Origin of the sequence: Hyalangium versicolor (assembly GCF_020103695.1) — a bacterium.
GTDB lineage: Bacteria > Myxococcota > Myxococcia > Myxococcales > Myxococcaceae > Hyalangium > Hyalangium versicolor.
On sequence record NZ_JAHXBF010000019.1, the window covers coordinates 57,672 to 288,357 of the forward strand.

Here is a 230,686-nt window from a genome sequence, read left to right on the forward strand (position 1 = left end):
CTCAACCCCCGGCTTGCCAGTGAAGTCGAGCAGGAAGCTGAAGTCCGTGCCGAACGCGGTCTGCGCGACGGCGTGGCACCCCTTGCAGCCGCCCATGTTGTACGTCTTGCCCTGATACACGGCGTTCTTGCAGTCGCCGAAGGGGTTGCCACCAAAACCCGGACCGCTGAAGTTGTTGAGGAACGCGTCCGTCTCGACGAACAGGTTGGCCATATAGTAGTTGGGATCCATGTCCAGGCACTGCTTCACGTTGTCGTCCTGCGCGCGGATGCAGGCCAGCCCGGCCTGCGTCCCAGGGGTCCCCGGAGGCGGGGGAGACTTGCTGAGCGCGCAGTCGGTCACCTGAGCCTGCACACCGATGAGCTGGTAGTTCTGCCAGACCGAACCGCTCTGCACCAACTGCACCCGCATGAGACTGTTCACGGATGCGATGTCTGTTGGGATCGCGTGGTTGGTGGTGCGATCCGTGTTGGGAGAGCTGGGCTGCCGAACCGCGCGAGTCGCCGCTGACACCTCCGCGCCGTCGGTATCGGTCACGACGTACTGGTCATCCGCATAGGCCTCTCCGATGTGCTCGAAAGAGGTGAAGACGAAGTCCGGGTAGTTCGCCAGCTTCCGGATGATGTGGAGGCCGATCAGCGCGAACGTGTCGTTGTAGTACTTGTACTTGTATGTCTTCGACGCAGGATCATACTCGTTTTGATAGTAGAGGGCTGTCGAGGTGTAATACTTGCTGGCGTTCTCGCCCGGCAGCAGCTTGCGCCATGCGGCCTTGATCTCGATGGTTCCTTCGTCCGTGCCAGAGCCACAGGGCAGGCAGATCGCTTGCCCCGGCGGGCACCGGCACGTCTCGGTGCCCCCGTTGGGGAAGTAGCTGTGTCCCGGCTGCTTGATCTGTGCCTTCACGCTGAGCTGGGCACGGCACAGGCTGCCATGATCTTGCGCCGTGGCGTCGCAGTTGGCCGGATTGGTCCCTGCTCCCTTGTTGCCGACGTTCTGGTCGGGATAGTTCAGGCGGACGTACTCGTACTCGTCCCGGTTCGCCTTTGCCTCGAACAAGATCAAGGATTTCTGCGCCCGAGCCGGCGGCTGAAGCGAGTACTGGCCGAAGATCTGGCAGGAGCCGATCTCGCTGTCCTCGTCGAGGTTGTTCCAGAGATCCAGCCGGGCATTCGGAGTTCCTGGGTACAGGGGCTCCGCGTACGCCTTCTGGTACGTGGGCGCGCCCAACGCGTCCCACGGAATGGTGAGTGGCCCATTGGGCCGGAGCTCCGTCTTGTGGGCATAGGTCTGCCAGATCAGGAGATCATTCGACTGGCCAAGCGCCATGCTCGGATCAGGAGTCCCTCGCCGGATGTTGAACCCGTTCGGCTGGGCCGCCTTCCTGTTCAGCGCGAGGAACTGCTGCCAGGCAAACGTGGCGCTGTCCCGAACGGAGACTGGCCGCGGCAACGACGTGGGCAGATTCTTTTGCGCCGCCGCCACGACCTTCGCCCCCAGCTCGGCATCACCCTGCGCGGAGGCTTCCGATGTCGGCGGGGGCCTGGCCTCTCCCGATGGGGTACTCGGATTGGGTTTGCCTGACAGCGAGGAACAACCCGTCACGGCGAGCGTTCCACCCATCAGGAGTGGAAAGGCCGCTGCCTTGATCATTCGATAGAAGTCAGTCATTGCGCTCTCTGGGCTTCGAGGGTTCTCGTCCAGCTTGGAATCCACACGCCCCCGACGGCGATGCGGACTGACGGGGTAGAGCAAGGACTGAACCAGTACAGCCAGTGTGTGGGCCCACAAGAAGAACGGGCAGTTAGCAGCCTGCGGAGGTGCCATCGCGGCGCTGACATGTCAGCGGACATGTCAATTGACATGCACCTCGAAGGCCGCTCACCGTTTGAGGGGCAATGGGATTTTGATCGCCAGGACACCTCCCACGTCGTACCCCCGGTGGGGCACGTCGCGCGATTCATGCCAGAGAGGCACATCCAGGCGCAGGCTCGCCGTCAGCACCCCGATGCTGACGAATGGCGCGAGGTGGAGGCCCACAGTCCTGGCGTACTGCGCATCGCCTCCCTCGTAGGTCGCCCCCAGCTCCATCCCCACCATCCGGTAGGACAGTTGAGGACCCACGGCGAAACGGGAATGAGGCGACTCACCCTGCACCTCCTGCCACTGCCCGAAGAGGCCGATGCCAACATCCTCGCGCGGGTAGCCATGCAGGCTTGCTTCCACGCCGTACGCTGGAACGAAGCCCTCGGGCCGCATCGTGCCGCTGACCAGTCCTCCCGCGCTGAGGAAGAGCAGTCCTTTCGTGGTGTAGCCGCTTGCCAACGCAAGCGGCGCAAAGAGCAGCGCCGCCACGAGTAGAAGCGGGGTCCTGCTCAGGCGATGGAGCCTACGGCCGGGGTGAAACGCCTTCATGTCGTCTTCTCCAGGAAGAGAGGCGGTACCACTCCGGCAAGTGCAGCTGCCGTGCCTCCCACCCTGGCCGTCGAGCACCTCTCGGCCTCTCATCCCGAGAAGGTCCTGGCTGTGCCTTGCGCTGCACAGCACGCTGAGCATGCGCTTGCGCAGTTCAATTCCCGCCGCTCTCTAGAGTCCAACAGGCGCGCCGCAGGCCAGGCGAACAGCAGCCCGCGAAGGCCCATCTGGTGCAGCCCTCACGCCCGGTTCACACCTGGTACCGGGCGTGGACGAGACAGTGGGGGAGAAGCGCCGGGCGTTCCCTTCGACGTCCCCGCTGGGGAGGCTCGTGCCATCTGGGTCGATGTCCTCGTCCCAGCAGTGACCGGCAGGGCCCGGCTCCATCAACCTGCCGCCTCGCGCACCAGCGCGCGGAGGAAAGTGACCGCCGCATCGGTCTCGCTGCGGCGATGCCACACCTGACGAACCTCGATGGGTTCGAGCGCGAGTGGAGGCTCCAGCACCTTCAACGGCAGCCTCGCCGCGAATGCTCGTGCGATACGGCTGGAGATCGTCGCGACACAGTCGGTCTCCAGCACCGCCAGGGGCACACTCGCAAAGTGGGGCAGCGCGATCGTCACCTCTCGGGCCTTGCCGTGACGCGCCAGCGCCCGATCGACCAGGTCATCGGTGGCCCCGAAGAGGGCGAGATCGACATGCGGCAGCGATGTATAGAGCGACAGGGTGAGCTTCGATCGCACCTGGGGATGATCCCGGCGCACGATGCACTCGAGAGGGTCCCGATAGACCAGCTCGGCCTCGTGGCCGGGTGGCAGCACTGGAGGAATGCCGATCAGCAGATCGACTTCGCCCCTCGCGAGCCCATCCCCGGCAAGCAACCGATCGAGCGTCAACAACCTCAGCCGCGTCAACGGTGCTCGCCGCTTGAGCAACCTCAACACCGGCTGCAGCAACGCGATGGCCACCGCGTCGCTGCACGCCACCGAGAAGGTCCGAGTGGAAGTACGCGGGTCGAACATCGGCGCCTTCGAAACAAGCCGCCGAGCCTCCTCGAGCCACGCTCGGAGCGATGGCAGCAGTTCCGCCCCTCGTGCTGTCGGGGCCAGACCGTACGCCTCGCGCATCACGAGGGGATCTCCAAAGAGTTCGCGGGCCCGCTTCATGGCGTTGCTCACGGCTGACTGCGTGACGTGCAGCTTCGCCGCCGCCTTGGTGGCGCTCCGCACCTCGAGCACCGTAGCCACCACGTTCAGCAGGTTCAGGTCGATCGCCGCCAGATTCACATCAGACATATCTGGAATCACGAGATATCACTGGGATTCACGTCGGTTCAACGGCACCTTTCGCGCATGACCGACACCGCTCCTGCCGTCGAAGGCTTTGCCCACATCACCCTCCCCGTTCACGATCTCGAGGTTGCCGAGCGCTTCTACGTCGAGCTGCTCGGCGCGAAACGGGTCCGCAAGTTCGATCGCGAGACGTTCCTGCGCTTCAGGCCCGATCGCGCCCACGAGGCCGACGCCAACAACAGCCCACTGCACCTCGCCGTGAAGTTCGGCAACGCGGTCGAATTGCACCTCTTCCTCCAGAAGGGGCGCAGCCGTCCGGTACCGGCCCCACACCCGCACCTCGCGATGGAGGTCAACCCGCAGGACCTCGACACCTGCATCGCCCGGCTGAAGCAGGCGAACGTGAAGCTGGATGGTCCGCGCCGCCTCGGCCCGCCGGGCCACGCATCGGTCTACTTCGCCGACCCGTTCGGCAACGTGCTCGAGTTCGTCACCATGGGCTACCGCGGCCCTGTGGCCGACGGCCCGCCCGATGTCTCCGTGCTCTGAAACCCATCACGCGCTGGCCGAGCCGCGCGATATAGTCGAGGGTGCTGCACATGGGAGGATGGTTGTGCGCATCTTCATCGCCAGAATCCATCGGATGCTTTCCCTGCTGCTCTGGGGCTACGTCGTCTGTGCCTTTGGATGCCTGGACGGCACCCAGAACGAAGGACTGTCGTCGGTAGGGACGATCGACAACCCCTACAATCAAGGCCAGGCGGTCAGCGGCATCACCGCCCAATCCGGTGGCAGTGTCTTCCTCATCGGGAGCGGCATCTACGACATCACCGGTCCGGCTGCGGAGATCGGAATGATGGGATTTGCCGTCCCGGAGCAGAAGACCGCCGGCATCCACATGCGGCTGCGGTCACGGGCCTTCGTCATCGGCGACGAGACGAAGCGGGTCGTCTTTGTCAGCGCCGACCTGGGCCAGATCTTCCAGATGGTCAAAGTCAAAGTGAGCGAGAAGCTCGCGGCCAATCCCGAACTCTCGAGGTACTACAGCGCGAAGAACGTCCTCCTGTCGGCGACGCATACCCACAGCGGTCCTGGGGGTTTTTCGGGCTACTTCCTGTACGACGCGACCATCAACGGGTTCGTGAAACAGAACTTCAACGCCATCGTGGAGGGCATCTACCAGTCCATCCTGCGTGCCCATAACAACGTGAAGCCCGGGAGGATCCTCGTCAACGAAGGGCGAATCGAAGGTTGCGGCGGCAACCGCGCGGTGGAGGCCTACAACAACAACCCCGCGGCGGAGCGAGCCCGGTATGAGAGCAACACGGACCAGACCATGACGCTCCTGAAGTTCGTCGGTCTCGACGGCGAGGAGATCGGCACGGTGAACTGGTACGCGGTACACCCGGACAGCATCGGCCCCGAGAACAAGCTCATCAGCGGCGACAACAAGGGCTGGGCGTCGTACCTCTTCGAGAAGGACAAGGGGGCCAATTACCTGGCCTCCAAGACGTTCGTGGCTGCCTTCGCGCAGGGGAATGCCGGCGACGTGACGCCGAACATCGGGTTCAGCCAGGCGCCTCCCGCTCTGACCTTCGAGGAGAATCCCAGCCTGGAGAACGCCGTCCTCAAGCAGTACACGAAGGCCAAGGAGCTCTACAACGGAGCCACGCGGGAGCTGGCCGGCTCGGTGGATTTCCGCCACGAGTGGGTGGACATGCGGACGCTCTACGTCGCCTCAGCCGGAACCACGACCTGCGCAGCCGGCATGGGTGCCTCCTTCTCAGCGGGCAGCCCGTATGACAATCCGAGCCCCGCGCCGCTCTTTCCCAACGGGACCACGGTCGACAGCGTGCAGTGGAGCGAGGACTCCGGCAGGGCGGCGCTCTATCAACTCCTGAGCGGCGCCTTCGCCTTCGCCTGGCCGGCGACCCACGATGCGGCATACACGCAGTGTCATGCGGAGAAGCCGGTGCTGATCCCCACCGGTGTGGCTCACGTCAATCTCTTCGGTCCGACGATGACGCCGCAGATCATGCCCCTCCAGGTGTTGAAGATAGGGAATCTGGCCGTCGTCGCCGTGCCCACCGAGGTGACCACCATGTCGGGTCGCCGCATGAAGGACACGGTGAAGACGGAGCTGGCGAGCGTCGGAGTCGACACGGCGGTCATCGCCAGTCTCTCCAACTCATACGCGTCCTATCTGGCCACCCGCGAGGAGTACGCCCTTCAGTGGTATGAGGGAGCCTGCACGCAGTTCGGCCCGAACGAACTGGCCGCCTTCCAGCAGGAATACGCCCGGCTGAGCAGGGCCATCGTCAGCGGCGCCGATGTCGCGCCCGGCCCCACACCCGAGGACGTGACGGACCAGACGGTCGATCTGACTCCGAAGGTGGTGCTGGACGACAAGCCGCTCGACAAGAACTTCGGGAGCGTGATGGCCCCGCCTGCCGCGAGCTATGCGCGGGGGAGCCTGGTGACCGTGCAGTTCTGGGGAGGACACCCGAACAACGATCTCCAGACGCAGGGTTCGTTCCTGACGGTCGAAAAGCAGGTGAACGGCGCATGGGTCGCGATCGCGTGGGATTGGGACCCGGAGACGACGTACCGGTGGGAACGGAACGGCATCTCCTACTCGAAGATCACCATCACCTGGAACACGAAGAACGCCTCGGCCGGGACGTACCGCATCCGCCACAAGGGCCACTGGAAGTCTGGATGGACCGGGGCCATCAGTCCCTATGAGGGGGTTTCAGAGCCATTCACGGTGTTGTGAATGCCCAGATGACCCAGGCCCGCCAAGTCGGCTCACCCTCGCGTAAGTGGAGAGGGTGAAGTCTCCGCAATGGCCTGCGAGAACGTCTCCGGTGCCAGCATCGCCAGGACCGTCGTGAGCGCGAGCAGCGCCACCATCAGCACCACCGCCGGGCGGAAGTCGCTCCCCTCTCCCTTGACGAGAGGCATGGCCACGATCACCACCACACCGCCCACGTTCCCCGCCAGCATCAACAGGCTTGTCGCCGCGCCAGCCGCTCGGGCTCCCGCGACCTGCGCGCTCATCTCGAGCAGCAGCGCGAATGCCGGCAGGAAACAGAAGCCATGCAGGCATGCCAGGAGCAGGAGCAGCCCATAGTGGCTGCTGGTGCAGAGCGGATACATCGTCGCGAGCGCAGCCGCCGAGCAGGCGACGAGGAACGGCTTGCGCCGCTTCGCCAGGTCCGACATCGCGGGGATGATCACCGAGCCGACGATGCCACCGACGATCAACGCTCCTCCAATGATGCCGGCCTTCTCCGCATCAATGCCTCGCGGGGCGAGGATCTGCTCCAGCCACGTGGTCAATCCGTTGAAGACGCCCAGGCCGAGGAAGGCGAGCCAGCAGAGCCTCACCAGCTTGCGATTCCCAAGGAGCGGCCGCAGGCCAGTGGCTTCACCCGCCGTGCCCTGCTCGGGCACGCCGGTGTTGGGGTGAACGAGCACCGCGAACACGATCGCCGCCACCACCGAGATGGCGGCGAAGACGACCATGCTCAGGCGCAGGCCCATCGTTTCGACCAGCGCGGGAGTGGCCGCCATCCCCGCGGCCATGCCCAGGAACATGCCCATGGTCCCGAGCCCGGTGGCGATGGCGCCTTGCTCCTCGCTGAACCAGTCCGCGACCAACTTGGAGATGCCGTTGACCACGTAGGGCTGCGCGACGGCGATCCCCACCTGTCCCGCCAGCAGGAACCCAAAGCTCGAGTCAATGATGCGGAGGCATGAGAACAGAGCCATGCCGAGCGCCCCGACACCGACCGTGAAGCGATAGCCCCGCGTGTCGGTCATCGTGCCCGAGTGAATCGAGAACACGACGTAGAGGAGCGGGAAGACCAGCACGAGCATGCTGGCCATGAGTTCGCTCACGCCGTACCGGGTCTGCATCAGGGTGAGCAGCGGCGCGAAATTGAGCCACAGCATCTGGCTGACGCCGACCACGAGCGTGTAGGCGGAGAGGACAGCCCATCGCCTGGGCTTCAGGAATGCGGGGTGGGAGCTCGCCATGAGTGCCCGTGATGATGGCACACCCAGGTCCGCCTGACTTCCAAGGCAGCCAGAGCCCCGCCCCAGCTCAGGTACGGATCACCCTGATCAAAACGAAGATCGAGCCCCTGAGTGCTTATTGTTGGACTGACGCAGAGAGTCATTTCCCGAAAGAAAAGGTTTCGCTTGAATTCCTGCGTAACTTGACTCTTAATGACGCCATTGAGATTCGTAACGTTTCGATCCACTCACTGCCTCTAGCGGAAGCAAAGGCACATCAAGCGGGTCAAGCACCTCGCGCTGGGCAGCTCACTCGGGGAAGTACGTACGAAGCGCGATGACTGGAGGGAGAGGCGCTGATTGCGACTGGGTAACAACTTTCCTTTCGCACAAAAATCGTAACGTTACGACTCGCTCGGGCCTTTCCGAGGCCACAGAGGAGGCATGCCGGAGAAGCAAAGCCATTCATTCAAAACGGGGGCAGCGTCGTGACGAAGAAGCCTGAAGGACGCAACAGTTTGTTCCAGCTGTGCCTGAAGATGTGTCTCTCGCTCTCGCTCGCCGCGGCCCAGGCCAGCGCGGCGGAGTCCGTCCCGTACACGTGGAAGAACGTCGTGACCGGAGCAGGCGGAGGTTTTGTTCCGGGCATTGTCTTCAATGAGAGCGCGCCTGATCTGATTTATGCGCGGACCGATATTGGCGGTGTCTACCGCTGGAATCCGGCCGACAACAGCTGGATACCGCTGCAGGACCCCGTCGGCTGGACGGACTGGGGAAAGCTGGGAGTTGACGCCCTCGCGACCGATCCCGTCGACCCCAACCGCGTCTACATCGCCACCGGCATGTATACGAATGGGTGGGACCCCAACCACGGCTACATCATGCGCTCGACGAACAAGGGCGACACGTGGCAGCTGACGCAACTGCCGTTCTATGTCGGGGGAAACATGCCTGGCCGCTCGATGGGTGAGCGCCTCGCCATTGATCCAAACAAGAACAGCATTTTGTATTTCGGGGCTCGCAGCGGCAACGGCCTGTGGCGGAGCACCGACTTCGGCGTCACCTGGAGCAAGGTGGCAAGCTTCCCCAATCCAGGCACGTACGTACAGGACCCATCCAACAGCTATCAGAGCGATATCATGGGTCTCGCCTGGGTGACGTTCGACAAATCCACGGGGAGCTCAGGCAACCCGACGCAGACGATCTACGTCGGCGTGGCGGATACGGCGACGAGCATCTACCGAAGCACCGACGGGGGTGCAACCTGGCAGGCCATTCCGGGCCAACCCACGGGCTTCCTCCCTCATCATGGGGAGCTCTCGAGCGGCCATCTCTACATCACCTACAACAACGGCATTGGCCCGTACGACGGCACGAAAGGCGACGTCTACAAATACAACACCTCCACCGGCGTCTGGACGAACATCAGCCCGGTCCCGAGCACGAGCAGCGACAACTACTTCGGCTACGGTGGACTGGCGATCGACCGCACGAATCCCAATACGGTCATGGTCTCGGCGCTGAACTCCTGGTGGCCGGACGCCAACATCTACCGGAGCACCAATGGCGGCGCGACCTGGACGAGCATCTGGTCCTGGGCCGGCTATCCGAGCCGCAACCTCCTCTACACCCAGGACATCTCGGCCGCGCCATGGCTCGACTTCGGTGCCATCCCGCAGCCTCCGGAAGTCACGCCCAAGCTGGGATGGATGATCGGCGACCTGGAGATCGATCCGCACAACCCGAACCGGATGATGTACGGAACTGGCGCGACCCTCTACGGAACCAACAACCTGTTGGACTGGGGGACAGCCAAGAAGGTCAACCTGACCGTGATGGCCAGGAACCTCGAGGAAATGGCGGTCCTGGATCTGATCAGCCCGCCGTCCGGAACCGCTCCATTGATCAGCGCGGTCGGCGACGTGTCCGGCTTCAAGCATGAGGACCTCACGAAGGCCCCGGCGAAGATCCTCACGAATCCCAACAGCACGAGCAGCATCGACTTCGCGCAGTCCAGCCCGACCTTCATGGCTCGCGTCGGCCAGGCCGACAAGGCGGCCAACCCGAACAGCAAGTCCATCGCGCTCTCCTACGACGGAGGCAGTAACTGGTTCAACCCGTCTGGAGAGCCCGCGGGCACGAAGGGCGGCGGGCAGATTGCCGTGGCCGCCGACGGCAGCTCGCTCGTCTGGAGCACCTCCGACGTCGGCGTCTTCTACTCGGCGAGCGGCAGCTCTTGGACCGCGAGCGCCGGAGCGCCGGCAGGCGCGAAGGTCGTTTCCGACCGCGTCAACAAGAACAAGTTCTATGCGCTTGCGAACGGCAAGCTCTACGTCAGTACAAACAGCGGTGCGTCGTTCACGCCCACCGCCGCCGCGGGTCTGCCAGCCTCTGGCAACCTGAAGGCAGTGACTGGCGCCGAGGGAGACCTCTGGCTCGCAGGCGGTAGCAGCACGACCGTTTACGGCCTGTGGCACTCCACGGACAGCGGCACATCATTCACAAAGCTCTCCAACGTGGAGGAGGCAGACGTCATTGGCTTTGGCAAGGCGGCTCCCGGCCAGACGTACGTGGCGCTCTATACCTCCGCGAAGATTGACGGTGTGCGCGGCTTCTTCCGCTCGGACAACGCAGGCGGAACCTGGGTTCGCATCAACGATGACCAGCACCAATACGGTGTGACGAACAGCGCGATCACGGGTGACCCTCGCGTCTATGGGCGCGTCTTCGTTGGAACCAACGGGCGAGGAATCATCTACGGAGAGACCCAGGGCGCGACAACGAACGACGCGTCCATCACTCCGGCCACCGCGACCTTCGACAAGAAGACGGCGAACCAGGCGGACATCACCGTCACGATGACGCTGAACGGCAACACCCTGTCCGCCATCAAGAACGGTTCGGCCTCCCTCGTCTCTGGCACGGACTACACGGTCTCCGGCACGACGGTCACCCTGAAGAAGAGCTATCTCGCCACGCAGTCCGCTGGCACGACCCTCCTGACGTTCGACTTCAGCGCGGGGATCGACCCGGTGCTGTCGGTCTCGATCGTCGACACGACGTCGACACCTGACGGTGTCCTCAAGGTCCAGCTGTTCAACGGTCAGACCGCCGCATCCGGCAACAGCATCAACCCGCGTCTCAAGCTCGTGAACACGGGAACGAGTGCCCTCAACCTGGCGGACGTGACGCTTCGCTACTACTACACGGCCGACGCGAACATCTCGCAGGCGTTCTGGTGTGACTGGGCCAGTGTTGGCACTGCCAACGTGAGGGCGAGCTTCGTCCCGATGGCGGCGCCGAAGACAGGCGCTGACACGTACCTGGAAATCAGCCTCAACTCTGGAGCGGGCTCTCTCGCGCCAGGAGCCTCGGCGGAGTTCCAGATCCGATTCTCACGCACGGATTGGAGCAACTACACGCAGACGAATGACTACTCCTTCAACCCGACGAGCACGTCTTACACCGACTGGAACAAAGCCACCGGCTACATCTCCGGCAGTTTGAAGTGGGGCGTCGAGCCGTAACCAGCCGCTCCATTCCGGCATGACAGCCCCTTCAATTCTGGATGTCTTTATCAAAGAGGGAAGGTATGCGACAACAAAACCAAAAGACCCGCTTCCTGGCTGTGGCACCCCTGGCGCTTCTGTTCCTGGCACTCTCAGGAGGAACCGCAACCGCGGCAGTTCACGTGGACAACCCCTTTGACGGTGCGACTGCTTACGTCAACCCCGACTATGCGGCCCTGGTTGACTCCTCGATTGCCAGAACGACCGACAGCACCCTGGCCGCGAAGATGCGCACGGTCAAGAAGTACCCGACCGCGGTCTGGCTCGATCGCATCGCGGCGATCCATGGCGGCACTGCGAACGGCGGCCGCAAGAGCCTGAGTGACCATCTCGACCTGGCGCTGGCACAGAAGACGTCTGGCCAGCCCATCACCGCGATCTTCGTCATCTATGACATGCCGGGCCGCGACTGCGCCGCGCTGGCGTCCAACGGTGAGCTGCCGCTGACGGCGGCGGGGCTCCAGCGCTACAAGACGGAGTATGTCGACGCGATCGCGACCGTCTTCGCCAACCCGAAGTACCAGGACATCCGAATCATCGCGATCGTCGAGCCGGACGGCCTGCCGAACCTGGTGACCAACCTGAGCGACCCTGAGTGCGCCCAGGCCAACTCCAGCGGCATCTACGTGGCCGCCGCGCAGTACGCCCTGAACAAGCTGCACGCCGTCCAGAATGTCTACACCTATATGGACATTGCCCACTCTGGCTGGCTGGGCTGGGACGACAACCGCCAGAAGATCATCGCGTTCTACACCAGTGTGGTGGGCGCGACGACGGCGGGGCTGGCCAGCGCCGATGGCTTCGTGACCAACACGGCCAACTACACGCCCCTCGTGGAGCCGAACCTGGTGGACCCGAACGTGACTGTTGGCGGGCAGCAGGTCAAGTCGGCGAAGTTCTACGAGTGGAACCCCCACTTCGACGAGACCGACTTCGCGGCGGCCCTCTACAGTGGATTCACGGCCGCGGGCTGGCCGGCCAGCCTTGGCTTCATCATCGACACCTCCCGCAATGGCTGGGGCGGAGCCAATCGGCCAACGGGTGCGACCGGCAGCACGGTCGACAGCTACGTCGACTCGGGCCGCGTCGACCGGCGAGCCCACCGGGGCCTCTGGTGCAACCAGAGCGGTACCGGCATCGGTCAAGCGCCCCAGTCGTCTCCGAGCGGCTACACCGCCTCGCGCCTGGATGCGTTCGTCTGGATCAAGCCGCCCGGCGAGTCGGACGGTGCCAGCTCGGAGATTCCGAACGACGAGGGCAAGGGCGCGGACCCGATGTGCAACCCGACCTTCACGACGAAGTACAACACGCTGAGCGGGGCACTGGCGAACGCTCCGCTGTCTGGCCACTGGTTCCATGAGCAGTTCTCGATGCTGGTGCAGAACGCATATCCGGCCATCCCGCTGACCCAAGGCGACAATGATCCGCCCCTTCCTCCGACGGGCCTGACGGCCACCTCGGGGAACCAGCAGGTCGCTCTCAGCTGGGCCGCCGCGCTCGGTGCGACAAGCTACACCGTCAAGCAGGGCACGGCCAGCAGCGGACCGTTCGCGACGATCGCCACCGTGACCGGCACGAGCTACACCCAGACCGGGCTGACCAACGGCACGACCTATTACTTCGTGGTCAGCGCGTCCAACAGCCACGGCGAGAGCGTCAACACCAGCGCGGTCTCGGGCACTCCTGGGAGCCAGGTCCTGTCCGCGCCCACCAGCTTGCTCGCCACTGCGACCAGCTACAGCCAGATCAACCTGAGCTGGACGGGCGCCGCGGGTGCGACTGGCTACAAGGTCTACCGCTCCACCTCTGCGAACGTGGCGGTGACCGCGACGAACCTGGTGGGCACCAGCCTCACCACCAGCTTCTCCAACACGGGCCTGACGCCCAACACGGCCTACTACTTCAAGGTGACGGCCTTCAATTCCTCCGTCGAGTCCGCCGCATCGAACGAGGCCTCGGCCACGACGCAGAACGTCAGCACCGGGCCGCTCTCTGTCCTCTACCGCGACGGAGACAATGGCGCCCCGGGCAACAACCAGATCAAGCCCCACCTCCGCGTGAAGAACGGTGGCACCACGGCGGTCAACCTGGCGGAGGTCAAGGCCCGGTACTACTTCACGGTGGAGGACCCGACCTCCCTTCAGATCGCCTGCGATTGGGCGGTGCCGGGCTGCGCCAACCTGAGCTTCCAGTTCGTGGAACTGGCTGCCCCGCGGCCTGGCGCCAGCCACTACCTGGAGGTCAGCTTCCGCAGCGGCACTCTGGCCGCGGGCCAGGACACGGGGGACATCCAGCTCCGTGTGAACAAGTCGAACTGGACGAACTTCAACGAGGCGGATGACTACTCGTTCAAGGACGGCCAGACGGCCTACGGCGAGAACCTCAAGATCAGCGTCTACCAGAACGGCACGCTGGCCGGAGGCCTCGAGCCGTAGAAGCGCTCCAGCGTCGTCCCGAGTCCGGCTGATCTCCTCTGACCGGATTCGAGCCCCCGGCCGTCATGCGGCTGGGGGCGCTGCAAGCCCTCCCGCCAACTGCGTTAGAGTGGCGGGAGGCGCCTCATGTCCATCTACATCCTCACCCTGCCCCGTCCCTGGCCTTGGGCCGTGCTCGAGCGCGGATGCCGTGTGCTGTTCTTCACCTACACGGAAGCAGGGCGCCCTCATGCCCTGCGCCCACCCGTCGAGGCGCTGGGCCGGTACGTGGCGCTGCACGTGGGAAGTACCTGGGATGTGGAGGGAGCTGCCTTCATGGAGCGACGGCTCGGCCTCTACGTTCCGGCCGAGGACGGCCTCCCTGCGGGAAGCATCTTCGCGGTGGCACGGCTCGCCGAGGTCACCACCATCTGCAACGACTCGCGCGCCTTCAGGGGTGAGCCCTGGTGGCGAGGAACCATCGGCTGGTGGTTCGAGGCGGTCCTCCCTGTCGAACCCCTGGAATGCCCGGAGGCAACCCCTTTCTCACTGCTGGCCGAGGACTTCCGTCCCGAGCTGCGCGAGCGCTTCACCCTGGCACGAGATGGTGTCTGGCGACCCGACAGGGTGCAGCGCGCTCCCCGGCCGGAGACTCCGCGGCAGCAAGGCTCCGGACAATTCGATCTGGGACTGTGACTGTACCGTCGCGCTCGCTCCTCAGATGGACTGGTTCAACAGGGCTTCGATGTGAGCCTTGCGCCCGGGGCTGAGACGCAACCGGGTCCCGTCCACCAGGACGACGACATGCCCTCGATCAATCCCGGGTTCGAGGTGTCGAACCCGGTCGAGGTTCACCAGCGTGGAGCGATGGATGCGCACGAAGCGGCGCGGATCCAACCACTGCTCCACCTGCGCGAGCGTCTCACGAATCATCGGGCTCTTTGCCCCCACGTGCAGCACCACGTAGTTGCCCTCCGCCTCGCACCAGTCGATCTGCTCCACCGGCACGAGCTCCACCCGATCCGCCGTCTTCACCACGAGGCGCTCCAGGGGACCGGTGGCAGGTGGCGCCGCAGGCACGGGTGAGGAAGCCGCGTGCCCGGCCAGGAGCGCCGACAGACGCTGAATGAGCTCCCGGGCTCGACCGTCATCGAGCGCCTGTCTTGCTCGCTCCAGCGCCTGGAGCAACCGCGCGCCGTGGAAGGGCTTGAGCACGTAGTCGAGTGCGTTCACCTCGAAGGCCTGCACCGCATACCGATCGTGCGCCGTCACGAAGATGACCGAAGGCATGCGCTCCGGCCCCACCTCTCGGATGACCGAGAATCCATCCAACCCCGGCATCTGCACATCGAGGAAGACAAGGTCCGGAGGCTCCGTGCGGATGACGGCGATGGCCTCCTGGCCGCTCGCGCACTCGCGGATCCACTCCACGTCCGGAGCCTTGCTCAGCACGCTGCACAGGTTGTCGCGCGCCAGTGGCTCGTCGTCCACCACGAGCACTCGCAGCCGGCGCGGTGGCGCACTCCCCTCACGCACCGGACACCTCTCGCGCACCGCCGGAGGCCGGCTCGTAGGGCAGCACCACCCGCGCACAGACGCCTCCCCCCTCCACGTCCGAGAGGGTGAGGAAGGACGCCTCGCCATAGAGCTGCTGGAGACGCGCCCGGGTGTTTGCCAGCCCGATGCCCGTACCCGGCGTGCCTCCCTTGCCCAGCCCTGGACCCGTGTCGCGTACCTCGAGCTGGAGCTGGTGGCCCACGCGGGCGGCCCGGATGGAAACCCGCCCCAGCCCGATACCGTGGGCGGTTCCATGGCGGATGGCGTTCTCCACCAGTGGCTGCAGTACCAACGCCGGCACCAACGCCCGAAGAGCCTCCTCCTCGAACTCCATCTCCACCTGGAGCCGCTCGCCGAAACGGAGCTGCTCGATGCCCAGGTAGCGCTTCACGAACTCCATCTCCTCCTCCAACGTCACCTCCAGCTCTTCCCGAGCCTCCAGGCTCGAGCGCAGCAACTGTCCCAGCTCCACCAGTGCGTGAGTCGCCTCATCTCCTCGCCCCGTGCGAACCAGTCCGGTGATGGCATTGAGGCCGTTGAAGAGAAAGTGGGGATCGAGCTGAGAGCGAAGCGTCTGGAGACGGGACTCCGCAAGCCGTACCGCAAGCCGAGCCTCGGCCAGTTCCCGCTCGCGAAGCCGCTGGGCAGAGGCGAGCAGGTGGTGAACGGTCAGCAGCGCCAGATACTCCAAGAAGCTGGCCGCACCTCGGTCCACCAGGAGGAGACGCAGACCTGCCTCCCAGCCCTCGAGCCCCTGCCAACGCAGAAACAGCCCGGTAGGCAGCGCGGTGAGCAGCACGTGCCCCAGCGAGAGCAGCACCCCTGCTCCGAGAAGCCACGAGAGGTGGTAGTGCGTGCGCGAGCCCGAGAGGGGCGCTCGCCGGAAGAGCGCCAGCAGGAGCGGGGCAAGCAGTGCCCACACGCTATAAGGCACGAGGCGCAGGGAGAGCTTGAAGAGGAAGTCCCGGGGCTCGACCGCATAGTCTCGAAGCGCTGAGGGCACCGCGGCCAGAACACCGGCGCTGGTGCCAATCGCCCACACCTGCCATGGGGGAAGAACCTGCTGCGGGCCCTTGCTCACGTCGTCACTCTTCCACAGCCTGGCGAAATCTCCGCTCCGAATCGAGGCCACTCTGGCGGAGACTGAAGGCCCCGTGAGATCAGCCCTGCCGAGAACGCCTTGAAGCCCAGCTCACCGCCAGGAGATGACGGGACGAACCCGCGCCACCCCCCGAAAGGAGATACGAACTCCGCCGCCGAGCGCCCTCTGAAGGAGGCTCGCCAGGAAGCGAGCGCTGGGACCCGGCCCGCCACGGCCTCCCTGTCCCTCCGTCACGCGCTCCTGGTCGCGGCCGGCCTGGCGCTTCCGGGGGTGCTGGCCATCGCACTCCGTTCCGAGCCACCCTCCCCCTCGCCGCCTGCATCCGTCAGCGCCCCGTCTTTGAAAGTTCCGCTCTCACCCATCCGCGCAGAACAGGCGCGGAAGGAGCCGCAGGTGGAAGAGGCTTCCGCGACGGCCCGTCTGCGCGAGTATCGGCAGACCTCAGCGCAGGCGTTCGACACACAGCAGTCCCGGCTCCGAGACGTCATCGACGACACCACACGGACTTCCACGGACCGAGAGACCGCCGCGCTCCAGCTCTTCGCCCAACACCTCACGGCCCAGAGCTGGTGGGGACTCTTGCGGGACGCCGAGCACATTCTCCAACTCCCACCCGCGCAACAGCTCTCTGCCACGGTGCGCGAGCAGGCGCTGCTTCAACTCGCCACCACGCGCTGGAGGCTTCACCAACGGCAAGAGGCGCTCCAGCTCACCGAGCGTTTCCTTCGGGAGTTCCCCAGCAGCGTCTACTACACGTCCATGGAAGTCCAAGCGAACCGTCTGCTGTTGGAGCTCCGCGAGATAGAGCAAGCCAGGAGCAGTGCCCCCAGCGAGCTCGCCGCGGCACAGGCGCGGATGGAGGAAGAGATGCGAAAGGGCCCACTCGTCCCCGCCGAAAGTCGCTACTGGGTGAGGAAACGCTGCGAGAGGCTGGTCGAGCACTTCTTGCTCGAGGAGAGCCTCCCCGTCTGCCATGCGATCATCGAATCCTGGCAGAAGGATCCGAACGTCGAGGTGCGCCAGGAGGTGGTCTTCGCCTGGCGAGCCAAGGTCACGGCCCTGGCGGAGCTGGGTCGCTTCGCGGAGGCTCGCGCCAATGTGGAGCAGTTTGATGCCTTCGTCTCCTCACATCCTGACCTCTCCGACACGCACGCCCAGGTCACGGCGCTCCGAAGCGGCCTGCCCCTGGATGAGCCGGAGAGCAGCGCCCCCAGGTGACTCTCTTCGTCCCTGACGGGAGCAGGTTCGTCCCTCGCCGCGGCAGGTTCGTCCCATCCCTCCACGCTGGATGGCTGTGAGCCGGTATTCACAGCGCGTGTGCACTTCGCACACGAACCCATGGAGGAGTTGTGAAGATCCTGAAGTCCTTGAGCGGTTTTTGTCTGGCGAGTTCGCTCATCCTGGCGTCCGCGCCTGGGTGCCAGGGAGAGGAGCTCCCAGCCGCGAACACGGAGATCGAGAACCGGAGCATCTCGCAGGCACTCACGTGCACCAGCCCCGTCAATCTGGTCCCGGTCATGACGAGTGCCACCACGCCCAGCGGCATCGTGAGCCGCTCGGGAGCCTACGACGCGACCTACGAGGCCTGGCAGGCCTTCGACAACAGCAACTCGATGTGGATCTCCACGGTGAGGCAGACGCCCGCGCAGATCGGCTACGAGTGGCTCGACGGGGCCAAGACCATCACCCGCTACGTCCTCAGCTTCGCCAATGGCCCCTCGCTCACCTCTCGAGCCCCCAAGAACTGGACGCTGGAGGCCTGGACTGGCAGTGCCTGGACGGCGATCGATACCCGCACGAACCAGACCGGTTGGGCGGGGTTCGAGCAACGCGAGTTCACGGTGACCTCGCCAGGCGCGTACGGCAAGTACCGCCTGAACTTCACGGACGACAATGACGCGCGCACCGGTGTCGAGGTCATCTCCTTGTCTGGCGTCGAGCTCAAGGGTTGCACGGGCCAGCCCGACTGGACGAAGACCATCGGTGCCTCGGGAGCCTGGACGCAGGGAATGGCCCTCACTGGCGATTCGGCGGGACGCTCCTACATCGCTGGGATGACGACGGGCGCCGTGAACGGCACTCCCATGGTCGGACCGATGGATGCGTACGTCCGCGCCTACGACTGGAACGGCTCCCTGCTCTGGGCCCACACGCTCGGGGCGCCGACTGGAGCCGCCGTGGCCTATGGAATCGCCATCAACCGGACCTTCGAGGAGATCTACGCGGTGGGCTACGGCGGTGGAGGAATCGACGGCAACACGCCCGTGGGAGGCGCGGACGCCTGGGTGACGAACATCCGCTACACCGGCGTGAAGCACTGGACGCGGTTGCTCGGAGTCGCAGGCGGGAGCACGGAGGCCTATGGCGTCGCCGTGGATCCCTCGAGCAACTCCTTTGTCGTCGGCACGGTGACCAAGGGACTGGATGGCAACACGCTCACCGGATCCTCGGATCTCTTCGTGGCCAAGTATGACACCAACGGCATCAAGCTCTGGACCCGGCAACTGGGCGCCGCGGGTGGGTACACCGTGGGCAGGCGCGCGGCCACGGATGACGCGGGCAACGTCTATGTCACCGGGTGGACCACGGGCAATCTGGACGGTGTCGTCCGGAACGGTCCTCAGGATGTCTTCGTCACGAAGTACAGCGGGGCCGGCGTCAAGCAGTGGACGCGGCTGCTCGGCGCGGCGGGCACCAACAGCTGGGCGTATGGCGCGGCAGCCGATGCCGTGGGGAACTTCTACGTGACGGGCTACACCGGTGGTGATCTCGACGGCAACCCCACCGGGAGCCCCAATGGCTTCCTCACCAAGTATGACTCGGCGGGCACCAAGCAGTGGACCCGGCAGTTCGGCTCCGGTTCCACTGTCTGGGGAACGGCGGTGGTCATCAACTCGAATGGAGTCTTCGCGGGAGGACTCGCCTTCGGGGATGCAGCCAATCCCGCCAGCACGGGCTCTGCGTCGCATGCCTTCGTCGTGAGGTACGACACGGCGGGCAACGCCCTGGGAGTGGTGCAGCAGCCGACCGCCAGCCTCGGCGGGGTCGACAAGGATGTCTTCGCCTATGGCCTGTCGATCGACTCCAGTGGGAACTACTACATGGGCGGCACCGTCTACGGCAACTACGGTGGCAACCTGCTGCAAGGCAACCCTGACTCCTTCGTGCAGATGTTCTCCCACTAAAGGCACTCGGGGCTGGGGGGCGTTGATCGCCCCCTGGCTCCGAGGAGGAGAACGCGGAGACGGGCGCGGGCAAGGAGTCGTTATGGGCGCCCCGCCCGTGCCTCTCCGGACCGCACGACCGAGGCGATGTGGTCGGCGATTCTCAACCACAAATCACGAGGGAGATCGTGCCCCATTCCCTCGATGAGCACGAGCTCGGCACCGGGAATAGCGGCTGCCGTGGCTCGGCCGCCGCTGGGATCGCACATCGTGTCGGCGAGCCCATGCAGCACGAGCGCCGGTACGTCGAGCGTGCGCAGTAACCGGGTGCGGTCGCCGGACGCGACCGTCGCGACAGCCTGGGGCGCGATCGCGGCTTCGTCGTAGCCGCGGTCGTACGCGAGCCCGGCGCGCTCGGCCACATCGGCCACGTCGGCCGGGAATGCGGGAGAGCCGACGGTTCCGATGTTGCGCACAGCGCGTGCGACAACCTCCTCGCGCGTGCGGGCCGGAGGTCCTCCGAACACCGACTTCAGAGTCGCGGGATGGGTTTGCCCGACAGCCATGTCGCCGGTCGTGAACATCATGGACGTGAGCGATCGCACCCGCTTCGGGTGCTCGATCGCCAGGGTCTGCGCGATCGCGCCCCCCATCGAGGCCCCCACGACATGAGCGGCGTCCACCTGCAGCACGTCGAGCAGGCCGACCGCGTCAGCGGCCATATCGGAGAGAGTGTACGAGACCGACGACAGATCGCCCCCAAGCGCCGCGGGCAGGTTGGCAGGCGGGGCCTCACGCAGGTGCGTGGAGTGTCCCGAGTCGCGGTTGTCGAAGCGCACGACATGCAGGTCACGTTGGACGAGCGCCTGGAGGAACCCGAGCGGCCAGTGCACAAGCTGGGCAGCGATGCCCATCACCAGCAAGACCGTCGGGTGTGCCGGATTGCCGAGCCGCTCGTAAGCAATGTCCAGGTGTGACGGACCGACGTGGTGAGCGATGAGTTCGTTCAGCATGGTTCGTTCTCCGTCTCGTGAAGGCTGGCAAGGGCCTGGTGGAGGTACCGCATCAACTTGGGGTCCCACCCGGCGAGGTTCTGGGGTGGAGCCACCTGGCGCAGGCGCGCGAGCGCATCCAACGTCGCACGATCGCCGCCGGCGAAGTCGTGCATCCGCGCCAGCGCCTCGCGGGCCACGGCACGGACACGCGGTGTCGAAGGTGCGTCTCCCGCATCCATGCAGGCACGAAGCTCGTGGCCGAGCGCTCGCCAGCGGGACTCAGCGTCGTCGGGTGGACGGCCGTTCGTGCTGCGCGCGTCAATGCGGCGAGAGACCAGGGACATCGCCTCGATCGTGGCGAGCAAGTCGTCGGTTTCGACGGCGCGATTCGCCTGTGCGCACGCGCGCTCGAGGAGCAAGCGAAGCCGCCCGAGCCGCTGAAGCTCGGCGTCGACGCGGGCCAGGTGCTCACGCAGGACGTCGCCGAGTGCGGCGCTGTCGTTCTCGAGCGTGCGGCCGATCTCCGCGAGCGACAGGCCCAGGTCGCGCAGTGCGCGGATGCGGTAGAGGCGGCGCACGTCGTGCTCGTCGTAGAGCCGTTGGTGCCCCTCTGTCCGCGCCGCGGGCCCCAGCAGCCCGATGTGCTCGTAGTGGTGAAGGGTGCGCACCGTCAATCCGGTGGCAGCCGCCAGGTCGCCGATCCGCCAGCGTCGTCGACTCGTCGTTCGTTCCTTCATGGCCGGCGTACGGTACAACCTGACGTTGCGTCAGGTGCAAGGGCACCGGAAGGACTTGCGCAACCCCTGAAGACCTCTAGAGAGTGAGCCAGCTTCCGTCCCGTACCAGGCCATGCACATCCGCCCCATCACCTCCTCGGACTCCGCGTTCATCCTCGGGCTTACCCACCGCTTTACTGACTTCCCGCTGCCGCTGGGCCGAACGAGGGAGGTCGTCGAGGCCGGCATCCGCCGAGACCTCGAGCGCCACGTGGAGGAGCGGCCGGCAAACTCCTTCTTCTTCATCCTGGAGGAAGACGATGGCACCCGAGCCGGCTTCATCCACCTGCTGGTGATGGAGGACTTCTTCAGCGGCGGTCGCAATTGCCATATCTCGGATCTGGCGGTGGCGCAGGGGCATGAGGGGCGCGGCCACGCACGCCGGCTGCTCGCGTTCGCTGATGAGTTCGGGCGGGAGCAGCGCTGCGAACGGCTGACGCTGGCCGTCTTCCCGGGAAACGAGCGCGCCAGGAAGCTCTACGAGACAGCAGGGTGGGACTACGAACTGCTGCGAATGAGCAGGCCGCTCTGATCTGGCATCGCGATGACGGGGACGCTGCGGCGTGCCAAGTTCGCGCTTCATGCGCCGCATCGTTCTCACCGCCGCTGTAACGGTCGTTGCGCTTCTAACGTGGACTGGCCTCGTCTCCGCCGCTGCGCTCCACGGCTGGGGCCGAGCGCCTGTCGCACCGCGCGGTGACACACAAGCCTTCGCCGCAGCCGCCCGCGCCAAGCTCGACAAGGAGAGCCGTGGCAACGCGGCGCTCGTGCTCATCGAAGAGGGCCACGTCGCTGCGACTCATTTCCAATCGGTCGGCGCTCCGGTCGACGGCACTTCGCTCTTCCAGGTCGCCTCGCTCAGCAAATGGATAACGGCCTGGGGCGTGATGACGCTCGTCGAGCAAGGCAAGCTCGAGCTCGACGCGCCGGTCTCGCGCTATCTCACGCGCTGGCGCCTGCCCGAGAGCCCGTACAACGATCAGGTCACGTTACGCCGCGTGCTCAGCCACACTGCGGGCTTCACCGATGGCCTTGGCTATGCGGGCTTTCCGCCCGGTGCCCCGATCCAATCTCTTGAAGAGTCGCTCACGCGCGCGGCCGATGCATCGCCCGGCGCTGCCGGCGCCGTGCGAGTCGGCTACAAGCCTGGCACCGACTGGCGTTATTCCGGAGGCGGCTACACGCTCTTGCAGTTGCTCATCGAGGAAGTGTCAGGCGAGCCGTTCAACGATTACATGCGCCGCGCCGTGCTCGTCCCGCTCGGAATGACAGGCTCGACCTTCGTGCTCGACGACGCGACGCGCCCACACGTCGCCGCGAGCTACGATTCCGACGGACTCGAAGCGACGCATTTCACGTTCACGGCCACAGCCGCCGTTTCGCTCTATACATCCACGGACGACCTCACGCGCTTCCTCCAGGCGCACAGGCCCGGCCCCCAAGGCGAGCCCGAAGGACGCGACGTGTTGCGCCCCGAAACGCTGCGGTTGATGCGCCACCCCGAAGGGCATCGCTACGGCTTCCCCATCTGGGGCCTCGGCCTCGTCCTCTACGCACCCAATGACACCGGCGGCTTCGTCATCGGCCATGACGGCAACAACGCGCCCACCAACACTGCGGCGCGCATCGATCCCGATTCCGGCGACGGAATCATTGTGCTGCTCACGGGCACGCCGCTCCTCGCCTCGAGAGTCGCGGGCGAATGGGTGTTCTGGAACGTCGGCGAAGTCGATCTGCTCACCGTCGTGATGGAAGCGAGGCGCGCCTTCGTCTGGCTCATCGGCGGTTGGCTCGCCCTCCTCGCAGCCGCCACCTTCGCCACGATCTCCTGGTGGCGGCGCAAACCCGGGTCTTGAGGCACCCCGGGTCCCGGCGCACTGCTGCTGCAGCGTCAGCCAGCGCGGCACCCGTTTTCTATCGACTCTCAAGAATCGCGAGTAACGTTGGGACCGCAACACGCCCATGCAACCCCCCTTCAGCAAGGAGCGATGGATGCGCCCCATGAACTCGTTGTCCGTTGTCGCGGTTTTTGGTCTGTGTCTCGCCGGTTGTGGAGCCCCCCAGGAAGATCTCGGCGGTGACGGGCTCGCCAGTCAGATCGAACGGGACTTCGGTGGGCCGAGCGGCCTCATGGATTTCTTCGAGAGCCACTCGGAGGCAGAGATCCAGCAGGCTCTTGCGCCCTATGGCGTCGGGTTCCAGCTCCACACTCCAGAGGAACTCCAGCAGGAGATGGAGCTCCGCGGTGCCACGGGCGTCAACGCCGCGCTCATCACCGACTGCCCGCAGTACTTCCCGACGAGCGATCGGAACATCTGGCACAGCCTGAACGGCGAGTACTACTACATCGAAGGCTCGGGCCGACCGAACCGGGCATATTCGTACCTGCCGCCGATCGCCGCCGAGGCGCGCAACGACTCCTGCCAGACGAGCGTGGGGCAGTGGGGCGACGCGGCCAATCCCAGCAACGACTACGACGGAGGGCACCTCATCGGCTCGCAGCTCGGTGGCTGGGGGAAGCGGGCGAACCTGGTGCCTCAGGATGCCAACTTCAACCGCGGGAACTGGGTGACGCTCGAGAACAAGATGGCCAAGTGCGCGTCGCTGCCCGCGGGCCGGCTGCGCTACTACATCGGCGCGAACTACTCGAACAGCACCACGCTCATCCCCAACACGCTGACGATGCAGATCACCAACCAGTCCAGCGGGGCCAACATCTCCCTCTCGTTCGATAACGTGGACTACGGCGGCACGAATGGCACGGCCCAGAAGAACAGTGGCGTGACGTTCCTGACCAACCAGGGCTGCAACTGAGCACCTTCGCAACAGGGGCGCCGTCCGCTACCCAGGCTCAGGCGGCGCCTGTCGCGACTGTTTCGAGATCTTCAGCAAACATGATCTCCCGGTGCTGCTCCTTCCTCCTGCTGACACTCCTGGTCGCGTCGAGTTGCGTGAGCACGCCAGCCCCTCCGCTCTCCGGCTTCGGAGCTACAAGTCAGCGGCAGCCGACTCCATGGCCCAAGAGCACCAGGCACCAGGAACTCCGAGCCGATGGTGCTGGCCCCTCCACTCCGTCGACCCCATTACCGCCTCCCAAATCGAAAGATGACGAGCCCACCTTCTGTAAGTTGAACCCTGAAGGGTGTCCGCCTCTCCCGCATTCCAAACCAGAGCCTGGAGATCAGGCCATGGACCCATGGAAGTCTTTCGCGTGCATTCAGGCGTGCAATGCCGGTAGTGCAGCCGTGGAGCGGTTTTGCAGTGCACTCCCAGACAAGACCAAGAAACAGAAAGAAATTCGCGCCATCTGCTGGGGCGTGAGCCGAGGCGGACAGGCCGCATGTGTCGTGTTCTGCCGGGCCTATTTCGGCCCCCCAAGAGATCCCTGAGGTGAACCCCATGCCGGATGACGACTGGCGTCCGAAGTTGGCTCACATTGAAGATCCCATTGCTGACGACCTCTGGGAGTACGTCACGCCACAAGGACGACGACGCACCTCAAGGCTTATCGTGGGACGTCCTACCCACCATCCTCCGGCGCGAGCCTGGTACTGCCCCATCCTGATCGAGGGACACAGCCCTGGAGTTGATCCGGTGTTTGGTCAAGGACCCGTGGACGCGCTGATGAACGCAATGACGGTGGTCAAAGCCTTCTTCGAGAAGAACCTCTCCGTCGTTCCCGGAGCCAAGCCGAGCCCGAGCCGCCAAAAGAGTCTCGTCACCTCTCGTCGACGGAACAAGAGTGCCCCCCAGGCAACCACTCCCGTAGCGAAGCCCCGGAAGACGAGCCGAAGCAAGCGCAGGAGGAACTAATCGGGGCATGAGTAGGACCGCAGAGCCGTGCCCCCCTCGAGTTCCGAGAGGGGCACGCCAGCTTCAGAACTCCTCTCGGTCCTTGTCGAACCGAGACGCGGAGCTCACGGCTACGGGCAGACCGTCTGGGGATGCTCGAAGCTCATGCCATCCACATCGAGCGTGAAGCCAGAGTCCCACGTATCCGCGTGGACCTCCACCTGCCGCAGGTTGTGCAAGTCCACCGCGCTCCCCGACACGCTCCAGGTGGAGTTCCCAGCGAGAGGGAGGGTGATGGCGGTCCAGGTGGTGCCGTCCTTGGTGAGCAACTGCTGGTTGGGCGTATAGGTCCGCCGCAGGCCGGCCGCATCCTGCAGCACCACCACGGGGAAGTTCCCCTGCCAGCCCACGGGCGTGGTGTTGAGGCCACGCACGGCGAACCGCAGCTGCTCGTAGCCCGACACGTCCATCACGCTGCTGCCAGGCGCCGTGAAGCGAACGGCGAAGTCGAACGCAGCCTGGGTGACAGCGCGCAGCCCCTTGGAGCCCCGGTACACCTGGCTCCCAGTAAGCGCGCTCAGCGTCGTCGTCGCGTTGTCGGAGGCCCAGGACGTCCAGCGCAGCATCAGGTTGGACTCGGCCAGGTCTCCACAATCACGAGGCGCAACGCACACATCCCCCACCCGGTCCCCGTCCACGTCCGCCTGATCAGCGTTGGCCGTGGAGGGGCAATTGTCCCTCCCGTTGGACACGTGGCCCGCGGGCACGGTGCAGGAGACGTACTGGGTGGAGAGATCTCCGAAGCCATCGCCGTCCGTGTCCGCGTACCACGTGGGGCACTCCAGCCCGAGCGCCAGGTCATCATGGTCGTCGAACACGCCCGTGCTGCACGGGGTGGCGCTGCCCGTGTAGCGGAACTGTCCACGGACAGCCTGGAGCCCTCCGGCCGGCAGCACGTAGGTCGCCTCCAGCGTCTGCTGCCCGCTCGCCACGGGATTCATCGTTCCCAGGAGCTGCCACGAAGGCTGCTGGGCCGTGCTGGTGGTGTACAGGTCCAGGAAGTCATTGGCGGCGCTCCACACCCAGACGGTGGCGGAGACCTTCACCAGCTTCCCCGCGGTGAGCGGCCCCCCATCCACAGAGGACACCACCAGCCGGTCCAGGGACTCGTCCGAGTGGAACGTACCGTTGGTGCCATCCGCGCAACTCCCATAGAGGGTGTTGGAGGCGTTGGCCTCCGGGCCCAGGCCGGCGCGGCCAGTCAGCAGCGAGCCTGAGTCACACGTGGAGAAGCTCCCGGAGCATCGCGGCACCTGGAGCGTCGCATCATAGGTGGCCGTCGCGGCCGCCGCCGTGCAGACGCCCTGCCCGTAGAGCTGGATCTCATTCAGGTGTCCCCAGCCCCCATTCCACTGGGTCGCGCGGAAGCGGACGTAGCGGGCGGAGACGGCCGGGAAGCTCACGTCCTGGGGCGTGCGGTTGTCCGCGTCCGTATGCGTCACCGTCTTCATCAGCAGCCACGAGGTGCCGTCCAAGCTGCCTTCCAGCACGCTGTCCGACGAGTCCCCGTAGTTGGTGTCCCAGCCCCAGACGACCCGGGCCCGGGAGATGTCATGCGGCGTCCCCAGATCCACCCGGAGCCAGGCCCCGGTGGAGAGGTCGGTCTGCCAGGTGGTGCCATCGTTTCCATCCACGGCCTTGTCCGGCGTTCCCGTGGACCAGTAACCGCTGGACGTCGCAGGCTTGTTGCGCGCCAGGTTCTCATAGAGCTGGATCTCGTTCAGGTGTCCCCAGCCCCCGTTCCACCGGGTCGCGCGGAAGCGGACGTAGCGGGCGGAGACAGCCGGGAAGGTCACATCCTGGGGCGTACGGTTGTCCGCATCCGTGTGCGTCACCGTCTTCATCGGCACCCACGAAGTGCCATCCAGGCTGCCCTCCAGCAGGCTGTCCGACGAGTCTCCGTAGTTGGTGTCCCAGCCCCAGATGACCCGAGCCCGGGAGATGGAGCGAGCCGCGCCCAGATCCACCTGGAGCCAGGCCCCGGTGGAAAGGTCCGTCTGCCAGGTGGTGCCATCGTTTCCATCCACAGCCTTGTCCGGCGTTCCCGTGGACCAGTAGCCGCTGGACGTCACGGGCTTGTTGAACGCGACGTTGTCTCCACAGGAGACCACGAGCGCCGCCTGCTCCGTCTCCCAGGAGTTCTCGGCAGCAGCCTCCTCAAGGGCCTCATTCCCCGCCGCGCCGCACCCTGTGAGTAGCGCTGCTCCCAGCAGTACCGAGACGCTCACGCTCCTCGTCACCCCAGCGCTCAGTCGCGCGGACGTGACACCGGCCCTGCGCACGATCTTCTGGCTCCGAAACATTTGGTACGTCCTCCTCATCGCGTCGCGTTCCATTCGCGCCGCATGGAGGAGACGTCCCCCCCGCCAATCCTTACCTGGGAAATTCGTCCTCTTTTTTCCAGCGAGTCACGATCGACTTCCCGGACAGCCGAGGGTAGGAGTTCGGCGTTCCCATTCGGCCAGCGTTGGCAATCGAGCGTTCGCCCGCTCCGCCCTGCATCCTGAGCACAGGGGACAAGGAGATACTGCGCGCGTCCTGTTCTTCCCGTGGAGGGCAGCACCGCCATGCCTCGTGTCCTACCGCGCATCCACGGCCACTCATTCCCTCAGGGGCGCCCAGGGTCGCTCGAGATCTTCCGGTCCAGGGCGCTCCGATGGATCGATCTCCTGATCTCGGAGCCCCTGCGGCGGGCTCCGCTCGCGGAGCGAACGCGCGCCCGGGTGCTGTCTGGCACCACCTGCGGTCTGCTCCTGTTCGACCTGCTCTACACCGTGCTGCTGCCAGCTCCCGCTGGCGCATGGCTCTGGTGGATCCCCGGCATCACCGGCTGCTTGGGCATGTCCTGCGCACTGCTGTTGCTGCGCCGGGCGCGGACGCTCACGATCCCAGCGTTCGTCCTCTGCGCGAGCATGCTGTGGGAGGTCTCCCTCACCCTGGCCCTCTATCGGAATGCCTACGCCAGCACGCATGCTTCGTTCATGCTGGTGCCCGCCGTCGGCGTGTACCTGCTGGGCCCTCGCAAGGGACTCTTCCTCGCGCTGTTCGCCCTCCTGCCCCCCTTCATCATTGGCTGGCTGATCGATACCCAGACAGGCCTTCGGGAGATCCCTCCCGTGCCCGGGTTCCGCGGAGTGCTCCTCATCGCATTCGCGCTGTCCATGTTGAGCATCTGGCTGCTGGGCGCCGTGAACAGCGGTGTGCAGAACGCGGCACAGCAGACGCTCGAGCGCGCCCTGAAGGAACTCGGGGACTCCGAGCGCAAGCTCAGTAGCCTCTTCGAGAGCACGGACGGCATGATGTGCTCGCTCGATGAGGAAGGGCGCGTGCTCGTGGTCAACACGGCGATGAAGCAGCACTTCCGCCCCCTCTCCGGCCGCACGCCTGTCGTCGGCCAACAGCTCTTCGCGGAGGCGGAGCCGAGCATCCGGCAGGTGTGGGAGGAACGCTTTCAGCAGGTGCTCCAAGGCCAGCACCTGCGGTTCGAGGTGGAGTGCCGGGAGGGTCCATCCCAGGTCGTGCTGGATACCTCGCTGAGCCCCATCCTCGACGAGAACGGAGTGCCCAGGGGCATCGTCCTGTTCTCGCGGGACATCACGGCTCGCAAGGAGGCGGAGACACGGCTGGCCGAGATGCACCGTACGCTGGTGGATGTCTCCCGGCAGGCCGGCATGGCGGAGGTCGCCACGGGCGTGCTCCACAATGTGGGCAACGCCTTGAACAGCGTCAACATCTCGGCCCACTTCATCGGAGACAAGCTGCGCAAGCTGCGCGTCTCGGGCGTGGAAAGGACGGCCACGCTGATGAAGGAGCACTCGCACGAGCTGGGCTCCTTCCTCACCACGGATGCGCGAGGCCAGCAACTCCCGGCCTATCTCGAGGCGCTCGCCCAGGGGCTCCACGCGGAGCAGGAGGCCCTCGTGAAGGAGGCGGACTCGCTGGCCGAGGGTATCGAGCACATCAAGGCCATCGTCAGCATGCAGCAGAAGCACGCGAAGACCGTCGGCGCCGTGGAGGCGCTCTCGGTGCCGCAGTTGCTGAACGAGGCGCTGCGCCTGAATGCCACGTCCTTCGAGCGCGCGAGCATCCGCATCGAGCGCGATTTCGCCGACGTGCCCTCCCTCGTCACGGATCGCCACAAGCTGATGCAGATCCTCATGAACCTGCTGACCAACGCCCGGCACGCGTTGGAGGGCAGCGAGGGGAAGGACAGGTGCATGCGCATCCGCGTCGGATTCACCGCGGACGGCGAGCACCTGCTCGTCCAGGTGAGCGACAACGGCGTGGGGATTGCCCCGGAGCACCTGCCGCGCCTGTTCACCCAGGGCTTCACGACGAAGAAGGAAGGCCATGGGTTCGGCCTGCACGTGAGCGCCGTGTCGGCCAAGGAGATGAAGGGCCGGCTCACCTGCGCCAGTGCTGGGCTAGGTCAAGGCGCCACGTTCACCCTTGAACTGCCCCTGGCGGCTCCAGAACTCCCTACCCCAGGAGCGTGAGCCGCCATCCCATGCCTTGCACCAGCTATGACTGCCGCCCCTATCTGAACGGGAACGCGGTGAGCCTCACGGGCCAGTACCCGTGAGGTGAGACACTCAAAGCACCGTCTCCATGAGCCACAAATCGGAAGGAGCCTTGATCTCCAGCTCGAGAGCATCCGTCTCGGCAACGAACAGGGTGTCCTGCCGCTGGAGTTGCTTTCCGGCAAAGGCGATGAGCCCATCGAGCACGAACAGCATCACTCCGTGACCGCGCTTGCGGAGCGTATGCCGAGCCGACTTCCCCGCCTCGAAGCTCCCCCGATAACACCAGACATCCTGCTTGAGGCTCAGGATGTTGTCCTCGGTGGAGGGCGCCACCTGCAGCTGCCACCGGTTCTTCCTCTGCGCGGGCTCGAACGACTTCAGCTGAATGTCTGGCTTGGTGTTCCGCGCCTTCGGCGCGATCCAGATCTGCAGGTGCCGCGAGGTCTTGTCGTTCCAGAGGTTCCCGCCCGCATGGTAGATGCCGGAACCACTGCTGATGAGCTGCACGGCATTCGAGTGGAGCTCCTGGGAGTACCCCAGGTTGTCCTTGTGGGACTCGAACCCGTCGATCACCACCGTGAGGACCTCGGTGTTCGCGTGCGGGTGCATCCCCACGAACGACTTCGGATACAGGAAGTCGTCGTTGAAGACGTGGATGGGGCCAAAGTTGTCCGGCCTCACCACGGAGGGCTGCCCCAGGCTGAAGACGGCGTGCCCCTTGAACTCGGAGTTCTCGAACACTCCGAGATCCTGAGAGGACAGAGCGTGCGCTCTCATGAGGCCTGCCGCGTGAAGCTGGCGAGCCAGCCGTGAGCGCCGCCGTCCTGCCGGTTGTGGCTTTCGCAGCGGACCTCGCGGAGCGCGTCGAGGCGGAAACCCCGCGCGAAAGAGGCCTGGAGCGCGTCCTGAGACACGCGGCGCGGCCCAGGCCCCTGGGGCTCGCGGTCGCTGTAGCAGAGGACATGGAGACGCCCCCCGGGCACAAGCACCGCGGCCAGGCTCTCCACGTAGCGCTCGGGCGCTCCGATGACATGGTACAGGCCCGAGTCGATGATGATGTCGTAGCGCGTCGCGGAGGCAGGCAGCTCGAAGACGTCACCGACGAACAGATCGATGACGAGGCCCCGCTCCCGCGCCTTCTTGCGCGCCAGCTCGATGGCGAGCGGGGAGAGATCCACACCGGTGACAGACACGCCACGGCGCGCCAGCTCCATCACGTGCTCGCCGGTGCCACAGCCCGCGTCGAGCACCCGGCCCTGGAAGGGGGTGCTGTCAAAGAGCTCCTGGAACGCCCTCTGCGGACGGCCGAGCTCCCACGGAGGAACCGCGCGATACATCTCATCGAGCTTCTGTGCATCCATGGTCAGTGCGCTCCTGGAGCCAGGACCGGGCCTAGTGAACGGCCTTCTTCATGCCTCCATCCACGGAGAAGTTGGCTCCGGTGATGTAGGAGGCGTGAGGAGAAGAGAGGAAGGCCGCGAGCGCCGCGAACTCCTCGGGCTTGCCAATCCGGCCCGTGGGGATCATCGCCACGGCCCGGGCGCGGGCCTCGCTGTGAGCCTTGTCATCGCTGCTCTTGCCCCCGTCGCCGAGCATCCCGGGCAGCAGCGTATTCACCGTGATTCCGGCAGCCGCCACCTCCGAGGACAGCGTCTTGAAGTAGGCCACCACCGCGGACCGCAGCGCCGACGACTGAACGAAGCCGGGCAGGGGCTGGATCGCCGCGAGCGAGGCGACGGTGAGGATCCGGCCAAACCCCGCCTCCTTCATTCCCGGCACCACCGCCTGGGTCATGGCCACGGCGCTCAGGAAGGCCATGGTGAACCCTTCGCGCCAGTCCTCCAGCGTCAAGGTGTGCGTGGGCCCGATCTTCGGCCCACCCGTGTTGTGGACGAGGATCTCCACCGGCCCGCCCAGCTTCTGCGCCACGCGGCTGATGAACTCCGGAGCAGCCTCGGGCGCGCGAAGATCGAACGGCTCCCAGACGACCTTGGCCTTCGTCTCCTCGTGAATCTGCTTCGCGGCCTGCTCCAGCTGCTCGCCGCCGCGTGAGCTGATGCAGAGGTCCACCCCTTCGGCGGCCAACGCCTTGGCGATGGCGAACCCCAGGCCCCGCGACGAGGCCAACACCAGCGCCCGCTTTCCCTTGAGCTGCAAATCCATACTGCATGTCTCCTGACGTGGATTCCGCGGCTAGACGCGCACGGCGTCGACGATGCTGTACAGCTCCGGCATGGGGATGATGCGCTCGACGCGCCAGCCCGTCCGCGTGAGCAGCCCCACCATCTCCGCTTCGGTCCGCTCGCGGCCTCCCAGGAGCATGAGCACCTTGAGGTCCACGCTCGCCAGCGACGAGGGCGGCGGCTTGGTAGGAAGGATCATGTCCACCACGAGCAGCCGGCCCCCCGGGGGCGCGGCGCGATGGCAGTTGCGGAGGATCGTCTCGCACTGCTCATCACCCCAGTCGTGCAGAACCGACTTGATGGCGTAGAGATCGGCGCCCGCCGGCACATCCTTGAAGAAGTCCCCGCCGATCGGCTCGATGCGATCGGCGAGCCCTTCCTTTGCAATCACCGGGCGCGCGCGCTCGATGACGTTCGGCAGATCGAGGAGGATTCCGCGCGCGTTCGGGGCCGCGCGGACCATGGCACGCAGCAGGGCGCCCTGGCTGCCACCCACGTCGACGATCTTCTTGAACGGGGTGACGTCATAGAGCCGGACCACGTCGGCGGAGACCATGGCGGAGACGTTGCCCATGGCTCGGGCGAACTGCGCACCCTCCTCGGCGTTCTTCGCGTAGTAGTCCCAGATCTCCATTCCGAGCGCCTTCTTCGTGATGGGCGCGCCCGTCATCACCGCCTCGTGGATGTGATTCCAGGGCAGCCACTGCGCCGGCGCGAGCTGCGCGATGACGAAATCCCGCAGCGAGCCAGAGATGTCGGTCCGCAGGCTCTCAGCCAACTTGTTCATCGAGAAGCGGCGCCCCTCGTGCTCGGTGAACACGCCCACGCTGGCGCAGGAGCGCAGCAGCCGGTAGAGCGCGTCGGGGTTGGCGCCCGTGGCCGCGGCCAGCTCGTCGCTGCTCTTCGGCCCCCCGGTGAGTTGATCCGCGATGCCGAGGCGCGCAGCCTCGCCCACGGCCTGCATGCCCCAACAGTTGAAGATCATATCCATCAACTGCCTGCGCTCAGCGGTAACAGCGGTATCGGACTGTGCCATCGTGTGAGTCTCGTTCTCGAAATGGTGGAGTCTTGATGCGGCAATGCAGGTGGCTCACGCCTTGCTGCGGGCCTCGGCGCGCTCGAGTTCCTTGCGCAGGATGGCCTGGAAGCTCGACACGTGCTTGGCCCCCATCAGCGTGTAGTGCTCACCAGGGACGTCAATATAACGATTGGGCTCCCGGGCGAAGCGATCCCACTGCTTGAGCTGCTTGTTCAGCCAGTCCTGCTTCGTGCCGGCCAACGGGATGGCGTAGAAGACGGAGAGCGACCGCACGCTGCCGCTCGGCTCGTACTCGCGCCCCATCTTCAGCAGGGACTGGGTGAGCTCCGCCCAGGCTCCGAACTTGTTCACGTCGAGATCGAGCTCCTCGAGCCGCTTCTTCGGGGAGATCTTCATGATGTAGTCCAGCTGCTCCTGCTTCGACAGCGGCTGCAGGAGGTTGGACAGCTCCTCGGTCTGCGACTTCTTGATCAGGTCCAGGAAGAACGCCAGGTTGAGCATTCCCTCGGTGTAGTTCAGCTCGTTCATCCGGTACTTGATGTGGGGTGGCAGGTTGAAGATGCCGACGAAGTCCACACGCTCCCCCTGGGCCTCGAGCACCTTGGCGATCTCGAACGCCACGGCCCCGCCGTACGAATAACCCGCGAGGGCGTAGGGCCCCTTGGGCTGCTTCGCGCGGATGGCTCGCGCGTAGCAATCCACCATCTCCGGGAAGCTGGTGAAGTACGTCTCACCCTCGTTGAAGCCCCGGGCGCGCAGCGCGTAGAAGGGGCGCTCGTTGGTGAAGTACTTGGCCAGGTTCACGAACACCAGGACCTCGCCCACGCCCGGGTGGACGCAGAACAGGGGCGTCTTCGTGCCCCCGAGCTGCAAGGGCACGATGGGATCGTAGGTGCCAGCCTTCGGCCGCTCGCGCTGCTCCAGGCGGCTGGCCAGCTCGCGCACGGTCGGGTGCTGCATGAGCCAGAGGATGGGCAGCTGGGTGACTCCGAAGCGCTGCTCGACCCGGGCCTTGAGGCGGAGCACGTCCAGCGAGGTGCCGCCGATCTCGAAGAAGTTGGCGGTAGCGCTGAGGGTCTTCTCCTCGAGCCCGAACAGCCCCGCGTAGATCTGGCACAGCGCGGTCTCATACTCGCCCTGCGGCGCGACGTAGCCGCCGAGCTGCCGGGACGTCATCTCGGCGATCCAGGTCTGATCCGGAGCGAACTCCCCACCCTCCAGCCGCTTGCGCAGCTGGGCGCGCGGAATCTTCCCCAGGCTCGTCTTGGGGAAGGCGGACTTGGGCAGCGGCAGGACGACGGCCGGGCGGAACCCCCACAGGAGGATGACGCGGTTGCGGACGGAGATGAGCAGGCGGTGCAGCTCTGCCTCGTCCTCCTTGGGGACGCTGGTGGCGAAGAGCACGGCGAGCTGCTCCGTGTCCGCCCCCTTGGGCCGGATGGGGAACGCCGCCACGTAGGACTTCTCGACGCCCTCGATCTCCTCGAGCACCGCCTCCAGTTCGTGGCTGTAGTAGTTGACCCCGTTGATGATGATGCTGTCCTTGCTGCGCCCCACCAGCGAGAGCCGGCCGTCCTTGAGGACGCCGCGATCACCGGTGCGGAACCAGCCGTCCGGGGTGAAGGCGTCACGGGTGGCGGTCGGGTTGTTGAAGTAGCCACGGAAGATCATGGGCCCGCGCACCTGGAGCTCGCCCGCCGTCCCGTCCGGCACGGGAGCCTCCAGCTCCGCGTCGACGATGCGCAGCTGCATCCCCTGCACGGGCAACCCCAGCGAGGCGAACTCCAGGCCACCGTCGCAGCCGGGGAACTCGCGCGAGTACACGCTGCCGGCGCAGGTCTCCGTCATGCCGAAGGCCGGCCACAGCGCGCCCCGGGAGAGTCCGAAGCGGGCCAGCTGATCCAGGAACGCCTCCGCCGTCTTGCACACGTTGGACTCGCCACCGCTGACGATGTGCTTGAGCGAGGACAGATCCAACGACATCTGCTCGGGGGCCTGGGCCAGCTCCTTGTTGATGTGGCCGAGCAGGAAGTTCGGCGTGAAGGTCATCGTGACCCGGTACTGGGAGATGAGCTCCAGGAACCGCAGCGGCGCATCGAGGATGAACTGGGACTCGACGTGGAGCTGAATCGCGCCCGCGACGAGCGGCAGCATGTGGCACTCCAGCAGACCCGCCACGTGGTCGAAAGAGATCCAGTTCAGGGTGACGTCCTCGGGCGTCAGCTTCTGGCACTCCATCTTGGCGGCCATGGACGCGAGCAGGTTGCCGTGCGTCAGCATCACCGCCTTCGAGTTGCCGGTGGAGCCGGAGGTAAGCACCAGCAACGCCAGGTCCTCCCGGCGGGCCTGATGGGTCGTCGAATCCGCCTGGGATTCGCGCAGGGTCTCGAGCGCCACGACGGACACGCCGTCCACCGGCGGCAGCTCGGGCTGAAGCTCCCGGGTGGTGACGAGGCAGGGCCCCTCGAGGAGCCGGGAGAGGTTGGACAGCTGGGCCACCTTCTGGGCCGCGTCACCGCGCGGCATCGTCAGGGGGCATGGGACGAAGCCTCCCAGGATGCAGGCCCAGAAGGCCGGGAGGAAGTCCTGGGGGCGCTGGAGCAGGAGCGCCACCTTGTGGCCCGGCTGCAGCCCGGCGCCACGCAGCCCTCCCAGAATGCAGCGGGCCTCCATCGCGAGCTCAGGGTACGAGCAGAGGGTGGAGTCGTCGATGGCCGCGCCCGAGAAGAACATGGCGCCCGCGCGAGGGGCATGGACGGCTTGACGAAGAAGGAGTTGCGCCAGGTTGCCGCAGTCATTCAGCCATGCGGTTCCCGAGGATTGCCCCTCGAGCATGGCATTGGCAGGGAACGCCGCATTGTTTCCAAGGCCTCGCGCTTCATTCGTCTTCGTCTGCATAACTCCTCGCTGAGTACGAATTCCTTCGTGCTTCTTGGCTGCAGGACAGGACTTGAACCCTGCCCCTGAATCAGGGCAGGAATGGCAGCGCGGATAGTCTTTCTATCTGGATGTTCTCGTCAAGTGAGGAAATCGCGACCTATAAGAATTACCCGAGAAGTAACAAGACAGTCTACTGGGCGTGAAGAGACGCTCCTCCAGGCTTACATGTGTCGTTTGAGTATCGAGTTCCTGCGTCAGTCATGACTGCCTACATGCCAGGATGAGGCGCATGACAGAGGACGCCGAGCGCAACCCGTGGACCACGCTCTCTTCCCAGGTTCAATACGAGAACCCGTGGATCCGCGTGACGGAGCACCAGGTGCTCAACCCCAAGGGTCGGCCCGGCATCTATGGGACGGTCCACTTCCGCAACCTGGCCATCGGAGTGCTTCCGATCGATGCGGAGGGCTACACGTGGCTGGTGGGGCAGTACCGCTACCCGCTGAACCGGTACAGCTGGGAGCTTCCGGAGGGCGGCGGCAAACTGGGCGACGATCCCCTGCTGGCGGCGAAGCGCGAGCTTCAAGAGGAGGCGGGGCTCGTGGCCGGCTCCTGGCAGGAGTTGCTGCGGATGCACCTGTCCAACAGCGTCACCGATGAGCTGAGCATCTGCTACCTCGCGTGGTCCCTGTCGAAGACGCAGGCCCAGCCGGAGGAGACGGAGGAGCTCCAGGTGCGGCGTCTCCCCTTCTCCGAAGCCTTCGCCATGGTGGAGCGGGGAGAGATCACCGATTCAATCAGCGTCGCCGCCATCCTCAAACTTCAGCTCATGAGGCTCAGCGGACAGGTGCCCGCTGGCCTGTTTCCCTGAGCTGGATTTCAGGGAGCGACCTTGAACAAGCTGAGCTCCACGGCGTTCGCTATCGCCTCGGCGCCCTTGTCGCTCGGGTGCAGGTGATCTCCACTGTCATAGGCCGGCAGGAGGGCCAGTGGGTCGGCGGGATCCTGCAATGCCTTGTCGAAATCGATCACCGCATCGATACCGGGGTTGGAGCGAACCCAGGCGTTGTAGGCCTGACGCTTGGCCTCGAACTCCGGCAAGTAATAGGGCCGGCCGACCGCCTGCGCGTTCTTGAAAGGCAGCAACGTGCCCACAAGCACCTTGACGCCTCGGGCCTTGGCCTTGTCGATCATCGACTGCACGCCCGCGGTCATCTGCTCGACCGTCACCACCTGGTCGGGCACGAAGGCCGGGAAGCCGATGTCGTTGATTCCCAGCACGAAGACCACATGGCTCACGCCGCTCTGGCCCAGCACGTCGCGGTCGAAGCGGCCCACGCCCTTCGGGCCGATGGCATCCGTGAGGATCCGGCCGCCGGCGATGCCCGCATTCACCACGCTGACGGTGCCCACGCTCCCATCGGCCTGCAGGCGGCGAGACAGGATGTCGGGCCAGCGGTGATTCGTGTTCGGGGTGGTGCCCACCCCATCCGTGATGGAATCGCCGAGGGCGACCACCACGCGAGCCTGGGCGCTGCGCTGCACATCCAACCCCGAGACGAAGTAGTACGAGGCTCGCTCTTCAGGCTGGGCGAGGTTCTCGGCGGAGAGGGCGTTGCCAGAAACCACGTATTGGGTCTGCAGGGCGATCGAGTGCACCGTCGCCACAGGGGTCTCCGAAGCCAGGAACACGCTCACCGCCAGGTTGTCCTCCGGCTTCACCTCGAGCGCCGCGGCATCGCTCCACAGCTCACTTCCAGGAGCGACCTCCGCGGACGTGCTCCCGCTGAACTTGAGCTCGGTGTCCGTGCCCGGCGCGATGCTGGCACCGCCCGCGGAGCGAGCGATGTGCGCGCCATCGATCTTGAGCGAGCTCTTGCCGAACAGGTTGCTGAAGCGCACGCGCACCTGCTCTCCACCGATCGAGATGTGCAGGATCTGCCGGACCGTGTGGTTGTTGAACGAGAGGGGCGGCGGCGGTGCGGGAAACGGTTCGTTGTAGTCCTGCTGGGCAGCGGCCCAGCTCGCGTACCAGCCGGAGGACGGAGGCTGGTTCCGCAAGAGGCTGCACCCCGAGAGCAAGACCCCCGCAAGGGTTGCCGCGAGTGCGCTTCGCATGAGCCCGCGACGCGTGAGCGCATTCCAGGAAAGGCGTCGGAGGGGCAAGAGGTGCTTCATCGTCAACTCCTGGGGAGAGGGTGAGAACGCGTGTCTAACCCTCCTCCCCAGGCGAAAGAAGAAATTGATGGCCCGAGCGAGGCTCAGAACCTCAGCCAGTGCTCACCCCAGGCGCCGGTCACGATGATGCTCGTGTCCGACTGCCGCGCGAGGCCCAGCGAGCCGTAGTTGGTGTAGCCGCAGTAGTGCGCGCCGGAGATGCACAGATCCGTCGAGCCCCACCGAGGCCCATCCCACTGGAAGATGGCCGTGCCCAGGTGCTCGTAACGGGACGTGCTGCGATAACCCGCGCCGTACCATGCGGCCGGCTCGTTGGTGTGACCATCCGCGTGCAGCAGGCAGCGGACGTGGTAGCTCCCGTCCATCGCGGGGACCCACATCTGCTCGAGGTTGCCGCCACAGTACCGCACGTCAAACGGCAGCCGCGTGAAGCCCAGCGCGACGTTGCTCGTCGAGCGATACCAGTCCTCGGTGTACGCCCCGCGGACCTGGACGATGGCCGGCCCGGAGCTGATGGGCGCCGTCGAGGTGAGCGTCAACGTGCCGTTGGCGAAGCCCGCCGTGTCCTCTCCATTGCCGTAAATGTCCGCGGACCACCCGCGGAAGTTCCTTCCCCCGTTGAAGATGTCGCCGATGGCATAGCCGAGGTGCCGATACTCGGTGGCGCCCCAGCGACCCTCTCCGTAGAAGGTGAAGGACCGATCATCCACCACCTTCACGCAGCGGACGCCGACGACAGAGGTGCCAGAGCGCACCTCGTACGTGAACGCGTAGGGACCGCAGGTGAAGCTCTGTGCGTGCGCCGCGCCGCCCCAGAACGTGCCAACCACGGTGAGGAGGGCCAGAGCGTGGGAGATGAGCCTGTGCATCATGCATTCCTTTCAGAGAGCCGGAGGACAGGCGCTGGTGCCTGAACCCGGATGCACGGCCCATCAGCAGGGTCCGTGCCAGGAAGCGGGACTTCCGTATCAGCTTGAATTCCTTGATGAAGCCGGAAGCACAGACACTCTGAGTGACGTCGATCGTCGAGGACTGTCGAAAGGTGACGAAGAGCGACGGAGGGTGACGAGGCTCTCGAATCCCAGTGCGTCAACGGAGGCGTTCGGCTTGAAGATCTGCATCATTACCTGATGGATCTCAGCCAGGTGGACCTCCGCCTCCTGCTCGCACTGGAGGCGCTCTTGGAAGAACGCAATGTGACGCACGCGGCGGCGCGGCTGAAGCTCAGCCAGCCGGCACTCTCAGCCCGCCTGAGCCGACTGCGGAGCCTGTTCGCGGATCCGCTCTTCGTCCCCGCCTCCCATGGGCGGGGCGTGGTGCCCACTCCGCGCGCGGCGGAGATGCAGCAACCTCTGGCCGATGCGCTCGCCCATTTGCGACGCATCATGGAAGGCCCCCCGGTCTTCGATCCCAGGCGCAGCCGGCGAACCTTCGTCATCGCCATTCATGACAACCCCGCAGCCATCCTGATGCCCGGGTTCGTCCCACGGCTGCTGGCCTCCGCGCCCGCGGCTCGCATGGCCCTCATCCAACCGGGTCGTGACATCCTCGAGAAGCTCGAGCAAGGCACCGTGGATGTATCGATCGGTCTCCCCGACAACGCGGTGGGCGGCGATCTGCTCCGCCGCCCGCTGTTCGAGGATCGTTTCCTGACTGCTCAGCGCAAGGGCCATCCCCGTGGAAAAGGCCCCATCGACCTCGACACCTTCTGCTCCCTGGACCACCTGATGATCTCCTCGGATGGAGGTGGATTCTCAGGCGTGGTCGACGCGGCGCTGGCCTCGCTCGGCCGGCAGCGCCGCGTGGCGGTGTCCATCCAGAGCTATGCCCTGGCGCCCGTGATCCTGGCCAGCTGCGACTGCATCAGCACCCTGCCGAGCCGCTTCGTCCATCGCTTCGCGCGCCAGCTCGATTTCGTGCAGCCGCCCCTGGAGTTGGCCCCGATCACCCTCACGGCATTCTGGCATCCCCGCAATCAGGAAGATCCAGCGCACGCCTGGCTGCGCGAGCGGCTCTTCCAGATCGCGCGCCAGACCTGAGCACCGTGAAGGACCTACCGATTATCGCGATCGAAGTAATCGATCGGCACCCAGATGTATCCGCTCCCCTCCGCCCTTACGTGGCCGATGCCGGGATAGGGCAGGTGCGTCCCCGCCACGAGCTTTCGCTGGGTCGCCGCCAAGGAGAACTGTTTGGCCCGTTGCGCGGCCGCAGCGCTCGGATCGACGTCATAGACGATGGTGACCGACGGCTTGGGGAACTGCACGGCGGCGAAGTGGAGAATGTCGCCCCACACCTCGAGCTGCTGCCCCTGGCTCTCGATCAGATAGAAGCTGTGGCCCGGCGTATGGCCCGGCGTGGGAATCGCCGTGATGCCTGGCAGGATCTCCCCGGCGCTGGTGAAGGGCTTGACCTTGCCAGCGCGCATATAGGGCCCCACGGTCTTGACCGCCCCGTCGAAGTACTTCCGGTCATACCCTCCAGCGCCGATGTTGGCGGGGTTCAGGAAGAAGTCGACGTCGGCCTTGCCGACATGCACCGTGGCGTTCGGAAACACCATGCCCGTGGCATCGACGAGCCCTCCGGAGTGATCCGCGTGGATGTGGGTGATCAGGATGTCGTTGATCTGCTCGGGCCGGTAGCCCGCAGCGGCGAGGCTGGCGATCAACTTGCCCCCCAAGCCGGGCCCGAACAGCAAGCCCGCGCCGGTCTCCACCAGAACCAGGCGCGAGCCGGTGTCGATCAAATAGGCGTTGATCGAGGCCTCGACAGGGTTCTTCAGGAAGGAACGCTGCAACAGCTTGTCCACTTCCGCGGGCGTGGTCCGAGTCAGAAGCGCGTGGAGGTCCTGGGGAACACTGCCGTCCGACAGGACCGAGATCTGGAAGTCCCCCAGGCGAAAGCGATAGACGCCGGGGAGTTGAGCCTTCCACTCCGCCGCAGGAGGGGAAGCTTCGGCGAAGGGGGCTGCGAAGCCTCCCGAGAGCGTGGCAACGGACGCCAGGAGGGAGAGCATGAAACGATGTTTGTGCATGTGCAGAACTCCAAGACACGGGGAAGTGATGAGCACCGCCACCGCTGCACAAACTAAGAAGGCCCTCTGTCCGGTTGAAATATCCCCGCCGGATGGGACCCATCCACGCGGCCAATAGTTCGAAGGAGACTTCCGCCAACATGAAACGCACACCCGAGAAGCCGCCCCAGCAGCGCGTAAGGACTAAAAAGGGCGCGTCCCCTCAGCGCTCGTCTGGTGAACCCGCCACCAAGCGAACCACGAAGGGTGGGCCCGACAGCTCGCAGACGGATCCGGCCGTCGTGTCCTTTCTGGAGGAACTGGATCACCCTCTGAAGAAGGAGATCGAGGCCGTCCGGAAGATCATCCTCGGCGCCGATCCCGCGATCCGCGAGGCCATCAAATGGAAGGCTCCCAGCTTTCGGACAACGGACTTCTTCGCGACCTTCCACCTCCGCTCCACGGACCGCCTTCAGCTGGTCTTCCACATGGGCGCCAAGGTAAAGGCCACCGCGACCACGGGGATCCGCATCGACGATCCTGCCGGGCTGTTGGAGTGGCTCGCCAAGGACCGCTGTCTCGTGACGCTCGGTGCTGGCAAGGACATTGCTGCCAGGAAAGCAGCGTTGGAGGCCCTCGTCCGCGAGTGGATCCGCTGGCTCTGATGCGCAGTGAGCCCGCTCAGAGCTGGAAGAAGTCCACCTCGCCGCTCTCCAGGTTGTACTCCGCGCCCACCACGCGCAGCCCGTCCTCGTACACCATCCGCTCCAGGATGCGCGAGCCGTGCTTCAGGTGGTTCACCGCCGCCCGAACGTTGGCGCGCACCGCCTCGCGCATGAGGCGGGTGCGGTCCTTGGCCAGCTCCGTGTGCACCAGTCCCTCGATGGCGGGCCGGACGCGGTCCACGATGGAGTGCAGGTTGGGCGAGATGGGCGCCTGCGAGTTGTCGATGACGTTGAGCGTGATGTCGATGGCGCTGCAGAGCGTGTGCCCCATCACCACCACCAGCCGGGTGCCAAAGGCCTCGGCCGCGAACTCGACGCTGCCCACCTGCGACGGCGCGACGATGTTGCCCGCGACGCGGATGACGAACAGGTCTCCAAGCCCCTGGTCAAAGACGATCTCCGCGGGCACTCGCGAGTCCGAGCACCCAAGGATGATGGCGAAGGGCTTCTGCCCCTTCACCAGCTCGCCTCGGCGGAGCTGGCTCATCATCACCTCGGCGCTCCGCAGGTGATTCACGAACCGGCGGTTTCCTTCCTTGAGATGGTCCAGGGACTCCTGTGCGCTCTTCATGCCGTCCCCTCTACCTCATTGGGCAGGCAGTCAGCGAGGAGAACCATGCACCCGCGACGCCCTGTCCCCTCCCCGTGCCACGGAGAGGGGACAGGCAGTGTCCGTCTTGTTCACTACCAGGGGCAGTTGACGACGTTCACGGTGCGCGTCACGGGCGTGGCGCTGTTGCCGCCGCTGTCCGTCACCGTGTACGTCACCGTGTACGTGCCCACCGCCCAGCCATTCACCTCGCCGGTCTTCCACACCTGCGGCGTGAGGTTCCCGTAGCACGCGTCCGTCGCCGTCACGCCCGGATCCACCCACTGGCTGCCGCACGTGTGCGTCATGGTCGCCGAGCCCAGGAGCGTGAGCGTCGGGGCCGTCCGGTCGTCCACGATCACCGTGCGCGACGCGGTCGCCGTGAGCCCATTGGCCCCCCACGCGGCGTACGACATCTGGTAGGTGCCCTCGAGGCTCGGGTTGGGGCCCGGACCGCTCGAGTCGTGACCCGTGTTGTACCCACGCACCACCAGCGAGCTGCCGCACCCATCGACAGCCTGGGCGCCCGGATCGTTGTAGGGGCCCGAGCCGCACTCCAACGTCAGCTCCGCGGCACCGGTGAGCGTGAGGGTGGGAGCCTGTGACTCGCACGCCTGCGGCTCCTTCAGGACCCGTCGCATGGTGCGAGTCATCGAGGTCACGGGATCCGCTTCGTAGTAGGTCGTCAGCACGAGTCCCGGAGCCGCCGCGGCGATCGCCCCACGCTCCAGGGCCGTGTTCATGGACAGGTTGGAGAGCTCAACCTCCGCACCCGCCGTCACCGTCCCCTGCGTCGACATCTGCGAGGCGACATACTTGAGGCCCATGCCGCCGCGCACGCTCTCCCAGATGAACCGATAGTCTTGCCCGTCGAAGGTGACCTCGGGCAACCCTACGGGGTTCTGGCCCACGACGATGTCCGTCGAATCCAGCAGAGCGCCACTCGAGGAGTTCAGACGCCGGGCCCGCAGGGTGGCCCCCCCGTACCACACCACGAGGAACTCACCGCTCCGGGAGGCCACTGCCGGAAAACTGCCAGACGACGATACGGTGATGGGGTTGGTGTCCAGCACCTGGCCATCCTGGGCCTGGACACGGGCTGCCAAGAGGTTCCCATCCTTCGCCCACGTCACCAGGTAGTTCCCATCCGCGTAGGCCACGCGGGCACGAACCCCCAGTGGCAGGTCGATGGTTCCGACAGGTGCAGCGATGATGAAGCGGGTGGACTCGATGCATGTCCCATCCGAGGCCCTCACGCGGGTGCCCTGAATGGCCAAGGCGTAGTCGTAGATGGTGGAGCGTGGGGTGACGCCTTCCCAGATGACCAGGTAGTTCGTCCCATCGAAAGCCACCGCGGGCCGATTCTGGGGATAGGTGCCATAGCGCCCATCAGGGATGTGGCTGATGACGAAGGGTGTATCCAGCACGGCTCCATCCGAGGCCCTCACGCGCGTCCCGTGGATGAAGTGGTCGCCGTATTGCGTGTTCTGCTCCCAGACGACCAGGAAGTTGTTGCCGTCGAAGGCCACCGCGGGCGCCGTCTGATCGACAGGGCCCGTGGCGATGGGGAGAGGGCTGGCATCCAGCGACGTGCCATCCAAGGCGTTGATGCGAACACCCAGGATGTCCGCACCACCGGTCTGGCTGGAGCGCTCCGTCCAGACAACGAGGTAGATGCCATTGCCTGCCGCGATCGCCGAGTGTGGCTCCCAAGCGTTGGCCACCGGCACGGGACTCACCGGGCTCTCGGCCAACGCTTCCAGCGCGGCGGAGGAACTCCTGGCGCTCGTAGGAGCAACGGTCTTCTCGAGTTCGCCGGGCTGGCTCGCCTCGCAGGCGGTCAGCACCGCGCACAGGGTGAACAGCGAGGACAGGGCTCCACGGCTTCTCGCGGAAGGTGAAGCACGTCCGCGGGGGCTGACGACTCTGCGTTGATCTGGCTCGATGCGTGGGTTCACCCGCGTCATGGGGCTCCTGCCTCCTGAAAGCCCACCCGGGATTGAGTGGGAATCCCTGGCCAGGCGAGCGCCCGAGAACGGGGGCCGATCCACAGAAAGGGCTCGCATCCGGCTGCAAGTTTTCAGTCCAGCTATATGAAGGTTTCTACTAAGCTGCGCAACCAATAATTCCAGAAAATCTCATTTTCACTGTAAATGGACGCCAGCGCTCCCTCTGGGGACGCAACTGGATGGGGGCGGTGGGGAACCTCGCCGTCACTGCGCACACACGGTAGCCTGGGGCCCTTCATCCCCAGCCGCCGGCCCTGATCCCGGACCGGCGCAGGAGCCTGCCTGATGTCGTCCCCGAACCACTACAAGCCCAACCTGCGAGACCTTCAGTTCAACCTCTTCGAGTTCCTCGACATCGGCAACACCTCGCTGGGCAAGGGCGCCTTCGGCGACATCGACGAAACGGCGGCGCGGCAGACGCTGGAGACAGTCCAACAGGTGTGCCTCAACGAGGTGGCGCCCAGCTTCGGCGAGTCCGAGCACACGCCTCCGGTGCTGGAGAACGGGCAGGTGACGCTGCCTCCGCTGCTCAAGCGCGCCATCACCGCCTACTACGAATCCGGCATGCCGGAGCTCGAACTGCCGCAGCACATGGGAGGCCTGGGGGCGCCGCCCACTTTGTGCTGGGCCACCTTCGAATTGCTGGTGGGCGCCAACGCAGCGGTGGCCTTCTACACGCTGGGCACGCTCGTCGCGCACGTGATTGATCGGCTGGGCACCGAGGCGCAGAAGCGCCGCTTCCTGCCTCACATCAACGAGAAGCGGTGGATTGGCACCATGGTGCTCACCGAGCCGGACGCCGGCAGCGACGTGGGCGCCGCGCGAGCCACGGCCCGCAATGTCGGTGGGGACATCTGGGAAATCGAAGGCGTGAAGCGGTTCATCACCAGCGCGGAGCACGACGCGTCGGACAACATCATCCACATGGTGCTGGCGCGGCCCGAGGGCGCGGGGCCAGGCACCAAGGGCCTGTCGCTGTTCATCGTCCCCAAGTTCTGGGTGAACGAGGACGGCAGCCTGGGCGAGCGCAACGGGGTGGTGTGCACCAATCTCGAGAAGAAGATGGGCATCAAGGGCTCCGTCACGTGCGAGCTGACGTTCGGGGACGGCAAGCCGGCGCGCGGCCTGCTGCTGGGCGAGGTGCACGAGGGCATCCGGCAGATGTTCCACATCATCGAGCAGGCGCGCATGGCGGTGGGCATGAAGTCCATGGCCACGCTGTCCACCGCGTACCTGAACGCGCTGGAGTTCTCCAAGGAGCGCAAGCAGGGCGCGGATCTGCTGGCCGGGCGGGACAAGTCCGCGCCGCGGGTGACGATCATGCACCACCCGGACGTGCGGCGGATGCTCATGGCGCAGAAGGCTCACGCCGAGGGCATGCGCGCCCTGGCCCTCTTCACTGCCTCCATCCAGGATCAGGTGGAGATCAAGGGCGGCCACCGGGCGCTGGCGGCAGCGGAGCTGGACTCGCTCAACGACTTGCTGCTGCCGCTGGTGAAGGGCTACTGCTCGGAGAAGGCGTTCGAGTTGCTGGGGGTATCGCTCCAGTGCTTCGGCGGCTCGGGGTACCTGGCGGACTACCCCATCGAGCAGTACATCCGAGATCAGAAGATCGACACGCTGTACGAGGGCACCACCCACATCCAGGCGTTGGACCTCATCCTGCGCAAGCTGGCGCGCGACGGCGGCGCGACGCTCCAGGGGCTGCTGAGCCAGGTGCGGCAGACGGCCGAGTCGGAGCTGGGCGGCAAGGAGTTGGAGGCGGAGCGGGCCGCGCTAAGCCAGGCGCTCACGGGCCTGGAGACGATGCTCGGGGCGCTCATGGGCAAGCTGGGCGAGTCGCTCTACCACGCGGGCATGCAGGGCAACCGGGTGCTCATGTCGGTGGCGGAGGTCGTCATCGGCTGGTTGCTGGTGCGCCACGCCGCCGTGGCATTGGAGCGCACCAAGGTGAACCCCGGCGACAAGGCCTTCTACGCGGGCAAACTGGCCTCGGCGCGGTGGTTCTGCCGTGAAGTGTTGCCCCACATCGCCCACGCCGCGCGCATGGTGGAGCAGAGCGCGCTGGACCTCATGGAGGTACCCGAAGAGGCCTTCTGAGCGGGTGCACGGGGGGCAGTCAAGCAGTCAACGTTGACTTGCCCTCCAGTCCGACGATAGGAGCCTCCTGTTTTTGCACCGGGAAACGGGAGGTTCGATGTCGAAGCCAGCTCCGACGGAGTACGAGGTCGTCCAGGGCCCCGAGCCGCATCCGGGTCGGACCAAGGCCATCCTCAAGGCCCACCCGCAGGTGCAGAAGCTCTTCGGACGTACCCCGGCCACCGGGCTGTTCGTCCCGTTGATCCTCGTGCTGCAGTTCGGCATGGCGTTCGCGGTGCGCAACCAGCCCTGGTGGGTGATCGTCCTGGCGGCGTACACGCTGGGCGCCATCGTCAACAACACCTGCTACGTCATCATCCACGAGGCCACGCACAGCCTCATCTTCAAGGGGCGCACGGCGAACCTGCTGGCGGCCATCGGGGCGGACCTGGTGCACGTGATTCCGTCCGCGGTGACGTTCACGCGCTTCCACCTGGTGCACCACCGCCACCAGGGCGAGTTCGACCTGGATGCGGACCTGCCCTCGCACGCCGAGGCGAAGCTGGTGGGCAACAGCACCTTCATGAAGGCGATGTGGATTGCCTTCTTCCCGCTGATGCAGGCGCTGCGCATGCCGCGCTTCTCCAAGCTGATCAACTTCTGGGAGCCCTGGACGGTGGTGAACGCCCTCGCCGTGTTCGCGGTGGATGCGGCCGTCCTCTACTTCATGGGCCCCTGGGCGTTCCTCTACGTGGTGCTGAGCATCTTCTTCTCGATCGGCCTGCACCCGCTGGGAGGCCGGCTCATCCAGGAGCACTTCATCATCTCCCACCCGCAGGAGACGTACTCCTATTACGGCCCGTGGAACCTCACGGCGCTCAACGTGGGCTACCACAACGAGCACCATGACTTCTCCGCCGTGCCGTGGAACCGGCTGCCCCAGGTGAAGGCGCTGGCTCCCGAGTACTACGACACGCTGGTGTGGCACCGCTCGTGGACGGGGCTGCTGCTCAAGTTCATCTTCGATCCGTCCCTGAGCCTCTACAGCCGCATCACCCGCCCGGGCCCCCAGAAGCGCCAGGTGCTCACCGGTGGCGTGGGCCTCGTGCCGGACTCGGTGGAGTCGCTGCAGAAGCCGCCGTCCGCTGTGGACTCGGCGGCCTGAGCGTCGGTGTCACCGGGGCGCCTGTGCTCCCGTGGGGCGCAGGCGCACCATGGTGTCCATGAGGTGCTCGAGGGCCCGCGTCGGGTCCTCGCACAGCCCGGAGTGCACGGGCGCAGTCTGGATGATGGTGCTGCGCGGAGCCACCAGCCAGTGCCAGCGCTCCTTCTGGGGCAGCTGGCCGATGGGGCCCGCCTTCCTTCCTCCCTCGCAGATGCGCGGAATCGCCTCCAGGTGGCTGCGCACCAGCTCCACGTCCACGTCAGGCGCGAGCGCGAGCAGACGCGGCTCGTCCAGCTCCACCTTCGCTGACAGGAAGCGGCTGGTCAGGCAGAAGAGGATGATGCCCGCGTTGATGCACTCGCCACGCTCCACGCGCGGCACCACGCGGACGATGGCGTAATCAAACGAGCTGCGCGCGGGCACGCTCCGCCTCCTCGATGAAACGGGGGGATGCCTCCAGGCGCTCGCGAAGCCACGCGAGGTAGGCCGCCCGGTGCTCCTGCTTGCTGGGGAACGCCTCCTCTGTCCCCAGCCACTCGTCCGGGATCAACGCCACCGTGCGCTCCAGCACCTCGGGCGTCAGCTTGCCGCGCAGAGCGGCCTCCGAGGCCCTCAGCGCCGTGGCCCAGGGCAGTAGCACGTGGTCCTTGATAGGGGCGAACGCGGTGCGGGCGCGTTCCAGGTACTCCGCCCACGAGTGGTGGAAGTACATGGCCGCGCCGTGGTCGATGAGCCACAGCGACTTGTGCCAGTGCAGCATGTTCGGGTTCTTCGGGGTCCGGTCCACGTTCGTCACATACGCATCGAAGCAGACGATGTCCGAGGCCTCCTCGGCGGCGGGCGTGGGGCCGACCACGGGATCGAACGTGATGGAGCCTGGCAGGTAATCCAGCCCGAGGTTCAGCCCTCCACTGGCCTTGATCAGGTCTCGAATCTCGCCGTCCGGCTCGGCCCGGCCCAGCACCGGGTCCAGCTGGATGAAGACCAGCTCCGGGACGCGCAGCCCCATGGCTCGTGCGAGCTCACCTGCCAGCACCTCGGCGATGAGCGCCTTGAGCCCCTGTCCCGCGCCTCGGAACTTCAGGACGTACAGCCCTGAGTCATCCGCCTCGACGATGGCCGGCACCGAGCCACCTTCGCGCAGCGGCGTCACGTATCTGGTCGCCGTCACTGTTCTCAGCATCGCCCCGCACTTATCACGGGGCCGCGCGAGCTCCGCAGGAACCGCACGGGCCGTCCAAGCCCGCCACCTCACCTCGCCTCACCCCGTGTTCTGGCCTCCACCCAGCTCGACGCCCCCTCCGGGCGGGCTCCGGACGAACCTGTCCACCTGTCAGACAGGTTTCGCCAACGCGCGAGTCCCAGCCTCGCCCCTGCCGGGAGCGGTTCAAACCCACCGGTCTGCTTGTCATACCTGTTGTGCCAAAACGCGCGCCCTCTGCCCGGCCCTCCTCGGAGTGCAGCCCCGACCTGGTGCGTCGGAGCACGGATGCACTCGCCTGAAGGAGACGCGGCGGTTGCTCGCAGTGGACAGGCGCGAGTGAAGCAGGCACGTTCCCCGCCGCCGTGCCTTTGCCGGCGCGGCGCATGGAACCCGTTACTCCGACTCGGAGGAAACCTTGCCCCTGTCGCTCCTGGCGGCCCTGGCGCTCACGGCTGCCCCCGCCACCTCTCCCCACCCCTACAACGTCCAGGATCAAATCACCCTGCGCCGACTCAGTGATCCGCGCGTCTCCCCGGATGGCCAACGCATCGCCTTCGTGCTGCGCAGCACGGACCTGGAGGCCAACCGCGGCCGCAATGACTTGTGGCTGGTCAACCTGGATGGCTCTGGCGCACGGCAGCTCACCTCGCACCCGGACAGCGACAACCAGCCGGTGTGGGCACCGGATGGCCGCAGCCTCTTCTTCCTGTCCTCTCGAGGCGGCTCCTCGCAGGTGTGGCGCCTGCCCATCGACGGCGGAGAGCCCCAGCAGGTGACGAAGCTCCCGCTGGACGTGAACGCCTTCACCGTCTCTCAGGATGGTACCCGGCTCGCAGTGGCCCTGGAGGTCTTCCCCGACTGCGCCACCCTGGAGTGCACTACGCAGCGTCGGGAGGCGAAAGCCAAGAGCAAGAGCTCCGGCCGCATCTACGACAAGCTCTTCGTCCGACACTGGGACACGTGGGCGGACGGGCGCCGCTCGCACCTCTTCGTCCTGCCCGTGGCCGGTGGCACGCCCGTGGATGTGACGAAGGGCATGGATGCGGACGCTCCGGGCAAGCCTTTCGGCGGAGCCGACGAGTTCACCTTCACCCCGGATGGCAAGGGCGTGGTCTTCACCGCCCGGGACGTGGGCCGGCAGGAGGCCTGGAGCACCGATCTGGACCTCTTCCTCGCCTCGGCGGACGGCCAGGGCCAGCCGCGCAAGCTCACCACCAGCAACCGCGCCACGGACACCGCTCCGGTGTTCAGCCCGGATGGGAAGACGCTCGCGTACCTTGCGATGGAGCGCCCGGGTTATGAGGCGGATCGTCTGCGCGTCATCCTCCGCTCGTGGCCCGACGGCAAGGAGCGCGTGCTGACGGAGAAGTGGGATCGCTCGGCGGAGGGGCTCACGTGGAGCGCGGACGGCAAGACGCTCTTCACCACGGCCTACAACGAGCTCCAGCACCCGGCCTTCGCCATCGACGTCGCGAGCGGGGCAGTGCGTCCCCTCCTCCAGGAGGGCTACGCCGCGGACGTGCAGCCGGCCGCCGGAGGCCGCATCGTCTACGCGTTCGACACGCTGAAGTCCCCCACGGACCTGTACTCGAGCAACGTGGATGGTTCGGATGCGCGCCAGCTCACCCGCGTGAACCAGGAGGCGCTGGCCTCCATCCGCTTCGGCGACTCCGAGGCCTTCACCTTCTCCGGCGCGAACGGAGACAAGGTGTTCGGCTACGTGATGAAGCCGGTCGACTTCGATCCGAAGAAGAAATACCCGGTGGCGTTCCTGATCCACGGCGGGCCGCAGGGGAGCTACAGCAACCACTTCCACTACCGATGGAACCCGCAGGCGTTCGCGGGTCACGGCTACGCGGTGGTGAGCGTGGACTTCCACGGTTCGACGGGCTACGGGCAGGCCTTCACGGATGCCATCCAGGATGACTGGGGCGGCAAGCCGCTGGAGGATCTGCAGAAGGGACTGGCGGCGGCGACGGCTCGCTACCCGTTCCTCCACGCCGAGCGGGTGTGCGCCCTGGGCGCCAGCTACGGCGGGTACATGATCAACTGGATCGCCGGCAACTGGCCGGACCGGTTCAAGTGCCTGGTGAACCACGACGGCATCCTGGACGAGCGGATGGGGTACTTCGACACGGAGGAGCTGTGGTTCCCGGAGTGGGAGCACCGCGGCACGCCGTGGGACAACCCGAGCGCGTACAGCAAGCACAACCCCATCGACCACGTGGGCAAGTGGAAGACGCCGATGCTCGTGATCGAGGGCGGCCAGGACTTCCGCGTGGTGGAGACTCAGGCGCTGGGAACCTTCAACGCGCTCCAGCGGCGGGGCATCCCGTCGAAGTTCCTCTACTTCCCGGACGAGAACCACTGGGTGGTCAAGCCCGCCAACAGTGTGCTGTGGCACGAGACGGTGCTGGGCTGGTTGGATCAGTGGACGAAGCAGGGTGCTGCGGCCCCTGCGGCCAAGAGCACACCGTAGCGCTGTGGGTGCTGGCGGGGGCGCCTGGTGCGCTCCCGCCCACGTAGGACGGAGTGAAAGTCCCCGCGCTCCGTGGGACTTCTTGCGGCGGCCATGAGGCCGAGCCCCGCCATCCCCAGGCGGTCCTTCTGGTGGATCGCGGGCGGTGCGAGGCTCGCAGACATGTCCCGCCTGCGGCTCCTGGCAGTGCTCGCTCTGCTGTCCACGACACTGCTGGGCAGCCGCTGCGACGAGCACGAGGCTGTCCCTCTCGAGGAGTTGCAGAGGGACGTTCCTCCCGCCTTCGACTATGCGCTGTACTGCGATGCCCACGGAACGCTCGTGGGTCATCGCTCCGCCGTGCTGCTCGTGCACCGCGCCGAGCACCTCGAGCGCGTGTATGCCGATGCGCAGGCGGGTGACACTCGGGCCGAGGCCCTCTTCCGCCAGTTGGAGGAGACCCTCCTCCTGACAGGTAGGGACCTGGCGAGCGAGGCTTCTGGCATCACCTGCAGCTCCCTGCCGGCCTGCGTGGTGCAGTGGCACAAGCTGGACGAGTTCATGCCTTCACACGGAGCGGGTGGCTTGCGCCTGCGCCAGGTGATGGCTGATGGCTTCGCTCGGGGAGCCAAGGTCCAGCACGTGCGCAACGTCGTGACCTCCGCGGTCCTCGACGTGCTGCTGGTAGGCACGGTGATCAAGGCGGGCGTCGCCCAGGCGGCAGAAGCTGGAGCCGCTGCAGCTGAAGCAACTCCGGGCCCGGTGCAGGCCGGAAGCATTGCCCTGGCGGGAGTGGAGGCGAGCCTCGCAGTCGAGGAACTCCCCGCCCTGGAAGCCCGCATGGCCGAGGCCGAGGCGCTGGAGGCAGGCGCTCGGCATCCGCCTCGCCTGGAGGTGCTCGCCAACTACCGGCCGTCCAGCACTCGGCCTCCCTCTGGAGTCGAGGCGGACAGTCCACGGTGGACCAGCTACGTAGCCTATTGGTCCCGACGCTACGAGGAACTCTCCGGCACTCGTCCGCTTCCAGCAGGACGTGCCGAAGTGAAGCCTCCGCTGACGTGGGAGGCCTACTCGCCCTTCCTTGGACGGTTCCAGCGCTCGTTGGAGTTCCAGCGCAACGCAACGCGCGTGCTCCAGCAAGCCCGAACGTCAGGAGGCAATCCAGCGTGGCTGCCAGACATGAAGCGGCCATGGGTCACGGAGAACACAGGCCTGAAGCCCGAGGGGAGCAACACCGTCACCTACGCGGACGCCCTCGTCTTGGACGAGGCCTCGCTGGGAAGCGGCATGCGCCCGAGCGTCCATTCGTTCAGCATGAAGCAGCGCGACTTCTCCGCCATGAGCGATAAAGAGGCATACAATCAGTCGAGGATTGATGCCCGAGAGGCCAAGACAAAGTATGGCGGCACCGTTGAAGTGCGCAGGCCGGGCCACCCTCTCTTCCAGAAGAAAGTGGTCGTGACCCGAGTGCATCTCGTTTATGACGGAACGAGCCTCTCGCCCACACTCAAGAATGCCCTATCCAGAGGAGCACATAGCTACGAAGTTGAAGTCCATTTCCATGTCCCCTGACGCGTGGAACAAGACGGACTCGTTCTTCCTCGAGCTCATCTCCTCCACGGACCCGCTGAGCAAAGGTTTCAAAGGGCTGGAACCCTTCCTGGACGTCATCGACTCGCTGGACGCAGGACTCCGCCCGGACGAGATGTACCTTCTGGGTCCCCGTCTGAAGTACTCCCGACCACTCCTGCGCAAGCGGTTCCAAGAGGCTCGCGGCATCGACACCACCACTGTCATGCTGACGCGTTCACGCTCCCCCTCGGTCATTCTCACAATCACAGGAAGAACGAGCGAAGACGTCGTCTTCTGCTCCATCGAGCTGCTGCTGGAGCCTTTCTCACTTCTCCGCAATCCGCGCAGTGATGGCCCTTGGACCGAGCCATTCGTTTCTCTCGTGCGTACCCTCTCTTCCCTCCTGCCTCTCTCGCACGGACTGGGCCACAGCCGCACCGACTTCTGGTTGAGCAGCGATTCACGTACGAAGCAGTCCTTCGCTGAGCCCAATCTCCAAGAAGTCTTCTGGCTCAACGTGTATGGCCCCAGATTGGTGGAGGAGATCGGTCGCCAGCGCGTGCTCTCCACTCCGTGCGCTCACATGGAGGAACTGCCCCACGGTGCCGTTCTCTGGCTCACCCGCCCCACCCCCTTGGACTTTGCCTCGGAAGAGGCTCGGCTCGCGCAGGCCCGTGCTCTCGTCCACTTGCGTCCCGAGCTCTCTTTGGATTCCACCCTCACCGCCCTCCGCCAACGCTCCCTGGAGTTCACTCCCATCCCCATCGAGTTCCACTCCGATGTCGCTGACATCCTCCTCAAGGAAGTGGAGTTCGAAGGTGTGCTCGGAGGCATGCGCAAGAACGTCCAGCGCTTCAACCAATACCGTCCTCCCCCCGTCTCCGAGTGGCTCCCTGCCTCCCAAGCCCCCGCGCCGGACGTGGACAACGTGAAGGCCGCTGTCGATACCTACGACGGGCTCTACGCCGAACAGCTCATCGCCCTGTTCCACTCCAAGGTGCCCGAGGTCATGGATGGCACTCCGGAGGCGTTGCCTCGTCTGGACTGGCACCTGTGGAAATCACGCTGGGGCAAGAACATCACCCACGAGCAGCGAGAGTCACTCGTCCCCGCCCTGGGTGCCTGGCTCGGCCGCTGCCTCGTGGATCTGCTCGGTGGCCGCTGGGTGCCCCGCCGCAAGCTCGAGGAATCCGCCGTCATCGTCGGTGACAGGGCGTGGCTGCCTTTCCTGCGCGCGCGCCATGCGCTCAATGGACTGGATGCACCGCTCGACTATTCCTGTACCCAGCTCTTCCGCGAAGCCCAGCGCCTGGCACTCCAGCAGGCACACTGAAGCACCAGCGCCTCATCGCTCCGCTCTTGTCGAGCCTCACTTCGTGGGAGCAGCCGCCTCCGTCGAAGCAGGACCCGCCGAAGTCGCGGTGTCCGCCTTGAATCCCGCGCGCTCCAACATGGCTCGCATCTCGGCGCGGGACACGGACTTGCTCAGCGCCTCGTTCGGCTCCACCACCTTCTTCTTCACCAACTCCAGCAGCGAGTCGTTCAGCGTCACCATCCCCAGCCCGCGCGAAGTCTGCATCACCGAGGGAATCTGGAACGTCTTCCCCTCGCGGATCAGGTTCGACACCGAGCCCGTGCACAAGAGCACCTCCTGTGCCGCCACCCGCCCTCCTCCAATCCGCTTGCACAGCGTCTGCGCAATCACGCCCTTGAGCGACTCGGACAGCATCATCCGGATCTGCGGCTGACGGTCCGGCGGGAACTGGTCGATGATCCGCTCCACCGTGGATGCCGCCGTGTTCGTGTGCAGCGTTCCGAACACCAGGTGCCCCGTCTCCGCTGTCTCGATGGCGGTGGCGATCGTCTCCAGATCCCGCATCTCGCCCACCAGCACCACGTCCGGATCCTCACGCAGCGCCGCCCGAAGCGCGTTCTTGAACGAGCGCGTGTGCACCCCCACCTCGCGCTGGTTCACCAGACAGCTCTTGTTCTTGTGAACGAACTCGATCGGGTCTTCGATGGTGATGATGTGGTCGTCGCGGTGCCGGTTCACGTAGTCGATCAGCGCCGCCAACGTCGTCGACTTGCCGCTGCCCGTCGGCCCCGTCACCAACACCAACCCCTTGGTGAGGAAGCACATGTCCAGCACGTGCCGGGACAGGCCGATCTCCTCCGCCGTGCGGATCTTCTTGGGGATCTGCCTCAGCACCGCGCCAATGCCGTTGCGGTCCTCGAAGACGTTCACGCGGAAGCGGGCAGCCTCCGTGTCATAGGCGAAGTCCGTGTCCTGCAACTCCTCCCACTGCTTCCGGTTCTTCTCCGGGGCAATGCTGAAGATCATCGCCTGGAGGCGCGCGGGTGCAATGAGGCCGTAGTCCTCGATGGGGACCATGTCACCATCGATGCGCATGTGCGGCAGCGTCTCGCTCGACAGGTGCAGGTCCGAGGCGTTCCGGGCCAGCATCGCCTCCAACAGGGCGAGCATCTGAGCTTCGGCGTCCCCCCGGAGCACTTCCACTCGGCCGGTCGTGGGACCTGGCGCGGCAGGGCTCGGAGCGTCCGGCACCACCGCCGGAGCTGGCACGACGGCAGGCATGGACGCAGGCGTGAGTACACGAGCCGGGGCCGCAACCGTAGAGGCCGGAGGCGGAGTCACGGCGACGGCAGGAGTGGCCGTCGGGCTCGGAGTGGCGGGTGCGGAGGCGGCAGGCACCGGAGGATGCGTGGCCGGTCCTGCGGAGGCCACGGGCGAAACCGCGATCGGCGACGGTGCAGAGACAGGCACCGGAGGATGCGTGGCAGGCCCTGAAGGCACTGGCACCGCGAGGCTCGATGACGGCACTGACGCAGACACCGGAGCGTGCGTGATCGGCCCCGCAGGCACCGGCATCACGAGACCCGACGACGGCACTGAGGCAGACACCGGAGCGTGTGTAGTCGAACCCGCAGGCACCGGCACCGCGGGGCTCGGTGACGGCGCCGAGACAGGCACCGGCGGAAGCGTCGTCGGCCCAGTGGGAGCCACCGGAAGGGCCTGAGCCGCGGCAGCCGCTACAGGCGCGGTGGCTACAGGCACGGGAGGAAGCGTCGCAGGCCCCGAGGGCACGACATGCACTGCTTGAGCTGCAACGCTCGCGGCAGGCACAACCCCGGCAGGCACCGGCGGAAGCGTCGTCGGCCCAGCAGCAGGAACCGGAGCCGCCGCCGGAGCCGAAGCCACCGGCACGGGAGGAAGCGTCGCAGACCCCGCCCCGGGAGTGGAGGTCCGCGACGGGGCCGCCACCGCGCCCTGCGAAGCCCCCATGGGCACCGGCGGAATCGTGACAGGCCTTGCCGGAGCCGTGCGGACCGCCGAAGCCGAAGGCACCACCGGAGCTGCCGGAGCAGGCGCGGGGCTCACACCGGAAGGCTCCGCCAGCACGGGAGATGGCGCGGGAACGGGAGTCACCGCGACAGGCCGAGCCAAAGGAGCCGCAGCAGCCGCAGCAGCCACAGGCGCGGGAGCCACCGGCACCGCCGCCACCGCGACCGGCGCAGGCGCCACAGGCGCCGTGTAGGTCCCGAGCGAAGGAGCCAGCTCGAACTCGGTGGAGCTCGTGCTCAGCCCAGGCATGGACAGGTCCGCCTCATCCTGCAGGATGGGCTTCGGCTCGGAAGCCTGGGCCGCCATATCGAGCATCTCGTACGGCGAGGCCAGCTCGAACTTCTCCTCCTCCGGAGCGGGCTCGGGCACCGTGGAGGAGGGCACCATCGACACCTTCACCCGCCCCTGGACGTTCTCCAACGTCACCTGCACCTGCCCGGCGGGCGCGGCGTAGGGGAAGGCTGTCGTGCCCTCGGGAGGGAAGGCACCCCGCTGCTCGGCGGGCACCAACTCCGCGATCGCTCCGAGGATCTGCGGCGTGGTGAGGTTCTGCTTCAGCACCAGCAGGAGCCCGGTGGGGGTGCGCATGTTCACACCGCCACCGGTTTCGATCAGCAGCTCCTGACCGGCGTCCTTGAAGAGCTTCTCGATGATGGGGTCGAGCCTGGCCATGGCGTCAGCGGGAGAGAGCTTCCACGTATGCAACGTGGCGTTTGTTGACCAGCGCCACCATGTCCCCCTGCAGCAACCGGAGGAACGGTGGCGCATCGTTGAGGAAGTCCGTGAGCCGATTGCGCCCCTCCGGCTGCACGTAGGAGAACAGGCCTTGCAATCGCTGCCCGTCCACCAGGCGGATCTCCACCGCGTGCTCGGTGCGCATCGTGAGCCGATCCACTTCCCGCAGCTCGTGGCGGGCATCCACTCGCGCCACGGCGATCGCGACGCTGTGCACGAAGGTCACCGCCTCCGCCAGGAACACGGCCACATCTCTCGCCTCTCCGCCCGGGAGGACGATCTGAGCCATCACGCGGCGTTTGGGGACTCGAAGCTCTTCCAAGGGGTTGATCTTTTTGTAGCACGTTGAGACATGCCCTCCCAGCCCCGCCGCGCCAGCGCCTCGCGGCCCACCCCACCAGGACACGCCAAAATTACAGGGCTGGTCGATCACCCGCGGGTCGCCAGCTCGCGCTCCACGAAGAGCCGGAGGATGTGCAGGAAGTCCTGGGCGTTCGTCACGACGCCGAAGGCCTGGTGCGTGCCGCGATCCTTCAGCTTGCTCACGACGAACTCGGACGAGTCCACGCAGATGGTGGCCAGCTCTCGCAGCGAGCCATCCGCCTCCGTGACGAACGAGGGCAGCATGTTGCCCGTGGCGATGGCGTGCAGCGCCGTGGCGATCATCACCGCCAGTGTGGCCTTCATCGTGTGTCGACGCATCGCGTCCTGAGCGGCCAGGTTGTCCGTCACCACGTCCGGCAGCGGCCCGTCATCCCGGATGGAGCCCGTCAACACGAAGGGCACCCGGTGCGCCACGCACGCATGCATGATGCCGTCCTTGATGACGCCCCGCTCCACCGCCTTGGCGATGGAGCCCGCCGCGCGCACCTGGTTGATGGCGCGCATGTGAAGGCCGTGCCCGCCCGAAGTCGCTTCGCCGGCACCGCTCATGCCCAGCGTCGTGCCGAAGATAGAGGCCTCGATGTCATGCACCGCCACCGCGTTGCCCGCCAGCAGCGCGCCCACGAAGCCGTTCTGGATGAACCACGTCATGTCCGAGCGCGCCCGCGAGTGCACCAGCGCCGGCCCCGTCACCCACACCGGATAGCCGCCCCGCTCGCGCTCCTCGAGCAGCAGCCGCGCCATGCGGATGTAGTCGATGGGCTTCTCGCGAGACACCTCGCTCGTCATGAACTTGAACTCGCCCTCCCCACCGCCCCCCAGCCACGAAGCGTGCACGTAGACGCCCTGGCTCCCGTCCTCGGCCTGGCCCATGGCCACCCTCTCGCCCTGGCGCACGCGCCGCCCCTCGCGCGTCCACAGCTCACCGGCCGCGTCCAGCACCAGCGCGCAATCCATCCGCGGCTCGCGCGGCATGCGCCAACCCCCCGCCACCCGCACGTAGGTGGGCAGGTTGGTGGTGGAGAAGAAACCCTCGGGCAGGACTCCGTCCGCCGGCGCGGGCTCGAAGCGCGCATCCGGCGCCCGCGCGAAGCGCTCGGCCGTGAAGTCGGGATGGGAAATGGTGCTCACTCCCCGAGGATGGCAGCCAAACCCTGGAACTTCCAGGTGAAATCTTTCCCGCAACTTCCGCGCGGGGCTCGGGTTCATGTCTCCAGAGACGATGCCGGCACAGCCGGCGCGAACCCAAGGAGAACGATCATGGTGAAGAGCATTTCGCTGGCGGTGGTGGCGGTGGTGGGCCTGATGGCTGCGACTCCGGCCGAGGCAGCCCGCGCGGACCGTCGGCAGGCGAACCAGCAGGCGCGCATCGTCCAGGGCGTGAACAGCGGCGAGCTGACGAAGCGCGAGGCGGTGCGGCTCGAGGCGCAGCACGTGGCCCTCCAGCGGGAGATCCGCCAGGATCGCGCCGATGACGGCCACCTCGACGCCGCCGAGCGCGCGAAGATCGAGCGCCAGCAGGACCGGCTCAACCGCCGCATCTCCGTCCAGAAGCACGACGCTCAGTCCCGCTGAGCCCGCGCGGCAGCGGACACTCCGGGGACGGGGGCGAGCAGAGACGCACGAGAGCCGCTAGACTTCGTGCCTGCCGTGGAACGCTCTCGCCCCGCACCTCCCACCTCCTCCGACGATGTCGGCACGTCTTCCGATGTCGGCATGTCTTCCGATGTCGGCATGTCCTCGCCGGTGAGGGTGCTGCCCTCGTTGAACGCATTGCTGGAAGAGGTCCGCGCGCCTGGCGCGGGCCGTGACGATGTGGATGCGCTGCTCCGAGGGCTCGCGCGGCCCATGCCGGAGGACAACTCTCCTCGCGAGCGCGCCGACCTGCTGCTGTCCATCCTCGAGGATTCCACCGTCTCCGCCCACACCGGCAGCAATGGCCGCACGGTGCGGGCCGCCGCGGTCAAGGCCCTGTTGGCGCTCGGCTATCCCTACGCGCTCGAGGTTCCTCCCGAGGCGCTCTCCGACAGGAGACCGGGCGAGGGGGAACTCCCGCGGAGCCTCTTCTCCACCTCCCAGGGCATGTGGGGCTTCGGGCTCGTCATGGCCGTGGGGGTGCTGTTGCTGATCGTAGGCCTCCTCATCGCCGCGGACTCGCGCTCGTCCGTGTTCCTGGCGATCATCCTGGCGCTCGTGGGTGGCTCCACCTTCCTTCCCGCGGCCCTCACCGTGTGGGGGCACAACTCGGGCAGCAAGGGCCTCAAGGCCCTGGGGACCGCCTGGCTGACCATCGTCGGCCTCCTCATCACGGTGCCCTGCGTGATCGTGGCCTTCACCAGCTCCATGTTCACGTTGATCCCGGGAGCCGTGGGAGGCGCGCTCCTCGCGGGCACCTGGCTCATGAACTCGGAGTCGTGAGGCCCCTCACTCCTCGGAGGGCGGCGGACGGCGCAGGTGGCTGTAGGCGATCTCCGCCAGGGCGTTGAACGTCGGCAGCTCCCACGAGAGCCGGTACTTCGCGCGCCAGTCCTCGGCCCAGGTCAGGAAGGCCTCGAGCTGCTCGGGGCTGGGAGACACCTGCCAGCGTGCGCGCTTGGCCCGCGTGAGCGCCTCGAGCGGACTGTCTCCCTGCGCCACCAGCACGCAGAGCGCCAGCATCGCGCTGCGGCCCACGCCGTGCGCACAATGAATGTAGACCTTGTGGCCGCGCGACAGGTGCTTCGTCACCCACTGCACGCCGTCGCGCAGCATCGGCAGGCTGACGGCGCGCAGATCATGGGTGGGCAGGTGCAGCAGGGTGATGCCGTGCTCGCGCAGCAGGTGCTCGTCGTCACAGTCCTCCACCCGCAAGTCGACCACGTAGCGGATGCCCAGCTGCGAGACCAGGTGCTCAGCGGCCTCGATCGGGAAGCGGCCCCCCACCGCCATCTGCGGCGTCAGCCAGTCGAAGTTCAGCTCCTGCTCCCATTGAGATCCACCCATCGGCAGGCCCTCCCCCGCTGCATCCACCTTCAATGGTAGAGATTCTCGGGGGTTCTGACAGGTCTGCCCCTGCCCAGCCCCATCATTCCAGGCATTTGGCCAAGGCCCCCTGGCGCGCTCTGGTTGTGGGGAAAAATAATCCAAAGACGCAACTTGTAGGACACAGAATTCGAGAATGGCTGTATCGCGGTTGAAGCCATCATCCCCCACTTCAGCCGCCCATCATGGGGCTCCCGTCTCATCCCAGCGGGAGCCCTGTGTCATTTCTGGGGTCTGCTCTCACTCCGCCACGAGCGTCAGTTCGGTGATCTCGGGAGCAGGTCCCAGGCGCATCGGAGGCCCCCAGTAGCCGGTGCCTCGGCTGGTGTACACGCGGATGCCGGCGATGGTCGCCAGCCCGCGAATGACAGGCTGCTGGAGCTTCACGAAGAACATGAAGGGGAAGATCTGCCCGCCGTGCGTGTGCCCGGACAGCTGCAGATCCACGTCCAGCCCCCGGGCCAGGAACGCCGTGCGCGGCTGGTGCGCCAGGAGCAGCCGAGGCACATCCTCCGGAGCGCCCGCGAGCGCCAGATCCGGCCTGCACGCATGCGCCGCATCAATCCGCCCGCCCTCATGGTCCGTCACGCCGGCCACGACGAGCCGCGCCTCCGAGCGCTCGACGACGCGGTGCTCGTTGTGCAGCACGGTGAGCCCCAGCCGAGCCACCTCGGCGGCCCACGCGGCGCCTCCGTGGTAGTACTCGTGGTTGCCGGTGACGTAGTAGACGCCGAGCGGCGCGCGCAGCCCGGAGAGGGGAGCCACCTCGTCGCGCAGCGTGCGCACGCTGCCGTCCACCAGGTCCCCCGTCACCGCGACGATGTCTGGCTCCAGCGCGTTCACCTGCTCCACCACGCGCCGCAGGAAGTGCCGATCCAGCGTGGGACCAATGTGGATGTCGGAAATCTGCACCACGCGCACGCCGTGCAGGCCCTGGCCCAGCCGCTTCACGGGGACCGTCAGCCGCTCCACGCGCGCACGGCCGCGCGCCGTGAGGAACGCGAAGGCGAGCGCCGGCACCACCACCACCAGCACCGCCACCGCCTTGCCGCGCGCGAACACCTGGGCCTCGGGCACCGAACCCACGAGGCCCCACACCGCGCCGACGATGTCCGCCACGAGCACGGCGCTGAGCAGCAACCCGAAGGTGCCCAGCCACAGCATGGACGTCCAGTACAGCACCTGGTTGAGCAGCGTGGGCTTGCGCCGGGAGGCCACGAAGCCCAGCGGGATGGAGCAGAAGAGCAGCGCCAGCGCGGTATAGCCGAGCGTCTCCCAGGGCTGGCCGAGGTTCGGATCCAAAACCAGCCGCAGCCCGAGGTAGCCGTGCAGGCCGCCGACGAGGCCCACCATGAGAAGAATGGCCACCATGCCTCGGACGATGAGGCCGATGGGGACCTGGCTCAGTGGGACACCGTCGTGCTGCTCACGCTCCAAGCCCTGAGAGGACTGCGCCATCCGTCACTCCATGCGCGGTGCCGGCCCTGCCACCCAGCCAAGGCTCCCAACATAACGAGGAGCCTTCCGCAGCGCCCGACATCCCGTCTATTCGCTCCGCCGCAGCCTCGCCGCGCCCAGTCCGAGCAGGAGCACCAGGGCTCCGAGCCCCGCCCCGGGAGAGGCGCCACAGCCACAACCGGCCTCGGGCGACTCGGAGGTCCCTACCTCGAAGTGCGTCGTGCTGGAAGAGGGGCCCTCTGCGCCGCTCTTGTCCCACGAGCGGATGACGGCGGTGTGAGCACCCGGAGCGAGCTTCTGCTCGGCGGTGAGCGTGTAGCGGAAGCGCCGCTGATCATCCAGCTTCACATGGGCCACCTCGGCGCCATCTACCTCAATGCTCACGGAGGCGCCGCTGGGGCTCATGCCCGCGAACAACGTCAGAGCCTCCACGACTTCGTTCTCCTGGGGCACGACCAGGATGGGCGCATCGCCCGAGACACCGCCATCCTGGGTGAAGCCTCCATCCTGGGTGGAACCTCCATCCGAGGTCGTGCCTCCGTCCGAGGTGCCACCATCTCCCGGAGCCTCTCCCACATCGAACTGGTTGACGGTGGACGGGAGGCTGTAGGCGCCGAACACCTCCGCCGAGGCCTGCAGCGTGTGGCCGCCCAACACCAGGTCCGAAGAGGGCTCATACGTGAACACGCCCGCGCTGCCCGCGACCACCTGGGTGTAGGCCACACCGTCCAGGAACAGATGGATGATCACTCCCGGATCCGAAGTACCCTCGATGTGCGGACGCTGCGACAGGCCCGTGGCCCCATCCTCAGGCTGGGTCAGCGTGGGCGTGGCAGGCACCTGATAGGGCACCTCATACGACTGCTGGCCCCCATAGGAGGTGCCCCCGTCGACGGCGCTCGGGCCCGCCCCGTAGGTGTCGCCCGAGGACGTCGACTGCCCGGGGAACCCGGCCACCACCGAGGCGGGGCAGCTGATGGGATTGCCCTGGAGGAAGATGAAGCCCCCACCGCCGCCACCGCCAGGGCCGGAATGCTCGGTGGGGTGCCGGGTATCACCGCCGACTCCTCCCGAGGCCCGTGCCAGGGTGCAGCTCAGCCCTCGAGCGGTTCGAACGGAGATGGCGCCTCCCGCGCCGCCGCCTCCGGCTCCGTCATCGATGGAAGACGCGGTGAAGGTCCCTGCGCTTCCCGTCACGCTGAACTGCCCTGTCCCTGTGACTTCCGCCGCGCGGATGATGATCACTCCGCCTCCGGCACCGCCCGTCGTGTTTCCATCCACATGACCGCCTCCGCCTCCGCCTCCGCCTCCGAAGACGAGGTGCTCGTAGGGCAGGTAGCTCAGGCGCGTGCCTCCCAGACCGCCCGTGTCATGAGGGGTCTCGTAGGTGTAGCCACCCTTGCCTCCCAAGCCGGAGTGGCCTCCTCCAGCGCCGCCGGAGTTGTGACACACGCCGCTGCCGCCACCGTTGGCCAGGTTGCCTCGCCCGGCCGCCGTGCCGAAGCGCCCGGCCACCACGCTCTCTCCTTTATAGGAGCCGCCGTTCCCAGCCCCCTGATCGAGCTGGCTGCAGTTGTCCCGGCCCGAGTGGTTGATGAACGCGCCGCCGCGAAAGCCCGCCCCATCCGCGGTGATGGCACCGCTCAGCGTCACCTGTCCGTTGGCCAGGAACGCCACGATGCCCCCCACGCTCCCATTCCAGGGCGTGGCCCTGATGGAACCCGTCGAACCCACCCGGAGAGTCGTGTACTCGGGGACGCTGACCACCTGCGTCACGTTCGCCGCGTAGCTGTACTGAAGCGGCGCGGTCAGCTCCAGGCTGGTGTCACGCAGGGACGCCACGCGCGCATACTCGAATCTCCCCACGGCGGTGCCGCCCAAGTCGATGGTCTGCTGGTTCCCCGAGGCAGGCGGGGACGACAGGCCCGTGGACTGATGCACGAGCACCAGGTCTCCCACATCGAAGACCTTGCCGTTGTTGTTGTTGAGGGTCAGAACTGTCGTTCCCGCCGCGGCGTTGACGGTGAGCAGCCTGTAGACGTTGATGACCGTGCCCGGGGCATCCACCCCCAAGGAGCTGTCCTTGCCGGTCCCCAGCCCGAAGGTGTCCGGTTCAGCCAGCGCTGCTCCCGAGACGAACAAGCCCAGCAGGAAGAGTTGGATGCGCATGGGGACATGGTGCCCCACCTTGGCAAGGGAGGTCGAGCCTTGGGGTCAGGTTCCCCGCGTGCCCTCGGCGATCTGCGTGAGATAGCGCGCGTTCACGGGGGCGAAAAAGGGCTGGCGCAGCAGGCGAGGCAGGGCGCGCTTGTCCACGCACAGCAGTTGGAGCGCATCGGCCCACTCGCCGAGCACGGCGATGGCGCGGACATCGGGCGCCTCGCGGTAGAGATCATTCAGGTTGTGGACGAGCGCGCTCAGGTCCTCCACCTCCCAGCGCTCGGTGTTCTCGCCGACGAGAACATGCAGCTCCAGCGTGTGCCGCTCCCGGACGTCCACGAGCTTGAAGCCCCGGGCGGCTCCGCCCATGGCCTGGGTGAGCGGGCCCACGAGCTCATCTGGCCGCACCCCCAGCGCGACGGAGAGGCCCCCGTGCAGGAGGCCCGCGTCGCACAGGCGCAGGAGGGACACCTCCGGGGGCTCGCCGGGGACGAACACCTCGGTGGCGGCCGTGCGGTCTTTCAGGAGCCGCTCTCGGGCGAGCAGGTCGGGCAGGGAAGCCATACCGCGCACCCTACCACCGGCGGATCCGGTGTCCTCGCCTCACCACGCCAGCTCAGGGGCGTGTCGCCAGAAGGGCAAAGACGCGGTGGGGAATGGAGAGAGGGTCCTCGGGAAACCGCCGGGCGAGGAGCGTGGCGAAGGCGTCGTCGAAGCGGGCGACCTGCTCCTGGGGGAGCGAGCCACCCACCTTGGCGCTCGCGCGGACACGGCCTCGCCAGCTCTCGTGGGTGTACGGCACCTCCACGTCGAAGGAGAAGGACTCCAGGCGGACATAACCTGCGGACTTCGCGTCGTGGAACCACTCCGGGTACAGGCCGACGTTGTGCCCGTAACGGTACTGCGGGAGCTGCGCCCCGGGGTTGAACTCCTCCATGAGGGCCTCGGTGGCCTCCACCACGTTGCCGGGAGACATGACCCAGTCGAAGTGGGCGATGACGAGCCGTCCCCCAGGCACGAGCAGGCGCATGGCCTCCAGAGCTGCGGCGGAGCGATCGAACCAGTGCCAGCACTGTCCGGCGGTGACGAGCTCGAACGCACCGGAGGGCAGCTCCGTGCGCTCAGCCGAGCCTCGCCGGAACTCGACGGAGAGCTCCTCCTGGACGGCGAGCCTCCGAGCCGCTTCCAGCATGGGCTCGGAGATGTCGAGGCCCGTCACCGTGCACCCACGCCGTGCGAGCCCCCGGGCCACCGTACCCGTGCCTGTGCCGAAGTCCACGGCGCGCAGACCTGGGCGCACCACTCCCTCCTTCGCAAGACGCGCGAAGAAGGCTTCAGGGAAGCCCGCACGGTGCTTCGCGTAGTCATCCGACGTCCGTCCGAAGTCCACCTGCATGACACGTCCTCCCGCTGCTTCCGGGACTCATCTCGACAAGGCATCAAGTCGAGTCGACAATCCACTTCCGGAGGCTGCGAGAGACATGGTGAAGCGGAGCGGAGGCCGGTCTCAATCTCGATTCGACCATCGAGATGAGGAACTCATGTCGGCGGCCGAGGCGTCGGCACTGCTGGGTGTGAAGCGGGCGACGCTCTACACGTACGTGAGCCGAGGGCTCGTGCGGTGCGTCCCCGAGCCGGGGACCAAGGAGAACCGCTACGTCCGCATGGATCTGGAGCGGCTGAAGGCGCGGCATGACGCTCGGGCGGGGCACGCGGCGGTGGCCTCGGGCGCATTGCGCTGGGGCGAGCCGGTCATCGACTCATCCGTCTCCCGGATCGACTCGGATGGGCTGGCGTATCGCGGGCACCTGGCAGTGGAGCTGGCGGTGCAGGGGCGCTCCTTCGAGCAGGTGGCGGAGCTGCTATGGACTGGTGAGCTGCCGAGCGCACCCGTCCGGTGGCCTGCGCCGGAGCTGCCGTTCCCTCCGTCCTCATTGGTGGGGTTGCTGCCACGAGATGCTCCGCCGCTGACGGTGCTGTCGGCGATGGTACCCATGCTGGGTGCCTCGGATCCGGCACGCTTCGCCTCGCCGCCTGAGCAGGAGCGCATGCGAGCCCGGCGCGTGCTGCGCCAGCTCGGAGCGTGGGTGGGCGGAGCCCAAGGAGCCACCCGGGTGGCCCAGGCGCTGAAGGAGGAGACGGTGGCGGCCTCGATGGCACGGGCGTGGGGCGTGGAGGTGAAACAGGCCACAGCGCCGCTCGATCGAGCGCTGGTGCTGTGCGCGGACCATGAGCTGAACGTGTCCACCTTCACGGCACGCGTGACGGCCTCCTCTGGGGCGGACCTTTACGCATGTGTGAGCGCAGCGCTGGCGGCGCTCTCGGGGCCGAAGCACGGAGGAGCCTGCGATCGCATCGAGGCGATGATGCAGGAGGTCCGGCGTCCAGAGCGCGCAGCCACCGTGGTGCGCGAGCGGCTGCGACGAGGCGAGTCCGTCCCGGGCTTCGGACACCAGCTCTACCCGGACGGAGATCCGCGGACTCCGCCCGTGTTGGAGATGGCATGGGCGGTACGGCCCGAGCCCTCGGCGGTGCGGGTGGTGCGCGCGGTGATGGAGGCCATGGCCGAAGCGGGGCATCCGCCGCCCGCGGTGGACTTCGGGCTGGTGGCGCTCTCGGCGGCACTGGGGCTTCCTCCGGGAGCGGCGGCGGCGGTGTTCGGGGTGGGACGCGCGGCGGGCTGGGTGGCCCATGTGCTGGAGCAGCGCGAACAGGGACACCTGTTGCGCCCCCGTGCGAGGTACGTGGAGCAGCCCCCGAGGAGCCGCTCTCCGGACGCATGAGGCTGGGAGCAGAGCACTCGACGGACCGAGCGCTGGGATGCACACTCCCGCAGCGAGCGTTCACCGGCAGTCACCGTCTCGCGCGGAGCGCTCCCATCCCTCCGTTCCGGCCCCCAGATTCCATCTCTCGATGGAGGACTCCTTGCCCACCCTCTCTTCACGCGCACTGCTGCTGAGCCTGGTCCTGGGGCTGAGCCTGTGTACGGCCTGCTCCGAGGATCTCGAGCCCGACGACCCCGGGCGCCGCGATCTGCTCTTCACCTTCGATGGGAGCCTGCAAGGTTGGACGGGCGGCTTCACGGATCTGGCCCCGGGCCAGGAAGATCAAGTGGCCTTCACCTTCGAACAACGCGAGTTGCCCACCGAGACAGGGATCATGGGCGGAGCGCTGCTGCTCTCGGGCAGGAACGTGAGCGATGACCTGTTCATGTTCGTCACGCATCCGGTGAACGACCTGAGTCCTGACTCTCCGTACTCCCTCACGTTCGAGCTGGAGCTGGCTAGCGACGCGTCCACGGGTTGCGCGGGCATCGGCGGCGCTCCGGGAGAGAGTGTGTTCCTGAAGGTAGGCGCTGCCGCCGTTGAGCCGGCGCGCGTGACGGACGAGTCCGGCCACTACCGCATCAATGTGGACAAGGGGAACCAGTCCGGGGGCGGCGCCAACGCACAGGTGGTGGGCAACATCGCCAATGGCTCGACGGACTGCACCCACCCGACGTACCGGCGCATCACGAGAGACAACCGTGCAAACCCCTTCCGGATCAACTCGGACGGCGAGGGCCGGCTCTGGTTGCTGCTCGGCACGGACTCGGGCTTCGAGGGGACCACGGCGCTCTACGTGGACACGATTCGTGTCGTCCTGGAGCCGATCGCGCAATAGGGTATGCCCGTGACGACGACTCGCTCCTATCCCCCGTGGCTGGTGATCTCGCGAATGCTCGGCACCGTGGCGCTCATCGGCGCGCTGGCGGTGACGCTCAAGCCCGGCGTGGCGTCTCCGGCGCTCGGGCCCGTGTTCATCGTCGCGTTCCTGGTGCTGCGTCTGGGGAGCGAGTGGGCGCTGGCCCTGCTCTACCCGGACGAAGAAGGCCGTCACCGCCGCTCCGCGATCCTCAATACGCTGATCGCGGTGGCTGTCACGGCCTTCTGGTTCTACATCCGCCAACGCGGGCACCTCTGAGCGGCCACTCGGCCGTGAGGCTCTTCACGCTCACCACGGGGATACCCCGTGGGTGGTATCGCCGCGCTACAGCTCCTTTTCTAACTTGGTGAGCCGCAGACGTTGTCCTGCGTTCTGACGTGCTCTCGGTTCGGAGCGCCTTCCACTCCCGTGGTGCTGGCGAGAAGGCGTCCCTCGTGCCCAGACACGGGGATGGATCCTCATGATGCCCCCCAAGTCTTCGAGTTCACCCGCATCCCAGACTGCCCCTCTCTCCAGCAACCCCCTCAGAACGCTTCAGCAGCAACATCGCGCGAGTCAGTCGCGCCTTGTCATCCTGCTCGTCCTGATTCTCCTTCCCTCGGTGGCTGCTGCCAGGAAGCAGAGCCAGACTCGAACCCATCTCGACAGGGCTCGAACCTTCTACGAGAGCCTGGGCTATGAGCGTGCGCTGGCTGAACTCGAACGAGCGCGGCAGAACGCTCTGTCGAACGATGACGCTGTCTCGAGCCTGCTCTACGAGGGGATCATTCTCTTCGAGTTGAACCGCCAGGAGGTCCGCCAGCAGGCGCGTAGCCGCTCTGAACAAGCCTCTCTGGCTGCTCGGGCTGAGCAATCTCAGGAGAAGCCCCAGTCGCAACTCCCGCTGTCGATACCTCCTGCCCAGCCCGATGCGCAGCCAGCAACAGCCCCTCTCTCGGCCACTCCACTACCGAGCCAGAGCTCTACACCTTCCATTCAGGAGCCCTTCGCGGCAAAGGAGGCTCCGCAGCTTGTAATGCCTCAGGATGCTGCTCCAGCGAACACATCGGTCCCTCCAGAAAGCCACCCTGCCATTGAGCTGAAGAAAGCACCGAGGGGAACCACAGCTGCACGCGTTCTCGTGCCTGCGATCTCGGGTGGAGTGCTCCTGGTTTCCGGTGGACTCTTCTACGGCCTGGCCAAGAGCAGATATTCCGAGATCGAGGACCCCAAGACCCGCCTGCGCAATCTCGATGAGGCAAAGAGCAGCGCTGCACGTGGCCGGACCTATCAGACCGTAGGGTTCGGGCTCATGGGCGCGGGGCTCACAGGCCTGGGAATCGCTGCAGGTCTGTATGTCCTAGGACCGCGATGCGAAGCAGCCCACCTTGGAGTGGGAGCCGACGGCACCTCCGCATTTCTTTATGGGAGATGGCCATGAGAACAACACGAGAGCACCGGAGCGCTCTAGCAATCCTGGCAACAACACTGCTCATCGGCCTCTCGGGGTGCATGGATTTCAATGAGTCCTTGGCTCACTTCTGCCGGAACCATCCCGTGCGCTGTTACCCTGCTGCCACAGGGACGTTGAGCAAGACGATCGTCACGGCGGACGGCGTGGACTCTGCTGTTCTCACTCTCACCGTGAGGGATGTCTACGGCAATCCAGTGGCTGGGCAGGAGATAGACATCAGCTTGTCCAGCGATGGCGAAAGTATCTCCGCAGGCAGGGAGACTACCGATGCGAACGGGATTTTGACCGCAGAGCTCACCTCCACGCAGGTGGGGCTCAAGGAAGTCCACGCCACCCTGGAGAATACCGAACTCATCCAAGGGCTCTCCGTCACATTTGTCCCTGGCGTCTCAAGGCGCTTGCACTTCGTCACCTCTCTCCCAGCTCGATTCGCCGCCCATAAGGGTCCACTGCCTTTGGTGCAGGTAGAAATGCTCGATGCCCAGGGCAACCGGGTCACCGACTCCACCACTGCGATTGAACTCAGCCTGGAACCGGTAGCCTATGGAGCCACTCTGGGTGGCACCTCGTCGCGGGCGGTAGTCGGGGGCGTGGCCTACTTCGATGATCTACTGCTCCAGCAGGCCGGCATCGGCTACTCGCTGCACGCCACGGCTCCGGGGTTCACCGAGGCGGTCAGTACTCCTTTCGATGTCACTGCGGGCCCAGTGGATCTCACGAGGACGCTCGTCCAGGTCAGCAAGGCCTCGGTGACAGCGGACGGGTCAGACTCTACGGCCATCACGGTGACCTCGCGCGACTCCTTCGACAACTCTGTCTCAGAGCAGAGCGTGGGAGTGATGGTGTCGGGGAGTAGAAATACTCTATCTCCGGTCGGTGGTACCACCGACTCAGGCGGCACTTTCAGCGCCACCCTCAAGTCCACCAAGGCTGAGATCAAGACCGTCTCTGCCACGCTGAACGGCACGGCGGTGTCTCCGCAGCCGCAGGTGAACTTCGTCTCGGCCACGGCTTCGCGACTGTCCTTCGTGGTCCAGCCGCCCGCGCAGACGGTGGCCGGGCAGACCCTGGCGCCCGCGGTGCAGGTGGAGGTGCTCGACTCCCAGGGCAACCGCGTCACTTCGGCCAATGGCAATGTCTCGCTGGTACTCGATCCGGTGACCAGTGGCGCCACACTCGGCGGCACCACCTCGAAGGCGCTCGTTTTGGGCGTCGCCAACTTCAGCGACCTGAAGGTGCAGAAAACAGGCATGGGCTACACGCTGCGCGCCACCGCCACGGGCCTCTTCGATGCCGTCAGCACGGCATTCGATGTCAGCGCTGGGCCGGTGGACCTCTCGCGGACTCTGGTCGAGGTCAGCAAGACCACGGTGACGGCCGATGGCACGGACTCGACCTCCATCAAGGTCACGTCCCGGGACTCCTTCGACAACGCGGTCTCGAACCAAGCCATGGGGCTGACGGTGTCGGGCACCAGCAACACGCTGTCGGCGGCCAGCGGCAATACGGGTTCGGATGGCACGTTCAGCGCCACGCTCAAGTCCACCAAGGCCGAGGTCAAGACTGTCTCCGCCACGCTGAATGGCACGGCGGTCTCGCCGCGACCGCAGGTGACGTTTGTCTCGGGCTCGGGTTCGCGGCTGGCGTTCGTGGTTTCGCCGCCCGCGCAGACGGTGGCCGGGCAGACCTTGGCGCCTGCGGTCGAGGTGGAGGTGCTCGATATCCAGGGCAACCGCGTCATCTCGGCCAGCGCCAACGTCATGTTGAAGCTGGAGCCGGTTGCCAGTGGCGCCACGCTTGGCGGCACCACCACCCAGGCTCTGGCTTCGGGTCTGGCCAGCTTCAGTGATCTGAATGTGCAGAAGGCGGGTACGGGCTACACGCTGCGCGCTACCGCTGCGGGCCTCACCGATGCGGTCAGCACGGCCTTCGACATCACGGCCGGGCCGGTGGATCTCACGCGGACGCTCGTCCAGGTGAGCAAGACCACGGTGACGGCCGATGGCACGGACTTCACCACCATCACCGTGACGTCGCGAGACTCCTTCGACAACCCCGCATCGAACCAAGCCGTGGGGCTGACGGTGTCGGGGACCAGCAACACGCTGTCGGCGGCCAGTGGCACCACGGGTCCGAATGGCACTTTCAGCGCCACGCTCAAGTCCACCAAGGCTGAGGTCAAGACGATCACCGCCACCGTGAATGGCACGGCGGTCTCGCCGCAGCCGCAGGTGACGTTCGTTTCGGGCTCGGGTTCGCGGCTGTCGTTCGTGGTCCAACCGCCCACGCAGACGGTGGCCGGACAGACTCTGGCTCCTGCGGTGCAGGTCGAGGTACTCGATGCCCAGGGCAACCGGGTGACTTCCGCCAGCGCCAACGTCACGCTGACGCTGGAGCCGGTGGCCAGTGGCGCCACACTCGGTGGCACCACGACGAAGGCGCTGGCTTCTGGGCTGGTCAGCTTCAGTGATCTGAATGTGCAGAAGGCAGGGACGGGCTACACGCTGCGCGCCACCGCTGCGGGCCTCACGGACGCGGTCAGCACGGCCTTCGACATCACGGCTGGGCCGGTGGATCTCACGAGGACGCTTGTCCAGGTGAGCAAGACCACGGTGACGGCGGATGGCACGGACTCCACCACCATCACCGTGACGTCTCGGGACTCCTTCGATAATCCGGTGTCCGGCCAGACGGTGGGTCTGGCTGTGTCAGGCACCCTCAACACGCTGTCGGCGGCCAGTGGCACCACGGGCACGAATGGCACGTTCACCGCCACGCTCAAGTCCACCAAGGCGGAGAGCAAGACAGTCTCTGCCACGCTGAACAGCTCTCCGGTCTCGCCGCAGCCGCAGGTGACGTTCGTCGCGGGTCCTGCCACCCGGTTGGCGTTCGTCGTCAATCCGCCCGGGCAAACCGGCGCCGGGCAGACGATGACTCCCGCCGTGCAGGTGGAGGCGCTGGATGCCCAGGGCAATCGGGTCACTTCATCCATGCTCAGCGTGACGCTGGCGATCGAGCCGGTGGCCAGTGGCGCCACGCTTGGCGGCACCACCACCAAGGCGCTCGCTTCGGGCGTGGCCAGCTTTAGCGACCTGAAGGTGCAGAAGACGGGCACGGGCTACACGCTGCGCGCCACCGCCACGGGTCTTAGCGATGCGGTCAGCACGGCCTTCGATATCACCGCCGGGCCCGTGGATCTCTCGCGGACCCTCGTGGAGCTCAGCAAGGCCACGGTGACGGCCGATGGCACGGACTCCACCACCATCACGGTCACGTCGCGGGACTCCTTCGACAACCCGGTGTCCGGTCAGGCCGTGGCCCTCACGGTCTCGGGCACCAGCAACACGCTGTCCGCGGCCAGCGGCACTACGGGCACGAATGGCACGTTCAGTTCCACGCTCAAGTCCATCAAGGCCGAGGTCAAGACCGTCTCCGCCACCGTGAATGGCACGGCGGCCTCGTCGCAACCGCAGGTGACGTTCATCGCAGGCCCGGCCACCCGGTTGGCCTTCGTGGTTCAGCCTCCTGCGCAGACTGGCGCCGGGCAGACGATGACGCCCGCTGTGCAGGTAGAGGTGCACGATGCCCAGGGCAACCGCGTCACCGTGTCCACGCTCAGTGTGATGCTGGCGCTGGAGCCGGCGGCCAGCGGAGCCACGCTCGGCGGCACCACCACGAAGGCTGTGGTTTCGGGTCTGGTCAGCTTCAGTGACCTGAGCGTGAGGAAGGCAGGCACGGCCTACACGCTGCGCGCCACCGCCACAGGCCTAGCCAGTGCGGTCAGCACCCTGTTCAATATCATCGCAGGACCGGCGGATCTCATGAGGACCCTCGTGGAGATCAGCAAGAGCACCGTCACCGCCGACGTCACGGATTTCACCACCATCACTGCCACCGTGCGCGATGCCTTCGACAACCCGGTGTTCAGTCAGGCCGTGGCCTTCACCGTCACGGGCAGCGGCAACGTGCTGTCGGCAGCCAGCGGCTCCACGGGCATGAATGGTACCTTCAGCTCCACCTTCAAGTCCTTCAAGGCCGAGGTCAAGACGATCTCCGCCACCGTGAATGGCACAGCGGTCTCACCGCAACCGCAGGTGACTTTCGTCCCCGGCCCCGCCGTGAAGCTCGCCTTCGTCACCCAGCCGCCTACGCAAACGGTGGCCGGACAAACCATGACGCCCGCAGTCAAGGTGGAGGCTCTCGATACCCTGGGCAACCGGGCGACCGGCTCCACCGCCACGATCGCGCTCGCGGTGGAACCGACGTCCAGCGGCGCCACCCTGGGCGGCACGGTGTCTCGGGCGGCGGTCGCCGGTATGGCCACCTTCGATGACCTGTTCGTCCGGCAGGCCGGCACCGGCTACTCGCTGCGGGCCACCTCGGTGGGCCTGAGCGATGGCGTGAGCGGGCTGTTCAGCGTCATCGCCGGCACACCTTCCCTGCTGACCTCCACGCTCACGGTGGCTCCCGCCAGCCTGGCGGCGGATAACGTCGCCGAGGCCACCATCACCGTCACCGTGAAGGACTCCTACGGCAATCCGGTGCCGAATCAGTCGGTGGTCCTCGCCGTCTCGGGCGTGAACAACACGCTCACTGCGTCCAGCGGCACCTCCGGCACGGATGGCAAGTTCGTCGCGAAGCTGCGCTCCACCACGGCCGAGGTGAAGAACGTCGATGCCACGGCGGCTTCGCTCACGCTGCCGACCGCCACCGTCACCTTCGTGGCGGGCCCTGTCTCCACCCTCAACCTGGTGGCTGTGCCCACGCAGTTGGAGGCCAACGGCACGGACAAGACGACGCTGACGGCCACCGTCGAGGACTCCTTCGGCAACCGCGTGCCCAACGTGGCCATCACCTTCACCGCGACGGGTTCGGGCAACATCTTCAACCCGGGAGACGGCAACACGGACGCCAACGGCCAGCGCATCGCCGGCTTGAGTTCCACCGTCACGGGCGTCAAGACGGTGACCGCCACAGGCGCGGGCAAGACGGGCATCGCCACAGTCACCTTCCTGCGGCCTCCCGCCCAGGTGATCAACCCGGTGCTGGTGGGCAGCACGGCCTCGAGCTGCGCGACGCTCCAGTACACGTTGACCCAGGCGGCCTCCTCTCGCGCCGACGTCATTGTCGAATACGAGGAGAACGGCGTCTTCAAGCGCGCCACCCAGGCGGGCTCCACCACCGGCTCGGGCGTGCAGGGCGTGGCCACTTCGCCCACCGGCGTCACGCACACGTTCCTCTGGAACAGCACCGCGGATCTGCCCTCGTCCACTGCCACCATCCGCATGCGCATCACCGCCCAGCTACAGGGTGCACTGCCTAGCAGTGTCTTGCTCAATGGTGTCGTCATGGCCAACGGCATGCAGTTCGCCGCACTGGGCCTTCTGCCCGCGGGCACCGCGCCGGGCCTGGTGGCTCGCGCGGACCTGAACAATGACGGGAAGACGGACCTGGTGGTGGGCAGCGCCACCTCCAACGATCTCCAGGTACTGCTGGGCGATGGCGCCGGCTCGTTCGGGGCCGCGACGCCCGTCACCGTGGGATTCCCCTCCTCGGCCCTGGTGGTGTGGGACGTGGATGGGGACGGGAAGATGGACGTGCTGACCGGCGGCACGGCCAATAGCAACGTGTACCTGCTCAAGGGCACGGGTACGGGCACCTTCAGCGCGGCCACTGTGGCCACCACGCTTCAGGGCCCCACGGCTGGCCTGGTGGTGGGCGACTTCAACCGCGATGGGAAGGTGGACCTGATTGCCACCAGCACGGCGGGCACTGTGGAGGTCGCCCTGGCCACGACGGCAGGGGTGTTCGGCGCGCCCACTCGCACCACCGTGGGCGGTTCGCCGCAGACCATCGCCACCGCGGACCTCAACCTCGATGCCCGGTTGGACCTCATTTTCGTGGACCCCACGCAGGACGTGAAGGTGATGCTGGGCACCAGCTCGGGCACCTTCGGCGCGGTGTCGCCGCTGGGCATGGGGGCGGGGGTGACGGCGCTCGGCGTGGCGGACCTGAACAAGGATGCACGTCCGGATGTGGTGGCCGCCCTGGGCGCCAGCGGCACGGTGCGTGTCGCGCGCGGCAACGGGGACGGCACCTTCTCCTTGCAGACGGCCATCACCACCGGCGGACAGCCCGCGGGGCTGGCCGTGGTGGACATGGACGAGGACAGCAACCGAGACGTGGTAGTGACGGGCGTGGGCAGCGATGTGCTCATCCTGTCCGGCAAGAGCGATGGCTCGCTGAACACCACGCCGCGAGTGACGCCCGCGGGAGGCCCCGCCACCTCGGTGGTGGTGCTGGATGCCGACCGCAGCGGCCGCCAGGACATCGTGGCGGTCCGCCCGGCCAGCAACGGTGTGGCGGTGCTGCTGAGCATACAGGCTGATCGCTGCGAGGCTGCGCTCAACGCGGGCCTCCATTTGCAGGTGAGCCCCTCGCCCGCCGCCTCCACGGTGGCGGATCTGGATGGAGACGGCCGCCCGGATCTGGTGGTGGCCGTGGGCGGCACCACGGCGGGTGCCAGCGCGCTGGCCGTCGCCAAGGGCCGCGGCAATGGCAGCTTCTCCGCCTTCACCACCGTGTCCCTGGGCACCACCGCGCTCAACCCGCAGGGCGTGACGACCGGAGACTTCAACGGAGACGGGCGGTTGGACCTGGTGAGCGCCAACCAGAGCGCCAACACCGTGAGTGTGTTGCTGGACAACGGAGTGGGTGGTTACGGCACTCCGACCACGTGGAATACCGGCGCCTCGCCGAAGGGGATGGCCACCGCAGACTTCGATCTGGATGGCAAGTTGGACCTGGTGGTCGCCAATAGCACCGCGAGCAACGTGACGGTGCTGTATGGCAACGGGGATGGCACCTTCCCCACCAGCTTCAACTTCAACGTGGGTGTCTCCCCGCAGGCCGTAGTGGTGGTGGACCTCAACAGAGATGGCAAGCCGGACATCGCCACGGCCAACTTTGGCGGTAGCAGCGTCACGGCCCTGCGCAACAATGGCGGTCGTTCCAGCACGGCCTTCACCAGCATGGGCAACACCGTGGCGGGCTACACGCCCCGAGCCATCGGCACCGGAGACTTCAACGGGGACAACAAGCCGGACATCGTCGTGGTGGGCAACCCCAGCAGTGTGGGCGCGGTGAGCGTGATGTTGGGCGCGGGGGACGGCAGCCTGGGCTCCGCCGCCACCACTTCCGCCACCCCCAGCACCCCCGAGTTCAAGGATCCGCGCGGTGTCGTTGTCGGAGACTTCGACCAGGATGGCAAGCTGGACGTGATAGCGGGCAACAACACCGATGTGAGCGTCATCCTGCTCAAGGGCCTGGGGACCGGGCGGTTCACCATCGGTCCGTCCACCGCCACGGGCACGAGTATCGTGGACATGGTGGGCAGCGATGTGGACGGAGATGGGTTGCTCGACCTCGTGGGAACCCTCACCGTGGACAACCGCGTCTTCGTACTGCGCAGCAAGAGCATCGATCTGCCCGGCCCGACGGCCTATCCGCTGCAGACGGTGTCGGGGCCGGTGACTGGCCGCGGTGTCACCGTGGTGGACCTGAACAAGGACGGCAAGCCGGATGTGCTGACCACCAACCGCTCCACCAACAAGCTGAGCCTGCTGCTGGGGGACGGTACGGGCAACTTCCTGCTGTCCTCCACGGCTCCTGCGGTGGGTACAGCCCCCAGCTTCGCTGCCACCGGAGACATCGACCGCGACGGCAATACGGACGTGGTGGTGACCAACAACACCACCTCCACGCCCAGCATTTCCGTCTTGATGGGAGACGGGAATGGGGGCCTGACAAAGCTGGGCGCGGATCTCACCTATCCCGTGGGGCCTCGGAGCGTGTGGCTGGTGGACTTCAACAATGACGGGGCTCTGGACCTGCTCGCGTGCGGCAATGCCGTGTACCTGCGCCTCAACACCGGCGGCGGCACCTTCGCCAACTACACCACGACCACCGTGGGTGGTGCGCCGCAGTCCGAGGTCGTCGCCGACTTCAATCAGGATGGCCGGCCGGATGTGGCGGTGACCAACAGCGCCAGCTCCGCCGCAGTGGGCGTGCTGCTGGGTAACGGGGCCGGCGGCTTCATGACCCCGGCGAAGACCCAGGGCTTGTCAGGTGCTGGCGTAGCGCTCGCTACGGCGGACTTTGACCGGGACGGAAAGCCGGACCTCGCCGTCACGGTCACTGCCAGCACGGGCGTGTATAACGTGAAGGTGATCAAGGGCCGGGGCGATGGCACCTTCGACTCCACCGTGTGGTCGACGCTGAGCTTCAACGCTCCGACCTTTGCGCCAGAGTGGATCCAGGCGACCGACTTCGATGGGGACGGACGAGCGGACCTCGCCGTGTCGGCGCCGGGAGTGGATGCGGTGATCATCTGGCGCGGCAACGGCGCCGGAGGCTTCTCCGCACCCTCCATCTGGGGTTCGACGGACCAAGCTCAATCCGTGGCGCTCGCGGACGTCAACAACGATGGCCTGGTGGACGTCATCACGGGCGGCCTCAGCTTACTGGGCGTGCTGCCCGGCCGCTGAAGCCGACCGCCTGCACCGCTTGCGTTACACGTTGAAGCGGAAGTGCATGCAGTCGCCGTCCTGGACGACGTACTCCTTGCCTTCCACGCGCAGCAGGCCCTTCTCCTTCACCGCGCTCTCGCTGCCGAGCTTGATCAGGTCCTCCCAGCGCATCACCTCGGCCTTGATGAAGCCGCGCTCGAAGTCCGAGTGAATCACGCCCGCCGCCTGAGGAGCCTTGTAGCCCTGGTGGATCGTCCAGGCGCGGCACTCCTGCTCGCCGACCGTGAAGTACGTGAACAGGCCCAGCAGCTTGTAGCCCGCCCGCACCACCTTGTGCAGACCCGGCTCGCTCAGCCCGGCGCTCTCCAGGAAGCCCGGCCGCTCCTCCTCCGGCAACTGCTGGATCTCCGCCTCCATCGCCGCGGCGAGCACCACCACCTCGGCGCCCTCCTTCGCCGCCATCTCCTTCACCGCGCGCACGTGCGGCGACTCATCCTCCTTGCCAATCTGGCCCTCGGAGATGTTCGCCACGTACAGCACCGGCTTGTCCGTCAGCAGGAACAGCTCGCGGATGGCCGCGTGCTCATCCTCCGTGAGCTTCTGCCCACGCACCGTGGTGCCCGCGTCCAGCCCCGCCTTGACCTTGTCCAGCAGCGCCAGCTCGGCCTTGGCCTCGTCACCCGCCTTGCCGCCCATCTTCGCGTTGCGCTGGGCGCGCTCGCGGCGCTTCTCGACGGTCTCCAGGTCCTTGAGGCACAGCTCCGTGTCCACGACGTCCCGATCCCGCACCGGATCCACGCCACCCTCCACGTGGGTGACGTTGTCGTCCACGAAGCAGCGCAGCACGTGCAGCACCGCGTCCACCTGGCGGATGTTGGCCAGGAACTGGTTGCCCAGGCCCTCGCCCTTGGACGCGCCTCGCACCAGGCCGGCGATGTCCACGAACTCCAGTGAGGTGGGCACCTTCTTCAGCGGCTTGATGAGCGCCGACAGCTTGTCCAGCCGCTCGTCCGGCACGGGCACCACTCCCACGTTCGGCTCGATGGTGCAGAACGGGTAGTTGGCCGCCTGTGCGCCAGCGGCGGACAGCGCATTGAAGAGGGTGGACTTGCCCACGTTGGGCAGCCCGACGATACCGATGGAGAGACCCATGACGGTTCCTTGGAACAGCGCGAACGGCGGGCTGCTTCCCGGCGAGCCGGACTAGGCGCGCGGAGTGCCGCCCGACGGCAGGCCCTTGACGAACTGCTCGGCCAGCGCGCGGTGCTTGGCGTCATCCAGACGCTCGTTGATGAGCTTGCCCGCCACATCGACGGCCAGATCCACCGCCAAGGCGCGAATCTCCGCGACGGCCTTGGTGCGCTGATCGTCGATCTCGCGGCGAGCCTGGGCCTTGAACTCCTCGGCCTCCTTGCGGCTCTTGGCCATCAGCTCCTCGCGGTACTTCTCCACCTCCTGCTGGTTGCGGCGCATCATCTCCGCGGCCTCCTGGCGGGCCTGGGCGATGGCCGTCTTCTGCTCGGCCAGCAGCTTCTCGGCCTCGGCGCGCTCCTTCTTGGCGCTCTCGATGGCACTGGTGATCTGCTTCTCGCGCTCCTCGACGAGCGAGAGGATGGGGCCCCACGCCTTCCAGCGCAGCACGACGAGCACGAGGACGAAGGTGATGAGGGTCCAGAAGATGAGGCCCGGACGGACCTCCAGGAAGCTGGCGGCGAGGAGGAGGGTGTTCATCGAAGTCATCCTTCGCGGAAGGGCGGGAGGGTACAGCGAAAGTTCACTGCGGCTGAGGCGGTAGGTGCCTCTTCACTTCGAGCTCCAGGGTGGAGCGGCTTCCCGGCGCGGCGCCCGCCATTTGCGAGCGCCGGCCTGGGGGTCCTGCTGGCCCGACTAGGTCTTGGTGGCGAGCAGGATGCAGATCACCAGCGCGAACAGCGTGGCGCCTTCGATGAGCGCCGCGGCGATGATCATGGAGGTGCGGATGTCGCCGCCGGCGGCCGGCTGACGGCCCGTGGCCTCCATGGCGGAGGCGGCCAGCTTACCGATGCCCAGGCCGGCACCGATGATGGCGAGGCCGGCGCCAATGCCGGCGGACAGGAACGCGAGAGCGAGGTTGGTCATGGGAGTGCTTCTTCTTTCTTCTAGGTAGGACCCGCTTGTGGGGGGGTCGTGTCGTCCCTTTTGGACTACCTCCGGCGACCTTTCGAATCGCCGGGTTCTTTCCGGGGCGCCGGTGCCGCTTGCGCCCCGCTAACTCAGGAGGAGCGGACTAGGCGTGGGCCCGGCCGTGGTCGTGGCTCTTGGCGCCCTCGTGGTGGCCCTCGCCGTGCTCGTGGGCGTGGTCACCGTGGTGGCCCATGGCGACGCCCATTCCGATGAAGAGCGCCGAGAGCATGGTGAAGACGTAGGCCTGCACGAAGGCGACGAAGAGCTCCAGGAAGTAGATGCCCATGGCGAAGGGCACGGCCACCAGGCCCACCGCCGCGCTGCCCAGCATGAAGATGAGGCCGAGCAGGAAGAAGATGACGATGTGGCCCGCCAGCATGTTGGCGAACAGACGCATCGTGAGGGCGAAGGGCTTGGTGAACAGGCCCAGGATTTCCACCGGAATCATGATGGGCCACAGCAGCCAGTGCACGCCGCCCGTGAGGTGGGCCAGGTAGCCGCCGAAGCCCGCCGCGCGGATGCCCGCCAGCTGCGTGAGGATAAAGGTGCACAGCGCCAGGGCGCAGGTGACGGCGATGTTGCCCGTGGCCGTGGCCATCCAGGGGAACAGGCCCAGCATGTTCATGAAGAGGATGAAGAAGAACGCGGTGAGCAGGTAGGGCACGTAGCGCGGGCCCTCCTCCTTGCCGATGTTCTTGATGGCCAGCTCGTCCCGGACGAAGAGCACCAGCATCTCGAAGAGGTTGGCGCCCGCCCCGCGCGGCACCAGCTTGGACTTGTCGCGGTTGCTCCAGATGAGGATGGAGCCGATGAGCAGCGCCGCCGCCAGCCACATCATCACCGTGTGCTTGGTGATGGAGAGGTCCAGGCAGCCCTGGAGCAGGCCCGGGTGCGCCGCGCCGTGGCCACCCTCCGCCGCGGCCTCACCGTGCTCCGCCGCGGGCGCCTCGCAAGCCCCCTCGTGGAAGGGGATGAGGATCTGCGGCAGGTGGATGGTCACACCTTCGTGGCTCAGGGGGATCTCGAACTCGTACTCAGGCGAGTCCGACACGTGGTGCATGATGAAGCCCGCCACGTCCTCCTTGGGGTGCTCGCCCGCGGCGGCCGTCTCCTCCGCGGCCAGCGCGGTCACGGCGAACAGACTGGCGAACAGGACCATTGCCTTGCGCATCACTCGTCTCCGCCCGCCGCGCTCCGAGAGGCGGCGTTCACGTAGCTGATCTCCACCCACTGCAGCACAAAGTAGACGCCGAAGAAGCCAACGACGAAGCCCCACGGCCCCAACCCTCGCGACACGATCGCGTACAGCCCCGCCGCCACCGCCACCGCCCGGAGCGCGAACACCAGCCCCACCACCTTGAGCGCGGCCTGGAGGCTGCGCTGCACCGCCCTGCGCTTCAGACCCAGCGACACCACCCCGGTGAGCGCCGCCAACCCCGTACCCCACAACGCCGGCCACCGGTTCTCCGGCGTCTGCGGCAGAGCTGCCGCCAGCGCCAGGCCCACCACCGCCACTCCCGCCGCCACCATCGCGTGGTTCTGGAAGGTCTCCCCTGCCCGATCCTTCACTTCTTCTTCCCCAGCCGGGTCATCTCATGGAGGAACCCGTAGAAGCCGACCACGGTACCCACCACGCTCAACCCCACCAGCAACCAGGGTTTGGTCCCCAGCCACCGGTCCAGCAGCAGGCCCCCGATCACCCCCACCATCGTCCCGCCCACCATCTTCCAGACCGCGGAGATGTAGGGCATGGCCGCCTGCATCTGCTGGGCGCCCGAGCCCAGCTCGGTGCCTTCCTTCTCCTTATTACCGGGCTCCCTGGGCTCCTCAGCCATCGGACGCCTCACCAACTCCCGGGAAAGCCTGGGGTTTCGACCTCCACCTGCCCCGCCCGAATCCACGCGCGCGCGCCGCTTAGCACTGAAACTGCGGCATGCGCAACCGCTACCGTTGAGCAGAAGGCACCAGGCACCAGTCCGGGTTAGGGGTACTGGAAGGCCAGGTTCTTGAAGTGGCCCGGTTCACAGCGAGGGGCGCGAGCCCCCGTCCCTCTGCCCCCAGGGTCCCCGCCGCTCCGTCCCCATCGTCAGCTTGATGAGGGACTCCCTGCACGACGGAGGACACCATGTCGAAGCCACTCCACCTCACTTCACCCCGCTTCAAGGATGGTCAGACCATCCCCATCGCCTTCACCTGCGAGGGAGAAGACAAGGCCCCGCCCCTTCACTGGGAAGAAGTCCCTCATGGCACGCGCAGCCTGGCCCTCGTCGTAGAAGACCCGGACGCGCCGGATCCGCGCCACCCGCAGCGCACCTGGTGCCACTGGCTCCTCTACAACATCCCCCCAGGAACGAGAGACCTGCCCGAGGGCGCCAGCCCCGACAACCTCCCCCGAGGCGCACTCCAGGGCCGCAATGACTGGGACCGCACCGGCTACGGAGGCCCCTGCCCGCCTATCGGCCGCCACCGCTACATCTACCGCCTCTATGCGCTGGACACCGTCCTGCCCGACCTGGGCTCGCCCACTCGCACCCAGCTCCTGGATGCCATCCAGGACCATGTGCTCGCCGAGTCTCAGCTGATCGGCACCTATGAGAAGACCCATCCCCACGTCAGCGCCTGAGCCTCGTGCACTCGAGCCAACACCTGGTGAAGTGAGCCAGGACGGCAGCTTCCCCTCGGTGGGCCCAGGGTGCGATGGTGCGCGGTCGTGACGACGTCCAGCGAAGCCGGCGCGCAGTACCGGCACTTCGACGCGATGCCCCTCTGTCTTGGAGTCATCCGGGACGGACGGTTCATCTATGCCAACGCGTCGATGATGGACCTGCTGGGGCGCCCCGCTGAACAGGTCCTCGGGCGCCCCACCCATGAGCTGATCGGGGACTCCCCCGCTGCCAAGGCCCTGCTGGAACACCTCCTGCATCGCATGCGCGGGGGACGAACCCCCGCGATGTTCGAGCTGCTCCTGGAAACCCCCTCCGGAGAGCGGCGCATCGAGGTCAACGTCACCCTCAATGGCCTGGACGCCCTCCTGCTCGTGCAGGACGTGAGCATCCGCGCTCGCCATCGCACCGTGCTCCAACGGCTGGCCGAGCTGGGCACCGGGCTGCCCGGCATGGGCACCGAGCAGGAAGTGATCACCCGCGTCTTCGACGGGTTGGTGGAACTGGAGTTCACCTTCGCCTACGTCGTACCTCTGGGGGAGCACGCGCGGCTGGAGCGGCTGTACATGCCCCCCGCGCTGTCCAGTGCCCAGGAGCCCGAGACCGGCACCTGGACGACCGGGCTGACGGGCATCTGGACTCCCCTGCTGGAACGCACCTGGAAGGATGGCTCCGCGTACGAGCCCGACTTTGCCCTCGAGGCCTCCCACTTCCTGAAGGAAGAACTCCCGCGCGATGTGTCCTCCCTCCTGTCCGAGGCCGGACTGCGCGTCATCGGCGTGCGCATCGAGACCAGCGGCATGCGCCGTGCCGTGCTGGTGGTGGCCGCCCCCTGGCTGCGCGAGGAGGATTTGCCCCCGCTGCGCCTCTTCGGCGCCCAGGTGTCCGCCGCGCTGGATGCGGCGTTCACCATCTCCCAGCTCTCCGCGCAGAACACCTCGCTGGCCGCGCTCAACCGCCTGGCCTCCACCGCGGCCACGGCCCTGGAGCCGCGGGACTTCTTCGGGCCCGGCGCCCGGGAGATCACCCGGCTGCTGGGCTGCGAGGCGCTGGGCCTCTTCCTCCGCAAGGACCACTCGGAGGAGCTGGAGCTGGCCTATGCCCAGGGGCTGGATGCCATCAGCGCCGAGCAGTACGAGCGGATGCCCCTGCGCGGCAGCCTCTCCGACGAGGCCATGGAGCGAGGCACGGCCCTGGTGCTGGAGGTCGAGTCCTGCACCGGCGCCACGCGGGAGAACATGCAGCGCCAGGGCTACACCACCGTGGCGGTGGTGCCGCTGCGGGTCCGCTCGCGGCTGGTCGGCACGCTCGTCGTCGCCTTCCGCAAGCGCCGCGGCCTGGCTCCCCTGGAGCGCGAGACGCTTCAGGCCATGGGCGCGCACTTCGCCGCCGCCACCGAGTCCCACCGCCTGCTCACCGAGGTCCGCCGCCGCGCCGATGATCTCGCCCTCATCCACGAGGTGAGCCGGAAGATGGTGGCCACCCTGGAGATGGATCTCCTGATGCAGATCGGCGTGGAGGGCCTGGCGCTCATCGCCCGCGCGCCGGACGCCTTCCTGCTGCTGCTGGACGCCCAGGGACAGAAGCTGGAGGCCCGCGCCGCTGTCCACCGGAAGCTGGCGCCGGACAGGACTTCCGTTCCCATCTGGCCGCCGGACAGCTCCCTGTCCGCCAAGGCGCTCCATACCCGCATGCCCGTCGTCGTGGAGGATGCGACGCAGACGAAAATCCTCCACCCCATCGCCCACAAGGTGGGGCTCACCGCCGCGCTCATCCTTCCGCTGGTGGTGCGCGAGCGCGCCATGGGCGTGGCCATCATCATCGAGACGGGCGGTCCGCGCCGCTTCACGGACTCAGAGGTGGAGCGCGCCTCCGCCATCACCAACCAGCTGGCCCTCGCCCTGGAACAGGCCCGCCTCATCGAGGACCTCAAGAAGAGCTACGCGGAGCTGGCCCGTACCCAGGAGCAGCTCGTGCAGCGCGAGCGGCTCGCGGCGCTGGGCGAGCTGGCGGCGGTGATGGCCCACGAGGTGCGCAACCCGCTGGGCGCCATCTTCAACTCCGTCTCCTATATCCGCCGCCTCATCGGCACGGCGAACCCCGCGCTGCCGCTGGTGGAGATCGTCGCGGAGGAGGCGGACCGGCTCAACCGCATCGTGGATGATCTGCTGCACTTCGCGCGGCCGCCCTCGCCCTCGCCCTCGCCCGTGCCCCTGGGACGGCTGTTGGAGGACACGGTGCGCGCGGCGCTGGCGGATGCCACCGGCAAGGTGGAGGTGGTGTGGGACGTGGAGGCCGAAGTCCCCGTGCTCGTGGACGAGCGGATGATCCGCCAGGCCTTCCTCAACCTCACCCTCAACGCCGTGCAGGCCATGCCGCAAGGCGGCAAGCTTCACGTGCGCGTGCGGCGCGAGCAGGGCTCACGGCCCGAGGTGCAGGTGGAGCTCACCGATACCGGCACGGGCATCCAACCGGACCTGCGCTCGCGCATCTTCGAGCCCTTCTTCACCACCAAGGCCAAGGGCACGGGCCTGGGGCTGGCCATCGTCAAGCGCATCGTCGAGAGCCACTCCGGCCGCGTGACGCTCGAGTCCGAGCCCGGCCACGGCACCACCTTCCGGCTCTTCCTCCCCTGTGAGCCCGAGGCCGTGCAGCCTCCGCTCCAGGCCGAAGCCTGACGCATTGAGACAAGAAACACGTCGACTCGTCGCGTCGTAAAACATCGCGCCACAAAGTTGATGTGTGATTCATGACTCAGGTGATCATTTCACGCGAAGTGCTACCTTCGCGCGCCTCCACACAAGGGAGGGGCTCATGCGAAAGCAGCGTCTTGGAAGTCTCGTTGGCGGACTTCTCTTCCTGTCTGTCCTCGGATGCGAGGACATGACGCCTACCGAAGTCCCCCTGGAGGAAGCGCCCGAACTGGGCCACCTCCAGAGCGGACTCACAGCGGTGAGCAGCTTCGGCACCAACCCCGGCAACCTGAAGATGTGGAAGTACGTTCCGGCCAACGTGCCCGCGAACGCGCCGCTGGTGGTCGCCATGCATGGCTGCACCCAGTCGGCGGATGCCTATGCGGCCACCGGCTGGAACGCGCTGGCCGACGTGCTCAAGTTCTACGTCGTCTACCCGGAGCAGGTGAGCGGCAACAACCAGAACGTCTGCTTCAACTGGTTCGAGCCCGGAGACATCGCCCGCGGCCAGGGAGAGGCGCTCTCCATCAAGCAGATGGTGGACAAGATGAAGACGGATCACTCGATCGACTCGAGCCGCGTCTTCGTCACCGGCCTGTCGGCGGGTGCCGCCATGACGCACGTGATGGCCGCCACGTACCCGGACGTCTTCGCCGCTGGCGCGGTGATGGCGGGCATCCCGTACAAGTGCGCCACCTCGATGACGGACGCCTTTACCTGCATGAGCCCGGGCGTGGACAAGACGGCCACGCAATGGAGGGACCTGGTGCGCAATGCCTACTCTGGCTACACCGGCCCCTACCCCCGGATGTCCATCTGGCACGGCACCTCCGACTACACGGTGAAGAACACCAACCAGACGGAGGGCGTGGAGCAATGGACCTCCGTCCACGGCATCGACACGACGGCGGACATCAGCGAGACGGTCGCCGGCTACCCCCACAAGGTCTACACGGACACGGCGGGCAAGGCCCTCGTCGAGACGTACGCCATCACCGGCATGGGCCACGGCACGCCCATTGATCCGGCCTTCAAGTTCCCAGGCTCCAGCGTGGCGTGCGGCACCGCGGGCGCCTATGTGCTCGACACGGACATCTGCTCCACCTGGTACGCGGCGAAGTGGTTCGGGCTCGACAACTCGGACACGGCGGCACCCTCCGTCAGCCTCTCCGCGCCCACCAATGGCGCCTCCGTGAGCGGCACCGTGCAGGTCACCGCCAACGCCTCGGACAACGTGGCCGTCTCCAAGGTGGAGTTCTTCATCGACAACGCCCTGGTGGGCACCGACACGGCCTCGCCCTACGCCTATGCGTGGAACAGCGCCGCGGCGACCAACGGCACCCACGTGCTGGTGGCCAAGGCCTACGACGCCGCCGGCAACAAGACCACCTCCGCCACCGTCTCCGTCACCGTGTCCGGTGGCATCTCCGACACCACGCCGCCCACCGTGAGCCTCACCTTCCCCACCGCCGGCTCCACCGTGGCGGGCGCCGTGGACATCACCGCCACCGCCTCGGATGACACCGGCGTGACGAAGGTCGAGTTCCTCGTCGACGGCACCGTGGTGGGCCAGGGCGTGTCCGCGCAGCAGGCCGGGCCCTACGTCTTCAACTGGAACACCACCTCCGTCGCCACGGGCAGCCACTCGCTGCAGGCCCGCGCCTCGGACGCGGCAGGCAACACCGCCGTGTCCGGCTCGGTGGCCGTGACGGTGGATCAGACTTCTGTCCGCTTCACCGAGCGCTTCTCCAACAACGGCCCGGACAACACCGGTTGGACCATCACCGAGTGGGCGCTGGATACCAGCGACCAGACGGGCACCACCGGCAGCAAGTCCATCCTCGGCTCGGCCGTCCCCGCCTTCAACACCGTCACCAAGACGGCCAGCGTCAGCGTCACCCTCACCTCCAACCCTCGCCTCACCTACTGGCGCAAGCTGGACCTCTACGGCGCCAACACCCTGGCCTCGACCGCCTTCAAGGTCATCGTCAATGACGGCACCGACCACGTGGTGGACTCGGCGAGCAAGAGCGGCCTGGGCGCGCTGGCCGAGTCCAACTGGACGCAGCGCGCGGACATCGATCTGTCCCCCTATGCCAACCGCACCGTGACGCTGAAGTTCGTCGCCACCGCGACGGACAGCGCCTCCAACGCCAGCCGCGCCAAAGCCTGGGTGGACAGCATCTCCGTCGGGCCGCCGACCGCGTCCTCGGACACCACCGCCCCCACGGCGAACGTAACGGCTCCCTCCAATGGCGCCACCGTGAGCGGCACCGTGGACGTGACGGCGAGCGCCTCGGATTCCGCGGGCGTGAGCCGCGTCGAGTTCTACGTGGACGGCGCCCTGGCCGACACGGACACCGCCGCGCCCTTCGTCTTCACCTGGAACACCGCGGGCGTGGCCAATGGCAGCCACTCGCTCATGGCCAAGGCCTATGACGCGGCGAACAACATCGGCACGGACAACGACACCTCCGTCACCGTGAGCAACGCGAGCGGCGGCACCACCACCACCGTCTCCTTCTCCAGCATCTCGTCGGAGGACGGTTACGTGAAGGCCAACTCGGACGGCTCCTCTCCCGCCGTGGGCACCTTCACCACGCCCGCCGTCGGCAAGGGCGCGGATGCCAAGTTCAACCGGGCGTTCTTCTCGTTCGATACCTCCTCGCTGCCCGACACCGCCACGCTCGTGCGGGCCTCGCTGAAGGTGACGTTCTCCTCGGCCTCGGGCGATCCGTGGGCCGATCCTTCCGGCAACCTCCTGAGCATCGATCTGAAGAACGGGACGTTCGGCTCCGCCACCACCGAGACCACGGACTTCACCGCCGCCGCCACCGCCAGCGGCGTGGCCAACCTGATCAAGTTCACCTCGGGCGCCCAGAGCTCCACCGACTTCAATGCCTCGGGCCTGGCCGCCATCAACAAGACGGGCAAGACCCAGGCTCGCGTGCTCTTCGACCAGAACCCCGCCGGAACCTCCTATCTCTTCCTCACCGAGGGCTCCGGCGCCGTGTTGACGGTGGAGTACAAGTAACGCCCTGGAGGCACGGAGCCACGCGCTCACGGCCCGGATCTGCCACCGCCGCGACGAGGACGTTGAACAGCCCTCATCGCGGATTGGCATCGCAGGTCCGGGCCTACCCCCTCCTGTCGTCGTTTCGGACGGTCCCGGCATCGGGAGGGTACCGCCTTGAACGCTTCGAGCACTTGCGCGGAAATAGAGTGACTGTGAAGCGCTCTACCCTCACCTCACTCCTGCTGCTGGCGGCTACTGGCTGTAGCGAACCGGCGGCCCCTGATGAGCCTCCGGTGGAGGACCCCGACATCGAGGAAGCCTGGGACGCGGAGCAGCAGGCGACGCTGGCCAGCACGGAGCAGGGCGCGCGCCTCTTCACCCGGGAGACCTTCGATGGCAACGGGCGCACCTGCGCGACGTGCCACACGATGAGCACCGGGAGCCTGGCGCCAGCCCAAGTGCAGGAGGCCTACGCGCGCAACCCCGAGGATCCGCTCTTCCGCGCCATCGACAGCGATGCGGGAGATGGCGCCAGCTACTCGAGGCTGCTGAATGCCGCGACGGTGACCGTGGATGTCACGATGGCGCCGAACGTCCGGCTGGCCTCCAACCCCACGGCGCGCACGGTGAAGCTGCGCCGCGCCGTGCCCAGCACGTTCGACACGCCGCGCTTCGATCCCGTGCTGATGTGGGACGGCCGCGAGCCGACGCTGCAGAGCCAGGCCCTCCATGCCATCAACGAGCACGCCGAGGGCGGCCGAGTGCCGACGGGCGCGGAGCTGCACACCGTGGCCGACTTCGAGAAGGCGCTCTTCTCCTCGGCGAAGATGATGAACTACGCACGCACGGGGACGCCGCCACCGCTGCCCACGGGGAAGACGGCCTCCGAGAAGCGTGGCGCGGCCTTCTTCGCACCGGCCAGCCTGTGTGGCAGCTGCCATGGCGGTCCGCTGCTCAACACGTTGACGGAGTTCAATCCGCAGGGCCTGCCGGCCGGCGGCCACTTCTCCAGCAGCGCGGTGTCCGAGGCCAACCTTGCTGGCAACCCTCTCCTGGACTTCATCGTCACCCTGCCGAACGACACCGAGCAGCACGTGGTGTCGCCCGACCCGGGCCTGATGCTGCAGACGGGAAATCCCGCGCATGCCAACTTCTTCAAGATGGTGTCGCTGCGCAACGTGAAGAACACGGCGCCCTACTTTCACGACAACTCCGCGAAGGACCTCGAACAGGTGATGGTGCAGTACAGGATCCTGTTCGATCAGCTCGGCCTTCCCTTGTCCGAGCAGGACATCGCGGACATCCAGGCGTACATGCTGCTGCTGTAGTTCGCTCGGGGCGGGCGCCTCAGCGCTGCACTCGCGAGGTGGCTCTCAACACCACCCCGGCGATCTGGCGCATGCGTTCCAGGCGCCGGTTCCCCTTGGGGGTAGCCTCCCCCATGCCGCTCCAGTCGAAGTCCCGGAGCCGAGGAAGGAAGCCCTGCCGCACACAGCCCTCCAGGCTGAAGATGTGGAGGTCCGAGCACAGCCGCCGGGCCTGCCGCAAATCCTGGGCGAACTCCTCCCAGGTCAGCGCTGGCGCCGCGCCCGCGCCGGGGAGCTCCACTCCGCCGCCCGTGCTGCCCACGCCGATGGAGCCTGCCTGCGGGCCGTAGCTCTCCAACAGGCCAGGGCCATGGGGACGCACGAAGCTCGAGTAGAGCATCAACACCTCCCGGTCTGCCCGCAGGTTCACCACCCCCAGCAAGCGTTGCAGCAAGGTGGAGTCCGCCTGGCGCTCATCGATGATGAGGGGAAGCTGGTAGGTGTCCACCCGGTAGCCGTCCTCGCGGATACGCGCGACCAGCGCGAGGTAGGCCTCCCGAGCCTGGCGTACCCGCTCTCCGCGCCGAAGTCTCCGCACCAGGACGAGCAACTGGCGCCAGCGTCTGGACAGCAACTGCCGCAGCTCGTGGAGATCCGGCTCGATGTCCAGGCCCACTCCGTCCCATCGCAGCTGGTGCGTGGCCGTCCACTCGCGAAAGGCCGTGTAGCGCGCGGCAGCCTGGGAGGCGTTGTCCAGGTTGAACCAGTAGCCCTCTTCGGCGGGCAGGAGCTGCCAGGCGATGACGGGGATGCCCGCTTCGTGGAGGCGATGCACCACAGCAGCCCGCTCCGCACCCAGGTCCAGCAGTCCCAGGCTCACGGAGGCCTCGAGCGCCACGAGATGCTCGACCACGGACGGGTCCGCAAAGAGGGCCTGCAAGGGCTCGGCTGCCAGCTCACAATAGAAGGTGAGGCGCGGGGGCGTCATTCCGGTTCACATCATCTGTCCTCTGCCTCCAACCCGTTCGGTTCAAGGCCGCCGCCCGCGGGACTCCGATCGCAGCGTCGCTCAGGAACGGCTGTCGCGCGATGCTTCGTGGCCCAATAGCAAACCACTCAACGGAACAAGACCGAAGCCCTGTGCGGTGAAGTGGGCAACCTCGCCCCTCCTCCCTGATGCAGGCAAACAGCTAAGATATGGCCTCAGCGAACCGCTCGGGCACGGTGCCTCGAAGCGCCGGGGGAGGGCTGCTAGCATTTGAGGGAGATGGCGCTCCGACAACCGAACCAGGCTTCCTCGAATCCGCGAGCGTGGCTCCCCGCGTTCCAGGTCGCCCCTGGTCACACGCTGGCGGTCACGCTCTCCCGGTCGAAAGGTCTGTCCGTGAGGAGGAGCGCCCTCGAATTCACCGTCGTGAGCGGCGTCAGCGCCATCCTCTTCGTACCGCTGTGGCGCATCGGCAGTGAGAACGTTCCTACCTTCGTCCGCATGCTCGGGGTCGCGCTGCTCGCGTTCGCGGTCGCCTGGGCCTTCATCACGCTCGTCCGGACACTCCTGGTGAGACTCCGCGTGCCAGAGGCCCGGGTCGAGCTGTCGCGAGAGGTGCTCCACCCCGGAGAAGCCTTCGAGCTCTCGCTCACCCAAGGGGGCTGGTTCCACCTGACGGACTTCCGCGTCCGGCTCGTCTGCGAGGAGCAAGTGACGTACCCCGACAAGGGAGAGACGCGGACGGAGAGGGTGCTCCGGGTGGACAAGCTGCTCGAGGGCCGCAGGGACATCCAGGTGGGCTGGCGCCAGCCGTGGGTGCTGCACCTGCGCGGCGCCCTGCCCGAGGACGCCATGCACAACTTCCGCGCCCGGTATAACAGCGTGACGTGGAAGCTGATCGTCGAGGGCGACCTCCGCGCCTGGCCCGACTTCGAGCGCGAGTATGAGCTGCCCGTCGTCCCCCATGGGCTCGAGGACGCCGTCCATTTGGCGCAGGAGAAGGGCCCGTGAGCACCCTCCAGCTCGAGGTGGCGCTGGAAGAGGACTCCATGGACTTCCCCGCCGGCAGCCTGCTCCGCGGGGCGGTGAGGGTGGACGCCTCCGCCCCCGTCCACGCGCGCTCGCTCGAGTGCCGCGTGCTCTGGTTCACCGAGGGCAAGGGCACCGAGGACGTCGGCGGTCCCGAGGCCGCGGTGCTCGTCCGGGACCAGGTCCTTCCCCCAGGCAAGGTGCTGGGCTTCCAGCTGCGCCTGCCCATGGGCCCGTGGAGCTACGGCGGGCAGCTCGTGAAGATCCGCTGGGTGGTGCAGCTCGTGCTCTCGACGGTGAGCGGCGAAGCCGTGGACGTGGAGGTCCCCTTCCGGCTCGTCCCCCCCACCGTCCGCATGCCGGCCCGAGCCACGGGGTGACCGTGTAGGGAGCACCCTCCCACGGGTGGGCCTCCGCTCCCCGCAAAGAACCGCTCCTCCGCGTCCTCGACGGGGCCTTCTTCGTGTAGAAGGCTCCCTATAAGGAAGGAGCCAGGTTCGAGAATGGGCATCGTCGTTCAGAAGTTCGGTGGCACCAGTGTCGGCAGTGGCGAACGGATGCAGAACGTCGCCGGAATCATCCAGAGGACGCTGGAGAAACAGCCGGTGATCGCCGTCGTCTCGGCGATGAGCGGCACCACCAAGAGCGAGGGCACCACCAGCCTCCTCATCGCCGCCGCCGATGCCGCTCGCAAGGGCGCCCCGTTCGCCAAAGAGCTCGAGATGATCGAGCAGAACCACTTCAAGGCGGTGGGCGACAGCGTCAAGGACGCCAAGCTCCGCGACGAGGCCAGGCACTTCGTCACCGACGAGCTCGGCCGGCTCAAGAGCTTCCTCGAGGCCATCTCCGTCATCCGCGAGCTCTCCCCGCGCTCCCAGGACAACGTGCTCGCCGTGGGCGAGAAGCTCTCGGCGCGCATCCTCACCGCCGTGCTGAACGACCGCGGCGTGAAGGCCGTCTACACCGACCTCGCCCAGATCATCCCCGAGAGCGAGACGACGGTGAACCCCGCCTTCTTCCTCCGCCTGCAGGGCCAGCTCGGTGAGAGGTGCCGCCCGCGCGATGGCGAGGTGCCCGTCGTCACCGGCTTCTTCGGCATGGTGCCCGGCGGCCTGCTCAACGCCGTCGGCCGCGGATACACCGACTTCACCACCGCGATGATCGCCGCCGGGCTCGGTCGCTCGCAGGCCGATGAGCTCCAGGTCTGGAAGGAAGTGGATGGCATCTTCACCGCCGACCCTCGCAAGGTGCCGAGCGCTCGCGTCCTCTCGAGCATCTCTCCCGCCGAGGCCGCCGAGTTGACCTACTTCGGCTCCGAGGTCCTCCACCCGTTCACCATGGAGCGCGTCGTCTCAGCGAACGTGCCCATCCGCATCAAGAACAGCTTCCATCCGGACGCCCCGGGCACGGTGATCGCGCCCTACACGACCGAGAAGACCGAACTCGTGACGGCCGTCACCGTGAAGCGCGGCATCACCGTGCTCACCATCACCTCCAACCGCATGTACAACGCGCACGGCTTCCTCGCCCGCGTGTTCAATGCGCTGGAGCAGCACGGCATCGTCGTCGACCTCATCTCCACGAGCGAGGTGACCATCTCCTGCACCGTCGAGCGGCTCCCGGATGCCGACAAGGCACGCGCCACGCTCGAGCAGTTCGGCAACGTCGAGGTGACTCCGGGCCGCGCCATCCTCGCCATCGTTGGAGAGGGCATGAAGTTCGCCAGCGGTACCGCGGGAAAGATGTTCACCACGCTGGGCACCGCGGGCGTGAACATCGAGATGATCTCCCAGGGAGCCTCGGAGATAAACATCAGCTGCGTGGTGCGCGAGGACCAGTCGGCCACCGGCCTCAACGCCGTTCACGACGCCTTCCTGCACCACGGCTGAACAACGCCTCTGGGAGGCCTGTACCCTCGGGGTTCCGCAACCCTGAGCCGCTCGTGCTAGGACCGGGCCCATGGCCCGGTACATCGCCCTGCTTCGCGGCATCAACGTCGGTGGCAACAAAAAGGTCCCCATGGCGCAGCTGCGCGCGCTGATGGAGGGGCTCGGCTACACCGGCATCTCCACCCTGCTCCAGAGCGGCAATGCCGTCTTCACGAGCAAGGAGAAGAGCTCCGCGAAGGTCATCAAGCAGTTGGAGGCGGCCATCGCCGAGGAGTTCGGCTTCGAGGTGTCGGTCGTCCTCCGCACCCGGGACGAGCTGGCCGCAGCCATCCAGGCGAATCCGCTCCCCGGCGCCGAGGAGGACCCCTCCCACTTCCTCGTGACGTTCCTGTCCGCGATGCCCGAGCCCAAGCGGCTCCAGGCGATCAACCCGGCCGCCTACCTGCCGGACGAGTTCCGCGCCGTCGGCCGTGAAATCTATGCCCGGTTCCCCAACGGCATCGGAACCTCCAAGCTGGCCACCGTGTTCACCGAAGCCAAATTGGGTGTCGTTCCAACGGGGCGCAACTGGAACACCGTCAAGAAGCTCCTGGAGCTCGCGGACGGCTGAGCACTCCTTCGAGCGCCGCCGCGAGTTCTCGCACCCCTCGCCGGATCTCCTCGGCGGACACCGCGGCGAAGCCCAGTTGCAGGCCTTCGCGCGTCACCTTCCCTCGGCTGTAGCGGCTCACCGCGGTCACCTCGACCTCCCGCCTCGCAGCGGCCTGGACTGCCTCCGCCTCATCCACTCCGTCACACAGCCAGCCCACCGTCTGGAGCCCGGCCTCGACGCCCGAGATCTCCAGCAACCCCGTCAGCCGCTGCTTCGCGCTCTCCATGAGCACGGACAGGCGCTCCGCGTACACCTCGCGCATCCTCCGCACGTGCCGCCCGAAGTGGCCCTCGGTGATGAAGTCGCACAGCAGCGCCTGCTCCAGCAGCGGTACGTGGCGGCGGGTCACGGACAGCGTGGCGTCGACGAGGTCCACCAGATCCGGCGGCACCACCAGGTAGCCCAACCGGAGCGATGGGAACAGCACCTTGCTGAAACTCCCCACGAAGAGCACACACCCGTGACGGTCCAACCCCTGCAGTGCCGGCATCGGGCGCCCCGCATAGCGATACTCGCTGTCGTAGTCGTCCTCGAAGATCAGCGCGCCCGTGCTCCGCGCCCACTCCAGCAACGCCAGACGCCGCCGGAGGCTCATGCCCACGCACGTCGGAAATTGGTGCCCTGGCGTCACGTAGGCCAGGCGCACGCCGCGAAGGTTCGAGCCCGGAGTGCGCATGCCCTCCTCATCCACTCGCACCGCGGAGATCCTCGCCCCGAACGCCTCGAACACCAGGGCCGCGCCGGGATAGCCGGGATCCTCCATGCACACCCGATCGCCCGGATCCAGGAAGAGGCGCGCGCAGAGGTCGAGCGCCTCCTGCGTCCCGGAAACGATGGCGATCTGCTCGGCGGCGCACTTCACGCCTCGCGACGTCGTGAGGTAGTCGGCGACCGCCTCCTGGAGCGGGCGGTACCCCATCGCTCCTCCTCCGAGCAGCAGGTTCGCCGTGGCACGCCGCAGCCGGCGGCCCGCGAGCTGTGCCCACAGCGTCGTCGGGAAGAGCTCCAACGCCGGCTGATCGGTGCGGAAGGCTCGGAGCGGGCGCGAGGGGAATCCGGGGAACAGCTTCACCCGGCGGGCATAACTGGAGACCCGGCGCCGTCCCCGCTGTGCCACCGAGGGTTGCGCGGTGGCCTCGTGCGTCACCTGCAACAGGTCATCGGGCAGAACCCGGCTCACATACGTGCCGGAGCCCACGCTGCCCTCGACGTAGCCCTCCGACTTCAGCTGCTCGAAGGCACCGACGATCGTCCCACGTGACAGCCCATACTGCCGGGACAGATCCCGCGTGGCGGGCAGCCGGGCTCCAGGCGCGAGCCGGCCCTCGAGGATCTCGGTACGCAGGGCAGAGCAGAGCCAGCGGGAGAGCGATGTCCCTGCCTCTCGCGGCGGGAGCATCAGCGCAAAGGTCGCGGAGCGTTTGCCCATAAGTGGTCCATACAGAATATCGAAAGTGGACCTGGGCGATAGACCGCTTCCTGAGCACTCTGCGCCTCGCGGACAGTCACGACCCCAGCCATGAACGGGAGCCCTTCTCCATGAACGCCCGACAGACCGCGGCCCTGCTCTTTCTCTCCTCGGTGTGGGGAGCCTCGTACCTCTTCATCCGGATCGCCGCGCCCGTGCTCGGCCCCTTTCCACTCATGGCTGGACGCGTGCTCATCGCCGCGGGCGCGCTCGCGTCCGTCGCCGCAGTGCGCGGGATGCCGCTTTCCCTCGCGCGCTACTGGAAACGGCTGCTGATCCTGGGGCTGGTGCACGCGGCCATGCCCTTCACGCTGATTGCCATGGCGGAGGTCCACTTGAGCGCCTCCATGGCTGCCATCCTCGTCGCGGCCCAGCCGCTCTTCGCCGCGCTCATCGGAGGCCTCTTCCTGGGGGAGCGCATTTCTCCGAAGCGCGCGCTCGGCCTCGTGCTCGGGCTGGGAGGCGTGGGGGTGCTGGTGGGGTGGAGCCCTGGCTCCATCGAGGGCTCCGCGCTCGCCGTGGGCGCGACGCTCGCCGGTGCGCTCAGCTACGCGGCGGGAGGCATCTACTCGAAGCGGCGTCTCGACGATGCCCCGGTGATGACCCTCGCGCTCGGGCAGCAACTGTCCGCGGCCGTGTGGCTGCTGGTGCCCGCGCTGCTGACCCTGCCACGCATGGAGGTGAGCCTCGCCGCCGTGGGGGCCATGTGCGCCCTGGCCCTGCTCTCCACGGCGCTCGCCTATCTGGTGTTCTTCTGGCTCATCGGCCAGGTCGGCCCGGTGAGGACGTTCACGGTGAGCTACGTCATCCCCGTCTTCGGCGTCCTCTGGGGCGCCCTGTTCCTCGACGAGCGGCCCACGCTGGGGGTGCTCGCGGGGCTCGGCTGCATCCTGATCAGCCTCGTGCTCGTCAACGACGTGCGCCTGGAAAGCCTCCCGGGCGTGCGGCGGGCCCCACGCCTCGTGCGTGGCGACGGCCAGACAGAACCTGGCACGACGTAAGCCTGCCTCCCTGTCCTACAGGTCGTATTGGCACCACTCCACACAGGGTGTATGAGCGCACGGTCTCTTCCTTGCGAGGTTTCCGATCGTGCGCTCTCCCCTGCCCTTGTCGCGCATCACCCGTGCCCTCTCCCTGCCACTCCTGCTGACGCTGGGGCTGGCCACCAGCGCCTGCGGGGACGGAGAGGATTGTGCCGTGGGCACGGAGCAATTCCGCACGGAGCTGTTCTTCGGCCTCGACCGCGAGAACGACGTGCCCGTCAGCGAGGCCGACTGGCAGAACTTCGTCGACACCTCCGTCACGCCTCGCTTCAAGGACGGGCTGACCATGTTCGACGCGAATGGCCAGTACCTCATGGACAACGGCACCCTCGTCCACGAGAACAGCAAGGTCATCGTCCTGCTCCACGACGGCAGCGCTGCTCACTCCCAGGACATCGACACCATCCGCGAGGAGTACAAGAGCCGGTTCCACCAGGAGGCCGTGCTCCGCGTGGACTCCACCTCTTGCGTGGCTTTCTGAGCCCTCGCCGCAGCCTCCTTCACCGGAGCGCACATACGTAGCGAGCACTCGTCCTGCTACCGGCAGTCCTACCCGGGTCCGCATGGTTCCCTGGGGCGGCAACAGCTTCCCGAGCCCTCGCAGAGCTCCTGCTAGACTGGATCGCGACGCCGCGGAGTTCCTTCACGGGGGAGCGTTCCCCCCGCCATGGCCATGCCCCCCTCGCCTGAAATGTCCTCGCCCGCTCTGGAGTCCACTGGATCCAGCGCACAGCCAGACACGCCCCCGGAGTCTCGCTCCTGGTGGGTCGAGCGGCTGGACTCCCTGCTCTCGCCATCCTTGCGCGAGTCGCCGCCCGCGGAGCTCGTCCGCCACCGCATCATGGTGGGGGCCACCTTCGTGCTGTTCGTGTTCGACCTGCTGTACGTGCTGTGGTCCCTGTCGTTGGGAGTCTCACCCGTCGGCGGGTTCGTCGTCATCATCGGCTACGCGGCGACGCTGGTCCTCGCGCGCAAGAGCCACACGCCCACGGCGCCCGCGGCGGTGCTGCTGCTGACCCTGTGCACTGGGCTCATCTCGGGCCTGTTCACCTCCGGCAACGACTATGCCGGCGCGCATGCGTCGGAGATGGTGGTCCCCGCGCTCGCCGTGTATCTGCTGAAGCCGCGCCAGGCTCTGCTCATCACCGTCCTGCTGTGCATCGCGGTGAGCGGCGTCTACCCGCTCTACGTCCAGCACCATGCCCTGGCCATGGGCTCCCGCCCTCCGGCGGACCTCTGGTTCGTCTACGCGTTCGGCACCTTCGCATTGCTGGCGTCATGGGGGCTGGCCACGCTGCACAGCACGGCGCGGGACTCGGCTCAGTCCTCGCTGGAACGGACGCTGAAGGTGCTGCGCGAGAGCGAGAGCCGGCTCAGCAGCCTCGTCGAGAGCACGGATGACGTGGTGCTCTCCGTGGACGCCCAGGGGCACGTGCTCACCGCCAACGCCACGGCGAAGCAGGCCTATCAGAAGGCGTTCGGCTCGAAGCTCGAGCTGGGGCAGCTGCTGTTCCGCCCGGAGCTGGCGGGGGAGCTGGGCGAAGTCTGGGCGACTCGACTGGCCCAGGTGCTCCAGGGCCAGCGCCTGCGCCTGGAGGAGAAGATCCTCACCACGGGCGCCAACATGGTGATGGACGTCAGCATCAACCCCATCCTCGGAGAGGATGGCCGGACCTTGGGGCTGACCATCTTCAGCCGGGACATCACCTCCCGCAAGGAGGCCGAGACGCGGCTGGGAGAGATCCACCGCACCCTGGTGGACGTGTCGCGCCAGGCGGGCATGGCGGAGATTGCCACGGGCGTGCTCCACAACGTGGGCAACACGCTCAACAGCGTCAACATCTCTACCGCGCTCGTCACGGACCAGCTGCGCAACTCCCGCCTCAACGGGCTGGCCAAGGCCATGCAGTTGCTGCGAGAGCACGCCACCGACTTCGACGCCTTCCTTACGAAGGACCCCCAGGGCCGCAAGCTCCCGCCCTACCTCATCAAGCTCTCCGAGCAGTTGCAGGAGGAGCGCGAGTCCATGCTCAAGGAGCTGCACGCGCTGGGCGAGAGCGTGGAGCACATCAAGTCCATCGTCAGCATGCAGCAGAAGCACGCGCGGGCCGCGGGCGCGGTGGAGGAGGTGGCCGTGCCCCAGCTCATCGACGAGGCGCTACGCCTGCACGCCGTCTCCTTCGAGCGGCTGGGCATCCGCATCGATCGCGACTACGCGCAGGTGCCCGTGGTGTCGTTGGATCGCCACCAGCTGCTGCAGATCCTCATCAACCTGCTGAGCAATGCTCGGGACTCGCTGGTGGCCAGCCAGCAGCCGGACAAGCATCTGGTCATCCGCGTGCGCCGCGCCCCCGAGGGGGAGCGGATGATCATCGAGGTGGAGGACAACGGCATGGGCATCGCCGCGGACCACCTGCCGCGCATCTTCGCCCAGGGCTTCACCACGAAGAAGGAGGGCCACGGCTTCGGCCTGCACATCAGCTCGCTGGCCGCCACGGAGATGAAGGGCCGACTGTCCTGCAGCAGCCCCGGCCCTGGACTGGGCGCCACCTTCGCGCTCGAGCTGCCGTTGGGGACCTCGGCGTAGTCCCTACCGCTCGGAGGCAGAGGGCCACCCGCTCGAATCGTCGCATGTGCAACCCGAGCCAACCCCCGTCATGCACATGCGGGTGTCGCGGCAACCCATGAATGGGTAGGGTCCGACGCTCCACTGCACCGGGAGCGCATCGAATGGTCCTGAAGCACCGCAGCCCGTGGTCCGCAATCCTCATCACGCTGGGAATGAGCCTGCTCACCGCTTGCGGTGGGCCGAAGCTGGCACAAAAGCTCGAACCTCTGGAGGGCTACTTCCAGCAACAGGTCGACGAGAAGAAGACCCCGGGCGTGGTCGTGCTGGTGCGCCGTACGGACCGGGATGACACCTACGTCAAGGCCGTGGGCAAGCTGGACATCGATCAGGACAAACCCCTGCCCGAGGATGCGCTGTTCCGGATCGCTTCGATGACCAAGCCCATCACCAGCGTCGCGGTGATGATGCTGGTCGATGATGGAAAGTTGGGGCTGGACGATCCCATCTCGAAGTACCTGCCCGAGTGGCAGAGCCCGCAGGTGGTCGGCAAGCCGGACCCCGCGAACCCCGGGGCTTCCCCCACGACGCCCGCGAAGACGCCCATCACGGTGAAGCACCTGCTGACGCACACCTCGGGCATCTCGTATCCCTTCAAGGCAGATGCCGTCACGCCCTTCTACAAGCAGGCCGGGATCACGAACGGACTGGAGCACACCCGCTGGACGCTCGCTCAGGAGTCCCAGGCGCTGGCCGCGCTCCCGCTCCTGCACGAACCGGGCTCGGCCTTCACGTACGGCCTCAGCACGGATCTGCTCGGCCATCTGATCGAGACGGTGTCCGGACAGCCGCTCGACCAGTTCTTCGAGGAGCGGATCTTCAAGCCGCTGGGGATGAAGGACACCACGTTCTTCCTCTCGCCTGAGCAGGCTTCCCGGCTGGTGACGCTCTACCGGCACACCCCGGCGGGCTCGCTCGAGCGGGTGCCCGCGACGGAGACGAACACGGTGGAGGGGCACTTCTCCTACGCTCCGGACTTCCAGTACGCCGGGAGCAAGACGTACCGCTCGGGAGGCGCGGGGCTGGTGTCGACGGCCGCGGATTACGCCCGCTTCCTGCAGATGATCGCCAACGGCGGCGAGTACGGAGGCGTGCGTCTGCTCAAGAAGGAGACCGTGGACCTGATGACGAGCAACCAGTTGGGCAACCTGAAGGTGGAGTTCTTCCCCATCAGCTTCGGGCTCGGGTTCGCGGTGCAGGACAATCCCGAGCTGACGAAGCAGTTGGGCCCCCTGGGGAGCTACTTCTGGTCCGGCATCTTCAACACCTCGTTCTGGGTGAGCCCTCAGGAAAAGGTGCTGGGCGTTGTGATGACCCAGAGCTGGGATCCCGAGAACCCGGTGACCAGCGACATCCAAGCCCGGATCTCCGCCGCGCTGGCGCAGTAAGCTCCAGGCACGCTTCAACCGCGCGCGGTGACCGTGAGGACCACCATGCCGTAGACCTCCGGCACGCTCACCGTCAGCCGCTTGTCGCCGATGTCCCATGAGCGCTCACGCATCGGCGGCCCGGCGTTGCCGCCTCCCTGCTGGACGAAACGCAGGACTTCGGCGGCCGGCGCTTCCTTGGAGAACGCACCCGAGAGGAAGCGCCGCACCATCTGCTCCTGCGTCTCCAGCTTGCGCGTGGGCGCCTCGAGCCTGTCGAACAGCATCAGCCGCGCCATCTCCAGGTTGTCGCGGTTACCCCCCAGGTGCAGCTGCGCCATCATCTCGTCAGCGTACTGGTGGTACTCCAGCGCGTGCGCGGGGCTCGGCGGCGCGTCGTGCATGTACGGGAAGAATGCGTCGAGCTGGTCGGCGAACCGCGCGTAGGGAACGCTCATGGGCCGCAGCTCCTGCACCTGCCGAGGGCTCTCGGTGGGCATGCTCCCCTGCCCCGCCCACTTCGGCTCGGGCGGCAACGGCGCCCCCGAGGGAGCACTGGCCAAGGGAACCTGCACCTTCCGGGGGCTCTCCGGCATGGCGCAGGAGCGCGCCGGCTCCGCCACAACGGGCCGCTCGGCCTTCACGGGCTCCTCCACGGGCACGGTGGACTCGGCGGGCACTGACAGCAACACGCCCAGACCGATGAGCAGAACGACGACGGTTCCCAGCATTCCCAGCTTCGACGTGCGTGACATGTTCGTTCTCCCCTGGCGTGGTGCTCAGTCGAAGAGCTGGTAGACGGGGCTGGTGCAGGTATCGCCGCCGCCGGCCTGGTACGCACCCGTGTTGTCGGGCCCGGGGTTCATCCCGCCGGTGAAGATGTCGCCGCAGTCGGAGCGCATCCACGCCGCCCACCACGTGTACTCATTCGGATAGCCGATGTGCCACAGGTCGTTCACGAACGGCTGGTTGATGTAGCCAGACCAGAGGGGGTGCAGCGTCGGCTCGCCCACGTTGGTGAAGTAGCCCCACGGGGTGAGGTTGGCGATCCGCTGCGCACCGCCGCCACAGTCGTCGTCACAGAAACCGTCCGCGTTCTCGCAGGCGTCTCCGCTGTAGTACTGGTGATGCTTGCCCGCGGACATCCACACCATGGGCAGCGGACGCGCGTACCCCGTCCCGCCAATGTTGTTGTACTTCGCCGAGAACGAGAGCCCCGGCGCGTTCGCCCACGCCCATCCGAAACCCCACATGTCGATCCGGTCCAGTGCCCAGTTCACACCGCCATCGAACGAGACCAGCTCGTACACGCCCCGCTGCGAGTCTCCCGAGTGGTGGTTGGTGCACCAGTTCGAGCCCCGATAGCCGCCATCCATCCGGAACAGGAACGCCCAGTTGACGCGCAGCCGCCGCGCCCCCGCGCACGTGGTACAGCCCTCGGGACGCACCTGGAAGAGCACCCGAGGCTCCCAGCTCTGCAGGCTCAACTGCGAGGTGTTCGCGCCGTTGTTCTCTCCCTCGTCGAAGACGAAGTACGGACGCCACGTGTCTGCCAGCCGGTGCTCCAGATCATCCTTCAGCCCATCCCCATCCTGGTCTCGGGACGAAGCGCCGGTGACGTAGATGCTCTCGGGCAGCTTGATCCACCGGTCCGCGTCCGACAGCGCCGCCTCCGCGGGTCGTCCGAAGAACGTGCACACAGCAACCACGGCGACCAGCGTCGCGCGAGGTGAGGCCTTCATTTCTGGCTCCAGCGAGAGGACCAGCGGCCCAGCCCGCCGTGTCCGAGCCTGTTACGCCGACAGCTCCGAATATTCCGGGAACAATTTCCGGCCTATTTGCGCGTCATGCAGCAGGGATGCTCAGCGTGAGCCGCGCGAACGGGCCCGTCACCCTTGTCTCCCCTCGGAGGGCGCCGCCAGGCCCAGACGCTTCACCGTCGCCTCGTCGGCCGGCCAGAACACCGTCTCCCGGGGCATGACGAGCTGATCGAGCCGACTCCGCGTGACGTGCTCGTGCTGCTCCCGGACGAACGAGGTGATGTCTTCGATGTCGAGGATCCACTCCTTCGCATAGCGCCGGAGTGTCTCCCCTTGCAGCCCAAGCTGGATGGCCCGCCGCTCCTGCGGAGCTCCCGTGGGAGAGTGGTCCGGATCCCACTGCAACCTCACGTCCGAGCGCGCCACCTGCGCCTTCCACTCCTCCGCCGTGCCGTACACCTCGGGGACGTGCTTGGAGTGCACCGCCTGCGCCAGCACCGACTCGAACGCCTCGCGGCGCAGCCGCACCGCGAGCACCGTCTCCTGGTCTGGCTTCGTCGCCCAGCCGCAGCGGTACATCATCCAGAGGAAGTTCGGCTTGATCCAGCTCATGCGGGTCAGCTTGAAGTCTCCGCCGAAGTAACGGTGCTCCGCAGCGAAGTGCCCGATGCGCGGCGCGTACGCCTGGTAGACAACAACGGACTGCTCATCGTTCTGGGCGAGGATGTGGCGGCCCGAAGTGGGCCAGCGTTCACGCTGGGTGGTGTAGGGCTCGGTGACGAGAGGCATGTGTGGGTATGCAAGCCTACCGTCTGGGATGAAGGCTTGCAGGCACAGCGTGCTCGAAACCCTGCCTCCTCCGAGACACTGGTCACGGCGCGCCGTGCCTGGAAAGCTCGCGCGCGCACTCGTTCCCGCCAAGGAGACGATCCATGAAGTTCAGCCTCAACCCCGCCACGGAGAGCGCGCTGTACCTGACCCGCACCTTCAATGTGTCCAAGGACAAGGTGAAGAAGGCGTGGATTGACGCCGCGGAACTCCAGAAGTGGTGGGGGCCCATGGCGGCGGTGGACTGGAAGCCGAAGCTCGGCAACACCTTCCGCTTCGACTATCCGCTCGTTGCCGGAGAGAAGACGGCTGTCGTGGGCGAGTTCCGCGACATCTCCGAGGAAATGCTCGTCCTCTCCTGGGTGGGCGAGGGCGCCAAGAAGGCACTCGGCGGGACGCTCGTGACGGTGGAGTTCCGCAAGGTCCCCAAGGGCACCGAGCTGGCGCTGACACATGAGTTGCTGCCCACTGGCGCCGCTCGCGACGCCCAGCGCACCGAGTGGCTCGGACGACTCGAGCGGCTCAGTCAGCTCTTCAGCTGACGCTCCCGCGCGCCCGACACCGCGGGCCGCTGTGGCTACGGGCCGCCCTGCGAGAGCGGCGCGGCCTGGCCACTCGCGGCGAAGGCAGCCACGCGCTCGATGATCGCCGGGTACTTCCACCCCCACAGATCATTGTGGTGCGCGCCCGGCACCACCTCGGCCCTCCCGTGGGGGAAGAGCTGTCCCATCTTCTGGCCCATCCTCACGGGGATGACCTCATCCTGGTCACCGTGGAAGATGAGCACTGGGATGTCGATGCCCGGCGCCTTCGAGGCGTTGTCGAATGGATCCCTCACCAGCAGCCGGGTGGGCAGGAACGGGACGACCAGGTTCCCCATGTCCGCCACCGAGGTGAACGGCGCCAGCAGCACCATCCGCGCACCGTGGCCGCGCTTCGCCATCTCCACCGCCACGCCTCCTCCCAGGCTGACGCTGCCCAGCACCGTGGACTCGCGCGTCACGCCCTGGGCTCGCAGCTCCGCGATCGCGACCTCCGCCGCCTGGTAGAGGCCCTGCTCGCTCGGAGTGCCGGGGTTGGTCCCGTAGCCCGGGTACTCCACCGCGAGGAAGCCCAGGCCCCGCGAATGCAGATCCGAGCCCAGCTCCGCCAGGTAGGAGATCTGCTCGCCGTTGCCGTGGAAGAACACGATCGTCGGATGCCCCGGCTCGGCGGCCAGGTGCAGCACGTCTACCACCGGGCCTCCGGGCGGTGAGAGCCGCCGGAAGCCAGGACCGGGAGGCGGCGCTTCCTGCGAGGGGCTGCGCGGCGCCGGGAAGAGCATGGAGCGCTGAACCGAGAACATCAGCCCCATCAGCCCGACGTAACCCAGAGCGATGATTCCGACGAAGATGAGCAGCACGCGTTTGACCCGAAGCATTCCCACCCTGTCCCGCTAGGGAGCGAACAACCACACCACGCCGAATCCCAGCGCACACGCACCGACGAAGATTCCCAGCGCTACCCACACCCAGCGCCGCCGAGCCGCCGAGCTGCTCTCCACTGCGGGCGTCTGGATGTCCTCCTCTTCGTCCTGGATCTCCCGGACGATCTGGGGCCGGCGCGCTTCCACCATTCCCACGCCGGGCTCCGAGCTGGCCTGCACGTCCATGCCGAAGCTGACCTGGGCCTCTCGCGTGCCGCGCCGCTCCGAGCGAGCCTGCTTGATCGTGTCCGCCTCCGCGGAGACATCATCCTCCGCGGGGACATAGTCCTCGGGCGCCTCCAGGCCGCTGTGCTCGAAGGCGAGCGCCGTGGGCGGTGCCAGCTTGGCGGGAATGGCCTGTTCGGTGAGCGCTCGAGACGGATCCTTGCCGAGCAGCTCCGCGAGCACCGCGTCCTCCGCGGCCTTCTCCTCGGAGAACACCTCGCACATGAGGCGCCCTACGTCCGCGTCCGTCACGTCGGGTGCCAGCTTCGCCTTGATCCGCGCCAGCTCCGCCCCCAGCGCCGCGGCGTTCGCGAAGCGCTGGTCCGGCTCGGTGGACAGCGCGCGCATCACCACCGCGTCCACGGCCTGCGGCACGTTCGCGCGGAAGCGGCTGGGCGAGTCCCACTTCGGATACGCCGCCTTGCGCCAGCGCTCCAGCGGCTCGCCCTTCTGCGGCAGCGCCTGCCAGGCGAACAGCTCCCACAACACCACGCCCGCCGAGTACACGTCCGCGCGACGATCCACGAACTTCTTCCGCGCCTGCTCCGGAGACATGTACGTCAAGTTGCCGATGACCACGCGCGGAGCCGTCTGCTGCTCCTTCAGCGTGGACTGCGAGGCACCAAAGTCGATGATCTTCAGCTCTCCGTCATAGGAGATGCAGACGTTGGCCGGGGACAGGTCCCGGTGCACCAGATGCAGCGGCTGGCTCGAGCCATCCTTCGCATCGTGCGCATAGGCCAGACCCTCGCAGAGCCGGATGCCGATTTGAAGGATGACTCCGAGCGTCATCACCTGGCCGCGCTGGCGCATGCGGTAGGCCAGACGGCTGAGCGTCTTGCCCTGCACGTACTCCATGGCCAGGTAGAGCTGTCCCTCCACCTCGCCCATGGCGTAGACGCGGGCGATGTTGGGGTGCTGCAGGTGCACCACCACCCGAGCCTCGTCCCGGAAGCGGCCGATGAACTGCTTGTTCTCCATCAGCCGAGGCAGCACCTTCTTCACCACGCACGCGCGGCGGGGAGACTCCTCGCGCGCCAGGTACACCTCTCCCATGCCCCCGGCGCCAATCCTTCGCGCCAGGGTGTAGGGTCCAAACCGGAAGGGTCCCCGCTGGGACTCGGGCTCGTGGGGATTAGCCAAGCGTTCGGAAGGCCTTTCGCGCCGCGGAGAGGATGTGCGCCACCTCCGGCTCGCCGATGGCCAGCGAGACAAACGCCGCCTCGAACTGGCTCGGCGGCAGGTAGACGCCCTCGTGCAGCATGGCGTGGAAGAACTTGGAGAAGCGCGCCGTGTCCGACTTCTTCGCGCTGGCGTAGTCGTACACCGGGCTGCTGGTGAAGAAGACGGTGAACATGCTGCCCACGCGGTTCAGGGTGATGGGCACGCCGGCCTCCTTCGCCGCGGCCGACAGCCCCTCCTCGAGCATGCTGCTGATCTGCTCCAGGCGCGAGTACGTGCCCGGCGCCGCCAGCGCCTTGAGGCACGCCAGGCCCGCGGCCACCGCCACCGGGTTCCCGGACAGCGTGCCCGACTGGTACACGGGGCCCTCGGGGGCGATCTTCGCCATGATGTCGCGCCGGCCGCCGTACGCACCCAGCGGCATTCCGCCGCCCACCACCTTGGCGAAGGTGCTCAGGTCCGGCTGCAGGCCGTACAGCTCCTGCGCTCCGCCGCGCGCCAGACGGAAGCCCGTCATCACCTCGTCCAGCACCAGCAGCACGCCGTACTTGCGGCACAGGTCCTGGAGATCCTTCAGGTAGTTCAGCTTGGGGATGAGTACGCCCATGTTGCCCACCACCGGCTCGATGATGGCGCAGGCGATCTCCTTGCCCTTCTCCGCGAAGATGCGCTCCACGGCGCCCAGGTCATTGAAGGGCGCGGTGAGGGTGAGCTTCGCCAGCGCCGACGGCACGCCCGGCGAGTCCGGCAGCCCCAGCGTCTCCACGCCGCTGCCCGCCTTCACGAGGAACGGGTCTCCGGCGCCGTGGAAGCAGCCCTCGAACTTGAGGATGTAGTCGCGGCCGGTGAAGCCGCGCGCCAGGCGGATGGCGGCCACGGTGGCCTCGGTGCCGCTGGAGACCAAGCGCACCTTCTCCACGGTGGGCACGGTGGCGCAGATGAGCTCGGCGAGCTCCACCTCTCCCGGTGCCGGCGCTCCGTAAGTGGTGCCACGGCGCGCGGCGTCGATGATGGCCTCGACGATGGGCGGGTAGGCGTGGCCGAGGATGAGCGGACCCCAGCTCCCCACGAGGTCCACGTAGCGGTTGCCATCCACATCCGTCATCCACGCGCCCGTCGCCTCACGGAAGAAGACAGGGTCGCCACCAACGCCTCGGAAGGCGCGCACGGGCGAGTTCACTCCGCCGGGGATTCGCTCCTGCGCGCGGGTGAAGAGGGCCTTGCTCTGGGAGTGGTTCATGGGGCCCCTGCATACCACCAGATGGGAGGCCCTACACCGATCAGGTGCTCGTTCCTCGGGCAGGCAGGCGGTTGCGAGGGCCCTCATTCCCTCCGAACGTCAAGGACTGCGCCTTCAACCCCCCCCGCCCGCCAGGTCGTGCGCCATTCGGCTGAGGCAATCCCCAGGCGTCCACGTCGTCGTGCGTGAAGTGTCCGTGCCTACCCCTTTCGTTGCTGCAAGCCGTGGGGCAGGCTGTCGCGCATGTCCGGTGCTCCTCCGTCCTCGCTTCACCCGGCCGCGCTGCCAGTCGGCACGCTCGTGGGCCGCTGGCGCATCGCAGGCTGGGCGGGCCGCGGCTTCCACGGCGCTGTCTACCGGGCTGTCCCTGCGGACAGAGAGCTCGCAACCCCCGTAGCCCTCAAGCTGGCCCTGCTGCCTCGCAACCCCCGCTTCGCTCGGGAGGCGGAGCTGCTCTCCCGCCTGCGCAACGGCAGCATCCCCCGCTTCTGGGAGGCGGGTGAATGGCAGTCCCCCGCTGGCGACTTCTTCCCCTTCTTCATCATGGAATGGGTGGACGGCCTGCCTCTGTATGCCTGGGCTCGTCAGCAGCCCTTCTCCCTACCCCAGGCCAGCCAGATGCTGGCTCACCTGGCGCGCGCACTTCAGAGCATCCATTCGCAGGGCGCTGTGCACCGAGACGTAAAGGGCGACAACGTCCTGGTGCGCCGCATGGACGGCCGCGCCATGTTGATCGACTTCGGCACCGGCCTCTACCCGGAGGCCGAGACACTGACGCCACCGGATGCCTTCCCGGGCACTCCCGCCTACCGCTCGCCCGAGTCCGGACTCTTCGAGCTGCAGAACCTGCGCTCTCGCGCGGCTCGCTACCGCGCCCAGCCGGCGGATGATCTGTACGCACTGGGTGTCACCGCATGCCGCTGGCTCACCGGTGAATACCCTCAGTTCTCCGATCCCTTCCAGGATGCGCAGGGACTCTGGAGCATGGAGGCGGTGAAGCTGCCTCCGGCATGGGAGCAGGTCGAGCCATCGATACGGGCTCCGGTGCGGCGTCTGCTGTCGGTGCTCCCGGAAGAACGAGGCACCGTGCACCAGCTCGCAGAAGAGATGGAGCGGCTCGCACGTCCCCGTCCCGTGGTGGCTGTGCCAGCCGCCGAGCATTCTCCTCCGGCTCCCGCCCCTGAGGTGAAGCCCGCGCCCTCCTTGGTCCCCTCTGACGACAAGCCCGCCGCAGGCAGCGCCCACCCACGAAGGACGATGCGGTGGGTGTGGCCTGCGCTGGCCACCGCCGCCGCAACTCTGGCCGTGGCCCTCTGGGTCAGCCGAGGTGTGGTCGAGCAGCTCTCGCAGCAGTCCTCCGCTGTCTCCTCCACTCCAGGAGTCTCCCGGCCAGACGCAGGAACCGCGGGGCTCGGAGACACGCTGTCCACCGCGGCCTCCCCGGATGTGCCCGAGCCGTCACTGCCTGCCATGGCGGAAGAACCGCTCCCCGAGCCGATCCCCGGCCAGACGCAGCCGGATTCCAAGGGGCGCTGTCCTCTCAGACGACAGGTCGCCCTCAACGGAGCGTGTTGGGTCCCACTCGCGCCAGAAGAGTGCGAGGCCTCGTTCGCCAATGGGCAGATGTTCCGCGGCAAGTGCTACGTGCCAGCCCTGCCTCGCGGCCGTCGCCCCACCTCGGAGCCTCCTCCCAAGCCGTAGAAACAGATCACTTTCGCATATGCGAAAGTGGGTCACCGCTGGCGCGGCGGATGGAACGACCCTGCGGGCAGGAAGGGGCCTCCAGCCAAGAGGGCAATGCCTCTGGCTGGAGAGTCCCTGCTCGGGGGCAGCCCTACGCCGCGGGGCCCTCAAGCGTTTGATGTCGCTGGCCCTCAGCGAAACCTCGTCACCACCAAGGGCATCCACACCATGGAGATGAGGTCCGAGGAACTGAACGCGGCCCTCCGGCCGATTCAGGCCATTCTCACGCGTGCGCTGACGAAGGCGGACCCATCGAACGTCGTTGATGGCTCGGTCAAGTTCGACAAGGCCCGCTTCACCTGGAAGCCGACAGCGCGGGACATTGAGGCCATCCGCTACGACGCGCTCAGCGATGCAACGGCGACCTGTCGCAGCGTCGTCGAGTGCCGCGCGGCCCTGACCGACGAACTCCGCAGACTGGCCAAGCAGATCGCCACTCCGGGAACAAAACTGAACCAACTCGTCACCCGGTAGCAACCGCGCTAAATGGAGTCCATGTCCCACCGTTTCTTCAGACTCTCCGACGATGTGAACGTCCCGCACCGCTGGCATCTGGCGATGCCCAGGGACCGTCAGGGCGTCAAAGTGGATGACGGGCAGTTCAGGCTTGGGCTTCCCGTCTCCACCACGGGCCTTTTGAGAATCCCCGTCGAGGTTACGGGCAAGCCGCTGGACTACACGGAGGCTGGCATCATGATCCCGGTGCTCCATGTCCGGGTCGCGTCCATGTTCGCGGAACTGGCCCCAGATGATGCGCAACTCATCCCCGTGGACGTGGAGGGCCAATCGGATCAGTACCTCATCCTCGTGGCCACACGCCTCATCGACTGCATCGACGAAAATGCTTCCCAGTTCGATCGCTGGACGCCCGAGGAGGGAGTTCTTCACAGGCTCAGGCGGTATTCCATCATGTACGAACTGCACATCGACAAGGCCAAGGTGGGAAGCGCCAAAGTGTTGCGGTGCGAGGGATGGACAGGCCCGCTGATCGTCGCCGGGAAAATCAAGGACGCCTTGGAGCGCATGGGGGCCACAGGCACAAGATTCGAAGAGGTCTAGTCCAGGCCCAGCGGGGCGTATCAGTTCGCCGAACCCCGTGAGGTGCACAGGAGAAAGGAGGCTGCTCGCTGGGCGAGTAGCCGTCAGTCGACGCTGTTAGAGAGAGTGACGGTGCCTGGGTTCTCGATGTCAGCCAGAGCGGCGCGCACCAGGTAGTCCCCTGGATCTTCGCCTCGAAGCCTGGCTGTCTCGATGAGCGAGTAGAACAGAGCTGACACCTCGGTGCCTCCAGCCAAGAGGGCAATGCCTCTGGCTGGAGAGTCCCTGCTCGGGGGCCGCCCTACGCCGCGGGGCGCAGGGCGGTGATGCCATCCATCAGCGCTTCGAGCAGCACCTGCGCGTCCTCCAGGAGCACGTCCTTGATGGTGAAGTGCGTCTGGTCATCGATGAGGCGCGAGGTGACGCGCGTGTGTGTGGAGTCCTCCGGGAAGCTGGCAAGGATGCTGTCACGCAGGCTCTGGAGACGAGCCAGGACCTCCTCCGGCAGGGGAGGCTGGGCCTTGATGCGCAGGTGCCTGGTGGCCTCCTTCAGCTCCTCCACCGTGCACTCGGAGAAGGGCTTCTTCTCGACGGTGCCATCCGCCTTCGGCACCTCGATGGGCGTGGGCCCCGGCTCCTCGTTCGTTTGATGCCGCAGGCGCTCAGCGGAACCTCCGCTGCAACCCACGGCGGGGGAGCGCATTGCAGCAACCGGGCCACGCACTGCTCACTCGGGAACGGAGGCTGCCACCCGAGAAGGGCGTCTCGTTTCTCGGACTGAAGTCTCATTGCGTGGACGGTGGCTCATCCTGAGGAGTTACGGATATCCGTAACTGCCCAGGTGACGGACCTCCATAAACGACCCAGTTACGGATATCCGTAAGTGACCTCCGCAGGTGTCCTTCCTGGCCTGTGGCGTGGACCGAGGGAGTACCCATCGATCCTTCCCCATCTCTGCGTGCTTGATTCAGAATGCCGGGCATGTCGGCCAACCGCCCGCTTCCTGCTCGGGAGCCCGTCGATATCGGCATCCTCACGGTGATCGCTTCGAGTTTGACGCCGCGAAGGAGGCACTCGGAGACTTGAGGGAACACTCTGGGCCGCTGGTACGCGCAGAGCAGCTTGGCAAGCTCAACGGTGTTGCCTCAAAGGCACGTTCTCGGCGATGCGAGCGTCATCGCCGTACAAGGCAGGCATACCAGTTGGCCCAAACCGCGCCCGGAGGGGACACTCCTTCGGGCTCGATCAGTACTTCTTGATGATTCCAGGCAGCGTCCCGGGAGCCGGCCGCCCCAGTGCCGGCAGCCGGTTCATCCTCGAGCGGGCCTCTTCCGCACGTTTCCGCTGCGCTGGCGTCATCGCGGGCCAGAGCAGCTTCATCCGCTCCGGCGACATCTCGGCGATCTGCTCCTTCTCGCGCTCCGACCGCAGCTTCACCTTGAAGTCTGTCTTCCGGTAGGGGACGCCGTACTTCTCCACCTGCCAGAGGATCAGGAACAGCTGCCTCGGCGTGAAGGCACCGTTCTTGCGGTAGTACATCGCGAAGCTCTCGACGTTGATGTCCTCCTCGAACCGAGGCTTCCGCGCGAGTTGCACCAGGACATTCAGCACGCGCCGCAGCCGCGCCTGGTTCTCCAGTTCCCGGCGATCCGCGTCGACCTTCTGGTGCGCCTTCCGGCCAACAACCTCGATGCCCAGCGCATCCTGGACCGAGATGTCGAACCGCTTGATGCACTCCGAGCCGATGAGCAGGCGGTTCTGGTTGTGCCGATTGTCGATGGCGAAGTGGAAGCTGAGGTCCTGCTGGCCACACAGCTCACACGTCCCGCTGCGGGCATCCAGGATGAAGCTCTCTCCTCGATAGACCCACTCCTTGAGGGCCTCAGCCACTTCTTTCTGCTCCACGCTGGCCGGAAGCAGATGAGGCTTGATGCGCTCGAAGTAGTTCATCGGGCTTCCATCCACTGCGCAGGCAGATACGTCCCGGGTAACCCTCTAGACTTCTACCATGATCCGAACCACCCAGCGCCGGACCCTCACCCTGCAAGCTCCCGAGGAGCCCGGGCGCCCAGCCCACGTCTCCGCGGCCAGCGGGCTCGTCGCCGTGGGCCCGTGGCTCTATGTCGTGGCGGACGATGCGCTCCACCTCGCCGTCTTCCCTCGCGAGGGCAGCGCTCCCGGACGCAGTATCCGTCTCTTCCCAGGCGAGCTTCCCCTGGAGCACGTGGCGCGCAAGGCCGCCAAGCCGGACCTGGAGGCGCTCTGTCTGCTCCCGCCCTTCACAGGCTGTCCGCAGGGTGCGCTGTTGGCGGTACCCTCGGGCTCCACGGCCTCGCGGCAGCAGGGAGCCGTCCTTTACCTGGCCGCGGATGGCACGCTGACGGGCGAGTCGCGCTTCGTGGACTTCTCCGGGCTGTACACGCAGTTGTCCCGTGAGCTGGGCTCCCTCAACGTGGAGGGTGCCGCCCTCGCTGGTGGCCGGCTGCGGCTCCTCCAGCGCGGCAATGGCGATCAGAGCGTGGACGCGCTGGTGGACCTGGACCCCGAGCGCTTCCTCCGCGCCTTGGAGGCAGACCGCGCCCCTGGCCCCGACGTGGTGCGCACCGTGAAGCGTTGGGAACTGGGCCGGGCCGGGAGCGTACGCCTGACCTTCACCGACGCCTCACCCCTGCCGGACGGGCGTATCGTCTTCACCGCGGCCGCCGAGGACACCCGCGACGCCTATGCGGATGGCCCCGTCATGGGCTCGGCGGTGGGAGTATTGGCTCCGGACGGCTCGCCGCTGTTCATGGACACCGTGGACGCGAAGGTGAAGCTGGAGGGTGTCAGCGCAACCATCGAACGAGGCCGCGTGCACCTGCTGCTCGTCGCGGATGCGGATGATCCCGCCGTGCCCGCCCCACTGCTGGAGGCAATCCTGGAGGGCGTGCCAGGCTGAGTCCTCGGGCGCGCGTCAGTCGCCGCGGTCCGCCGCGGCTTCCTCGGCCGTGCCGCCCATGGCCTCCACCGAGGTGCGTGCCGGACGGCCCATCTTGTGGTCGAACGCGGCCGCCTTCTGCCCCACCGCTTCGGGCGTGGTATTGGCGATGCGCTTGCGCGCCCGGGAGATGTAGTCCTGCACCAGGTTCGGATCCGGGTGCGTCTTGAGCGCGTCCACCCACAGCTCGATGGCCTTCTCGTTCTCCCCCGCCTCGGCGCGAATCTTCCCCATCTCCACCAAGGCGTGCGGAGCCAGCTCCGAGTCCGGGAAGCGCGTCCGCAGGTCCGCGTAGATGCGCGAGGCCTCCTGCCGCCGCCCGTCCATCATGTGCACCGCCTGCGCCTGCAGGAACAGCGCGTCGTCCACGTAGGAGCTCGTGGCGAACCGCTCGATCAGCTTGCCCGCCTCCAGCTCACACTGCGCGTAGTCCCCCAGCTCGAAGTAGATCTTCGCCACCTGGTACTGCAGCTCCGCGCCCTGCGGCGGGTTGAGCTGGAGCGCCGCCGTGAGCTGATCGATGGAGCCGCGCAAGTCCCGGTAGTACACCCGCAACAGGTCCGCCAGGATGATGCGCGCTTCGAGCGCCTCGGGTGACTGGGGGCACTGCTGAATCAGCTCCTTGTAGACGCTGACGGCCTCCTTCACCTTGCGCTGCTCCAGCCAGTACACGTCCGCGGCGCCCTTCAGCGCACGGGCCCGCAGCACCTTCGTCTCGGGCGATTCGTTCTGGCGCAGCATGTCGAACGCCTTGCGGTACTCGACCAGCGCCTCATCCGGGTTCTTCGCGAAGATGGCATCCCGCGCGCGCTGCAGGTGGTCCGCGGGCGTCTCGGTGCACCCGGCCAAGGCCCCCAGCAGGGCATACGCGAGCACCAGCCGCCTCAATTGCAGGCCTCCGGGATGACCTTGAGGCAGTTCGTCTGCTGGCACTTCACGCACTCCTGCTGCGGAGACACGTCGGTGACGCAGACGGAGACACGCGAGGAGCGCGGGCAGTCCTCGGCGGTGGCGCAGCGGTAGACACCACCGTCCGTGTCCGCGAGCGACTCCTGCCGGGAGCCACACACCTCGATGTCGTTGCATCCCAGGGATGCAGCCGCCACAGCAGCGGCGAGCACCCCGCACCAGAGCAGTCTCACGCGCCCCTTCTAGCTGGATTCCGCTGCCTCGTCACGGATCGGTCAACCTGCCCGATCGCCCTCCATCCGAGGTCAGGGATTCCCCGACGCAGCGGGCCGTCAGTCGTGGCTGCTCGGCAGCTCCTTGCCCGAGGTGAGCACCGTGGAGTCCACCGCCGCCACGCTGTGGCCCCGCTTCAGCCTGCGCGCCTTCTCCTCCTGCCGCGCCTCGTGCTCGAGGATGGCCGCCAGGTTCGCGTCCGCGTGCTTGCAGTGGATGGCCGAGACCTGCTGGTGCCGCTCGCCCAGCTCCTGCCACAGGTGCATCCGCGCCTGATTGCCCAGCAGCCGCTCCTCCACCGTGTCGAGCGCCGCATCCATCTTCTGGCCTTCGGCCTCCAGCTCGGCCAGCCGGGCCTCGGCATCCGCTGGCGGCTCGAAGCAGCCGGTCGACAGCGAGAGCGCCAGCACCGACACCCCCAGAGCCATCCCCCGCGTCCCGACCACCATCTCCTACCTCTCCTCTCGCGCCGTGAGAGCCGCTTGCGCGCGAGGCCAAAGTAGGGAGCACCTTCCGGGCAGACAACCGGCCCCCCCATGCCGCCAGGTCGGGTTTTCAACACCCAACGTTTCGCGGTGGGGCGCTGGCCTTCGAGGGCCTCAGCCCTTGTGCCAGTGCCGGAGAATGAATTCGCACACCTCGCGCGCCGCGCCGAACCCCGCCGGCTTCTGCGCCACGTAGTGCACCTGCGCTCGCACCTCGTCCGGAGCCTCGGGCGGCGCCGCGGAGAAGCCCACCGCCTTCAGCAGCGGCAGGTCCACCACCTCGTCCCCCATGTAGCCACACCGGTCCGCTGGCACCTCGAGGATTTCGAGCAGCTTCTCGAAGTGCGCCACCTTGTCCTGGCTGCCGAAGTGCACGTGCTTCAGCCCCAAGGACTGCATGCGCATCTGCGCCGACAGGCTGTCGCCGCCGGAGATGGCCGCCACCTCGATGCCCGCCTCCTGCAGCCGCTTGATGCCCATACCGTCTCGCACGCTGTACATCTGCGTCCAGCCGGAGTTGGGCACCCAGAAGATGCGCCCGTCGGTGAGCGTGCCGTCGATGTCGAAGATCATCACCGACAGGTGGCGCACCCGGGCCTTGAGCGACTCGGCGTCCTCGTTCATCCGCGCCGCCTACTTCGGCACGGCCTTGAGCGTGGCCTTGCCGTCCTTGATGACGACCTTGAACTCGACCGACTTGGCGTTGTGCTGCTTGAGCAGCTCCGGCACCTGCTTGCGCAGGTTGGCCGCCACCGACTCGTAGCTCATCTTCGAGGTGTCCTCCTGGTTGCGGCGCTTGGCGGTGACGTACGCGTCGTACACGGCCTTCAGCTTGTCGTCGGACAGGTTGCTACTGGCGGCCGCCGCGGGCTTGGGCGCCTGCGAGGGTGAGGACGCCGGCTTCGCGGCGGGCACCCCCGGCTTGGAGCCCGCCGTGGAAGGATTGGCGCCCGGTCGCGCGGCCGCGGAAGGTGGAGGACGCGAGGCCGTGGAGGCCGGAGCCGCCGGCTTGCCCAGCGGCTCATCCGTGAGGCTCTCAAGCGCCGCGGCGATGCCGGACGTACTCTGGGACGGCGCGCCGAACGCGGGCACTCCGCGGCCGGGCGTGCCTGAGATGCCGGAGGTGCCTCGAGCCGGCGTGCCGCCAGGAGGAATCGTCGGCGAGCCCTTCGACGGCGTGCCGCCGGGAGGAATCGTCGGCGAACCCTTCGAGGGCGTACTGCCCGGAGGAATCGTCGGCGAGCCCTTCGAGGGCGTACTGCCCGGAGGAATCGTCGTCGCGCTCTTCGCCGCGACGGGCGCAATCGAGGGCGTGCCCTTCAGCGGCGTGCCGACCGGAGGCGGCGTGGAGATGGTTCGCGCGGGAGCACCGGCCGCGGGCGCCACCGTCGGCACGGAGGGCACGGGCGCCACCGAAGGAGTGCCTCGGAACGGCGTGCCTCCCGAGGCCGCCACCGGCGCCATCGAAGGAGCCACTGTCGGCACAGCAGGCACCGCGGGCGCCGCCGCCACCGAAGGCACGGGCCGGAACGACACCGCCGCGGGCTCCGGCTCCACCGGCCGGGGAATGAAGCGCGAGGGCTCCGGCTGAGCGGGCTTCGGCTCGTTGGGGATGATGTCGGCGACCTCCTCGAACTCCTCCTCGGAGATCTCCTCCGTCAGATCGAAGGCGCCCTTCTTCTTCTCACCGCCTCCGGCCTTCTGCGCGCGGCGCTTGGCCTTGAAGAGATCGCGCTTGTACGTGCCGGACTCGATCTCCTGCAGCGTGCGCTGCCACATGCGCTCGTAGGTGAGGAACTTGTTGTAGAGCGAGGAGATGCGGAACTTCACGGCGGTGTTGCGCACCAGGCCCGTCTTCAGCTTCATCAACCGCTTCTTCAAGTCCTCGTGCGCGCGCACCGGAGGCAGGCGCTCGTTGCCGAGGAAGTACTGCTCGTAGACCACCTTCAGTGCCATGAGCTCTTCCTCGAGCGCGTGACACTCCTCGGCGGCCTTCTCGTTGTTGGACCTCTTGTCCTGCTCGTCATCCCCCAAGAGCTTCACGTTGGGCGATGACTTACCGGGTGAGGACTTAGCGGCAGATGTAGGCTTTCCAGTCTCCGGCGGCATGCAACCTCAGAGTGTCCCCAAGACTCGCCCGGCGATCAACCTCAGGCGGGGCTGGGAGTAGGTCCCAGGCTCGCTTCCCCGCCCAGCCGGCGGGTGCGCTGATACAGGAGCGTAGCCCCAAATGAGAACATACACAGCGAGATGAACTGGCTGGTGGAGATGTTGTACCAGGCCTCCAGGGGCACCCAATGGGCCAGCGAGGGCGCGGCATCGCTCAGCAGCCCGTGCAGGGTGCCGCGCTCGGTGTCGCCGCGGAACAGCTCCACCGTGGAGCGCAACACCGCGTAACCCATGAGCCACAGGGAGAAGATCTCCCCGTGGAAGCGACGGTAGCGGCGCAGGAAGAGCAGGCTGGCGAACAGGATCACCTGCCCCAGGGACTCGAAGAGCTGTGTGGGGTACACGGGCAGGGTGGTGCCATGGTGGGATACCCACTCGGAGATGCGCACCGCGCCGGGGGCCGCCTGCTGGAGGATTTCCCCGGTGGCCTCGATGACGTAGCGCCCGTCCATGGCCTGGGAGCTGTAGGCGGTGCTGCCGGTGCCGGTGAGGTGGCCGAACACATCCTTCACCACGCCCGAACCGGGGAAGCGCACGGCCAGGTGCGTGTGGCTGCCCGCGGGCCCACCCCAGCAGCACCCCGCGGAGAAGCAGCCCAGCCGCCCCAGCGCCTGGCCCAGGGACACGGTGGGGATGGCGAGATCCGCCAGCCGCAGGAACTCCATGCCGTTGACGCGGGCGAAGGCATACGCGGCGATGGCCGCGCCGATCAGCCCTCCATAGAAGACGAGGCCTCCGCCCAGCGAGAAGACGCTCGACAGGTCCTTCGCGTAGTCCTTCCAGTTGACGAGGATGAAGAGGACGCGGCTGCCCACCAGTCCGCCCACGAGCACCCAGAAGCCCAGGTCCAGCACCTGCTCTCGGCGGCGAGGGCCCTCGGTGTCCACGAAGCCCTTGCCGTCCACCCACTCCACCTTGCGCCACTCCTGCCGGGCCAGCCGCGCCGCCACCGTCACCGCGCAGAAAAAGCCGGTGGCCAGCAGCACGCCGTAGGTGTGCACCGGGATGCCCTCGCCCTTGCCACCGGGGAAGGCGCTGGCCGGCAGCGCATACAGGAGCCCGAAGTACGCCAGCACCGCACCGCCCACTCCATAGAAGGCCGCGCGCTGCACCTGCTCCGGCCGGGGCGCTGGAGCCCGCGTGCCCTGCTCCGTCACCGGCCCCTGCGCCCCGCGCCAGCCGTTCCAGGCGATGTAGCCCACCACCCCGAGCGCCACCGCGTACAGGAGCAGCTGCGAACCGAGGGACTCGAAGGTGAGACGGAAGAGGATGGGGAGCATGGAGCCCTGCCTGAAAAGGACGACGGCGCCCAGCCTACCCGCTGGCGCGGCCGGAGAACGCCTGGGGCGCGGCGGCTGTTCCTGGCCGCTCCCCGAGGAGGCGCACGGGCACGAGGGGCCCGCGCTCTACTTCGGCGGCTCCTTGCGCACGAAGGCGTCGAGGATGAGCATGCCCACACCCACGCAGATGGCCATGTCCGCCACGTTGAACGAGGGCCAGTAGGCCTTGTCCATCCAGTGCGCCTGGACGAAGTCCACCACGAAGCCGCGGGCCACCCGGTCGATGTAGTTTCCCAGCGCGCCACCCAGCACCAGGCACAGCCCCCACAGCGCCCAACGCTCCTTCGGCTCCGTCCCCGAGAGCTTGGAGAAGTAGTAGCCGATGAGGATCACCGCGCCGATGCTCACCGCGTGGAACAGGGGCCCGCGCAGGTTGGGCGGCAGGTTGCGGAACATGCCCCAGGCGGCGCCCGGGTTCTCCTCGTAGCGCAGGCGCAGGAAGGACTCGGACAGCTCCACCGAGCGCTTGGACCGGAAGTGGCGGCCATCCACGCCCAGGGGAGGCGGCTCGCCATACATGGCCTTGAGGCGCTCGCCCGTCGAGTTCAGCCCGTCGAAGCGCGTGGTGAGCTCGCCGACGACGTCGTACTTGGACCACTGATCGAGCGCGATGACGCCCAGGGTGATGACGAGGAGGATGAGGTATTTGCGCGGCACGGGGGGCGGCTTACACCACCTGCCCCCCACCCGTCACGAATTGGGGCTCTCGGCGAGCGGCGGAACGGAGGGCTCGGAGCGGCGCACGCGCAGCGAGTCCACCAGCATGAGGGCCACGCCCACGCAGATGGCCGAGTCCGCGACGTTGAATGTCGGCCAGCGCATGCCGGGCTGGTTGCGCCAGTGCCAGTCGATGAAGTCGATGACGTAGCCGCGCACCAGCCGGTCCATGAAGTTGCCCAGCGCGCCACCAGCCACCAGCGCCAGCGCCACACGCACCAGGCGCTGATCGGCATCCAACCGCTGGTACATGGCGAAGATGAAGGCCAGGGCCGCCAGGCTCACCACATGGAAGAAGGTGCGGCGGGCACCATCGGGGAGGTTGGCGAACAGACCCCAGGCGGCGCCCGGGTTCTCCACATAGCGGAAGTGCCAGTAGTCCTCGATGAAGCGGTAGGGCCGGGTGGCGCGGTAGCGGCCGTCGGCGGAGGGCGGCTGGTTGTCCAGGTTCTGCTCGGAGAAGTAGCCCGCCACCCGAGCCAGCCCCGAGCGCCCATCCAGCGCGTCCGTGAGGTTCGACACTGCGAGGTATTTGGACACCTGATCAGCTGCCAGGGTGCCGAGGGCCACGAGGACGAGGAGGCGCAGGTTCTTCATCTCACCTGGATCTCTAACCTGCTCCCCCAACTCCTGACAACCCGGAGAGAGCTTCCCTCCAGTGCCTGCCTGCCTTGATTTCCAGCCCGGCACATTTCGGGCATGGTGGGGGGATGCCGCCTGTTGAAAACCCTGTGGAAAAGCCCACCTCAACCGACACCGTCCCCGCCCCGGCCGTGGCCAAACCCTCGATGAAGACGAGGTTCACCACGCTCTTCAATGAGTACGGCCTTGTGGCCATCGTGGTGCACTTCACCATCTTCGGGCTGAGCATCCTGGGGTTCGCGGTGGCCCTGAGGATGGGGCTGGACACGCAGGCGCTCAGCCAGAAGCTGGGCGTGCAATTGGAGGGCGCGAGCGGGACGGCGGGCACGCTGTTCGCCGCATGGCTGTTGTCCAAGGCGATCCAGGTGCCGCGCATCTTCGCCACGCTCGTGTTGACGCCGCTGGTGGGGCGCATCCCCTTCGTCGCCCGGCGCATCCAGCGCAACCGGGAGGAGACGAAGGGGTAGCGCCTCGGCTCAGAAGGCCGAGCCGTTCGCCCGGGTGCCCGGAGACGTCTTGACGCCCGACACCACGGAGGTGTGAGCAGCGAAGGCGGCTCCGCTGGTGGCGTCCGGGTTGCGGTTGGCCGAGATGCCGTCCTGGGTGAGCGTTCCGCTTGGGAAGGTGATGGCCTCCACCACCGTCCCCGTCGAGTCCTTCACCGTCACGGTGTCGCCGCTGTTGGACAGGTTGAGCTGTCCGGTGGACGCGGCCACGGCGTTGGTGAGCGTCGGCGGAATCGCCGAGGCCCCGCCGAAGACGACGATGGCCTTGCCCGGATCCAGCATCGTGCCGCCGGCGAAGGTGTGCCGCACCGACAGGGCATCGGAGATCGTCCACCCGGAGAGGTCCACCGCCGAGGTGCCCGAGTTGATCAACTCGATGAACTCGCCGTTGACGTCCGAGCCCAGCTCGTTGATGAGCGCCTCGTTGATGAACACCGCCGCGGGGTTGCCACTGCCGCCCGGGGTGATGGCGAAGGCCGCATCGCTGGTGTCGCTGATGGTGGCGTTGGACGCGTCGCTCACGCGGACCATGGCGACGCCGCTGGAGACGTTGGGCACCGTCCACGCGTAGACACCCGAGCCGGCCGCCACGCTGGAGACGATCGTCGTCCAGGTGGTGCCGTTCGCCGTGTACTCGAGCTTCACGTTCGTCACGCCCGTGGACGTCCAGGTGATGTTCTGGCTGGTGCCGCCCACCCAGCTCTCGCCGCCGTTGGGCGACGTCACCGTGACGCTGGCGGCAACGATGGTGAAGGCAGCGTTGCTCGTGTCGGTGACGGTGGAGTTGGACGTGTCGGTGATCCGGACCTTGGCGGCGCTGGTGCCCATGTTCGGCACGACCCACGCGTAGCTGCCCGAGGTGGCCCCCGTGCTGGAGGTGATCGTCGTCCAGGTGCTGCCGTCCAGCGTGTACTCGAGCTTCACGCTCGTCACGCCCGAGGACGTCCACGTGATGGAGTGGCTGCTGGCGCCCGCCCAGCTCTCGCCGCCGTTGGGCGAGGTCACCGTGACGCTCGGGATGACGAGGGTGAAGGGCGCGTTGCTGGTGTCGCTGATGGAGGCGTCGGACGCGTCACTCACGCGCACCCTCGCGTTGGTGGTCGCGACGGCCGGCACCGTCCAGGGGTAGCTGAACGTGGAGGCCGGGGTGCTGGAGGTGATCGTCGTCCAGGTGCTGCCGTCCACCGTGTACTCGAGCTTCACGTTCGTCACGCTCGAGGACGTCCACGTGATGTTGTGGGAGCTGCCCGCGACCCAGCTCTCGCCGCCGTTGGGCGAGGTGACGGTGACGTTCGGACCGGCCACGCCTCCGGGGATGTAGAAGTCCTTGATGATGCCCATGTGCTGCATGTTGCTGGCAGCACTGTCGTTGGTCTGCGCCGGGGCGATCTCCGAGATGGGCGAGTACACGCGCGTGTCCACCACCAGGCCCCCGGCGAAGGTGCTGCTGCCGATCACCGTGGCCGTCTGGTACTGGCGCAAGTCGCTGTCCACGAGCACGTGGTCATACGGCTTGTTGCGGTTCGCGTTGGTGTTGTTGTTGCCATTGCGATCCGCGGGGTACGGGGCACTGGTCGTCACCACCTGGGAGAAGGTGGAGAAGAGGGCCTCGGAGCGGCTGTCGGAGTTGAAGTCACCGCCGATGGCCAGGTAGTCCCCCTGCGGGACGTTGGCGTTGATGAAGCTGACCAGGTTGGTGGCCTCGGTGTTGCGGACTCCGGCGCCACTGGTGAGCAGGTGCACGCTCACCACCCAGAGATCCTTGGGGCCCGGCACGTCGATGCGCGCCCACGCGAAGTCCCGGTTGCTCACCTGCGTGTCGGTCCACTCGCCCGACTGGAGGATGGGCCAGCGGCTGATGATGCCGTTGGGGATCTGCGCTCCGGTCTCGCGGTAGTAGTAGAAGCTCGGTCCGAAGGCGGTGTCGATGAAGCTGCGGATGTCCGCGGCCGAGTTGGAGCCGTAGTTGAACTCCTGGATCATCACCACGTCCGGGTGAGTGCCCTGGAAGATGCGGATGCCTTCTCCCGGGTCATAGCTCTGCCCGTTACCGCTGGTGATGTTGGCGGCCATCAGACGGATGAGGCTGTAGCTTGACGAGCCTCCATCGATGCCTCCGTCCGAGCTCGTTCCACCGTCGGAGCCGCCATCGCTCGGGAAGCCGGCATCCGTGCCGCCGTCCACCCAAGGACCGCCGTCCCCAGGACCGCCGTCGGAATCGCCACCGTCATAGGCGCCGCCGTCGGAATCGCCACCGTCATAGGCGCCGCCGTCGGAATCGCCACCGTCATAGGCGCCGCCGTCGGAATCGCCACCGTCGTAGCCACCACCGTCGTAGCCACCACCGTCGTAGCCACCACCGTCGTAGCCACCACCGTCGTAGCCACCACCGTCGTAGCCACCACCGTCGTAGCCGCCACCACCGTCGTAGCCGCCACCACCGTCGTAGCCGCCACCGCCGTCGTAGCCGCCACCACCGTCGTAGCCGCCACCGCCGTCGGAGCTGCCGCCGTCGTAGCCACCACCACCGTCGTAGCCACCACCACCGTCATAGCCACCACCACCGTCGTAGCCACCACCACCGTCGGAGCTGCCGCCGTCGTAGCCACCACCACCGTCGTAGCCGCCACCACCGTCGTAGCCGCCACCGCCGTCCCCAGCACCTGCATCCGCGTCCGGCCCGGCATCCCCAGGCCCAGGGCCGCCACCGCCATCCACCCCTCCCGCGTCCGGCTCAGAAGGACCTGCGTCCCCAGAAGGACCCGCGTCCGAGCCCGCATCATTCTTAGGGCCCGCATCATCAGGGCCTGCATCGTTGGAGCCCGTGCCCCCATCGCCCAACACGCCACCGTCCGTGCCCGCGTCGCTGTTCGAGTTCAACCAGTCGCACTGGTCCTTCGGCTGGCAGTAGCCTCCCACGCCACCGTCCTCGCTGCCGCCGCAGCACGTGACGCCCAGATCCTGGCACGCCTCGGTGGACTCGCAGGGCCGCAGGCACAGGTAGCGCTCGTAGACATCCACATACCGGCACTGCTCACCGGGAGCGCACGCGCCCGCATCATGCTCGTCGCAGTCCACCCACGCGCCACCGTCCGGCAGCGGAGGAACCTCCGGCACATGGTCGGGACCGCAGGCCTGCATCATCACCAACAACGCGAGCCCCGCCCCCACGAGGCTCGTGAGCATCTTCTTCATGAAACAACACCCATTCCTTGCTGCCGGGGGGCGGACATCGGTCAGCGCCGGCACGAGAGAGAGGCGGAGTATACGAGCACTCGCTGCCCGGCGACCCCTCCCCTGAGAACAGAAACACGGTTGCTTGCTTTCTCAAACAACGGGTGAAACATCGCCGCACCGCGGCTTTTCCCCATCGTGAAAGGTGGACAACCTCCCGGGGCGGGGGCGTAGCGTTCACTCTGTGAGAACTCCAGCGGGTGTGGGAGCCCTGCAATGAAGTCGTCGAAGCAGGTGCGCGTGCGCCTCTATGGAGCGCTGAACGACTTCCTCCCGGCTGACAGGCGCGGCGCCGAGTTCATCCACACCTTCGCGGGAACACCCTCGGTGAAGGACCTGCTCGAGTCGCTCGGCCCGCCCCACCCCGAGGTGGACGTCATCCTCGTGGATGACCAGGCGGTGGACTTCTCGCACCGGGTGGCGGACGGCTCGCGCGTGGCGGCCTATCCGGCCTTCCACTCACTGGACGTGACGCCGGTGACCCGGGTGGGGCTCCCGTTACCCTCGGAGCCTCGGTTCGCGCTGGATGTGGGCCTGGGGAGGCTGTCGGGATTCCTGAGAATGCTCGGTTTCGACACGCTGTGGCGCAATGACTTCGCGGACGACGAGTTGGCGCGGCTGTCCCGAGACGAGGAGCGGGTGGTGCTCACGAGAGACCTCGGGCTGCTCAAGCGCGCCGAGGTGCGGCACGGCTACTACCCGCGCAACTCGGACCCGGCGCACCAGTTGGTAGAGGTGGTGCGCCGCTACCAGCTCACCTCGCGGATGCGTCCCTTCACGCGGTGCCTGGCGTGCAACGCGTCGCTCGCGGCGGCAGAGAAGGGCGAGGTGCTGGACCGCATCCCCGAGGGTGTGGCCGCCACACACTCGCAATTCCAGCAGTGCCCCGAGTGCCGGCGCGTCTTCTGGCCCGGCACGCACCACCAGCGCATGCAGGGCCTGGTGGACAAGCTGCGCGAACTGGAGCACGAGGCCTGAGCGGCCTCACGCCCGCTCCCACAAGAGGAGGAGCCCCGTCGGGCGCGACATGAACGAACCTGTCTGCTAGTTGGACAGGTTTGCGCCAACTCCGCCCGGAGGGGGCTGCTGCCTCGGGCGGGGGTTGGCCAGCTCGAGGCTCAGCTCAGGGCCTCGCGGCACTTGGGGCACTCGTCACCGCCCTGCCCCACCTGCTCCGAGTAGACCCAGCACCGGGGGCACTTGGTGCCCTGGGCGGACAGCACCTCGGCCGTCACTGCCGTTCCCTCACCAAAGGCCTGCGCCACCGACAGCGGCCGAGCCTTGGGCCCCGGCTGCTCCGCCAGCTCCACCTGGCTCACAATGAACAGCGTGGGCAGCTCGGCCAGGTTCGCCTGGAGGAACTCGCGCGCCTTGCCGCTCGCCGTCAGCACCACGCGTGCCTCCAGCGACGAGCCGATGAGCTTCTCCCGCCGAGCCTCCTCCAGCACTCCCTGCACCGCGCCGCGCACCGAGAAGAGCTTCGCGTACCGCTCCGCCAGCGCCGGCTCCAGCGCGCCCACCGGCTCGGGCAGCCCGGCCAGGAAGACGCTCTCCGAGGACCGGGCCGGGAGCTGCTGCCATGCCTCCTCCGCCGTAAAGCTCATCACCGGCGCCAGCAGTCGCAGCAGAGCGGAGGCCACCTCATACATCACCGTCTGCGCGCTGCGCCGCGCCTTCCCCGCCGCCTTCGCCGTGTAGAGCCGGTCCTTCAGGATGTCGAAGTACACCGCCGACAGGTCCGCCGCGCAGAAGTCCACCACCGTGGCGTAGACGAGGTGGAACTCGTAGGCCTCGTACGCCCGGCGCACCCGAGCCACCACCTCGGCCAGCCGCCCGCGCGCCCACGCATCCAGCGGCAGCAGCTCCGAGACCGGCACCGCATCCTTCACCGGATCGAAGTCGAAGAGATTGCCCAGCGCGTAGCGCAGCGTGTTGCGGATCTTCGCGTAGCCCTGGCTCAACCCCTGAAGAATCTGATCCGACAGCCGGACATCGTTCCGGTAGTCGCTGGCGGCCACCCACAGCCGCAGCACCTCCGCGCCGTACTGCTGGATGATCTTCTCGGGAGCGATGACGTTGCCCTTGCTCTTGGACATCTTCTCGCCCTGCCCGTCCACCACGAAGCCATGCGTGAGACAAGCCCGGTACGGCGACACATCCCGCGTGCCCACCGACACCAGCATGGACGAGTGGAACCAGCCGCGGTGCTGATCACTCCCCTCCAGGAACAGGTCCGCCGGGGTGCGCTGCCGCCGCTCCAGCACCGCCGAGAACATGCAAGCCGAGTCGAACCACACATCCAGGATGTCCGTCTCGCGCCGGAACTCGCTACCACCACACGAGCCACACTTCGCCTCGGCGCCCAGGAACTCCTTCACCGGCGTGCGGTACCACACGCCGGCGCCCTCCTTCTCCACCGCCGCCGCCACGCGCTCCATCAACTCGGGAGAGATGATGGCCTCGCCGCAGCCCTCGCAGTAGGCGATGGGGATGGGCACGCCCCAAGTCCGCTGTCGGCTGATGCACCAGTCCGGCCGTCCCTCCAGCATGCCGTGGATGCGGCTGTGCCCCCAATCGGGCACCCACTGAACCCGGTCCACCTCCTCCAGCACCTGCTGACGGAACGTCTTCTCCCCGTTCAACGCCTTGTCCAGCGGGATGAACCACTGCGAGGTCGCCGCGAGGATGATGGGGTTGCGGCACCGCCAGCAGTGCGGATAGCTGTGCTCCACCGTGTCCGTCTTCGCGTTCAGCAGCACGCGCCGCTCGGCCAGCATGTCGATGATGACCGGGTTCGCGTCGAACACCCGTAGCCCCTGCAACCCCGCGCCCACCGTCTCGTCGTAGCGCCCGTCCGCGCGCACCGGGTTGTAGATGTCCAGGCCGTACTTCAGGCCCACTTCATAGTCCTCCTGGCCGTGTCCCGGAGCCGTGTGCACCAGCCCCGTGCCCGCCTCCAGCGTCACGTGCTCGCCCAGGATCACCTTGCCCGTCCGCTCCAGGAACGGGTGCTGATACGTGAGGTGCTCCAGGTCCTCGCCGCTCGCGTAGGCCACCACCTTCCGCAGGTCATCGAACGCCACCGTCTCCACATCCCCGCCCGGCAGCTTCGCGTTCTTCATCACCAGCTCGTCCGCCTTCACCTCCGCCAGCACCTTGGCCAGCAGCTCCTTGGCCACGCAGAGCACGCGCTCGCCCGCGTCGAAGAAGACGTACTCGAAGCCCGCGTTCACCGCGATGGCCAGATTCGCCGGCAGCGTCCACGGCGTCGTGGTCCAGATGACGAAGTCCACCGGGCGGCCCTTCAGCACCGGGAACCGCTCGCCCACCTCCAGCCCCGCGCGGAAGGCCACGTACACCGAGGGACTCTTGTGCTGCTCGTACTCCACCTCTGCCTCGGCCAGCGCCGTCCCGTCGTACACGCACCAGTACACCGGCTTCTTCCGCCGGTAGAGCAGCCCGCGACGGGCGCACGTGGCCAGCTCGCGCAGCTCCTGCGCCTCGTACGCGAAGTCCAGCGTCCGATACGGCGCCTCCCAGCTCCCGAACACCCCGAGCCGCTGGAACTCGCTGCGCTGGATGTCCACGAACTCCAGCGCATACGCGCGGCACCGCTCCAGGAACGCGTCCCGGGACAGGCTGCGCTTGTCGATCTTCTGCTCCTTCAGCCGCTTCTCCACGGCCTGTTCAATCGGCAGCCCGTGCGTGTCCCAGCCGGGGATGAAGTCACACCGCCGCCCGCTCAGGTTGCGGTACTTCACCACGATGTCCTTGAGCACCTTGTTGAGCGCGTGGCCCGCGTGCAGGTGGCCGTTGGCGTACGGAGGGCCATCCGCCAGGACGAAGGGCTCGCCGGCCGCGTTCTTCTCCAGCAGCCGGGCCCACAGGCCGCGCTCGGCCCACCACTGCAGCATCCGCGGCTCGAGCTTCGCCAGGTTCCCCTTGATGGGGAACTCCGTCCGCGGAAGGTTCAGGGTGTCCTTGTAATCCTTCGGAGGAGACGCGCCCGAGTCGCTCATGAGGAGCGGCCGTAGCACGCCCCCCCGGGCCCATCAATCCGCGTCCGGCGGCTCCTCGGAGGAGGGGACCGTCCGGCGCAGCACCACGACCGAGACCTGCCCGTCCTTGCTGTCGCGCACCATCACCTGCAGCTCATCGCCGCCGTTGCGGAACAGGAAGGGCTCGCGCTCCGTGTATCCCGCCTTGCGCATCTCCTCGCGGTAGAAGGTCTCCACCTTCCCCCGTGGAGCGCTGATGACGTACGTCAGCGAGCGAGCCACCTCGAGATCACTGTTCACCACGCCCTTGGCTCCCGGGAACACGGGCGCGATGGGCGAGCCCGTCTGGCGCGGGCGCGAGAGGTTGGCCTCCCCGAGCACTACCGTGGTGGTGCCATCCGGGTTCGGCTGGAGCGCGAAGGTGTACGAGATGAACCGCTCCGTATCCAGCGCGGTCAGCTGCGGCTCACGGGTCACCTGGGTGCGGTGGTGATCCGGAGGAATGTAGAAGCCCCATTGCTCGAAGCGATCCACCATGTGCTGGAGGATGACCTCGGGCCGCTCGGCGCTCTTCACCGAGCGGATCTTCACCGGGACGCCATCGGCCTTCAGCACGCCGGGCACCTCCACGACTTCCAGCACCTTGGGCACATCCCAGGTGAAGGGCAGCCGCTGCGCGGAGGCCTCACCAGCCCCCAGCAGCGCCACCAGCATCAGCCCCAGCGCGGGCGCTCTCACTCGTAATACTTGTGATCGCACTTGAGCCCCAACCAGCACGGCTTCCTCTTGCCCACGGACTGGTCGTACTCGTTCGTGGGGCTGCCCTTGCCCGGCGTGGTCGGCCAGGTGCCGGGATCGTCATCTCCGCCGTTCTCGGAATCGTCGTAGACCTTGAAGCTCATCCAGAACTTCGACGAGTTGATGGGCACCTGCCCGATGGTGGTCCGGGCCAGCTGCATGGCGGCTCCCTTGTTGCCCCAGCCATGCCGGTTGAAGACGCGGAGCGCCGACTGGTAGTACGCCTGATTCTTGCAGCCCGAGTCATCCAGCACAGGGCAGTCCGTCGACTCCTCGTCGAGCGCCAGGCCGAAGTCATCCAGCAGGATGCCGAAGCTCGCCTCGCAGCCGCCACCGCGGTTGACGCCACAGATGGTCATCGACGTCGTCGAGTAGTGCTTCTCCTTGAAGAAGGCCCCCGAGCCGTCATCGAAGAAGCTCGTGGGGAACTTCCACACGGAGATGGTGGCCTTGGACGAGCACCGCATGCCGCCCGTGTTGGCCTGGTACACACCCTCCGTCGTGTTCGGCGGCCGGTGTTCGATGGAGTTCTCCGCCTCGCACGTCACCGTCGGGCTGTCCGCCTTCGTGAAGACGTAGGTGATGGTGCCGCCGCCCGTCTTCGAGGAGCGCCCGTCGAGGTCCTTGTAGCGCTCATTGGCGCGCTGAGCCACGGTGCTGGGGTCGAGCAGGTTCCAGCTGTCGGGCAGCACGTGCATCTTTGCCTGGGTGGCATCCCAGATGGCCGTCGCGCTGGACTCCTGCACCTTCAGCGACAGGAAGGCGATCTCCGCGAAGTGGATGCCGAAAACCAGGATCGTCACGAAGACGAGCAGCCCGATGGCCAGCTCCACCGTGCCCTGGCCTCTCTGTCGTCGTGTCGTCACCATCCGGCGTACTCCGCGCTCTTGAGGGCCTCATAGGCCTGCTGGGTGAAGGGCGCTCCCGATGCGCCCAGCGCCTTGCCCACGTCCTCCTTGCCCTTCTTGTCCACCCACGCGGAGATGAGCGTGGCGCGCCAGAAGGGGTTGAGGAAGTTGGGCGGCTCCGTCCACTGCCCCGTCCTGTGGTGGTAGTAGGCGATGCCCGCCGACAGCGCGGTGGCCTTGGAGATGTCCGTCCCGTTCGTCAGGGTGATGCCGCGGTTGTCGAACTTCTCGTTGGTGCTGGAGAACCGGAAGTTGAAGAAGAGGTTCCAGGGGTCCGCGCTGCTGCCCATGCGGCTCTGATAGTCGCGCTGGATGATGGCGTAGTTCTTCGGCTGGCCGAAGTTCTCATCCTCCTCGGCGACGTGCTTGAAGTTGTAGTCCGCGTGCGGCGGCCACATGCCCGGGCACAGGGTGCAGTCGCCCATGGTGTGGTCCTCCTTGCGGCCGTTGTCGTCCGCGGAACCGCCCGTCCAGTAGTGCTCGTCGTTGTGGCTGGGCTCGTCGGTGCTCTTCACGTGCGCATCGATGCCGCCGGACTCACCTCGGGACATGGGCGGGCAGGGCGACTGTCCCCGTCCGAAGGTGAGGGTCACCGAGCCATGGTCATCCCCCCAGGCCGCGCCGTTCTCCGCGGGCTTGGCCGAGTGGTTCTTGTTGCTGTTGAAGTAGCCGCTGCCCTCGTCCTCGACCGTGTTGATGATGTCCATGGCCGGCACGATCGTCTGCAGCTTGTTCTTGATGGGGTTCGCGCCCCCTTCACGTCCGGTGACGAAGGCATAGCCGCGCGAGCCCATGGCCGCGTAGACGAAGTGGTTCTTGTGGTCCGCCTTGCGGCGCGTGCAGAAGGCGCCTTCCTTGGCGCAGCTCTCGTCGCCCTCGATTTCGAAGGTGTTGACGCTGGCGGCGCCCGTGCTCGCGACGATCTCCTCGCCGAACATGCTGCCCTTGTTGGCCTGCTTGGCGATCTTGTCGGCGATCGTCGCGCCCGCGAGGGCCGACTTCAGGGCGTCATAGGCATCCTTCTGCGCCTTGGAGATGGAGCCGAGCTGCAGGGCTCGGGCCTCGTGGCCCGCGCGGGGGTCCGCGCCCGACCACTTGCTCTCCACCTGCTGGTCCTCCTTCGAGAGATCATCCCGAGCCTTGTCGATGTCCTGAATGGCCTTGTTGCCGCACTGACAGAACCGGGCGCAGGTGGCGTTGGTCGGAGCGCACGGGCAGTTGGAGGCAATGATGAGCTCGTAGGGCTTCTTGGCGTCGTTATAGGCCCTCCGCCCGCCTTCCAGGGCGGCGCGGTAGAAGCCGCTCCAGGAGATGAGGCTCTCCACGCCCGTCATGACCACCATGTGGCCCATGAAGGCGCGGTTGAGCAGGGAGACACCATTGAAGGTGCGGGCGGTGGCCACGGCCTGGGAGTAGGCCGCCGCGTCCGCGACGGTCTGCAGCTCCATCTTCTCGCGCGCCTTCATGCCGATGGAGAGCGTCATGCACACCATCAGCGTGAGCAACAGCAGGGTGAGCGCGAAGAGGACCATGGTCTGGCCTCGCTGGCGCAGAGTGGGGGTCATCACGTCCTCACAAGCCATCCGGCGTGCCGGGGCAGTTCTGGGTGGAGAAGTGGACTTGCTTGGCGGGAGTCATCATCCGCATCCCGTAGGTGGCGTGGATGGGGAAGACGTACTCCTTCGAATTGATCCGCGAGATGAGCTCGCCCTGGATGAGCGAGTCGAACGACGGAGGGCTGCTCCCGGCCGTCCATCCGGCGTTCTTCTCCGCGAGCATCAGCGGGTTGGCGGCGTTGTAGTTCTGCAGCCCGTAGTAGGAGAGGATCATCCGGCTGATGACCCAGTCGGCGAAGGGAATCTTCAGCGCGAACCAGTAGACCAGCCGCACCTCGAGGCGCAGGCCGCCCGTGTTGGCGCTGCCGCTGAGCTGGGTAGGCTGATCGAACTTCTCATCCTCCTGCCCCGAGATTTCGCCCCGCGTGGGCTTCTCGCGTGCCATCCAGAAGATGGGGCCGGTGTGGTTGCCGTCGATGCCCGACTTGTACTTGGGGTCCGGGTTCCTCGGCGAACCGATGCGATCCTGCCAGGCCCTGGCCAGCTTCTGCGCGGGAGAGCCGCCTCCCGTGCCCTGGCCCATATAGGGGATGACGCTCGGCAGCAGCCCCGCGAGCGCCGCATGCATCATGGGGACGCAGTCGCCGTGGTTGCGAGCACCCGCCCGGACGGCCTGGAAGGCCGCGTACTCGGCCATGATGCGGCCCTGCAGCATCATGAAGAGCTGCAGGGTTCCGAGGATCAGGAACACGGTAAGGGGGAGCGTCAGAGCGGCTTCCACCGCGGCCTGGCCGGCGTCTCGGCTCCGTGATCGTTGGGAAAACATGCAAGGGCTATTTTCGCTGTCCCCTGCCCTCCGAGACATCCGCCAAGTGGACGCAAGGATGGGAGAATCTGCGGGTCTTCTCTACATCCGGCACCGCAGATTCTATTCCCCATGGAGTTTCACACTGAGGCTGTCCGGCCGTAGGGCAAGCGGGCAGGATCAGCGGCAGGCGGAGGTGCCGCCTACTTGTGTTTGCCTTCCTTACAGTCCTTCTCGCACTTCTTGAGGGCGGCTTGGGACTTCTCGAGGCAGGCCACTGAGCACTTCTTGAAGTCGCTGGCGGTGGGGCCCTCTGCGGGGGGGCAGCCGCGCTGACACTGCTCGCCGACGGTGTTGCGGGCGGCACAGGAGCGATGGCAGGGGTCCTTCTTGCTGGCGAGGGCGGGGCTGGCCACCATCATCAGCCCCAGGGCCGCGGCGAGGGTCCAACGCGTGAGCGTCTTCGAGGTTCGCATCATCCGACTCCTAGGAGCGCGGCCGCAGATGCGACCGTTTGGAGGAGTGGGAGGATAGCGCACGCGGCGTCAGCATGCATGGAACTGGCAGGCTAGCGAGCGCTGGGAGCTTGGATCCGCAGGCGAGCCGCGAGGCTCAGCGCGGCTTCATTCCCTTGGCATCGAGCTGGTACTTCTTCACCAGTCGCTCGATGGACTTGCGGTGCAGGCCGCTCTCACGGGCGGCGCGAGAGAGGTTGCCCTCGCAGCGGGCAAGCACGCTGGTGACGTACTCGCGCTCGAAGTTCTCCAGCAACTGCTCCTTGGCGTCCTTGAAGGAGAGGTGCTCGTTGAAGGGCAGCGGTCCCTCGCGGGCCTGGCCCCGCACGCGGGGAGGCAGGTGCGCGGGGAGGATCTCCTCGCCCTCGGAGAACGTCAGCACGTGGGAGAGCACGTTCACCAGCTCGCGCACGTTGCCCGGCCACGCGTAGGCCATGAGCAGCCCCAGGGCCTCGGGAGAGAAGCGCTTGCGGCCATGGCGATCCACCACGTCGGGCTCGGCCAGAGCGCGCTTGAGGATGTAGGGGATGTCGTCGCGGCGCTGGCGCAACGGCGGCAGGTGGATGTGGATGACGGAGAGGCGGAAGTACAGGTCCTCGCGGAAGTTGCCCGCGGCGATCTCCTTCACCAGGTCGCGGTTGGTGGCGGCGACGACGCGGCAATCCACCTCGATGACGTCATTGCCGCCCACGCGGCGCACCTCGCGGTTCTCCAGGACGCGCAGCAGCTTGGGCTGCAGGTCCAGCCGCAGCTCGCCCAGCTCGTCCAGGAAGATGGTGCCGCCGGCAGCGCGCTCGAAAGCTCCGGGCCGGCTGGAGACCGCGCCGGTGAAGGCGCCCTTCTCGTGGCCGAACAGCTCGCTCTCGATGAGGTTGGGAGGAATCGCGCCACAGTCCAGCACCACCATGGGGCCGCGGTTGCGCATGGACAGATCGTGGATGGCCCGCGCCACCAGCTCCTTGCCGGTGCCCGTCTCGCCCTGGATGACGACGGACACATCCATGGGGGCGATGCGCTTGATGAGCCCGAAGATCTGCCGCATCTTCACGCTCTGGCCCACCATGCCGCCCAGCTCGCCCTCGCGGTCCGGCTCGATGGTCATCTCCTCGTCGATGGGCGAGAAGGTGATGACGCTGGACCCGGCGCGAATCTGCGAGTTGGGAGAGAGGTAGGCGCGTTCAATCCGGCGGCCGTCCAGGAAGGTGCCATTGGTGGAGTTGAGGTCCACCAGCAGGTAGCCGCGCTCGGTGTACTGGATTTCGAAGTGGTGGCGGCTGGCGGCGCGGTCCTCCACGAGCACCAGGTCGTTCTGAGGGTGGGCGCCCACGCGCAGCCGTTCCTTGTCCGTCACCACGGAGCGGCCCTCGTCCGGCCCGGCGGACACATGGAGGCGGCACTTGTGGAGCTTGACGACGGTGGCGGCGCTCATACCCCCCAGCACGAGCGTGTGGATGGGCGGCTCCCCAGAGGGATCGGCGCCGAACTCGGCGGCAGGTCCGGGATTGGTGCCTATGTCGTCCGGGTGGGGTACCTTGGTACTCATCTGCCTCCGCAAGATAGCAAACAGGAGCGTGAGATCCGCCTGGTTGCTTCCTGCTCGTGCTAGGCTCGCCCGCCCTCCATGCCCCCCCGCAAGGTGAAGAAGAAGAAAGCGCGTGCCTCGGCACAGCCCGTGCCCCCGGCGCGCGCCCCGCGTCGCCGCGCGAAGACCGTGGTCATCCTCTCGCGAAAGCGCTCTCTGTACTCGACGCGCCGGCTCGTGGAGGCCATCAAGCAGCGCGGGCACCGTCCCCTGGTGCTCGACACGCTGCGCTGCACCATGATTCTGGCCAAGGGCCACCCGCGGATGATGTACCGCGGCGTGGAGATTCGAGGCGTGGACGTGGTGATTCCGCGGATTGGTGCCTCCATCACCGCCTACGGCCTGGCGGTGGTGACCCACTTCGACATGATGGGAGTGCCGGTGGTGAACGCGGCGCAATCCATCTCGCGCAGCCGGGACAAGCTGCGCTGCCTGCAGTATCTGTCACGCGCAGGGTTGGACATTCCACGCACGGTCATGGCGCACGACCGGAGCAACGTCCGCAAGCTGGTGGAGGAGGTGGGCGGGTTGCCGCTCATCATCAAGCTCATCAAGGGCACCCAGGGAGTCGGCGTGATGATTGCTCACACGCTCCAGGAGGTGCAGAGCATCGTGGACACCTTCTGGGACCTGGGGCAGGAAATCGTCCTCCAGGAGTTCGTCGCCGAGAGCAAGGGCAAGGACGTGCGAGCGCTGGTGGTGGGCGACCGGGTGGTGGGGGCGATGCGGCGGCAGGCGAAGAAGGAGGGCGAGTTCCGCTCCAACATCCACCGGGGCGGAGAGGGCCAACCCATCCAATTGCCGCCCGCATATATAGAGGCGGCGGTGGGGGCGGCGCGCATCATCGGCCTGGGCATCGCCGGGGTGGACATGCTGGAGGGCAACGAGGGGCCGCGATTGATGGAAATCAACTCCAGCCCTGGCTTCGAGGGCCTGGAGGCGGCCACCCAGCAGGACATCGCCGGGGAGATGATTGAGTACGCCCTGGCCTTCGGCGAGAGCAGGCGGGCGGCCGAGCCCGGGCACCGCCGGGTGAGTTGAAGTGGTGAAGGGGTGGCGGGCGTACGAGCCCTCCACTTGGTGGATCCTTCGGGAATGAGCGTCGCTGCCAGATGTCAGGAGGGGATTGGCATCGGCGGATCGCCCCTCTAATCTGGGCGCCTCCGAATGAGACCCCTGCTGCCCAAGCCGCTGCAGATTACCGTCTACCAGGACGTGCTGTGCTCCTGGTGCTATCTCGCCGACCTCCGCCTGGAGGTGCTCCGCAAGGAGTTTGGCGACACCGTGCGTTGGCGTGTCCGACCCTACCCGCTGCGTGTCCAGGACACGCTGCCCACGGAGCGCGAGCTGCGTGGGCTGTCCGAGGAGGTGCAGCGCGCGCGCGAGGAACCCGAGGCCGTGGCGCGTCTGCTGACGCCGGACCTGTGGTTGGGCGGAGATCCTCCTCGCTCGAGTCTGCCGGGACTGGCGGCGCTGGAGGCGGCGCGGCTTCAGGGCCCGCAGGCCCGCGCGTACCTGGCCAGGGCGATGCAGCGCGCGGCGCTCGAGCAGGGCGTGAACGTGTCGCGCACGGATGTAGTGTTCGAGTTGGCCAGCCGCGTGGGCCTTGCCATGAACGACTTCTCCCTGGCGTTTCATTCCGAGGAGACGCGGCGGCTCATCCTGGATGAGCACCGTCTGGCCGCGGGGCGCGGCGTGCGCGGCGTGCCCACCCTCGTCATCGCCGGCCGGTGGATGATCTGCGGCCTGCGAGACCTGGCCGAGTACCGCGAGCACATCCTCACCTGCATGGGGAAGCTGGCGGCGCCCCGCTCGGGTTCATCCGAGCGGATCGTCCACTGAGCCTCGGCGGGTGCTCAGCCCTCGCCGTCCACCTGCGCCCCGTTGCGCAGCGAAAGGTAGAGGCCGCCCATCAGCAGATAGCTCAGGCCCATGGCGGGGAGCGCACCCACGCAGCACGCCAGCGTGCCCGCGATGACGACCAGGCCTCCCACGATGCCCACGCCGAGGATGGAAAGCTTCTCGCCACGCGCGTACGCGTAGCAGTTGCGGATCATCTGCGTGGGTGAGGCACCATCGTTGAAGGCGATCTCCGCCTGGAGCAGGTACAGCGGCACGGTGAAGTAGATGAGCGGAATGATGGCCAGCACGCCCACTCCGACGCCGACGGGCCACATCGATTCCCAGTCCCAGTGAAGGACCATACCCACGCCCGCGACGATGCCGGCGAGGGCCGCGATGGGCACGCCGACGAGCAACACGACGAGCAGCATGGTGATGAGGTAGGGGCCCACCTTGTGGATCTGGCTGAAGATGCGTCCGATGTCCGGCTTGCTGCCCTGGAGCACGTCGATCAGCATCCGCATGAGGCCCAGCGTCATCACTCCCGACACCGCCTGCTGCATGATGGTGCTGACGATGGTGAGGACCACGGAGAGCGCGGAGTTGTTCGCCATCCCGCCGATGGCCGGCAGGATGCTGGTGACGAGGTTGGCGGCGAAGGCGACGCCGAAGAAGACGAGCACGCCCACGCCGAGCATCAACCATTCGCGCTTGAAGATGTCGAAGCAGTAGTCCCACAACTCGCTGAAGCTCCAGTTGTCGCGGTTGAATGGGAAGCGCTGCTCCATGCCCAGGCGCTGCTGGCACGAAGGGCACAACGTCTGGGCGCCCCCTTCGGCGCAGGTGGAGCACATGAAGTTGCCGCACCGCGTGCACGTGCGTGTCGCCAGCTGCTCCGGGTGGACAGCGCACCGCGCACCCCCCAGGCCCATGCCACCCCAATCGGTCTCGTTCATCGCCTCTCTCTCCGGCCAGCCAGGCAAGGGCCTTTGCCCCCCCAACCCCGTAAGCCTTTCATTTTCCAGGGTTCAACATGGGGAGAAAGCGCCCCAACCCCACTCCAAGGGCCCTTCGCCATGTAGGCGTGGGTGCTACACAAAGGGTGTTGGATTCTGGGGGGTGTGAATTTCTTTCTGATCGGCCCGTCTGCTCGAATGTCGTCGGAAGACGCGAGCGGCCCCGCCCGTTCGCAGGCCCGGAGAACCCTCATATGCGTCGCCTACTCGCACTGCTCACGCCGTTGGCCCTGGTGGCTGGCACCGGTTGCGTTGTCACCCCGTACCACGCGCACACGCGCACCTATCGAACCGTGGAGGTGACGCAGTATCGCTTCTCGGGCCCCCACCCCATTCCGGGCGGTGACGGCTGGTGCCTCGAGGAGTACGACCACGTCCACGACTACGCGCCCGAGGTGCAGTACTACACCTATACCAACGACGTGTACCGGTACCGGGGCCCCACGCTGGTCTGGTACATGGACTACCACCCGATTCCGGTGGGCGGGTACTGCAACCTCCACGGCCGGCACTCGCACGACTACTACCCGCGGCAGTACGACGGCTGGAACTACTCGTGGGATCGCGGCCGTTCGGGCTACGTGTACAGCAACCCGCGCTACACGCACGGAGCTTCGCCCGCCCCGGGCTACTCGCAGCCGGCACCGCGCCCCAACTACCCGCCCCCTTCGCGCGGTGGCGGCTATAGCGGCGGCTACAACAGCGGTTACAGCAACAGCAACAGCGGCAGCACCTACCGTCCCCCGAGCGGCACGGAGCACGGCTCGTCTGGCGGTGGCTGGGGCAACCCGCCTCCTCCGGGCGGTGGTGGAACCCGTCCTCCTCCCCCGAGCGGTGGTGGCAGCTACCCTCCTCCTGGCGGAGGCAACAACGGTGGTGGCTCGCACACCCCGGGCACTCCTCCGGGTGGCGGCGGGGGCAATAGCGGCGGGGGCTACGGCGGCAACAACGGTGGCGGCAACAACGGTGGCGGCAACAACGGTGGCGGCAACAACGGTGGCGGCAACAACGGTGGCGGTTGGGGCAACGGCGGCGGCAACAGCGGCGGCGGCAACAACGGCGGCGGCAACAGTGGCGGCAACAACGGTGGTGGCTACGGCCGGGGCGGCGGTAACGGCGGCGGCAACGGTGGTGGCAATGGCGGTGGCAATGGCGGCGGTTGGGGCAACGGTGGCGGCAACCACGGTGGCAGCAGCAACAGCGGCGGCAGCAGCGGTGGTCGTCCGCCTCCGTCCGGCAGTGGCTCCGCCCCGCGCAGTGGTTCCTCCAACTCGGGCGGGAACGTCCACTGGTAGTTGATCGTCCGTAACGGGACGATCTCCCGGCGGGGTGGATTGCCGCCCCGCCGGTGCATGGAAATCTTGGCGAGCAGTCATGAAGTCTTCGAGTCTGCTCGCTTGCTGTGCTCTCCTCGGGGTGAACCTCGCCGCCTGCGGTCCTGGCGCCATGCCGGATCCGGGAACGCGCACCGAGGACGCCCAGATCGTGGATCTGGACAATCTCCGCATCACCGTAAGGGGCCGGGCGGAGTTGCTACCCGAGGCCGCGCGGTTGCTGGCTGAACAGGGACAGCCCGCGCCCTCCCTCGCGGGACTTCCGCTCGTCATCGAAGAACCGCTGCGCGTCGAGGTGAACGATGCGAGCGCCACCTTCGGTGCCAGCACACTCGCCGAGGACAATGGATTCTCGGTCTCGGATGTGCCGGTGAAGGACATCCACGTGAGCCTGGCGGCGGGGCTCCAGCACGAGAGCCTCGCGCCCAGCTCCACCATCGTCTTCGACACAGCCTTCACCGGCTCGAGGCCGCGCACGGATGTCGTGGGTGCCCAGATCTGGGCGCTGCCGATGGCCTTTCATGATGCGCTCACCCGCGCCGTGGGCGAGGAGACCCTCCTGGCCCTCACCGATGGCCGCGCACGGACGCTCCTGGAGGCAGGGTTCGTGGTGGGCCGGGTGGTGGATGCCAAGGGCCAGCCCGTGGCGGGAGCTCGCGTGTGGCTCGACCGGGGAGAGCTGGCCAACCGGCTCTACTACCCCCGCGAGGACCTGGCTTCCGCGGACCAGGAGAGCACCAGCTCCAACGGGCTCTTCGTCTACATCCACACGGGCGCGGACGCGGAGACGTTCCGCGTGAGCCTCCACGGCTCGGAGGATTACGTGTGGCGCAACACGGGCGCAGCACATGGCCGCGGACTGGTGCTCACGCTCTTCCCGGGCACCGAAGCCCCGTAGGCGGCACGCCGGGCTTCAACGGCCCCTTCGCGCCAGGCCGCTCAGTGGGGAACGAACCACCTCGGCAGCCAGTCCGCGCCCTTCGCCGTGGTGAGGCGCGTCTGTCCGCTGCCGTCCGCGCGCATCAGCCACAGGTCTGTGTCTCCGCCACGCTCCGCCACGAAGACCAGGTACTTCCCATCCGGGCTCCAGGCCGGCTCGTCGTCTCGCGACTTTCCATCCGTGAGCGCCACCAGTTCGCCGCTCGCCACGCTGGCCACCCAGATGCGGCTCTTCGCATCCGGCAACCGCTCCACGAAGGCCACCTTCTGGCTGTCCGGGCTCCACACCAGCTCGCGCTCCTCACCCTTCGAGGCCGCGCCCGACAGCGCCCTCAGTTCCGCGCCATCCGGATGCACCAGGAAGTACCGATCGCGGCCCTCGCGGTTGCTGATGAACGAGAGCCACTTCCCATCCGGGCTCCAGCGAGGTTCGCGGTCCTCCTGGTAGAAGGCGGTGATGCGGCGCTCGCCCGTGCCGTCCGCGCGCATCACGTAGACCTCCGGGTCTCCCTCCCGGCTGGACACGAAGGCAATCTCACTCCCATCCGGAGAGACAGAGGGCTCGAAGCACCCCTCGCTCACGGACGTCAGGCGCTGCTCCGCCGCGCCCGCCTTCGGCTCGATGCGCACCAGATCACTGAAGCCCTGCGCATCCGACTCGGCCACCAGCCAGCGTCCGTCCGGCGACCAGCTTGCGTTGCGCGCGCGCGCCCGAGGCGCGTTGAGCGGCACCGGGGCCGAGCCATCCAACGGCTGCAGCCGCAACTGCTCCAGGTGCAGCCCGTTCACCGTGCGCGCGGCGATGATCAGCAACGCCTTGCCATCCGGCGCCGGAGCTGCGGTGTAGTCATCCTCCTGGGGGCTCTGGGTAAGCTGCCTCTCCTCACCCGTTGGCTTCACCAGCCAGACGTCCTTCTGCGTCGCCCGCTCGGAGATGAAGGCGATGACGCCGGGGATGGCTCGCCGCTCGTCCTCGGACAACGGACCGACACCGGTTGCCCCACGGCCACATCGGCCCGAGGAGCAACCGACACCCACCAGGGCGAGCACGGCACACAGCCGCGCCCACCCTGGCCAGGAACGACGAGACTCGAGGTCCTGGCTCATCCCTCTACTTGACGCGGATGGCGTCGGCGACAACCTGGAAGCCCGAGACCGTCCACCGGCTGACCTGCACCTTGTTCCAGCCCGCCGGGAAGCTGTAGGTGCCCAGCGTGTTCCACTTGCCGCCGTTGAGCTGCTGATTGACGTTCACCGTGGCGAGCTTCGTGCTGCCCGTGCCGCTGTACACGATGAAGGGCGTCGTCGTGGAGCGATCCGTGCCCGCCGTCCACCAGGCGTCGATCGTCTTGGTCGCCGCGGCCGACAGGTAGAAGTAGAACGTCGCCGGGTCCGAGACGGCCTGCGTCGGCGCCACGAAGTAGCCCGTGCCGTAGTAGTTCGTCACGTTCGTCGACGAGGTCCAGTTCGCGGAGACCTCGATGTAGCCCTTCGACGTGTCGTTGTTGGCGTTGTTGCTGTCGATGATCAGCTCGCCACAGGCCGCGTTGATCTTGCTGAGGTACGTCGACCACGGCCAGTTCGGACCCGGATCCGTGCGCGTGGCCGGCTGCAACCGACCGTGCGCCACGATGTGGTAGCTGTCCCGGGGGATGCCCCGGTCCCGAGCGATGTCGCACGACAGCTTCGCCGACGAGTCGATCTGCGCATCCGGGAACGTGGCCTGGCTCGCGTAGCCGGCGTGCTCGATACCCACCGCGAAGTGGTTCACCGACAGCCCGTTGAGGGCAGTGCAGTCCGTGCTCCCGTTCAGGGTGCAGTCATACGTGGCGCCCACATGCCAGGCGCGGTTGGCCTCGGCCACCAGTTGGGAGACCTCTCCCGTATCGCTCACCACATAGTGCGCCGACACACCCGCATCCGGGTTCACCAGCCAGCCCCAGCAGCCCGAATAGATGCCCTCGCACGTGTGGATGACGATCATCTTGATGCCCGGGCTCGCAGGCCGATCGTTGTAGTTGGGCGACGGCCGCCAGATGGACGCTGCGTAGTCCGGGCCCGCCGCCATCGCGTGCACCGAGGGCAGCGCGAACTTCGCCTCCACCGGCGTGGGCATGATGGACGCCAGCACCTTGCCGTCCGCGGTGTCAGCCACCACGCCGCTGCGCAGCGTGCCGTACACCTGCTTGTGCACGTACTCGGCCTGCGCATCCGTGTTGCCGATGCCGCTCAGCCGCGCGACCGCCGGGGCCCAGGCGCCCAGGTCCTTCCGGTCCACCTTCAGCTCCTCGGCGTACGAGGACAGCAGCGCCGCGGCCGCGCGGATGTTGGAGGCCGCGTCCATGCGCACCTGCTCAGCCGAGACACCCGCCAGCGCCGCACCGCGCACGATGGCCTCGCCGCGCAGCGCCATCAGGCCGTGGGCCGCCGGCATGCCTTCGAACTCCTCCTGACCGTGCACCATCTGCCAGCGCGTCTCGGAGAAGGAGACGGCCTTGAGCAGATCCGCCGGCACGTTGAACTCGCGCGCGGCCTGCTCGAAGAGCGGATCCAACTGGGCAATCGAGCCGCGGTTGAGCACATCCTGCGCCGCGTCGATGGCGCCAGAGGGAGTCTGCGCGGACTCGGGACTCTGTTGAGGATCACATGCAGCCAGGGAGAGGGCCGCGGCAACAGTCGCGAGCGCTTGGCGCAACGTAGACATGGGGACTCCTTTGCGGGGGATGGGGGTACGTCGGCTCCGCCCTCGTCCGTGAACGGGTCGGCTGGGTCTGCATAGCACCCGCCATGCCAACTCGCTTCCCTCGGAGCCCACGCCTCGGGCCCGGCCAAAGTGGACTATCCATGCTCCACTCGGTCTCAGGCCCCTGGAATCCACGGACGCGAGGGCCTCCATAACCCGCCGGATCCACAGCGGAAACGGCCCCGGAAACACCCCCTCGTCACCCGCTGCGAGAACCGTGGGGCATGGTGACCCACTTGTCCTGTTTTCAGTCATGCACGGACTAAACGCGGTTTGAAGTTTTTATAATGATCCGCTGATTCTCGAAAACTTGGGTATGAGGGTGACATGCGTCTCTTCGCCATCGGCGACACCCACCTGCCCTCCACGCGCAACAAGGACATGCACCGCTTCGGGTGGGCGGAGCACCCCCTGCCGCTGCAGCGGGCCTGGGACGAGAAGGTCCGCGCCGAGGACGTGGTCATCGTCGCCGGAGACATCTCCTGGGCCACTCGGCCCACGGAGGTGCTGGACGACTTGAAGTGGCTGGACTCCCGGCCCGGGCGCAAGGTGCTGGTGCGCGGCAACCATGACTACTGGTGGGGAGACTCGGCCTCCAAGCTGCGAAAGCTGCTGGAGCCCTTCAAGAGCATCGAAGGCTTCCTGCAGAACAGCGCGATGGTGATGGGGCCGTGGGTCATTGCCGGCTCGCGGCTGTGGACCGCTCCCGAGGCCCCGCCCATGCCCGGCGGAGAGATGGGAGACGAGCCCGGTGACGCCGCCTACGTGGAGCGCGAGACACGCCGGCTGAGCACCTCCATCGAAGACGCGCTGAAGAAGGAGAAGGAGAGCCCCACGCCGCTCACCCGCATCATCGCCGTGCACTTCCCTCCGCTCTACGCCAACGCGAAGGCCACCTCCTTCAGCGATCCCATCGAGGCCTTCCACCCCAAGGTCTGCGTCTACGGCCACCTGCACGGCGAGGGCATCAACGCGGGCTTCACCGGTGAGCGCGCGGGCGTCCGCTACGTGCTGGCTTCTTGTGACGCCGCAAAGTTCTCGCCTGTGTTGCTCGACGAGATGTGAGCGCCACGCCTGCATTTCTCGGTTTCTAAGAGTGCACTACACTCGCCCCCGCTGCCGCTAGTCGGGAAGGCAGAAAGGGTGACTCATGCCGGCGAACAAGGCCGATCTCCAGGCGCGCCTCTCGGCCATTCATCCCGGGGACAATGCCCTGGGTTTGTTCTTCACCACGGTGTTCAGTCTCGTCGAGCAGCAAGCCGGGCCGAGTGCCCTGATGAAGCTGCGCACGGGAGAGCTGGCGCAGGACTTCTCGGAGCTGCGCATGTACCCGGTGAAGGATTTCCTCCAGATGATCTACCAGGTAGCGGATCTGCTCGAAGCGAAGATGGGCTCTCCGGAGGCCGTGTTCCGGGCGTGCGGCGAGTACAGCATCACCCGCTACAACTCGGGCCCGGGCCGCTTCCTGTTCAACGTGCTGGTCCGGGGAGATCCGCACAAGCTCTTCTCGATGGCGCAGATTGGCTACAACACCGCCGTCACCTACGGGCGCCGCGAGTACCAGGTGCTCAGCCCCAAGTCCGGCGTGCTGCGCGCCAACGGGGACATGGTCCCTCCGGCCTACCATGAGGGCATCCTCATGGGCTCGCTGAAGGTGCTCAACATCCAGGGGCGCGCGCGGGCGCGGGCTCAGGCCATCGACCGCGTGGAGTACGACATCAACTGGAACTGAGCGGCTTCCGAGCGCCGGAGCTGCTCACCACGGAGCGCTTCGGTAGTCCCGGATGAAGAGGCCGTGGATCGGCTGGCCGCGCAGCCCCTGCACGATGGGATCGTACAGGCGCGCGGCGCCGTCCACGGAGTCCAGGGGAGGCTGGAAGCCCTGGGACTGCATGCGCTCGAGCTTCTCCTGGGGGTTCTCGTTGGAGAACCAGCCCGTGTCCACGCTGTTCATGAAGATGCCGTCCCGCGCGTAGTCCGCCGCGGACGTGCGCGTCATCATGTTGAGCGCAGCCTTGGCCATGTTGGTGTGCGGGTGGAAGACCGTCTTGCCCTCGCGCTGGAACTGCCCCTCGGCTGCTGACACGTTGATGATGTAGCGATCAGCCCATGGGGAGCGGAGCAACAGGGGCTTGAGCCGACTGTTGAGCAGGAACGGCGCCATGGCGTTGACGCACTGGACTTCGAGCAGCTCCAACGGTGGCACCTCGTCCAGGCGCAACACCCAGCTGTTGCTGGGGCGGGAGTCCTCGAGGTTGCCGTCGGCGCGCTCCTGGAGGAAGGCGGTGAACCGGTCCGGGGCGAGGACTCCCTCCGTGAGCGCGGGCACCCTGGCGTGACGCGCGAGCTCCAAGGATGGCTCGCTGACACAGCCAAGCGCTGGGGCGGGCAGGGTGCGCGCCAGTTCCTGCTCGCGCTGATGGAGCGCGGTGTCGTGCTCGGCGGAGGAACGCAGCGTCTGGGCCGCGTTGTTGACGAGGATGTCCAGGTGCGGCTCTGTGGCGAGCAGGTGCTCGGTGAAGGCGAGCACTCCCGGGAGGAAGCGCAGATCGATTCCGTGGAGGACGAGCCGATCCCTCCACTGCTCGAAGTCGGGCTCCTGGGCGTAGCGGCGAGCGCCGTCCCGGGGATAGCGCGTGAGGACGTGGACGTGCGCCCCATCCCTCAGCAGCTTGAGCGCGAGCTGGAAACCTACCTTCACCCGGCCTCCGGTGATCAGGGCGCGGCGGCCGTGCAAGGAGGCCCGCTGCATGCGCTTGTCCTCGTGGAAGCGCGCGCACTCGGGGCAGAGCGAGAGGTAGAAGGGGTGCACTCGGGTATAGCGCCCCTTGCATCCGTAGCAGTGGCGCGTGCGGTGGAGTTCCTGCGGGCCCGACTCCGTGGCCGCGGCCAGGCTGCGAACACCCGCCACCTCGCTCCGAGCATTCACAAGTGCGCCCATCACGGCGCGATCCGCCTGACGTGAGGCCACGTCACGCTCGCGGCGGCGGCGCTTCTTGGACTCGCGGTGGACGTGCGAGGCGGCATCCTCCACGGTGCGGCGAACAGGGTGGTCTCCCGGGAGCCGAACAACGGCGCGCAGCACTTCGAGGCATCGGGCTACGTCCGCTGCGTCGGGTTCCTGGACTGTCTCGGGTGTGGCTGTCGAGTCGTCCCTGGCCATCGTCCGCCCCATGTCGAGGAAGTGCCCGGGGCAGAGACTGACCGGATTCGAACCGGCCTCCTCCGGTATTATGAGTACCGGCGCGTCGGCCACTGCGCTACAGCCCCTGCCCGAGCCCGCCCTGGCTACCCCCTCCACGGGAGGGACACAATGGGGGAAGTGCCTGGACGAAAGCAGACGGGAATTGAACCCGTGTCCTCCTGTCTAGCAGCCAGGCGCGTCAACCTCTGCGCTACAGCTCCCGTCCAGGCTCCTCCTTGTTACCGCTCATCCACCTTGGAAGCCAGAGGGCTCGTGGCTACAAAGTCGAGCAGGAAGTCCCGGAAGGCCGCCACCTTCCGAGGGACACGCTCCGCTCGCGGGTGCACGAAGAAGAGGCTCCCGCCATGCTGGATCCACCGCGGGAGCACTCGGAGGAGCCGTCCCGAGATGACATCCGGCCGCGCGAGGAAGGTCGGCAGGATGCCGATGCCGAGCCCTTCCCGGATCGACCGGTGCGCGAACATCAGGTCGTCCGTCACGAGGCGGGGCCTCTTCGGCGCGGCCAACGAAGATGGCACCTTCATGTGGTGGACGCACACCCATTCATGCGTGCCGGTGTCCTCGGGCGTACGCGGCTGGCCTCTTCGCGCCACGTAGTTGGGCGAGGCATAGAGGGCCATGTCCAGCCCGCTCACCTTGCGCGCCACGAGCGTCGAGTCCGGGAGCTTGCCCGAGACCCGGAGCGCGACATCAAAGCCCTCGGCGATGAGGTCCACCCGTCTGTTCGTAAGGCGGATGTCGAGGGTGACGGCCGGATAACGCGCCGAGAACCGCGCCGCGAGCACCGGCAGGAAGGTGAGCCCCATGTCCACCGGCGCGGTGACTCGGAGTTCCCCAGACGGCTCCGCCTCCTGCTCGGGCAGGCTCCCGGTGAGCGTTCGCAGCGAGGCCACGAGAGGACGCGCCTTCTCGTAGAACGCGGTCCCCGCGGTGGTGAGCGCCACGTTGCGAGTGGTGCGGTGGAAGAGCTGCACTCCCAGCGAGGCCTCGAGCCCCGCGACGCCCCGGCTCACCGAGGACTTCGGCAGCCCCAGCTTCCGAGCAGCGGCCGACATGCTCGCCGTCTCGGCGACCGTGACGAAGAGGGGCAGCAGGTTCAGGTCCGGCGTTCCATCCATGGAACGCAGTTATGCCAGAAGCACCCCTAGTGCGCTCATTGCAACGCTTGCATGATCTGGATCAGCCGAACGATACAGCTAGCAGGAACCGGCACGGAGACGAATCATGAGCAACGAGCACGAGGACGGAATCACGCGACGCCAGGCCATTGGCGCGGGGCTCGTGGGAGCCGCAGGCCTTGCCGCTCTACCGGCCATCAAAGGAAGTTCCACCGCGTCCTCGTCGGAGGAGCACCGCACGACCTCCGCTCGCGAGCGGATGCCCGTGGTCTTCATGCCCCACGGCGGGGGGCCCTGGCCGTTCGTGGATCTCGGCTTCGACAAGGCGGATGTCGACTCGCTCTCGGGTTACCTGCGCTCGGTGGCCGGGCTGCCGAAGACGCCGCCCAAGGCGCTGCTCGTCATCTCGGCGCACTGGGAGGAGCCCGTTCCCACGGTGATGACCTCCGAGCGCCCGCCCATGCTGTTCGACTACTACGGCTTCCCGCCCGAGTCCTACCAGCTCACCTGGCCCTCTCCCGGTCAGCCGAAGCTCGCGGCGCGGGTGCAGGAGCTCCTCGGCGCCGCGGGCTTCCAGACGGCCACGGACTCGGAGCGAGGCTACGACCACGGCACCTTCGTCCCGCTCAAGCTCACGTACCCCAAGGCGGATGTGCCCACGGTGCAGCTGTCGCTCAAGCAGGGACTCGATCCACAGGAGCACCTCGCGATGGGACGAGCGCTCGCGCCGCTGCGAGACGAGGGCGTGTTCATCGTTGGCAGCGGCATGACCTTCCACAACCTGCGTGCGTTCCGCGATCCGCGAGCCCCCGCCATCTCGGAGACCTTCGACGCCTGGTTGAGAGAGGCCGCCACTCTTGATGCACCAGAACGCGACCGGCGCCTCGCGCAGTGGTCGACCGCCCCCGCGGCACGGCTGTCCCACCCGCGTGAGGAGCACCTGCTGCCGCTGATGGTCATTGCCGGCGCAGCCGGAACAGATCGCGGCACCATCGCCTACAGCGGTAGGTTCATGGGCGTGCAGCTCTCCGCGTACCACTTCGGCGCATAGCCGAGCCGACCGCGGGGGCTCGGGGTTCAGCCCCCGCCGCTGCCGGCCTCTTCGCCCACAGCCATGGAGGTGACGCCGCCCGGGTGGGTCGTTCCGCTCTCCTCCCCTACCGCCAGCGTCGTCACGGGCTTGGGCTTGCCCTTGCTCCCCTGCTCCCTCAAGTCCTGAGGTTTCGCGGGCTTCACTCCCAGTGGGAGAGGTAACGCGTAGCGGATGAAGGACGCGGCTCGGCGTTGACCCGTCATGTTTCCTCCAGATGGTGCGGGGCTGGGTTGCCACCCACCCATCTATACGCCGAAGGTGAGTCCTGCTTGCCTGCGTGTGAAGTCTTCAAGGGGGGAAACACAACATGCGAATCGGCATCTTCGGCGACAGCGCCGACCCACAGTGCGCCGCGGTGGCTCGCGAGGCGGCAGCGCTCGGCGCGGACACGCTCTACGTGGACAGCCGCGCGCTCGACGAGGGCCAGCCCCTCTCGATGCTCGACGGGCAGACCTTCTACCTGGGCAACCCCGTGGATGACGTGACGGGCTTCTACGTGCGCACCATCCCCGCGCCCTATGTGCCCGCGATGCAGAAGGACGACTCGCTGGTGCTCTATGAGGATTGGTTCACCCTCTTCAACCAGACCCGCGAGCGTGCCGCGTACTTCCTGGCGTGGCTGCTGAAGCTGTCGCACCGGGGCGCCACGCTGGTCAACGGCCCGCATGCGGCCAGCGTGATGCAGTACAAGCCCTACCAGTTGCACGCGCTGCGCAGCCTGGGAGCGAAGGTGCCGCGCACGCTCATCTCGAATGATCCGGCCGCCATCCGCGCGTTTCATGCCGAGGTGAAGGACGTCATCTTCAAGCCCGTGCTGGGCGGAGCCATCACCCGGACGCTGGACGACGAAGCGCTGGGGCGGCTGGACACGGTGAAGGCCTCACCGGTCATCTTCCAGGAGCGCGTGCCGGGGGACGACTTGCGGGTGATGCTGGTGGGAGACGAGATCGTCTCCAGCGTAGCCATCGAGACCCCGCAGCAGCACCTCGACTTCCGGGACGACCCTGTCTACAGCAGCGGCGGGGCACAGTACCGAGAGGTGGTGCTGCCCGAGGCCATCCAGCGCTTCTGCCGCTCGGCGGCGAAGGCGTGCGGGCTGGTATTCGCGGGCATCGATCTGAAGCAGCGCGGCAAGGACTTCGTGTTCCTGGAGCTGAACAGCTCGCCCATCTACATGGACGTGGAGCTGAAGCTGGGCCACCGCATCAGCCGGGCCCTCGCGCGCCGAGTCGTGGAGGGCGCCCGCTCCGTGCGGTAGCTCCGACGCCCGTCCCGTCCCCCAGGCCTGGGGCTTACAACTCCACCTGCGTGCCCAATTCCACCACGCGGTTGGGTGGAATCCGGAAGAACGCCGTGGCGCTGCGCGCGTTGCGACTCATCCAGGCGAACAGCGACTCGCGCCACATCGCCATCCCTGGCTTCTTCGACGGAATCAGCGTCTCCCGTCCCAGGAAGAACGAGGTGCTCATCAACTGGAACTGCAGCCCCTGCTCCCGTCCCCTCTTGAGGATGTCCGGAATGCTCGGGTTCTCCATGAAGCCGTAGCGCGCGATCAACCGCACGAACCCCAGCTCCAACGGCTGCACCTCCACCCGCTCCTCCGGCGGCACGTGCGGCACGTCCTCCGACAAGATCGTCAGCAGCACCACCTGCTCGTGCAGCACCTTGTTGTGCTTCAGGTTGTGCAACAACGCCGGCGGCGAGCCCTCCGGGTTGCCCGTCATGAACACCGCCGTCCCTGGCACCCGCACCGGCGCGTGCTCGCCCTTGAAGCCCTCCAGCAGGTCCTTCAGGTCCATGCTGGCCTCGCGCAGCTTGGCCGCCAGAATCTCCCGCCCCCGCTTCCACGTCGTCATCAGCGTGAAGATGGTCGCCGCCAGCAACAGCGGGAACCATCCGCCCTCGGGGATCTTCACCGCGTTGGCGCTGAAGAACGCCAGCTCCACCCCCAGGAACAACGACAGCACCGGGATGGCCACCGCGCGCCCCACACCCCACCGCTCGCGCGCCACCACGTACGCCATCATCGTCGTCATCAGCATCGCCGTGGACACCGCGATGCCGTACGCCCCCGCCAACGCGCTCGAGCTGCGGAACCCCAACACCAGCAGCACCACCCCCACCAGCAGCATCAGGTTCAACCCCGGCAGGTAGATCTGCCCCTTCTCCTCCGCCGAGGTGTGCACCACCTCCATGCGCGGGCAGTACCCCAGCTGCATCGCCTGCCGCGTGTTCGAGAACGCCCCGGAAATCACCGCCTGGGACGCAATCGTCGCCGCCCCCGCCGCCAGCACCACCAGCGGGTAGAGCGCCCACGACGGAGCAATCAGGAAGAACGGGTTGCGCGCCGCCTCCGGATTCCTCAACAGCAGCGCCCCCTGCCCCAGGTAGTTCAACATCAGCGAGGGCAACACCAGCGCGAACCACGCCCACCGGATGGGCCCCCGGCCGAAGTGGCCCATGTCCGTGTAGAGCGACTCGCCTCCCGTCACCACCAGGAACACCGCCCCCAACACCAGGAAGCCGTGCCCCCCGTTGCGCACGAAGAAGGACACCCCCTCCACCGGTGACAGCGCCCACAGCACCGCGGGGTTGTGCACCAGCTCCTTCACCCCCAGCACCGCCAGCACCACGAACCACAGGCACATGAACGGCCCGAACACGTTCCCAATCCCACCCGTCCCGTGCCGCTGCACCAGGAAGAGCCCCAGCAGGATGATCAGGGTGATGGGCAGGATGTAGGGCTGGAAGATGGGCGTGGCCACGCTCAGGCCCTCCACCGCGCTCAGCACCGAGATGGCCGGAGTGATGATGCCGTCCCCGTACAGCAGCGACGCCCCGAAGATGCCCATCACGAGCAGCAACGGCCTCGCCCGGTTCATCGGCCGCCCCGCCCTCGCTCGATGCCCCACCAGCGCCATCAGCGCCAGCACCCCGCCCTCGCCCCGGTTGTCCGCCCGCAGCACGAAGACCAGGTACTTCACGGACACGTTGATGATGAGCGCCCAGAAGATGAGCGACAGCACCCCCAGCACATTCTCGTGCGACGGAGTGATGCCGTGCGGTCCCGTGAAGCACTCGCGCAGCGCGTACAGGGGGCTGGTACCGATGTCGCCATAGACGACGCCGATCGCTCCCAGCGCCAGCAGCATCGTGCGTTTGCCCAGGCTCACCCCCTCGGCCGCGGTGGCAGGGGCTTCCGTAGTTGCGTTCACCGCCCCCGCTTTAGCCGAACCCCATCCCGGAGCAACCAGCACCCGCTCCCACCCCTCCCTTTCGGGCTTCGGGGAATCCCTAATGCGACAGTGTGTCCAGAAGTACGTTTATGTACGTATGTCAACGGGTGTACGTCCGACCCTCGAGTCCCTTTGCTCATTGCGCCGTTCGCATGTGCGATCGGCTTTTTGGGGGCCCCTCTCGGAATGGTTTCAGCCACGTCCAGTCCGACGCAGCAGTACCCGTCCAGCCCGCTGGGGTTGGAGGAACGCCTGGCACTGTTGGCGGAGGCGTCTCGCGTGCTCGCGGACGCCAGTCTCGAGGCGCCCGCCGTCCTCGAGCGGTTCTGCGCCCTGGTCGTCCCGTTGCTCGGCCAGGCCTGCGGCGTACGGCTGCTGTCCGAGGATGGACAGTGGCTGAACCCGGTGGCCACGGCCCACTCGGATCCCTCCTCCCGCGAGGCCTTCAAGGCGCTCACCTCCGAGCCCCAACGCACCGATGAGGGGCTGTCCGCCCTGGTGGTGAAGAAGGGCGAGTCGCTGCTGCTGTCGGCCCTGCCCCCCGAGGTGCTGCGCCGGGCCGTGGCGCCCTCGCTGAAGGCCGCCGCCGAGCGCTTCCCCTTCAGCGATCTGATCGTGCTGCCGCTGCGCGCGCGCGGGCGCATCTTCGGCACCTTGGCCGTCGCCCGCGGCCTGGGCCGCCGCCCCTTCGAGGACACCGAACGGCTGCTGCTCCAGGAGGTGGCTGATCGCGCGGCGGTGGTGCTGGACGTAGCGCGCGCCTATGCGGCCGAGCGTCAGGCCCGGCAAGACGCCGAGGTGTCCGCCAACCGCATCCTGCGCATGCAGCGCGCCACGGCCGCGCTCTCCGAGGCGCTGACTCCCGCGGATGTGGCCGGTGTGGCCATGCGCGAGGCCATGGACGCGGTGGGCGCGGACCAGGGCTTCTTCGCGGTGTCCAGCGAGGATCCGACGTGGCTGGAGCTGCTCGGCAGCCGCAACCTGCCGACGGGCTCCGTGGAGCGGCTGGCCCGCTTCCCCAGCAGTGCTCCCCTGTCCACGGCCGAGGCCTACCGGACAGGGAAATCCATGTGGCTGGAGACGCGGGAGGAGCTCGCGGCGCACTTCCCCGCGACCGTCCAGCGGCCGGAGATCTCCACCCAGGCGGTGGCCAGCCTCCCGCTGCTGGCTCGGGGACGGGCGTTGGGCGCGCTCACCCTGGGCTTCCTGTCTCCGCGCACCTTCACCCCGGACGAGCGCGCCTTCCTGAAGGACCTGGTGGGGCAGACGGCCCAGGCCATGGAGCGGGCCCGGCTCTACGCCGCCGAGCAGCAGGCTCGCGCCAACGCCCAGCGCGCCGCCGAGCGCACCACCCGCCTGCAGGCCGTCACCGCCGAGCTGTCCCAGGCCCTCACCGCCACCCGCGTGGCGGAGATCGTCGTGGACCATGGCGTGAAAGCCGTGGGAGCGCGCAGCGGAGGGCTGTGGCTCATCGAGCCGGATGGCGCCTACGCGCGGCTGGTCCGCACCGTCGGCTATCCGCAAGAGCTGGTGGAGCGCTTCCAGCGGCTGCCGCTGCAGATGGGGGCTCCGCTCATGGAGGCCATGCGCGAAGGCCGCCCGATGTGGATGGAGACGCCCGAGGCGGTGGCGCGGCCCTATCCGGTGCTCGAGGAGCGGCAGGGTGCTCCGAGCTTCACCCAGACTCCGTCCATGGCGTGCCTGCCGCTGAAGGCCGAGGGCCGCACGCTGGGCGCACTGGTGCTGGGCTTCACCGAGCCCCGCCGCTTCGACGCGGATGAGCGCGCCTTCCTGGAGCTGCTCGTGCACCCCGCGGCGGAGGCCCTGGCGCGCGCACGGCTGTTGGAGCAGCAGCAGCTGGCACAGGCGGCGCTGCGCGAGGCGCACCAGACGCTGTCCGCCCTCATCCAGGCCTCGCCCGCCGCCATCCTGTTGATGGACCGGGATGGCACGGTGCGCCTGTGGAACTCCGCCGCCGAGACCATCTTCGGGTGGACGGCCGAGGAGGCCATCGGCCACACATTGGTGGCCGTGCCGGAGAACCGGCAAACCGAGTTCCGCGACAACCTGGAGCGCGCGGCCCGGGGCGAGCCGCTCATGGGCCTGGAGACACAGCGCCAACGCAAGGACGGCAGCGTCATCGACGTGGCGCTGTGGGCCTCGGCGGTGCGCCAGGCCAGCGGCCAGGTGCAGTGCATCTACGTCGTCACGGACATCACCGAGCGCAAGCGCGCGGAGGATTCGCAGCGCTTCCTGGCGCGCGCGGGCAGTGAGCTTGCCAGCAGCCTGGATGACGAGGCGACGCTCGAGCGCGTGGCGCGCCTGGCCGTCCCCTCATGGGCGGACGCGTGCTCCATCTACCTGCAGGAGGAGGACGAACCGCGGTGCGTGGCCTCGGCCCATGTGGATGACGCTCCCGAGCCTTCCTCGAGAGACGCCGAGCTGGCCGCGGTGAGGCGCATCCTCGCCTCCAGCATGCCGGAGCTGCGCAGGGAATTCTCGCCGCGCCCCCAGGCCTCGCTGCGCGTGCCGCTGGTGGTGCGAGGCCAGGCGCTGGGTGTGCTGTCGCTCACCACCACCCGGCGCATCTATGACACCCAGGACCTGGCCCTGGCACAGGAGCTGGCGCGACAGGCGGCGCTCGCCATCGACAACGCGCGGCTCTACCACGAGGCGCAGCAGGCCGTGCGGCTGCGCGAGGAGTTCCTCTCCATCGCCAGCCACGAGCTGAAGACGCCCATCAGCGCGCTCCAGCTCCAGGTGCAGATCCTGCTGTCAACGCTGGCTCGATCGCCCTCGGGCCCGTCACCCGAGCGGCTCCGCCGAAGCCTGGAGACGGTGGACCGGCAGGTGCACCGGCAGACGCAGCTCGTCAACGACTTGCTGGACGTGTCGCGCATCTCCGCCGGGCGGCTGCAGCTGCAACCGGAGAACATGGAGCTGTCGGCGCTGGCGCGCGAGGTGGCCGAGCGCTTCGAGCCGGAGCTGGCCCGCGCGGGTTCGGCGCTGCTGCTCCAGCTCTCCGCGGAGACCGCGGGCCAGTGGGACAAGCTGCGCCTGGATCAGGTGGTGACGAACCTGCTCTCCAACGCGGTGAAGTACGGCCGGGGCAACCCCATCCAGCTCGTCACCGAGACGACGAGCGACCGGGTGCGGCTGTCGGTGAAGGACGGCGGCATCGGCATCGCGCAGGAGGACCTCACCCGCCTGTTCAACCGCTTCGAGCGGGCCGTATCCGAGCGCAACTACGGTGGCTTCGGCCTGGGGCTGTGGATCTCCCGGCAGATCGTCGAGGCGATGGGCGGACGCATCCAGGTGACGAGCCAGCCCGGCGTGGGCTCGACGTTCACGGTGGAGCTCCCCCGCCAGCGGGACTGAGGGCGCGCCGAGCGCCACCGCGGCACTGAGAGGAGCGGCACGGCAGGCAAGCCGCGCCACGAAAGACTTCACACCCTAGTCGTGTCAGGAGGCCGCCCGGCCTCCACCGTGACGCACCTCCTGATGGCACAGCCCAAGTACTCGGCAACAGGAGGCATGATCATGGAACGCATCAACACGGACCGGATGAGCGGCTTCATCAAGTTCCTGGCCGTGGTGGCCATCATCGGCGCGGTGAACTGGGGCCTCATCGGCTTCTTCAACTGGAACCTGGTCGACGCCATCTTTGGCGGCGGCGCGCGCGAGCAGACCTCCGCCCTGGCGCGGTTGATCTACGCCCTGGTGGGGCTGGCGGGCGTGGCCCTGGCCCTCGTCTTCCCCTGGCAGCGCAAGGTGCTGGTGGGCGGACCGACGGGCATTGGCATCGAGCGGCGGGTGGACGTGAGGCCATAGCAGGGCCCTACGTCTGGCGAGCGTGGCTCAGCCCAGCGAGAGCAGGAGCAGGGTGACCTGCTCCTGCGGGGAGAGCTGCTGGAACACCTCGGGGAGGTACACTTCCGTTTCCCGCTGGTAGGCCCGGTCACAGCTCCGCCGGCCGATGTACGTGCCCTCGGAGTTGTTCTTCAGCCGGTAGGTGCAGTCGTTGATGTAGACGGTGAGCTCGGAGGGGCTGTAGCTGACCTCGACGGGGCGCCCGGCGAAGCCGCCCTGGGCCTTGACGGTGTCGCCCTCGGTCTTGACCTTCAGGTTGACGGCCAGGCCACCGATGTTGCCGTGGGCCTCGCCCTCCTTGAAGGTGATGACCGTGGTGGCGTCATGGGCCCGGCCCCGAATCTCCCGAGGCGAGTGGCTGAGCTGGAGGAACTGCGAGACGATGTCCTTCCCGGTGAGCTGAACATTGTAGGAAGCCGTCGGCAGGCGCACGGAGATGGCGGGATTCTCAGGCTCGGCGAGGGCCACTCCACCCGCGAGCAGGCCCAGTCCCAGCGTCAAACGGACGAAGCGTGGAGTTTTCATGCGGTGAAGATAGTCACCCTCACCACGAGGACTCCATCTCTCCCTCAGGAGCCCTCCTTGCGGGCATTCACGAAGCAACCATTTCTTGCCCGGCCCGAGCGTCTCCGCCGTTGACGGTGCACCGTCGACCTCGTGGACAGTGGAGCCGCTCCAGGGCTGCAAGTACCTGAAAGGACGAGGAACTTCGGCTGGCAGGGCGCTTGCGTTACCTCCGCTCGAAAGGAGCCGGAGGCCATGGAAGATGCAAGGGACGGAGCAGGAGGTGGGACGCGGCTGAACCGCGCCAAGGTGCTGCGCTGGGCGCTGATCCACGTGGGCGCGCTGGTCGGGGGCAGCCTCTTCTTCTCGTGGAGCGCGGTGGCGGTGGCCATGGGGCTCGCCGCGGTGACGATGTGCCTGGGCGTGTCGGTGGGCTTCCACCGAGGCCTCATCCACCGGGCCTTCCAGACTTCGCGCGCGATGGAGGCCGTGCTCGCGGTGCTGGGCTCGCTGGCGGGCCTGGGCGGAGTGCTCGGCATGAGCCGCATGCACCACCGGCGCGACTACCACCAGAACCAGCCGGACTGCCCCCCGTACTTCGGCTACTCGGGCGGCTTCCTCAATGCGATGGGGTACGCGCTCTTCTTCGACTCCGAGGCGCGCGATGAGTCCGTGTACCCGCCCGTGGATCCGCGCGTGGCCGAGCGCCCCCTGTTCCAGTTCCTGGAGCGCGCGGGGCTGTGGCTGCAGGTACCGCTGGCGCTGGCGCTGTACGCGGCCGGGGGCGAGGCCTTCGTCGCGTGGGGCCTCTTCGTCCGGCTGGCGCTCACGCAGGACGGCTTCTGGGCCATCCACTACGTGAGCCACACCTCGGGTGAGCAGCCCTACGAGCTGCCCGGCGCCGCGGAGCAGGGACGCAACACGGGGTGGCTGGCGCTGCTGAGCATGGGCGAGTCCTGGCACAACACGCACCACGCCTTCCCGAGCTCCGCGCAGATGGGGGTCGGCTGGAGGCAGCCGGATCCGGGCTTCTGGGCCGTGCGCGCGCTGGAGGGGTTGGGGCTCGTGTGGAACGTGAAGACGGTGTCGAATCTACCCCTGCGTGAGGGGGCACGACACGCGCGCCCCACTCGTGTGCACCGGTCTGCACAGCCCGTCACGGCGCGCTGAGTCACGAAGAAGGGAATGGCACTGCTGGGAAGTGGTCTTCGGGTTGCAGTCCTGCTGGGATGCTGAAGTTCGAGGAGGCATCCCCCATGCGAGCCACCGTCGTCGTGCTGTGCCTCGCCGCAGTGTCCACCGCGACAGCCCAGCAACCCGAAGCATTCCAGGCCCCGCCCGAGGGTTCCTTCTCGCAGGCTCCAACGCCCTCCGCGCCTCCGGATGAGCCCGAGTGGGCCCGGACTCCTCCGCCTCCTCCGAGCACCGGTCCCGCCGAGTCTCCGAAGGAGCGTGCGCTGCGCTACAGCCGCTTCTCCGCGGGCCCCGGTGGCCCGGCCGTCGCGGTCACCGAGGTGCTCCTGGGGCTCGTCGGAGGCTCCATCCTGGGCTCCGCCTACGACGCCCAAGGCGAGACCAACAACCTTTATACGGGCGCGATGGTCGGTGGGCTTACGCTGGGCACCGTGGGCATCCTCTACCAGTACTTCTTCCGGGTGGAGCGGAGCGAGGCGCTGCTCTCCACGCTCCTCTCGATGTCCGCGATGCTCGGAGGCGTCGGCTTCGCCAACGATCGCGACTGGAAGGACGCACAGCGCGCCGCCCTCGCCCTGGCCTGTTCGCAGGTGGGGCTGTTCGCCACGCTGCTGCTCACCTCGGGCATGGGGCTCACGGGCGCGGACATGGGGCTCATCAGCCTCACGTCCCTCTACTCCGTCCTCATCGCCAGCCTGGTCGAGTTCATCAATGACGCGGAGAACAGCGGACGGGGCTACAACTTCGCCCCCATGCTGATGGCGCCCGTGATTGGCATGGCCCTGGGAGGGCTGCTCTCCATTCCCCTGGAACTGAACGGCGTGGGCTTCGCGCTCATCTCCTCGGTTCCGCTCGTCGCCAGCGGGATGGCCATCGCCCTGGCCGCGCCGCTCTCCAACAACGCCACCACGGGCCGGGTGGTGCTCATCACCCTCACCAGCAGCCTCGGCCTCACCGCGCTCATCACCGCGCTCACGGCCACCGTGGTGCCCCCGCAGCAAACCTCCACCCACACCCCGCGGATGACTCCTGTGCCCGTCCTCCTCGCCGCGGGCCGTCACAACACCGGACTCGCCGTGGGGCCCGGTGTGTCGTTCCAGTTCTGACCCGCTGATCCACTGAGGACCGATCGAATGAAGTCCATCGCCATCCTGCTCAGCCTCGTCGCCACCGTGGCGGCCGCCCAGCAGCCTGACGCGCCCACCGAGCAGCCCTCGCCACCGCCGCTCCCCCCCGCGACGCTGAGCGAGCCGACCACGCCCCCTCCACCGCCCACCCAGCCGGCGCCCGCCGCCCCCACGGCCACGGGCCCGGCCGAGTCTCCGAGTGAGCGCGCGGTGCGCTACAGCCGTTTCTCCGCGGGCCCGGGCGGACAACTGGTCGCCTTCACCGAGGTCATCAGCGGCATCGTCAGCGGCGCCATGCTCGGGCACAGCATCGATGAGGACAATCCGAACGATGCGCGGGACAACAGCGCCTATACGGGCGCGGTGGTCGGCGGACTCCTGTTGGGCACGGCCGCCACGCTCTACCAGTACTACGTCCCCGTGGAGCGCAACGAGGCGTTCCTCGTGTCCGGAGCCGCCACGACGGGCTTCATGGCCGGGCTGGCCATCGGCCTGGAGTCGGACATGGCCCGGCGGGACACCGCCTGGCTGGCCCTGGCCACCACGCAACTGGGAGTGATCAGCGTGCTCGCGGCCACGCACGGCGGAGGGGACGTGAGCACCGGGGACGCGGCGCTCGTGGGCATGATGTCCCTCTACGCCGTCACCCTCACCGGCCTCACCCAGGCCGTCATGGACACCTCCGGCAGTGGAGACATGAGCTACCTGCCCACCTTCATCGCCCCCGCGCTGGGCATGGCCCTGGGCGGCCTGCTCACCATGCCTCTGGAGATGGATGCCGGGCGCGTGTTGAAGCTCACGATGGTTCCGCTGGGCGTGGGCGCCGCGCTGCTCTGGCTGGGCGCGGGCCTCGCCGATGGCACCACCGTGCCGCTGACCTCGCTGGCGGGCATCGTCACCACGTTCGCCCTCACGCTCCTGCTGACCTCGGATCCGGGAGTGCCCACGGAGCAGGACAGGCCGCGCCGCGTAGCGCTTCAGGCCGTGCCCGTGCCGGTGGTGATGGCCGCGGGTCGCGACAACGGCTCCCTGGCCGCGGGCCCGGGCCTCTTCGTTCGCTTCTAGCCCGCTCCGAGCCTCACGGACGTGCCTGGGTAGGGACGAGCTTCAGCGTGGCCGTGGACAGCCTCGGCCACGCGTCCCTCGGGCGGCTCGCCGCGATGAAGGCCACCGCCTCCGAGACGATGGCCGGCGTATAGAGGATGCGGTGGTGCCCCAGGCCCTCCGTACGCACCAGCGTCGCGCCCGGCCAGGCCCGAGCGATGGCCTCGCCCGACTCCAGCCGGACCTCCTCGTCGTGCGCGTCATGGAAGATGCGCACGGGTACCTTCAGCGAGGGCACGAAGTCCGGCACCACGTACTGCTGCAGCGGCCCGAGCCGCGCCTCGAGCCGTTCCACCATCCGAGCCTTGGCGCGCTCCGGAAGCGCCAGCTCGCGCGAGAGGAAAGCCACCGCCTTGCGCGGATCCGACGGCGGAGCCAGGAAGACGGCTCGCTCCACGGACATCCCATCTCGCAGGGCCAGGGCACTGGCCGCCGCCCCGAGCGAGTGCGCGATGAGCGCATGCGGCCCACCGGTGGCCTGGGCCACCGCGCGAATCACCCGCGCCATGTCCGGAAACGACGAGTACCGCCCGGAGGACAGGCCGTGCGCCGGCGCATCGAACGCCACCACCGAGAAGCCCGCGGCTACCAGTGGCTCCACAAAGGCCGTGAGCTGGCCGCCGTACCCGCTCCACCCATGCACCAGCAGCACACGAGGGCCCTCACCCCAGCTCCACACCGCCACCTGCTCGCCGCAGAGCGCCAGGAAACGCTGCTGGCCCTGCTCCAGCACCGACCGGGCCGTGCGCGAAGGCGGCGTGCGCCGAGGCGTCCGGAACAGCCGCTCCGCCCAGCGGCCCGTTCGATCCGGAGCCAGCGTGCCCAGCACACGGCCCCGAGTCCGCATGACCAAGCGCGTCAATTCCATCCGAACGTTCGTGCTATTCTTCGCCATGACGAGGACTCCAGGAGAGACAACAGCCAGCGAGGGAAGGCTCAGGTGGTGGGGGCGCGGTAGAGGCTCAGCAGGGACTCGAAGGCGCGGCGTGCGCGCACCTCGGCCTTCGGCTCGCGCATCAGCCGGGCCGCATGGTGGTACGCCAGCATGATGCCGTGCAGCTCACTGGCGAACTGCTCCACGTCGGCATCCTTGCGGAAGTGGCCCTCGTTGATGGCGGTGCGCGCCGTCTGGGCCACGCAGTCCAGCCAATCCTTCTCGGACTGCACCAGCTTGTCGCGAGCAGGGCCCGGCGTGTCATCCAGCTCCGCGGCGGCGGCGACGAAGATGCAGCCTCCCTCGAGCGAGGCGCTGCGCGCCCAGTCCAGCCAGCGCTCGAAGATGGCCCTGATGCGCGGCTCGCCTCGGGGCCGAGCCAGCGCTGGGCGGATGACCACCTCCGTGAAGAGCGCGGTGGCCGCCTCCAACACCTCCACCTCGAGTGAGGACTTGGAGCGGAAGTGGGCGAACAGGCCGCTCTTGGAGAGCTGGAGCTCCTCCGCCAGCCCACCAATCGTCAGCCCCTGCAGGCCCACGCGGCTGGCCAGGCGCACCGCGCGCTCCAGGATGGCCTGACGTGTGAGTTCGCCCTTCCTCATCATGCCCCAAGAATAGAACGGTCGTTCTTTTTCCGCAACGCTTCCTTGGAGAGCTTGGGAACCGAGGGCGAGATCAGCCCTCGGTGTTGCGCAGGAAATCGCCCGTGTGGGCGAAGCGCTCCTCGAGGAAGCGCCGCAGGCCGCCGGTGATACCCCGAGCATCCAGCGCCCTATGCATGCAGCGCAGCCAGGCGTCACGCATGGCGCTGTCCACCGGTACATGGCCGTGGCGCATGCGCAGGCGCGGGTGGCCGTGACGCTCGACGTAGTGCTGGGGCCCGCCGAGCCAGCCGATGAGGAACAGGCCGAAGCGCTCGCGGGTGCCCCGGCTCACCGTGCCGTCGTCCTCCAGGACGTGGAGCCGGGCGAGCGCCGGCTCGGTCGCGTCCATGGAGTCATAGAAGGCCGCCACGAGCGCGCGGACCGCTTCCTCGCCGCCGATGCGCTGGAAGGGAGTGTCCTCCAGCGAGGGGATCCAGTCATCCGAGGGGGGCGTCTTGAGCTGAGTGGACATGTTGATGTTCAACCCGGTGCGGGCAGGAGGCATTCTCTCAGATTGCTGACGATCAGGCCCATTTCTTGGGGCGGGACTTGAGGGTGGTGACGCCGAGCCTGTCACACAGGGCCTCGAAGGGCTTGCGAGGAACACCGGCCCACTCGAGCTGCGCCAGGGACTCCTTCAGCGGCGCATCCGTCACCACGGTGGCCAGCTTCCGGTAGAGATAGGCCTCTTCGCGGTGTGCTCGGAGTGTGGCGGCCAGCTTATCCGCGCCGCGCGGGCGCACCGTCCAGGTGGACGGATCATCGGGGATGTCCTCCAGGTGGGCGTAGGCGGTGAGCAGCGCCGAGGCACCCTTCTCGCCGAAGCCAGGCAGACCGGGGATGCCGTCCGCCGTATCGCCCACCAGCGCGAGCAGGTCCGGGATGCTGGCGGGAGACACGCCGAGCTTCGCGCGGACGGCGTCCTCATCCAGCTCCTTCTCCTGACGGCGGTCCACCTGCACCACCTTCTTCCCGCGCACGCACTGGCCCAGATCCTTGTCCGGAGTGAGCAACCGGACCTGTTCCACCTTATCGGCCCAGCGCGCGGCGGCGGTGGCCAGCGCGTCATCGGCCTCGTGCTTCTTCATGGACCAGGCAGTGACGCCGAGAGAGCGCACGGCCTCTTCCACGAGATCGAACTGCGCGTGCAGTTCGGGCGGGACACCCTCGTCGGACTTGTATCCATCGAAGAGATCGTTTCGGAACGATCGGATGGGGTTGTCGAAGGCGACGGCGAGGTGGGTGACCGCCTCGTCCTTGTCGTGGAGCAGCGCGAGCAGCGAGGACATGACGCCCACGGTGGCCTTCACGTCCTGCCCGTCCGGAGCAGAGTGGCCCGGACGGGGTGAGAAGTGGGCACGGTACAACTCATAGGTCCCGTCGACGAGGTGCAGGCGCATGCGCGAGGTCTACCGCTCCTCGCGCCTGGCCGCTACCTCGCTCCTCGTGGGGGGCCTGCCTCCCTTCGGCTTGGGGCCCGCTACTCCGTCTCGAGGACAATCTTCCGGTACTTGAGGGAGATGTCCTTGGGTTGCTTGCCCATGGCATCCACCGGCACCAGGGTCACCGAGACCTTGCCCTGGGTGGCGATCAGGCGGGCGGTCTCCGGAGCCAGTTCAATGGTGGCATCGAAGGTCTTCGCGTGATTCTGGTGCTGCTTGCCGCGGGTGTGGGCGACGGCTCCGATGTTGCCAGCGAAGTTGGGCGTCTCCACCGAGGTCGCAGCTGTGGCATCGGGTTTGTTGACGAACACCCGCACCTGGGCGGACTCCGTCATGGGGATTTCGATGCCCTGGATCTTCAGCAACACGCGCTGCTTCGCGCCCGGAGTGATGGCCATCATCCGGTCCTTCTGCGGCTTGGGGAGGCTCTGCACCGAGTGTGTCACGGGCTTGGGCGTCAACGAGATGCCTTCGTCCTTCGATGTGACGACGAGCGGCTCGGGCGCGGAACCGGTCGAGGCGGCGGCGGCCACCGTGGTGGCGGCAGGCGGAGCCTTCTTGGCGGCCACTGCCTTCGCCACGCCCTTGACTGGAGCGTACTCGTAGCCCAGCCCGGCGGTGGTGATGACGTCCTTCACCGCGATGGACACGAAGCGCTTCTGCTCGTCATAGAAGGTCCACGTCTGCGAGAGCCAGGAGTCGTCCGGGGGATTGTCGTGCCCGGGGATCTGCTTCCACAAATCCCAGAAGCGGTCCACGTTGGAGTGGTGCGCGAAGAAGAGGGGATCGCGCGCGGCGGTGGCGAGCACGCCCATGTCCGTGCCGCAATCGGGCATGGTGGTTTTACCGGTGCCCGTCCACACGTGGACCTGGTTGTGAGGCCCCTGCTCGAGCTGGCCGGGCTGGCCGTTGTTGCCGGCGCCGCCAAAGGTCGCGTACGTGCTCTGACCCAGGATGCGCGCAATCACGGTGGGACCGACGATGGAGGATGGGATGCGAGCCGTGGCCGTCTCTCCCCGCCTCGTGTTCGACAAGGGATTGAGCTCCTTGAGGATCGCCGTGTAGATGGGCGGCATCGTCTGGTGGCTCGGGCTTCCGCTCTGGGTGTCCCAGTCCCAGAACGGAAGCCGGAACGTGGGATCGTTGATCAGACCGCCCAGGATCCGCTCGTGGAAGTAGAGGAAGGCGCGGTGCCACGGCAGGAACCACCAACTGCCGTGGATCTCCATGCCCTGCTGGCCGTCCGAGCCGCCGCCGCAGTACCAGCAGTGGACGAAAGACTGCTGCTGCCAGCCACGGGGGTCCGTCGGATCCTTGACCGTGAGCTCTCGGAGCGCCCGGTATGCGGACTGGATCTTGGTGATCTCCTCGGGGGTGAGCTCGAAGGCGCTCTTGCGCGGAAGCACGGGCCCTTGGAGAGGCGTGAACGGGACGGGCTGGCCCGTGGCCGCCGGAGCTTTGCAATCCTGGGGATAGTCGGGCGGGTTGTAATTGGGATCCGAGCAGTCTTCGGCGGCCCAGGCGGGCGAGGCATAGAACGATGCCAGGCTCACTCCAGCGCTCATCCATCCCATCTTGCGCAGAAAGTCGCGGCGCTCCGCTTGGGGAACGGCGACTGGGACATGCTTGCGTCTCATCCGGGGGACTCCCTTGGAGGGCCAGAGAGATGAAGCGCCACATCGGAAGCCCCCTCCCTGGCGTTCCGGCGTGACGTACTCTGAGTGCGCGCCATAGCACAAATGGTGAAGCATGTCCGGAAGGAGAGCAGGCAGCCTCGCACGAGGCGGATTGCCGGCCTGCCCCTGCGTACACACCTCTGTGCCCGAAGTGGTGGGCGCCGTCGTTGGCCCTCCACGGTACGGCTCGGGGGTGGACGATGCGCAAGATGATGTTGGCAGCGGCCCTGGCGGTGGTGGCCTCCGGGTGCAGTGCGAAGCGAATCGCCGCGGAGCCGCCCACGGAGCGCCTGGCGTCGTCGCAGACTTCCGTCCGTGCGGCGGAAGAGGTGGGCGCGGCGCGGGTGCCCGAGGCCGCGACCTATCTGGCCTATGCCCAGCACCAGCTGGCCACGGCCCAGCAGCTGATGTCCGAGGGCCGCTACGAGTCGGCGGATCTCCAGCTCCAGCAGGCGGAGGCGGACGCGCAGCTCGCGTTCGCGCTGGCCCGCACGGTGCCCTTGGAGAACGAGGCGCGGCGGATGGTGGAGCAGGTGGAGCAGCTGCGCAGCAACCCACGGTAGGCCCGAGAGGAGACGCGCCATGCACCGGTGGAAGCAACGCGTGTGGAGCTGGGCGGGGATTGCCGCCCTCGCATCGGGGTGCGTCGCGCACGCGCCTCCGCCCCAGGAGCTCATCGAGGCGCGGCAGGTGTACCAGCACGCCTCGACGAACGGCACGGTGCAGCAGGAGAGCCCGAGGGAGCTGACGGAGGCCCGGCAGGCGCTGCTGGAGGCCGAGCGCGAGTACGACCGGGACAACACCTCGGTGAGGGCGCGTTCGCTGGCCTACGTGGCGCTGCGCAAGGCGCAGCTGGCCGAGGCACGAGCGAGCATGGTGGTGGCCGAGCGGCAGCGGGCCGTGGCCGCGCAGGCGCTGGCTCAGATGCGAGAGGCGCAGCGGCGACAGGCGATGGCGGAGCTGAACGCGGCGCAGCAGCAGCTCGCGGAGGCTCGGCGCATGAGGGATGAGGCGGCGCGACTGGCCGAGGCGCGGCGACTCCAGGCGGAGACGGCCCGGTTGCAGGCCGAGGCCCGGCGCCAGCAGGAGCAGATGGAGCAACTCTCGTTGCAGGAGCAGCAGCGGCGCGAGTCGGAGGCACAGGCACAGCGGCTGGCCGAGGCACAGGCACAGGCGGAGCTCGAGCGTCAGGCGCGCGAGGAGGCGGAGCGCCGGGCTGCCGAGCAGCTCGAAGCGGAGCGGCAGGCACGCGCGGAAGCGGAGCGACGGGAGAGCGAGGCACTCGCGGGGCTGCAGCGAGCCGGAGAGGTGGGAGTGCGCGAGGATGCGCGAGGCACGGTGCTGACACTCTCGGGGAGTGTGCTCTTCGCCTCGGGGCAGACGGAGCTGCTGCCCTCCGCGCGCAACCGGCTCACCGAAGTGGCCGAGGCGCTGAAGCAGTCGAACAACCAGCTGACCATCGAGGGGCACACGGACTCGATGGGAGCGGATGGGTACAACGAGGAGCTCTCACTGGCGCGCGCGGAGCAGGTGCGTGACTTCCTCATCTCGCAAGGCGTCGCGCCGGACCGCATCGGAGTCCGCGGGCTGGGCGAGTACCGCCCGGTGGCGAGCAACGCCACGGCGGAGGGGCGTGCGAACAACCGCCGGGTGGAGATCGTGCTCCAGCGTACGCCGCCCAGTGAGGACAACCGCACGGGCGTCGGTGGCAGTGGCCAGAAGGACGACAGCCACTGAAGAGCGCATCACGTCCACTCTCCCCGGATCGCCCTAAAGCACTGTTAGAACAAGGACTTGTGCGTACCGACGGCCTGCCCCCAAGGCAGCTGTCCGGGCTATAGGGCACTGCGTACGCATAACGACAGTGCTATCTTCGTCCCCGAGGAAACCGACAGAAAGGAGGGTGTCTTGGCGCGTCAGAGCAAAATCCCAAGCCTTGGCTTGATCATCTCCGGCCCAGCCACAACGCCCTCTTCTAGAGTTCGATGGGTGGTCGAGGGCCCTCGCGCCAAGCGACCTCCTCCTACGAACCCTGAGCCCCAAACCGGGTTCGCAGAGGATCCAGCACTCGCACAGCTCAAGGAGCAGCTGCGCCTCGCGCGAGAGCAGGGTCCCAAAGAGCCCCGTCGAAGCGCCGAGGAGCGTCGCGAGATCTCCAAAGCACTGGAGCGAACGGCGTTGCCGCTCACGGAACAAGAGCGCGCGGAACTGCTCCGTCGGATGCGCCGTGAAGGTCACTCGGACGAACAAAACGAATGACCCTGCGTGTAGTGTGCACGCGTGGCTTCGTCCTTCGATCCTTTCCTCTCAGCACATCAGCTCGATCCTCGAGTCTTCGATATCTGCTGGGGACTGTGGCCCGTCAGCATTCGCGACCAGATGCTGCGGGGCCACACAACCGTAGAGCGGCTGGTGGAATTGGACGTGGTGCATGGGAAGGCACCGCTCCTGGTAGTCGGGGCTGGCGTCGCGGGAGTGACTGCGGCCATCACAGCAGCCTTGAGTCGGGTGCCGACCGTCCTGGTCGAGGCAGAGCCTGAGGCGTTCACCCTCCAGGCGCGGTGCGACACGCGGTACATGCTTCCAGGCCAGTACGATTGGCCTCTGCCGCACTGGAAGTCGGGTAGCTTTCCGCCAGTCGGCATCAAGCTCGCTTCCCCCCTCCCTCTCCCGTATTCCTCCGCTTTCGCCAGCAGGCTCGCGATGCACTGGCGCGGGGTGCTCCAAGTCGCTGAGGAGAACGCGGGGGAAGAACTGCTGCAGATCTGCTACGGCGTGAAGCCTGCTGGGCTGGAGATTCTCAAGGACTCGGTACGGTGCAGCTTCGACCTGATGCCTGGCGCGACGAAGAAACCCCGCTTCGACGAATTCGGGGCGATCATTTCGGCATCGGGATTCGGGACGGAGCGGGTCAGGACGCACAACAGCCGCGATGCATTCGCATCCGTCCACTTCTGGCAGAACGATCGGCTCGAGAGCTTGAGTGGCCTCAGCGCCCCCAGTGTCGTCATCGCCGGCTCTGGCGATGGGGCCCTTCAGGACTTCATCCGCGTCGCGAGTGGAATGCGGAGTGCACTGGAGTTGATGACGTACTGCATGCCGGCAGAGCCACCTGGTTCGTTTCGGGAGAGGATCCAGGCTGCGGAGGACCAGGCCGTGCGAGCCGCGTCCTGGGCAAGTACCAGCGAGCACGACCACGCCATCCAGTTGCGGCTGCATGAATCGTATATGGAGGCGATTCAGGACTTGTTCTCGAAGCCGCCCTTCAACTCGGTACCCGAACGGATCAACCAACTCCTGAAGGGCCGTCCCTTCAGCAAGCTCACGTTGGTACACCCGTGCAGGCACTTCAGCCAGTCGTACGCCTTGAACCGCGTCCTCGTATGCATGGTGCAGGAGGCGCTGAGTCGCGGGATACAGCGTGGGCGTGTCGAGGTACTGGGAGAGACAGGAGTCGCGGAGGTCCAGTGCGTGGGCTGCAAGGCCCCACCCGAGGCCAACCTGTGCTTTGGCAGGCGCCATCGGGTGCAGCTGAATCCCAGAACTTGTTCGGGCACGAAGGCCGTGGACCGAACCATCGAGGCAGAGGTTGTGGTTCTTCGGCTCGGGATTGACCGCGGCGCCAAGGCCACGCTGGGCGAACGCCCAGGAGGTGGGCTGCGGCGACAGCTGCTTCCCTACTTTCCGACACGTTGACGCAGGTAGCCAGGACGTGCTCCTGAGCGCCTACAGGCGCTTCCCGGCGATGGGAGGGCTCTCAGCCATTTGAGCCCTCCAGCCCGCGCGCTACGATCCGGCCCCTCGCCATGCCGTCCGAACCCACTCCCGTCCTGCTGACCACCGATCGGCTGCATCTGTCGATGCTGCCTCCGGACGCGGCTGGGCGCGTGCTGGCCTACCACCAGGTCAACGAGGAGCACCTCGGCCCCGTCTCCCCGGCGCGCCCGCCCACCTTCTTCACCCTGATGTACTGGCGCACGCGGCTGGCGCAGGACCGCGAGGACTTCCGGCATGACGTCGGGCTGCGGCTCTTCCTCCTACCGCGAGACCAGCCTCTTGCCTCTGCACCCGTGATTGGCACGGTGAGCTTCACCAACATCCGCCGTGGCCCGCTGCAAGCCTGTGAGCTGGGCTACGGCCTGGACTTCCGCTACCAGGGCAAGGGGCTGATGACGGAGGCCCTGCGCACCGCCTGCACCTACGCCTTCAATGCCATGGGGCTGCACCGCATCCAGGCCAACCACCTGCCCGAGAACCTGCGCAGCGCCGCCGTGCTGCGCCGCCTCGGCTTCGTCGTGGAGGGCTATGCGCGCGACTTCCTCCTCATCAACGGGCACTGGAGGGACCATGTCCTCACGGCGCTCGTCGCACCGAGCGAACCTCCGGATCTCGGATGAGCCCCGGAGCCGCACGCCTCACGGCGGCTCCTCTACCGCAGCGCCGCGCCGATCCTCGTCGCCCAGCCCTCCGCATCTGGCAGCCCGAGCACCAGGCGGTTGTAGCGCTCCGCCTGCAGCTCCAGGACGAGCACCGACAAGCGCCACGCGCGAGTCACGTACCAGAACTCCTTGCCGCGCGCCGAATAGTACGTCCCCGCCTTGATGAGCCCTGGGACGAAAGTCCCCGGAATGCGCAGATCAAAGCTGGAGGACACAGGCGGTACGGCGCTCGCCTCGCGGATGTGCCCGAACGGAATGATCAGCTTCGAGCTGCCTCGCACGGCAAAGAGCTGCTCGTGCAACGCCAGTTGAATGTGGACCGAATCACCGGAGAGCTGAAGGTTCATGGCTGACCGGCCGGCACGCTTCCACAGCCCCTCCCCTCACTCAAGCGGCAACCACCTCGAATGTTGGCAGTCACCGTTTCGCGGCATCCACCTTCGCGGGAGTGGGCGCCAGATACGTGTCGAACCACCCCACGATGCGCGCATACCGGTCCCGGCTGTGCGCGGGCTTGCGGAAGCTGTGACCCTCATCCGGGTAGACGACCAACTGCGTCTTCACCCCGAGCGTCTTGAGCGCCTTGTAGAACTCGCGCCCCTGCGACACGGGGACCTCCGCGTCCCGCTCTCCGTGCAGCACCAGCGTCGGCGTGCGCACCTGCTTGACGAAGTTCATCGGAGAGCTGCGCGCATAGACCTCCGGCTCGTCGTACACCGAGGCGCCGAAGTACGGCAGCATCCACGTGTCGATCTGGTTCGTCCCATAGTAGCTCTGCCAGTTGGCGATGCCCGCGCCCGCCACCGCGGCCCGGAAGCGCTGCGTCTGCGTCACCGCCCACATCGTCATGAAGCCGCCGTAACTCCACCCGGTAATGCCCAGGCGATTCCCATCCACCGGCTCGCTGGCGAGCACCGCGTCCACACCCGCCAGCACATCCCTCAGGTCGCCGTATCCGAAGTCCCTCCGGTTCGCCTCCACGAAGGCCTCGCCCTGCCCGAAGCTGCCTCGCGCGTTGGGCAGGAACACGTAGTAGCCCTGGCTCGCCAGCACCAGCGTCTGCGCATGAAAGCCCTGGGTGATGACGCCCGCAGGCCCTCCATGCACCACGGTGATCATCGGCGCGCGAGTCCCCGCTGGCACCGACGGAGGCGCCACCAACCACCCCTGAACCTCCCACCCATCGCTCTTCCACGTGAGGCTGCGCGCAGGCCCAGCGGGGCTCTTCACTCCCTCGTTGCGGCGGGTCAGCGCCGTCCACTTCCCCAGAGGCCCGGCGTAGATCTCGGGCGGCTGGGTGAACGTCTCGCGAACCAGGGCGCTCTTCACCCCGTCCCGCGCCAGCGACAAGTTGACGTTGTACGAGCTGGCGGCAATCCGCTCCGGGCCGCGCCACAGCACGGAGATCGTCCCCCGCTCCGGCTCCACCTCCGCGACCGCCGAGTCACTCCCCGCCGTCGCCGCGAACAGGAGCCGGCCCGGCGCCAACCAGAACAGATGCGTGGGCGAGGCCTTCAGGCCCGGCGTCACGTTGCGCGCCTTGCCTCCCTTGGCAGGCACGATGAAGACGTCTCCACCGTTGACCCCTTCGTCGCTCATCAGCCCCTGGATGAAGGCCACGGACCGCCCATCCGGGCTCCACGTGGGCTCGGTGATCTGCAACGTCGGCTTGTAGAGGACCTGCGTGGCGCCCGTGGCCACGGACACCGTGGAGAGCTGCGCTACCCACCAGTTGGCATCACCGGGAGGCGGCGCGGCGGTGACAGCAAAGCGCTGGCCGTCCGGGCTCCACGCATACTCGTGGACGAAGAGACCCGCCGGAGAGACGACCCGGTAGCGCCCATCCGCCACGCCGACCACCGCGATGCGCCTCACGGCGGGCTCCTCCTCGACCACCCCCGTCTCGCGAGCGGCGGGACCCATGGGACCCTTGATGTCCTCGGCGCCCTCGATAACGAGCAGCGCGATGGCTCGGCCATCCGGCGACCACCGGGGGTTGCTCACCTGTCCCGTGAGCGAGGTGAGCTTGCGCACGTTCCCCCCCACCACGTCCGCCACATAGAGCTGCGGCTGATCCTCCTTCTCCGCGTCCGAGAGGAACGCGAGCTGCCGCCCGTCCGGGCTCCACGCGAGCCCCTCCTCCTCATGGAAGCCCGCCTCCGAGGCCGCCGCGATGCGCACAGGGGGAGCCTCCGGGTGGGCCAGCTCCACCACCTGGATGCGATGCCGGGTAGGACGGGACTCATCCTCGCTCGGCACGGTCTCGATCCAGGCGACGCGCGCCCCGTCCGGAGAGATCTCCACCTCCTTGAACCGCACGACCCGCGCGAGCGCGTCGACGACGTCCGCCACGGCGGGCCGGGCCGGCACCTGGGCTCGGGCCACCACCGTCGCCTCTGAGCGCCGGGGCTCTGCCGCCTTCGGCTGCCCGGCAGCAGGGACCGTCCCCAGCATCAGCACCAGCCCTGCCGCCCATGGTGTCCACCGCATCCCAGGCCTCCTCGGGTTCGAGTCCGGCAGCCTACCTGCGAAAACGAGCCCCGAGGTCAAGGCCGGGAAACCAGGGGACCGATCCGCTCACTTGGAGGGGCCTCGTCCAGGCGGCTGGCGCCCTGCGTCGCAAGGGCCGCTGGGCTGCCTTCCCCGCCTTTCACTCTGTGTGATCCAGGTCGATGCACTGAAAACGGTGTTCTTAAGCTAAGTTTCGGGAGTCAGTCGGGAATCCCTCCATGCCCCTCCACCCATCCCACGCGGATGCCCAGGCGCGAGATACATCCTTGTCACGCCCGACATCCTCTGCCTCCGCGATGACCATGGAGGAGCAGCTGGGAGCCAGCCAACGTCTGCTGCACGCGCTCTCGCAGGTGCATGCCGACTTCATCACCCACGGAGACCACCGGCCCCTCTTCGAGCAACTGCTGGCGCTCATGGTCGAGCTGACGCGCAGCCGGCAGGGCTTCATCGCGGAGGTCCAGCACGCTCCGGGCAGCGAAATGTCCTTCCAGCTCCATGCCGTGTGTGACTGGCCCGACGCGGAGCGCCACCTGCCCGCGCTCATGGGCAACTCGGTCTCCACGGGCACCCCCTTGCTGATCTCCGCCTCGGGCGAGGGCCCGGCGAGCGGCTCGCCTCACGCGGCCGATCCCCACCCGTTCCTCGGGCTGCCCTTCAAGCTCCAGGGAGAGGTGGTGGGGGTGGTGGGCCTGGGGCTGCGGCCTGGGGACTACGACGCGTTCTTCCTCACCTTCCTGCAACCGGTGCTCACCACCTGCGGCACCCTCATCCACGCGCGCCGGGAGGCCGAGCGGCGCCTGCGCAACGAGCAGGCGCGCAAGCAGTTGGAGCAGCAGGTCTCCGAGAGCGCCGAGCAGCTGCGGCTGGCGCTGGACAGCACCGAGAACGGCCTGTGGGACTGGGACGTGCGCACCAACCAGCTCACGGTCAATTCCCGGTGGTGGACCATGCTGGGCTACGAGCCCACCATGACGGCGTCCATCGACTTCTGGATGCAGCACCTCTGCCCTCCGGAGGACGTGGCCGAGATCAACCGGCGGATGACCGACCACATGGAGGGCCGCACCCCCATGTTCGAGCTCGAGCACCGCATGCGGCACAAGGACGGGCACTGGGTCTGGGTGCTGGGCCGAGCCAAGGTGGTGGCCCGGGACGAGCAGGGCCGCCCGCTGCGCGTGGTGGGGACCAACGACAACGTCACCATGCGCCGACGTGCCCAGGAGCATCTGCAGTCCTTCATCCAGGCCATCCCGGACATGATCTTCCGGTTGCGCGCGGATGGGACGTGCCTGGGCCTCAAGCCCTCGGCGCTCGAGCCCACGTTCTTCTCCCCCGACGAGTTCCTCGGAAAGAACTTCTTCAGCATGCCCCTGCCGGAGCACCTGCTGACGAACCTGAAGGCCGCGCTCCAGCGCGTCACCCAGGACAGCGCCCTGGAGATCTTCGAGTTCTCCATGGAGATGCCCTTCGGGCTGCACCAGTACGAGGCGCGCGTCGTCCCCACGGGCCCGGACGAGGGCACGTGCATCGTGCGCAACATCTCCGCGCGCAAGCTCTTGGAGGAGCAGCGGCGGCGCCAGCAGGAGGAGCTGGAGGAGCGGGTGCGCAGCGCCACGCGGGAGCTCGAATCGCGCCAGGCCCAGCTCATCCAGTCCGAGAAGCTGGCCTCGCTCGGGCAGATGGCGGCCAGCATCGCTCACGAGATCAACAACCCCGTGGGCTACGTCTCCAGCAACGTCTCCACGCTGGGCGGCTACATCACCGTGCTGCGCCGGCTGCTGGAGCTGTACCTGCGGATGGAGGACTCGCTGGCTCCCGAAGCCCGGGAAAGCGTCGCGGAGCTGCTGGAGCAGGCCCGGGTGCTGCGCGAGCAGGAGCACCTGGACGAGCTGCTCCAGGACATGGACGACCTGCTGGCGGACACGAAGGAGGGCACCGTCCGCATCCGCGAGTTCATCCAGGACCTCAAGACGTTCGTGCGCGAGGAGTCCGGCACTTCGCAGCAGGCGGACGTGAACAAGCTGCTCCAGGTGACGCTGCGCATGGTGCGGCACGAGCTCAAGCACAAGTGCCAGGTGAGGCTCGACTTCGGACCCATGCCGCTGGTGCGCTGCTTCCCCACGCAGCTCAACCAGGTGTTCATGAACCTGCTGCTCAACGCCTCGCAGGCCATCGAGCTGCGGGGGGACATCCACATCACCACGCGGCGCGAGGGCAGCGAGGCGGTGGTGTGGATCCGCGACTCGGGCCGGGGCATGAGCCCGGAGACGCTCGAGCGCCTCTTCACGCCCTTCTTCACCACCAAGCCCGCCGGGCAGGGAACGGGCCTGGGCCTGTCCATCTGCTACGCCATCATCAGCCGCCACAAGGGCCGCATCCAGGTGGAGAGCGAGCTGGGCAAGGGCACCACCTTCGTGGTGCGCCTGCCCCTCACCGAGGAGTGAGTCCTTCCCTCCTCACGCGCGCTTCGCCAGCAGGTCCTCTCGCAGGCGCGTGAGCACCGCTCGGATGGATGCACCGCGTCAGCGGGGCGGCTCCAGGGAGAGGACGCTGGGTACCAGTTCCGGCGCGGAGAGCCGGAGCAGACCGTGGCCGATGCCCGCCAGTCCCATGAGCATGCCCGGGCTCTCGCTGCGCCGGGGCAGACCGCAGCGCCAGCCTCCCTCGCGGCCCTCGCGGAGCACGATGGCCGCGTGCCGCAACGCCGCCTGGGTCCAGCGAGGCTCACTCAGCACCTGCCCCGCCACGTGCAGCACCTCCAGGTTGCCCATGTCTCCGTGGCACAGGCAGTGGTTGCCTCCGAAGCCTCCTCGGAGTGTCGTTGCGAGCGCCGTCGCGAGTTCCTCGCGGATCTCCGGGCCATCCATGTGCCGGAGCGAGAGCAGCCGCCCAAGCGCGATGCCCGAGGCGCCGTGGCACCACATGGCCATCGAGTGGGTGTCCGTGGTGCCTGGGACTCGCAGATCCTTCCAGTTCCCGCGCTCCGGGACGAAGAGCGAGCGTTCGTAGGCGAGTCCCTGCCGCGCCAGCTCCGCGTAGCGCTTGTCTCCCGTGGCCTCGGCCAGCTCCAGCAGCGCCCAGCAGATGCCTGCCGCGCCGTGAGAGAAGCCCGACAGCGGCACCTCACTCACCTCTCCCTTCCAGCCGATCGCGCCCTCCGAGATGGGCACCGCGGTAGCCACCAGGCGCTCCCCGCACTTCCGAGCAGCCTCCAGCAGCCGAGGGTCCCCTGTCTTTCGATACAGCCCAAGCAAGGCCACCGTGAGTCCCGCCGAACCGCTCAGCAGATCCAACCGCACGTCGGTGCCGATGAGCTCTTCGAGCGCAGGCAGTCCGGCCAGCAGCTCCTCCATCAAGGCCGGCTCGTTCCAGAGCGTGGAAAGGTGGCCGAGCACATAGATGGAGGCGCCGCGTCCGACGAATGCCCCGATGCCCGCACTGCCTCTGCTCAAACCCGGCCTGCGCCAGTCCTCTCGCACCGCCTCGAGGGTCGCACGCGCGAGTTTCTCGAAGTCCGCTCGGCCAGTCCTTCGCGCCAGGTATCCGAAGAAGAGGGCAATACCTCCCAGACCCTCATAGAGATCCATGCCGATGGGCGAGAGGCTCCAGCGCCACTGCTGCAAGTCCTCCAGGTTCAGGCCGATCCAACACGCATCCCGGCTCCCCCGAATGACCTTGGCCGCGAGCTCCTCACCAATGGTAATCGCCCCGGCCAGGCACTCCTCGGGAGTGGCAGCGGGGAGCGATTCCTCCTCGTGCGACGCGGGACTCGTGCGAACGGATTCCCCGCCCTTGTCCAGTGACACCATCGCCTTGCGGATGAACGACACCTGCAGGGCGCGGTCGCGCTCATCCATCCGCTCGAGCCGCTGGAGGACATCTCCCAGGCTGTCGTGCGTGAAGAAGTCCGGGATGCACTCGCCGGTGCTGCTCCACAGGTGGCGCTGACCGGGACGTGCCGTGAAGAAGGGGATGTCTCCCAGACGGAGATCCGCGTGCTCGAATGGGAGGAGCCTGCGCAGCGAGGGCATCTGCGGCACCTCTGCCCACAAGTGATCGAGCACCTTGTCCCGCTCCAAACCATCGCGGAGGAAATCCGGGTGGTGGCTCTCCTGGAGCAGCATCCCGTAGCGCTGGGTGGCGCGGGCGATGTACCGGACCTCCACGTCCGCGAAGGTGCGCAGGCGCGGCGCCAGGGCCTCGCGTCGATGGGCCAGCAAGGAGTAGGTCTCATCGAAGCCTTTCACGAGCTCCTCGGTGAACTCGGCGGGATCCACGGGCGCCTCACCGAGCCGGGGGCGGTTCTTCGAGCCGGCCATCACCCCCTGGCGGCGGACCATGCGCATGGTGTCGCTGCCGAACTCCTCCACGGTGGGCATGCGCTGGGGCGTGAGCTGTCCGGCCTCGCCCCCGAGCCCACTCATGTCGAGCCCCGCCTTGCCCTCTCGGCCGAAGAGGAAGATGGGCAGCATGCCCACGGAGACAATGGACTGATCCAGCAGTGCCCAGGCCTGGGCGCGGGCATGATCCCGGGTGTCGGAGGACGCCCGGTGGTGGAAGAGCGCCTCCAGGTCCACCAGGACCGGCGTCTCTCCCGCGGCGATCAGGTTCTCCAGGTGGAAGTCCACCGCGGACAGCAGGTGCAGCAGCGCCAGGAAGCTGCCCTGCCTCCAGTAGAAGCGCTGGAGCGCCTCGCGCGATTCACAGCCGGTGGACTCCACGTACTCGACCCAGCCGTAGTTGCCACGGTCCACCACGGTGAGCACACGGTGCGGGTGACGCAGCCCCTCCGCGTTGAGCCACTGCAGCAACTGCTGGAAGCCGATGTCCACGGCCAGGGACTTCGGCTTGTAGACCAGCTTCAGCCCCGAGCCGAACCGCAGCAGGAAGACGCCTCGGCCTTGGCGGTGCACATCCGAGATGCCGCCCTGCAGCACCTCGAGCGGGCCCAGCTCGCGGCCGGCGAGGAACGTCCGCTCCAGCAACTCCCGGTCCTCGGCGATGTGTCTCAGGAGCTCCAGACTGGTCTCCTGCCAGCGCTCCAAGGCGGTGGCCATCAGCCGGGCGAGCACGGGGTACTCCTCCAGCAGCGCGGCACGGACTCGCGCGTCCCGGAGCCGGACCGTGGAGAAGTGGTGGAATCGCTCCTGGGGCGTGCTGCCAGACAGCTGATCCATCATCCGAGCCACGTTGAGCTCCAGGATGAGGACCCGCGAGGCCACCTCATGGAGCCGCGAGGCCAGAGCCTGCAACAGGGTGATCTCGACGCTGGAGCCCACGCGGCCTCCACCCGACGGGTGGCTTGTCCGCAACTCCGCGAGGCCCGCACGAAGCCGGGCCGCTCCGAGCCTCAGAAAGGGGTGGAAAATGCCGGAGAACGGCAGACCGGGCTGTCCAGCGCTAGGAGGCGCGGCGAGCGTGGCGGGCAGCGGCTCCTCCGCGTACCGGTCCGCGAGCACCTCCTGGAGGACCTGCTCCCACGACTCGCCGAACGAACCCTGGGAGTCATTGTCCGCATGGGCGAGGACCTGGAGGAAACCTCGCTGATCCAATCCCACGCTCCGCAACCGCTCCTCCAGCATCCCCTCATCGACGGACATCACCTGACGCCAGGCACTTGCACGCCGCTCGGCCTGCCGGAGCAGGTCCTCACTCCCTGGAGGCAGAGCGGCTTTCTCGGCCACGGCTCGCTCGTGGAGGAACGTCGCCTTCTTCCAGGGGAACGCAGGTGAGAGCGCGGACATGGGGGTCTCGTCGATGAGGGGAGATGCTTCAGCGCGAAGGAGCCGGACGACTCAGAACTCCAGCTCGCGGATGGGGCACATCACGATGCCGCACGTGGGCCTGTAGGGTCCGACACAGCCCGTGCTGCCGCCCAAATCCTCGCTCACCTTTCCACCGACGATGTCGCGTAGCGCCCCTTCGTCGAGCTCGGTCATGGGGGCGCCCGAAGGCATGTCGGGGAGAGAATCCCGCTCCTCGGCGGAGAGACGGGCGCGAAACTCCGGGTCCTTCCAGGCCCGGATGATCAGATCGGTGTTCATCGAATCCTCCAGTGTGAGCCCGCGCTGTCTGTCCGCGGGCACCAGGAATGAGTGGAGGATCCTGGGTTGTGACTTGGTTCCGGGTGGGTGGCTCTCGCGCCCTGTGAGAGCGCACCCACGTTCGGGGGCCGTCCCTCAGAAGCGCGCAACGTTGACCGCTTCTAGCGTGGCGAAGTCGAGCTGGTTGACGGTGAACTCGCGGGTGGTGGTGGTGAACGTCTTGGTGGCCGTCCACTTCGAGCAGATGCACCCTTCATCGAAATCGAGATAGTACCCGGCGCCGCCCACAGCGTCCGCCAGCTCGCTCTCGTCCAGGTCGGTGAAGGCCGGGCCCGCCGGGCAGTCGGGTAGCGCCGAACGCTCCTCGGGGGTGAGGCTCGCGCGGAACTCGGGGTCCTTCCACGCACGGATGATGGTCTCTCGCTTCATGGCGCTGCTCCTTGCATTTGCCCGGGAGTGGGCACCCAGAAGGAGTGGGCCGCTGTGAGCTGTGACGAGGAGGCCTGCGGTGAAACGCCCGGATCCCCTCACGACTCGCGCAAGGAGGCACGGGCTGGAGTCTTGCTACCGGGAGTCTCGCTTCGTCATGTCGAAGAGGGCGCGGGCCTGGGGACCCAAGAAGCCGTCAAAGGTAGGCGCGCGCTGGGCAATCTCGAAGTAGGCGTAGGGCCACGGGCGTGTGCCTCCGCTCTCGAGCGACACAGGGAGGGGCGCTGCGTGCGTGGCCGTCTGCCGCAGGTGCGTCCCCGGCGCGCCTTCGATGTCCGCCTTCATGGGCACGCCGGCCTCGCGCATGCGCCGCTGCCACGCCTCCACGTCGTCCACCGCTCCCGTGAAGTGGTTCACCTTGCGCCCGAATGCCAGCAGCCACGCTCCGTACTGGGACTCCTTCTCCAGTTCCAGCAGCGCGGATTCCTTCGGCGGCGGCGGCGCGGAGAACCAGCTGGCCAACGCGTCGATGGACTCGGGCGGCGGAGGATCCTCGGGGAGCGTGGAGAGAATCTCCCGGGCTCTCGGCGAGAGTTCCTCGGCCTTCAGCTCGGAGATGAAGACGCGCGGCAGTCCGTCCGGATGGGACATGTAGATGGCCGCCAGGTGCGTATCCGGGAAGGTGTATTCGCCCGCACGCTTCCACCCCAGGCGCTCGAAGACACGCTCGAACATGGCGATGCCGCTGCCGGGCCGGGCCAGCGTGCGCAGCGCGACATGGTCATTGCGGAAGCTGCCCCCGGACAACTGCACGAACGTCCGCGCATACGGCACTTCGGCGGCATAACGGTCCCACAGCAGATCCAGCAGGCGCATGGCGGCAGAGCTCATGCCCGCGAGTCATAGTCGGCCCGCGCGCCGGAAACGAGCCGCTCGTTCACCGCCGGCGGTAGCGCACCACCGTCACGTCGAACGCCCCCGCCCCCGCCTCGAGCGCCGCGAGCATCAGCTCCAGCGCCCGGGCCTCGTCGAAGCTGCCGCTGCCCGCCCCGATGATGGGGAACGCCACCGAGTGGAACCCATGCTCCCACGCCCGCGCGAGCGCGTTGGCTACCGAATCCCGGATGGACTGCTCGGACGCGCGCCAGAGCATGTTGATGCCGGCCACGTGGATGATGCCCCGGTAGGGCAGGCGGCCCGCCGAGGTGACCACCGCCGAGCCCAGAGGCATGGGGCCCACACGTGCCAACTCCCGGAAGGGTTGATAACCCGCGTGCCGCTTGATGGCTCCGGACACGCCCTGAGGAATCAGCAACCACCAGGGGATGATGTTCCGGTTCCACGCGTTGACGATGGCGTCCACGCGCTGCTCCAGCAGGTCTCCCTCGACGACGCGCACCATCCCTTTCCTCCCGGGCCAACGCTCACTTCCTTATATACAGCTACCGAGCCCTGGCGCCCGGCGCCCGCGCGCGTTACCCGTGCACGTCATGACGACGACCAAGGTGGCAGCCGTGTTCGGAGTAGGGCCCGGCCTGGGCGCAGCGGCGGCAAGGCGCTTCGCGCGGGAAGGCTTCGCGGTGGCGTTGCTCGCTCGGGGCGAAGCCGGGTTGCGAGAGGTGCACACGGACATCACCCGCGACGGCGGCCGCGCGGCGATGTTCCCGGCGGATGCGGGAGACGCAGGTTCCGTGTCGGCTGCGTTCTCCCGGCTGCGCGCGGAGCTGGGGCCTCCGGAGGTGCTCGTCTACAACGCGGGCGCCTTCCAGGTGGGCGGCATCCTGGACCTCGACCCCGCGGCCTTCGAGTCCGCGTGGCGGGTGAACTGCCTCGGAGGCTTCCTCTCCGCGCGCGAGGTACTGCCCGCGATGCTCGAGCGCGGACGCGGCACCCTGCTCTTCACTGGCGCCACCGCCTCGCTGCGAGGCAGCGCGCGCTTCGCGGGCCTGGCCGTGGGCAAGTTCGGGCTTCGGGCCCTGGCCCAGTCCCTGGCGCGCGAGTTCGGGCCGCGCGGAATCCACGTGGCCCACATCGTCATCGATGGACAGATCGACACCCCGCGCGTGCGCGGGATGATGCCGAGCCGGGATGCCTCGACGATGCTCTCTCCGGAGGCCATCGCGGAGACCTACTGGCAGCTGCACCAGCAGCACCCCTCCACGTGGACGCAGGAGTTGGATCTGCGCCCGGCATCCGAGAAGTTCTGACGCGCGCGGAGTCAGCGCGGCAGCTGGCTCTGCGCGAACGCATCGAGCTTGGCGAGCGTCTGCTGGCCGAGCTCCACCGCGCCGAACGACTTCACGCGCTCGCACGCCTCTACCGACGGGAGGATCGTGAGCATGGTGACCTTCGTCTTCTGGCCCTGGGCCTCGAACGTCACGGTCACATCGAAGGCTTCCGGATCGTTGTCCACATCGGAGCCATGGCGGTACACGAGCCGCTCGGGGCGCACCACCTCGCGGTAGGTGATGCGGCTGGGCCACTCGGTGCCGTCGGGCCCGGTGAGCAGGAAGCGCCAGGTACCTCCCGGCTTCACCTCCATCTGGTGCACCTTCGTGGAGAAGCCGTTGGGCCCCCACCACTGCGCCACGTGAACCGGATCGGTCCAGGCGTCGAACACCAGCTCACGCGGGGCGCTGACGACGCGCGAGAGGGTGAGCTCCCGATCGGCGGTGGGGCTCGGGTTGGAGGGAACGGGCATCGGGCGGCTCTCCTGGGGCTGGCGGGTGGAAGTAGTCATGGTCGGCGTCCTTTTTCGCTTCGAGGAAAGGGGCTACGGCTCAGGGCTTCTCGGGCTCGGTCTTCTTCTGCTTCGCCTGCAGGGTGCTGAGGTACGACTCCAACCGGTCGAACCGCTGCTCCCAGTGCTCGCGGTACTGCTCGACCCACTGGGAGACTTCACGCAGCGGCGTCGCCGCCAGCGTGCATGGCCGCCATTGCGCCTCCCGGCCGCGGCTGATCAGCCCCGCCTTCTCCAGCACCTTGAGGTGCTTGGTCACTGCCGGGAGGCTCATGTCGAAGGGAGCCGCCAGCTCGGTGACCGTGGCCTCGCCCTTCGACAGCCGGGCGAGGATCGCCCGCCGGGTCGGGTCGGCCAGTGCGGAGAAGGTGCGGGAAAGGGTGTCGGTCGGCATCGTATTTAACCATTTAGATAATTAACCTTCGGGTTAAATGCAAGGGACAATGAGACGAGCGACACGCGAGCGTCCAAAAAAGAGGTGTGGGCGGCGCGCAGTACAGCAGCGCGACCGCCCACGGGAACGTCACCGGCAGAGAGAGTGGAGCCTCACCAGGGCAGGTGCTGATCCTGGTGGAAGTATCCACCTGTCGGTCCATCAGCGGGGAGGGTTGCGAGCCGAACGCTGGTCTTCGCCCCCTCTTCCGGAGTGGTAGGCGCGACCTTTCCTCCCAGCTGGGTATGCACCCAGCCCGGGTGGACGGAGTTCACCTTGATGGGTGTGTTCCTCAGCTCATGGGCCAGGTGGATCGTGAAGGAATTGAGCGCGGCCTTCGAGGTGTCGTAGGCGAACATCTTCACGGGATAGATGCGTGACGTGGGATCCGAGTGCCAGGTCAAGGAGCCGAGGTTGCTGGAGAGGTTGACGATCCGGCCCGCGGGAGACTTTCGAATCAGGGGCAGGAGCACCTGCGTGCTGAGGACCACTCCGAAGAAGTTGGCCTCCATCGTGCCGCGCAGGGCGTCTTCGGTCAGGCTGCTGGTCGGGTCCTTGCGAGCAGGCGCATCGGCGGGCTCTCCCTCGAGGCTGACGCCGGCGTTGTTGATGAGGATGTCGAGCTTCCCGAACCTCTGCTCGAAGTACTCGTAGGCGGCCCGGTAGTGCTCCTTGTCGACGACATCGAACTGGATGGCATCGGCTTCAATGCCCTCGGCGCGAAGCAGCGCGACCGCGACGCGGCCCTGCTCGAGGTTCCTGGAGCCAATCACCGGGAAGATGCCCAGCTGGCCCAATTGCTTCGCCGTCTCGAGTCCCAGCCCGCGATTTCCACCCGTGATGAATGCGACCTTCTTGTCCGACATGGCGTCCTCCCTGGTCCTTCGTGGCTGCCGCTTCCTCTTTGACTCGATGGGATAACGACCGTTATTCTATGACGCAACGTCGCATCACGGCTGAAGAGTGGAGGGCACCATGCGGTACAAGGCAGAGCACAAGGAGAAGGCTCGCGAGACGATCCTCCACGCCGCTGGCAAGCGGATGAAGCGGAGTGGGTTCCACGGGATCGGCGTGGACGGCTTGATGGCTGAAGCCGGGATGACGTCGGGCGCCTTCTATTCACACTTCTCTTCCAAGGAAGCACTGCTGAAGGAAGTTGTGAGCACTGGCCTGGGGAAGACGCTCTCCTGGCTGAAGGAGCTCTCGGCCTCGAACGGGGACGGCTGGCTGGAGTCCTTCTTGAAGGACTATCTGAGCCCGCGGCACATGCGAGATGTCGAGAACGGTTGCACCGCGGCTGCGCTGACCGCGGATGTGTCGCGCGCGGAGACTCCCGTGAAGAAGCTCTACGGTGAGATCCTCGAGGAGACTGTCGAAGTGCTGATCCAGGGAATGCGTGGGACCGCGAGCGCCAGGAAGCGTGAACGTGCATGGAGCGTGCTGGCCATGATCATCGGAGCGGTCTCCATCGCACGAGCCCTTCCCTCCAAGGAGGCCGCTGACGAGCTGCTGGCCTCGGTCCTCACCTCTGCCAAGGAGCTGATCTCATGAAGAACCTCGAATACTTCCGGGCGTTGATCACGAAGGGTGAGGCCCCCGCCGCGGGCGATAGCCGCATCACCTATCCGCCGCCCATCGCCAGGACGCTGGGCATGCAGCTCGTCGATGTGGGGGAGGCCACTTCCACGGTCGAGATGGTGACCCGGCCCGAGGCCCACGCGAATCCCATGGGCACCATCCATGGAGGCGTCCTCGTGGACCTGGCGGATCTCGCCATCGGCACGGCGCATTGGACGACATTGGAAGAGGGCGAGAGCTTCACGACCGTGGACCTGCAGATCAACTTCTTCCGTCCCATCTGGGAGGAGAAGATCCGCGCCGTCGTGAAGCCGGTGAACCGAGGCAGGACCTTCAGCCGCTACGTCTGCGATGTGCTCAAGGCGGACGGCAAGCTGATTGCCCAGGTCACGAGCACTGTCACGACCCTGCGAGGCGACGGAGCCAAGGGGCGCTGATCCTCAAAGAAACGAGACGCCCACGCTCAAGCTCATGAGCAATCCCTGCTGCTGGTCGAGGGAACTCTTCAGGTCGGAGCTCTCGATGAAGCGCCCGTTGCTCATCATCCGGATGTTGTCCTCACGCAGGCGCTTGCTCCACCCCAAGCGCGGCGAAACGAAGGCATGCGCACCGAGATTGCCTCGGACGCCCACGCCCACCACCGCCACTGGAGTGAAGAGGAGTTCCACCGGCAGCTCGGCCCCGTCTGCGCCGCGAACGGTTCTCTCCTGGCCCAGGTTGAAGCTGGCTCCCGCCTCCACGAAGGGACTGAAGCGCCTCGAGCCCAGCGGATACACCCGCAGCAACGGACTCACGCGATAACCCCATGCATCCGTGCCACCGCCCACCTGGAGCCCCAGCCACTCGATGGGCCGGAACTCCAGCTCCAAGCCGAACACGCCCGACGGAGCATGCAGCCCCGCGGACAACCCGAGATCCAACCGAGTCTCCTGGCGCCCCCACGGAGTGGCTTCCGCCTGCGAGGGCTCGGGCGCCGGCTCCGCCGCGGACACGCACAGAGGCGACAGGCCCAGGGCCAGGACGGTGGCGCGCAGCCGAGGCGACAGCAGGCTCATGCGGCAAGCTTGCCCAAACTCGCTCTCAGCGGGAATTGCCTCTCGGGGAAGCTCCAAAAAGAAACGGCGGCGCGCACTCCGAGCACCTTGGAGGGGTTTGCTTGTCCGGAAGCACGCGCCGCCGCAAACCGACGGGACTGCTGGTTCAACACCTTGGAGCGACAGCCGTGCACGGCCGTCATTTCGAGATGTGCACTCTGAACAATCCCTCTGACAGTCGGTATTCCACCCACCTTTCACACCTTTCCTCCCGCCCTCCAGGGCTATGCCTACATGTGTGCCATGCAACTACCCGGAGGCTTGTGCGAGAGAGCCAGTGCTGATCTGATCAGGCGCTCGGAGGACTTCTTGCGCGGCAGGCAACGACCCACAGTGACGGATCTCCTGCACAGGGCAGATCTGCACGAGCGTGACGGCATGGTGTTCAAGGCCGCGGACGTGTGGAAGCACGTGCTCAAGCTCGAGCCCAAGCGGACCGAGGTGCACGAGCGCCTCGCGAGCCTCTACGAACGAATGGATCTGCGGCCCGAGGCGCGCGAGCACCTCGAGTCCGTCGCCGAGCACTACGTGGTGCTCTGTGACGTGGACGGGCTGGTGCGCACGATGGAGCGGCTTCAGGTGCTCCACACCCGCAACCAGGCGCGCTGAGCCTGTGCTTTTCCAGTCAAACAAGCATTGACGTCGCTCTGGCGCCCGTGTTACCGACCGGTCGGTAGGTCCATCGTTCCGGGAAAACCCCCGCCGGAAGGAGAGCGAACGTGACACCGAGAAGGCCCGACGACGGAGAGCGTTTCCGCGCCATCCTGGAGACGGCAGCCCGGCTCATCTGCGAGCGCGGCTACGAGGGCACCTCCATGCAGGAGATTGCCGACGCGTGCCGTCTCACGAAGGCAGGGCTCTACCACTACATCCAGAACAAGGAGCAGTTGCTGTCGGCCATCATGGGCTACGGCATGGACCTGTTCGAGGGCCAGGTCATCGCGAAGGTCTCGGACATCACGGACCCTGTCGAGCGGCTGCGCGCGTGCATGCGGCGCAACATCGAGCTGGTGACGCGCGGGGCGAGCAAGGAGGTCATCATCATCCTCCACGAGCACGCCACGCTCAAAGGCGAGGCCCGTGAGTACATCGATCGGCGCAAGAAGCAGTACGTGCGCTTCATCGAGACGACGTTCGCCGAGGCGGTGAAGCAGGGCCGCATGCGGCCGCTCGAGCCCACCATCGTGGCCTTCTCGTTCCTGGGCATGGTGCTGTGGGTCTACAAGTGGTTCAAGCCGGACGGGCGGCTCACCGAGGAGCAGATCGTCACCGGGATGGTGGACCTGTTCTTCGCGGGGCTGGCGGCTCCGGGGGCTGCGGCTTCGCCCGAGCAGGGCGCGGCGGTGCTGGCGCTGGTGCCTCCCACGGCGGCGGGGGAGAAGCCATGAAGCCGGGACGCTGGCGCCCCATCCAGGAGGCGGTGGCCTCCATCCCGGATCAATCGTGGGTCGCCACCGGGGGCTTCATGCTGGGGCGCGCGCCGATGGCGCTGGTGCTGGAGCTCATTGCCCAGGAGCGCCGCGGCCTGCAGCTCATCTCCCTGCCCAACCCGCTGCCCGCGGAGTTCCTGGTCGCCGGTGGGTGCCTGGCCCGCGTGGAATTGCCCTTCGGCGCGCTGAACCTGGAAGGCCGCGTGCGCCCCATGCCCTGCCTCAAGCGGGCCATCGAGCAGGGCTCCATCGCCTGGCGCGAGCATGACGGGTACCGCATCGTCCAGCGGCTGCGGGCGGCGTCCATGGGGCTGCCGTTCATCCCCGCGCCGGACACGGACATGTCCGAGCTGGCCGACGCCGATCCCCCTCGCAAGGTGGTGGACCCGTTCACCGGCAAGGAAGTGGCGGTGGAGCCTGCCTTCTACCCAGACGTGGCGCTGGTGCACGCGCGCGCCGCGGACGAGCGCGGCAACCTCTTCATCGAGGACCCCACCACGGACCTGCTCGTCATCGGCGCGGCGAAGCGGGTGATTGCCACCGCCGAGGAGCGCGTGCCTCGCCTCTCGCGCGTCACGGTGCCGGGGTTCCAGGTGGAGAGTGTCTCAATGGCTCCCAGCGGCGCGCTCCCCACGGGCTGCGTGGGCCTGTATCCGCACGATGACGCGATGCTCTCGCGCTACCTGTCCATGGCCGAGGCCGGCCGCGAGGCGGAGTTCCTCCACTCGCTGATGGCGGCCCGGAGGGCGGCATGAGCACCTCGCCGCAAGCCACGCCCGCGGAGACCGTCGTCTCCCTGCTCGCCAAGGAGATCGACGACGGGGCGGTGGTGGCCACGGGCGTCGCCTCGCCGCTGGCCATCCTGGCGATCGGCGTCGCGCGCGCCACGCACGCTCCCGGGCTGACGTACCTGGCCTGCGTGGGCTCGCTGGACCCCGAGCTGCCCGAGCTGTTCCCCTCCTCCGAGGACCTCGGCTACATGAACGGCCGCTCGGCGGAGATCACCATCCCGGATCTCTTCGACCACGCCCGGCGCGGCCGCGTGGACACCGTCTTCTTCGGCGCGGCCGAGGTGGATTCGCGTGGGCGGACGAACATGACCGCTTCGGGCAGCCTGGAGAAGCCTCGCACCAAGTTCCCCGGTGTCGCGGGCGCGGCCACGCTCCGTCAGTGGGTGCGCCGTCCCGTGCTGGTGGTGCCCCGTCAGTCCCGCCGCAACCTCGTCCCCGAGGTGCAGGTGGCCACCACGCAGGACCCGCACCGCCCCGTGCGGCTCATCTCGGACCTCGGCGTCTTCGAGCTCGGTGCCCAGGGCGCCCGGCTCCTCGCCCTCCACCCGTGGACCGACCTGGACACCCTGCGCGAGCGCACCGGCTTCGCGTTCGAAGTCCAGGGCCCGGTCCCCACCACCCCCGTCCCGGACGCGGCCACTCTGGCGGCGATCCGGTCCATGGATCCCCGAAACCTCCGCGATTCGCTCGTGGGGGCCTGAAACCCCGTCACCAGGGAGTCATCATCCGCATGAAGGCCGTCGTTCTTCGAGAGTTTGGCGCAGCCAGCAACCTGAAGCTCGAGAGCGTCCCCATGCCTCGACCGGGGCGCGGGGAGGTGCTCGTTCACGTTCACGCCTGCGGCGTCTGCTACCACGACGTCATCAACCGCCGCGGCAACCTGCCCCGCACGCACGTGCCGGCCATCCTCGGCCACGAGGCGGCGGGCGAGGTGGTGGAAGTCGGTCCGGACACGCCGGGATGGAAGGTGGGAGACCGGGTGGCCACGCTGCAGCGGCTCTCGTGCGGCGACTGCGCCCTGTGCCGCAGCGGGCGCAACAGCCTGTGCCGCAGGGACAACCGCTTCTTCGGCGAGGAGCTGCCCGGCGGCTACGCGCAGTACCTGGTCGCCCCCGTGGCGGGCCTGGGCCGCGTACCCCCCAACATGCCCTGGGCCGAGGCCGCCACCGTCTGCTGCACCACCGGCACGGCGGTGCACACGGTGCGCACGCGCGGCAAGGTGCGCGCCGGAGAGACGGTGCTCATCACCGGCGCCAGCGGCGGCGTGGGCCTGTCCTCGGTGCAGCTGGCCAAGGCGGACGGGGCGCGCGTCATCGCCGTCACCTCCGGCCAGGCCAAGGCCGAGGCCCTGCACAACGCGGGCGCGGATGAAGTCATCGTCTCGCGCGGGCTGGACTTCGCCTCCGAGGTCCGCAAGCGCACCGCGGGCGAGGGTGTCAACGTGGCCATCGAGATCGTCGGCAGCGTCACCTTCGAGCAGACGCTCAAGTCCATCGCCCCCGGCGGCCGGGTGGTGGTGGTGGGCAACCTGGAGACGGGCACGTTCAACCTCAACCCGGGCCTGGTCATCGTGAAGGAGCTGGAGATCCTCGGCGCCTATGCCACCACGCGCGAGGAGCTGGACGAGGCGCTGCGGCTGACGGCCTCGGGCACGGTGCGCGCCTTCGTGTCGGAGTCCGTCCCCCTGGAGGAGGCGGGCCGCGCACACTTCCGGCTGGAGAACCGAGAGATCGCCGGCCGGCTCGTGCTCATTCCCCCCACCCTACAGTAAACTCCGCCCACCCCACGCATGCAGGCACCTACCATGAAGAAACTCGTCGGAATCGAAGCGCTGGCCATCGCCGTCCCCAGCCGGTACGTGGACATCCAGGAGCTGGCCCTGGCTCGCGGAGTGGATCCCGCGAAGTACACCGCGGGCCTGGGAGCCAAGGAGATGGCCGTGGCGGATCCCGGCGAGGACTCCGTCTCGCTGGCGGCCACGGCCGCGGCCCGGCTGGTTCGCAACAACAACGTCGATCCGTCCCGCATCGGCATGCTCGTGGTGGGCACCGAGACGGGTATCGATCACTCCAAGCCGGTGGCCTCGCACGTCCAGGGCCTGCTCAAGCTGCCGAACTCCATGCGCGTCTATGACACGCAGCACGCGTGCTACGGCGGCACCGCAGGACTGATGGCGGCCTCGGAGTGGATCGCCTCCGGCGCGGCGGCGGGACGCTCGGCCATCGTGGTGTGCTCGGACATTGCTCGCTATGGGCTGAACACGGCGGGCGAGCCCACCCAAGGCGCGGGCGCCGTGGCGCTGCTCGTCTCGGAGCAGCCGGACCTGCTCGCGCTGGACGTGGGGCTCAACGGCTCGTGCAGCATGGACGTATATGACTTCTGGCGTCCGCTGGGCCGCCGTGAGGCCGTGGTGGACGGGCACTACTCCATCCAGTGTTACCTGGACGCGCTGTCGGGCGCGTATCGCGGCTGGCGCGAGCGCGCGCTGGCGCACGAGGTGGTGCGCTGGGGCTCGAACCTGCCGGGCGAGCAACTGGCTCGCATCCTCTACCACGTGCCCTTCTGCAAGATGGCGCGCAAGGCCCACACGCAGCTGCGGCTCTGTGACTTGCAGGATGCGCCGAGCGGCGCCCCCGCCACCCCCGAGGCCCGCGATGAGCTGGCCAAGAGCGCCGCCAGCTACGAGGCGCAGGTGGCCTCCTCGCTGTCGCTCAACGCGCGCATCGGCAACGTGTACACCGCCTCGCTGTACCTGGCGCTGGCAGGGCTGCTGCACGGCGAGAGCGCCGCGCTGAGCGGTCAGCGCATCGGCCTGCTCTCCTACGGCAGCGGCTGCGCGTCGGAGTTCTTCTCCGGCGTGGTGGGCGAGAAGGCGGCGAAGCGCATGGCGCAGACGGACGTCGAGTCCGTGCTGGCCCGCCGCGAGCGCGTCTCCGTGAAGGAGTACGAGCGCATCATGAACCTGCCGTATGACGCGCCCGAGGCCCTCACGCCCGCCGCGGGGACGTTCCGGCTCGCGGAGATCCGCGACTTCAAGCGCCGCTACGTCGAGGGCGCGGCGAGCTGAACCCGCTGGCAGCCCGGGAGGGTGGGCCCCTGAGCCTGCCCTCCCTTCAGTCCGAGCGCAGCGCCGTCACCGGATCCACGCCGGTGGCGCGCCGCGCGGGCAGGTAGCTGGACAGGAGCGCCACGGCCCCCAGCACGGTGACGACCCCCAGGAAGGTGAGCGGGTCCGCCGCGCTGACGCCGAAGAGCATGCTCCGCAGCAGGTACCCCATCCCCAACGCCACGCCGACTCCGAGCGCCAGGCCCACCGCGGTCAGCCGCAGCCCCTGCCCCACCACGAGCCGGAGCACGCTCGCACGGCTTGCGCCCAGCGCGATGCGCACCCCCATCTCCCGAGTGCGCTGCACCACCGTGAAGGCGAGCACTCCGTAGATGCCCACGGCGGCGAGCAGGATGCCCGCACCTCCGAACAGCGCCAGCAGCAGCGCGGTGAAGCGCGTCCGAGAGGCGGTGCGCATGGCCACCTGCTCCAGCGTCCGCACGTTCGCCACGGCCAGCTTCGAGTCCAGCTCGCGCACGGTGCGCCGCGCCGGTTCCGCCAGGGACGTGGGAGACAGAGAAGTCCTCAGCACCACCGTCATGGCTCGGTTCGCCGCATCCCTCGCGTCTCCGAGCGGCCCGTGCAGCAGGTAGTACTCGGCGCGGGCCTCGTCCTTGAGGCTCTGCGCGCGGACATTGGCCACCACGCCAATCACCGTCATCCACGGGAAGGGCTCGCGTCCTGGGCTGCTCCTGACCCGGAAGCGCTTGCCGAGCGGATCCTCCCCGGGCCACATCGCCCGCGCCGCAAGCTCATTCACCACGGCCACCTCGAGCCTCGGGCCGTCATCCTCGGCGGAGAAGTTCCGGCCCTTCATCACGCGGATCCCCATGGCGCGGAAGTAGTCGGGCGTCACCGCCAGGAAGTTGGGCGACGGGCCCACCTCACCGGCGGCCAACGTCTGGCCCTCGATGTCCACATCCCACGTCGCCCGCGAGCCACCCATCGGCAGGCCCGAAGTCGCCGCCACGGACTCCACCCCAGGCACCGCGCGCAGGCGCTCGAGCAGCTCGCGGTAGAAGCGGGCCACCTGGGGCCCCTTCTCGTACTGCGCGCTCGGGAGGGAGAGATCCAACGTCAGCACGCGCTCCGCGTCGAAGCCAGGCTCCACGTGGCTCAGCGCCCAGAAGCTGCGCAGCAGGAGCCCCGCGCCCGCCACCAGCGTGACGGCCAGCGCCACCTCGGTCACCACCAGCACGTTGCGCGCCCTCAGTCTGCGCAGGCCTGCGGTGAACCCCTTCCCGGCTCCCTGGAGCGCTTCCCGCGGATCACTCCGCGTGGCCTGGAGCGCAGGGAGCAGTCCGAAGGCCAGCCCGGACACAATGGCAATCCCCATCGTCACGCCCAGGGCGGACAGATCCACCTGGGCCTGGGTAGCTCGGGGCAGCATTCCATCCGCGAGCGCCAGAAGCGCATCCACGCCCCACTGCGCCAGCATGAGTCCGCCCAGCCCTCCGCCCACACCCAGCACGAGGCTCTCCGTCAGGAGTTGCCGCACGATCCGCCACCGGCTTGCGCCCAGCGCGGTCCGTACCGCCAGCTCGTGCTGCCGCGCCTCGCCTCGGGCGAGCAGCAGGTTGGCCACGTTCGCGCAGGCGATGAGCTGCACCAGGAGCACGGCCCCCAGCAACAGCAGGAGCGCCTCGCTGACCCCACCCACCCACTGTTCCCGCAGGGAGATGACCAGCGCGTCAAAACCCAGGCGCGTGGGGTAGTGCTCGGGATAGGTCTCCACCAGCCGTCCAGCCAGGGTGGACAGCGCCGTCTGGGCCTGCTCCAGCGTCACGCCCGGAGCCAACCGGCCCAGCGCCCCCAGGCTGTGAGCCGAGCGCCGAGCCGGATCCAACGGGCCCAGCGCCAGGGGAACCAGGAACTGGGCATCTCGGAACTCGAAGTCCTCCGGCAGCACTCCGATGATGGTCCGGGACACGCCGTCCATCCACAGGGGGCTGCCAATCACCGCCGGATTCGCTCCGAGTCGCCGCTTCCAGAAGCCGTGGGTGACGACCACCACCTGATCCTTGCCGGGCACATCCTCCTCGGCGGTGAACCGCCGGCCCAGGCTGGGGACGACCCCCAGCACCTCGAACATCGAGGCTTCCACCTGCACCCCGGCGAGGCGCTCGGGCTCACCCTCTCCCGTGGAGACATTGAAGTACTCCCAGTCGAGTCCACTGAAGGCGCTGAACGTGTCGCGCGCCTGCCGGAAATCCTCCAGCTCGGGCTGGGAGATGCTGAACCGGTCAGCGCCGATGCCCGGCATGCGGGTGAACAGGGCCACCAACCGCTCCGGGTGAGGGTACGGCAACGGCTTCAGCAGCACCCCCTCCACGATGCTGAAGATGGCGGTGTTCGCTCCGATGCTCAGCGCCAGCGTCAACACCGCGGCCGCCAGGAAGCCCGGAGAGCGCCGCAGCGAGCGGAGCGCGTACCGGACATCCTGCCACAGCGAGTCCCAGAGCTCCGCGCGCCGGGCGGACTGCTCGCGGGCACCGGACTCCTCCTCACACTCGCGGCGGATGCGCTCCAGGTCACCGAAGCGGCGCAGGGCCTCGGCCTGGGCGGCCTCTCGAGACATCCCCTTCGCCATCAACTCCTCGGCGCACGACTCCAGGTGGTAGCGCAGCTCCTCATCCACATCCGCGCGGACGTTCGAGCCCCAGAACCGCAGGTAGCGCCGCCAACCCGCCTCGGGCCTGCGGCTCATGTGGCCTCCGGAGTGAACGTGAGCACCTTCGAGACCGCGTCCGCGAAGCGCTGCCAGCTCGTGGTCTGCGCGCGCAACTGCTGCCGGCCCGCGGTCGTCAGCTCGTAGAAGCGAGCGCGGCGGTTGTTCTCCGACACGCCCCACTCGGAGCTGATCCACCCCCTGCGCTCCAACCGGTGCAGCGCCGGGTACAGCGAGCCCTCCTCCACCACCAGCGCGTCCTGCGTCACCTCCTGGATCCACCGCACCACGGAATAACCATGGCGCGGCCCCCAGCTCAGCGTCTTGAGGATCAGGACATCCAGCGTCCCCTGCAGCAGCTCCATGTCCGCCTTCGGCATCGCGTTCCCCTAGAATGACAAGGGAAGAGTCACCCACTTCCCCTAGAACGTCAAGGGGAGGGGCCAGTGTTCCTCACTGAACGGACAGTCTGCTCCCCCGTGGGAGGGAGTGTCCGAAGGATGCGTGTACGCTCCCGGCCATGCCACCGCCCATGGACGAGAGAGCCTTCATCGCCCGCATCGAGGCCGCGGAGCCGGACGTGTTCGCCGCCCTGCTGTCGCGTCCCAGCCGGGATGAGGAGCGCGCGCTGCGGGCCTACTTCGGGGACACGCGCTTCGAACGGCTCCACACGATGGCGATCCGCCGCGCGGGCGCCGCACGAGGCGCGCGTGCTCCCCGAGGCAACGTCGTCGTGATGCCCGGCATCATGGGCAGCGAGCTGTCGGAGTACTCGGGTGCGAGCGCGAGCGGCATCTGGCTCAACCCGCTGCGGCTGGCGATGGGGGGAATCGCGCACCTGCGCCTGGACGACACGGGCCAACCGGTGTTCGACGTGCGTGCCTCGGGCGTGCTCAAGCTCTTCTATGGAGAGATCGTCCTCGCGCTCTCGGAGAACTGGAACGTGCAGACGTTCTGGTTCGACTGGCGGAGGGACTTGCGGGATTCGGCGGCCGAGCTCGAGGAGCAGATGCGGACCTGGTTCCCCGAGAACGCGCCCGTGCACTTCATCTGCCACTCGATGGGTGGGTTGGTGGCGCGCACCTTCATCCAGGCCTATCCGCAGCGCTGGCGCTCGATGTGGGACAAGGACCCGAAACGGCCGGGAGCGCTGGGCGGCCGGCTCCTCATGCTGGGCACGCCGAATCACGGCTCGTTCGCGGCGCTCCAGGTCATCACCGGCCTGGAGAAACTCGTGCAGTGGCTGGCGATGCTGGACATGGAGCACTCGCTCACGGAGGTGCTGTCCATCCTCAACACCTTCGTGGGCACCTTCCAGATGTTGCCCTCGCCGCGGGTGATGAAGGACATGGAGCCGCTCTACCACGCGGACACCTATGAGGACCTGCGCGTATCCCAGGACCGGCTGGACGAAGCCCGAGCGCACCACGATCGGCTGGCGAACGTGGTGGATCCCGAGAGGATGCTCTACGTCGCCGGCTACAACCTGCCCACCATCCATGGACTCGCCAGTACCGACGGGCTGCGCTCCCCCAACGCGTACACGGTGACGCGAGCGGGCGATGGCCGCGTGCCCCACTCCCTGGGCCTGCTGGAGGGAGTGCCCACCTGGTACGTGGAGTCGGCCCATTCGGCCCTGACGCTCGATAGACGTGTACTGAGCGCGTTGGACTCCCTGCTCACCCAGGGCGAGACGGATCAACTCTCGCCGACGTGTCCGCTCCAGGTCCGCGGCCCGAAGAAGGATGACCCGAGTGCGCGGCGGCAACTGGAGTTGGAGCACGAAGAAGCGGACCGGGAGGTGCGGCAGTTGGTGGAACACCTCCAGGCGCGAAGCACGCGAGGCACGGCGCCGCCCTACCTGATGCGGGACGAGGTGAGACTGCAGGAGAGGCTCGCTGGCACGATGCTCGGGGACACTGAGACCCTCCTCCCGGAGCCGCAGCCCTCGGGGCCCGCGGCGAAGCGGGTGCGGGTGGAGCTGCGCATCGCGCGGGGGTACATCCAGTCGTTCGAGAGAGACGGAGCGCGGGGGCTGCCCGTGGATGCCGTTTCGGTGGGCCACTACCTGGGCGTCGTCCCCCAGCGAGCGGAGCGGGCGCTGGACGAGGAGATCAGCCGGGCGCTGATGGCCCAACGGGGCCGTGGCTCGGAGCAGCTCGAGGAGTCAGACCTGCTGCTGACGCAGTACTCGGAGCGCGGCGTGCTGCGCGGAGAACTGGGGCAACCCTTCTTCGTGAATGATCCTCGCTCGCCGGGGCGGCTCATCGTGCTTGCGGGCATGGGCATACCAGGGCGCTTCGGCATGCCCGAGCTGACCGTCACCGTGCGCGAGCTGTTCTGGTCGCTGAGCCGGATGGGCAAGAAGCACCTGGCCACGGTGCTGATCGGCTCCGGCGAGGGCAACCTCTCTGTGGAGGAGGCGGTGCGCGCATGGATCCGCGGCGTGCAGCAGGTGACGTCGGGCTCGGACATGGCACTGCTGCAACGCATCACCTTCGTGGAGGTGGACGGAACCAAGGCCCGAGCGCTCCAGGAGGCGCTGCGCGGCGAGGTGGCCCGGCTGCGGATGGATCCCCGCCTGGAGCTCGACTTCGAGGAGCTTCCGGCGGCGGAGCTGCGCCGCAAGCTGCAACCGCCGAAGTCACCTCCCACGCACCAGCGCTCCGAGCGCAACCCCGTCCCCACTCGGGTGACACTGGGATTGGAGCACAAGCGCTACCAGTTCGCAGCCATCACCGAGGGAGCGGCCATCCCGGAGCGGGTAGTGCCCATCGATCCGCTGCTGGTGATGCAGGCCAACGACGAGCTGGCCGCCGAGTGGAAACCGGTGAAGCAGCTCTACCACGGGCAGTTCCTGGAGAAGCTGTTGGTGCCGGCGGAGCTGCGCTCGGAGTTCTACCGGCACCGCGAGAACCCGGTGGTGCTGATGCTGGACGCATCGACGGCGCGGATCCACTGGGAGGCCCTCGCGCAGTCGGACGCGGAGGTGCCGGCCTCGGAGCTCTCGGACAACCAGGAGGCGGTCTTGGATCTATTCCTGGGAACGAGCCGGGGCCTGACGCGGCAACTGCGGACCACGTTCGCGCCACCGCCCGAGCCGCCTCCGCCTCCCCGGCGCGTGCTGAGAGTGCTGGTGGTGGCCGACCCCGCCGAGGACAACCATCTGCCGGGGGCCGAGCAAGAAGGACTGGAGGTGGCAGAGCTGCTGGAGAGCTTCAACCACGTTTACTCGCAGGGCTCCAACCGCGTCGAGGTGGTGAAGCTGTTCGGGCCACATGACGCGACACGGACCAACGTGCTGCGCCACCTGCTGATGAAGACGGAGCCCTACGACGTGCTCCACTTCGCGGGGCACTGCGTGTACGACGAGCAGGACAAGGCGGCCTCGGGCTGGCTGTTCAGCCGGGACGAGCGGCTGACAGCCAACGAGCTGCGGCGGCTGGACCGGATACCGCCCTTCGTCTTCTCCAACGCGTGCGAGTCGGGCAAGACGCCGGACCGTTCGGAGCTGCGCTCGGTGGATCTGGCACCCACGTTCGCTGAGTCCTTCTTCGAGCGGGGAGTGTCGAACTTCGTGTGCACGGCATGGCCGGTGGACGACTTCGCCGCGCGGCAGTTCGCGCTCACGCTCTACGGTGGGCTACTGGGCCTGCGGCGAACCAAGGAGGGCCGCTACGAGCGCGGCCCGATGCTGCCGATGTACCAGGCGATGCAGAAGGCGCGGCGGGAGATCGCGACGACCTCCTCGGGGACACGGACGTGGGCGGCGTACCAGCACTACGGCAGCCCGTTTCTTCGCCTCTTCGAGCCCTGGGCCTTCCAGGCCCCAGAGCCCGAGAGGCCCCCGCGCCGCTCACCTGCTCCAGCCCGGCGGAAGCGCACGAGGAGAGGGTGAGGCTACTCACCACAACTCTCTACTCGGACCCGCCGAGCCGATAGCGTCAGCGGTGATGCCGTCAGTCCCCAGAAGTGGCGGGCGCACCATCGGCCACGGCGAAGATCAGGTCGTCGTGATCCATGTAGCTGCCCGCGGAGCAGATTTCCGCAGTGGTGCCTCGGATGCCGAAGACGGCGCGGATGGCCTGTAAGGGGGAGCCTGCGGGCAGGGTCATGGTGGCCGAGAGCACCTGGCGGCCACTCCCCGTTGGCACCAGCGTGGTGACGTATGTCCACGAGGGGTTGTTCGCATCCGGGGCGTGGAACAAATCCAGGGTATCGGAGGTGTAGTTGCGATGAGCCCAGACCGTGGCGGAGATCGTCACCTGCTGGCCTAAAGCCCGCGGACCGCCATCCACGGTGGTGATGCTCAGCCGGTCCAGCGACTCATCGACGTGGTAGGTGCCGGCGTTGCGGTCAATGCAACTGGTGTTGATTGTGTTCGGTGAGTTGAGCTCGGGCCCCTGGTTGCCCCGGCCGTTGAGGAGCGTGACGGTGTCGCACAGGGAGCCCACGGTGGCACAGCTGGGGGCCCGGAGCACCGGGTCGTAGACGGCGGTGCTTGCATTCATCACGGTGACGCGCACAGCGGTGCTGCTGGTGGTATTGGAGGAGGTATCGACTGCCTCGGCCACCAGGGTGGCGGTGCCGTTGGCGGTCTCCAGGGTATTCCACGGCAACTCATACGGCGCGGACTCATCGCTGCCCAGCAGCCGGCCGTTGACCCAGAACTTCACCCGCTGGATGGCGACATTGTCCGTGGCCTCGGCCTTCAGCAACACCGTGCCTTCGACCGAAGTGCCTTCTGTGGGCTGGGTGAGCACTGCGGTGGGGGGCATCTTCTCGTTCACGGCGAAGATCAGGTCGTCGTGATCCGTGTAGCTCTCCGTGGCACAGCTCTTCGCGGAGCCAGTTTGATACCTGAAGACGCCGCGGATGGCCTGCAGGGGGGCGCCCGCGGGCAGGGGAAAGGAGGTCCGGATCACCTGGAGGCCCTTGTTCCCGGGCTTCAACGTGGCGATGTGCGTCCACGAGGGGTTGTTCGCATCCGCTGCGTGGAACAGATCCAGAGTATCGTGGGTGTATTGGTTTTCAGCCCAGACAAAGGCGGAGACCGTCACCTGGGCACCTTCCGTCAGCGGGCCACCGAACACGGTGGCGATGTACAGCCGGTCCAGCGACTCATCGACGTGGAACTTGCCGGAGCTACCATCCGCGCAACTGGCGTTGATGGTGTTCGGTGCGCCGAGTTCGGGACCGAGGGCGCCCCGGCCGACGAGGAGCGAGCCGCTGTCGCACGAGGCGCTCGAGGCAGAGCAAATGGGGGCCTGACGCACCGGATCGTATTGGGCGACGCCCACCGCTTGCTGCTGCGGGGAGGTGCTCTTCAGCTCGGAAGCGACGGCCGGAGACTCCAGGGGTTCCAGCGGGACAGCGTCGATGCCACAGCTTGCCAGCGCGAGGCCCATCAGGACCCCCGCGAAACACTTCATCTTGTACATGGTTCCACCTTCGTTGCGTCCGGATTGGCCGGGAAAGGGCCATTGGTACGATTCGCTCGATTGGCGGATTTATGAGGGGAAATAAAAGTTTGGCACCGGAACGGAGGTTTTCTCGATGGGTGCGAAAACCCGAGTCCCGCAGCGCGACTTCATGGGCGCCTCAACGGAGCGGCACTGCCGGACCAATCCAATTGATCATCGAGAAGGAGATGATGCGCCGTGCCGGACTCAGGTGCAATCTGGAGTCGAGGAGGATTCCCTCGTCGGTGACCTCGAGCAGGGACGCGATGTCGTACCATCCCGCGTTCTCGTTGAAGTACAGAATCACCACCTGGCCGACATACGGCGCGAGGTTCTCGCGGCAGATGGCGGGCCCACTCTGGAACACCGGGTCGGCCCGGTAGTGGCTGATGGGAAACGTGGGGACCTGGTATCGCTCCAAGGGTCCCCGCTCCGCGTGCCGGGCGGCTCGCGCCTGGGCCGTCTCGCGTTTGGGCACGGGGATGCGGTGCTCCGCGAACGGGGCCTTCCGCCTGCGAGCCTTCGCGACCGGTGCCTGCTCCTCCAGCCGCGTGTGCCGAGTCCCGATCGCCCAGCGCCAGGGCCAGGCATGGCGCCCTTCCACCGAGAACATCAGCCTGGGTGCCAGCCGATCCTGGGCTCCAGGCGGGCCGACCACGGTGCCGTCCGGATCCACTCGCGTGAAGGCCCAGCCGTGCTCGGTCGGAATGAACTGGGAGGATGCGTCCGGCCAGGGGTTCCAGGAGTCCAACGGCGGCATGTGCCCCGGCTCCATGTCGAACTCAAAGTGGGAGCGCAGGTGTCCGCTGGTCATGTCCCAGAACGCAATCGCGGAGGCCCCCACCCCCACGAGCGTGTTGTCCGCGCCCCACTCCAGCCCCTGGATGCCGCCAACACCCTCGAGCCGCCGGAGCAGCCTGGGCTGACGTCCCACCTCCCACAGCTCGACCCCGCTCTGTCCGAGCAAGCATGCTCCCGCGGTACCGTCGGGGGACCAGGCCCAGCGACGCCTGTCGCCGTGCCAGCGAGACGTCGCGACAGATTCCATCTTCAACTGGCACAGGAGCTTCCCTGCCTCGAAGACGCAGACCGCGGGGCGCTCATAATCATTGATGACCACGGCCAGCCTGCGGCCATCGCGTGACCAGACGAGCTCGCTGACCCAGTGGTAGCTCGCTTGGATTTGCTTGCTCAGCGAGGCAATCGTTCGACCGGTGTGCCCGTCGGCGAGCGTGAGATGCTTCTCACCGTAGGCCAGGAGCGCGCCGTCCGGTGAGAACGCCATGGGCACCTCCGCTCCATCGAAACGGAACTGGAGATTGCCGCTGCGGACATCGATAGCGGAGGCGGACGAGTAGGACGCTCCATCGCCGTCATACTCATTGACGCAATAGCCGTAGACCCGAGAGCCATCGGGGCTCCATCGCACCCAGGTGTGTGGGCTCGACTCCGAGGGCTTCGCGCGCAACCGGGCGGGGCACCAGCGCACCTCCGCACTGTCCGCGGTGAATGCAGCACCGTCCCTGAACGGGACGATGCATCCGAGCGCCTGCTCCGGCCCGGGAGTGGAAACGAACAGGTCCCTTTCATCGGGAGACCAGCACCAGGCGGGCGGGTGGCCCATGTTCTCCACGGACTCGGGGCGTTTGTAAAACTGCGGCGGTGGCGAGCCCCAGCGCCGCGTGACGTCGACGGTGAATGAAGGCCGGGTGCTGCCGGCAAAGGGCCGCAGCACGCCAACGTCGGCATAGTTGAAGACGACGCCGAGCCACTCTCCCGAAGGAGACCACTGGAGGGAGGAGGGCTCATTCCGGCCTCCGACCCCTCCGAGCTGCTTGAACCCGATGACATCGACCACGAGGCCCGTCGCCAGCTCCCAGATGCGCAGGTCTCCGCTCGTGTAGACGTCGACGGTGCTACCGGACGTGTCGACGAGGCCACTCACGATGGCGAGATAGCTCCCGCAGGGACTGAGCGCAGATGCTCGCTGAATGCCCGTGTAGCGCGGGGTCTCCACGAGCCGTGCTCCCGCGCCCAGGATCTTCCTGGAGACCCGCCGATGGAGCGCCGTGATGCCTCGCTCGCGTTCGAGCCGGAGGAGCCGTGCGCGCAGCGGCGGAAGGTCCCTGCTGACCACGAAGTTTCCAAAGTCGGCTCGCTTCAGCAGCGACTCGAGTTCCTTGTCAGAGCTCTGGACCAGCAGAGAGAGATTCGCGAAGAGTTTCGGCATGCGTCTGGAGTCACCCGTTCGCTCGACTCTACCTCAGGTGCCACAACGATCCGCTCCGGCCTGTTCGCTCTGGGGCAGGCCATGGCCTAGCATGCGGCGCGGAGGTGCGAACCATGAGCGCTCGTGTGAACCTGCTGGCTCCCGAAGTCCTGGCCAACCCCTATCCCGTCTTCGCGGAGCTGCGACGTGACGCTCCGATATGTCAGGTGGAGCCCGGAGGGCTCTGGGCCGTCAGCCGCTACGCGGACATCATGAACGTGCTCAAGAACCCCCAGCTCTTCTCTTCGGAGGGGATGGCACGCTCCATGGAGCCCGCGTGGTTGGGGTACAACCCGGTGGCGCGCTCCATGCTGGTAATGGACCCGCCCCGGCATGGACGTGCGCGCTCGCTCATCAGCCGCGCCTTCACGCCTACCACCATTGCCCAGCTCGAGCCCTTCCTGCGTGCCACTGCCGAGCGGCTCGTCGACGAGCTGCTGGCGCGCCGCGATGCGGACTTCCTCCAGTCCCTGGCCCTCCCTCTGCCCGCCGCCGCTATCGGACACCTGATGGGGCTGGATGCCTCGCTCTACTCGCGCTTCAAGCACTGGTCCGACCACGTCGCCGTCGTCAGCGCCATCTCCGCGACCGACATCGAGAAGCAACAACAGGTCCAGCGCTCCCTCCAGGAGATGGAGGGCTACCTGAAGGAAGTCCTGGAGCACCGCCGCCGTGAGCCCGGGGATGATCTGGTGAGCGGACTACTTACGGCCCGGGTGGACGGGGAGGCGCTCTCGGACGCGGAGCTGATGAGCTTCCTCTTCCTGCTCCTCGTGGCCGGACTGGAGACGACGGTCAACCTGCTGGGCAACGGAGCTCTCCTCCTGGCGGACCGCCCCGATCTGCTGGAGCGTCTGCGCGCCGAGCCGGAGCTGATCCCCTCGTTCATCGAGGAGGTGCTGCGCTACGAATCTCCGGCTCAGGCCGGCTTCCGGCTGACGACGGCGGAGGCGGAGGTGGGAGGCGTGAAGTTGCCGAAGTACTCCGTGCTCATCCTGCTGTTGGGCTCGGCATGCCGGGACGAGCAGTACGTCCCCGACGCGGAGCGCTTCGTGCTCGGGCGCAAAGACCCGGCCAACCTGCCCTTCGGGCACGGCATCCACTTCTGCCTGGGCGCGCCCCTGGCTCGGCTGGAGGCCCGCGTGACACTGGAGGCGCTGCTGCCACGGATCCGGAGCCTGTCGCGCACCCCGGAGGCTCCGCGGTGGCACCCGTCCCTCCAGATTCGCGGCCTCATGAGTCTCCCCGTGAGGGTAGAACCGGCTTGAGGGCAGTCCGAGCTCCAGGAGTCCGGAGCCATCACGGATTCTGCGGGAGAGCCCGAGGTCGGGGGATGCTTGCGTCCAGGAGGGATGAAGGGGACGTAGCAGGCGCTTTGACCACCTCCTGGCAAAATGGAGGTTCTCGAGGACCTCTCATGCATCGGTTTCTCATGTGTGCAGCATTTAGATGCTCCGCAACTGCGCTGCTTCTCGTGCTCACTGCATGCCAAAGCACCCAACCCATGTTGCGCGCGGCCTCCGAGGCGGCAGGTCTTGAGGCGAATGAGGAGCCGCTGCATGAATCGAGGCAGGACCCGATGCTGGAATTCGAAGCCTCCCTGGCCACGCAAGCGTGGTGCGCGCAACACCATAACTACTGCACGGAGAAGTGCCTGGAAGAGTACATGCAGTGTGTCAAGGAGATGGAGTCACAGCCCCTCATGTTCCCGGATATGAAGGCCGCCCAAGATTGGCTCGAGCGGAACAAGAAGGAGGTACTGGTAGGTAGTATCGTCCTGGTGGCTGGGGCCGCCTTTGTCATCGGCACGGCAGGCGCGGGCGTGCTGGTGCTGGTACCTCTTGTGGCTCTCTGAGGAGCGGTCTCGTGACAACACGACCAGAAGACTTCGAATTTGAAGCGTTGTGCCAGACCCTCGAGAGCACGGTGGAGCATGTCCCGGAAACTGCGCGCGATGCGCTCAGTGCCGCAGCGAACGCGCTCCATTACCTCTATGTAACGGACCAGTTTACGGCATTCCGTGAGTACCTCCGCGACACTGACACCCCTGTCCCCGCCTCGATCGATCCTGCACATGTCTTTCCGGACGTGACACGTGCTGAGGAGTGGCTGCGGAAGCAACCGCTGTCTTCCTGGGGAACTCTCGTGAAAGTGGCTGGAAAAACGTTCGCTGTCGGGAAGCGGGCAGAGATGAGACTGATACTCGTGCCCTCCTTCACATCGCAAGAAGTAGATTCGCCAGAACGCAGCGAGTAGGCGCTGACTCCCCGCCACCTGTCAACTCTCGTTGGCCAACCTCGCCACCGCCCAGCAGGATCCGAGGATGCGCGCCATCGTCGGTCGGATGTTCTTCAACGGAGGATTCGACGCCAAGGTGTGGCGCCAAGGGCTGCCTTTCTTGCTCTCCCCTCTCACCCCAGAGGTCTGCTTCAACAACGAGCCTGAGTGGAAAGCTGCTCGCATTTTCGGGACCAAATCCGGTTTTTGGGACCAAACCGGAGACGGAAACGACATGAGCAAGACGTGGATCGGCAAGTGGAAGCGTATAGGCGGGATAGAGGCCATGTGGAGGGTGAGGGCTGGAGCGGAGATGTCGAGGAGGGCCGCTGACGGGGGCGGCCCGAGCAGTGAGCCAAGCGGGTGGAGAAGCAGCGCAGCCCCTTGGAGTACACGCCGGCCCTGGCCGCCCGCCCATGAGGTGCGCGGCAGGGGCTTGGCTCTCTTGGCCCTGGCGGCAGGTGCATGGTGCCGTCCGGCAGCGGGCGCTTCATGCGATAGGCGATGCGGCCATCCTCCATTCGCGAAAGGCGCTCCAGCGCCTGCGCGCCACGCGCCCCATAGCCGCTCAGCCGCTCCAGCCCCTGCCTGTCGTTGGCATGGAGGTGCGTATTCGCATGCTGGTCGTACGCCGTCTTCTCCCGCAGGCGACCGGGTCGCACTTCTTCATCACCGCCAGCACGACTTTCACCGCGCTGTTCTGGGCTGCGGTGTCGCGGCGGCGGATCAGCTCCCTGGCGATCTCGACCGTGGCCGCATCACTGTCGTCGAGAGAGCGGAAGGTCAGCGTGGTGAGCATCGTGGCCGAGAGCGCACGGAGGCGTTTCTTCTGCAGCTGATCGAACTGCGGCACTTTGGTGAGCACTCCATCTTTGGTGCCGAGGGCGTCGATCGCCTTTCGGGTGCGGAGTTTCGCGAAAGCAGCATCAGCAGTGCGGGTGGACATGGGTGGCGCACTCCATCCAGCCGCACGGGCGCGCCCCAGAGAACAGCGGGCCGGGCCTGCATCTGCGCGATCGGCGGCGCCAGCCGGCACGGGTGCAGCCCTCACGCGCCGGCTCGCACGCGGATGCACGGCGCCCCAGCGTGTTATGACGCGTGCGTGCTCGTCCACGCCCTCGATTCCGGCTTCCCTGAGACCATGGCCTTTGCCGTTGACACCCCCAGCTTCACCCGCCTGCGCGCCGGCTTGCGTGAGGTCCTCGAACGAGGGCTGACGCGCACCCTGCGTAGCCTCTGGCCCGACATCGTGCCGGCGCACGATCGGGAGTGGAAGCGAGTCCGCTGGCGCCTCCCCTCCGACCTGCTGCTGCGCTGGTGCCGCGCGGTGGGTGCCGCCGGCGGCCGCGAGACCGAGGAGGCGCTGGCTGAGGTCACTGCCTGGCTACACCAGCGCCCCTCGGCGGTGATGAAGCCGGACCTCTGGCTCGGTCTGTGCCACTGCTCGGTCGAGGAGCTGCGTCCTCGAGTCGAGGCGGGCTCGCTGAAGAATGGCGACACCTTGTCCGACCTGCTCGTCCAAGTCGCCGTGTCCCTACTCCGGCAGCTCATGGACGAGAGCCCGCTCGAGGAGGATGCGTCCAGCCCTGAATGCCCCATCCAGGATGTCGCCTGGGTCGCCGGCCTCCGCTTCAAGACCGGGGAGGCGGGCAGGATGCGCGCGCACATCGAGGGCCCGACCACCGACGCCGTCGTCATCCCCGACGGCGTCAGCTTCGACACCGTGCAGCCGGAGTCGCCCTGCGATGTCCTCGCTGCTGTGCGCGACCAGGTCCACCTCTGGCACCTGCTCATGGCGCTGGTCGGGCCCTACATACGGAGCCGTGGCCCGGGGCCGTTCCTCGCCCCCGAGGCGCTCGGTCATCCAATCGAGGACCCCTCCTGGTGCGTCCTGCCCCTCTTCGAGGTAGGTCGGCCCGGCGCCGCCCAGCACTGGCGCTGGCCGCTCCTCAGAGCGTGGCACATCCCCCCCGGGGAGGCCGATGCGGTCCGCCGCCGCGTCGAGACTGCTCGCCCCAGCCGTGCCTGGCACCAGCGCTTCAATGCCAAAGCCGAGCCCGAGCGATGGCGCACCCTGGTTCAGACCCGCTGGCCACACCTGCGGGAGCGCTTCACCGACCTGCTCGCGGAGGCCACGCATGCCGGGCGGACCGTCGTGCTCGTCGAGGCCGAGCTCGGGCACGCCACGGTCGTCCCCGTGGAGGCCAGCGGCGAGCGCATCCTGGTATGACCGCAGCTCGGCAGGGGGGGCGATCAGTTCACCGGCTCCATCTCGGCGTATAGGCGGGAGAGAGGCCATGTGGAGGGTGAGGGCTGGAGCGGAGATGGAGAGGGCAGAGACGAGAGGCCAGGAGTTAAAACGAACGTCGAGCAATGCGTTGCCCTCACCGGAGCCATCCTCCACGTTGATGGCGAGGGACACCGAGGAAGAGGCACTCCGAGAGTCGCTCACGGTCAGGGTGAGAGTTACCAGGCCCGTTGTGGCTGGAGCAGTCCACGAGGTGCTGGCGTGAGTGGGGTCTGAGAAAGAGCCAGCAGAGGCTATCCAGGCGTAAGAGATGGAGTCGCCCGTGTTCGGGTCCTGCTGGAGGGTGATGGCAACAAGGGTTGTCTGGTTGGTTGTGATAGTGACACCAGACGAGGACCCCTCGAATAGCAAGGTATTGCTGGAGTCGAAAGCCTGAGCGAGGAATTCACGGTGAGCGCCAGCGGAGATGTTGCCGATGACTCCCCCCATAATCCGTCCGTTCGTACCAGCTCCGTCGTGATGGATGGCATGTCCGGGCCGGAGGACGTGACGGTGACGCGAGAGACGGACGCGGCGGAGGAGAGGGTTTGGCCCACGGAGACGGCGAACTAGGCGGAGCCAGCTCCCTCAGACTGACTCGATACCGCTATCCCTGCGTCTGCCGAGTGACAGAGAGGACTTGAGCTCCCTGGGCCCATTGCAAATCGTCGCCGCCGGGCATACTTCGGGGCGGCGCGAGAACTGAAGCTCGCGCCTCACGAAAGGGTTGGCCCGTGAAAAAGTTCCTCGTTCTTTACAAGGCGTCGGCGTCGGCTTTCGAGCAGATGATGAAGGCTACGCCGGAGCAGCAGAAGGCCGGAATGGATGCGTGGATGACTTGGAGCAAGCGCGCGGCCGCGTCGATCGTCGACATGGGAGCGCCGCTCGGAAAGAGCCTGCGCGTAACGAAGGGCGGTGCTTCGCCGACCACGAATGACCTCGGCGGATATTCGCTGCTGCAGGCGGAGTCGAAGGAAGCACTCGCGGAGATCCTGAAGGGGCACCCTCACTTCATGACGCCCGACAGCTCCATCGAGGTCGTCGAGATCATGCCGATGCCGGGCATGTGAAGCTTGCCGGACTCACATCGAGCGTGACCCGCCCGCGCACAGCCGCAGGCTTCAGGCCGCTCGCTCTTCCTCAACCCACCACCTCGATCGCTCTGGCCAGGGCGATCACGCCTTCGCTGTGGAAGAGCTGCCGCGCAGTCACTGCGCCGTCCAAGCCTCTGGAGACCTCTCAAGGGAGGGTGACTGTGACTGGCATGGAGCTGTACGCCAGGGTGCCATCCCCCACCTGACCGTGGAGATTGTGCCCCCAGCTCCATGCCGTTTCGTCGTTGCGCACCGCCAGGGAATGAGTGCCGCCAGCGGCCACCACCTTGCTGGTCAATCCGCTCACCTGTACCGGCGTCAGGCGATCGGTGTCCGTTCCATCTCCGAGCTGGCCCTCCATGTTGGAGCCCCAGGCCCACACCGCGCCATCGCTGCGCCGCGCCAGGGAGTGTCCCCTGCCTGCTGACACCGCTACCACGCCGCTCAGCGCGCTCACCTGCGCCGGCACCAGGCGCTGGGTCTTCGTCCCGTCCCCTAGCTGGCCGGAACTATTGGAGCCCCAGGCCCACACCGTGCCGTCTCCGCGCACCGCCATGGAGTGAGTGTCGCCGGCCGCCACCGCCACCACGCCGCTCAACCCGCTCACCTGTACTGGCGTCTGACGGCTCGTGTGCGTCCCATCCCCCAGCTCGCCAAACAGATTGCTTCCCCAGGCCCATACCGTTCCATCTTGGCGCACTGCCAACGAGTGAGCACCGCCAGCCGCCACCGCCACGACATCGCTCAGCCCATGAGCCGTTACGGGGAGCCGGCGGTTGGTGGTCGTCCCATCTCCAAGCTGACCGGAAGCGTTGGCGCCCCAGGCCCACACCGTGCCGTCATTCAGCACCGCCACGGAGTGCGCATCCCCGGCCACCACAGATGCCACGCTGCTCAACCCGCTTACCTGCACCGGTGTCCAATGCCACAAGTCGGTTGAGCCGTCTCCCAGTTGGCTCTCGGAGTTTGAGCCCCAGGCCCACAGTGTGCCATCGCTGTGTATGGCCAATGAGTGCCTGTCACCGGCTGCCACCGCCACCACGCCGCTCAGCCCCACCACCTGCACCGGTGCCCTGCGCTCCATCTCCGTTCCATCTCCCAGCCAGCCGGCATCGTTGTAGCCCCAGGCCCACACCGTTCCGTCATGGAGCACCGCCAGCGAGTGAGTGTCTCCCGCCGCCACCGCTACCACGCCGCTCACCCCGCTCACTTGCAGGGGCGCCGCACGCTGGGTGTCTGTTCCATTCCCCAGCCGGCCTTGCCAGGCGAGCCCCCAGGCACTCACGGTGCCGTCGCTGCGCAGCGCCAGTGAGTGTTCCCAGCCGGCCGCTACCGCCACCACGCTGCTCAGCCCGCTCACCTGCGCCGGCACCCAGCTCCCGATGTCTGTTCCACTCCCGAGCTGGCCGGAATCATTGGCGCCCCAGGTCCACACCGTGCCGTCGCTGCGCAGCGCCAGCGAGTGCCGCCTGCCGACTTCCACCGCCACCACGCTGCTCAACCCACTCACCTGCACTGGCGCCTGATGACTGGTGTTCGTCCCATCACCCAACTGGCCCTCGAAGTTGTACCCCCAGGCCCACACCCTGCCATCGCCGCTCACTGCCAGGGAGTGGCCTTCGCTGGCCGCGACCGTCACCACACCGCTCAGCCCGCTCACCTGCACCGGCGCCGTACGTTGGGTATATGTCCCATCTCCTAGCTGACCGCGGGAATTGGTACCCCAGGCCCACACCGTCCCATCACTGCGGATCGCCAGCGAGTGGCCGTCACCGGCCGCGAGCGCTTTGACATCGCTCATGCCACTCACCTGCACCGGCGTCACATGCTGGATCTCCGTCCCGTCCCCCAACTGCCCGACGATATTGTTTCCCCAGGCCCATACAGTGCCATCTCGGAGCACTGCCAGCGAGTGGATGCTGCCAGCCGCCACGGCCACCACGCCGCTCAGCCCGCTCACCTGCACGGGTGTCAGGTGCTCGGTGTCCGTCCCATCCCCGAGCTGGCCGTACATGTTGTTTCCCCAGGCCCACACCGTCCCGTCATTGCGCAGCGCCAGCGAGTGCCCTTCGCCGGCTGCCACGGCCATTACGCCATGCAGTCCGCTCACCTGTACTGGAGTGCGGCGCCGGGTCTTCGTCCCATCCCCCAGTTGGCCGAACATGTTGTTTCCCCAGGCCCACACCGTCCCGTCAGCGCGCACCGCCAGCGAGTGGGAGAAGCCACTGACCACCGAGAGGGGACAGATGGGGGTGACCGACACGGTGAACTGGTGCGAAGCAGAGAGGTTCAGCGCGTTGGTGACGGTGAGCCGTACCCAGGGAGCATCCTTCTGGTGCACGCAGTCGGGAGCCGTCCAGACCACATCGCTCGTGGTGGCGGTGCTCTGCGCTTGTCCCAGAGCGCCCGTGTTGGTCTCCCAGGAAAAGCTCAGGGGGCTGCCCTGTGGGTCCGCCGCCGTGGCGCTCAGGGTGATGGTGCCTCGTGCGGAAGTGGATGGCGCGGACTGAGAAGACTGCACAATCTCTGGCGGGAGCGACACGCCGGCATCGGGACGAGGGCCGCCATCCTCGGGAGGATTGTGGCAACCTGCCGCACCGCTCAAGCTCACCACCATGAGGAGCAACAGACTCTTTGGAAATCTCACAAGCACCTCAGACACGCAGCGCTTGGTGAAGCCGGAGGCGTCGCTGAGCGTGTTTGGGAAGCACTGCAACTGACGCAGCGGCTTCTTGTCAATGACCTGGAATGGGGACGATCCTCGGGGTGCGCCAGGCCAAGACTGGCCAGAGAGGAGGGAGTAGCGACCTGAAACTCTGGGAAGCAGCCTGCGGGTGAAAGTCCCGACCGGAGAAGGCCGAGGCCGCCAACCGGAAACGAGTCTTGCGCGGACGCCCGCGAGGGTGGACGTGAAGCGTAGACAGTAGGCCTGTGGGCCATGGGGTTGAGCCCCGAAAACGTGACCCCTCCCCAGCCACACTCGCCAGGGCACACGCTATCGATGGGTACCCACAAAGTTTCGCCAAGGGTTCAATTCCCGCCGCCTCCATCCCCTCGCCCTCGATGGCCTGGAGGCTCCTCCAATGGCAGCACTCTCGTCAGGTCCAGTCGCTCAGCCCTTCGCGGGCATAGACTTCCTTGAACGCCGGTCGCGCCTTCATCAGCGCCGCGTGTTTCGCCAACGCTGGCCACGTATGCGCTGGCTTCGGCATGTTGCGCGACCAGCGCATCAGCATGGTGAGCATGAAATCAGCGGCACTGAGCTTCTCGCCAAGCAGGTAAGGCCCCTTCGCTGCCAGGTGCGTGTCCACGCGCTGCCAGGCGGTCTCAATCCGCTCTCGCGCCATGGCCTTACTCGCTTCGCTGTTGGCTTCGCCAGCCGGTTCGGTGGGATAGAACCAGGCGCGATAGGCCGGCTGCAGCGTGTTGGCCATGAAAAAGAACCATTGGTAGTAGTGTGCACGCTGCAGCGTACCGGGCGGCGGCGCCAGACTGGCCGCTGGATAGGCATCGGCGAGATGCATGGCGATGGCGGGCGATTCCAGGATGACCTGGCCATCGATCACCAGCGCCGGCACCACGCCAGCCGGATTGATCGCCAGGTACTCCGGCGCCTTGTGCTCGCGCTTGTCGAGATCGAGGCTGCGCAGCGTGTGCGGGATACCCAGCTCGATCAACAACCAGTGCACCACCATGCTGGCGGTGCTGGGCGAATAATAGAGTTCGATCATGTGACTCTCCGGGCAATCAAGCTAATGGAGACGAGGATGCCTGCCCAGAGGCTGGAAGCCTCGATGAGGCCTCCCTGGGTCCATGATGGAGGCGTTCGTAACACCTCAGCCCCCGGTGCTTTCCGCTCGGCCCGCTGCACGCGCCGACGCTCAAACCCGCCTCAAGGCCAGAAGCGGGCCAGCGCGAAGTCGTGGTTGGAGTCGCTGGCCGAGCCGGCGAGCAGGATGCGCACCACGGGCACCCGCTCGTCCGCCTGGAGCGCCACCGCGCGGGCCGTGTCGTCCTTGATCCCCGAAGCGAGCGGCGTCACCACCTTGCCTCCCGTGCCGAAGCCGGAGTCGAGCACGCCCGTGGACTCATAGCGCAGCAGGGCGAAGTCCCCGCTCGAGCCGCTGCCCGTATACATCCATCCACCGACCACGAGCTTCCCATCCGCCTGGATGACCAGGGCGGTGGCCTCGTCCCAGTTGGTGGTGCTCACCTGGGTGATGACCTTGCCGCCGGTGCCGAAGCCCGTGTCCAGGGTGCCGGCGTCGCTCAGGCGCACCAGCGCGAAGTCGTGATTGGAGTGGCCAGCCACCACGAGCTTCCCATCGGAGGTGACGGCCACAGCCCGCGCCGAGCCGATGCTGGTGGTGAAGAGCCCGTTGATCTTCCCGCCCGTACCGAAGCCCGTGTCCAGCGCCCCGGCCGGGGTGTAGCGGGCCAGGATGAAGTCGCCATCACCTCCCGCGGCGACGATGCGCGCCTCGCTCCCCACCGTCTCCAGGGCGAGCGAGAAGATGGTGTCCCGGCCGGCGGCCGACTTGATGGAGGTGGTCACCTTGCCACCGGTGCCGAAGCCGGTGTCCAGGCTCCCATTGCTGTTGTAGCGGGCCAGGGCGAAGTCCAGGCCGGTCGCCCCGGCATCCGTGTCTCCGCCGAGGAGGATCTTTCCGTCGGACTGGAGGAGGAGCGCGTAGGCCGAATCCGCCCCATTGCCGAAGGCGGTGGTCACCTTGCCCCCATTACCGAAGCTCGTGTCCAGGCTGCCGTCGGCGTTGTAGCGCACCAGCGCGAAGTCGATTCCGCTCGCGCCGCCATCCGCAGTGCCCGCGACGAGGATCTTCCCGTCCGTCTGCAGCGCCACCGCGAAAGCCTGGCTGTTGGGAGTCCCCACCGCGGTGGTCACCTTGCCGCCGGTGCCGAAGCCCGTGTCCAGGCTGCCATCGCGGGAGTAGCGCACCACCGCGAAGGTGGTGCCCTGCGAGGCGGCGGTGCGGCCAACCAGGAGGATCTTCCCATCGGGCTGCACGGCAATGCCCTCAGCGTAGTCCTCGCCCGCGCCCACCGGGGTGATCACCGGGCCCGTCACGAGGCTGGTGTCGAGCGAGCCGGGCGGGCCACGAACCGTCACGGTGAGCTGCTTGCTCGCCGTCTTGTCACCCGAGGTGCCCTTCACCGTGACGGTGGTGGGCAGAGAGTGGGGTGCCGTGGCCGCCGCGGCGAGCTGGATCGTGGCGGAGGTGGCGCTGCTGGCGATCGAGGCTGGCGTCACACTCACGCCGCTGGGCAGGTCGGCGAGTGTCAGGTCCACTGCCCCGTCGAAGCCGGTCTCCCGCGTGACGGTCGCGGTGACCGTCACGTTCGAGCCCTGGAGGATGGGGGTCTTGTCCGTCGAGAGCGCCAGAGTGAAGCCAGGGGTCTCGGAGGGAGGGGGCGGAGTCGTGGGCTCGTCGGAGGAGCAGGCGGCCAGCAGCGCCAGGGCCGCGCTCCAGAGCCATCGTCGAAGGGGCTGGGGATTCATGGTTCATCTCCTTGGCAATGAGGAGGCGACTTTCCCCCCGGAGTGCTCCCCGAGCCAAGGCCTATGTCAGCGCGGAAGCCTCGGGTGCTACTGGAACGTCACCTTTCCGTCCCGCTGGTAGCAGACGTGCGGCGTTCCATCCGTGGGGCGGATGGCGATACTGGGCCGCGTTCCATCCTGAATCGTGCCCCATTGGGTGAACGTCCAGAAACCCTGCGCATCTGTCGTGGCGAGCTCCAGCGTCGTCCCCTGGCGCTGGGCGAAGTAGGGCTTGCCCCCGCTATAAGCCAGGTCGTTGGCGATGTTCGCCACGACGTAGGTCCCCTGGGAGATGCGCGTGGTGCTGGTGGACAGCGGCGAGCCCAGCGTCACGTCGTAGAAGCCGGCCCACCAGCCATTGGTCACAGCCCCGTTGGGAAGCAACAGCAGATGCTGGTCCGGCGTCAGCGCCAGGGACTGCCACCCAGAGATGCCACTCAGGGCGTAGGTCTCCACCGTGGTGCCCTTGATGGCAGTGACCGTCCCGCCCCTGAGCATGTACAGCGTTCCTGCCGCGTCGAAGACGGCCTTGCTCGCCATCGTCCCCGTGGTGACCTGGGAGGTGCTCCACGCGTTGCTCCCCGTCCGCGTCGCGACCCGCACGCCCGACGACGACGGCAACGAGTCGCTATAGATGATGGTGGGCCTCAGGTCCTGGGTGGGATTGAGCGCGATGGACAGACGGACGGAGTCGCCGGTGCGGCTCGTCGGATCGACGATCTCCCGAGTCCAGATGCCGTTGACGCGCGTGGCGTAGCTGACACGCAAGACCTCCGTGCCGCGCCCCGGGGGGCCATCCCCCTTGAGGTAGGCGACGTGTGGCGTGCCCGTGGCCGGGTCCACCGCGAGGAAGGGGTTGTAGGTGAACTGACCGTCGTTGTTGAAGCCGGAGCCGTCGATCTGCTCCGTCGTCCACGACGAGCCATCCCATTGGCCGTACCACAGGCTATGGCGCGTATCGTTGTAGTAGACGACGTGCCCCTTGCCCGCGTTGTCGAAGGCGAGCTGACAGAAGCCACCCGTGACATCCGGGCTCGGGTCGATGGCGGGGTTCGTGGCGAGGTTCGGAGAGGCCACCACGTTGAAGTGGAACTCCCCCTCTGCCTTCTTCCCCGACGCCGTCTCGACCGCGACGGACAAGGAGGCCAACCCCTCCGAGGGCAGCGTCCAGGTCACCTGCTCCGCGTCGGGCTCGATGGCGCCCCTGGTGGCGCTCCAGCGCACCGACGTGAAGACCTCATCCGCGGCGGTGACCTTGAAGCGCTCGGCCGCGCCCCCGACGAAGAGCCCGTTACTCCCCTCCCGCTCGATGAGCAGCGCCAGCGCACCAGGCTCATGCGAGGCAATGACCTGGGTGGGCCCGGCCTCTCCGCCACAGGCCGCGAGCAGGCTCAGCGCCCCCAACAACAGCGTCCGCGAGACAGCATTCCTCCACAGCGTCACGATGGTTCCCCTTGATGAAATCGGCGAGTCAGCCTCGCCGTCCCATCAACGGGCGGACTTCAAAAACGGTCTACCGCGATGCAGATGCAATTCCAGAATCAAAAACACCATCCTCGGGAACCCATCAGGGAACTCAGGCGTCCCACCCCGCGGAGGCCGTGCCCCATCCGTATCCCCTCTGACTCGAGGTGGCTTACCCCCGAGTAGCCTTCACCACTCCGCGGCACCCGGTGGCGCTCGCCTGTTCTCGAACGTGAGGCCGCGCAGGTCCGCCACCTCGTGCAGATGATGGACATCCACGGTCTTGTCCTTGCGCTGAGGCTCCAGCCGGTAGAGGCGTCCCTCGCGAGCGAAGAGGAGATCGCCGTTCGAGTCCCAGTCGGCCCAGTCGAGGCGGCCCAGCGGAACCTCCTCCTCCCGCTTCACGTCGATCAGGTCGTACTCCATCACGTACCAGGGACCCTCGCGCTCGTGCAGGCCCAGGATGCGCATCTGAAGCTCGAAGTCCTTGGCTCGGATACTTCGCCGCAAAGTAGACGAGCTTATCCCCCGAGGGCGAGAGATCGCACCGGCGCACGTGCCAGGAGCACGAAGAGGCGAACGGACGAGGGCTTGAGTGCGGGTCCTTTGGGAGCTGCCTCGCGCGCGGCGCTCATACGCTACCCTCGCTTGCGCCGGGGCTCGGCCTTCCGCGCGAGGTGCTCCACGGTCTGCTCGACTGTCGAGAGGAACGCACGCACCGACTTGTCGAGCGCCGGCTCCGGCGTGTCCTCGATACGGGTATGCGAGATGCCCGGTGAGGACTGCGCGAAGACCATCGCCGTCGGCACGATGTCCGCCATCTCCGCCGCGTCGTGCAGCGGACCCGACGGAATCTCCGGCGCATGGCCGGTGACGCCCTTGACTGCCTTTCGCACGAAGCCGGTAAGCGTCTCGTCGAAGATGCGCGGGGTGATCTTGAGAATCGGGCTCCACTCGACCTTGACGTGGAACTCCTTCGCCGCGGCGAGCGACGCCTTCTTCGCCCCCGCCAGCAGCTTTGCCAGCACTTTCGCGTCGAGCGCACGCATGTCGATGGAGATCTCCGTGCGACCCGGCACCGCGGTGACGAAGTTCGGCTCGACCTTCACCACGCCACAGGTCGCCACCACACGCGTGCGCGGCGTCTTGCCGGAGAGCTTCGTCGCGAGTTCCTGCGCCGCGAGCGCGAACCGGGCACCCGCGAGGAACGCGTCCCGGCGCAGGTGCAGCGGCGCGGCGCCCGAGTGGGCGGCCTGCCCGATGAACTTCAGATGGTGGCGCTCGACACCCATCGTCCCGAGGACCACGCCGACCGGGCGCTTCATCTCCTGCAGCACAGGACCCTGCTCGATGTGCAGCTCGAGGTAGGCCTCGGCTCGCAGCTCGTCGAAGTATTTCCGCGCGGTCTTCATTCCTTCGAGGGTGATGCCGTTCTCGTTCAACGCGTCGGGGAGCTTCACACCGGCGCGGTCCACCAGGTGCCCGAGCTCTTTGTGCGGATCGAGCGAGCCCGCGGACGCGGCGGACCCGGCGAGGCTGCGGCCAAATCGCGCACCCTCTTCGTCGGCCCAATCGACGAGGTGGATCGTCACTGGCGGGCGCTGGCCCTTCGCGGCGTAGACGCGGAGCACCTCGAGACCCGAGAGCACGCCGAGGCAGCCGTCCAGCCACCCGCCACCGGGCACCGAGTCGAGGTGGCTGCCGATGACGATGCTCCGCTCGGAGTCTCCGGGGAGCGTGGTCCAGAGGTTACCCGCGCCGTCCCGGCGCACGGAGAGGGAGAGCTCGTTCTGCAGCTTTCCCGCGAACCACTCGCGCGCCTTGCGCCAGACCGGGCCCCAGGCGACGCGCTGGGCACCGCGCTCGTCGGAGGTGAGCTTCTCGAGTTCCTTGAGATCGGAGATCACACGCTTCGAAGAAGGGTTCATGGCCCACTTCATAGCGCGGAGGCGAGGTGGAGAGGAGCCAGTGAGTTGCAGCCCCCCGGCTCAGTAGATGATGAGCGAAGGCGCCTGCGGCCGGGTGAAGAAGCCAGGGAAGGTCGCGGAGAAGGAGGTGGCCCGGGGCGAACTCCCGTCGTACGGCGTGCTCCAATAGCCTCCCACGCCTTGAACCGTCCAGACGTCGATATGGTTGCCCGACAGCGTCCCCTCCACCACCAGCGTGGCGTGGTTCACGATGGTGAGCCGCCCCACTTTGAGCGAGCCCCAGCCGCCCGCCGTGCCCGTCGGGAGTGATGCGCCCCCGAACATCTTCACATGCCTCACGACGGCCAGGGTCCTGGGATCCAGCTGCACCGCATGGCCATTGCTGAGCGTCCCGATACTCCCGTAGCTGGCCTCTTCCGAATAGCCCACCACGAGCCCCGCGTCATTCGCCGCGATGGCGATCGCCGGCACGGTTTCCGACTCTCCGAGGACGACGCTCGCCAGCGTCGCCCTGGCTGCGCCGGAAGCCTCCGCCGCAACGCGAGCGGAGATCCGGTACACGGTCTTCGGATACGGCTCGTACCTCATGCACTGCGTGACGCGAATCGCGTAGTCACAGCCCGCCCAGGACGCATGAACCTCGCTGACGACAGGGGGCGCACTCCCAGGCTCCTCCCACCCTGACGAGTCCAGAGCCGCAATGATTCCCCGGGCAAGCTTTCCCATCCACCGCATGGTTGGAGCCTCCTGGTGATGTCTCTCGTGCAGATGCGGCGAATGCATGCCGGCCACTCCTCTCGGAACCCCCGTGCCTGGAGCATCCCTCATGCCAGCCGGCCGTCCCGTGCCTCCGGCTCGCACTGCCTCCACGAGAGCCTCGGCTCCCGGCAAGAAGTTGCCGGGAGGGGGGTGCCCGCTGGCAAGAACTTGCCTCCAGGGTCTCGCGCCCAGGGCTTCGATGTAGGCCTGGTCGCCCTGCGGGGAGCCAGTCGTCTCGCTCCGTATCACTCGCCCTCATGTTTCACGGAAGACGCCTCGTGCCAAAGTCTCGGGGGGAGTTCCCCACCCTGTGTCATACTTCCGGCGCTGGGACCGCTCATGCCGCGAGCCCGGACAAGCGTTGGATTTTCTCTTCTTTTGTAGCGTGTGGACCGGCCGGCCTGCCGGGGAGTGAATCATGAAGGCATCCCCCCCCTCTTCTCCCGCGGAAGGGGAGCGTCCTGCTCCCGGGGCTTCGAGTGATTCCGCGGCGGTAGCCCAGGCGCTGGTGGCCAGCAACCGGCTGTTGCAGGCGCTCACCCAGGTGCAGACAGCCTTCATCCAGGGTCACCCGGTTCCACACCTCTTCGACACGCTGCTGTCGATCCTGCTGGAGCTGACGGGCAGCGAGTACGGCTTCATCGGCGAGGTGCTGCGCACCGCGGAGGGCAAGCCCTACCTGCGCACCCACGCCATCACCAACATCGCCTGGACGCCGGAGCTGCGGGAGTTCTACGCGCGCGAGGCGCCGCGAGGCATGGAGTTCACCAACCTGAAGACGCTGTTCGGCCAGGTGATGGTCACGGGCCAGCCCGTGGTCGCCAACACCCCGGCCGTGGACCCCCGCCGTGGGGGCCTGCCACAGGGCCACCCTCCGCTGAACGCGTTCCTGGGGCTGCCCTTCCACTCCAGTGAGGAGATGGTGGGCATGGTGGGGGTGGCCAACCGCGCCGGCGGTTATGACGAGGCCATCATCACCTTCCTCGAGCCCTTCCTGGCCACCTGCTGCTCGCTGCTGCTGGGGCTGCGCAACGAGCGGAGGCGCCACACCGCGGAGGCGGAGGTGCGGCGCTCCGAGGCCAGCTTCCGGGTGCTCATCGAGCAGTCTCCAGACGCGATCCTCATCCACCGCGGGGGTCGGATCGTCTTCGCCAACTCCACTGCCGTCACCCTGCTGGGGCGGGAGCACCCGGAGGAGCTGCTGGAGCAGCCGCTGGGAGTGCTGGTGCTGACCGGTCACGAAACGGCCCTCACCGAGCCCTCCAGCGCCAGTGCTCCGCGCGAAGTGCGCTTCCGCCATGCGAGTGGCCGGCAGGTGCTGGCCGAGGTGGTGACCGTCTTCCTGGAGTTCAAGGGGGAGCCGGCCATCGTGTGCCTGGCCCGGGACATCACCGAGCGCCGGATGGTGCAGGCGCGGCTGCTGAGCACCGAGCGCCTGGCCTCGCTGGGCACCCTGGCCGCCGGGGTGGCACACGAGATCAACACGCCACTGAGCTACCTGCTGAGCAACCTGAACTACGTCCAGGAGGAGTTCCAGGCCCTGAGCCAGTCCGGCGCCAGCATCGTGGACGAGCATGCACAGGAGCTCCACGACGCGTTGGCGGAGGCACTCTCCGGCAGCCATCGCGTTCGGGACATCGTCCGCAACCTGAAGCTCTTCTCGCGAGTGGACAATGATCAGCGAGGGCCCGTGGACATCCACGCCCTGCTCGACTCGTGCGTGAAGATGGCGTGGAGCGAAATCAAACACCGCGCGCGGCTGGTAAAGGAGTACGGGCCAGTGCCCTCCATCGAGAGCAACGAGTCGCAGCTGGGGCAGGTGTTCCTCAACCTGCTGATCAACGCCGCGCAGGCCATTCCAGAGGATGCCGGAGAGTCCGCGGAGATCCGCCTGAGCACCTGGCACGAGAAGGAGACGGTGGTGGTGGCGGTGCAGGATACCGGAGTGGGGATTCCAGAGGAGAACCTGGTCCGGCTGTTCGATCCGTTCTTCACCACCAAGCCCGTGGGAGTAGGCACGGGGCTGGGCCTGTCCATCTGCCACGGCATCGTCGCGGCTCAGGGCGGGCGCATCACCGTGAGCAGCCAGCCCGGCCAGGGGAGCACCTTCCAGGTGTATCTACCCACTCCCCGTGTGCCTCCAGCGGACTCGACGCACCGCGAGTCCGTTCAGGACACCAGCTCCTCCTCACTGTCCGGATAGAGAGGTAAGGGCTCGGCGTGGATGGAAGCCCTGCCAGGCGGGCTGCTCCTGCCCATCACAGATGACTCGCGCGCACTCCTTCTGTGTGGGCTCTCCCCCGAGCAGCACTCACCGCAGGAGCATCACCATGAACTCAGAGCTCATCATTCGTGCCTGGAAGGACCCGGAGTTCCGCGCGAGCCTCAGCGTCGCGCAACGCCAGGAACTCCCCGAGTGTCCCTCCGGCAAACCGCTCACCGAACTCGAGGATGAGGATCTGGTGGATGTGGTCGGCGGCCTGATCATCCGCCCGACGCCAACCGCTCGCCCCACCCTCTTCCTCTGCTGCACCACCACACGGGGGAGCGCATACGACGCCTGCCCCAGTGCCCTGTTCTGCCCGACTCCGCCCATCTTCGACCTCGCCGATCCCGTGGTCTGATCCAACAGCCCCACCGCCTACGGGTTTGAGCTTGCACCGTTTCCCGGATATCTCCGGGGTATGGAGAACCCGGCCGCCCCACCGCTGGAAGTCATCCACGTGATCAAGGACTACCCGGGAAAGGTCCGGGCGTTGGACCGCGTGAGCTTCCGCATCGCTCCGGGGGAGCGCGCATGCCTGCTCGGACCCAATGGCGCGGGGAAGACCACGCTGATCCGGCTCCTCACCGGGGCGCTCAGTCCTTCGGATGGGCAGGTCCGGCTCTTCGGCCTCACGCTGGAGGACAAGGCCTTCCTCGATGCCCGCCGCCGCGTGGGCATCGTCCCCCAGCTCCCGGGCATGTACCGAGACGTGGTCGTGGGCGACTACCTCCAGTTGGTCCGCGAGCTCTACGGGCGGGGTGACATCGCCGAGGTGGTGGAGACCTTCGGGCTGGGTCCCTACACCCGCCGGCCCATGGCGGAGCTGTCCGGTGGAACTCAGCGCCGGCTGTCGCTCGCGGCCGCGCTGCTGGGCTCCCCGGAGGTGCTTCTGCTGGACGAGCCCACCGTGGGGTTGGATCCCGTCTCCATGAGAGACGTACACGCCTTCCTACGGCGCATCATGCCCGGCCGCACGGTGCTGCTGTGCACCCACAACCTCGCCGAGGCCGAAGCCCTGTGCGAGAGCGCCATCATCCTCCGCCAGGGCCGGGTGGTGCTCCACGAGCGCATCTCCGATCTGCGCCAGAAGGTCCCCTCCATGCTGTCGATGCGCGCGGCCCAGGGCCCCGAACGGCTGCTCGCGGCGCTCTCGGAGCTGGGCACTCCCGGGCGCCGGGAGGAGGAGGCCGTACTCATCCCCGTGCCGGAGCCCACCATCCAGGCCCCGGAGCTGCTGCGCCGGCTGCTGGCCCTGGGCGTGGACGTCTACGAGTGCCGCGTCGTCACCCCCAGCCTCGAGCAGCTCTTCCTCGACATCGTCGGAGCCCCCCATGCTCGCGCGTGAGGTCCGGCTGCTCTTCCGCAAGGAGCTGAGCCAGCTGTTGCGCAACCGAGGGGCCATGCTCTCGGCGCTCTTCCTGCCGCTGCTGATGATCCTCCTCATGCCGCTGGCGCAGATCTTCAGCATGAGTTCGGCCCACCCGAGGGATCTGCACCTGCCACCCGAGGTCCCGCTTCCACCCGGGCTGGCCGAGCTGCGCAGTGATCCGCGCGCCTTCCTCTGGTTCATCATGACGCCGCTCATCGCGACGGGCTGCCTGCTCTGTCCGGCGGTGACGGCGAGCTACATCTTCCTCGCCGAGCGCGAGTCCCGCACGCTGGAGCTGCTGGTGGCGCTGCCCGTCCGGGTGGGGCAGATCCTACAGGCCAAGCTGCTGGCCATCCTCGTACTCGCCATCCCCGTGTGCCTGGGGTTCTACGGCGTGAATGCCGGGCTCCTGTTGACGCGCGGGCTGGGCTCTCCCAGCTACGTGCTCATGCTGGGGGTGATGTTGCTGTGCGCTCTGGCGTGCTCCACGAGCACGGCACTGCTTGTGAGCCTGCTGGCTCGGGACTTCCGCTCGGCCAGCAACCTGAACGGGCTGGTGCTCGGCCCCCTCATCCTGGGCAGCTTCACCCTCATGGCTGCGATGCCGGGCCCCACCCTCGCGGCCGGAGTGCTCGCACTCCTCTATACGGCGGTCGCCGTAGGCACCACGCTGCTCGCGATGCGCGTGGTCACCTTCGAGCGGCTGCTGCGGTGAGCCGCCAACTCAGTGCCCGGCGTCGGCGGGCGCGTAGAACCCGAAGCGCGTCACGTCCCGGTAGCCCATGCGCAGGTAGACGGGACGCCCGGCATCCGTGGCGTGCAACACCGTCCGCTCCAGGCCCCACCAGCGGCGGGCATCCTCGAGCCCCTGGCGGATGACGGCCTCGGCGTAGCCACGCCGACGGTGCGACTCGAGCGTGGCCACGTACGCCACATAGGCAATGCCTTCGACCCGGATGACGGCCGCCACCGACACGGCCTTGCCCTCCACGAAGCCCACGTAGCCCCGGCTGTCTCCGCGAAACAGGCTGGCTCCGGTGGACTGACGCGCCACCTCCAGCGACGAGGCATAGGAGAGCGCGTTGACGTCCGCGATGTGGCGGGCACCTTCCTCATCGGTGACATGGTGGATGTCGATAGACGGCAGCGGCCGGGTGGGCTCCACGAGGTGCTCGGCCACCATGCCCGTGGTGGTCATGGCCCGCTTGAGCCCCTGTGCCTGCAGCACGGCGTCCGCCTTCGGGCGCAGCCCCGGGGACAACCAGTCCTCGCCCGCGACGTACATCCACGCGAGCTTGCGCGGCGTGAAGTACTGGCGGGCGGCGGCCACGGAGCGCTCCAGCGCGGCCTCGGTCTCGACGGGCGCACGGAGGAAGGCCAGGTTCATGATGTTCCAGGGCACGTTCGAGCAGGCGATGAACGCCTCAGGAGTGTCCACTACCTCTCCGCTCGGGCTGTGGACGGCGTAGTGGCGCCAGGCACCTTGGAACTGGGCGTTGGACTCTTGGATGTCGGAGGTCAGAGGGTCCTGGGCCTTTCACTCACGGTTCAGGTACGCCGAGTGACAGGAGACACACGTCTCCACGAGGCGGCCGTAGCTCTCGGCGAGCGCCTTGTCGTCCTTCTTCTCGGCCGCGGCGGCGACGGCCTGGGCACGCGCGCGGGACTCATCCTGGAGGACGAAGAAGCGCTCGGGGAGCAGGGCATTCAGGTCGTCCTCACCTCCCACGATGGGACGGACGAGCCGGGGCTCGGAGGCAATGCGCTGCGCGGCGGCCTTGGCCGCGTCGTACTGGAGCAGCGTCACGCCGAACATGAGATCCCTCGCGTCCTGTGCATGGCGCTCCATCTTCTTGCGCAGGAGCGGACGCGCCGCCTCGGGAATGTAATCCGGCGTGCGCAGGCTGGGAGTCCGCACCTCGCTGGCCTTGGCCTTGGCCGGCGCGGTGCTCTTCGGATTGGCAGGCTCCTCGGCGGAGGCGTGGAAGATGAAGCTCGCGGAAAGGAACCCCACGAGCACGACAGGCATGCTGGATCGAGAGAGTTTCATTCGGTGTCCTTGCTGCACTGAGTCTACATGGCCGAAAGGAGGCTGCTGCTGGCCTCTCGGGCAGGGCTCGGCATGGAAAACGTTCGCGCGCTCTCGCAATTTCAGGAGGATGCAGCGAACTCTTCTCCGCGCTCTTGCAACGGGTCACTCGCGCTACCCTACAGGTCAGACCCTGCTTTAAACTGAACCTGCTTTCAGTCCTACCCATCAACGCCCATGTCTTCTTCCTCAAAGATCGAGTGGACCGACGCGACCTGGAACCCCGTACGGGGCTGCACGAAGCTCAGCCCCGGCTGCAAGCACTGCTACGCGGAGACCTTCGCCGAGCGATTCCGCGGCGTGCCGGGGCATCCCTTCGAGCACGGCTTTGATCTCCGGTTGGTACCCGAGAAGCTCGCCGAGCCACTCCGCTGGGGTTCATCGAAGCGCATCTTCGTGAACTCCATGAGCGATCTGTTCCATCGGGACATCCCCGACGATTACATCGTCTCGGTTGCCCGAGTCATGCTCCTCGCTCGATGGCATACCTTCCAGGTACTGACCAAGCGTTCCGAGCGGATGCGCGATCTGCTCACGACGAAGCTCCGATTCGCCGCCGACTGCGAACACATCTGGTGGGGCGTGAGCGTCGAGGACAAACGATATGGACTACCACGCATCGAGCACCTCCAAGCAGCTCCTGCACAGGTACGCTTCCTGTCCATCGAACCTTTGCTGGAAGACCTGGGGGCATTCGAGCTGGGAGGAATCCACTGGGTCATCGTTGGTGGAGAGAGCGGAGCCCGGGCGAGACCCATGGCGGACTCATGGGTTCTCTCCATCCGCGACCAGTGCAAGCGCGCTCGGGTGCCTTTTTTCTTCAAGCAATGGGGAGGAGTCCACAAGAGCCGAACCGGGCGGGAACTCGCTGGTCGAACCTATGACGAGTTTCCTCCCGCGCATCCTTCTCCCACCATGGCCCGTCAGCAACGGCTCGAAGCGCTCGAGAGATTCGAGCAGACACTCATGAGATAGAGGCTTCATCGATGGACGATCACTCGCAAAGGGGGGCCCTCTATGAGGGACGCGAGCAGACGCTGGTCAAACACTTCATCCTGCGGAAGTACCTTGAGCGCTTCGCGTACAAAGTAGGAAGCAAGTGGACGAGCATCACGTATGTGGACTGCTTCTCCGGCCCATGGAATCTGAAGTCCGAGAAGTTGGAGGATAGCTCCTTCGCCATCGCTCTGGTTGAGCTGCGCAAAGCCCGCGCGACCCTCAAGAAGCGAGGCCGCGATTTACAGATCCGCTGCTTCTTCATTGAAAGGAACCGCAAGGCCTTCGCCCGCCTTGAGGAATTTGCCCACTCCACCCAAGATGCCTTGGTCGTTCCCAGAAACAGCACCTTGGAGGACTCGATCCCGAGCATCCTCGAATTCGTCCATCAAGGTGGCTCAGACTCGTTCCCCTTCATCTTCATTGATCCCACGGGGTGGACGGGCTTCGCGATGGACACGATCCGGCCATTGCTTCAACTGCGTCCGGGCGAAGTGCTCATCAACTTCATGACCGGTCACATCGAACGGTTCGTGACGCTGGAGGAAACCCGAGAGTCGTTCCAGGCGCTCTTCGGCTCGGGAGACTTCCTCGATGAACTCCGAGGAAAGCAGGCACAAGACCGCCAGGATGCCGCCATCGGCTTTTACATGCGAAGCCTGCAAAAAGCTGGCGACTTCAAATACGTCTGCTGCGCCATGGTCCTCCATCCCGAAAGAGCTCGAACCCACTTCCACCTCATCTACGCCACTCGAAACCCCGCTGGAGTCGAGGTCTTCAAGGAAATTGAGCGGCTTGCAATGGCAGCGATGGAGAAAGCTCGAGCGGAGGCTCAGCAGCGAAAGCGCGAGCGCGCTTCGGGACAGGATGAGCTCTTCACAAGCGAAGTGCTCCACGACTCCACCCATTATGAGTCTCTGCGGGAGCGGTACCTAAGCCTCTGCAGGGAGTTCACACGTACCTGGCTCAAGAAGCAGAAGCGGGCACGATACGATGATGCTTGGGCTCGTGTGTTGAGGGCGCCAATGGTGTGGGAGCAGGACCTGCGGAAGTGGCTCAAGACCTGGGAGGCTGAAGGTCTACTGGAAATCGAAGGACGTCCCCCTGGAACGCGCGTCCTCAACCGCGAACAAGGCATCCAGCTCGTCTGGAAGGGGCAGGGCTAGTAACGAGTGCCTCCGGGATCAGCCCGTGTCAGCCCTCCTCGGTACGCTTCGCGCGTTGCTGAAGGATGGAGACCATGGCCCCACTTCCGGACGTGCTCCCGCTCGCCGACGTGCCCGCATTCGTGGAGTTCTTTCTGCGCGAGTTCGGTGAGTCCTCTTCCCTGCGAAACGTTTCCATGCACTCCAGGTCCGAGCGCTCTTCCTCTGTGCCCCCCATGGAGTGGGAAGTCTCCACCTGGAGGCTGCACGGCTGGGAAGTTCGCCTGTTCCGCCCCCTCGCTCCCAGCACCGAGCCTCGGCTCCACGTGAAGTCCCCCGATGGCTGGTCCCTGCGCTGCTCCGGCATGAAGCTCGGGCTCACCTCCTTCCGCACCGACGCCGAGAGCGAGACCTGGACCCTCATCGAGGAGATCATCCAGAAGTTCTGGTCCCCTGAGCTGGAGTGGTGCTGGCCCCCCACCGTGCCCAAGAAGTGGCGCAAGTTCTCCAGCCGCAGGCCCACCGTCAGCATCGTCCGCCATGCCAACATCGTCCCGGGTGTCGAGGTGCTGCTCACGGGCCTCGCTCCCCACCCGTTCTCCTTCGCCCTGAGTGTCTCGGGTGAGGGGCGGCCATTGCCCGTCACCTTCCTGGGCCCTGTTCCTCTCCGCGCCCTAAGCTCCTCGGAGCGGTGGCTCTGTGAACTGCAACCCGGTGCCCCCCTGCCCCGGCTCGCCGACGTGTACCCGGGCGCACTCGACACCCCCTACCAACCCCTCCCCGATGCTCCGAAACGGGATCGGCTCCTGGACGAGGGTGACGTTCATGGTCTGCTCGTGGCCCGCCGAGGCGGGCCCGGACGGGAACTCTATGAGGTCCATCGCTCGCGCGCGGATCTCGTCCGGGAGTGCCGCTTCGAGCTGGGGCCCGCCGAACAGATGGCCGTGCTCCCACCGGAAGACTCCACGGTGTGGACCGTCGAGTGGGCTGTCAACGGCCACTACAACTATCTGGCCGGCCACCCTGGCAGCAGTTCCTGCGTCTTCGCACGCTCCCTTCCCCCCGCCCCAGGAGCCGTCCGCACCTATGAGCTGATCCTCCATGGACTCTCGGAGACCTCGGCCAGGGAATGGCTGGAGCGACTGGCCCACGCGGGACTCACGCTCCGCTCGCGACAGCCCCTCCGCATCCACCCTCCCTCCCGGCTCGAGGAGGAAGAGCGCCCCGCGAAACGCGCTTCCGCCTGACGGAGCTGTGCCAAGCTCGGGGACATGACGCCCTATGCCGTGCTCGAAGAGCGGGCCCGAGCCGTGCTCCCCCAGGCCGTGTTCGACTACTACGCTGGTGGCGCTGGAGACCATGAGACGCTCTCCGCCAACACTCGAGCCTGGAGCGCGGTGAGGCTGCGCCCCCACATCCTCCGCGACGTCAGCCGCGTGGACACAGCCACTACCGTGCTCGGCACCCGCGTGGCGGCTCCCGTGCTCGTGGCGCCTACCGCCTTCCACCGGCTGGCCCACCCCACAGGCGAACTCGCCACCGCCGAGGGCACCGCCGCCGCCGGCAGCCTGCTCGTGCTCTCCACCCGCGCATCCACCCGCATCGAGTCCGTTGCCGCAGTGGCCGGCCCGTGGTGGTTCCAGGTCTACGTGCTCCGCGACCGCGCCCTCACCCGGGAGCTCGTCCAGCGAGCCTCGGCGGCGGGGGCTCGGGCACTGGTGCTCACGGGGGACACCCCGTATGTGGGACGCAAGCGCCGCGATCGGAGCAGCCTCGCCATCCCGGACGAGGACTTCCGCGTCAACCTCGAGCGGCTCACGGACGTCTCCCTGGCCGAGCAGGCCCCGGACGTCACCTTCGATGACATCGGCTGGCTGAAGGAGCACTCCGGACTGCCCGTGCTGGTGAAGGGCGTACTGCGCGCGGACGACGCCGTGCGCTGCGTGGAGGCGGGGGCCGCAGGGGTGGTCGTCTCCAACCATGGCGGCCGGCAGCTCGATGGCGCGGTGGCCTCCGCCGAGGCCCTACCCGAGGTGGTGCAGGCCCTCGCCGGACGAGGCGAAGTCCTGGTGGACGGAGGCGTGCGCAGCGGCCAAGACGTGATGCGTGCCCTGGCGCTCGGGGCCCGAGCCGTCCTCGTGGGTCGGCCCATCCTCTGGGGGCTCGCCACCGAGGGCGCCACGGGAGTTCAGCGCGTCCTCGCGGAGCTCCAAGAGGACACCGCGCACGTGATGGCGCTGGCGGGAGCCTCCTCCGTGGCCGAGGTGACGGCGGACCTGCTCGCCGCTCCGCGCTGAACCACGCCACCCCGGAATCCCTGAAGAACCTTCGGCCTCCCAACGATCCCACTTGAGTGGTCTCTCCCCCGGACCACCGTGGAGGGTGGTTTTTTCGGTCCAGGAACATTGACTCCGCGCGTCTTATCCACGGACGATTCAATCCTGAACGCTCCAACCTTCCGGGGGAGCGTTCGACCATCCAATCCGTGACGAGGTAGACACCGAATGATGAGACGGGTGTTGATTTCGGGGTGCGCTCTCGCGCTCCTCGCATCCGAAGCCCAGGCTCAGGACTCGAGTGCACCGGCTCAGGCCCCGCAGACGCCTGCCGCCACCGCGCCCGCCCCTGAGGCTCCCGCCGCCGCGGCGCCCACCGAGGCCGCTCCCCCCCCGCCCACCACGTCCGAGGCGCCAGCGTCTCCGGCCACCCCGCCGCCGCCCGCCGCGGCCACCGGCAAGGCCGCCCCCGGCATGCGCATGCTCCGCGGCCGGACGTATGACAAGACGTCCGGTGAGGCCGTCCCCCTGGTGCGCGTCATCATCAAGGGCACCACGAAGGGCGTGGAGACGGACCTCAAGGGTTACTTCACCCTGGAGATTCCCCAGGAGGCGGTGGTCCTCGACATCTCCAGCCAGGATTACAAGCAGCGCGACGTGCTGGTGCCCCCCACCCAGCAGAGCGTCAACGTCCCCCTGGAGCCCAGCTTTACCGAGGAGATGGTCGTCGTCGGCCGCGCCTCCGAGGTGGCCCGTAAGAACCTGGCCAACTCCGTGGCCACCGTGAAGGCCGACGAAGTCACCCGAGCTCCCGCCGCCACGGTGGATCAGGCGCTCCAAGGCAAGGTTGCCGGCGCCAACATCCAGTCCAACTCCGGCGCCCCGGGCGGCGGTCTCCAGCTGCGCATGCGCGGCGTGTCCACCATCTACGGCCAGTCCGCGCCGCTGTACGTGATTGACGGCGTGCTCGTCAGCGACGTGGCGGTGGCCTCGGGCGTGTTCGCGGTGACCAAGTCCACCGGTGGCTCCAACCCGGACCCCACCCAGGACAACCAGGTCAACCGCATCGCGGACCTCAACCCCAACGACATCGAGAGCATCGAAATCCTCAAGGGTGCCTCCGCCGCCGCCATCTACGGCTCCAAGGCCAGCAACGGCGTCGTCATCATCAACACCAAGCGGGGCCGCGCCGGGCAGGAGCCGCGCGTGGACGTCTCGCAGCGCTTCGGCGTCTACTCGCTGTCCAACAAGCTGGGCACGCGCACGTTCTCCAAGGACGAGACGTACGCCTACAACAGGAACCTGGCCGTCGCGCTCTTCGGCGAGAACGGGGAGAACTGGACGGGCAAGACGTACGACCACGAGCAGCAGCTGGCCGGCCGGCATGATTTGTCCACGGAGACGGTGGCCAGCGTGAGCGGCGCCTCCGGCGACACGCGCTACTTCGGCTCGGCCCAGATCAAGAACGACGAGGGCATCATCGCCAACACCGGCTACGAGAAGCAGTCCTTCCGCCTCAACCTGGGGCAGAAGTTCGGCGAGCTGGTGGACGTGAACGCCTCGGCCAACGTCGTTCACTCGCTCGGCCAGCGCGGCATCACGAACAACGACAACACGGGCATCACCTACTACATGGCGCTCACGCCCACGCCCAGCTTCTTGAACCTGGAGCCGGACACGAAGGGCGTCTTCCCGAAGAACGTCTACGCCAGCAACGGCTCCAACCCGCTGCAGACGGCCGCGCTGATGAAGAACGACGAGGACGTGTGGCGCGTCATCGCCTCCACGGACCTCACCGTCAACGCGTACAAGGATGCGGACAGCGAGCTGCGCTTCCTGGGTAACTTCGGCCTGGATCGCTTCCAGCAGGAGAACACCCTGTTCTTCCCGCCCGAGCTGTACTTCGAGTCGTCCGCGGACGGCACGCTGGGCACCTCGCTCTACGGCACCACGCAGTCGCGCAACCTGAACGGCGGCCTCAACGCGGTGTACACCTACCGCCCGCAGGGCGCGGGCCTGAGCTCCAACACCTCCGCGGGTATGCAGCTCGAGGAGCGCTCGCTGGACTCGGTGTACATCGTGAGCCAGAAGCTGTCGGCCGGTCAGCCCAACGTGGACGTGGGCAGCAACGTCAACCTGCGGCAGGCCCTGCAGCTGGTGCGCGACCGCGGCTACTACGTCCAGGAGGAGTTCATCACGCTGGAGGAGCGGCTCACGCTCATCGGCGCGCTGCGCGGCGAGCAGAGCAGCAACAACGGAGACCCGAACAAGCTGTACTTCTACCCGAAGCTGGCCACCGCCTACCGCATCCCCTCGTTCCACCCGGCGGTGGATGAGTTCAAGGTGCGCCTGGCCTACGGCGAGACGGGCAACCAGCCACTCTACGGCCAGAAGTTCACCGAGCTGTCGGCGAAGAACAACATCGACGGCAACTCGGGCCTCATCAGCACCGCCGTCGCGGGCGACAAGAACATCAGGCCCGAGCGGCAGCGCGAGGTGGAGCTGGGCCTGGACGCCACCTTCTTCGATGGCGACCTGCTGACGGAGTTCACCGTCTACCAGCGCAGCATCAGCGATCTGCTCCTCAGGTCCGTGCCGGCGCCCTCGACGGGCTACGGCACGCACTACATCAACGGCGGCGCGCTGCGGAACCGCGGCGTGGAGCTGATGCTCCAGGTCAAGCCCGTCTCCAACGAGCAGTTCGAGTGGACGTCCAACACCACCTTCGCCCTCAACCGCAGCAAGGTGACGGATCTGCCGGTGACGTCCTTCCTCGCGGGCGGTTTCGGCACCAGCCTGGGCGCCTTCCGCATCCAGAAGGGCCAGTCCGCCACGCAGATCGTCGGCAACGCGCTGGATGCCAACGGCAACATCGTGGAGAAGAAGCTGGGCGACACGGAGCCGGACTTCCGCGTGGGCTTCTCCAACACCTTCCGCTACAACGCCTTCAGCCTCTCGTTCCTCGTGGACTGGCAGCAGGGCAGCGACATCATCAACCTGACGCGCCTGCTCTTCGACGCCACGGCCAACTCGCCGGACTGGAACTCGGGCGGCAAGGAGCGGTTCGACTCCTGGAACCGGGACGGCAGCATCGAGGCCTACATCGAGGACGCCACCTTCGTGAAGCTGCGCGAGGTGACGTTCAGCTACCAACTGCCGGACTCCTTCGTGCACCGCATCCCCAAGGTGAAGTCTGCGCGGCTGAGCGTCAGCGGCCGCAACCTGCTCACCTTCACCAGTTACTCGGGCCTGGATCCGGAGGTCAGCAACTTCGGCAACCAGCCCATCGCCCGCAACATCGACGTAGGCCCCTTCCCGCCCAGCCGCAGCTTCTGGACGTCCATCGATGTGGGGTTCTAACGCCATGAGGACTCGAATGATGAAGAAGCAGGTGCTCGTGGCGCTGTGCGCCACCACCCTGGGCCTCGGGGCTTGCAGCCTCCAGGTCGAGGATCTCAACAACCCCGCCCAGGATGCGTTCGAGCAGACGCCCACGCCGAGCGCCATCTACGCGGCCTCGACGGGGCTGCTCATCGGCAACCGCGCGGGAATCAGCGCCCAGACTGGCTACATCTCCCAGCTGGGCATCCTCGGTCGCGAGTCGTTCACCCTGGATCCGGCGGACCCGCGCTACGTCAGCGAGATGCTGAAGGGCCCGCTGGATTCCGGCAGCCCTGCCTTCGGTGGCAGCAACTGGGCCAACCCGTATACCAACATCCGCAACACCAACACGCTGCTGATTGCGCTCCAGAACGTGAACGGCATGTCGGACACCGAGAAGGAGGCCATCCAGGGTTTCGCCAAGACGATCCAGGCGCTGGACTTCCTGATCATCATCAACACCCGTGAGACGGCGCCCATCAACGTGGGTGGGGGCATCAATGATCCGCTGGGGCCCATCGAGAGCAGAGAGGCGGTCTTCGACCATATCGTCCAGCTGCTCGACGAGGCGAAGGAGCACCTGAAGAAGGGCGGAGACGCGTTCCCCTTCCCTCTCAGCAACGGCTACGTGGACTTCGACAATCCGAAGATCGACATGACGCCGGCCAACTTCATACGCGTCAACCGGGCCCTCCTGGCGCGGGTGCAGGTGTACCGCAACCACTTCAGCGAGGCCCTGACGGCGCTGCAGGAGTCCTTCCTGGACACCACGAAGCCGCTGACGCTGGGGGTGTACCACTCCTTCGGCACGGGACCTGGAGACCTGACCAACGGCCTCAGGAACAACAAGCTCTACGCCAACAAGGCGATCGTCACTGACGCCGACCGCAAAGCGGACGGTACGACGATCGATGATCGGGTGACCCGCAAGACGAAGCCGCTGGATGAAGCGGTGGTCATCTTCAAGGACGAGGCGGCCGGTATCACGGTGACGACGGACCTGGCCTTCGCTCTGTATGAGAACCAGGACACGCCGGTGCCCGTGATCCGCAACGAGGAGCTCATCCTCCTGCGGGCCGAGGCGAACATCGGACTGGGCGCCCCCGCCAACATCACCGCCGCGGCGGACGACATCAACTTCATCCGCACCACCTCGGGCGGGCTGGCGCCGCGCACGGACCTGGATTCCACCAACATCCTGGACGAGCTGCTCAAGCAGAAGCGCTACTCCCTGCTGTTCGAGGGCGGACACCGGTGGATTGACATGCGCCACTACAACAGGCTGGACCAGCTGGTCCCGGTGTTGGGAGTAGACGTACCTGAGTACTTCCCCATCCCGAAGTTCGAGACGGACGCGCGCCTGTAGCTCGTAGCGCGGCGGTCCTCCTCGGGGCCCCCACCGCACCGCGCCACGCGGTCCGGTGTGGGGCCCTTCTCTTTCCTGGCCTCCCGCCCGAGCGGAGCGCATGGCCCGCGCGCTAGAGTGCCGACGGCCTCTCGGGTTGCCCGAGACAGAGGTCTCTCATCACTGAAGGAGCAATCATGGCTATGAAGCATCTGGCGCCCGCGGCGCTGTGGCTCTGGGGCGCTGCCCCGGTGCTGGCGCACGCTGCGACGCCCGTCCCCGCCATCGCGCAGCAGGCGGCCGTGGACCGCGAGCAATGGATCACCCTCGGAGCGGACACCCTGGAGCCGGTGCTGGAGGCGCTGCGCGGCGCGGGCTGGCAGGAGCCCCCCTCACCGCTGGTGGAGAAGAACGGCGTGGTGGCGCTGAAGGTGAGCGAGTCCCTGCTGCCGGTCATCGGCCGGGTGATGCACGAGCGGTACAACCGGTGTGCCGGCTTCATTGCCCATGACTCGGAGCAGGAGGCGACGCAGGCGCAGGAGAAGGCGGGCACCCAGGTGCCGGTGAAGAACCTGGTCACCTATACGATCGACAACGCGGCCACGGTGGGCGTGCTACTGGGCGAGATGCAGGAGTCGAACGTCCGCAGCACCATCACCACGCTGTCGAACTTCAACAACCGCTACTACACGGCATCGACAGGTGTGGAGGCGGCCAACTGGCTGAAGTCCCACTGGGAGAGCCTGGCGGTGGCGATGGGACGCTCGGACGTGACGGTGTCGCTGTTCCCGCACCCGAACTGGAGCCAGCCGTCCGTCATCCTGAGCATCCCGGGCACCACGCTGCCCAACGAGGTGGTGGTGCTGGGCGGCCACCTGGACTCCATCAACGGGAGCAGCCCGAGCAGCGGCCGGGCGCCGGGCGCGGATGACGATGCGTCGGGGATTGCGTCGCTCACGGAGGTGATCCGGGTGGCGATGCAGACGGGCTACCGGCCGGCGCGCACGGTGCGGTTCATGGGCTACGCGGCCGAGGAGGTGGGGCTGAAGGGCTCCAAGGAGATCGCCGAGTCGTACAAGTCGAGTGCGGTGAACGTGGTGGGAGTGCTGCAGTTGGACATGACGAACTACCATGGCTCGAGCGTGGACTTCGGCGTGCTGACGGACCACGTGAACGCGGCGCAGACGGCGTTCGTGACGAACCTGATCGACACGTACACGATTGGGACGTGGGCGAGCACGGCGTGCGGCTATGGGTGCTCGGACCACGTGTCGTGGACGGACAACGGCTTTGCGTCCTCGCTGCCGTTCGAGGCGTTGATGAACCAGGACAACCCGACCATCCACACGACGGAGGACACGCTGGCTCAGAGTGGGGGCACGGCGACGCACGCGGTGAAGTTCTCGAAGCTTGCGGGGGCGTTCATGGCGGAGCTGGCCAAGGGCGAGGTTGCGGGGGCCGCAGGGGATAACACGCCGCCGATGGCGCTCATCACTGCGCCGGCGGTGGGGGCGACGGTGACGGGGACGGCGACGATCACGGCCAACGCGGCGGACGACGTGGCGGTGAAGCGGGTGGAGTTCTGGGTGAACGGGGTGCTGAAGGGCACGGACACGTCGGCGCCGTACAGCTACGCGTGGGACACGGTGGCAGGGGGCAATGGCAGCCGCTCGTTGGTGGTGAAGGCCTACGACGCGGCGGGCAACGTGGGCACGAGCTCGAGCGTCCCGGTGACAGTGAGCAACGCGAGCACGACGGCGACGTATGACACGGCGTTGAAGGCACCGAAGTGCGGCAGCGCGAATGCGGTGTGCGACTCGGGAGTGCTGCTCAACGGGCGGGCGAACCTGGGGCCGGAGCCGAACAAGGCGAACACGATCAACGGCTCGTGCTCGGACGGGGCGACGGGCGTGTACCACTCGGACGAGTCGGTGGATCGGCTCCGGGTGTCCACGGTGGACGGCACGCCGTTCAAGGCCGGCAAGCAGGTGAAGGTGGAGGCCACGGTGTGGGCGTTCTCCACGTACACCTCGGACAGGCTGGAGCTGTACAGCACGGCGACCGCGAACAGTCCGCAGTGGACGCTGTTGAGCACGATGACGCCGACGAAGTCGGGAGCGCAGATCCTGTCGACGACGTTCACGCTGCCGGCCGGTGCGCAGCAGGCGGTGCGGGCGCGCTTCCGGTATGGAGGTAGCGCGGGTGCGTGCGGCACGGGCGGGTTCGATGACCACGATGACCTGGTCTTCACCGTGTCGCAGTAGCTGCGTCTGAGCAGAGAGTGGGTGGGAGGTGAGGGCAGTGGCCCATCACCTCCGCTGCATGGGCCTGGGACTTGTTCCCGGGCCCGTTTGTTTTTGGCGGCCCGACTTTGAAGCGAGGGACTCTCCCAAGGTCAAGTCTCCCGGTTTTGACGCGGCTTGGCACGTCGTAGGGGCTTTGTGTGCTGAGTGCTAGCATCCGCAGGAATGCTCCGTCCGCACATACTGGGGTGGTTCCTGCTGCTGTGCATGATGGGCCCACAGTGGGCTCACGGATCGGTGCCAGCCATCACTGCGTCGCAGGTGCAGGGCATCACAGACTCGGCACGAGCGAAGGTGCTGGCGCATCTCGCGCGCGGAGAACTGGCGGAAGCAATCCAGGCCTATGAGGTTGCCACGGGGCTCAAGGCGCCGCTGTGGCTTACCGGGTTCAAGGCCGCCTTTGACGCGAGCAAACAGGCGCCAGGCGCGTGCCAGGGTGTGGCTCGGAGCATCCATGCCGTATTCACCCGGTTGGGTGGCACGCCAGAGTACGTCAAACTCACGACTCGGGTTGCAAACGAGCGGGTCAATTTCGACATCGTTTTTCGACTGGCGAATGGCAAGGACGCACATGTCTCGAACGCGGGGCTCCACGTCCTGGTCCGCATGAATGGCCGTGCCTACGACGCCTATACCGGTGCCGCGGGTCTCCCCTGGGCCGACTATATGAGCCGACTCGGCGCCCTCAAGCCCATTGTCGAGGAGGTCGTGGAGTCGCCATGAGCCAGAAACAATCACTGTCAGCGGCAAAG

General features: G+C 67.2%; 191 protein-coding genes, 2 tRNA genes and 2 pseudogenes (2 of these 195 only partly in view). 93 read left to right on the forward strand and 102 right to left on the reverse strand.

What is annotated here, in order from left to right; all coding sequences use genetic code 11:
- The 3 genes from KY501_RS34370 to KY501_RS34380 all read right to left on the reverse strand — a co-directional run.
- Positions 1-1,671: the 5' portion of a hypothetical protein gene (locus KY501_RS34370; RefSeq protein WP_224367925.1), read on the reverse strand. 399 nt of this gene lie to the left of the window's left edge; only the first 1,671 of its 2,070 coding nucleotides appear in the window; it begins with the start codon at positions 1,669-1,671; the stop codon falls past the left edge of the window.
- A 210-nt stretch (positions 1,672-1,881) separates the two neighbouring features.
- A complete protein-coding gene (locus KY501_RS34375; protein WP_224367926.1) occupies positions 1,882-2,415 on the reverse strand; it encodes a hypothetical protein in 534 nt (177 codons plus the stop codon).
- A gap of 386 nt (positions 2,416-2,801) precedes the next feature.
- Positions 2,802-3,710: a LysR family transcriptional regulator gene (locus KY501_RS34380; protein WP_224367927.1), complete on the reverse strand. Its 909-nt coding sequence runs from the start codon at positions 3,708-3,710 to the stop codon at positions 2,802-2,804.
- Between the two features lie 57 nt (positions 3,711-3,767).
- Here KY501_RS34380 and KY501_RS34385 point away from each other — a divergent pair, with 57 nt between their 5' ends.
- Positions 3,768-4,256 (forward strand): VOC family protein, encoded by a 489-nt coding sequence (locus tag KY501_RS34385; protein ID WP_224367928.1) that lies wholly within the window; start codon positions 3,768-3,770, stop codon positions 4,254-4,256.
- A gap of 94 nt (positions 4,257-4,350) precedes the next feature.
- Entirely contained in the window at positions 4,351-6,483 is a 2,133-nt protein-coding gene (locus tag KY501_RS34390; protein ID WP_224367929.1) for a neutral/alkaline ceramidase, read from the forward strand.
- Between the two features lie 32 nt (positions 6,484-6,515).
- Here the strand turns inward: KY501_RS34390 and KY501_RS34395 are convergent, their stop codons facing one another.
- Positions 6,516-7,748 carry an MFS transporter gene (locus KY501_RS34395; RefSeq protein ID WP_224367930.1) on the reverse strand — a complete coding sequence of 411 codons (1,233 nt, stop codon included), beginning with the start codon at positions 7,746-7,748 and terminating at the stop codon, positions 6,516-6,518.
- Positions 7,749-8,215: 467 nt separating this feature from the next.
- Between KY501_RS34395 and KY501_RS34400 the strand changes: the two genes are divergently transcribed.
- The 3 genes from KY501_RS34400 to KY501_RS34410 all read left to right on the forward strand — a co-directional run bounded on the left by KY501_RS34400 (position 8,216) and on the right by KY501_RS34410 (position 14,406).
- Positions 8,216-11,254 (forward strand): cellulose binding domain-containing protein, encoded by a 3,039-nt coding sequence (locus KY501_RS34400; protein ID WP_224367931.1) that lies wholly within the window; start codon positions 8,216-8,218, stop codon positions 11,252-11,254.
- A gap of 65 nt (positions 11,255-11,319) precedes the next feature.
- Positions 11,320-13,731 carry a glycoside hydrolase family 6 protein gene (locus tag KY501_RS34405; RefSeq protein WP_224367932.1) on the forward strand — a complete coding sequence of 804 codons (2,412 nt, stop codon included), beginning with the start codon at positions 11,320-11,322 and terminating at the stop codon, positions 13,729-13,731.
- 126 nt (positions 13,732-13,857) lie between these two features.
- Positions 13,858-14,406, forward strand: coding sequence for a hypothetical protein (locus KY501_RS34410; protein ID WP_224367933.1), 549 nt, complete (start codon positions 13,858-13,860; stop codon positions 14,404-14,406).
- A gap of 21 nt (positions 14,407-14,427) precedes the next feature.
- On the opposite strand, the gene KY501_RS34415 is transcribed toward KY501_RS34410, so the two are convergent.
- Both KY501_RS34415 and KY501_RS54055 read right to left on the reverse strand, forming a co-directional pair.
- A complete protein-coding gene (locus KY501_RS34415) occupies positions 14,428-15,246 on the reverse strand; it encodes a LytR/AlgR family response regulator transcription factor (protein WP_224367934.1) in 819 nt (272 codons plus the stop codon).
- Positions 15,239-16,348 carry a sensor histidine kinase gene (locus KY501_RS54055; protein ID WP_224367935.1) on the reverse strand — a complete coding sequence of 370 codons (1,110 nt, stop codon included), beginning with the start codon at positions 16,346-16,348 and terminating at the stop codon, positions 15,239-15,241. The genes KY501_RS34415 and KY501_RS54055 overlap by 8 nt, the downstream gene beginning before the upstream one ends.
- Before the next feature lie 414 nt (positions 16,349-16,762).
- Between KY501_RS54055 and KY501_RS34425 the strand changes: the two genes are divergently transcribed.
- Both KY501_RS34425 and KY501_RS34430 read left to right on the forward strand, forming a co-directional pair.
- Positions 16,763-17,587, forward strand: a complete 825-nt coding sequence (locus KY501_RS34425) for a hypothetical protein (protein WP_224367936.1) — start codon at positions 16,763-16,765, stop codon at positions 17,585-17,587.
- A gap of 131 nt (positions 17,588-17,718) precedes the next feature.
- Positions 17,719-19,554 carry an SBBP repeat-containing protein gene (locus tag KY501_RS34430; protein WP_224367937.1) on the forward strand — a complete coding sequence of 612 codons (1,836 nt, stop codon included), beginning with the start codon at positions 17,719-17,721 and terminating at the stop codon, positions 19,552-19,554.
- Between the two features lie 80 nt (positions 19,555-19,634).
- On the opposite strand, the gene KY501_RS34435 is transcribed toward KY501_RS34430, so the two are convergent.
- Both KY501_RS34435 and KY501_RS34440 read right to left on the reverse strand, forming a co-directional pair.
- Positions 19,635-20,546, reverse strand: a complete 912-nt coding sequence (locus KY501_RS34435) for an alpha/beta fold hydrolase (protein ID WP_224367938.1) — start codon at positions 20,544-20,546, stop codon at positions 19,635-19,637.
- Positions 20,540-21,265: a MerR family transcriptional regulator gene (locus tag KY501_RS34440; protein WP_224367939.1), complete on the reverse strand. Its 726-nt coding sequence runs from the start codon at positions 21,263-21,265 to the stop codon at positions 20,540-20,542. The genes KY501_RS34435 and KY501_RS34440 overlap by 7 nt, the downstream gene beginning before the upstream one ends.
- A gap of 112 nt (positions 21,266-21,377) precedes the next feature.
- On the opposite strand from KY501_RS34440, the gene KY501_RS34445 reads away from it, so the two are divergent.
- The 3 genes from KY501_RS34445 to KY501_RS34455 all read left to right on the forward strand — a co-directional run bounded on the left by KY501_RS34445 (position 21,378) and on the right by KY501_RS34455 (position 24,118).
- Entirely contained in the window at positions 21,378-21,836 is a 459-nt protein-coding gene (locus tag KY501_RS34445) for a GNAT family N-acetyltransferase (RefSeq protein ID WP_224367940.1), read from the forward strand.
- Between the two features lie 49 nt (positions 21,837-21,885).
- Positions 21,886-23,160: a serine hydrolase domain-containing protein gene (locus tag KY501_RS34450; RefSeq protein WP_224367941.1), complete on the forward strand. Its 1,275-nt coding sequence runs from the start codon at positions 21,886-21,888 to the stop codon at positions 23,158-23,160.
- A gap of 145 nt (positions 23,161-23,305) precedes the next feature.
- Positions 23,306-24,118 (forward strand): DNA/RNA non-specific endonuclease, encoded by an 813-nt coding sequence (locus KY501_RS34455; protein ID WP_224367942.1) that lies wholly within the window; start codon positions 23,306-23,308, stop codon positions 24,116-24,118.
- A gap of 1,109 nt (positions 24,119-25,227) precedes the next feature.
- Here the strand turns inward: KY501_RS34455 and KY501_RS34460 are convergent.
- Positions 25,228-27,459: a discoidin domain-containing protein gene (locus tag KY501_RS34460; protein ID WP_224367943.1), complete on the reverse strand. Its 2,232-nt coding sequence runs from the start codon at positions 27,457-27,459 to the stop codon at positions 25,228-25,230.
- A gap of 264 nt (positions 27,460-27,723) precedes the next feature.
- Here KY501_RS34460 and KY501_RS34465 point away from each other — a divergent pair, with 264 nt between their 5' ends.
- Positions 27,724-29,652 (forward strand): PAS domain-containing sensor histidine kinase, encoded by a 1,929-nt coding sequence (locus KY501_RS34465; protein WP_224367944.1) that lies wholly within the window; start codon positions 27,724-27,726, stop codon positions 29,650-29,652.
- Positions 29,653-29,748: 96 nt separating this feature from the next.
- Here KY501_RS34465 and KY501_RS34470 read toward each other — a convergent pair whose 3' ends face one another.
- Genes KY501_RS34470 through KY501_RS34490 form a run of 5 tightly spaced genes read right to left on the reverse strand, consistent with a single transcriptional unit; the run spans position 29,749 to position 35,799 of the window.
- Complete coding sequence (locus tag KY501_RS34470) at positions 29,749-30,456, reverse strand: pirin family protein (RefSeq protein ID WP_224367945.1); 708 nt, start codon at positions 30,454-30,456, stop codon at positions 29,749-29,751.
- Positions 30,453-31,040 carry a class I SAM-dependent methyltransferase gene (locus tag KY501_RS34475; RefSeq protein WP_224367946.1) on the reverse strand — a complete coding sequence of 196 codons (588 nt, stop codon included), beginning with the start codon at positions 31,038-31,040 and terminating at the stop codon, positions 30,453-30,455. Before KY501_RS34475 ends, KY501_RS34470 begins: the two co-directional genes overlap by 4 nt.
- Positions 31,041-31,071: 31 nt before the next feature.
- The gene (locus tag KY501_RS34480) at positions 31,072-31,842 is read right to left on the reverse strand and encodes an SDR family oxidoreductase (protein ID WP_224367947.1); all 771 of its coding nucleotides are present in this window, start codon (positions 31,840-31,842) and stop codon (positions 31,072-31,074) included.
- Positions 31,843-31,872: 30 nt separating this feature from the next.
- Entirely contained in the window at positions 31,873-32,898 is a 1,026-nt protein-coding gene (locus KY501_RS34485; protein ID WP_224367948.1) for a methyltransferase, read from the reverse strand.
- Between the two features lie 54 nt (positions 32,899-32,952).
- On the reverse strand, positions 32,953-35,799 hold the full coding sequence (locus KY501_RS34490) for an AMP-binding protein (RefSeq protein WP_224367949.1): 2,847 nt from the start codon (positions 35,797-35,799) through the stop codon (positions 32,953-32,955).
- Positions 35,800-36,070: 271 nt separating this feature from the next.
- Between KY501_RS34490 and KY501_RS34495 the strand changes: the two genes are divergently transcribed.
- Entirely contained in the window at positions 36,071-36,652 is a 582-nt protein-coding gene (locus KY501_RS34495; RefSeq protein ID WP_224367950.1) for an NUDIX domain-containing protein, read from the forward strand.
- Positions 36,653-36,660: 8 nt separating this feature from the next.
- On the opposite strand, the gene KY501_RS34500 is transcribed toward KY501_RS34495, so the two are convergent.
- Complete coding sequence (locus KY501_RS34500; RefSeq protein WP_224367951.1) at positions 36,661-37,842, reverse strand: SGNH/GDSL hydrolase family protein; 1,182 nt, start codon at positions 37,840-37,842, stop codon at positions 36,661-36,663.
- Positions 37,843-38,042: 200 nt separating this feature from the next.
- Positions 38,043-38,831, reverse strand: coding sequence for a hypothetical protein (locus KY501_RS34505; protein ID WP_224367952.1), 789 nt, complete (start codon positions 38,829-38,831; stop codon positions 38,043-38,045).
- A 258-nt stretch (positions 38,832-39,089) separates the two neighbouring features.
- Here KY501_RS34505 and KY501_RS34510 point away from each other — a divergent pair, with 258 nt between their 5' ends.
- Positions 39,090-39,998 (forward strand): LysR family transcriptional regulator, encoded by a 909-nt coding sequence (locus tag KY501_RS34510; RefSeq protein WP_224367953.1) that lies wholly within the window; start codon positions 39,090-39,092, stop codon positions 39,996-39,998.
- A gap of 14 nt (positions 39,999-40,012) precedes the next feature.
- Here KY501_RS34510 and KY501_RS34515 read toward each other — a convergent pair whose 3' ends face one another.
- On the reverse strand, positions 40,013-40,993 hold the full coding sequence (locus KY501_RS34515) for an MBL fold metallo-hydrolase (protein WP_224367954.1): 981 nt from the start codon (positions 40,991-40,993) through the stop codon (positions 40,013-40,015).
- 140 nt (positions 40,994-41,133) lie between these two features.
- Between KY501_RS34515 and KY501_RS34520 the strand changes: the two genes are divergently transcribed.
- On the forward strand, positions 41,134-41,637 hold the full coding sequence (locus tag KY501_RS34520) for a DUF1801 domain-containing protein (protein ID WP_224367955.1): 504 nt from the start codon (positions 41,134-41,136) through the stop codon (positions 41,635-41,637).
- Between the two features lie 16 nt (positions 41,638-41,653).
- On the opposite strand, the gene KY501_RS34525 is transcribed toward KY501_RS34520, so the two are convergent.
- Together KY501_RS34525 and KY501_RS34530 are read right to left on the reverse strand one after the other, a co-directional pair.
- Complete coding sequence (locus tag KY501_RS34525) at positions 41,654-42,268, reverse strand: carbonic anhydrase (protein ID WP_224367956.1); 615 nt, start codon at positions 42,266-42,268, stop codon at positions 41,654-41,656.
- 113 nt (positions 42,269-42,381) lie between these two features.
- Positions 42,382-44,253 (reverse strand): DUF5011 domain-containing protein, encoded by a 1,872-nt coding sequence (locus tag KY501_RS34530; protein WP_224367957.1) that lies wholly within the window; start codon positions 44,251-44,253, stop codon positions 42,382-42,384.
- 327 nt (positions 44,254-44,580) lie between these two features.
- Here KY501_RS34530 and KY501_RS34535 point away from each other — a divergent pair, with 327 nt between their 5' ends.
- On the forward strand, positions 44,581-46,395 hold the full coding sequence (locus KY501_RS34535) for an acyl-CoA dehydrogenase (protein ID WP_224367958.1): 1,815 nt from the start codon (positions 44,581-44,583) through the stop codon (positions 46,393-46,395).
- 97 nt (positions 46,396-46,492) lie between these two features.
- Positions 46,493-47,539 (forward strand): fatty acid desaturase, encoded by a 1,047-nt coding sequence (locus KY501_RS34540; protein WP_224367959.1) that lies wholly within the window; start codon positions 46,493-46,495, stop codon positions 47,537-47,539.
- A 9-nt stretch (positions 47,540-47,548) separates the two neighbouring features.
- On the opposite strand, the gene KY501_RS34545 is transcribed toward KY501_RS34540, so the two are convergent.
- Positions 47,549-47,962, reverse strand: coding sequence for a DUF3037 domain-containing protein (locus KY501_RS34545; protein ID WP_224367960.1), 414 nt, complete (start codon positions 47,960-47,962; stop codon positions 47,549-47,551).
- Positions 47,940-48,722: a HipA family kinase gene (locus KY501_RS34550; protein WP_224367961.1), complete on the reverse strand. Its 783-nt coding sequence runs from the start codon at positions 48,720-48,722 to the stop codon at positions 47,940-47,942. The genes KY501_RS34545 and KY501_RS34550 overlap by 23 nt, the downstream gene beginning before the upstream one ends.
- Positions 48,723-49,158: 436 nt before the next feature.
- Between KY501_RS34550 and KY501_RS34555 the strand changes: the two genes are divergently transcribed.
- The 3 genes from KY501_RS34555 to KY501_RS34565 all read left to right on the forward strand — a co-directional run bounded on the left by KY501_RS34555 (position 49,159) and on the right by KY501_RS34565 (position 54,106).
- Complete coding sequence (locus KY501_RS34555) at positions 49,159-51,222, forward strand: alpha/beta hydrolase family protein (protein WP_224367962.1); 2,064 nt, start codon at positions 49,159-49,161, stop codon at positions 51,220-51,222.
- A gap of 162 nt (positions 51,223-51,384) precedes the next feature.
- Entirely contained in the window at positions 51,385-52,773 is a 1,389-nt protein-coding gene (locus KY501_RS34560; protein WP_224367963.1) for a hypothetical protein, read from the forward strand.
- Positions 52,763-54,106 (forward strand): hypothetical protein, encoded by a 1,344-nt coding sequence (locus KY501_RS34565; RefSeq protein ID WP_224367964.1) that lies wholly within the window; start codon positions 52,763-52,765, stop codon positions 54,104-54,106. The genes KY501_RS34560 and KY501_RS34565 overlap by 11 nt, the downstream gene beginning before the upstream one ends.
- A gap of 36 nt (positions 54,107-54,142) precedes the next feature.
- Here the strand turns inward: KY501_RS34565 and KY501_RS53745 are convergent, their stop codons facing one another.
- The 3 genes from KY501_RS53745 to KY501_RS34580 form a co-directional block, all read right to left on the reverse strand.
- Positions 54,143-56,809, reverse strand: a complete 2,667-nt coding sequence (locus KY501_RS53745) for a type IV pilus twitching motility protein PilT (RefSeq protein ID WP_304608673.1) — start codon at positions 56,807-56,809, stop codon at positions 54,143-54,145.
- Positions 56,810-56,813: 4 nt separating this feature from the next.
- The gene (locus KY501_RS34575) at positions 56,814-57,194 is read right to left on the reverse strand and encodes a hypothetical protein (RefSeq protein ID WP_224367965.1); all 381 of its coding nucleotides are present in this window, start codon (positions 57,192-57,194) and stop codon (positions 56,814-56,816) included.
- Between the two features lie 107 nt (positions 57,195-57,301).
- Positions 57,302-58,387: a putative NPN-dependent ornithine cyclodeaminase gene (locus KY501_RS34580; protein WP_224367966.1), complete on the reverse strand. Its 1,086-nt coding sequence runs from the start codon at positions 58,385-58,387 to the stop codon at positions 57,302-57,304.
- 129 nt (positions 58,388-58,516) lie between these two features.
- On the opposite strand from KY501_RS34580, the gene KY501_RS34585 reads away from it, so the two are divergent.
- Together KY501_RS34585 and KY501_RS34590 are read left to right on the forward strand one after the other, a co-directional pair.
- A complete protein-coding gene (locus KY501_RS34585) occupies positions 58,517-58,831 on the forward strand; it encodes a hypothetical protein (protein ID WP_224367967.1) in 315 nt (104 codons plus the stop codon).
- A 141-nt stretch (positions 58,832-58,972) separates the two neighbouring features.
- Positions 58,973-59,674 (forward strand): hypothetical protein, encoded by a 702-nt coding sequence (locus tag KY501_RS34590; RefSeq protein WP_224367968.1) that lies wholly within the window; start codon positions 58,973-58,975, stop codon positions 59,672-59,674.
- Positions 59,675-59,680: 6 nt separating this feature from the next.
- Here the strand turns inward: KY501_RS34590 and KY501_RS34595 are convergent, their stop codons facing one another.
- The 5 genes from KY501_RS34595 to KY501_RS34615 form a co-directional block, all read right to left on the reverse strand.
- On the reverse strand, positions 59,681-60,238 hold the full coding sequence (locus KY501_RS34595; RefSeq protein ID WP_224367969.1) for a protein-tyrosine phosphatase family protein: 558 nt from the start codon (positions 60,236-60,238) through the stop codon (positions 59,681-59,683).
- A 279-nt stretch (positions 60,239-60,517) separates the two neighbouring features.
- Positions 60,518-61,735, reverse strand: a complete 1,218-nt coding sequence (locus KY501_RS34600) for a metallophosphoesterase (protein ID WP_224367970.1) — start codon at positions 61,733-61,735, stop codon at positions 60,518-60,520.
- Positions 61,736-61,822: 87 nt separating this feature from the next.
- Positions 61,823-63,904: an adventurous gliding motility protein AgmC gene (gene agmC, locus KY501_RS34605; protein ID WP_224367971.1), complete on the reverse strand. Its 2,082-nt coding sequence runs from the start codon at positions 63,902-63,904 to the stop codon at positions 61,823-61,825.
- A gap of 45 nt (positions 63,905-63,949) precedes the next feature.
- Positions 63,950-64,459 carry a hypothetical protein gene (locus tag KY501_RS34610; protein ID WP_224367972.1) on the reverse strand — a complete coding sequence of 170 codons (510 nt, stop codon included), beginning with the start codon at positions 64,457-64,459 and terminating at the stop codon, positions 63,950-63,952.
- 52 nt (positions 64,460-64,511) lie between these two features.
- On the reverse strand, positions 64,512-65,291 hold the full coding sequence (locus KY501_RS34615; RefSeq protein WP_224367973.1) for a class I SAM-dependent methyltransferase: 780 nt from the start codon (positions 65,289-65,291) through the stop codon (positions 64,512-64,514).
- A gap of 85 nt (positions 65,292-65,376) precedes the next feature.
- Here KY501_RS34615 and KY501_RS34620 point away from each other — a divergent pair, with 85 nt between their 5' ends.
- The 6 genes and pseudogenes from KY501_RS34620 to KY501_RS34645 all read left to right on the forward strand — a co-directional run bounded on the left by KY501_RS34620 (position 65,377) and on the right by KY501_RS34645 (position 77,599).
- Positions 65,377-66,678, forward strand: coding sequence for a citrate/2-methylcitrate synthase (locus tag KY501_RS34620; RefSeq protein WP_224367974.1), 1,302 nt, complete (start codon positions 65,377-65,379; stop codon positions 66,676-66,678).
- 142 nt (positions 66,679-66,820) lie between these two features.
- Positions 66,821-67,558 (forward strand): hypothetical protein, encoded by a 738-nt coding sequence (locus tag KY501_RS34625; protein WP_224367975.1) that lies wholly within the window; start codon positions 66,821-66,823, stop codon positions 67,556-67,558.
- A gap of 9 nt (positions 67,559-67,567) precedes the next feature.
- Positions 67,568-67,858 carry a hypothetical protein gene (locus KY501_RS34630; protein WP_224367976.1) on the forward strand — a complete coding sequence of 97 codons (291 nt, stop codon included), beginning with the start codon at positions 67,568-67,570 and terminating at the stop codon, positions 67,856-67,858.
- Positions 67,859-68,060: 202 nt separating this feature from the next.
- On the forward strand, positions 68,061-69,020 hold the full coding sequence (locus KY501_RS34635) for a hypothetical protein (protein ID WP_224367977.1): 960 nt from the start codon (positions 68,061-68,063) through the stop codon (positions 69,018-69,020).
- Between the two features lie 71 nt (positions 69,021-69,091).
- A pseudogene (locus tag KY501_RS54380) lies at positions 69,092-69,427 on the forward strand (Ig-like domain-containing protein); the annotation flags it as partial.
- Between the two features lie 96 nt (positions 69,428-69,523).
- Positions 69,524-77,599: an FG-GAP-like repeat-containing protein gene (locus KY501_RS34645; RefSeq protein ID WP_224368155.1), complete on the forward strand. Its 8,076-nt coding sequence runs from the start codon at positions 69,524-69,526 to the stop codon at positions 77,597-77,599.
- Between the two features lie 24 nt (positions 77,600-77,623).
- Here KY501_RS34645 and ychF read toward each other — a convergent pair whose 3' ends face one another.
- The 6 genes from ychF to KY501_RS34675 all read right to left on the reverse strand — a co-directional run bounded on the left by ychF (position 77,624) and on the right by KY501_RS34675 (position 81,579).
- Positions 77,624-78,733, reverse strand: coding sequence for a redox-regulated ATPase YchF (ychF, locus tag KY501_RS34650; RefSeq protein ID WP_224367978.1), 1,110 nt, complete (start codon positions 78,731-78,733; stop codon positions 77,624-77,626).
- A gap of 51 nt (positions 78,734-78,784) precedes the next feature.
- Positions 78,785-79,312, reverse strand: coding sequence for a F0F1 ATP synthase subunit B (atpF, locus tag KY501_RS34655; protein WP_224367979.1), 528 nt, complete (start codon positions 79,310-79,312; stop codon positions 78,785-78,787).
- 156 nt (positions 79,313-79,468) lie between these two features.
- Positions 79,469-79,699: an ATP synthase F0 subunit C gene (locus tag KY501_RS34660; protein ID WP_224240070.1), complete on the reverse strand. Its 231-nt coding sequence runs from the start codon at positions 79,697-79,699 to the stop codon at positions 79,469-79,471.
- 148 nt (positions 79,700-79,847) lie between these two features.
- Positions 79,848-80,915 (reverse strand): F0F1 ATP synthase subunit A, encoded by a 1,068-nt coding sequence (gene atpB / locus KY501_RS34665; RefSeq protein WP_224367980.1) that lies wholly within the window; start codon positions 80,913-80,915, stop codon positions 79,848-79,850.
- A complete protein-coding gene (locus KY501_RS34670; RefSeq protein ID WP_224367981.1) occupies positions 80,915-81,313 on the reverse strand; it encodes a hypothetical protein in 399 nt (132 codons plus the stop codon). Before KY501_RS34670 ends, atpB begins: the two co-directional genes overlap by 1 nt.
- Positions 81,310-81,579 (reverse strand): AtpZ/AtpI family protein, encoded by a 270-nt coding sequence (locus KY501_RS34675; RefSeq protein ID WP_224367982.1) that lies wholly within the window; start codon positions 81,577-81,579, stop codon positions 81,310-81,312. The genes KY501_RS34670 and KY501_RS34675 overlap by 4 nt, the downstream gene beginning before the upstream one ends.
- A gap of 290 nt (positions 81,580-81,869) precedes the next feature.
- Here KY501_RS34675 and KY501_RS34680 point away from each other — a divergent pair, with 290 nt between their 5' ends.
- Both KY501_RS34680 and KY501_RS54385 read left to right on the forward strand, forming a co-directional pair.
- Positions 81,870-82,367, forward strand: coding sequence for a YbhB/YbcL family Raf kinase inhibitor-like protein (locus tag KY501_RS34680; RefSeq protein WP_224367983.1), 498 nt, complete (start codon positions 81,870-81,872; stop codon positions 82,365-82,367).
- Positions 82,368-82,502: 135 nt separating this feature from the next.
- Positions 82,503-82,793, forward strand: a pseudogene (locus KY501_RS54385) (PAS domain-containing protein); the annotation flags it as partial.
- Positions 82,794-83,240: 447 nt separating this feature from the next.
- Here KY501_RS54385 and KY501_RS34690 read toward each other — a convergent pair.
- Positions 83,241-83,338 (reverse strand) — tRNA-OTHER (locus KY501_RS34690).
- On the opposite strand from KY501_RS34690, the gene KY501_RS34695 reads away from it, so the two are divergent.
- From KY501_RS34695 to KY501_RS34705, 3 genes are all read left to right on the forward strand, one after another.
- Entirely contained in the window at positions 83,289-85,085 is a 1,797-nt protein-coding gene (locus KY501_RS34695; RefSeq protein ID WP_224368156.1) for a GAF domain-containing sensor histidine kinase, read from the forward strand. The genes KY501_RS34690 and KY501_RS34695 overlap by 50 nt on opposite strands.
- Positions 85,086-85,290: 205 nt before the next feature.
- Positions 85,291-88,134, forward strand: a complete 2,844-nt coding sequence (locus KY501_RS34700; protein ID WP_224367984.1) for an extracellular catalytic domain type 1 short-chain-length polyhydroxyalkanoate depolymerase — start codon at positions 85,291-85,293, stop codon at positions 88,132-88,134.
- A gap of 194 nt (positions 88,135-88,328) precedes the next feature.
- A complete protein-coding gene (locus tag KY501_RS34705; RefSeq protein WP_224367985.1) occupies positions 88,329-89,444 on the forward strand; it encodes a cytochrome c peroxidase in 1,116 nt (371 codons plus the stop codon).
- Between the two features lie 19 nt (positions 89,445-89,463).
- Here the strand turns inward: KY501_RS34705 and KY501_RS34710 are convergent, their stop codons facing one another.
- Entirely contained in the window at positions 89,464-90,411 is a 948-nt protein-coding gene (locus tag KY501_RS34710; protein ID WP_224367986.1) for a hypothetical protein, read from the reverse strand.
- Between the two features lie 396 nt (positions 90,412-90,807).
- Here KY501_RS34710 and KY501_RS34715 point away from each other — a divergent pair, with 396 nt between their 5' ends.
- The 4 genes from KY501_RS34715 to KY501_RS34730 all read left to right on the forward strand — a co-directional run bounded on the left by KY501_RS34715 (position 90,808) and on the right by KY501_RS34730 (position 93,939).
- Positions 90,808-91,422 carry a hypothetical protein gene (locus KY501_RS34715; RefSeq protein ID WP_224367987.1) on the forward strand — a complete coding sequence of 205 codons (615 nt, stop codon included), beginning with the start codon at positions 90,808-90,810 and terminating at the stop codon, positions 91,420-91,422.
- Entirely contained in the window at positions 91,419-91,820 is a 402-nt protein-coding gene (locus tag KY501_RS34720) for a hypothetical protein (RefSeq protein WP_224367988.1), read from the forward strand. The genes KY501_RS34715 and KY501_RS34720 overlap by 4 nt, the downstream gene beginning before the upstream one ends.
- 123 nt (positions 91,821-91,943) lie before the next feature.
- Positions 91,944-93,329, forward strand: coding sequence for an aspartate kinase (locus KY501_RS34725; RefSeq protein ID WP_224367989.1), 1,386 nt, complete (start codon positions 91,944-91,946; stop codon positions 93,327-93,329).
- Between the two features lie 70 nt (positions 93,330-93,399).
- Positions 93,400-93,939, forward strand: a complete 540-nt coding sequence (locus KY501_RS34730) for a DUF1697 domain-containing protein (RefSeq protein ID WP_224367990.1) — start codon at positions 93,400-93,402, stop codon at positions 93,937-93,939.
- On the opposite strand, the gene pdxR is transcribed toward KY501_RS34730, so the two are convergent.
- The gene (pdxR, locus tag KY501_RS34735) at positions 93,908-95,410 is read right to left on the reverse strand and encodes a MocR-like pyridoxine biosynthesis transcription factor PdxR (RefSeq protein WP_224367991.1); all 1,503 of its coding nucleotides are present in this window, start codon (positions 95,408-95,410) and stop codon (positions 93,908-93,910) included. The genes KY501_RS34730 and pdxR overlap by 32 nt on opposite strands.
- 110 nt (positions 95,411-95,520) lie before the next feature.
- Here pdxR and KY501_RS34740 point away from each other — a divergent pair, with 110 nt between their 5' ends.
- The 4 genes from KY501_RS34740 to KY501_RS34755 all read left to right on the forward strand — a co-directional run bounded on the left by KY501_RS34740 (position 95,521) and on the right by KY501_RS34755 (position 100,506).
- Positions 95,521-96,450: a DMT family transporter gene (locus KY501_RS34740; RefSeq protein WP_224367992.1), complete on the forward strand. Its 930-nt coding sequence runs from the start codon at positions 95,521-95,523 to the stop codon at positions 96,448-96,450.
- Positions 96,451-96,538: 88 nt separating this feature from the next.
- Positions 96,539-96,973: a DUF3574 domain-containing protein gene (locus tag KY501_RS34745; RefSeq protein WP_224367993.1), complete on the forward strand. Its 435-nt coding sequence runs from the start codon at positions 96,539-96,541 to the stop codon at positions 96,971-96,973.
- Between the two features lie 186 nt (positions 96,974-97,159).
- A complete protein-coding gene (locus KY501_RS34750) occupies positions 97,160-99,079 on the forward strand; it encodes an ATP-binding protein (protein WP_224367994.1) in 1,920 nt (639 codons plus the stop codon).
- A 143-nt stretch (positions 99,080-99,222) separates the two neighbouring features.
- Entirely contained in the window at positions 99,223-100,506 is a 1,284-nt protein-coding gene (locus KY501_RS34755; protein WP_224367995.1) for a serine hydrolase domain-containing protein, read from the forward strand.
- Positions 100,507-100,520: 14 nt separating this feature from the next.
- Here the strand turns inward: KY501_RS34755 and KY501_RS34760 are convergent, their stop codons facing one another.
- From KY501_RS34760 to KY501_RS34770, 3 genes are all read right to left on the reverse strand, one after another.
- On the reverse strand, positions 100,521-101,240 hold the full coding sequence (locus KY501_RS34760; protein WP_224367996.1) for a hypothetical protein: 720 nt from the start codon (positions 101,238-101,240) through the stop codon (positions 100,521-100,523).
- A gap of 24 nt (positions 101,241-101,264) precedes the next feature.
- The gene (locus tag KY501_RS34765; RefSeq protein ID WP_224367997.1) at positions 101,265-102,227 is read right to left on the reverse strand and encodes a hypothetical protein; all 963 of its coding nucleotides are present in this window, start codon (positions 102,225-102,227) and stop codon (positions 101,265-101,267) included.
- Positions 102,228-102,374: 147 nt separating this feature from the next.
- The gene (locus tag KY501_RS34770; RefSeq protein ID WP_224367998.1) at positions 102,375-103,034 is read right to left on the reverse strand and encodes a DUF4291 domain-containing protein; all 660 of its coding nucleotides are present in this window, start codon (positions 103,032-103,034) and stop codon (positions 102,375-102,377) included.
- A 143-nt stretch (positions 103,035-103,177) separates the two neighbouring features.
- Here KY501_RS34770 and KY501_RS34775 point away from each other — a divergent pair, with 143 nt between their 5' ends.
- A complete protein-coding gene (locus KY501_RS34775; protein WP_224367999.1) occupies positions 103,178-103,615 on the forward strand; it encodes an SRPBCC family protein in 438 nt (145 codons plus the stop codon).
- 35 nt (positions 103,616-103,650) lie between these two features.
- Here KY501_RS34775 and KY501_RS34780 read toward each other — a convergent pair whose 3' ends face one another.
- The 3 genes from KY501_RS34780 to hemL all read right to left on the reverse strand — a co-directional run bounded on the left by KY501_RS34780 (position 103,651) and on the right by hemL (position 107,185).
- A complete protein-coding gene (locus tag KY501_RS34780; protein ID WP_224368000.1) occupies positions 103,651-104,493 on the reverse strand; it encodes an alpha/beta hydrolase in 843 nt (280 codons plus the stop codon).
- A 15-nt stretch (positions 104,494-104,508) separates the two neighbouring features.
- Complete coding sequence (locus KY501_RS34785; protein ID WP_373691674.1) at positions 104,509-105,819, reverse strand: serine/threonine-protein kinase; 1,311 nt, start codon at positions 105,817-105,819, stop codon at positions 104,509-104,511.
- 79 nt (positions 105,820-105,898) lie between these two features.
- Positions 105,899-107,185 carry a glutamate-1-semialdehyde 2,1-aminomutase gene (gene hemL / locus KY501_RS34790; RefSeq protein ID WP_224368002.1) on the reverse strand — a complete coding sequence of 429 codons (1,287 nt, stop codon included), beginning with the start codon at positions 107,183-107,185 and terminating at the stop codon, positions 105,899-105,901.
- A gap of 243 nt (positions 107,186-107,428) precedes the next feature.
- Here hemL and KY501_RS34795 point away from each other — a divergent pair, with 243 nt between their 5' ends.
- From KY501_RS34795 to KY501_RS34805, 3 genes are all read left to right on the forward strand, one after another.
- Positions 107,429-108,886: a serine/threonine protein kinase gene (locus KY501_RS34795; protein WP_224368003.1), complete on the forward strand. Its 1,458-nt coding sequence runs from the start codon at positions 107,429-107,431 to the stop codon at positions 108,884-108,886.
- Between the two features lie 96 nt (positions 108,887-108,982).
- Positions 108,983-109,402, forward strand: a complete 420-nt coding sequence (locus KY501_RS34800; protein WP_224368004.1) for a hypothetical protein — start codon at positions 108,983-108,985, stop codon at positions 109,400-109,402.
- A gap of 21 nt (positions 109,403-109,423) precedes the next feature.
- Positions 109,424-109,987, forward strand: coding sequence for an imm11 family protein (locus KY501_RS34805; RefSeq protein WP_224368005.1), 564 nt, complete (start codon positions 109,424-109,426; stop codon positions 109,985-109,987).
- 83 nt (positions 109,988-110,070) lie between these two features.
- On the opposite strand, the gene KY501_RS53360 is transcribed toward KY501_RS34805, so the two are convergent.
- From KY501_RS53360 to KY501_RS34815, 3 genes are all read right to left on the reverse strand, one after another.
- On the reverse strand, positions 110,071-110,205 hold the full coding sequence (locus KY501_RS53360; protein ID WP_255637073.1) for a hypothetical protein: 135 nt from the start codon (positions 110,203-110,205) through the stop codon (positions 110,071-110,073).
- A gap of 62 nt (positions 110,206-110,267) precedes the next feature.
- Positions 110,268-110,669 (reverse strand): hypothetical protein, encoded by a 402-nt coding sequence (locus KY501_RS34810; RefSeq protein WP_224368006.1) that lies wholly within the window; start codon positions 110,667-110,669, stop codon positions 110,268-110,270.
- Positions 110,670-111,211: 542 nt separating this feature from the next.
- The gene (locus tag KY501_RS34815) at positions 111,212-111,916 is read right to left on the reverse strand and encodes a hypothetical protein (protein ID WP_224368007.1); all 705 of its coding nucleotides are present in this window, start codon (positions 111,914-111,916) and stop codon (positions 111,212-111,214) included.
- A 58-nt stretch (positions 111,917-111,974) separates the two neighbouring features.
- Between KY501_RS34815 and KY501_RS34820 the strand changes: the two genes are divergently transcribed.
- Positions 111,975-112,904 (forward strand): DUF6929 family protein, encoded by a 930-nt coding sequence (locus KY501_RS34820; protein ID WP_224368008.1) that lies wholly within the window; start codon positions 111,975-111,977, stop codon positions 112,902-112,904.
- A 15-nt stretch (positions 112,905-112,919) separates the two neighbouring features.
- Here KY501_RS34820 and KY501_RS34825 read toward each other — a convergent pair whose 3' ends face one another.
- The 8 genes from KY501_RS34825 to lspA (KY501_RS34860) form a co-directional block, all read right to left on the reverse strand.
- Positions 112,920-113,837: a tetratricopeptide repeat protein gene (locus KY501_RS34825; RefSeq protein WP_224368157.1), complete on the reverse strand. Its 918-nt coding sequence runs from the start codon at positions 113,835-113,837 to the stop codon at positions 112,920-112,922.
- Positions 113,828-114,085 carry a hypothetical protein gene (locus KY501_RS34830; RefSeq protein ID WP_224368009.1) on the reverse strand — a complete coding sequence of 86 codons (258 nt, stop codon included), beginning with the start codon at positions 114,083-114,085 and terminating at the stop codon, positions 113,828-113,830. The genes KY501_RS34825 and KY501_RS34830 overlap by 10 nt, the downstream gene beginning before the upstream one ends.
- 99 nt (positions 114,086-114,184) lie before the next feature.
- Positions 114,185-114,574 (reverse strand): hypothetical protein, encoded by a 390-nt coding sequence (locus tag KY501_RS34835; RefSeq protein WP_224368010.1) that lies wholly within the window; start codon positions 114,572-114,574, stop codon positions 114,185-114,187.
- A gap of 150 nt (positions 114,575-114,724) precedes the next feature.
- On the reverse strand, positions 114,725-115,234 hold the full coding sequence (locus tag KY501_RS34840) for a KdsC family phosphatase (protein WP_224368011.1): 510 nt from the start codon (positions 115,232-115,234) through the stop codon (positions 114,725-114,727).
- A gap of 9 nt (positions 115,235-115,243) precedes the next feature.
- Positions 115,244-116,653: an MXAN_5187 C-terminal domain-containing protein gene (locus tag KY501_RS34845; protein WP_224368012.1), complete on the reverse strand. Its 1,410-nt coding sequence runs from the start codon at positions 116,651-116,653 to the stop codon at positions 115,244-115,246.
- A gap of 107 nt (positions 116,654-116,760) precedes the next feature.
- Positions 116,761-118,059, reverse strand: a complete 1,299-nt coding sequence (locus KY501_RS34850; RefSeq protein WP_224368013.1) for a prolipoprotein diacylglyceryl transferase — start codon at positions 118,057-118,059, stop codon at positions 116,761-116,763.
- A 126-nt stretch (positions 118,060-118,185) separates the two neighbouring features.
- Positions 118,186-118,776, reverse strand: coding sequence for a signal peptidase II (lspA, locus tag KY501_RS34855; protein ID WP_224368014.1), 591 nt, complete (start codon positions 118,774-118,776; stop codon positions 118,186-118,188).
- Positions 118,777-118,809: 33 nt separating this feature from the next.
- Positions 118,810-119,433 carry a signal peptidase II gene (lspA, locus tag KY501_RS34860; RefSeq protein ID WP_224368015.1) on the reverse strand — a complete coding sequence of 208 codons (624 nt, stop codon included), beginning with the start codon at positions 119,431-119,433 and terminating at the stop codon, positions 118,810-118,812.
- 191 nt (positions 119,434-119,624) lie between these two features.
- Between lspA (KY501_RS34860) and KY501_RS34865 the strand changes: the two genes are divergently transcribed.
- Positions 119,625-119,945, forward strand: a complete 321-nt coding sequence (locus KY501_RS34865) for an FAM210A/B-like domain-containing protein (RefSeq protein ID WP_224368016.1) — start codon at positions 119,625-119,627, stop codon at positions 119,943-119,945.
- Between the two features lie 9 nt (positions 119,946-119,954).
- Here KY501_RS34865 and KY501_RS54390 read toward each other — a convergent pair whose 3' ends face one another.
- Complete coding sequence (locus tag KY501_RS54390; protein WP_373691675.1) at positions 119,955-123,179, reverse strand: lamin tail domain-containing protein; 3,225 nt, start codon at positions 123,177-123,179, stop codon at positions 119,955-119,957.
- Positions 123,180-123,434: 255 nt separating this feature from the next.
- Here KY501_RS54390 and KY501_RS34885 point away from each other — a divergent pair, with 255 nt between their 5' ends.
- Entirely contained in the window at positions 123,435-124,196 is a 762-nt protein-coding gene (locus KY501_RS34885; RefSeq protein WP_224368017.1) for a Mut7-C RNAse domain-containing protein, read from the forward strand.
- 140 nt (positions 124,197-124,336) lie between these two features.
- Here KY501_RS34885 and ileS read toward each other — a convergent pair whose 3' ends face one another.
- The 7 genes from ileS to KY501_RS34920 all read right to left on the reverse strand — a co-directional run bounded on the left by ileS (position 124,337) and on the right by KY501_RS34920 (position 133,227).
- Entirely contained in the window at positions 124,337-127,237 is a 2,901-nt protein-coding gene (gene ileS, locus KY501_RS34890; protein ID WP_224368018.1) for an isoleucine--tRNA ligase, read from the reverse strand.
- Between the two features lie 33 nt (positions 127,238-127,270).
- Positions 127,271-127,954, reverse strand: a complete 684-nt coding sequence (locus KY501_RS34895; RefSeq protein ID WP_224368019.1) for a hypothetical protein — start codon at positions 127,952-127,954, stop codon at positions 127,271-127,273.
- Positions 127,951-128,883 (reverse strand): TadE/TadG family type IV pilus assembly protein, encoded by a 933-nt coding sequence (locus KY501_RS34900; protein ID WP_224368020.1) that lies wholly within the window; start codon positions 128,881-128,883, stop codon positions 127,951-127,953. The genes KY501_RS34895 and KY501_RS34900 overlap by 4 nt, the downstream gene beginning before the upstream one ends.
- Positions 128,877-130,487 carry a pilus assembly protein TadG-related protein gene (locus KY501_RS34905; protein ID WP_224368021.1) on the reverse strand — a complete coding sequence of 537 codons (1,611 nt, stop codon included), beginning with the start codon at positions 130,485-130,487 and terminating at the stop codon, positions 128,877-128,879. Before KY501_RS34905 ends, KY501_RS34900 begins: the two co-directional genes overlap by 7 nt.
- Before the next feature lie 7 nt (positions 130,488-130,494).
- Positions 130,495-131,304, reverse strand: coding sequence for a TadE family protein (locus KY501_RS34910; RefSeq protein WP_224368022.1), 810 nt, complete (start codon positions 131,302-131,304; stop codon positions 130,495-130,497).
- Between the two features lie 182 nt (positions 131,305-131,486).
- Complete coding sequence (locus tag KY501_RS34915) at positions 131,487-131,762, reverse strand: hypothetical protein (protein WP_224368023.1); 276 nt, start codon at positions 131,760-131,762, stop codon at positions 131,487-131,489.
- A gap of 133 nt (positions 131,763-131,895) precedes the next feature.
- A complete protein-coding gene (locus KY501_RS34920; protein ID WP_373691676.1) occupies positions 131,896-133,227 on the reverse strand; it encodes a sigma 54-interacting transcriptional regulator in 1,332 nt (443 codons plus the stop codon).
- A 192-nt stretch (positions 133,228-133,419) separates the two neighbouring features.
- Between KY501_RS34920 and KY501_RS34925 the strand changes: the two genes are divergently transcribed.
- A complete protein-coding gene (locus tag KY501_RS34925; RefSeq protein ID WP_224368025.1) occupies positions 133,420-134,421 on the forward strand; it encodes an ATP-grasp domain-containing protein in 1,002 nt (333 codons plus the stop codon).
- Positions 134,422-134,547: 126 nt separating this feature from the next.
- Positions 134,548-135,222, forward strand: a complete 675-nt coding sequence (locus tag KY501_RS34930; protein ID WP_224368026.1) for a DsbA family oxidoreductase — start codon at positions 134,548-134,550, stop codon at positions 135,220-135,222.
- Between the two features lie 14 nt (positions 135,223-135,236).
- Here KY501_RS34930 and KY501_RS34935 read toward each other — a convergent pair whose 3' ends face one another.
- Positions 135,237-136,178: a hypothetical protein gene (locus tag KY501_RS34935; protein WP_224368027.1), complete on the reverse strand. Its 942-nt coding sequence runs from the start codon at positions 136,176-136,178 to the stop codon at positions 135,237-135,239.
- Positions 136,179-136,432: 254 nt separating this feature from the next.
- Between KY501_RS34935 and KY501_RS34940 the strand changes: the two genes are divergently transcribed.
- Both KY501_RS34940 and KY501_RS34945 read left to right on the forward strand, forming a co-directional pair.
- Positions 136,433-137,533: a hypothetical protein gene (locus tag KY501_RS34940; RefSeq protein WP_224368169.1), complete on the forward strand. Its 1,101-nt coding sequence runs from the start codon at positions 136,433-136,435 to the stop codon at positions 137,531-137,533.
- A gap of 79 nt (positions 137,534-137,612) precedes the next feature.
- Entirely contained in the window at positions 137,613-138,470 is an 858-nt protein-coding gene (locus KY501_RS34945; protein WP_224368028.1) for a carboxypeptidase regulatory-like domain-containing protein, read from the forward strand.
- 41 nt (positions 138,471-138,511) lie between these two features.
- Here KY501_RS34945 and KY501_RS34950 read toward each other — a convergent pair whose 3' ends face one another.
- Positions 138,512-139,618, reverse strand: a complete 1,107-nt coding sequence (locus tag KY501_RS34950) for a TolB family protein (protein WP_224368029.1) — start codon at positions 139,616-139,618, stop codon at positions 138,512-138,514.
- A 4-nt stretch (positions 139,619-139,622) separates the two neighbouring features.
- Entirely contained in the window at positions 139,623-141,215 is a 1,593-nt protein-coding gene (locus KY501_RS34955; RefSeq protein ID WP_224368030.1) for an N-acetylmuramoyl-L-alanine amidase, read from the reverse strand.
- Between the two features lie 366 nt (positions 141,216-141,581).
- Here KY501_RS34955 and KY501_RS34960 point away from each other — a divergent pair, with 366 nt between their 5' ends.
- The gene (locus KY501_RS34960) at positions 141,582-142,319 is read left to right on the forward strand and encodes a metallophosphoesterase (RefSeq protein ID WP_224368031.1); all 738 of its coding nucleotides are present in this window, start codon (positions 141,582-141,584) and stop codon (positions 142,317-142,319) included.
- An 85-nt stretch (positions 142,320-142,404) separates the two neighbouring features.
- Positions 142,405-142,986, forward strand: a complete 582-nt coding sequence (locus KY501_RS34965; RefSeq protein WP_224368032.1) for a TIGR02265 family protein — start codon at positions 142,405-142,407, stop codon at positions 142,984-142,986.
- 24 nt (positions 142,987-143,010) lie between these two features.
- Here KY501_RS34965 and KY501_RS34970 read toward each other — a convergent pair whose 3' ends face one another.
- From KY501_RS34970 to KY501_RS34980, 3 genes are all read right to left on the reverse strand, one after another.
- On the reverse strand, positions 143,011-144,417 hold the full coding sequence (locus KY501_RS34970; RefSeq protein WP_224368033.1) for an SDR family NAD(P)-dependent oxidoreductase: 1,407 nt from the start codon (positions 144,415-144,417) through the stop codon (positions 143,011-143,013).
- A 32-nt stretch (positions 144,418-144,449) separates the two neighbouring features.
- A tRNA-Met gene (locus KY501_RS34975) sits at positions 144,450-144,524 on the reverse strand.
- Positions 144,525-144,677: 153 nt separating this feature from the next.
- Positions 144,678-145,577: a LysR family transcriptional regulator gene (locus tag KY501_RS34980; RefSeq protein ID WP_224368034.1), complete on the reverse strand. Its 900-nt coding sequence runs from the start codon at positions 145,575-145,577 to the stop codon at positions 144,678-144,680.
- Between the two features lie 106 nt (positions 145,578-145,683).
- Between KY501_RS34980 and KY501_RS34985 the strand changes: the two genes are divergently transcribed.
- A complete protein-coding gene (locus KY501_RS34985; protein ID WP_224368035.1) occupies positions 145,684-146,628 on the forward strand; it encodes a DODA-type extradiol aromatic ring-opening family dioxygenase in 945 nt (314 codons plus the stop codon).
- A gap of 26 nt (positions 146,629-146,654) precedes the next feature.
- On the opposite strand, the gene KY501_RS34990 is transcribed toward KY501_RS34985, so the two are convergent.
- Positions 146,655-146,873: a hypothetical protein gene (locus KY501_RS34990; RefSeq protein WP_224368036.1), complete on the reverse strand. Its 219-nt coding sequence runs from the start codon at positions 146,871-146,873 to the stop codon at positions 146,655-146,657.
- Between the two features lie 104 nt (positions 146,874-146,977).
- Here KY501_RS34990 and KY501_RS34995 point away from each other — a divergent pair, with 104 nt between their 5' ends.
- Entirely contained in the window at positions 146,978-147,928 is a 951-nt protein-coding gene (locus KY501_RS34995; protein WP_224368037.1) for an ATP-grasp domain-containing protein, read from the forward strand.
- 34 nt (positions 147,929-147,962) lie between these two features.
- On the opposite strand, the gene KY501_RS35000 is transcribed toward KY501_RS34995, so the two are convergent.
- Positions 147,963-149,822 (reverse strand): potassium transporter Kup, encoded by a 1,860-nt coding sequence (locus tag KY501_RS35000; protein ID WP_224368162.1) that lies wholly within the window; start codon positions 149,820-149,822, stop codon positions 147,963-147,965.
- A 270-nt stretch (positions 149,823-150,092) separates the two neighbouring features.
- Between KY501_RS35000 and KY501_RS35005 the strand changes: the two genes are divergently transcribed.
- A complete protein-coding gene (locus KY501_RS35005; RefSeq protein WP_224368038.1) occupies positions 150,093-153,284 on the forward strand; it encodes a sensor histidine kinase in 3,192 nt (1,063 codons plus the stop codon).
- Positions 153,285-153,446: 162 nt separating this feature from the next.
- Entirely contained in the window at positions 153,447-153,737 is a 291-nt protein-coding gene (locus KY501_RS35010) for a DUF378 domain-containing protein (protein ID WP_255637075.1), read from the forward strand.
- 27 nt (positions 153,738-153,764) lie between these two features.
- Here KY501_RS35010 and KY501_RS35015 read toward each other — a convergent pair whose 3' ends face one another.
- Positions 153,765-154,301: a hypothetical protein gene (locus KY501_RS35015; protein ID WP_224368039.1), complete on the reverse strand. Its 537-nt coding sequence runs from the start codon at positions 154,299-154,301 to the stop codon at positions 153,765-153,767.
- 234 nt (positions 154,302-154,535) lie between these two features.
- On the opposite strand from KY501_RS35015, the gene KY501_RS35020 reads away from it, so the two are divergent.
- The 3 genes from KY501_RS35020 to KY501_RS35030 all read left to right on the forward strand — a co-directional run bounded on the left by KY501_RS35020 (position 154,536) and on the right by KY501_RS35030 (position 157,666).
- A complete protein-coding gene (locus tag KY501_RS35020; RefSeq protein WP_224368040.1) occupies positions 154,536-155,450 on the forward strand; it encodes an acyl-CoA desaturase in 915 nt (304 codons plus the stop codon).
- Between the two features lie 86 nt (positions 155,451-155,536).
- Positions 155,537-156,580, forward strand: a complete 1,044-nt coding sequence (locus KY501_RS35025; protein ID WP_224368041.1) for a hypothetical protein — start codon at positions 155,537-155,539, stop codon at positions 156,578-156,580.
- A 27-nt stretch (positions 156,581-156,607) separates the two neighbouring features.
- On the forward strand, positions 156,608-157,666 hold the full coding sequence (locus KY501_RS35030) for a hypothetical protein (protein WP_224368042.1): 1,059 nt from the start codon (positions 156,608-156,610) through the stop codon (positions 157,664-157,666).
- Positions 157,667-157,679: 13 nt separating this feature from the next.
- On the opposite strand, the gene KY501_RS35035 is transcribed toward KY501_RS35030, so the two are convergent.
- The 5 genes from KY501_RS35035 to KY501_RS35055 form a co-directional block, all read right to left on the reverse strand.
- Positions 157,680-158,600, reverse strand: a complete 921-nt coding sequence (locus tag KY501_RS35035; RefSeq protein ID WP_224368043.1) for an alpha/beta hydrolase — start codon at positions 158,598-158,600, stop codon at positions 157,680-157,682.
- A 41-nt stretch (positions 158,601-158,641) separates the two neighbouring features.
- The gene (locus KY501_RS35040; protein WP_304608675.1) at positions 158,642-159,244 is read right to left on the reverse strand and encodes a TetR/AcrR family transcriptional regulator; all 603 of its coding nucleotides are present in this window, start codon (positions 159,242-159,244) and stop codon (positions 158,642-158,644) included.
- Between the two features lie 70 nt (positions 159,245-159,314).
- Entirely contained in the window at positions 159,315-159,755 is a 441-nt protein-coding gene (locus KY501_RS35045; RefSeq protein ID WP_224368044.1) for a group II truncated hemoglobin, read from the reverse strand.
- Between the two features lie 52 nt (positions 159,756-159,807).
- Positions 159,808-160,683: a 5'-3' exonuclease gene (locus KY501_RS35050; protein ID WP_224368045.1), complete on the reverse strand. Its 876-nt coding sequence runs from the start codon at positions 160,681-160,683 to the stop codon at positions 159,808-159,810.
- Between the two features lie 80 nt (positions 160,684-160,763).
- Positions 160,764-162,362: a tyrosinase family protein gene (locus tag KY501_RS35055; protein ID WP_224368046.1), complete on the reverse strand. Its 1,599-nt coding sequence runs from the start codon at positions 162,360-162,362 to the stop codon at positions 160,764-160,766.
- A gap of 239 nt (positions 162,363-162,601) precedes the next feature.
- On the opposite strand from KY501_RS35055, the gene KY501_RS35060 reads away from it, so the two are divergent.
- The 4 genes from KY501_RS35060 to KY501_RS35075 all read left to right on the forward strand — a co-directional run bounded on the left by KY501_RS35060 (position 162,602) and on the right by KY501_RS35075 (position 166,798).
- Entirely contained in the window at positions 162,602-162,964 is a 363-nt protein-coding gene (locus tag KY501_RS35060) for a DUF4398 domain-containing protein (RefSeq protein WP_224368047.1), read from the forward strand.
- Between the two features lie 19 nt (positions 162,965-162,983).
- Positions 162,984-164,138: an OmpA family protein gene (locus tag KY501_RS35065; protein WP_224368048.1), complete on the forward strand. Its 1,155-nt coding sequence runs from the start codon at positions 162,984-162,986 to the stop codon at positions 164,136-164,138.
- Between the two features lie 966 nt (positions 164,139-165,104).
- Positions 165,105-166,097, forward strand: coding sequence for a hypothetical protein (locus KY501_RS35070; protein WP_224368049.1), 993 nt, complete (start codon positions 165,105-165,107; stop codon positions 166,095-166,097).
- Between the two features lie 110 nt (positions 166,098-166,207).
- Positions 166,208-166,798, forward strand: coding sequence for a GNAT family N-acetyltransferase (locus KY501_RS35075; protein ID WP_224368050.1), 591 nt, complete (start codon positions 166,208-166,210; stop codon positions 166,796-166,798).
- 32 nt (positions 166,799-166,830) lie between these two features.
- Here KY501_RS35075 and KY501_RS35080 read toward each other — a convergent pair whose 3' ends face one another.
- On the reverse strand, positions 166,831-167,187 hold the full coding sequence (locus KY501_RS35080) for a hypothetical protein (protein ID WP_224368051.1): 357 nt from the start codon (positions 167,185-167,187) through the stop codon (positions 166,831-166,833).
- Positions 167,188-167,257: 70 nt separating this feature from the next.
- Positions 167,258-169,330: a S9 family peptidase gene (locus KY501_RS35085; RefSeq protein WP_224368056.1), complete on the reverse strand. Its 2,073-nt coding sequence runs from the start codon at positions 169,328-169,330 to the stop codon at positions 167,258-167,260.
- A 287-nt stretch (positions 169,331-169,617) separates the two neighbouring features.
- On the opposite strand from KY501_RS35085, the gene KY501_RS35090 reads away from it, so the two are divergent.
- Positions 169,618-171,798 carry a PAS domain-containing sensor histidine kinase gene (locus tag KY501_RS35090; RefSeq protein WP_224368058.1) on the forward strand — a complete coding sequence of 727 codons (2,181 nt, stop codon included), beginning with the start codon at positions 169,618-169,620 and terminating at the stop codon, positions 171,796-171,798.
- A gap of 78 nt (positions 171,799-171,876) precedes the next feature.
- On the opposite strand, the gene KY501_RS35095 is transcribed toward KY501_RS35090, so the two are convergent.
- The 5 genes from KY501_RS35095 to KY501_RS35115 all read right to left on the reverse strand — a co-directional run bounded on the left by KY501_RS35095 (position 171,877) and on the right by KY501_RS35115 (position 177,229).
- Positions 171,877-175,098: a type 2 lanthipeptide synthetase LanM family protein gene (locus tag KY501_RS35095; RefSeq protein WP_224368060.1), complete on the reverse strand. Its 3,222-nt coding sequence runs from the start codon at positions 175,096-175,098 to the stop codon at positions 171,877-171,879.
- Between the two features lie 51 nt (positions 175,099-175,149).
- Positions 175,150-175,398, reverse strand: a complete 249-nt coding sequence (locus KY501_RS35100; protein WP_224368062.1) for a mersacidin/lichenicidin family type 2 lantibiotic — start codon at positions 175,396-175,398, stop codon at positions 175,150-175,152.
- A gap of 135 nt (positions 175,399-175,533) precedes the next feature.
- Entirely contained in the window at positions 175,534-175,827 is a 294-nt protein-coding gene (locus tag KY501_RS35105; protein ID WP_224368064.1) for a mersacidin/lichenicidin family type 2 lantibiotic, read from the reverse strand.
- A gap of 135 nt (positions 175,828-175,962) precedes the next feature.
- Positions 175,963-176,718: a DUF1338 domain-containing protein gene (locus KY501_RS35110; RefSeq protein ID WP_224368066.1), complete on the reverse strand. Its 756-nt coding sequence runs from the start codon at positions 176,716-176,718 to the stop codon at positions 175,963-175,965.
- A 46-nt stretch (positions 176,719-176,764) separates the two neighbouring features.
- Positions 176,765-177,229: a macro domain-containing protein gene (locus KY501_RS35115; protein WP_224368068.1), complete on the reverse strand. Its 465-nt coding sequence runs from the start codon at positions 177,227-177,229 to the stop codon at positions 176,765-176,767.
- A gap of 88 nt (positions 177,230-177,317) precedes the next feature.
- Here KY501_RS35115 and KY501_RS35120 point away from each other — a divergent pair, with 88 nt between their 5' ends.
- Positions 177,318-178,034: an SDR family NAD(P)-dependent oxidoreductase gene (locus KY501_RS35120; protein ID WP_224368069.1), complete on the forward strand. Its 717-nt coding sequence runs from the start codon at positions 177,318-177,320 to the stop codon at positions 178,032-178,034.
- An 11-nt stretch (positions 178,035-178,045) separates the two neighbouring features.
- Here KY501_RS35120 and KY501_RS35125 read toward each other — a convergent pair whose 3' ends face one another.
- The 3 genes from KY501_RS35125 to KY501_RS35135 all read right to left on the reverse strand — a co-directional run bounded on the left by KY501_RS35125 (position 178,046) and on the right by KY501_RS35135 (position 179,866).
- Positions 178,046-178,567 (reverse strand): SRPBCC family protein, encoded by a 522-nt coding sequence (locus tag KY501_RS35125; RefSeq protein ID WP_224368071.1) that lies wholly within the window; start codon positions 178,565-178,567, stop codon positions 178,046-178,048.
- A 40-nt stretch (positions 178,568-178,607) separates the two neighbouring features.
- Positions 178,608-178,961 carry an ArsR/SmtB family transcription factor gene (locus KY501_RS35130; RefSeq protein ID WP_224368073.1) on the reverse strand — a complete coding sequence of 118 codons (354 nt, stop codon included), beginning with the start codon at positions 178,959-178,961 and terminating at the stop codon, positions 178,608-178,610.
- A gap of 152 nt (positions 178,962-179,113) precedes the next feature.
- Complete coding sequence (locus KY501_RS35135; RefSeq protein ID WP_224368074.1) at positions 179,114-179,866, reverse strand: SDR family oxidoreductase; 753 nt, start codon at positions 179,864-179,866, stop codon at positions 179,114-179,116.
- A 109-nt stretch (positions 179,867-179,975) separates the two neighbouring features.
- Here KY501_RS35135 and KY501_RS35140 point away from each other — a divergent pair, with 109 nt between their 5' ends.
- Both KY501_RS35140 and KY501_RS35145 read left to right on the forward strand, forming a co-directional pair.
- Positions 179,976-180,551, forward strand: a complete 576-nt coding sequence (locus KY501_RS35140; protein ID WP_224368075.1) for a TetR/AcrR family transcriptional regulator — start codon at positions 179,976-179,978, stop codon at positions 180,549-180,551.
- Entirely contained in the window at positions 180,548-181,015 is a 468-nt protein-coding gene (locus KY501_RS35145) for a PaaI family thioesterase (RefSeq protein ID WP_224368076.1), read from the forward strand. The genes KY501_RS35140 and KY501_RS35145 overlap by 4 nt, the downstream gene beginning before the upstream one ends.
- A 3-nt stretch (positions 181,016-181,018) precedes the next feature.
- On the opposite strand, the gene KY501_RS35150 is transcribed toward KY501_RS35145, so the two are convergent.
- Positions 181,019-181,633 carry a hypothetical protein gene (locus KY501_RS35150; RefSeq protein ID WP_224368077.1) on the reverse strand — a complete coding sequence of 205 codons (615 nt, stop codon included), beginning with the start codon at positions 181,631-181,633 and terminating at the stop codon, positions 181,019-181,021.
- Positions 181,634-182,005: 372 nt separating this feature from the next.
- Here KY501_RS35150 and KY501_RS35155 point away from each other — a divergent pair, with 372 nt between their 5' ends.
- The 6 genes from KY501_RS35155 (at position 182,006) to KY501_RS35180 (ending at position 186,960) form a co-directional block, all read left to right on the forward strand.
- Positions 182,006-182,281, forward strand: a complete 276-nt coding sequence (locus KY501_RS35155) for a tetratricopeptide repeat protein (RefSeq protein WP_224368078.1) — start codon at positions 182,006-182,008, stop codon at positions 182,279-182,281.
- Positions 182,282-182,391: 110 nt separating this feature from the next.
- Complete coding sequence (locus tag KY501_RS35160) at positions 182,392-183,060, forward strand: TetR/AcrR family transcriptional regulator (protein ID WP_224368079.1); 669 nt, start codon at positions 182,392-182,394, stop codon at positions 183,058-183,060.
- Positions 183,057-183,857 carry a CoA transferase subunit A gene (locus KY501_RS35165; protein ID WP_224368080.1) on the forward strand — a complete coding sequence of 267 codons (801 nt, stop codon included), beginning with the start codon at positions 183,057-183,059 and terminating at the stop codon, positions 183,855-183,857. The genes KY501_RS35160 and KY501_RS35165 overlap by 4 nt, the downstream gene beginning before the upstream one ends.
- Complete coding sequence (locus KY501_RS35170; RefSeq protein WP_224368082.1) at positions 183,854-184,594, forward strand: CoA-transferase subunit beta; 741 nt, start codon at positions 183,854-183,856, stop codon at positions 184,592-184,594. The genes KY501_RS35165 and KY501_RS35170 overlap by 4 nt, the downstream gene beginning before the upstream one ends.
- Before the next feature lie 29 nt (positions 184,595-184,623).
- A complete protein-coding gene (locus KY501_RS35175) occupies positions 184,624-185,664 on the forward strand; it encodes an alcohol dehydrogenase catalytic domain-containing protein (RefSeq protein ID WP_224368083.1) in 1,041 nt (346 codons plus the stop codon).
- A 33-nt stretch (positions 185,665-185,697) separates the two neighbouring features.
- Entirely contained in the window at positions 185,698-186,960 is a 1,263-nt protein-coding gene (locus tag KY501_RS35180; RefSeq protein WP_224368084.1) for a hydroxymethylglutaryl-CoA synthase family protein, read from the forward strand.
- A gap of 46 nt (positions 186,961-187,006) precedes the next feature.
- Here KY501_RS35180 and KY501_RS35185 read toward each other — a convergent pair whose 3' ends face one another.
- Entirely contained in the window at positions 187,007-189,706 is a 2,700-nt protein-coding gene (locus KY501_RS35185; protein ID WP_224368085.1) for an ABC transporter permease, read from the reverse strand.
- Positions 189,703-190,047 (reverse strand): PadR family transcriptional regulator, encoded by a 345-nt coding sequence (locus tag KY501_RS35190; RefSeq protein WP_224368086.1) that lies wholly within the window; start codon positions 190,045-190,047, stop codon positions 189,703-189,705. The genes KY501_RS35185 and KY501_RS35190 overlap by 4 nt, the downstream gene beginning before the upstream one ends.
- Before the next feature lie 152 nt (positions 190,048-190,199).
- Between KY501_RS35190 and KY501_RS35195 the strand changes: the two genes are divergently transcribed.
- The gene (locus tag KY501_RS35195; protein ID WP_224368088.1) at positions 190,200-193,565 is read left to right on the forward strand and encodes a CHAT domain-containing protein; all 3,366 of its coding nucleotides are present in this window, start codon (positions 190,200-190,202) and stop codon (positions 193,563-193,565) included.
- A gap of 61 nt (positions 193,566-193,626) precedes the next feature.
- Here KY501_RS35195 and KY501_RS35200 read toward each other — a convergent pair whose 3' ends face one another.
- Both KY501_RS35200 and KY501_RS35205 read right to left on the reverse strand, forming a co-directional pair.
- Positions 193,627-195,108 carry an Ig-like domain-containing protein gene (locus KY501_RS35200; protein ID WP_224368090.1) on the reverse strand — a complete coding sequence of 494 codons (1,482 nt, stop codon included), beginning with the start codon at positions 195,106-195,108 and terminating at the stop codon, positions 193,627-193,629.
- Between the two features lie 160 nt (positions 195,109-195,268).
- Positions 195,269-197,359, reverse strand: a complete 2,091-nt coding sequence (locus KY501_RS35205; protein ID WP_224368092.1) for a WD40 repeat domain-containing protein — start codon at positions 197,357-197,359, stop codon at positions 195,269-195,271.
- A 113-nt stretch (positions 197,360-197,472) separates the two neighbouring features.
- On the opposite strand from KY501_RS35205, the gene KY501_RS35210 reads away from it, so the two are divergent.
- Together KY501_RS35210 and KY501_RS35215 are read left to right on the forward strand one after the other, a co-directional pair.
- Positions 197,473-198,666, forward strand: coding sequence for a cytochrome P450 (locus KY501_RS35210; RefSeq protein ID WP_224368094.1), 1,194 nt, complete (start codon positions 197,473-197,475; stop codon positions 198,664-198,666).
- 236 nt (positions 198,667-198,902) lie between these two features.
- On the forward strand, positions 198,903-199,253 hold the full coding sequence (locus KY501_RS35215; RefSeq protein ID WP_224368096.1) for a hypothetical protein: 351 nt from the start codon (positions 198,903-198,905) through the stop codon (positions 199,251-199,253).
- A gap of 990 nt (positions 199,254-200,243) precedes the next feature.
- On the opposite strand, the gene KY501_RS35225 is transcribed toward KY501_RS35215, so the two are convergent.
- The gene (locus KY501_RS35225; protein WP_224368105.1) at positions 200,244-200,621 is read right to left on the reverse strand and encodes a hypothetical protein; all 378 of its coding nucleotides are present in this window, start codon (positions 200,619-200,621) and stop codon (positions 200,244-200,246) included.
- Between the two features lie 195 nt (positions 200,622-200,816).
- Here KY501_RS35225 and KY501_RS35230 point away from each other — a divergent pair, with 195 nt between their 5' ends.
- The 3 genes from KY501_RS35230 to KY501_RS35240 all read left to right on the forward strand — a co-directional run bounded on the left by KY501_RS35230 (position 200,817) and on the right by KY501_RS35240 (position 203,032).
- The gene (locus KY501_RS35230) at positions 200,817-201,905 is read left to right on the forward strand and encodes a hypothetical protein (protein WP_224368107.1); all 1,089 of its coding nucleotides are present in this window, start codon (positions 200,817-200,819) and stop codon (positions 201,903-201,905) included.
- Positions 201,906-202,373: 468 nt separating this feature from the next.
- The gene (locus KY501_RS35235; RefSeq protein WP_224368109.1) at positions 202,374-202,535 is read left to right on the forward strand and encodes a hypothetical protein; all 162 of its coding nucleotides are present in this window, start codon (positions 202,374-202,376) and stop codon (positions 202,533-202,535) included.
- A gap of 161 nt (positions 202,536-202,696) precedes the next feature.
- Positions 202,697-203,032, forward strand: coding sequence for a YciI family protein (locus KY501_RS35240; protein ID WP_224368111.1), 336 nt, complete (start codon positions 202,697-202,699; stop codon positions 203,030-203,032).
- 169 nt (positions 203,033-203,201) lie between these two features.
- Here the strand turns inward: KY501_RS35240 and KY501_RS35245 are convergent, their stop codons facing one another.
- From KY501_RS35245 to KY501_RS35275, 7 genes are all read right to left on the reverse strand, one after another.
- Positions 203,202-205,673: an RCC1 domain-containing protein gene (locus tag KY501_RS35245; protein WP_224368113.1), complete on the reverse strand. Its 2,472-nt coding sequence runs from the start codon at positions 205,671-205,673 to the stop codon at positions 203,202-203,204.
- A gap of 481 nt (positions 205,674-206,154) precedes the next feature.
- Complete coding sequence (locus KY501_RS35250) at positions 206,155-206,787, reverse strand: glutathione S-transferase family protein (protein WP_224368115.1); 633 nt, start codon at positions 206,785-206,787, stop codon at positions 206,155-206,157.
- A 161-nt stretch (positions 206,788-206,948) separates the two neighbouring features.
- A complete protein-coding gene (locus KY501_RS35255; protein WP_224368117.1) occupies positions 206,949-208,574 on the reverse strand; it encodes an NHL repeat-containing protein in 1,626 nt (541 codons plus the stop codon).
- An 87-nt stretch (positions 208,575-208,661) separates the two neighbouring features.
- Positions 208,662-210,056 (reverse strand): hypothetical protein, encoded by a 1,395-nt coding sequence (locus KY501_RS35260; protein ID WP_224368119.1) that lies wholly within the window; start codon positions 210,054-210,056, stop codon positions 208,662-208,664.
- A 210-nt stretch (positions 210,057-210,266) separates the two neighbouring features.
- Entirely contained in the window at positions 210,267-210,548 is a 282-nt protein-coding gene (locus tag KY501_RS35265; protein WP_224368121.1) for a hypothetical protein, read from the reverse strand.
- A gap of 167 nt (positions 210,549-210,715) precedes the next feature.
- On the reverse strand, positions 210,716-212,005 hold the full coding sequence (locus tag KY501_RS35270) for a Zn-dependent hydrolase (protein WP_224368122.1): 1,290 nt from the start codon (positions 212,003-212,005) through the stop codon (positions 210,716-210,718).
- A 60-nt stretch (positions 212,006-212,065) separates the two neighbouring features.
- A complete protein-coding gene (locus KY501_RS35275) occupies positions 212,066-212,740 on the reverse strand; it encodes a hypothetical protein (protein ID WP_224368124.1) in 675 nt (224 codons plus the stop codon).
- A 442-nt stretch (positions 212,741-213,182) separates the two neighbouring features.
- On the opposite strand from KY501_RS35275, the gene KY501_RS35280 reads away from it, so the two are divergent.
- From KY501_RS35280 to KY501_RS35295, 4 genes are all read left to right on the forward strand, one after another.
- Positions 213,183-214,967 carry an ATP-binding protein gene (locus KY501_RS35280; RefSeq protein WP_224368126.1) on the forward strand — a complete coding sequence of 595 codons (1,785 nt, stop codon included), beginning with the start codon at positions 213,183-213,185 and terminating at the stop codon, positions 214,965-214,967.
- A 127-nt stretch (positions 214,968-215,094) separates the two neighbouring features.
- Positions 215,095-215,388, forward strand: coding sequence for a mersacidin/lichenicidin family type 2 lantibiotic (locus KY501_RS35285; protein ID WP_224368127.1), 294 nt, complete (start codon positions 215,095-215,097; stop codon positions 215,386-215,388).
- A gap of 60 nt (positions 215,389-215,448) precedes the next feature.
- The gene (locus tag KY501_RS35290) at positions 215,449-216,375 is read left to right on the forward strand and encodes an ABC transporter ATP-binding protein (protein WP_224368129.1); all 927 of its coding nucleotides are present in this window, start codon (positions 215,449-215,451) and stop codon (positions 216,373-216,375) included.
- Entirely contained in the window at positions 216,362-217,114 is a 753-nt protein-coding gene (locus KY501_RS35295) for an ABC transporter permease subunit (RefSeq protein ID WP_224368131.1), read from the forward strand. Before KY501_RS35290 ends, KY501_RS35295 begins: the two co-directional genes overlap by 14 nt.
- A gap of 9 nt (positions 217,115-217,123) precedes the next feature.
- Here KY501_RS35295 and KY501_RS35300 read toward each other — a convergent pair whose 3' ends face one another.
- A complete protein-coding gene (locus KY501_RS35300; RefSeq protein WP_224368133.1) occupies positions 217,124-217,837 on the reverse strand; it encodes a GNAT family N-acetyltransferase in 714 nt (237 codons plus the stop codon).
- Positions 217,838-217,936: 99 nt separating this feature from the next.
- Positions 217,937-218,449 carry a hypothetical protein gene (locus KY501_RS35305; RefSeq protein ID WP_224368135.1) on the reverse strand — a complete coding sequence of 171 codons (513 nt, stop codon included), beginning with the start codon at positions 218,447-218,449 and terminating at the stop codon, positions 217,937-217,939.
- 216 nt (positions 218,450-218,665) lie between these two features.
- Here KY501_RS35305 and KY501_RS35310 point away from each other — a divergent pair, with 216 nt between their 5' ends.
- The 9 genes from KY501_RS35310 to KY501_RS35350 form a co-directional block, all read left to right on the forward strand.
- Positions 218,666-219,463, forward strand: a complete 798-nt coding sequence (locus KY501_RS35310) for a DUF5131 family protein (protein ID WP_224368136.1) — start codon at positions 218,666-218,668, stop codon at positions 219,461-219,463.
- Between the two features lie 11 nt (positions 219,464-219,474).
- Positions 219,475-220,650 carry a three-Cys-motif partner protein TcmP gene (gene tcmP / locus KY501_RS35315; RefSeq protein WP_224368137.1) on the forward strand — a complete coding sequence of 392 codons (1,176 nt, stop codon included), beginning with the start codon at positions 219,475-219,477 and terminating at the stop codon, positions 220,648-220,650.
- Positions 220,651-220,724: 74 nt separating this feature from the next.
- Positions 220,725-221,876 (forward strand): hypothetical protein, encoded by a 1,152-nt coding sequence (locus KY501_RS35320; protein ID WP_224368138.1) that lies wholly within the window; start codon positions 220,725-220,727, stop codon positions 221,874-221,876.
- 24 nt (positions 221,877-221,900) lie between these two features.
- Positions 221,901-222,926 (forward strand): alpha-hydroxy acid oxidase, encoded by a 1,026-nt coding sequence (locus KY501_RS35325; RefSeq protein WP_224368139.1) that lies wholly within the window; start codon positions 221,901-221,903, stop codon positions 222,924-222,926.
- Positions 222,927-223,133: 207 nt separating this feature from the next.
- Positions 223,134-226,265 (forward strand): SusC/RagA family TonB-linked outer membrane protein, encoded by a 3,132-nt coding sequence (locus KY501_RS35330; protein WP_224368140.1) that lies wholly within the window; start codon positions 223,134-223,136, stop codon positions 226,263-226,265.
- 16 nt (positions 226,266-226,281) lie between these two features.
- The gene (locus tag KY501_RS35335; protein ID WP_224368141.1) at positions 226,282-227,652 is read left to right on the forward strand and encodes a RagB/SusD family nutrient uptake outer membrane protein; all 1,371 of its coding nucleotides are present in this window, start codon (positions 226,282-226,284) and stop codon (positions 227,650-227,652) included.
- A 176-nt stretch (positions 227,653-227,828) separates the two neighbouring features.
- Entirely contained in the window at positions 227,829-229,895 is a 2,067-nt protein-coding gene (locus KY501_RS35340; protein WP_224368143.1) for a M20/M25/M40 family metallo-hydrolase, read from the forward strand.
- Between the two features lie 204 nt (positions 229,896-230,099).
- A complete protein-coding gene (locus KY501_RS35345; RefSeq protein WP_224368145.1) occupies positions 230,100-230,657 on the forward strand; it encodes a hypothetical protein in 558 nt (185 codons plus the stop codon).
- Positions 230,654-230,686, forward strand: partial view of a hypothetical protein gene (locus KY501_RS35350; RefSeq protein WP_224368147.1) — the 5' end (the start) only. It continues 720 nt past the right edge of the window; only the first 33 of its 753 coding nucleotides appear in the window; it begins with the start codon at positions 230,654-230,656; its stop codon lies off the right edge, out of view. Before KY501_RS35345 ends, KY501_RS35350 begins: the two co-directional genes overlap by 4 nt.

Excerpts from the sequence above, each read along its gene's own strand:
- KY501_RS34375 (WP_224367926.1), bottom strand. The coding sequence starts at position 2,415 with ATGAAGGCGTTTCACCCCGGCCGTAGGCTCCATCGCCTGAGCAGGACC.
- KY501_RS34380 (WP_224367927.1), bottom strand. The coding sequence starts at position 3,710 with ATGTCTGATGTGAATCTGGCGGCGATCGACCTGAACCTGCTGAACGTG.
- KY501_RS34385 (WP_224367928.1), top strand. The coding sequence starts at position 3,768 with ATGACCGACACCGCTCCTGCCGTCGAAGGCTTTGCCCACATCACCCTC.
- KY501_RS34390 (WP_224367929.1), top strand. The coding sequence starts at position 4,351 with ATGCTTTCCCTGCTGCTCTGGGGCTACGTCGTCTGTGCCTTTGGATGC.
- KY501_RS34395 (WP_224367930.1), bottom strand. The coding sequence starts at position 7,748 with ATGGCGAGCTCCCACCCCGCATTCCTGAAGCCCAGGCGATGGGCTGTC.
- KY501_RS34405 (WP_224367932.1), top strand. The coding sequence starts at position 11,320 with ATGCGACAACAAAACCAAAAGACCCGCTTCCTGGCTGTGGCACCCCTG.
- KY501_RS34410 (WP_224367933.1), top strand. The coding sequence starts at position 13,858 with ATGTCCATCTACATCCTCACCCTGCCCCGTCCCTGGCCTTGGGCCGTG.
- KY501_RS34435 (WP_224367938.1), bottom strand. The coding sequence starts at position 20,546 with ATGCTGAACGAACTCATCGCTCACCACGTCGGTCCGTCACACCTGGAC.
- KY501_RS34440 (WP_224367939.1), bottom strand. The coding sequence starts at position 21,265 with ATGAAGGAACGAACGACGAGTCGACGACGCTGGCGGATCGGCGACCTG.
- KY501_RS34445 (WP_224367940.1), top strand. The coding sequence starts at position 21,378 with ATGCACATCCGCCCCATCACCTCCTCGGACTCCGCGTTCATCCTCGGG.
- KY501_RS34450 (WP_224367941.1), top strand. The coding sequence starts at position 21,886 with ATGCGCCGCATCGTTCTCACCGCCGCTGTAACGGTCGTTGCGCTTCTA.
- KY501_RS34455 (WP_224367942.1), top strand. The coding sequence starts at position 23,306 with ATGAACTCGTTGTCCGTTGTCGCGGTTTTTGGTCTGTGTCTCGCCGGT.
- KY501_RS34460 (WP_224367943.1), bottom strand. The coding sequence starts at position 27,459 with ATGTTTCGGAGCCAGAAGATCGTGCGCAGGGCCGGTGTCACGTCCGCG.
- KY501_RS34465 (WP_224367944.1), top strand. The coding sequence starts at position 27,724 with ATGCCTCGTGTCCTACCGCGCATCCACGGCCACTCATTCCCTCAGGGG.
- KY501_RS34470 (WP_224367945.1), bottom strand. The coding sequence starts at position 30,456 with ATGAGAGCGCACGCTCTGTCCTCTCAGGATCTCGGAGTGTTCGAGAAC.
- KY501_RS34475 (WP_224367946.1), bottom strand. The coding sequence starts at position 31,040 with ATGGATGCACAGAAGCTCGATGAGATGTATCGCGCGGTTCCTCCGTGG.
- KY501_RS34480 (WP_224367947.1), bottom strand. The coding sequence starts at position 31,842 with ATGGATTTGCAGCTCAAGGGAAAGCGGGCGCTGGTGTTGGCCTCGTCG.
- KY501_RS34485 (WP_224367948.1), bottom strand. The coding sequence starts at position 32,898 with ATGGCACAGTCCGATACCGCTGTTACCGCTGAGCGCAGGCAGTTGATG.
- KY501_RS34490 (WP_224367949.1), bottom strand. The coding sequence starts at position 35,799 with ATGCAGACGAAGACGAATGAAGCGCGAGGCCTTGGAAACAATGCGGCG.
- KY501_RS34495 (WP_224367950.1), top strand. The coding sequence starts at position 36,071 with ATGACAGAGGACGCCGAGCGCAACCCGTGGACCACGCTCTCTTCCCAG.
- KY501_RS34505 (WP_224367952.1), bottom strand. The coding sequence starts at position 38,831 with ATGATGCACAGGCTCATCTCCCACGCTCTGGCCCTCCTCACCGTGGTT.
- KY501_RS34510 (WP_224367953.1), top strand. The coding sequence starts at position 39,090 with ATGGATCTCAGCCAGGTGGACCTCCGCCTCCTGCTCGCACTGGAGGCG.
- KY501_RS34515 (WP_224367954.1), bottom strand. The coding sequence starts at position 40,993 with ATGCACAAACATCGTTTCATGCTCTCCCTCCTGGCGTCCGTTGCCACG.
- KY501_RS34520 (WP_224367955.1), top strand. The coding sequence starts at position 41,134 with ATGAAACGCACACCCGAGAAGCCGCCCCAGCAGCGCGTAAGGACTAAA.
- KY501_RS34525 (WP_224367956.1), bottom strand. The coding sequence starts at position 42,268 with ATGAAGAGCGCACAGGAGTCCCTGGACCATCTCAAGGAAGGAAACCGC.
- KY501_RS34530 (WP_224367957.1), bottom strand. The coding sequence starts at position 44,253 with ATGACGCGGGTGAACCCACGCATCGAGCCAGATCAACGCAGAGTCGTC.
- KY501_RS34535 (WP_224367958.1), top strand. The coding sequence starts at position 44,581 with ATGTCGTCCCCGAACCACTACAAGCCCAACCTGCGAGACCTTCAGTTC.
- KY501_RS34540 (WP_224367959.1), top strand. The coding sequence starts at position 46,493 with ATGTCGAAGCCAGCTCCGACGGAGTACGAGGTCGTCCAGGGCCCCGAG.
- KY501_RS34550 (WP_224367961.1), bottom strand. The coding sequence starts at position 48,722 with ATGCTGAGAACAGTGACGGCGACCAGATACGTGACGCCGCTGCGCGAA.
- KY501_RS34560 (WP_224367963.1), top strand. The coding sequence starts at position 51,385 with ATGTCCCGCCTGCGGCTCCTGGCAGTGCTCGCTCTGCTGTCCACGACA.
- KY501_RS34565 (WP_224367964.1), top strand. The coding sequence starts at position 52,763 with ATGTCCCCTGACGCGTGGAACAAGACGGACTCGTTCTTCCTCGAGCTC.
- KY501_RS53745 (WP_304608673.1), bottom strand. The coding sequence starts at position 56,809 with ATGGCCAGGCTCGACCCCATCATCGAGAAGCTCTTCAAGGACGCCGGT.
- KY501_RS34585 (WP_224367967.1), top strand. The coding sequence starts at position 58,517 with ATGGTGAAGAGCATTTCGCTGGCGGTGGTGGCGGTGGTGGGCCTGATG.
- KY501_RS34590 (WP_224367968.1), top strand. The coding sequence starts at position 58,973 with ATGTCTTCCGATGTCGGCATGTCCTCGCCGGTGAGGGTGCTGCCCTCG.
- KY501_RS34595 (WP_224367969.1), bottom strand. The coding sequence starts at position 60,238 with ATGGGTGGATCTCAATGGGAGCAGGAGCTGAACTTCGACTGGCTGACG.
- KY501_RS34600 (WP_224367970.1), bottom strand. The coding sequence starts at position 61,735 with ATGGCGCAGTCCTCTCAGGGCTTGGAGCGTGAGCAGCACGACGGTGTC.
- agmC (WP_224367971.1), bottom strand. The coding sequence starts at position 63,904 with ATGCGCATCCAACTCTTCCTGCTGGGCTTGTTCGTCTCGGGAGCAGCG.
- KY501_RS34610 (WP_224367972.1), bottom strand. The coding sequence starts at position 64,459 with ATGGCTTCCCTGCCCGACCTGCTCGCCCGAGAGCGGCTCCTGAAAGAC.
- KY501_RS34615 (WP_224367973.1), bottom strand. The coding sequence starts at position 65,291 with ATGCAGGTGGACTTCGGACGGACGTCGGATGACTACGCGAAGCACCGT.
- KY501_RS34620 (WP_224367974.1), top strand. The coding sequence starts at position 65,377 with ATGGTGAAGCGGAGCGGAGGCCGGTCTCAATCTCGATTCGACCATCGA.
- KY501_RS34635 (WP_224367977.1), top strand. The coding sequence starts at position 68,061 with ATGATGCCCCCCAAGTCTTCGAGTTCACCCGCATCCCAGACTGCCCCT.
- KY501_RS34645 (WP_224368155.1), top strand. The coding sequence starts at position 69,524 with ATGCTCGATGCCCAGGGCAACCGGGTCACCGACTCCACCACTGCGATT.
- ychF (WP_224367978.1), bottom strand. The coding sequence starts at position 78,733 with ATGGGTCTCTCCATCGGTATCGTCGGGCTGCCCAACGTGGGCAAGTCC.
- atpF (WP_224367979.1), bottom strand. The coding sequence starts at position 79,312 with ATGAACACCCTCCTCCTCGCCGCCAGCTTCCTGGAGGTCCGTCCGGGC.
- KY501_RS34660 (WP_224240070.1), bottom strand. The coding sequence starts at position 79,699 with ATGACCAACCTCGCTCTCGCGTTCCTGTCCGCCGGCATTGGCGCCGGC.
- atpB (WP_224367980.1), bottom strand. The coding sequence starts at position 80,915 with ATGCGCAAGGCAATGGTCCTGTTCGCCAGTCTGTTCGCCGTGACCGCG.
- KY501_RS34675 (WP_224367982.1), bottom strand. The coding sequence starts at position 81,579 with ATGGCTGAGGAGCCCAGGGAGCCCGGTAATAAGGAGAAGGAAGGCACC.
- KY501_RS34680 (WP_224367983.1), top strand. The coding sequence starts at position 81,870 with ATGTCGAAGCCACTCCACCTCACTTCACCCCGCTTCAAGGATGGTCAG.
- KY501_RS34700 (WP_224367984.1), top strand. The coding sequence starts at position 85,291 with ATGACGCCTACCGAAGTCCCCCTGGAGGAAGCGCCCGAACTGGGCCAC.
- KY501_RS34710 (WP_224367986.1), bottom strand. The coding sequence starts at position 90,411 with ATGACGCCCCCGCGCCTCACCTTCTATTGTGAGCTGGCAGCCGAGCCC.
- KY501_RS34725 (WP_224367989.1), top strand. The coding sequence starts at position 91,944 with ATGGGCATCGTCGTTCAGAAGTTCGGTGGCACCAGTGTCGGCAGTGGC.
- KY501_RS34730 (WP_224367990.1), top strand. The coding sequence starts at position 93,400 with ATGGCCCGGTACATCGCCCTGCTTCGCGGCATCAACGTCGGTGGCAAC.
- pdxR (WP_224367991.1), bottom strand. The coding sequence starts at position 95,410 with ATGGGCAAACGCTCCGCGACCTTTGCGCTGATGCTCCCGCCGCGAGAG.
- KY501_RS34740 (WP_224367992.1), top strand. The coding sequence starts at position 95,521 with ATGAACGCCCGACAGACCGCGGCCCTGCTCTTTCTCTCCTCGGTGTGG.
- KY501_RS34750 (WP_224367994.1), top strand. The coding sequence starts at position 97,160 with ATGGCCATGCCCCCCTCGCCTGAAATGTCCTCGCCCGCTCTGGAGTCC.
- KY501_RS34755 (WP_224367995.1), top strand. The coding sequence starts at position 99,223 with ATGGTCCTGAAGCACCGCAGCCCGTGGTCCGCAATCCTCATCACGCTG.
- KY501_RS34760 (WP_224367996.1), bottom strand. The coding sequence starts at position 101,240 with ATGTCACGCACGTCGAAGCTGGGAATGCTGGGAACCGTCGTCGTTCTG.
- KY501_RS34765 (WP_224367997.1), bottom strand. The coding sequence starts at position 102,227 with ATGAAGGCCTCACCTCGCGCGACGCTGGTCGCCGTGGTTGCTGTGTGC.
- KY501_RS34770 (WP_224367998.1), bottom strand. The coding sequence starts at position 103,034 with ATGCCTCTCGTCACCGAGCCCTACACCACCCAGCGTGAACGCTGGCCC.
- KY501_RS34775 (WP_224367999.1), top strand. The coding sequence starts at position 103,178 with ATGAAGTTCAGCCTCAACCCCGCCACGGAGAGCGCGCTGTACCTGACC.
- KY501_RS34780 (WP_224368000.1), bottom strand. The coding sequence starts at position 104,493 with ATGCTTCGGGTCAAACGCGTGCTGCTCATCTTCGTCGGAATCATCGCT.
- KY501_RS34785 (WP_373691674.1), bottom strand. The coding sequence starts at position 105,819 with ATGGGAGAGGTGTACCTGGCGCGCGAGGAGTCTCCCCGCCGCGCGTGC.
- hemL (WP_224368002.1), bottom strand. The coding sequence starts at position 107,185 with ATGAACCACTCCCAGAGCAAGGCCCTCTTCACCCGCGCGCAGGAGCGA.
- KY501_RS34795 (WP_224368003.1), top strand. The coding sequence starts at position 107,429 with ATGTCCGGTGCTCCTCCGTCCTCGCTTCACCCGGCCGCGCTGCCAGTC.
- KY501_RS34800 (WP_224368004.1), top strand. The coding sequence starts at position 108,983 with ATGCCTCTGGCTGGAGAGTCCCTGCTCGGGGGCAGCCCTACGCCGCGG.
- KY501_RS34805 (WP_224368005.1), top strand. The coding sequence starts at position 109,424 with ATGTCCCACCGTTTCTTCAGACTCTCCGACGATGTGAACGTCCCGCAC.
- KY501_RS34810 (WP_224368006.1), bottom strand. The coding sequence starts at position 110,669 with ATGCGCTCCCCCGCCGTGGGTTGCAGCGGAGGTTCCGCTGAGCGCCTG.
- KY501_RS34815 (WP_224368007.1), bottom strand. The coding sequence starts at position 111,916 with ATGAACTACTTCGAGCGCATCAAGCCTCATCTGCTTCCGGCCAGCGTG.
- KY501_RS34820 (WP_224368008.1), top strand. The coding sequence starts at position 111,975 with ATGATCCGAACCACCCAGCGCCGGACCCTCACCCTGCAAGCTCCCGAG.
- KY501_RS34835 (WP_224368010.1), bottom strand. The coding sequence starts at position 114,574 with ATGGTGGTCGGGACGCGGGGGATGGCTCTGGGGGTGTCGGTGCTGGCG.
- KY501_RS34840 (WP_224368011.1), bottom strand. The coding sequence starts at position 115,234 with ATGAACGAGGACGCCGAGTCGCTCAAGGCCCGGGTGCGCCACCTGTCG.
- KY501_RS34850 (WP_224368013.1), bottom strand. The coding sequence starts at position 118,059 with ATGCTCCCCATCCTCTTCCGTCTCACCTTCGAGTCCCTCGGTTCGCAG.
- lspA (WP_224368015.1), bottom strand. The coding sequence starts at position 119,433 with ATGAAGAACCTGCGCCTCCTCGTCCTCGTGGCCCTCGGCACCCTGGCA.
- KY501_RS34865 (WP_224368016.1), top strand. The coding sequence starts at position 119,625 with ATGAAGACGAGGTTCACCACGCTCTTCAATGAGTACGGCCTTGTGGCC.
- KY501_RS54390 (WP_373691675.1), bottom strand. The coding sequence starts at position 123,179 with ATGAAGAAGATGCTCACGAGCCTCGTGGGGGCGGGGCTCGCGTTGTTG.
- KY501_RS34885 (WP_224368017.1), top strand. The coding sequence starts at position 123,435 with ATGAAGTCGTCGAAGCAGGTGCGCGTGCGCCTCTATGGAGCGCTGAAC.
- ileS (WP_224368018.1), bottom strand. The coding sequence starts at position 127,237 with ATGAGCGACTCGGGCGCGTCTCCTCCGAAGGATTACAAGGACACCCTG.
- KY501_RS34900 (WP_224368020.1), bottom strand. The coding sequence starts at position 128,883 with ATGGTGACGACACGACGACAGAGAGGCCAGGGCACGGTGGAGCTGGCC.
- KY501_RS34905 (WP_224368021.1), bottom strand. The coding sequence starts at position 130,487 with ATGACCCCCACTCTGCGCCAGCGAGGCCAGACCATGGTCCTCTTCGCG.
- KY501_RS34910 (WP_224368022.1), bottom strand. The coding sequence starts at position 131,304 with ATGTTTTCCCAACGATCACGGAGCCGAGACGCCGGCCAGGCCGCGGTG.
- KY501_RS34915 (WP_224368023.1), bottom strand. The coding sequence starts at position 131,762 with ATGATGCGAACCTCGAAGACGCTCACGCGTTGGACCCTCGCCGCGGCC.
- KY501_RS34920 (WP_373691676.1), bottom strand. The coding sequence starts at position 133,227 with ATGAGCGCCGCCACCGTCGTCAAGCTCCACAAGTGCCGCCTCCATGTG.
- KY501_RS34925 (WP_224368025.1), top strand. The coding sequence starts at position 133,420 with ATGCCCCCCCGCAAGGTGAAGAAGAAGAAAGCGCGTGCCTCGGCACAG.
- KY501_RS34930 (WP_224368026.1), top strand. The coding sequence starts at position 134,548 with ATGAGACCCCTGCTGCCCAAGCCGCTGCAGATTACCGTCTACCAGGAC.
- KY501_RS34935 (WP_224368027.1), bottom strand. The coding sequence starts at position 136,178 with ATGAACGAGACCGATTGGGGTGGCATGGGCCTGGGGGGTGCGCGGTGC.
- KY501_RS34940 (WP_224368169.1), top strand. The coding sequence starts at position 136,433 with ATGCGTCGCCTACTCGCACTGCTCACGCCGTTGGCCCTGGTGGCTGGC.
- KY501_RS34945 (WP_224368028.1), top strand. The coding sequence starts at position 137,613 with ATGAAGTCTTCGAGTCTGCTCGCTTGCTGTGCTCTCCTCGGGGTGAAC.
- KY501_RS34950 (WP_224368029.1), bottom strand. The coding sequence starts at position 139,618 with ATGAGCCAGGACCTCGAGTCTCGTCGTTCCTGGCCAGGGTGGGCGCGG.
- KY501_RS34955 (WP_224368030.1), bottom strand. The coding sequence starts at position 141,215 with ATGTCTACGTTGCGCCAAGCGCTCGCGACTGTTGCCGCGGCCCTCTCC.
- KY501_RS34960 (WP_224368031.1), top strand. The coding sequence starts at position 141,582 with ATGCGTCTCTTCGCCATCGGCGACACCCACCTGCCCTCCACGCGCAAC.
- KY501_RS34965 (WP_224368032.1), top strand. The coding sequence starts at position 142,405 with ATGCCGGCGAACAAGGCCGATCTCCAGGCGCGCCTCTCGGCCATTCAT.
- KY501_RS34970 (WP_224368033.1), bottom strand. The coding sequence starts at position 144,417 with ATGGCCAGGGACGACTCGACAGCCACACCCGAGACAGTCCAGGAACCC.
- KY501_RS34980 (WP_224368034.1), bottom strand. The coding sequence starts at position 145,577 with ATGGATGGAACGCCGGACCTGAACCTGCTGCCCCTCTTCGTCACGGTC.
- KY501_RS34985 (WP_224368035.1), top strand. The coding sequence starts at position 145,684 with ATGAGCAACGAGCACGAGGACGGAATCACGCGACGCCAGGCCATTGGC.
- KY501_RS34990 (WP_224368036.1), bottom strand. The coding sequence starts at position 146,873 with ATGACGGGTCAACGCCGAGCCGCGTCCTTCATCCGCTACGCGTTACCT.
- KY501_RS34995 (WP_224368037.1), top strand. The coding sequence starts at position 146,978 with ATGCGAATCGGCATCTTCGGCGACAGCGCCGACCCACAGTGCGCCGCG.
- KY501_RS35000 (WP_224368162.1), bottom strand. The coding sequence starts at position 149,822 with ATGCTGCTGGCGCTGGGAGCGATCGGCGTCGTCTATGGCGACATCGGT.
- KY501_RS35005 (WP_224368038.1), top strand. The coding sequence starts at position 150,093 with ATGGTTTCAGCCACGTCCAGTCCGACGCAGCAGTACCCGTCCAGCCCG.
- KY501_RS35010 (WP_255637075.1), top strand. The coding sequence starts at position 153,447 with ATGGAACGCATCAACACGGACCGGATGAGCGGCTTCATCAAGTTCCTG.
- KY501_RS35015 (WP_224368039.1), bottom strand. The coding sequence starts at position 154,301 with ATGAAAACTCCACGCTTCGTCCGTTTGACGCTGGGACTGGGCCTGCTC.
- KY501_RS35020 (WP_224368040.1), top strand. The coding sequence starts at position 154,536 with ATGGAAGATGCAAGGGACGGAGCAGGAGGTGGGACGCGGCTGAACCGC.
- KY501_RS35025 (WP_224368041.1), top strand. The coding sequence starts at position 155,537 with ATGCGAGCCACCGTCGTCGTGCTGTGCCTCGCCGCAGTGTCCACCGCG.
- KY501_RS35030 (WP_224368042.1), top strand. The coding sequence starts at position 156,608 with ATGAAGTCCATCGCCATCCTGCTCAGCCTCGTCGCCACCGTGGCGGCC.
- KY501_RS35035 (WP_224368043.1), bottom strand. The coding sequence starts at position 158,600 with ATGGCGAAGAATAGCACGAACGTTCGGATGGAATTGACGCGCTTGGTC.
- KY501_RS35040 (WP_304608675.1), bottom strand. The coding sequence starts at position 159,244 with ATGATGAGGAAGGGCGAACTCACACGTCAGGCCATCCTGGAGCGCGCG.
- KY501_RS35045 (WP_224368044.1), bottom strand. The coding sequence starts at position 159,755 with ATGTCCACTCAGCTCAAGACGCCCCCCTCGGATGACTGGATCCCCTCG.
- KY501_RS35050 (WP_224368045.1), bottom strand. The coding sequence starts at position 160,683 with ATGCGCCTGCACCTCGTCGACGGGACCTATGAGTTGTACCGTGCCCAC.
- KY501_RS35055 (WP_224368046.1), bottom strand. The coding sequence starts at position 162,362 with ATGAGACGCAAGCATGTCCCAGTCGCCGTTCCCCAAGCGGAGCGCCGC.
- KY501_RS35060 (WP_224368047.1), top strand. The coding sequence starts at position 162,602 with ATGCGCAAGATGATGTTGGCAGCGGCCCTGGCGGTGGTGGCCTCCGGG.
- KY501_RS35065 (WP_224368048.1), top strand. The coding sequence starts at position 162,984 with ATGCACCGGTGGAAGCAACGCGTGTGGAGCTGGGCGGGGATTGCCGCC.
- KY501_RS35070 (WP_224368049.1), top strand. The coding sequence starts at position 165,105 with ATGCACTGGCGCGGGGTGCTCCAAGTCGCTGAGGAGAACGCGGGGGAA.
- KY501_RS35075 (WP_224368050.1), top strand. The coding sequence starts at position 166,208 with ATGCCGTCCGAACCCACTCCCGTCCTGCTGACCACCGATCGGCTGCAT.
- KY501_RS35080 (WP_224368051.1), bottom strand. The coding sequence starts at position 167,187 with ATGAACCTTCAGCTCTCCGGTGATTCGGTCCACATTCAACTGGCGTTG.
- KY501_RS35085 (WP_224368056.1), bottom strand. The coding sequence starts at position 169,330 with ATGCGGTGGACACCATGGGCGGCAGGGCTGGTGCTGATGCTGGGGACG.
- KY501_RS35095 (WP_224368060.1), bottom strand. The coding sequence starts at position 175,098 with ATGTCCGCGCTCTCACCTGCGTTCCCCTGGAAGAAGGCGACGTTCCTC.
- KY501_RS35100 (WP_224368062.1), bottom strand. The coding sequence starts at position 175,398 with ATGAACACCGATCTGATCATCCGGGCCTGGAAGGACCCGGAGTTTCGC.
- KY501_RS35105 (WP_224368064.1), bottom strand. The coding sequence starts at position 175,827 with ATGAAGCGAGAGACCATCATCCGTGCGTGGAAGGACCCCGAGTTCCGC.
- KY501_RS35110 (WP_224368066.1), bottom strand. The coding sequence starts at position 176,718 with ATGAGCTCTGCCGCCATGCGCCTGCTGGATCTGCTGTGGGACCGTTAT.
- KY501_RS35115 (WP_224368068.1), bottom strand. The coding sequence starts at position 177,229 with ATGGTGCGCGTCGTCGAGGGAGACCTGCTGGAGCAGCGCGTGGACGCC.
- KY501_RS35120 (WP_224368069.1), top strand. The coding sequence starts at position 177,318 with ATGACGACGACCAAGGTGGCAGCCGTGTTCGGAGTAGGGCCCGGCCTG.
- KY501_RS35125 (WP_224368071.1), bottom strand. The coding sequence starts at position 178,567 with ATGACTACTTCCACCCGCCAGCCCCAGGAGAGCCGCCCGATGCCCGTT.
- KY501_RS35130 (WP_224368073.1), bottom strand. The coding sequence starts at position 178,961 with ATGCCGACCGACACCCTTTCCCGCACCTTCTCCGCACTGGCCGACCCG.
- KY501_RS35135 (WP_224368074.1), bottom strand. The coding sequence starts at position 179,866 with ATGTCGGACAAGAAGGTCGCATTCATCACGGGTGGAAATCGCGGGCTG.
- KY501_RS35140 (WP_224368075.1), top strand. The coding sequence starts at position 179,976 with ATGCGGTACAAGGCAGAGCACAAGGAGAAGGCTCGCGAGACGATCCTC.
- KY501_RS35145 (WP_224368076.1), top strand. The coding sequence starts at position 180,548 with ATGAAGAACCTCGAATACTTCCGGGCGTTGATCACGAAGGGTGAGGCC.
- KY501_RS35150 (WP_224368077.1), bottom strand. The coding sequence starts at position 181,633 with ATGAGCCTGCTGTCGCCTCGGCTGCGCGCCACCGTCCTGGCCCTGGGC.
- KY501_RS35165 (WP_224368080.1), top strand. The coding sequence starts at position 183,057 with ATGAAGCCGGGACGCTGGCGCCCCATCCAGGAGGCGGTGGCCTCCATC.
- KY501_RS35170 (WP_224368082.1), top strand. The coding sequence starts at position 183,854 with ATGAGCACCTCGCCGCAAGCCACGCCCGCGGAGACCGTCGTCTCCCTG.
- KY501_RS35175 (WP_224368083.1), top strand. The coding sequence starts at position 184,624 with ATGAAGGCCGTCGTTCTTCGAGAGTTTGGCGCAGCCAGCAACCTGAAG.
- KY501_RS35180 (WP_224368084.1), top strand. The coding sequence starts at position 185,698 with ATGAAGAAACTCGTCGGAATCGAAGCGCTGGCCATCGCCGTCCCCAGC.
- KY501_RS35185 (WP_224368085.1), bottom strand. The coding sequence starts at position 189,706 with ATGAGCCGCAGGCCCGAGGCGGGTTGGCGGCGCTACCTGCGGTTCTGG.
- KY501_RS35190 (WP_224368086.1), bottom strand. The coding sequence starts at position 190,047 with ATGCCGAAGGCGGACATGGAGCTGCTGCAGGGGACGCTGGATGTCCTG.
- KY501_RS35195 (WP_224368088.1), top strand. The coding sequence starts at position 190,200 with ATGGACGAGAGAGCCTTCATCGCCCGCATCGAGGCCGCGGAGCCGGAC.
- KY501_RS35200 (WP_224368090.1), bottom strand. The coding sequence starts at position 195,108 with ATGTACAAGATGAAGTGTTTCGCGGGGGTCCTGATGGGCCTCGCGCTG.
- KY501_RS35205 (WP_224368092.1), bottom strand. The coding sequence starts at position 197,359 with ATGCCGAAACTCTTCGCGAATCTCTCTCTGCTGGTCCAGAGCTCTGAC.
- KY501_RS35210 (WP_224368094.1), top strand. The coding sequence starts at position 197,473 with ATGAGCGCTCGTGTGAACCTGCTGGCTCCCGAAGTCCTGGCCAACCCC.
- KY501_RS35215 (WP_224368096.1), top strand. The coding sequence starts at position 198,903 with ATGTTGCGCGCGGCCTCCGAGGCGGCAGGTCTTGAGGCGAATGAGGAG.
- KY501_RS35225 (WP_224368105.1), bottom strand. The coding sequence starts at position 200,621 with ATGTCCACCCGCACTGCTGATGCTGCTTTCGCGAAACTCCGCACCCGA.
- KY501_RS35230 (WP_224368107.1), top strand. The coding sequence starts at position 200,817 with ATGGCCTTTGCCGTTGACACCCCCAGCTTCACCCGCCTGCGCGCCGGC.
- KY501_RS35245 (WP_224368113.1), bottom strand. The coding sequence starts at position 205,673 with ATGGTGGTGAGCTTGAGCGGTGCGGCAGGTTGCCACAATCCTCCCGAG.
- KY501_RS35250 (WP_224368115.1), bottom strand. The coding sequence starts at position 206,787 with ATGATCGAACTCTATTATTCGCCCAGCACCGCCAGCATGGTGGTGCAC.
- KY501_RS35255 (WP_224368117.1), bottom strand. The coding sequence starts at position 208,574 with ATGAATCCCCAGCCCCTTCGACGATGGCTCTGGAGCGCGGCCCTGGCG.
- KY501_RS35265 (WP_224368121.1), bottom strand. The coding sequence starts at position 210,548 with ATGCGCATCCTGGGCCTGCACGAGCGCGAGGGTCCCTGGTACGTGATG.
- KY501_RS35270 (WP_224368122.1), bottom strand. The coding sequence starts at position 212,005 with ATGAACCCTTCTTCGAAGCGTGTGATCTCCGATCTCAAGGAACTCGAG.
- KY501_RS35275 (WP_224368124.1), bottom strand. The coding sequence starts at position 212,740 with ATGCGGTGGATGGGAAAGCTTGCCCGGGGAATCATTGCGGCTCTGGAC.
- KY501_RS35280 (WP_224368126.1), top strand. The coding sequence starts at position 213,183 with ATGAAGGCATCCCCCCCCTCTTCTCCCGCGGAAGGGGAGCGTCCTGCT.
- KY501_RS35285 (WP_224368127.1), top strand. The coding sequence starts at position 215,095 with ATGAACTCAGAGCTCATCATTCGTGCCTGGAAGGACCCGGAGTTCCGC.
- KY501_RS35290 (WP_224368129.1), top strand. The coding sequence starts at position 215,449 with ATGGAGAACCCGGCCGCCCCACCGCTGGAAGTCATCCACGTGATCAAG.
- KY501_RS35295 (WP_224368131.1), top strand. The coding sequence starts at position 216,362 with ATGCTCGCGCGTGAGGTCCGGCTGCTCTTCCGCAAGGAGCTGAGCCAG.
- KY501_RS35305 (WP_224368135.1), bottom strand. The coding sequence starts at position 218,449 with ATGAAACTCTCTCGATCCAGCATGCCTGTCGTGCTCGTGGGGTTCCTT.
- KY501_RS35310 (WP_224368136.1), top strand. The coding sequence starts at position 218,666 with ATGTCTTCTTCCTCAAAGATCGAGTGGACCGACGCGACCTGGAACCCC.
- tcmP (WP_224368137.1), top strand. The coding sequence starts at position 219,475 with ATGGACGATCACTCGCAAAGGGGGGCCCTCTATGAGGGACGCGAGCAG.
- KY501_RS35320 (WP_224368138.1), top strand. The coding sequence starts at position 220,725 with ATGGCCCCACTTCCGGACGTGCTCCCGCTCGCCGACGTGCCCGCATTC.
- KY501_RS35325 (WP_224368139.1), top strand. The coding sequence starts at position 221,901 with ATGACGCCCTATGCCGTGCTCGAAGAGCGGGCCCGAGCCGTGCTCCCC.
- KY501_RS35330 (WP_224368140.1), top strand. The coding sequence starts at position 223,134 with ATGATGAGACGGGTGTTGATTTCGGGGTGCGCTCTCGCGCTCCTCGCA.
- KY501_RS35335 (WP_224368141.1), top strand. The coding sequence starts at position 226,282 with ATGATGAAGAAGCAGGTGCTCGTGGCGCTGTGCGCCACCACCCTGGGC.
- KY501_RS35340 (WP_224368143.1), top strand. The coding sequence starts at position 227,829 with ATGGCTATGAAGCATCTGGCGCCCGCGGCGCTGTGGCTCTGGGGCGCT.
- KY501_RS35345 (WP_224368145.1), top strand. The coding sequence starts at position 230,100 with ATGCTCCGTCCGCACATACTGGGGTGGTTCCTGCTGCTGTGCATGATG.